Raw genomic sequence first — 223,292 nt, 5'->3', positions numbered from 1 at the left:
TCGAGCCGGTCTGACCGGCTGCTCATTTCCGAAATCATCGGGAGGGGCCTCTTCGAAAACGACGTTTCGAGAAGCAGACAGACACTCACTGTCGCCGACCGGAGTTGTATCCAGTTCCAGGCAACTGTTCGAATCTACCTCCCCGCAAGCTCCGTGTCAACGGCTCCTGTGGGGCGAAGAGGAGACTAGCAGCTCAGCAGCCCCACTCGCACATCAGGCGGCCATGGGCACGGCGGCGCTGCGTTCCGCCGCCTCGACGTCGCCCGTTTCGCCAGTGCGGGCCGCACGACCGCCCAGTACGTAGACGTAGGCGAGAAAGGCGACTTCGGCAGCGATACCGATGGTGATGCGGGCCCATGTGGGCAGGCCGGAGGGGGTGACGAAGCCTTCGATCGCGCCGGAGACGAAGAGGATCAGGGCGAGTCCGATCGCCATTCCGATCGCGGCGCGTCCTTCCTCCGCGAGGGCGGCTCGCCTGGTGCGGGGGCCGGGGTCGATGACCGTCCACCCGAGGCGCAGGCCTGTGCCCGCGGCGACGAAGACCGCGGTCAGTTCGAGGAGGCCGTGGGGCAGGACGAGGCCCAGGAAGGTGTCGAGGCGGCCGGCCGAGGACATCAGGCCGAAGCCGACTCCGAGGTTGAGCATGTTCTGGAAGAGGATCCAGAGGACCGGGAGCCCCAGGAAGACACCCAGGATCAGGCACTGGGCGGCTGCCCAGGCGTTGTTCGTCCAGACCTGGGCGGCGAAGGAGGCTGCGGGGTGACTCGAGTAGTAGGTCTCGTACTGACCGCCGGGGCGGGTGAGCTCGCGCAGCTCGCTGGGGGCCGCGATGGAGGACTGCACTTCGGGATGGGTGCCTATCCACCAGCCCAGCAGGATCGACACCGCTGTGGAGAGGAGTGCGGTGGGCACCCACCAGTGGCGGGCCCGGTAGACCGCCGCCGGAAAGCCGTACGTCAGGAAACGGGTCACGTCGCGCCAGGAGGCGCGGCGGGTTCCTGTCACCGCGCCACGCGCGCGTGCCACGAGTTGGCTGAGTCGCCCCGTCAGCTGGGGATCGGGGGCGCTGGACTGGATCAGCGAGAGGTGGGTCGCCGTACGTTGATAGAGAGTGACGAGTTCGTCGGCCTCGGCGCCGGTGAGCCTGCGCTGACGGCGGAGCAGGGCGTCCAGGCGGTCCCACTCCGCCCTGTGGGCGGAGACGAAGACGTCGAGGTCCATCGGTTCGGCTGCTCCTCGGCTGGTCGTCGGCGGCTCGTCGTGGTGTCAGCTTGTCGTACTGGCGCGCGATGCGCCCTCAGCTTGGCAGACTGACGGTTCTCGGGGCGGGCCAGGGGAAGGACGGCGGGCGTGAGTGAGCTGGTGACGGGTGAGGCGGTGGCGCTGGAGCTGCGTCCCGCGAGGCTGCCGAGCAGGGCGCTGGCTGTGCTGCTCGATCTGTTGGTGGCCGCTGTCGCCTACATCCTCGTGACCGTCGCTCTGGTGGCTTCGACGGCCTCGCTGGACGAGGCGGCACAGTTCGCGGTGTCGCTCGCCGCCTTCGTGCTCGTAATGGTGGGCGGGCCTGTCGCGGTCGAGACGCTCAGTCACGGTCGGTCGCTCGGGAAGATGGCGTGCGGGCTGCGGGTGGTGCGGGACGACGGCGGGCCGATCCGGTTCCGGCATGCCCTCGTGCGGGGTGGGATCGGGGTGATCGAGATCCTGCTGACGTTCGGGGTCGTCGCCTGTGTCGCCTCCCTTGTGTCTGCGCGGGGGCGGCGGCTCGGGGACGTGTTCGCGGGGACCCTCGTCGTAAGGGAACGGGTTCCTGTCTCGCCCTCGGGTTTTCTGCCTCCCCCGCCGCCCTGGCTGGCCGGGCGGTTCTCCGGGCTTGATCTGTCGGCGGTTCCCGACGGGCTGTGGCTTGCCATTCGTCAGTACCTGGCGCGGATGCAGCAGCTCGATCCGCAGGTGGGCTCGGCCATGGCCGAGCGGCTGGCCGCCGATCTCGCCGCGCGCACGGGCAGTCCGGCGCCGTACGGGGTTCCGTCGGCGGCGTATCTGGCAGCCGTGGTGCAGGAGCGGCAGGCCCGGGAGGCTCGGCGGGCCTTCGCGAACGGTCCGGCGGCGGCGGGCGGGGTGGCTGCTCCTGTGGTCGGTGCGCCTGGGGCGTATGGGCCTTCGCCGGCCCAGGCCCCTGCGCCTGCCCAGGTGCCGTCGCCTGTTGCGGTCACGGCTCCCCAAGCTGCCGTCGTACGTGAGTCCGATCCCCGTGGGGTGCAGTCGCCCGAGGCTCCTCGTACCGGGTTCGCTCCCCCCGCCTGACCTCTTTCGCGCCGCCCCGGCCGGGCTCGGTCTCAGGGGAACACGGACGGCGGAGATTCCAGGTCTTCGAGTTCGATGCCGGGGGCCGACAGGACCACGTCGCCGGCGATGTGCACGGTGTGCTGCTCGCCGGTGTCCAGGGCTGTGACCTGGTATTCGTCCACGGTCAGGGGGCCGTTGTCAGTGGCGTGTGCTTCGCTTTTCCTCAGCGCCCAGGACTGGTCCACGGTGCGCGGGGCTAGGACCGGATCCGTAAAGGCGACGAGCCGTACGCGGGTGGCCGAGGCGGAAGGGGTGAGGCGCAGGAGACGGGCGGTGGCGACGAGGAACGCGGGGGAAGTGCCGGTGAAGGCGTGGGCGCGGACATTGCCTTCCGTGGCGTGCGTCCCTGTGGGGTCGGTGCGGACCCAGGTGACGCCGTCGAGGGCGGCTCCGCGTACCTGCCAGGCGGCCGCGTGGAGTTCCAGCCGGATGGGGCGGCCGAGTTCGTCGAGGGTGAGGTCGACGGAGCCCGCGTGATCGCCTGCGGGGGTGGTCAGTTGGGAGACGTAGCGCCAGCCGGACGGGCCGGGGGCGCAGTGGAAGTGCTCTTCTGCGAGGGGGGTGTGATCGTGCGGATCGTGGAGCGAATAACGGCCGCGGGGCATGGGGGTCCTGGGGTGTGACGGGCTGGTCCGGGCGTGGCGGCGCGGGCTGTCCGGCCACGGCGGCCAAAGGGGCAGGCCCCCGGCACGGGGGTGCGGGGGCCTGCCTCGGAGGTTCTGCTGCTGAGGTGAGGTGACTCAGTAGCGGTAGTGGTCGGGCTTGTACGGGCCGTCGACCTCGACGCCGATGTAGGAGGCCTGCTCCGGGCGGAGCGTCGTCAGCTTCACACCGAGCGCGTCCAGGTGGAGCCGGGCCACCTTCTCGTCCAGGTGCTTGGGCAGCGTGTACACACCGATCGGGTACTCGGACTGCTTCGTGAACAGCTCGATCTGCGCCAGCGTCTGGTCCGCGAACGAATTCGACATCACGAACGACGGGTGACCCGTGGCGTTGCCCAGGTTCAGCAGACGCCCCTCGGACAGCACGATGATGACCTTGCCGTCCGGGAACTTCCACGTGTGGACCTGCGGCTTGACCTCGTCCTTCACGATGCCCGGGATCTTCGCCAGACCCGCCATGTCGATCTCGTTGTCGAAGTGACCGATGTTCCCCACGATGGCCTGGTGCTTCATCTTGGCCATGTCGCTGGCCATGATGATGTCCTTGTTGCCGGTCGTGGTGATGAAGATGTCGGCCTTGTCGATGACCTCGTCGAGGGTCGTGACCTGGTAGCCGTCCATCGCCGCCTGCAACGCGCAGATCGGGTCGATCTCCGTGACGATCACCCGGGCACCCTGACCGCGCAGCGACTCCGCGCAGCCCTTGCCGACATCACCGTAGCCGCACACGACCGCGGTCTTGCCGCCGATCAGGACATCGGTCGCGCGGTTGATGCCGTCGATCAGCGAGTGACGGCAGCCGTACTTGTTGTCGAACTTCGACTTCGTCACCGCGTCGTTCACATTGATCGCCGGGAACAGCAGCTGACCGTCACGCTGCATCTCGTACAGACGATGCACACCCGTCGTGGTCTCCTCGGTCACGCCACGGATCTCCGAGGCGAGCTGGGTCCACTTCTGCGAGCCCTCGGTGATGGTGCGGTTGAGGAGCTCGAGGATGACGCGGTGCTCCTCGTTCTCGGCGGTGTCGACCGAGGGGACCTTGCCGTCCTTCTCGTACTCGACGCCCTTGTGGACGAGGAGGGTGGCGTCACCGCCGTCGTCCAGGATCATGTTCGGGCCGCCGGTGGGGGTGTTCGGCCAGGTCAGCGCCTGCTCCGTGCACCACCAGTACTCCTCCAGCGTCTCGCCCTTCCAGGCAAAGACGGGGACACCCTGCGGGTTGTCGACCGTGCCGTTCGGGCCGACGGCGATGGCGGCGGCCGCATGGTCCTGGGTGGAGAAGATGTTGCAGGAGGCCCAGCGGACCTGCGCGCCCAGGGCGACCAGGGTCTCGATGAGGACGGCGGTCTGCACGGTCATGTGCAGGGAGCCGGTGACGCGGGCGCCGGCCAGCGGCTGCGCCTCGGCGTACTCCTTGCGGATCGCCATCAGGCCGGGCATCTCGTGCTCGGCGAGGGTGATCTCCTTGCGGCCGAACTCGGCCAGGGAGAGGTCGGCGACCTTGAAGTCCTGTCGGTTGTCGACAGTCGTCATTGCGAGCTGCTCCTCGGGGTTGGGGCGAGGTGGGTAGGGCTGGTCTGCGCGGCGGCGGACACAGGGGTGCCCGAAAGAGGACACAGGCATGCCCGCGTGCGCGCAGCGCAGTCCGTCGGAGGCCCTCTCTCCCTCGGCCGGTCCGCGGTGGGACCGCCCGACCGCCATCAGCAGCGACGTCTGGCTCCGTCCCAAGCTACACCGGTAGGACCGGCCGCCCCCAGTCCGCCTCCGAACCCATGGCGTCGTTCAAGGAATGCGCAGGCATGGGAAGCGGTGGACGGGACAGCGATAACAGGACACCCACGATCGCCGGAACAAGGGCCGACAGACAGGGGCGAACAGGGACTTTTGCTTCTTCGGGCCCGCCGGTGCGTGGTGAAGGATGCGAAGTGATCGGGACCAGCTGATCGATCCCGCGGGGCGTCCGGGACGGCGTTCCGCGTGACAAAGGCGTTAGGAGATCGACGTGACCAGTCCAGCCGGCCCTCCCCCCACGGGCAGCGGCAGCGGCGAGCAGCGGAGGGTGAGGCTGCTCGCGGTGACCGCGTGTCCGACCGGCATCGCACATACGTACATGGCGGCGGAGAAGCTCCAGCAGGCCGCCGAGAGCCGCAGCATCGACATGAAGGTGGAGACCCAGGGATCGATCGGGGCCGAAAACGTCCTCGATGACAACGATGTCAGCACTGCGGACGGCATCATCGTCGCCGCGGACAAGGACGTGGACCTGAGCCGTTTCGTCGGCAAGCGGGTCCTCAAGGTCGGGGTGGCGGAGGGCATCCACCACCCCGAGCAGCTGATCGAGCGGGTGCGGTCGGCGCCGGTTCACGAGTCCGGCGGAGCGGCGGCGGTGGCATCGTCGTCCGGCGGCAAGGAACGCAGCGTCGGGTACAAGGCGCTGATGAACGGCGTCAGTTACATGATCCCGTTCGTGGTGGTCGGCGGGTTGCTGATCGCGATCTCGCTCTCGCTCGGCGGCCACACGGACCCCTCCGGCGGTCTGGTCATCCCGAAGGACTCCTTCTGGATGGACGTGAACAACATCGGCGTCATCGGCTTCACGCTGATGGTGCCGATCCTGTCCGGATACATCGCGTACGCCATCGGCGACCGCCCCGCCCTCGTCCCCGGCATGATCGGCGGCTGGATAGCCAACACCGGTGAGCTCTACGACTCCAAGGCGGGCGCCGGGTTCATCGGGGCCATCGTCACCGGCTTCCTCGCCGGGTATCTGGTGCTGTGGATCAAGAAGGTCAAGGTCCCGAAGTTCGTGCAGCCGATCATGCCGATCATCGTGATCCCGATCGTGGCGACCACGGCGCTCGGGCTGTTCTTCATCTACGTCCTCGGGAAACCGATCTCCTGGGTGTTCGAGCACCTGACCGACTGGCTCAGCGGCATGACCGGCACCAGCGCGATCCTGCTCGGCGCGATCCTCGGGCTGATGATCGCGTTCGACATGGGTGGGCCGGTCAACAAGACGGCGTTCCTCTTCGGCGCGGGCCTCATCGCGACCGGCAACCAGACGGTCATGGGCATGTGTGCCGCCGCGATCCCGGTGATGCCGCTGGGGCAGGGGCTCGCGACGCTGATCCGCAAGCGGCTCTACACCGAGCAGGAGCGGGAGACCGGGCTCGCCTCGCTCTTCATGGGCTGCTTCGGCATCTCCGAGGGCGCGATCCCGTTCGCGGCGGCGCGGCCCGCGCAGGTCATCCCGGCCAACATGCTCGGCGGCGCGGTGGCCGGTGCGATCGCCGGCGTCGCCGGAGTTGAGGACGCGGTGCCGCACGGCGGGCCGATCGTGGCGGTGCTGGGCGCGGTGAGCGGGGTGCCGATGTTCTTCGTGGCCGTGGTGATCGGCACGGTCGTCACCGCGCTGACGACGGTCGCCCTCGTGGACGTCAGCGAGCGTAAGCGGCGCGGGGAGGCGGGCGTCGGGACGCCCGCGGCCGGGCCCGAGCCGGTGCTGGTCGGGGCGGGGGCGAGTGCGGGTACGGCGGTGGCTCCGGGCGCCGGCGGCGTCGTGGCGCAGAGGAGCGTGGCCACAGTGCCCGCGTCGACCACCTCGTCCGCCGCGCTGGCCCAGCCCGCTGCTTCGGCCGAGCCTGCTGCTTTGGCCAAGCCCGCTGCCTCAGCCAAGCCCGCTGCCTCAGCCAAGCCTGATGCTTCGGGCAAGCCCGCTGCTTCGGGCAAGCCCGCTGCTTCGGGCAAGCCCGCTGCTTCGGGCAAGCCCGCTGCTTCGGGCAAGCCCGCTGCTTCGGGCGAGCCCGCTGCTTCCGTCGATGCCGAGGTGCTCTCCGGGTATCTCACCGAGCAGACCGTGAGTGTCGGGCTCGGCACGAGCGACAAGGAAGCCGCCATCCGTGAGATGGCCGGGCTGCTCGCGCGGAGCGGCAAGGTCGCGGACGTGGACGAGCTCGTGGCGACCGCGTTGCGGCGGGAGGACCAGGGCACGACCGGGCTCGGTGAGGAGATCGCGATCCCGCATGCCAAGACGGACGCGGTGACCGCGCCCGTCGTCGGGTTCGCGCGGTCCCCGGAGGGCATCGAGTGGGGGTCCTTTGACGGTACGAGGGCGAAGCTGGTGTTCATGATCGCGGTGCCGGAGGCGGCCGCGGGCGACGAGCATCTGCGGGTTCTGGCGCTGCTGTCGCGGAAGCTGATGGACACCGGGTTCCGGGAGCGGCTCATGGCCGCGGTGGACGAGTCGGCGGTGGTCGGGGTGTTGCGCGAGGTCGGATAGCCGTCGCGCAGCGGGGCCCGAGGAGCACCCCGCATCCGAGGAGCGCCCAGCCTCTCCCCTTCCTGGTCACCCCCGCACAGCCGCGTCACAGGCGCCCGCTACGCTCTGCGCCCGCGGAGGGGCCGCGCGGAGAGGAAGGCAATGTCCGGCAAGGGGCGGGGACTGGGGATCGCAGCCGTCGTGGTGGGGCTGGTGGGGTTGCTGTTGGGGCTGGGCGGCCTCGGTTACGCGCGGCATGCCTTCGGGGGCTCGGTCGTGTCGAGCGAGAGCATGACGCCGACGTACGGACCGGGCGATCGGCTGGTCTATGAGCGGGTCGACGCGAGCGAGTTGCGACGCGGCGACGTCGTGGTGTTCTCGGCGCCGGACCGGTACGGCGGCGACTGGTTGGTGATGGAGCGGGTCGTCGGTGTGGGCGGCGACCACGTGGTGTGCTGCGCCGGGGAAGGAACGGGCGCGCGGATCACCGTGAACGGGGAACCACTGCGCGAGCCGTATGTGAAGGACGGGGACGTCCACGGCGGGTACCCGCCCTCCTACGACGTCCGGGTCCCCGAGGGTCGGTTGTTCCTGCTCGGCGACCATCGTGCGAACTCGCGTGACTCGCGGGCGTTTCTCGACGACCGGGGCGGGACGCTGCCGGTGTCCGCGATCCGGGGGCGGGTGATCGACGACCACTCCGTGCCGGTGCTGCTGGGGGTGGCAATGATGGCCGGCCTGGTGCTGTCGCTGGTCGGCGTCGGGCTGGGGATCGCCGCTTTCGTCGTACGGCGAAGGGCGCGCGCCCTGGTACCGCCCCCGCCTCCTTGGGCAGTCCAGGTGTGAGACAGGGGCCCGCCGGAATTCCGGTGGGCCCCTGCTGTTCGAGCCGGTGTCAGTGTCCGGCGCCCGCCGGAATTCCGGTGGGCCCCTGCTGTTCGAGCCGGTGTCAGTGTCCGGCGGTGGGCTGCTGGGCCGGTCCCCCGGGCGTGGCCTCGCGGTCGGGGCCCTTGGCGGCCTCGGCCTCGCTGTAGATGTCCGGCTCGAGGTAGATGACGCGGGCGATCGGGACGGCCTCGCGGATGCGGGCCTCGGCGGCGTTGATGGCGCTCGCGACCTCGGTGGCCGTGTCGTCGTGCTGGACGGCGATCTTGGCGGCGACCAGGAGCTCCTCCGGGCCGAGGTGGAGCGTGCGCATGTGAATGATGCCGGTGACGGTGTCGCCGTCGACGATCGCCGTCTCGATCTTCTTGACCTCATCCGTGCCCGCGGCCTCGCCGAGCAGCAGGGACTTGGTCTCGGCGGCGAGGACGAGGGCGATCAGGATGAGCAGGATGCCGATGCAGAGGGTGCCGATGCCGTCCCAGACACCGTCTCCGGTGATCAGGGCCAGGCCGACGCCGCCGAGAGCGAGGACCAGACCGATCAGGGCGCCGAAGTCCTCCAGGAGGACGACGGGCAGCTCGGGTGCCTTGGCGCGGCGGACGAACTGGGACCAGGTCTGGGAGCCCCGCAGTTCGTTGGACTCCTTGATGGCGGTCCGGAACGAGAAGCCCTCGGCGATGATCGCGAAGACGAGGACGCAGACCGGCCAGTACCAGTGCTCGACCTCGTGCGGGTGCTTGATCTTCTCGTAGCCCTCGTAGATGGCGAACATGCCGCCGACCGAGAACAGGACGATGGACACGAGGAAGGCGTAGATGTAGCGCTCGCGGCCGTAGCCGAACGGGTGCTGCGGGGTGGCCTCGCGCTGGGCCTTCTTGCCGCCGAGGAGGAGCAGGAACTGGTTGCCGGAGTCGGCGAGCGAGTGGACGCCCTCGGCGAGCATCGACGAGGAACCGCTGAACGCGAACGCCACGAACTTCGATGCCGCGATCGCGAGGTTGGCGCCGAGTGCCGCCACGATCGCCTTGGTGCCGCCTGACGCGCTCATGTGTTCGCGTTGTCCCTTCGTACGCCGTGCCGGGCGCGGCCCTTTCCGCCTTTGCCCGTGCTTTGCCGGTGGGCCATTGTTGCAGCCTCGCCGGGGGTCGCCTCGTCAGGTGTCCACAGGCCCGGTCATACGATCACAGTTGCCCGGAAGACTGTGCCCGTCCCCGACACCTCGGCCTTCTCGCCCGCCGGGACGAACACCGACTGACCTGGGCTCAGCTCGTGCTCCCCCGCCCGGATCGAGCCTGCCGTGCAGAGCAGGATCTGCGGGGTCGGGCGCGTCAGGTCATGGGCGGCGCCGCCCTCGGGGAGGACGTAGCGCGACAGCCGGAACTCGTCGATGGGGGTCTCGTAGACCTCTTCGCCGTCCGGGGACGCCTCCGGGCGCAGCACGCCGGGGTCGGCGGCCTCGAAGCGGACGATGCGCAGGAGTTCGGGGACGTCGACGTGCTTGGGGGTCAAGCCGCAGCGCAGGACGTTGTCGGAGTTGGCCATGATCTCGACGCCGAGGCCGCTGAGGTAGGCGTGAGGGATGCCTGCGCCGAGGAACAGGGCCTCGCCGGGCTGGAGTCGGACGTAGTTCAGCAGCATGGCCGCGATGACGCCCGGGTCGCCCGGGTAGTGGTGGGCGATGTCCGCGTACGGGGCGTACTCGCCGCCGAGGCGCGCGCAGGCGGCGGCCGCCTCCGTGACCGTACGGGCCATCTCCTCGGGGTCGGCGCTGAGCACGGCCGTGAGGACCTCGCGCAGGGCGGCGTCCTCGGGGTGGGCGTGCAGCAGGTCGACGTACGGCTTGAGGGAGTCGACGCCGAGGCCGGCCAGCAGTTCGGCGGCCTGGTTCGGGTCGCGGAAGCCGCACAGGCCGTCGAACTCGGTGAGCGCGCAGATGAGTTCGGGCTTGTGGTTGGCGTCCTTGTAGTTGCGGTGCCCGGCGTCGACGGGGATGCCGCGGCGCTCCTCGTCCTCGTAACCCTCCTTCGCCTGCGCGAGGTCGGGGTGCACCTGGAGCGAGAGCGGGGCCCCCGCGGCGAGGATCTTGAGCAGGAAGGGCAGGCGCGGGCCGAACTTCGCGACGGCCGCCGCGCCCAACTCCCGTTCCGGATCGGCCTCGATGACCTCGACGAGGGTGCCGCGCGCGGTGCGCGAGGGCGCGCCGGGGTGGGCGCCCATCCACATCTCCGCCTGCGGCTCGCCGCTCGGTGCGACGCCCAGGAGCTCGGGGATGGCGGTGGTGGAACCCCAGGCGTAGGGGCGGATGGTGTTGTCGAGGCGGTCCATCGGGTTCTTTCTGTACGACGGTCAGGGCGTCCCGTGCGTCGATCGTGGTTCGGTCCGTGGGTCGAGCCGTACGACGGTCAGGGCGTCCCGGGCATGATCAGGCTCCGGAGGCGAGCGCCAGGTAAACCGCGGCGAAATCCGTGATGGCGATCAGTTCCGCGAGGGTCTCCAGTTCGGCGCCTTCCTCCGGTTCCAGCTCGCTGATCGGGGTGTCGTGGCTCAGCGCCAGGTCCCGGGCGGCGGGCGCGGCGCTGAGGCCGCCGATGGGGCGGTCGCGGAGCAGCACCACGCGCGCGTGGAGCGCGGGAGGCTCCTCCACGCGGTCGCGGAAGAAGTCGTCGGGGTCGGCGCTGGCGGCCAGCGGTCCGGCGAGCAGGGCGCTGTGGGCGGCGAGCGCCTCGGGCAGTTCGGCGACCAGGGCGGGGCGGCCGGAGAGCTCGGCGAGCGCGGCGGCGAAACGGCGGCCCGCCGGTCCGGCCGAGACGCCCTCCGTCCAGATCACCGGGAGCGCGTCGGCGAGCTCGGCGGCCAGGGTCTTCGCCGGGTTGCTGTACGTCGCGATCGCGGGCCCGCAGCGTTCGGCGATGTGGTCGAGGCGGTCGGCGACCTTCTCCAGGGCGTCCGGCGGGGCGGCGAGCAGGCCGGTGCGGTCGAGGATCGCGAGCAGCGGCGTGAACAGTGCCCACAGGACGCCCGGGGCGGACGCGGTGAGCTGCTGTTCGTCCTGCTCGTACGGGGCTGTCGCGAGCGGTACGAAGAGGCCGTGGGCGCCCTCGACCGCCTCGGTGAGCGGGGTGCCGGCGGGGGCCACCGCGACGACCGTGCAGCCGCGGCGGTAGGCCTGGTCGGCGAGGAGGGACAGGCCCGGTTCGGTGCCGTCCGGGGTGGCGATCAGGAGAAGGTCGACCGAGCCGGTCCAGCCCGGGAGCTCCCAGCGCAGGGCGCCCGCGGCGGGGGCGACGCCGGTGGGGGCGAGGCGGATGACGGGGCTGCCGGGGCCGGCGAGCGTGCCGAGGAGGTCGGCGACGCAGATGGCGGCGGCGCCTGGGCCCGCGATGAGGACCGCGCGGGGGCGGCCGTCGGGCTTGAGGTCGTTGACACCGGCCTCGGCGGCGTGCCGGGTCGCGGTGCGGACGCGGGCGCCTGCCTCGGCGGCGCCGCGCAGCAGGCCGCGGCGGTCGGCCTCCGAGAGCGCCTCGGGGGTGTCGAGCAGCGATTCGTCGAGCATGGGCGGCAGACTCCTCCGATCGCCGGGTTCGTCGGTTACGCGCGCGTGGCCCCGTCGGGCGCGGTCACGCGGGGCGGCGGGCCTCGTCGACGAGGAGGACGGGGATGCCGTCGCGGACGGGGTACGCCAGGCCGCAGTCCTGGCCGGTGCAGATCAGCTCGGTGTCCTGCTCCTTGAGAGGGGCGTGGCAGGCCGGGCAGGCGAGGATCTCCAGGAGGCCGGCTTCGAGCGGCATGAGGGGTTCCCTTCGGGGGCGGTACGGCTGCTTGCGCGGATGTGCCTGGTCAGCGTACCGCCGGTGGGGGGTGGGTGCCGGGGTTGTGGATAACCGGGGTCAGTGCTGGGCCGGGGTCGGGGGGCGGACGGACGGCTGCCGCTGCTGGGTGGGCGCCGCCCTGGCTGCGCGACTGCTCGCAGCCAGGGCGCGCGCCATGTCGACGGCACCCCTCACCCTCACGCCCTGATGATCGCCAGCACCTCGTCCCGTACCTTCGTCATCGTCGCCTCGTCCCTCGCCTCCGCGTTCAGGCGGAGCAGGGGCTCCGTGTTGGAGGGGCGGACGTTGAACCACCAGTCGGCGGTCGTGATCGTGAGGCCGTCCAGGTTGTCGAGCGTGACGCCCTCCTGGCCCTCGTACGCGGAGCGGATCGCGGCGAGGCGGTCCGTCTGGTCGGCGACCGTGGAGTTGATCTCACCGGAGCCGGTGTAGCGGTCGTAGGAGGCCACCAGGGCGGACAGCGGGCCTTCCTGGCCGCCGAGGGCGGCGAGGACGTGGAGGGCGGCCAGCATGCCGGTGTCGGCGTTCCAGAAGTCCTTGAAGTAGTAGTGCGCGGAGTGCTCGCCGCCGAAGATCGCGCCGGACTTCGCCATCTCGGCCTTGATGAAAGAGTGGCCCACGCGCGTGCGGACCGGGGTGCCGCCGTTCTCCTTGACGACCTCCGGAACGGACCAGGACGTGATCAGGTTGTGGATGATCACGCCCGCGCCGCCGTTCCTGGCCAGCTCGCGCGCGGCCACCAGGGCGGTGATGGCCGACGGGGAGACCGGGTCGCCGTGCTCGTCGACGACGAAGCAGCGGTCGGCGTCGCCGTCGAAGGCGATGCCGAGGTCGGCGGACTCCTCGCGGACGCGCTTCTGCAGGTCCACGAGGTTCGCCGGGTCGAGGGGGTTGGCCTCGTGGTTCGGGAACGTGCCGTCCAGCTCGAAGTACATCGGGACGAGGTCGAGCGGGAGGCCCGCGAAGACCGTCGGAACCGTGTGCCCGCCCATGCCGTTGCCCGCGTCGACCACGACCTTCAGGGGGCGGATCGAGGTCAGGTCGACCAGGCCCCGCAGGTGGGCCGCATAGTCGTCCAACGTGTCGCGCCGCGTGATCGTGCCCTGCGTCGCCGCCGGGGCCGGGGCGCCGGTGTCGGTCCAGCTCTCCACCAGCTCGCGGATCTGGGTGAGCCCCGTGTCCTGCCCGACCGGGGCGGCGCCCGCGCGGCACAGCTTGATGCCGTTGTACTGCGCGGGGTTGTGGGAGGCCGTGAACATCGCGCCCGGCAGGTTCAGCGCGCCGGAGGCGTAGTACAGCTGGTCGGTGGAGCACAGGCCGATCTCGGTCACGTCGACGCCCTGGGCGGCGGCTCCGCGCGCGAAGGCCCGCGACAGGCCGGGGGACGAGGGCCGCATGTCGTGGCCGATCACGATCGCGCTCGCGTCGACCACCTGCACGAAGGCCGCTCCGAAGAGCTCGGCGAGCGTCTCGTCCCACTGGTCGGGAACGACCCCGCGCACGTCGTAAGCCTTCACGAGCTGTGACAGATCAGCAGCCACTGCCTAACCCCTCCAAAAGTCCTGTCGGTCGCCCCAAACTACCCGCAGCCACCGACAGCCCGCTGTGCGTCCGCTGAGTGGACCCAAGAACGTAACCTCAGGTCAGGGCAGCATCCAGTCCAGCACCGGGGAGCTCTGCCCGACCACGATGAGGCACATCACCAGCAGCAGCCCGAGGCTCCAGGGCAGCACCTTGCGCAGCAGGTCCCCCTCGCGGCCGGCGAGGCCGACGGCGGCGCAGGCGATGGTGAGGTTCTGCGGGGAGATCATCTTGCCGAGGACGCCGCCGGAGCTGTTCGCGGCGGCCAGCAGTTCCGGGGACAGCCCCGACTCGCGCGCGGCGGTCACCTGGAGCGCCCCGAAGAGCGCGTTGGCGGAGGTGTCGGAGCCGGAGACGGCCACGCCGAACCAGCCGAGGACCGGGGAGAGGAAGGCGAGTCCGGCGCCCGCCGCCGCCACGAAGTGGCCGATGGTGGCGGCCTGTCCGGAGAGGTTCATGACGTAGGCGAGCGCGAGCACGCTCGTCACGGTGAGGATCGCGAACCTCAACTCGTGCACGGTGGCGAGCCATTCCTTGACGGCCACGCGCGCGTGGACGCCGAGGACGACCGCCGTGCACAGCCCGGCGAGCAGTACGAGCGTGCCGCCGGTGGAGACGATCGGCCAGGTGTAGACGTTGCCGCCGACCGGCTCGCCGTCGGGGGTCACGACGTTCAGGAACGGCCAGTCGTAGGTCTGGGTCGCCTTCGCCAGCCAGTCCTTGACCGCGGGGATCTGCGCGATCGAGAAGATGGCGACGATCAACGCATAGGGGGCGTAGGCGCGTACGACCTCACCGCGCGGGTCGTCCTCGTCGAGCTCCTCGCTCCTGACGCCCGTCAGCACGGACGCGCGCACCGACTCCTCCGCGGGTACGGGCGCGTGCGGTACGGCGACCAGGGCGGCCGCGCCCGCCAAGGCGGCGCCGATGTCGGCCAGTTGTGCGGAGACGTAGTTGGAGGCGGCGAACTGGGCGACGGCGAAGGCGACTCCGCACACCAGGGCGGGCACCCAGGTCTCGCGCAACCCCCGCCGCCCGTCCACGAGATGCACCAGCACGAGCGGCACCACCAGGGCCAGCAGCGGCGTCTGACGCCCCACCACGGAGGCCACGGTGTCCAGCGGAAGGCCCGTCACCTGAGCGAGCGTCACCACCGGAGTGCCCATCGCGCCGAAGGCGACGGGGGCGGTGTTGGCGACCAGGGCGACGACCGCCGCCTTCACCGGGTCGAAGCCGAGGGCGACGAGCATCACCGAGCAGATCGCGACGGGCGCCCCGAAGCCGGCGAGGGCCTCCAGGAGGGCGCCGAAGCAGAAGGCGACGACGAGGGCCTGGATGCGCGGGTCGTCGGAGAGCCGTCCGAAGGAGCGGCGCAGGATGTCGAAGTGCCGGGTGCGGACCGTCATCCGGTACACCCACAGGGCGTTGACGACGATCCACAGGATGGGGAAGAGGCCGAAGACGGCCCCCTGGGCGCCGCTGGAGAGCGTCTGGCCCAGCGGCATGCCGTACGCGACCCAGGCGACCAGAACGGCCGTCAGAAGCCCTGTGAGGCCCGCGAGATGGGCTTTGAGGCGGACGCCGCCGAGCAGGACGAGGACGATCACCAGAGGCAGGGCGGCGACGAGGGCGGACAGGCCCAGTGAGTCGGCGACGGGTTCCAGTTCCTGGACGTACACGGGCGCCTCCCCGATCCGGTTCCGCCTCCGGGTTCGCTCAATTCCGGTATGCGGAAAGCGATTTCTCGTTTCGGCTTCCGGAATGGTCGTGTCCGCGCCAAGCAGTCGTCAATGGTCGTGCGTCACTGAGCGGAACGTGCACCAAATGCACACGGAAAAGGGGTGGTTGCCGACCGGAAGGTCAGTTGTCGGGCGAGCGCAGCACCCGCAGATGCCCGCGCCGCGCGACCTCCATCGGGTCCGCCGCGCGTCCCCCGCCGGCCTGGGCGGCGCGCTCCTGCGGGCGGGCCGCCTCGCGGACCGCGTTGGCAAGCGCTTCCAGGTCGTCGCCGCTGGGGCGGGCGGGGGCCGAACCGTCGAGCAGCCGGACGACCTCCCAACCGCGCGGGGCGGTGAGGCGCTCGGAGTGCTCGGCGCACAGGTCGTAGCAGTGGGGTTCGGCGTAGGTGGCGAGCGGGCCGAGGACCGCGGTCGAGTCGGCGTAGACGTACGTCAGCGTCGCGACGGCGGGGCGGCCGCAAGCGGTGCGCGAACAGCGACGTACAGGGCTCACGACGTTGGACGGTACCGCACTCTTGAGCGGGCCGCGACGACTCTCCATCAGGTCACTCCACCGTGTCGTGGCGTGAAACGCCCCACACGCCCCTTTGGGCACACCTTGCTGACCTGCACGGACACCTCCTACCGAGATCTCGAACGGCATCGGTTCCGGTCATCACTCCGTACAAACAAGGTCAATTGCCATGAGATCACCGGTCTCGGAGAGATACGGAATCGAGCCCAACCTTGGCTGGAATGGTCATCCGGCGACATGCCGTGCGAGGTGGCCGAAGAGCCCCCGGGCCCCGCGTGGGCCCCGGGCACCAGGCCTCGCCGGGGACTACGCTTCACCAGTGATGGACAACCCCGTACCGCCCCGTGCCGCCGGCCCCGGGCCCCGCCGACGTGATCGACACGGCCGGGGCATGCGCGGCCCGATCGCGCCGCCCCAGGTCCCGCTCGCGGCGAGCCGTGCCGAGGCGTTCGCGGATCTGGTGCAGGACTCCGTGGAGCGGCTGGAGCGGCGCTGGCCGCAGCTCGCCGACATCGATTTCCTGGTCCTCGAGGTGCCGCACCTCGACGGCCGGAGCTTCAACGACGAGGCGGTCCCCCTGGGCGGCACGATCGCCGCGCGGGAGGGCCGCCCCGCGCGCGTGGTGATCTACCGCCGCCCGGTGGAGATCCGCACCAAGGGCCGCGACGAGCGCGCGGCCCTGGTGCACGAGGTCGTCGTCGAGCAGGTCGCCGAGCTCCTCGGGCTGACGCCGGAGACGGTCGACCCGCGCTACGGCGAGGACTGAGAAACGCCCCTGCGGGCTACTTCTGCAGCACCGACAGGTCCTCGTCCGCCTCCGGGACCGCGACCATGCCCCGGTCGTCCGGCAGCGTCTGGACCGTGAAGCCGGGGATGCCGTCCTCGGTGGCCGCCAGGGTCCGGGCCGCGTAGACCGGGCCGCCCGAGACCGGCTCCACCGTCAGCGCGTACGTGCCCTTCAGGCCGCTCGGCTCGGGAAGCTCCACGTCCTGGGTGGTGCCGCCCTTGATCGTGTACGTCTTCGAGGCCGCCGTGCCCCCGTCGCTGCCCGCCGACGCGGTCACCTTGACCTGCGCGGTGCCGCTGGGCGCCACCAGGGACAGCGTGGTGCCCTTGGCGCTGTTGTCGGCGGCCGTCGCGCGGGTGCCGACCGGGCGGGTGGCCGGGATGAACGCCGTCTCCTGCTTGTCGCCCTTGCCCCGGGTGACCCGCAGCGCGGCCACCACCGGCGCGGAGTCGCCGGTCGGCGTCAGGACCAGCGAACCGGCCTCCCCGCGCGTGACCGCGCCCAGGTCGACCGCGGTCGTCATGCCGGCCTTGACGTGCAGTGTCTCGCTGCCGGCCGGGGTGATCGAGCCGGACGGCGAGGCGAGGCGCACCTTCAGGTCGGCGTCCGCGTCGCCGGGCGCGAAGGCGACCAGGCGCACGGCGGTGGCGTCCTTGGGGATGCCCGGCAGGACCAGGCTGCCCGCCGGGTCCGTGGATGCGGCCAGCCAGTCGCCGCCGATCTTGTCGTCGAGGGCCTGTACGGCGGCGCCGACGCGTCCGCTGCGGACGTTGACGTGCACGGTGAGGTTGGTCTGCTTCTCGGCGGTGAGCGTGGACAGCAGGATCGGCTCGCTGGACCTCGGCGGGATCGTGATGTCCTCGCCGGCCGTGGTCGCCACGGCGCCGTCCTTGCCGTAGAGCTCGATGTCGACGACGGCCGCCGAGTCGTCGGGGTTGGTCAGGTGCACGTAGTCGGTGCGGTCGGCGGCGGTGCTGGCGCCGGGGAACCAGAACTCGGTGTCGGCGGCGGAGCAGTTGACGCCCTGGAGGCCGCGTCCGGTGCCTGCGGCGACCTCGGTGGTCTCCTGCACGGTCCAGCCGGGCGCGAACCTGCCCTCGGCGGTGCCGATGAGCGCGGGCGAGTCGCCGCCGGAGGTGTCCTCGGTGTCGGGTGTGCCAGGCTCCTTGGCCGTGAGGACGGGCTTGGCGGCCTTCTTCCCGTCCGCCTTCTTGTCGCTGTCCTCCGACTCCTGGGCCGCAGAGACGAGTTCGGCCTTGCCGTCGCTTCCGGTGCCCTTGGTGACGGGCGTGAACGACGTGTAGGACGTGTCGGCGATGTCGGACAGGCTGGGGCTCGGGCAGAGCAGGCTGGTGCGCTCCACGGGCAGCTCGGCGGCCGCCTTGGCGGTGTCCGTGCCGGAGGTGTCGGGCGCGCTGAGCGAGGCGAAGCCGGTGACGGCGGCGAGAGCGGTCGCGCAGGCGATCAGGGACACGGTCGTGCGGTTCACTGCTGGCTCCCGTCGGGACGCTCGCCGCCCTGCTGCTGCGGCTGCGTCGGGTCGTACGTGGCGTCGTAACCCTGGTCGTACGGCTGCCCGTACTGGTCGTACGACGGTTGCTGCGCCTGGCCTCCGTAGGCGTACGGGTCGTACTGGCCGCCCTGGTACGGGTCCGCGTAGCCCTGCTGGTCGTAGCCGCCCGCCGGGTACTGCTGGGCGGGCTGGTACTGGTCACCGGTGTAGGGGTCGTAGCCGGTGCCCTGGTAGGCCGACTGGTCCCAGTCGGCGTAGGACTGCTGCTGCGGGACCGGTACCGGGGTCTCCTCCGAAGGAGGAGACGTGGGCTCGTCGCCCTGGGCGGTCTCCTCGGCCTCGGCCTGGGCGCGCAGGCGGCGGGCGCGGCGGCCCTCGCCCTCCGTCGCCTGGGCGGGGATCGCCCGCTCCTCCTCGGGGAGGTCGTCGTCGATGTCGCGGCGGCGGCCGGGCAGGGCCAGCACCACGAGGACGAGGGCGAGGGCGCCCTGGGCCCACAGCCAGGCGGTGTGGGTGATCGGGTCGTCGTAGACGACGTCCAGCTTGCCGCCGGAGGCGGGGAGTTCGAAGCCCTGGGCCCAGCCGTCGACCGTGGTCGGGGTGAGCGGCCTGCCGTCCAGGGTGGCCGTCCAGCCCTCGGCGGCGGTGTCGGCGAGGCGCAGGGTGCGGCCGTCGGCACCGGACGGGATCGTGGTGTGGATCTCGACGGGGCCCGCGGCGACGAGGGTCGGCGCGCCGGAGCCGCTGACGATGGTGGCGCGGGCGACGTCCTGGTCGACCCGCCACAGGGCGCTGCCGTTCTGCTCGCTCAGCCGGGACAGGCCCGGGGTGGCGTCCAGGACGCGGGTCACCTCGCGCGAGGCGCCCTTGTGGACGAGGACGTAGCGCACCGCGAACTTGCCGAGCTGGTCGGCCTGGTCGGCGCCGGAGCCGGCGACGAGGTTGGCGACGACCTTGTCGAGCGCGGCGTTCTCACCGCTCGCGGCGGCGAGTTCGGCGTCGCCGAGGCGGGCGCCCGAGCCGCGGACCAGCATGTAGCCGACGTGGGCGGCGGAGTCGCTGTCGAGAACGAGGGTGCGGGCCCGGTCGCGGTTGTTGCCGTCCTCGGCGACGAACGCGGGCACCTGCACCGGGTCGCGGCGCTCCAGGGGGCCGTCGGCGCCGCGGATCATCCAGCCGGCGGCGACGAGCAGCGGGCCCGCCGCGGCGGCGAAGGCGATCAGGGCGGCGACCGGCTGGCGCCAGCCGAAGCTCTGCTCGGCCACCCGCGCGCGGGCCCCGTCGGCGCCGAGCATCGCGGCGGCCAGGAGGGCGAGACCGTAGACGAGGGTGGCGGGGCCCGCCCAGGTGGAGTTGTTGGACAGGACGGCGAAGACGAGGCCCACGAGGGCGACCGCCCAGGCCGTCCAGATGCCGAACTGCCGCTCCGAGCGCAGCAGGGCGGCCAGCGCGGCCAGGACGACGCCGATGAGCATCAGGCCGCTGACCGTGCCGGGGCCGCCGGGGCTGGCGCCGAGCAGGTCGGTGGCGGAGGCGGCCGAGGAGCCGTACGCCAGGCCGGCCTCGTCGAAGAAGCCGAACGGCAGCAGCGTCAGCGACCAGGGCGCGAGGATCAGCAGGGGCGTGCCGAGTTGGGCCAGGAAGCGCAGGCCGTAGGCGGTGATGTCGGCGCGGCGCACGGCCAGGACGCCGAGGCCGAGCAGCAGCGCGGTCGGCCAGACGATCGGCGTGAACGCGGTGGTGATCGTCAGGAGCAGGGCGTACGCCCAGGTGGCGCGCCAGCTGCCGCGCGCGTCGGAGGCGTGCGCGAGGCCACTGGCGGCGATGCCCGCGCGCGCGATGAGCGGCAGCAGGATCGCGAGGACGGCGGTGCCGATGCGGCCGCCGGCGAGGGCGCCGGTGGCGGCGGGCAGGAAGGCGTAGACGACGGCCGCCCACGCGCGCAGGAGCCGCGACTCGACCAGGGGCCGGGAGGCGAAGTAGGCGGTGAAGCCGGCCAGCGGCACCGAGCAGACGAGCAGGACGGTGACCGCGAGCCCGGTCGAGCCGAACAGCACGGAGGCGAGCATCGCGACGATCGCCAGGTACGGCGGCGCGGAGGCGGTGCCGCCGGCACCCACGCCGTGCCAGGCGTCGAGGTAACGGGACCACAGCTCACCGGAGTCGGCGGGGGCGGGCAGCAGGGCGCCGCCCGCGAGCGCGCCGCCGCCGAGGAGTGCACGGCAGGCGACGAGCGAGACGAGCAGCAGCACCAGGAACAGCACCGGGCCTGGCTTGCGGGCGATGCGCTTCACGCGCGCGAACTGCTCGATCTCCAGGAAGTCGGCGTCGTCGCCGCCGGGCCCGGACTCGACCGCGCCGCCATGGCGTCCGGCGCCCGAGGTCTGCTCGGGGTCGGAGCGGCCGACGAGGCTGCCGGCGGCCTGTTCGACGGTGGCCCGCACGGTCGCGCCGGGCGGTGGGAACAGCTGCCGCAGCTCGTCCTTGTCGACGACCGGGGTGCCGCGCCTGCGGCGCCCGGCGATGATCCGCTCGGGCCGCAGCAGGGTGCCGAGCAGACCGCGGATCTCGTCGAGGGCCTGTCCGGGGACCTTGCCGACGAGGTAGGCGAGCGTCCTGAGGACGGTGCCGACGACGAGCCGGATCAGCACCCAGGGCAGCACGGCCGTACGGCTGTTGACGAGGAGGGTGTAGGCGGCGCCCGCCTTGTCGACCTTGTGCGGGGAGGCCGCGGTGCGGCCCACGCAGTCGACGGCGCGGCGCTCGCGCGAGGCCGCCTCCGCGTGCCGGACGACCGCCTCGGGGGCGACGAGGACGCGGTGGCCGGCCGCGGTGGCGCGCCAGCACAGGTCGACGTCGTCGCGCATCAGGGGCAGGCGCCGGTCGAAGCCGCCGAGTGCGTCGAAGACGTCGCGCCGGACGAGCATTCCGGCGGTGGAGACGGAGAGCACGGGCCGGACGTGGTCGTGCTGGCCCTGGTCCTGTTCGCGGCGGTCGAGGCCGGTCCAGCGGCGTCCGGAGTGGGCGATGGTGACGCCGACCTCCAGGAGCTGCCGTTTGTCGTACCAGCCGCGGAGCTTGGGGCCGACGACGGCCACGTCGTCGCGGCCGAGCTCCAGTTCCTGGTCGACGACGCGCAGCAGCTGGGCGAGGGCGTCGGGTTCGGGGGCGCAGTCGTCGTGCAGCAACCACAGCCACTGGACCGGCTCGCCGTGCGGCAGCTCGGGCAGGTCGTAGGCGTCGTCGCGCCACGTGCGCGTGACCGGGTCCCAGCCGCTGGGGCGCTTCAGGTACGGCAGTTCGTCCGGGGTGAGGACGGGCGCGGTGCGGTTGGCCTCCTCGACAGCCTGGCCGAAGCCGGTGCGGCGGGCGAGGTGCAGCACCCGGTCGGGGCCGAGGGCGTCGGTGACCAGCTGCGCGGAGGTGTCGGCGCTGCCGGTGTCGGCGGCCATGGCGAACTGGACGGGGCGCTCCTGGCCGAGCAGCCCGGCGAGCGCGTCGGGCAGCCAGCGGGCGCCGTCATGCGAGACGAGGACCGCGGTCACCACATGACGCGGGAACTCAGGAGTGGCAGCGTCGTGAGCTGCCGTGTGGCTGTGCACGGACATCGAGGTACGGGCCCCGGTTCGGTGGACTGCGGTGGACGCCTGTGCCCCGAGGGGGCAGCGGGGCGTCTCGGACGAGCGACCACACTATCGGCTGGGCACAGCAGCGGCCCGCCGCCTGTGGACAACCCACCTGCGACGGGCCGTAAGTCCCGTATGTACGTGCGGATGCGGACCCTTCACGGACCCGGTCGGTTCAGATCGCGGCCTTCTTCAGGCGGCGCCGCTCCCGTTCTGACAGGCCGCCCCAGATGCCGAAGCGCTCGTCGTTGGCGAGGGCGTACTCGAGGCACTCGGAGCGGACCTCACAAGCCAGGCAGACCTTCTTGGCCTCACGGGTGGAGCCACCCTTCTCGGGGAAGAAGGACTCGGGGTCGGTCTGGGCGCACAGCGCGCGCTCCTGCCAGCCGAGTTCCTCGTCCGCGTCGTCGACCAGCAGTTGCTGCACCAGCTCGGTCATGTGCGCCCCTCGTCTGTCTTTCGCGTCCCCGTGATGTAGCCGTTACCGATTTCGGCTGAACGACACGAGTGAAATTACAAGTGTGCTGCTCCGGGCGAGTCAAGCCGAGATCTGCTATTGGGCCCCTTATTCACTCTGCGGAACCAAGGCCTAGCGGAAAGTGTTCAAATCGCCATAAACCTTGACAAGCAGATGGGGTCCGCGGGGTCGTCCGACCCGTGCAGGACCTGTACGGAGAAGGACGCCCAGGAGCTCGTTCCCGTTCCGTGCGCGCCGGTTGTGCGCCATGTGTCCCGGTAGACCCCTGAACAAACCTTTCACCTCTCAGATGAACCGGATGAGGTGAAACCGGTCCCACATGCCGGTGTCGAGTTGACAGTGCGGGTGTGAACCGCTGTCCTTGTGGGCATGCTCGCGAACTTGGCGCTCACCACGACCCGCACCGCCGGGTCCCACGGTGCTGCCCGCGCTCGCTGTAGCTGTTGCTGTCACAGCTGTTGAGCCCGGTGAACGACACCCGCTCCAGCTGAAGGCCGAATCCCCCGGGACTCGGCCTTTCTCGTTCCCTCTGTCTGACTGACCTCCTTTCACTGAGGAACCACCGCACCCATGAACAGCGACAACGACCTCCAGATCGCCGGCGACATCCTCGAGGTCCCGCATCTGCTCCAGGCCCCGCGCGAGCACCCCGTCACCGTCGCGGAGTTCGTGGGCCTCGCCCGCTCCATCGCCGCCGACCGCTCCCAGTGGGAGCACCTCGTGCAGTACGACGCCACGTCGCGCTGGTACCACCGGCTGCGCACCGGGCCCGGCTACGAGGTCTGGCTGCTGTCCTGGGTGCCCGGTCAGGGCAGCGGGCTGCACGACCACGGCCGCTCCTCCGGCGTGCTGACCGTCCTGGACGGCGAGCTCACCGAGCGCACCGACCGCGGCACGCGCGCGTTGGCCACCGGCACGCAGCGGGTGTTCGCGCCGGGCTATGTGCACGAGGTCGTCAACGACGCGCTGGAGCCGGCGGTCAGCCTGCACGTGTACTACCCGGGCCTGACGGAGATGCCGATGCACACGACCCAGGCCTGCGAGGCGCGTCCGGTGACTGCCTGACGCGTTGTCGTACCCGCCTGCAAGACTTGGGGCCATGCGAATCGTGGTTCTGGCAGGCGGCATCGGCGGTGCCCGTTTCCTGCGCGGTCTGAAGCAGGCCGTGCCGGACGCGGACGTCACGGTCATCGGCAACACCGGCGACGACATCCACCTCTTCGGACTGAAGGTCTGCCCGGACCTCGACACGGTGATGTACACGCTCGGCGGCGGCATCAACGAGGAACAGGGCTGGGGCCGGGCCGACGAGACCTTCCACCTCAAGGAGGAGCTCGCGGCGTACGGCGTCGGCCCCGAGTGGTTCGGGCTCGGCGACCGGGACTTCGCCACCCACATCGTGCGCACGCAGATGATCGGCGCCGGATTCCCCTTGAGCGCGGTCACCGAGGCGCTCTGCGACCGCTGGAAGCCGGGCGTGAAGCTGATCCCGATGTCCGACGACCGCGTGGAGACCCATGTCGCCGTCGAGGTGGACGGCGAGCGCAAGGCGGTCCACTTCCAGGAGTACTGGGTACGGCTGCGGGCCTCGGTCCCGGCGGAGGCGATCGTGCCGGTCGGCGCCGAGCAGGCGAAGCCGGCGCCCGGCGTCCTGGAGGCGATCGCCGACGCTGACGTCATCCTCTTCCCGCCGTCCAACCCGGTCGTCTCGGTCGGCACGATCCTGGCCGTGCCCGGCATCCGCGAGGCGATCGCCGAGGCGGGCGTCCCCGTCGTCGGCCTCTCCCCCATCGTCGGGGACGCGCCCGTGCGCGGCATGGCCGACAAGGTGCTGGCGGCGGTGGGCGTGGAGTCGACGGCCGCGGCGGTGGCCGAGCACTACGGCTCCGGGCTGCTGGACGGCTGGCTCGTCGACACCGTCGACGCGGCCTCCGTGGAGCGCGTCGAGGCGGCAGGCATCCGCTGCCGTGCCGTACCGCTGATGATGACGGACCTCGACGCGAGCGCGCAGATGGCCCGCGAGGCGCTGGCACTGGCGGAGGAGGTCCGGGCCCGATGAGTACGGACGGCTTCCGCGCGTGGGCCGTGCCCGGGCTGCCCGAGATCGCGGCCGGGGACGACCTCGCCAAGCTGATCGCCGCCGCCGAGCCCGGCCTCGCCGACGGTGACGTGCTGCTCGTCACCTCGAAGATCGTCTCCAAGGCGGAGGGCCGGATCGTCGAGGCGGCCGACCGGGAGGCGGCGATCGACGCCGAGACGGTCCGCGTGGTGGCTCGGCGCGGTGCGCTGCGGATCGTCGAGAACCGGCAGGGGCTGATCATGGCCGCGGCGGGCGTCGACGCCTCCAACACCCCGGCCGGGACGGTCCTGTTGCTGCCCGAGGCCCCGGACGCCTCCGCGCGGGCGATCCGCGAGGGGCTGCGGGAGCTGCTCGGGGTCGACGTCGGCGTGGTCGTCACCGACACCTTCGGCCGGCCCTGGCGCGCGGGGCTCACGGACGTGGCGATCGGCGCCGCCGGGGTACGGGTGCTCGACGACCTGCGCGGGGGCACGGACGCGTACGGCAATCCGCTCAGCGCCACCGTCGTCGCCACCGCCGACGAACTGGCCGCGGCCGGCGACCTGGTCAAGGGCAAGGCCGCCGGGCTGCCCGTCGCCGTGGTGCGCGGGCTGCCGCACGTGGTCTCCGACGAGCACGGGGAGGGGGCGGGCGCCATGGTGCGCGGCGCGCGCGACGACATGTTCCGGCTGGGCACCTCCGAGGCGGTACGACTGGCGGTGACCCAGCGGCGTACGGTCCGGGCCTTCACGGACGAGCCGGTCGACGGGGGTGCCGTACGGCGGGCCGTCGCCGCGGCCGTGACCGCGCCGGCGCCGCATCACACGACGCCGTGGCGATTCGTCCTGCTGGAGTCCGAGGCCTCGCGGACCGAGCTGCTGGACGCGATGCGGGACGCGTGGATCGCGGATCTGCGGCGCGACGGCAAGAGCGAGGAGTCGATCGCCAAGCGGGTGCGGCGCGGGGACGTGCTGCGGAACGCGCCCTATCTGGTGGTGCCGTGCCTCGTCATGGACGGCTCGCACACGTACGGCGATCCGCGGCGGGACGGCGCCGAGCGGGAGATGTTCGTCGTCGCGACCGGGGCCGGGGTGCAGAACTTCCTCGTCGCGCTGGCCGGGGAGCGGCTGGGGTCGGCGTGGGTGTCGTCGACCATGTTCTGCCGGGACGTCGTGCGGGAGGTGCTGGGGCTGCCTCAGGACTGGGATCCGATGGGGGCCGTGGCGGTCGGGCATCCGGCGGAGGAGCCGAAGGCCCGGGCGGAGCGGGATGCGGGGATGTTCATCGAGGTGCGGTGACGCGTTGCGGTGACACGGGGGTGAGGGCGGCTTCCGTCCCTCTACTCTCGTAGGGCCCCACCTACTCTCGTAGGACCCCTTTCCTTCGGCTTTCCCCGGGACTTCATTCGTGGCTGGACGGTTCGCTCCGCGGCCCACGCGTACCACGGTGCGCGGTGGGCATGTCGCCGTGCCAGGAGGCGTGCCCGGCGGTGTGCCGCGGCCCGCGCCCGCGCCGGGGCGGGTGCGGACGTTCGTGCCGGAGTGGCCGTTGGACCTGGGGCTCGTGCTCGGGCCGTTGCGGCGCGGGCCCGCCGATCCGACGTTCCGGGCGATGCCGGACGGGTCGGTGTGGCGGGCCAGTCTGACGCCGGTCGGGCCCGGGACGCTGCGGGTCGCCGCGCGGCGGGACGGCGAGGTCCGCGGGGAGGCGTGGGGGCCGGGGGCGGAGTGGTTGCTCGACCGGCTGCCCGAGCTGCTCGGGGCCGCCGACGATCCGTCCGTCTTCGTGCCCCGGCACCGGTTGCTGGCGGTGACCAGGCATCGGCGGCCCGGGTTGCGGCTGACGCGGACCGGGCTGGTGCTGGAGTCGTTGATCCCGTCGATCCTGGAGCAGAAGGTCACGACCGACGAGGCGTACCGGGCGTGGCGGTCGTTGGTACGGAAGTTCGGGGAGCCGGCGCCGGGGCCCGCGGCCGGGGGGCGGTTGTGGGTCATGCCGGCGCCTCGGACGTGGGCGTTGATCCCGTCGTGGGAGTGGCATCGGGCCGGGGTCGACAACAAGCGGGCGTCGACGATTCTGCGGGCTGTGCGGGTTGCTGCGCGGCTGGAGCAGGCAGTGGGGATGTCGGCGGAGGAGGCTCAGGCTCGGTTGGAGGTCGTGCCGGGGGTGGGGCCGTGGACGTCCGCGGAGGTGGTGCAGCGCAGTCATGGGGCGGCGGATGCGGTGACCGTGGGGGATCTGCATCTGCCGGGGATCGTGGGATGGGCGCTGGCCGGGGACCGGGATGCGGATGACGAGGTGATGTTGTCGCTGCTGGAGCCTTATGCGGGGCAGCGGCATCGGGCGGCTCGGTTGATCCTGTTGAGCGGGCGGACGCCGGCGCGGCGGGCGCCTCGGATGCCGCGGGGGGATATCGGGCGGTTGTGACGGGGGGTGGGTGCGGGTGCGGGTGCGGGTCGGCGGGGGTTCGCACCGGTTTTTCTCGCCCCCGCCGCCCCTACCCGTCCCATCACCAGGGGCTGCCGCCCCTTCGACCCCGCTGTCCCTGGGGGCTGCCGCCCCCAGACCCCCGCTTCGGCCCCGAAAGGGCCTCGTCCTCAAACGCCGGACGGGCTGAATGATGCAGGCCGGCGTCTGAGAGGCGAAGCCACTTGCGGGTGGGTGGGGGATCGGGAGGGGGGCAGCTCGGCCCCGAAAGGGCCTCGTCCTGAAAACGCCGGACGGGCTGACATGTGCGGGCCGGCGCTTCAAAGGTGCCGGACGCGCTGAAAGACGGGGCGGCAGTCCCCGGAGTCGGGCTACTGGTCCGAGGAGAAGCGGACCGCCCCCGCCGGGATCTTCGCGTCGCACCACACCCGGGCGCCGTCTCTCAGTTCGTTGTCGGGGCCCACCACCGCGCCGTCCCCGATGACCGTGCCGGTGAGGACGGAGCGTTCGCCCACCCTTGCCCGGGTGCCGATCAGGGAGTCCGTGATGATCGCACCCGGTTCGATGACCGCGCCCGGCAGGATCGTGCTGCCGAAGACCCGGGCGCCCTCGGCCACGAAGGCGCCCTCGCCGACCACCGTGCCGCCGGTGAGCTTGGCGTCGGGGGCCACGCGGGCCGTGGGGAGGATCAGGCGGTCGCCGCAGCGGCCGGGGACCGCCGGAGAGGGGGCGCGGCCCAGGACCAGGTCCGCTGAGCCTCGTACGAAGGCCGCCGGGGTGCCCAGGTCCAGCCAGTACGTGGAGTCGACCATGCCCTGGAGGTGGGCGCCGGCCGCGAGGAGGTCGGGGAAGGTTTCTCGTTCCACCGATACCGGTCTGCCGGTTGGGATCGTGTCGATCAGCGAGCGGCGGAAGACGTATGCGCCCGCGTTGATCTGGTCGGTGACGATCTCCTCGGGGGTCTGGGGCTTCTCCAGGAAGGCCAGGACCTTGCCCGTCTCGTCCGTGGGGACCAGGCCGTATGCGCGCGGGTCCGTCACCTTCGTGAGGTGGAGGGAAACGTCCGCGTTCGTCGACTCGTGGGTGGCCACCAGCGCCCTGATGTCCAGGCCGGTCAGGATGTCGCCGTTGAAGATGAGGACCGGGTCGTCGGGGCCCGAGTGGAGGCGCGAGGCCACGTTGCGGATCGCCCCGCCCGTGCCGAGCGGCTCCTCCTCGGTGACGTACTCGATGTGCAGGCCGAGGGCCGATCCGTCGCCGAAGTACGGTTCGAAGACCTCGGCCAGATAGGACGTGGCCAGGACGATGTGGTCCACGCCCGCGGCTCTGGCTCTCGCCAGCTGATGCGTGAGGAACGGGACTCCGGCCGCGCGGACCATGGGCTTCGGGGTGTGCACCGTCAGCGGGCGCAGCCTTGTGCCCTTGCCTCCGACCAGGAGGATCGCTTCTGTCACCTGTCGTCTCTGCTTCCTGCCGGTGACCGGCCGAACTGTCTTTCGACCGGTCAGTGTATGCAGACCGTTGTGCGGCGCTTTCGACAGCATCGACGGATTCGACGGCAGTACGGTTCTCCGTCCGTCCCTCCTGGTTCTCCGTGCCCCTCGCCCTGCTCTCCTACCTCCCCTGGTAGCGCGCCGCGGTCGAGCGGGCCGAGCCGAGTTTGCGGTAGAGCTGCGCGCCGGGGCAGGCCGTGGAGAAGCCGTCACGGTGGCCGGAGATCACGTTCAGCCGTACCTTCGTGCCCTTGCGGTAGAGGTTGCCACCGCCCGACTTCAGGTATGTCTTTCCGCGCGGATTGGCGCCGTACAGACCCAGCTTCCAGGCCGTCAGCCGGGCGATGGCCTTCACCGCGGCGGACGAGGGGCGGGTGTAGCCGAAGGAGCCGAGGACGGCGATGCCCATGCTGTTGGTGTTGAAGCCGAGGGTGTGGGCGCCGAGGACGGCCTTCGCCACTCCCCCGGCGCGGCCCTCGTAGATCTTTCCGCACTTGTCGACGAGGAAGTTGTAGCCGATGTCGCGCCAGCCCATGCTCCTGACGTGGTAGCGGTAGATACCGCGAATGACGGAGGGGGCCTGCGAGCAGCTGTAGCCGTTGCCGGTGGCCGTGTGGTGCACGAAGGCCGCCTTCACCTTCTTCGTGTAGACGAACTTCTTCTCGCGCAGCTTCTCGTCCGCCCCCCAGCCGCGGCGGGTCACGATCCGCGGGCGCGGGCCGATCTTCGGCTTCACCCGCTGGCTCTCCGTCAGTTCACCGGCCCGCAGGGTGAACAGCTCCCGCTCGGTCTGCGCGCGGTCGAGCGCGGGGATCTCGAGGGCGCCGAGCGGCGCGAGTCCGGCGTTGGCGGCGGAGGCGGCCACGGTCTCGGGGGCCTCGCCGCGGAGTCCGCCGCGGGCCCGGGGGCCGCCGGCCGGGCTGCCCTGCGGGAGGGCGGCCTCACCGGGGTCGACGAGTTCGAGGCGCAGCCCGGACGGCAGCGCGGTCGGCGTGGCACCGACCTCCCGCGTCTCGGCGCCCGCCCGCACCCGCACCTCCACGCCGTCCGAGTCCCCCACCCACAGCGGTGCCGTCGCCCCGCGCACCCGGCCCGAGGAGCGCTCGGCCGTGTCGGGGTCGGCGCCGTCGTCGCCGTAGTGCGTCTCGACGTCCTGCCAGGGGGACCACGTACCCGAGTCGAGGGCACGCGCGCGTACCTGGACGCGACCGTGCAGGGCGGTGTCCGGGTCGTCCCAGACGACGCCGACCATCGAGAAGCGGTGCACATCGCGGCGCGGCAGGCCCTGCACGGAGGCGGAGCCCAGAGAGCGGTCGACACCGAGCGGGGTGAGCGGCAGCGACTGCGTACTGCCCGGGACGACCGCCTCCGCGCTCGGCGCCGATCGCGCGGCGGTCGCGGCGGCGGGTGGGGTCAGCGGAAGGGCGAGGGCGGCCGCACACGTGACACCGATCGAGGAAGCTAGAAATCCACGCATGCGAACGATGTTGGACATAGTCATATATTTCTGTCCATCCGGGAACTGACGGAGCGTCGGTCGGCGTTCCCCCGAACCGGTGAGCCGGCCGTGGGCTGGTCCCTCGCCGCCGCGCCATGCGCCCGCGTACGCTTGCGCGGGTGAACGCCACCGATCGCACCCCTGCCGACCTGCTGCGTTCCGCGCTCGCCGCGGATGCCGGACGCCCCCTGGTGACCTTCTACGACGACGCCACGGGCGAACGCGTCGAACTGTCCGTCGCCACCTTCGCCAATTGGGTGGCCAAGACCGCCAACCTGCTCCAGGGCGAGCTCTCCGCGGAGCCCGGCGACCGGGTCGCGCTGCTGCTGCCCGCGCACTGGCAGACGGCCGTGTGGCTGCTGGCGTGCTCCTCGGTGGGCGTGGTCGCCGATGTCGCCGGGGACCCCAAGGCGGCCGACATCGTGGTGAGCGGCCCGGACACTCTCGACGCGGCGCGCGCCTGCTCCGGGTCCCGGATCGCGCTCGCCCTGCGGCCGCTGGGCGGACGCTTCCCGCAGCCGCCGGACGGCTTCGCCGACTACGCGGTCGAGGTGCCGGGGCAGGGCGACCGGTTCGCGCCGTTCTCGCCGGTCGATCCCGATGAGCCGGCACTGGTCGTGGCCGGGCGGGAGTTCAGCGGGGCGGAGGTGGTGGAGCGGGCTGCGGCGGAGGCGTCCGGGCTGGGGCTCACGGGGCCTGGGTCTCGGTTGCTGTCGGGGTTGCCGTACGACACGTGGGAGGGCTTGTGCGCGGGGTTGTACTCGCCGCTGGCCACCGGGGGGTCCGTGGTGTTGTGCCGGAATCTGGAGCGGTTGGGCGAGGAAGGGCTGGCCAAGAGGGTGGAGAGTGAGCGGGTGACCGTTACGGCGCGCTGAGGGGGGTGCCAGGGTTCGTCGTCTGGCGGGTGCGGGCGCGTCGGGGCTGGTCGCGCCCACGCGGCGGAGCCGCACATCGATACAGCTCCGCGCCCCTGAAAGACGCCACCCGTGCCGCCACCAAAAAGTGCCCTCAGTCCCCCATCCGGCCTACCACCATCCGCCCCCGCCCTCCCATCCACGCCATGGTCGTAAGAGCGAACCGCACCACACGCTCGTACGTCATGAGGGGTGGATCGAACCGTGACCGACACCGCAGGCACGCCCTCGCAAGGCACCCTCGGTCCGGGAGCGGGGGCCTCTGCCACCGGGCGGGGGCTGATACGGCGGCGTCGGCGGCGTTGGCGGTGGGGTGGGGCGATCGGGGTGGGCGTCGTCCTCGTGGCGGCCGTCGGGACCGGGTGGGCGCTCTACGCCAAGCTCGACGGGAACATCACGCCCGACAACGCCGCCGCCGCCGAGCTCGCCCGGTACGAGAAGGAGCGGCCCACCGCGCTCGTCAAGGACGCGCAGAACATCCTGCTGATCGGGTCGGACTCGCGCTCCGGCGACGGCAACGCGCGCTACGGGCGGGACTCGGGGACCGAGCGCTCGGACACGACGATCCTGCTGCACCTCTCCGCCGGGCGGCGCAGCGCCACCGCCGTCTCGCTCCCCCGCGATCTGATGGTGGACGTACCGGCCTGCCTCCAGGCGGACGGCAGCCGGACCGAGCCGATGTTCGCGATGTTCAACTACGCCTTCCAGAAGGGCGGTTCGGCCTGCACCATCCGGACCGTGGAGAAGCTGACCGGCATCCGGATCGACCATCACATGGTCGTCGACTTCCACGGCTTCAAGGACATGGTCGACGCGGTGGACGGCGTCGAGATCTGCCTGACGAAGCCGATCAACGACAAGGCCGCCAAGCTGAAGCTCCCGGCGGGCAAGGTGACGCTGAACGGGGAGCAGGCCCTCGGCTACGTCCGCGCCCGCAAGTCGATCGGCGACGGCAGCGACACCGACCGGATGGACCGGCAGCAACGGTTCCTCGGGGCGCTCGTCAACAAAGTGCAGAGCAATGACGTCCTGCTCAATCCGGTGAAGCTCTATCCGGTGCTGGACGCGGCCACGTCCTCGCTCACGACCGATCCGGATCTGGCGAGCTTGCGTGGTTTGTACGAACTCGTGCGCGGACTCCGTGACATCCCCACCGAACGTGTGCAATTCCTGACCGTGCCGCGGGAGTCGTACGCCTACAACACCAACCGCGACCAACTCGTGGAAGCCGAGGCGGAGAAGCTGTTCGCCCGGCTGCGCACGGACGCGCCGGTGGCGGTCGCCGAGGAAGTTCCGCGGGATTCCACGACAAAAAACCCCAATTCGAGCGATGGTTCGCAAGAAGAAGCGGATGTCGACGAGGAGTCGTACGGCCACGACTACGGCGAGTACGGGGACCATTACGACGGGAAGTCCGGTGCCGAGCGGCCCGGCGGGCCCGCCGCGGCCGTTTCGCCCGCACCCACGTTCCGCGGGAACACGGCCGCCGAGGACACCTGCGAGTAAAGCAATTCCCAAGGCAACGCACACCTGTTCAAGGAAATGGGTGGATTGCCCAGTTGTAGGGACGTGGAATTTGTCACCGCCGTCGCTTGCCGATGAACTGGGCGGATAGTGTGAGCGATCCGGTGCACCCGGCCGTAGTTAGGCTTGCGCACTGTTTGACCGAGACCCGAGCGCCTTGAGGGGGAGGCGCCGCGTGGCCCCGACGGAGGATTCAGACAACCGTGGACGCGCAAGGCCGTGGGCGGGCGGACAACATCGACCCCGCAGACCAGTGGGTACTCAATCCGAACACTGGCGAATACGAACTGCGACTGACTCCTTCCGCACCGCAATCAGCGGTCCCGGGGCCCCGCAGCAGAACGACTCCTCGACCGGCGGGCTCTTCGGGTGCGCCGCGCGGCAGAACGGCCGCGCCGGGACGCACCTCGCCCGCCGACGCCCCCGGCCGTGACGTACCGCCGCCCCGTCGGCGGCGCGGTGCGCCCGAGGAGCCGCCGCCCGGGCGCCGCAACCGGCGGCCGGTCAAGAAGAAGGCGCGCGGCAAGAAAATACTGCTGTGGACCGGCGGCGTGATGGCGTTCGTGCTGGTCGGCACGGCCGGTGCCGCGTATCTGTACTTGAAGCACCTCGAGGGCAACGTCACCACCGAGGACGTCGGCAACGTGGCCGACGACGGGTTCAGCAAGGACGAGGCCTTCAACATCCTGATCATCGGCACCGACAAGCGGACCGGATCGGGCAACGGGGGCTACGGCGACAAGGGCAGCGTCGGGCACGCCGACACCAACATCCTGCTGCACGTCTCCAAGGACCGCACGAACGCGACCGCGATGAGCATCCCCCGGGACCTGATCGTCGACATCCCGGACTGCGAGGTCACCGAGGACGGCACCACGAAGGTCATCCCGGGCACCCAGGACAAGCGCTTCAACACCAGCCTCGGCCAGTTCGGCCGCAACCCCGGCTGCACCATGAAGACGGTCGAGGAGCTCACCGGCATCGACGTGAACCACTTCGCGATGGCCGACTTCAACGCGGTGAAGACGCTGACGAGCGCGGTGGGCGGCGTCGAGGTCTGTCTCGCCAAGGACGTCGACGACCCGGACTCGCATCTGAAGCTGTCGGCCGGCAAGCACACGATCGAGGGCGAGCAGGCCCTCGCCTTCGTCCGCACCCGGCACAGCTTCGGCAACCAGGGCGACCTGGACCGCATCAAGGTCCAGCAGCAGTTCATGAGTTCGCTGATGCGGAAGATGACCTCCGGCGACACCCTCACCAGCCCGACCAAGCTGATCAAGCTGGCCAACGCCGCCACCAAGGCGCTCACCGTGGACAAGGGCATCGGCAAGGCCAGCACGCTCAAGGATGTGGCGCTGGAGCTGAAGAAGGTGCCGATGAAGAACATCACCTTCACCACGGTCCCGGTCAAGGACAACCCGGCCGAGGTGGTCAAGGCGACCGTCGTGCCCCTTGAGCCCAACGCCCAGCAGGTCTTCAACATGATCAAGAGCGACACCTCCTTCACCGAGGTCAAGGCCAAGGAGAAGAAGGAGAAGGCCGCCGTCGCCGCCCGGCTGAAGGGCACCAAGTCGGACGCCTCCGAGGTGCGGGTGCGGATCCTCAACGGCGGTGCCGCGGCCGGCAGCGCCCAGGAGGAGCTCACCTACCTCCAGACCGAGGCGGGCGTGACCAAGTCCGAGAACGCGGGCAACGCCGACGCGTCACAGGCGAAGACGACCCTGGAGTACGCCCCGGACCAGGCCGACCAGGCGCGCCGCCTGGCCTCGATCCTGGGGCTGAAGGGCTCGATGATGAAGCCGGGCAAGAGCGTCACCAACGCCCAGGGGCTGCCGACGATGACGCTGACGCTGGGCGAGGACTTCAAGGGGGCCGGGGTGAAGATGAACTCCACCGCGGCGGCGACGAACGTGGACAAGACCACGGCGAACGAGGTGAAGTGCGCCAGCTGAGCGGAGCCCGCGGGGGCGGGTGTGCGGGCGACGGCGCTCGCTGAGGGCGGGGACGCGGGCAACGGCGCCCGCTGAACATCGAAGCGTGTTGACCTGACAGGCCTGTCGTACGTCTAACAGGACGTACGGCAGGCCTGTGGGGTGTGGGGCGAGGTTGGGGAGGACGGGGAGATGAGCCACAGCGTTGTCCGGGAGGACGAGAAACGGCCGGAGGGGGTGGCCGAGGCCGAGGGGAACGGCGGCGGCAGCAGACATGGCAGACGCCGGGCGCGACCCCGCCGTAAGCACCGTGTGCTGCGGTGGTCCGCGACGACCCTCGCGGTGCTCATACTCGGCACGGCCGGCGCCGGTTATCTGTACTACCAGCACCTGAACGGCAACCTCGGCAAGGGCGAGCGCAGCAGCGGTGACTCCAAGGCGAAGAAGGCCGCGCCGAACGCGGCCGGGCAGACGCCGCTGAACATCCTGCTGATCGGCTCCGACAGCCGGAACTCCGACGAGAACGTGAAGCTCGGCGGCAGCAAGGACAACCGGGGCAACCCTCCGCTGGGGGACGTGCAGATGCTGATCCACCTGTCCGCGGACCGCGAGAGCGCGGCCGTGGTGAGCATCCCGCGCGACACCCGCGTCGACATTCCCAAGTGCACGGACCCCAAGTCGGGCCAGGTGTACCCGGCGACCAACGACATCATCAACACGACGCTGGCCCGGGGCGGAGCGGGGTGCACCCTGGCGACGTGGCAGAACCTCACCGGGGTCTACATCGACCACTGGATGACGATCGACTTCGCGGGTGTGGTCCGCATGGCGGACGCCGTCGGCGGTGTCGAGGTCTGTGTGAACCAGAACGTCCACGACCGCCCGCTGCCCGGCGTGCCCGGCGGCTCCGGCCTGAGGATGAAGGCGGGCCGCAAGGAGATCAAGGGCAAGCAGGCGCTGCAGTGGCTGCGCACGCGCCACGCCTTCTACAGCGACCTGGGCCGCGCCAAGGCCCAGCACATGTACATGAACTCGATGATCCGCACCCTGAAGAGCCAGAACGTCTTCACCGACGGCGGACGCCTGATGGACCTGGCCGAGGCGGCCACGAAGTCGCTGACCGTCTCCGAGGAGATCGGCTCCGTGAAGAAGCTGTACGACCTGGGCATGCAGCTCAAGTCGGTGCCGACGGACCGGATCACCATGACGACGATGCCGAACATCGAGGACTCCCAGGACCGGAACCATCTGGTCCCGGAGCCCGCGGGCGCCGCGAAGATGTGGCAGATGCTCCGTGACGACGTGCCCTTCGACGACAAGGGCTCGTCCTCGAAGAAGAAGACCGCGGAGAAGGCCTCCAAGGACCCGGCCGCCGCCGACGACCAGATCGCGGTCACCGTGCAGAACGCCACCCGGTCCGCGACGCTCGGCCCGGCCGACGGACGGGCCCGCGCGGTGACGGACGTACTCCTGGGCAAGGGCTTCGCCCGGGCCGGCGCGGACGCCACGGCGGGGCTGTCGGAGGAGCGGACCGTCGTGCGCTATCCGAGCGCGGAGCTGGAGGGCGACGCCCAGCGCATCGCCAAGTCCCTCGGGATTCCCCTGAGTTCGGTGAAGAGGTCGACGGACGTCTCGGGGGTCACGCTCGTCGTGGGCTCCGACTGGCGTGAGGGCACGACGTATCCGAAGCAGTCCGACCCGAAGGCCGGGGACCTGCCGAAGAACTCCGACGAGCTCAACGGCGCCGACAGCAGCAAGTGCATGGACGTGTACAAGCCGTACCAGTGGTAGGACGCCGCTGTGGGGCGACCGAGGGAAACCCCTGCCCCCACAGCGAACTCCTAACTGGCTGAAGAATGATGAGCCGCGCTCGCGTACGCTTCCGACCAGGCGGACCGGGCGCACAGTCGACCAGCCGCCCGCCGGGCAAGGGGAGGCTCGGCGGGCCGGCCAAGGGTCCGCCTTTTCTGGCGCAGGGTGGGGAGGGCAGGGAGTTGACGCAGAGCGTGCGCGGAGAGGTGCCCGCGGTCGAGGACACGATGTCTCTCACACCGCAGGGCCCCAGACCGCCCGCCGGTCACGGCAGGGGACGGCGCGGCAGAGGCGACCGCAGGCGGGGCCGGCGGTTCCTGCGCTGGGCGGCGATCGTGCTGGCGGTGGTCATAGTCGGCACCGCGGGTGCCGGATACCTCTACTACCGGCACCTGAACGGCAACCTGAAGAAGGACGACCTGAACATCGGCGACGAGAAGGACAGGGCGGCGAAGACGGAGGCGAACGCCGCCGGGCAGACGCCGCTGAACATCCTGCTGATCGGCTCGGACGCCCGGGACAGCGCCGAGAACCAGAAGCTCGGCGGCGCCAAGGACACGTACAACACCGCGCCGCGCGCGGACGTCCAGATGCTGCTGCACGTGTCGGCGGACCGTTCCAACATGTCGGTGGTCAGCATGCCGCGCGACACCCTGGTCTCCATCCCGAAGTGCACGGACCCGGACGACGACAAGGTCTACCCGGCGCTCACCTCGGCGATGACGAACGAGTCGCTGGGCCGGGGCGGCCCCGGCTGCACGGTGGCGACCTGGGAGAAGCTCACCGACATCCACATCGACCACTTCATCATGGTCGACTTCGCGGGCGTGGTGTCGATGGCGGACGCCATCGGCGGCGTACCCGTCTGCGTGGACGCGAACATCTACTCGCACACCCGCTCCGGCAAGGGCTCGGGCCTGAAGCTCGAGAAGGGCACCACGCCCATCAAGGGCAAGCAGGCCCTGCAGTGGCTGCGCACCCGGTACGGCTTCGAGGACAGCACCGACATCGCGCGGGCCAAGGCCCAGCACCAGTACATGAACTCGATGGTCCGCCAGCTGCGGGAGAACGCGACGCTGAGCAGCCCGAACAAGCTGCGCAAGCTCGCCGAGACGGCCACCGAGTCGTTGACCGTGGACGACGGGCTGGGGTCGGTGACGAAGCTGTACGACCTGAGCAACGAGCTGCGCAAGGTCCCCACGAAGCGCATCACCATGACGACGATGCCGTGGCAGTACGCCTCGGACGGCAACCGGGTGGTGCCCAAGCCGGAGGAGTCGGAGAAGGTCTTCCGGCTCGTCCGTGAGGACATCGCCCTCGACGGCAAGGACAAGAAGAAGACCACGACGGAGGACGAGACCTCCGACGACCCGGCGGCCGCGGACGACAAGATCGCCGTGCAGGTGCAGAACGGCACCCGGACCAGTACGGAGGCGGCAGCGAGCGGACGCGCCACCGATGTGACCGCGTTGCTCGTCGGCAAGGGCTTCACCGCGTCCAAGGCGGACTCCTCGGTGATCCTCAGCGAGGACAAGACCCTCGTCCGCTATCCGAGCGCCGACCTGGAGGGCGACGCCCAGCGGGTCGCCAAGTCCCTCGGGATCCCGATGAGTTCGGTGAAGAAGTCGACGGAGGTCTCCGGGGTCACCCTGGTCGTCGGAGCGGACTGGCGCTCGGGGACGAAGTACACGGCCGCGAAGGAGGACGACTCGATGCCCGAGTCGGACGACACCTTCAACGGCGCGGACACCAAGGCCTGTATGCACGTCGATCCCGACTACACCTGGTAGCAGCCTCCCCCTGAGAACGCTTTCGGCCAGGGTGATCAATTTCTGGCCAATGCTTTACACCGTGGTCATATTTGTTACTTGAACATGACAGGATCTTGAGCGCTCTTCGACCACGAGCAACAAGCGTTCCAGGGGGAGAAGTTGAAGCTCAAGAGCAGGGCCGCCAGATCCGTCACGTCCCTGGCGATGATGCTGTCCGCGATCGCCGGCTACTCACTGGTCACGGCTCCGGCCGCCAGCGCCGCCACCTACGGCTGCAACGGGTCCCAGATCGACAGCTGGAACAACACCTACAACGGCACGACGTACGCCAAGACCTATCTGTTCTGGGACGGCACGTACAACTGCGTCGCCGCCGTGAAGCAGGGCTCCTACTACGGCGTCCGGTCGCGTATCGCCGTGGACGCCTGGACGGACAAGGACGGCTACGTCTCGCCGGGTGACGACGGCCAGTACCTCTACTACGCGAGCTTCAAGTTCTACGGCAAGGGCCGCTGCATCGCCGTCGAGACCGACGTGTGGAACCTGAACGGCAACAACATCATCCAGGACCACGTGCCGAACTCCGGCTACTTCCACTGCGGTTGAGAACGGAATCCGACATGAGCATCCTCAAGTCCAGGGCCGCCCGCCGGCTGACGAGCACCATGGTCCTGCTCGGTGTCGCCGTGGCGGGCCCCGTGGTCACCGCGCCGGCCGCCTCGGCCGCGTCGGGCAGCTGCTCCGGCAGCGTCATCGACACCGTCAAGCACTACAACTACAACGGCACCCACGTGGCGACGTCCTACGTGTACTGGGACGGCACCTACAACTGTGTCCGCTCCGACAAGGTCGGCTCGTACTACGGCGTCAGCTCGCGCATGTCACTGACCCTCTACAGCCAGAAGGGCGGCGCGGACCCGGACAGCGGGTACTTCAAGTACTACGCGGGCCCGGTCAAGGTGAACGGCCAGAACACCTGCATCGCCTTCGAGCTCGACATGTGGAACACCAGCGGCGCGGACATGCTCCAGGACCGGGTTCCGGCCGGCGGCTTCAACCACTGCGACTGAACTCGCCCAGCACTGACAGGGACTCAACCATGCTCAAGATGAAGCGACTTGGCTCCGCCGCGGCCGTCATCGGCCTCACCGTCGCCGGCACGATCGCCGCCACCGGCACCGCCTCGGCGGCCTCCTACAACGGCGCCTGCGGCTCCGGCTACGGCGTGATCGACACGAAGGACGTCGGCACCGGAACCGCCTATCTCACCTACAGCAGCTCCAGCGGCAAGAACTGTGTCGTCACCGTCTCCGACACACCGGGCACCACCATGCTGCTGGACGCCCGCGTGCGGCTGCACCGCACCAACCTCGACTGGGCGGACAGCGAGTACGACGCGGGCTTCTTCAAGTACTACGCCGGCCCGGTCTACGCCTCCGCCGCAGGCAGGTGCATCGACTGGGGCGGCAATGCGGGCACCGACACCTGGCACGTCAACTACAACGTGCACTGCGGCTGAGCCCCATCAGCACTCATGGCATGATCACACTTGTACCCCACAGGACACTGACAGGGATTCAAACGTGCTCAAAATGAAGCGACTTGGCTCCGTCGCGGCCGTCATCGGCCTCGCCGCCGCCGGAACGATCGCCGCCACCGGCACCGCCTCGGCGGCCACCTACGCCGGTACCTGCGGGTCCGGCTACAGCGTGATCGACACGATGGACGTCGGCGAGGGAACCGCCTACCTCACGTACAACAGCTCCAGCGGCAAGAACTGCGTCGTCACCGTCCCCGACAGGACGGGCACGCCCACGGTCCTGGACGCCCGTCTGCGGCTGCACCGCACCGACACGGTGTGGAAGCAGGGCGTCGAGGTCGACTACGGCACGTACAGCTACTACGCGGGTCCGCTCTACGTCTCCGCCGCCGGCAGGTGCATCGACTGGGGCGGCGCCGCCGCCTCCAACTACACGCGCGTCGACTACGGCGTCCACTGCGGCTGAGCCCCACCGGCCGTCGGCCCCTGCCGAACGCCCCATGTCCAAGCCGTTGCGTCTCGAGATGAGAGGTCTCCAACTGATGTCCCAGCACGTCAAGTTCAGAGCCACCCGTTGGATCACCACCGCCGCGATGACCGTCGGCCTGGGCGTCGCGGTCCCCATGGCCGTCGCCCCCACCGCGTCCGCCGCCGCCACCGCCGGTTGCAGCGGGACCCTGATCGACCAGATCAACCACTACGACTACTCGGTGAGCTCGCACCCGCACGTCGCCACGACCTACCTGTACTGGGACGGCACCTACAACTGTGCGAGGTCCGTCAAGGCGGGCTCCTACTACGGCGTCAGTTCCCGCATGAACCTGGACCTGTGGTCCAAGGCCGGCGGGCACGACAACGACAACGGCAACTTCAGCTACGAGGCGGGCCCCGTCAAGGTGAACGGCAGGAACACCTGCATCAACTTCGAGCTGGACATGTGGAAGCCCAACGGAGGCGCCAACTTCCTGCAGGACCACGTCCCGCCGTCGGGCTACTTCCACTGCGGCTGAGCCCTTCCGGCCCGTGACGAAGGCCCCCTCCCGGTCGTCCGGAAGGGGGCCTTCGGTCAGTCCGGTGCCTTCACGCCTCCGTCAGCACCGCCGGCCGCCGCGACGCGATGACCTTCCGCGCCAGTGACTTCGGGCTGGTCAGGAAGCCGTATCCCCACGACATGTGCATGGTGGCGAGGGCGACCGGGATCTGGAGGCGGGCCTTGAGGGACAGGCCCTTGCCGGCCGGGAGCGAGCCCAGGGCGATCGCCGCGAGGTAGCCGCCCGGGATCACGAAGCCGAGCGGGGTCAGGGCCGCGCCGACCACGAGGCCGGCCGCGATCGCGCACACGGCGACGGGCGGGGCGAGGTAGCGCAGGTTGATGGAGCCGGAGTGGTAGCGGGCGACGACGTGCCGCCAGCGGCCGTAGTCCTTGTACTGCTTGGCCAGCGCCTTCACCGACGGGCGCGGGCGGTACGACACCCTGAGCTCCGGCGAGAACCAGATCAGGCCGCCCGCCTCGCGGATGCGGAAGTTCAGCTCCCAGTCCTGGGCGCGGATGAACTCCACGTTGTAGCCGCCCTGTTGCTCGAGGGCCTCGCGGCGGAAGACACCGAGGTAGACCGTCTCGGCGGGGCCCGCCTGGCCGCCCGTGTGGAAGGCCGCGTTACCGACGCCGATCTTCGAGGTCATCGCGGCGGCGACCGCGTCCTCCCAGGCGTTCTCGCCCTCGGCGTGCATGATGCCGCCGACGTTCTGCGCGCCGGTCTCCTCCAGGAGCCGTACGGCGGTCGCGATGTAGTTCGGCGACAGCATGCCGTGGCCGTCGACGCGGACGACGATCGGATGGCGGGAGGCCTTGACCGCGGCGTTCAGGGCGGCGGGCGTGCGGCCGGTCGGGTTCGGGACGGTGTGGACGCGGGGGTCTTCCCGTACGAGCTCGGCGGCGATCTCGTCCGTGCGGTCCTTGGACGGACCGAGGGCGATCACGACCTCCATCTCGCCGGCGTACTCCTGCGCGAGGATCGCTTGGACGGCTCCGCGCAGATGCCGTTCCTCGTCGAGGACGGGCATGATCACAGACACGGCGGGGAGCTGCACGTCGGGCTTGGCGTTCATAGGGGGCTCACGTTACCGCGAACGGGGGACACCGGTGCGCCCCGCCCGGGGCGGCGTCCCGGGCCGCAGATCGTATGGGCCTACGGTGCTGAAGATCCCATGTAAGGCCCTCATGTCCGGTCTCAGCGGAGGTGCCCCCCATGTCCACGCCGCCCCGCCGCTCCCCCGCCGCCCCCCGGCCCAGGCCGAGGCCGCGGCCACCCGTTCGGCGGCGGAAACCGCGTTGGGCCGCACGGGCGATCACCACGCTCTCCGTGGTGATCCTCGCCTCGGCCGGCATCGGGCACGCGGTGATCTCCAGCCTCGACGCGGACATCGCGCGCGTGGACCCCTTCAAGGACATGAAGAACCGGCCGCGCGCCGGACACGGCATGAACGTGCTGCTCGTCGGCACCGACGGCCGGGACAAGATCACCGAGGCCGAGCGGCAGAAGTACCGCCTCGGCGGCGCGCCCTGCCACTGCACCGACACGATCATGATCGTGCACATCTCGGAGGACCGGGAGCGGGCCAGCGTGGTGAGCCTGCCGCGCGACTCGTACGCGATGACGCCCGCGCACACCGACCAGACCACCGGTGAGAAGCACCACGGCCACCCCGTCAAGCTGAACGCGGCGTACGCGGAGGGCGGCCCCCAGCTGACCGTGCGGACCGTCGAGACGATGACCCACGTGAAGATCGACCACTATCTGGAGGTCGACTTCACCAGCTTCATGAAGACGGTGGACGTGCTGGGCGGCGTGAAGATCTGCACCGCCGAACCGCTGAAGGACTCCTACACCGGCCTGGACCTCCCCGCCGGCTCGCACACCCTGATGGGCGGCGAGGCCCTCCAGTACGTCCGCTCCCGGCACATCGACGGGGCGGCGGACCTGGGCCGGATGAAGCGCCAGCAGCGCTTCATGGCGGCGCTGATCGACCGCGCGACCTCCTCCGGCATCCTCCTCAACCCGATGAAGTTCCGGGACGTGACCCGGGCCGTGCTGGGCTCGGTACGGGCCGACAAGGAGTTCGGCACCGACGAACTCCTCGACCTGGGGCGGGCGATGCGGAACTTCTCTCCGTCCTCCTCCGAGTTCACGACGGTCCCGATCGGGCAGATGGGGTACGCCGTCAAGGGCGTCGGCTCCACCCTGAAATGGGACGCGCGGAAGGCGGGCCGGCTCTTCCAGGCCCTGCGCGACGACAAGCCGCTGGCCGTGCACAAGCCGAAGAGCAAGGCCGTACGGGTCGCCGTCGCCCCGCAGCAGATCCGCGTCCAGGTCGAGAACGGCACCGCGACCGCCGGGCTCGGCAAGCGCGTGGACGCCCAGCTGGCCGCGACCGGCTTCCGCACCACCCACCAGCCGGTCACCTCGGCGAACCGTGCCGTCAAGCGCACGGTCGTCGTCTACGACCCCCGCTGGGACCGCTCCGCGAAGTCCCTGGCGGCGGCCCTGCCGGGCAGCGAGCTGCGGGCGGTACGCGGGCAGGGGGCGGTGCTGAAGGTGATCGCCGGGGCGGATTTCAAGGAGGTACGGAAGGTGCGGGCGGAGGATCCGTACCAGGGTGAGTTCGGGGTGGTGACGGGGGACGAGGTGGGGTGCCTGTGAGTCAGAACCCGTAAGCCCGGAAGTTCGTTCAACTTCCGGCCACGGCCGCGAACTTGTGTCTAGTTTGGTGCGCATCCCGACCGGTGATGTCCGGTCAGTGCCGCCCGAAGGAGACCAGGCTCATGTCCGATCCCGCAGTGCCCCGTGACGAAGGCGTCGCACGCGTGACCAGGCTCCGGACCGACGTGTCCCACTCGGCCCGGATCTGGAACTACTGGCTCGGCGGCAAGGACCACTACCCCGTGGACGAGGAGGTCGGCGACCAGATCCTGTCCTTCGTCCCGGCCCTGCCGCGCTCGGCCGTCGCGGACCGCGCCTTCCTGGCCCGCGCGGTCCGGTATCTGGCCGAGGAGGCGGGCATACGGCAGTTCCTCGACATCGGCACCGGTCTGCCGACCGCCGACAACACCCACGAGGTCGCCCAGCGCGTCGACCCCTCGTGCCGGATCGTCTACGTCGACAACGACCCCCTCGTCCTGACCCACGCGCACGCCCTGCTCACCAGCACGCCCGAGGGCGCCACCGACTACATCGAGGCCGACGTCCACGACCCGGAGGCGATCCTGCGGGGTGCCGCCGAGATCCTGGACCTCACCCGCCCCGTCGCGGTGACGATGCTCGGCATAGTCAACTTCGTCATGGACACCGACGAGGCGGTGGGGATCGTACGGAAGCTGCTGGCGGCCCTTCCCTCCGGCAGCTACCTGGTGATCTCCCACCCCACCACCGAGGTCGACGGCGAGGCGATGAAGACGGCGGTGGAGTACTGGAACAGCCAGGGCTCGGCCCCGATGACCCTGCGCAGCCGCGCCGACCTCGCCCGCCTCTTCGAGGGCGTCGAGCTCCTCGAACCCGGCATCGTCTCCTGCTCGCGCTGGCGGCCGGAGGCGCCGGAGGGCGAGATCGCCGAGGTCACGCACTTCGCGGGGGTGGGCAGGAAGCCGTAACCCTTATGGCGGCGACCGGGCGGCGCGGGCGAAATGGCAGGGACCGTGCGTGTCCGTCGGCTACGTTCCGGATTATTACCGTCCGCCCGATGGCGCCGGGCGGTGGGCGGGCGTAGGACGGGAAGCGCACGGGGCCCGTCCCGGGCTCCGCACCCCCCGAGGAGGAGCCATGACCACCAAGCCCGGAATGACCGGAATGACCGCCATGAGCAAGGAGATGCAGGACTGCGTCGAGGCCTGCATGTCCTGCCACAGCATGTGCGAGGAGACCATGAGCTCCTGCATGCAGATGGGCGGCCAGGCCCAGATGCAGATCATGCGCGCGCTCATGGACTGCTCCGAGATGACCCGCATGTGCGCGGACATGATGATGCGCCGCTCGCCGATGTCGGCCGAGATGTGCGCGATGTGCGCCAAGGCGTGCGACATGTGCGCCGAGGCGTGTATGGCCATGCCGGACGACCCGATGATGATGCGCTGCGCGGAGGCGTGTCGTCGCTGCGCGGAGACGTGTCGCAGCATGGCGGGCGCCACGATGTGAGCAGGCCGGCCTGAAACAGCTCAGGGGCACCCCTCGGGGTGCCCCTGAGTCGTGCCGTCTCAGTTGCCGGAGACGGTCACCTTCTCGTCGTTCTTCAGTTCGTCCACCAGCGTCTTGACCTTCGCCTTGTCCCAGACGAGGTTGCCGTTGACCGAGCCGGAGATCGGCATGTTCATCGACTTGCCGTCACCGCCGTTGACGCTCTTCATCGCCCAGAACATCTCCGCGAGGTCGAACAGACCCATGTCCTTGTCGACGATGAGGGAGTCCAGGCCCGCGCCCATCGTCGGGTAGAGCTTGAAGGGGTTGAGGACCGTCGAGGGGGTCGCGACCTTGTTCGCGAGGGCCGAGAGGAACTTCTGCTGGTTCTTCGTACGGTCCAGGTCGGAGCGCTTGAGGGCGTACCGGGTGCGGACGAAGGCCAGGGCCTGCTCGCCGTTCAGGGTCTGCTTGCCGGCCTCGAAGTCGGCGCCGGACTTGGTGTCCTTCATGCCGCCCTCGGGGATGGTGATGTCGACGCCGCCGACCGCGTCCACGATGTTGGCGAAGCCGGCGAAGCCGATCTCGACGTAGTGGTCGATGTGCAGGCCGGTGTTGTACTCGACGGTGCGGACCAGCAGCTCGGGCCCGTCCTCGGCGTACGCGGCGTTGAGCTTCACCTGGCGGCCGGTGCCCTGGTAGGTCTTGCCGGACTCGGAGCCCTTGAACGTCGGGATCTCCACGTTGGAGTCCCGCGGGAGGGAGATCAGGGTGTCGCCGTTGTCGCCGGTGTGCAGGATCATCATCGAGTCCGTGCGCTTGCCCTCGGCGGACCCGGTGTGCAGCTTCTTCTTCTCCTCGGCGGACATGCCCGCGCGGCTGTCGGAGCCGACGATCAGGTAGTTGGTGCCCTTGCCCGCGTCGGGCCGGTCGATGACCTTCGACAGGTCGACCTCGCGGTTGAGCTTGGAGTCGGCCCAGAAGTACGTGCCGATCGTCGTCACGACCAGGACGGTGACGACCGTGATCGCCGTCCACTTGATCCGGCGCCGCCAGTTCGGCGCGGGACGCTCACCGCGGGTCCGGCCGCCGGGAGCGTCGGGGCCGCCACCGCCGTAGACCTGGCCGGTGTTGTAGCCGCTGTCGTAGCCGTCCACGGCGGTGTCGTCGGCGTAGCCGCCGCTGCCGTACGACGGCTGCTGCGGGACTCCGCCGCCGTAGGGCGGCGCGGACTGGCCGGGGCCGCCCCCGTACGCGCCCGAGGCGGGCCTGCGGACCTGCCGCATGGCGCGGGCGCCTTCAGGCTGTGCGCTCGCGCTGCCGCGTCCGTAGCGGTTGCCGCGGTTCTCGTCGGACCATGCCTCGGGCCAATCGTTCATGGGGCCCAGTGTGCAGGGAACGGCTGTGCCCTTTACAAGGGTCGTAGGAAAATCAGGGCACTGCTGTTGCGAACCCAACACAAAGTCCGCGAACGAGGCGGCGGCATAAGGTGGAGGGCATGACAGACCAGGCCCCCGCAGCGGAGTCCGACATTCCTGGCAAGCCCACGTCGGCGTCCCGCACCACCCTCAGCCACATCATGACCCACAACGACACCAACCTGCTGGGGACGGTGCACGGCGGCGTGATCATGAAGCTGGTCGACGACGCGGCGGGCGCGGTGGCCGGACGGCACAGCGGCGGGCCCGCGGTGACCGCGTCCATGGACGAGATGGCGTTCCTCGAGCCGGTCCGGGTCGGTGACCTCGTCCATGTGAAGGCCCAGGTCAACTGGACCGGCCGGACCTCGATGGAGGTCGGGGTGCGGGTGCTGGCGGAGCGCTGGAACGAGTCGAACCCGGCGACCCAGGTCGGCTCCGCGTATCTCGTCTTCGCCGCGGTCGACGCCGACGGCAAGCCCCGCGCCGTGCCGCCGGTGCTCCCGGAGACGGAGAAGGACAAGCGGCGGTACCAGGAGGCCCAGATCCGCCGCACCCACCGGCTGGCCCGGCGCCGCGCGATCATGGAGCTGCGGGAGAAGCGGGCCGCGGAGGGGTTCGAGGACTGACACAAGCGAGAAAAGGGGCGCCCTGGTCTCCGGGCGCCCCTTTTCCGATCAGCCGTTACGGCAGGTTGCGCGCCATGACGATGCGCTGGACCTGGTTCGTTCCCTCGTAGATCTGCGTGATCTTGGCGTCGCGCATCATGCGCTCCACCGGGTAGTCCCGCGTGTAGCCGTACCCGCCCAGCAGTTGGACCGCGTCCGTCGTGACCTCCATGGCCACGTCCGAGGCGAAGCACTTGGCGGCGGCGCCCTGGAAGGTGAGGTCCTTGTCGCCGCGCTCGGAGGCGGCCGCGGCCTGGTAGGTCAGGGCGCGGGCGGCGGCGATCTTCATGGCCATGTCGGCGAGCATGAACTGGATGCCCTGGAAGTCGGCGATGGCCTTGCCGAACTGCTTGCGCTCCTGGACGTAGCCCTTGGCGTAGTCGAGGGCGCCCTGCGCGACACCGAGGGCCTGCGCCGCGATGGTGATGCGGGTGTGGTCCAGGGTCTTCATCGCCGTGGCGAAGCCGGTGCCCTCCTCGCCGATCATGCGGTCGGCGGGGATGCGGACGTTGTCGAGGTAGACCTCACGGGTCGGGGAGCCCTTGATGCCGAGCTTCTTCTCCGGGGCACCGAAGGAGACGCCCTCGTCGGACTTCTCGACGACGAACGCCGAGATCCCCTTGGAGCGCTTCTCGGGGTCGGTCACGGCCATCACCGTGTAGTACTCGGACTCGCCCGCGTTGGTGATCCAGCGCTTCACGCCGTTGAGGATCCAGTGGTCGCCGTCGCGGACCGCCCGGGTCTTCATGCCGGCCGCGTCGGAACCCGCGTCGGGCTCGGAGAGGCAGTACGAGAACATCCCGTCGCCCTTGGCGAGCGGGGTCATGTACTTCTTCTTCAGCTCCTCGGAGCCGGAGAGGATCACCGGGAGCGAGCCCAGCTTGTTCACCGCGGGGATCAGGGAGGAGCTCACGCAGACGCGCGCGACCTCCTCGATCACGATCACCGTGGCCAGCGCGTCCGCGCCGGCGCCGCCGTACTCCTCGGGCACGTGGACGGCGTGCAGGTCGTTGGCGACCAGCGCCTCGAGGGCCTCGCGCGGGAAGCGGGCCTCCTCGTCCACCGCGGCGGCGTACGGCGCGATCTTCGCCTCGGCCAGCGAGCGGATGGCGTCGCGGAGCATGTCGTGCTCCTCGGACGGGCGGTACAGGTCGAAGTCAGCCGATCCGGCCAAGGTGTCTCACGCTCCCAGTGCGCTGCGATGGTCGACGCTAATTACCGTTAAGTAACTCAAATTTTAGAGCCCGGCCCACGGGAGTGATACGTGAGCTTGGCGACAGGGGGAAGGCTGCCCGACGAGGGGCGCTGTCACGCCCCGACTATGCTCGGGCAGCGCACCAACGCCGTCCACCTCTGGAGCATCCATGGCCCTCAAGATCACCGTGATCGGCACCGGCTATCTCGGCGCGACGCACGCGGCGGCGATGGCCGAGCTCGGTTTCGAGGTGCTGGGCCTGGACGTCGTACCCGAGAAGATCGCCATGCTCCAGCGCGGCGAGGCCCCGATGTTCGAGCCCGGCCTGGAGGAGCTGCTGCGCAAGCACGTCGCCGGGGTCGAGGGGTCCAGCGGGCGGCTGCGCTTCACCCAGGACTGGGCCGAGGTCGGCGCCTTCGGCGATGTCCACTTCCTGTGCATCAACACCCCGCAGAAGCACGGCGAGTACGCCTGCGACATGTCGTACGTCGACTCCGCGATCGCCTCGCTGGCGCCGCACCTGACCGGGCCCGCCCTGGTCGTCGGCAAGTCCACCGTGCCCGTCGGCTCCGCCGACCGGCTGGCCCGCTACCTCGCGGACCACTCCCCCGCAGGCGCCGACGCCGAGCTGGCCTGGAACCCGGAGTTCCTGCGGGAGGGCTTCGCCGTGCAGGACACGCTGCACCCGGACCGGATCGTGGTCGGGGTGCGCAGCGAGCGGGCCGAGAAGCTGCTGCGCGAGGTGTACGCGACGCCGATGTCGGAGGGCACGCCGTTCGTCGTCACCGACTTCCCCACCGCCGAGCTGGTGAAGACCTCCGCGAACTCCTTCCTCGCCACCAAGATCTCCTTCATCAACGCCATGGCGGAGGTCTGCGAGGCCGCGGGCGGCGATGTCGCCAAGCTGGCGGAGGCCATCGGGTACGACGACCGGATCGGGAAGAAGTTCCTGCGGGCCGGCATCGGCTTCGGCGGCGGCTGTCTGCCCAAGGACATCCGTGCCTTCATGGCGCGCGCAGGTGAGCTGGGCGCCGACCAGGCGCTGACCTTCCTCCGCGAGATCGACTCGATCAACATGCGCCAGCGCGGGCAGATGGTGGAGCTGGCGCGCGAGGCGCTGGGCGGCGGGCCGTTCCTCGGCAAGCGGGTCGCGGTGCTCGGCGCCACCTTCAAGCCCGACACGGACGACGTCCGTGACTCGCCCGCGCTGAACGTGGCCGGGCAGATCCATCTCCAGGGCGGCCAGGTGACCGTCTACGACCCGATGGGCATGGAGAACGCCCGCCGCCTCTTCCCGACCCTCGGCTATGCCGACTCCGCCGTGGAGGCGGTGCGCGGTGCCGACGTCGTGCTGCATCTGACGGAGTGGCGGGAGTTCCGCGAGCTGGACCCGGCGGCGCTCGGCGAGGCCGCGTCGGTGCGGCTGATCCTGGACGGGCGGAACAGCCTCGACCCGGTGCTGTGGCGGAAGGCCGGGTGGACGTACCGGGCGATGGGCCGCCCGACCGCCTGACCCCTTCTGGACAAGGCGACGCCGGTTCGGCCGAGGCTCAGTCGGCCGAACCGGCGTCTTGTTGCATTCTGCACCACCGGCTTGTGCGGCATCCGGCGAACTACTTGGCCCGGTAGCGCCGCATCTTCGCGCGCGCCCCGCACACCTGCATCGAGCACCAGCGGCCGCGCCCGGCGGGGCTGCGGTCGTAGTACGCCCAGTGGCAGGTGGCGGACTCGCAGGCCTTGAGGCGCAGCCAGGTGCCGGCGATCAGGGCCGCCGCGACGGCTTCGGCGATACGGGAGTGCAGGCGCCCGGCGCCGGCAGGCGCTTCGTCGGCAGGGGCGAGGGCGGCGGAGCCGTCGGTCGCGTCGACCGTCACGCGCAGGGGTGCCGAGGCCAGCAGCTCGCCGAGGGGCGTGACCTGGGCGTGCGCCGGATGGCCCGCGTGCGCGAGCAGCGTCGCCCGCAGCGACTCCCGCAGCTCGCGCGCGCCCGGCACCTCCTCCTCCGTGAGCCCGAAGCGCGCCCGTCCGTCCGCCGTGTCGAGGGCATCGGCGCCCGACTCGATGTCCAGCGTGTTCACCAGGGACTCGACCAGAGCCAGGCTGCCGGGGGCGGCCGATCTCTCACTCATGCTTGCGACGTTACCGCTTGTGCGGGAGTATGCGGTAACCGCGTTACTCGTTGACCGCATCTACAGGTAACACCGGAGGAAGTCATGGCTCTCGCCAAGCTGGGCGTCGTCGTCCTGGACTGTCCCGACCCCCGCGCACTGGCCGGTTTCTATGCCGAGGTGCTGGGCGGCACCGTCGAGGGGGACGGGGAGTGGGTGGATGTGAAGGTGCCCGGCGGACCGTCGCTGGCGTTCCAGGCCGCGCCCGGGTTCACGGCGCCGCAGTGGCCGCGCGCCGACCGCGACTCCCAGCAGTTCCATCTGGACCTGACCGTCGAGGACATGGACGCGGCCGAGAAGGAGGTCCTGGCACTCGGCGCGAAGACCCTGGACGCGGCCGACCGCACCCGCAGCTGGCGTGTGTACGCGGACCCGGCGGGGCACCCGTTCTGTCTGTGCGCCTGCTGAGCCGGGAGGTATACCCGTGACCGTGACCCGTTTCCGTTCCGTCGTCCTCGACTGCCCCGACCCGCGGGCGCTCGCCCGGTTCTACGCCGGGGTGGTGGGCGGCACTCCGCAGGACGACGATCCCGAGTGGGTGGTCCTCGACGTGCCGGGCGGGCCCCGGCTCTCCTTCCAGCGGGCCGAGGGGTACACCCCGCCGGAGTGGCCGCGCGCGGACCGCAACTCGCAGCAGTTCCACATCGACTTCGACGCGGGGTCGACGTGGGAGGAGATCGAGGAGGCGGAGAAGAAGGTGCTGGCGCTCGGCGCGCGGGCGCTGCACGCCGAGGACAAGGACGACTTCCGGGTGTACGCCGATCCGGCGGGGCATCCCTTCTGCCTCTGCCGGATCGACCCGCACCGGCGGCTACCCGTCCAGGTCTGAGATCTTCGCCGTCGACGGCTCGCGTCGCTCCCGGGCGGCGCGGGCCGTGAAGTCGGCGCTGCGCAGGACGCGTTGGACGTTGCCCCAGGTCAGCAGGGCGATGTCGGCCTCGGTCCAGTCACGGCGCAGGAGTTCGGCGACCAGGTGGGGGTAGCAGGAGGCGTCGGCGAGCTCCTGGGGGTGGGCGGTGCCGGCGTCGTAGGTGCCGGACAGGCCGACGCACTCCGGTCCTGCGACCGCGCGGACGTGGTCGAGGTGGTCGGCGACGTCCCGTACGTTCGGGCCGGTCTGCTCGGCGGTGAGCGGCACCATGCACAGCCCCTTGGCGGCGCCCAGCTCGGCGAGCAGGTCGTCGGGGAGGTTGGCGGGGTGGGGGCGCAGGGCGCGGGCGGCGGAGCGGGTGCACAGCACCGGCGCCTTGGAGACGGCGATCGCGCGGTGGACGGTGTCGGCGGAGGCGCCGGAGAGGTCGGCGAGGACGCCGAGCCGGTTCATCTCGCGCAGCACCTCCTCGCCGAACCGGGTGAGGCCCGCCTCGCTCGCCCAGGAGGCGCCGGACAGGGTGAGGGCGCGCAGGCCGAGGGCGTGCAGCGAGCGCAGGATGCCGAGGGAGTCGCCGAGGGCGGCGGCGCCGGCGGGACCGAGCAGGACGGCGACGCGGCCGCAGTGCCGTACGTCGGCCGTCTCGCCGGCGGTGTGGGCGAGACGGAGGCCCTCCGGGTGCGCCCCGACGACCGTCTTCACCAGGTCCAGCTGTTCCAGGGTGGCGCCCACGGCCCGGTCGCCGCCGATGCTCTCGGGCAGGTGCAGCGACCAGAACAGGGCGCCCACATGGCCCTCGCGCAGCCGGGGCACGTCCGTGTCGACGGAGCTCTCGCCGAGTTCGAGGTCGAACCAGGGCAGGTGCCGCAGCGCCCAGGGCAGCCCGCTGTAGCCGTCGGCGACGGGGTGCGCGGCGAGGATGGCGTGCGCCCGCTCCAGGGGCTCGGTGTCCGGGTCGGAGACGGGGGTGTAGGGCTCTTCCGCCGCGAAGGGGTCGGGCAGGCTGTCGAGCGCGCCGACCTCGGTCGTGGTCTGCAGTTCGGCCTGGAGGTCTGCCATGGCGTGCTCCCGTACGTCGTGATCGGCGTCATGATCAGCAGTACGGTCACCGTCGCACGGGGCGCGGGGGGCTTCCTGGTGGGTGGGGCGTTCGGCGTACTAGGGCCTGTCCGGCGGATCAGGTCTCAAGAAGGCCGCGGCATCTCATCGGCGCCGGTGAGCGGGGGCGATGGGGGCGCCCCCGCGCGAGGTTGTTCGAGCGTGGGGGAGCGTCGAGCTGCAAGGCGGAGGAGGGCGTCGACGCGGTGGGGGCACCTCCCGCTCGAGCGCAGTCGAGAGTGGGGGAGTCGGCAGCCACGACAACGCGGCAGATCGGCCTGCCGGCCCCCGTGTCTGCGGCATGATCCGCCGGACAGGCCCTAGCCGGCCTCCGCCGCCTGGATGACCTCGTCCAGTGTGTCGCGGGAGCGGATCAGGTCGGTGATCATGCGGTCGATGCGGTCGCGTTCGGCGGTGAGGTCGGCGACGAGGCGTGGGGTGGCGACGGTGGAGGGGCCGCCGTCCTGGTCCCGCATGCAGGGCAGTAGCTGGCGGATCTTGTCGCTGTGCAGGCCGGCCGCGTACAGCTCCTGGATTCTGATGACCCGGTCCACGGCCGCCTCGGGGTAGTCCCGGTGGCCGCCCGGGGTGCGGTCGGCGGCGAGCAGGCCCTGGGTCTCGTAGTAGCGCAGCGAGCGCTCGCTGACGCCGGTCTGCCGGGCGAGTTCACCGATCCGCATCACTGCCACCGCCTTCTACGGACTTGAATCTGACATCAGTGTCAAGTTCTACCGTCCCGGCATGACGAACACAACGGACTTCCTCGCCCCGGCCCGCCTCGGCCGCCTCGACCTCCCCCACCACCTCGTGATGGCCCCGCTCACGCGCAACCGCGCGGAGGCCGACGGCACCCCGACCGACCTCATGGTCAAGCACTACGCCCAGCGCGCCTCCGCCGGTCTGATCATCGGCGAGGCGGCGACGCCGAACGCGGTCGGGCAGACGTACCCGAACATCACCGCGATCCACACCGACCGGCACGTGGAAGGCTGGCGGCGGGTGACGCAGGCCGTGCGGGCGGAGGGCGGCCGCATGTTCCTCCAGCTCCAGCACGGCGGTCGGGTCAGCCACCCGGAGACCACCGGGCTGCGTCCCGTCGCGCCCTCCCCCGTCCCGCTCCCGGAGACGATCTTCACCTCGCGCGGGCACCAACAGGCCGTCGTGCCGCGGGAGATGAGCCTCGACGACATCCGCACCACCGCCGCCGACTTCGCCGCGGCCGCGCGCCGGGCCGTCGAGGCGGGGTTCGAGGGGGTGGAGGTGCACTCGGCCAACGGGCATCTGCTGCACCAGTTCCTGGCGGCCAACACCAACCGCAGGACGGACGCGTACGGCGGCCCCGTGGAGCGCAGGGTGCGGTTCACCGTCGAGGTCACCGAGGCGGTCGCGGACGCGATCGGCGCCGACCGGGTGGGCGTACGCGTCTCCCCCGGCGGCACCGTCAACGGCATCCGCGAGGACGACACCGACACCCTCTACCCGGCGCTGGTCGCCCGTCTGAAGGACCTCGGCCTCGCCTATCTGCACCTCGTGCACGCCGACCCGGCGACCGCCTGGTACCGCCGCATCCGCACCGACTGGCCCGGCACCCTGATCGGCAACCCGGTGCTGACCGACCTCACCACCGAGGCGGTCACCCGGGCCGCGCGGGAGATGCTGGCCGCGGGCGCCGACCTGGTCGCCCTCGGGCGGCCGTTCCTCGCCAACCCCGATCTGGTGGACCGGCTGCGGCTCGGGGCGCCCCTGAACCCCGTACGGGACCGGTACCTGATGTACGTGGGCGGGGCGGCCGGCTACACCGACTACCCCGCCCTGCACGAAACCGGCGCTCAGCCGTCCAGCGACTCGATCGTCGCGTTGGACGGGCCGCGCGTCGCCTGAAGGTCTCGGGCGACGTCCTCCGCCGCGCCCAGCACCCGCACCGAGTTCTGCCAGGTCAGCTTGGCCAGGTCCGGCCGGGACCAGCCGCGGTCGAGGAGCTCCGCGATCAGGTTCGGATAGCCCGACACGTCGTCCAGGCCGTCCGGCGTGAACGCCGTGCCGTCGTAGTCGCCGCCGATGCCGATGTGGTCGACGCCCGCGACCTCGCGCATGTGGTCGAGGTGGTCGGCGACCGTCGCGGCCGTGGCGACCGGACGCGGGTGCCGCTCCTCGAAGGCGCGGTGCACCTTCATCGCCTCGGGGGTGGTGTCCAGGTGGTGCAGGCCGTGCTCGCGCATGTTCTCGTCGGCCGCCGCCGTCCAGTCCACGGCCGCCTGGAGGACGAACTTCGGCACGAACGTCACCATCGCGACACCGCCGTTCCCGGGCAGCCGCTCCAGGACGTCGTCGGGGATGTTGCGCGGATGGTCGCAGACCGCACGGGACGAGGAGTGCGAGAAGATCACCGGGGCCAGGCTGGCGTCCAGCGCGTCCCGCATGGTCGTCGCCGCCACGTGGGAGAGGTCGACGAGCATGCCCTCGCGGTTCATCTCCCGCACGACCGCCCGCCCGAAGGCCGTGAGGCCGCCGGCGTTCGGCTCGTCCGTCGCCGAGTCCGCCCAGTCGTTGTTGTAGTTGTGGGTGAGCGTCATGTAGCGGACGCCGAGCGCGTACAACGCGCGTAGCGTCGGGAGGGAGTTGGCGATCGAGTGGCCGCCCTCGGCCCCCATCAGGGAGGCGATACGACCCTCCGACCGTGCCGCCTCCATGTCCGCCGCGGTCAGCGCGGCCCGCAGGTCGGCCGGGTGCCGGTCGATCAACTGCCGTACGCAGTCGATCTGTTCCAGCGTCATCGGCACCGCGTCGGGCAGGTCCGCGCGGACGTACACCGACCAGTACTGCGCCCCGACCCCGCCGGCCCGCAGCCGGGCGAGGTCGGTGTGCAGATGGGCGCTCTGGTCGGTGGCGATGTCACGGGCGTCGAGGTCGTAGCGGACCTGTTCGCGCAGCGCCCAGGGCAGGTCGTTGTGGCCGTCGACGACCGGGAACTCGGCGAGGAGTTCCCGGGCGGTCCCCAGCGAGGACATGGCCGTCACTTCCCCGAACCGAAGCCGAAGCCGTTGCCGGCCCCGTCGACCTTGGCGCGCAGCCGCTTGCCCTTCTCGGTCGCCTGGTCGTTGAGCTCCTGCTGGAACTCCTTCATCCGGCCGAGGAGTTCCTCGTCGGAGGTGGCGAGGATGCGGGCCGCGAGGAGCCCCGCGTTGCGCGCGCCGGCCACGGAGACGGTGGCGACGGGCACGCCGGCCGGCATCTGCACGATCGACAGCAGGGAGTCCATGCCGTCGAGGTACTTCAGCGGCACGGGCACGCCGATGACGGGCAGCGGGGTGACGGAGGCGAGCATGCCCGGGAGGTGGGCGGCGCCACCGGCTCCGGCGATGATCACCTTGATGCCCCGGCCGGCCGCCTCCTCGCCGTACGCGACCATCTCGCGCGGCATGCGGTGGGCGGAGACGACGTCGACCTCGTACTCGATCTCGAACTCGTCGAGGGCCTGGGCGGCGGCCTCCATGACGGGCCAGTCGCTGTCCGACCCCATGACGATGCCTACGACAGGGCTCATTCGGTGATGGTGCCTCTCAGGTAACCGGCAGCGTGACGTGCGCGCTCCAGCACGTCGTCCAGGTCGTCGCCGTAGGTGTTGACGTGGCCGACCTTGCGGCCGGGCTTCACGTCCTTGCCGTACATGTGGATCTTGAGCTGGGGGTCGCGGGCCATGCAGTGCAGGTACGCGGAGTACATGTCCGGGTAGTCGCCGCCGAGGACGTTGACCATGACCGTCCACTTGGCGCGTGGGCGCGGGTCGCCGAGCGGGAGGTCGAGGACGGCCCGGACGTGGTTGGCGAACTGGGACGTGATCGCGCCGTCCTGGGTCCAGTGGCCGCTGTTGTGCGGGCGCATCGCCAGCTCGTTGACCAGGATGCGGCCGTCGCGGGTCTGGAACAGCTCGACGGCGAGGTGACCGACGACGTCCAGTTCCTTGGCGATGGTCAGCGCCATCTCCTCGGCCTTCAGCCCGAGGGCCGGGTCCAGGTCGGGGGCCGGGGCGATCACGGTGTCACACACGCCGTTGACCTGCTGCGACTCCACCACGGGGTAGGCGACGGCCTGGCCGTGCGGAGACCGGACGACATTGGCGGCGAGCTCGCGGACGTAGTCGACCTTCTCCTCGGCGAGGACGGGGACGCCCGCGCGGAACGGGTCGGCCGCCTCCTCCTCCGAGTCCACGACCCACACGCCCTTGCCGTCGTAGCCGCCGCGGACGGTCTTGAGCACGACCGGGAAGCCGTCGCCCTCCGCCGCAAAGGCGACCACATCGGCCGGGTCGCTCACGATCCGGTGCCGTGGGCACGGCACCCCGATCGCGTCGAGCCGCGCCCGCATCACGCCCTTGTCCTGGGCGTGCACGAGGGCGTCCGGGCCGGGGCGCACGGGGATGCCGTCCGCCTCCAGAGCCCTGAGGTGCTCGGTGGGTACGTGTTCGTGATCGAAGGTGATCACGTCGCAGCCCCTCGCGAACTCACGCAGCGTGTCGAGGTCGCGATAGTCGCCGATGACGACATCGCTCACGACCTGCGCCGCGGAATCCTGAGGGGTGTCACTGAGGAGCTTGAATCTGATGCCGAGCGGGATGCCCGCCTCGTGTGTCATACGAGCGAGCTGGCCCCCGCCGACCATGCCGACTACCGGGAACGTCACGCTCCTAGGGTATCGGCCACGCCACGGCGGCCGGATTCCGCTCCTGTTCCGCCCCCTTTGTGCCTGCTTTCCGCCCGCTTTCCGCCGCTCATACCAGCTTCTTTACGGCGGTGTGCGTCCGCCCACAGGCAACCGGCAGGGGGGATGGTTAGCATGGCTGGGTTGACGAAACCGACCGACGTCGACGAAACCGACCGACTGGGGGCCTGTACTTCCATGGGACGTGGTTCCTCAGGGCTGCGCAGGCTCGTGCACGAGATCGCCAAGTTCGGCGCCGTGGGCGGTGCGGGGCTGCTCGTCAACCTGCTCGTCTTCAACCTGGTACGGCACACCACCGATCTCCAGGTGGTGCGCGCCAGCGTGATCGCGACGGTCGTCGCGATCATCTCGAACTACATCGGCTTCCGCTACTTCACGTACCGCGACCGCGACAAGAGCGGCCGTACGAAGGAGCTGACGCTGTTCCTGCTGTTCAGCGCGGTCGGCCTGGTGATCGAGAACGGCGTGCTCTACGTGGCGACGTACGGCTTCGGCTGGGACAGCCCGCTGGAGAGCAACGTCTTCAAGTTCCTCGGCATCGGCATCGCGACCCTGTTCCGCTTCTGGTCGTACCGCACGTGGGTCTTCAAGGCCCTGCCGGCACCGGAGCTGGTGGCGAGCGCGGAGTCGTTGCTGGTGGAGGCGGAGAGAAGTCCGCGTTCCAGGCAAAGGGTCAGCTGAGGCACCTCAGGGGCGCGGGGAACTGCGCGACCAGCCACAACGAACCCGCAGCCGCCCGACAACGGCCCCCTATCGGACCGTGGGCTCCTGCTCATCCACCGTCGGCTTCTTCAGCGGCGTACGCGACAGGAACAACCCGAACACCGCCGGCTGCGCCTGAAGCATCTCCAGGCGCCCCCCGTCGGCCTCCGCGAGGTCACGCGCCACCGCAAGGCCGATGCCCGTCGAGTTCCGCCCGCTGATCGTCCGCTCGAAGATCCGCGCGCCCAGGTCGGCCGGCACCCCCGGCCCCTCGTCGGTCACCTCGATCACCGCCTGGTTGCCGGTGACGCGCGTGCGCAACGCGACCGTGCCGCCTCCGTGCATGAGCGAGTTCTCGATGAGCGCCGCCAGCACCTGCGCGACCGCGCCCGGCGTGCCGACCGCCCGTAGATGCCGCTTGCCGGAGCTGACGATGGCCCGGCCCGCGCTGCGGTAGGCGGGGCGCCACTCGGCGAGCTGCTGCTGGATGACCTCGTCGAGGTCGAAGGAGACGGCGGAGCCGGTGCGAGGGTCGCGGGAGTTGGTGAGCAGCCGCTCGACGACGTCCGTCAGCCGCTCCACCTGCGTGAGCGCGATCGTCGCCTCCTCCTTCACCGTGTCCGGATCGTCGGTGAGGGTGATCTCCTCCAGGCGCATGGACAGCGCGGTCAGCGGCGTGCGCAGCTGGTGGGAGGCGTCGGCGGCGAGGCGCCGTTCGGCGGTGAGCATGCGGGCGATGCGCTCGGCGGAGCCGTCCAGCACATCGGCGACCCGGTCCAGCTCGGGGACGCCGTACCGCTTGTGCCGGGGCCGCGGGTCGCCGGAGCCGAGGCGCTCGGCGGTCTCGGCGAGGTCGGTCAGCGGAGAGGCCAGCTTGTTGGCCTGCCGTACGGCGAGCAGCACGGCGGCGATCACCGCGAGGAGGGCCACCGCCCCGATGATCAGCAGGGTGCGGCCGACCTCGCGGGTGACGGACGAGCGCGGCTCCTGGACGGTGACCGTCTCGCCCTCCTCGCCCTTCTCGGTGGAGCTGATGACGTCACCGGTGGGCTTGGTGCCGACCTCGATGACCGGCTCGCCGGGGATGTGGATCTCGGCGTACCGCTCCCCCGCGACCTGCTCCTTCAGCACCTCCGCGTCGACGGTCTGCTCGCCGAGCAGCCGGCTGTCGACGATGCTGGCCAGCCGGACCGCCTCGGAGTCGACGCGTTCCTGGGCGCTGTTGCTGATGGTCCGGGTCTCGACGATGACGAGCGAGACCCCGAAGACGGCGATGACGACGAGGACGACGGCCAGCGTCGACTGGATGAGGCGGCGGCGCACGGGGGTCGGCTAGCTCTTCTCGAAGCGGAAGCCGACACCGCGCACGGTGGCGATGTAGCGGGGGTTCGCCGCGTCGTCGCCGAGCTTCTTGCGCAGCCAGGAGATGTGCATGTCGAGGGTTTTGGTGGAGGACCACCAGGTGGTGTCCCAGACCTCGCGCATCAGCTGGTCGCGGGTGACGACCCGGCCCGCGTCGCGCACGAGGACGCGCAGCAGGTCGAACTCCTTGGCGGTGAGCTGGAGTTCCTCGTCGCCCATCCAGGCGCGGTGCGACTCGACGTCGATCCGCACGCCGTGGGTGGCGGGCGGCTGCGCGGGCTCGGCGGCACCGCGCCGGAGCAGGGCCCGGACCCGGGCGAGCAGTTCGGCGAGGCGGAAGGGCTTGGTGACGTAGTCGTCGGCGCCCGCGTCCAGACCGACGACGGTGTCCACCTCGTCGGCGCGCGCGGTCAGGATGAGGATCGGCACGGCGTGGCCCTCGGCGCGCAGCCGGCGGGCGACCTCGAGGCCGTCCATGCCGGGCAGACCCAGGTCGAGCACGACCAGGTCGACACCGCCCTGCATTCCGGCGTCGAGCGCGGTGGGTCCGTCCTCACGCACCTCGACCTCGTACCCTTCCCGGCGCAGGGCGCGGGCCAGCGGCTCCGAGATGGACGCATCGTCCTCGGCGAGCAGTACACGGGTCATGAGCTGATGGTAGACCGCGGAAAGCAGATGCTGGGGTGTGATCGCAAGCCCGTGATTCTTACCATCGGGCGATTCGGTACGAACCTGTGCCTCGATGGTGAGAGTGCGGTGAGAACCTTAGAAACGTGTGTACGGTTCCATGGAAGCCTGTGATCCATCTCTCAAGTCCTTCCATTTCCGGCACTGTCCTGCCGTATGGTGAAAGACGCCTTTTGCAGCACGGGGACCTTTGGCAGAGCAGTTCACGCTGAAGGTCTCTTTCATGTGCGGGCCGGCCACCGCCAGCCTTGAAGCACGTTGCGCGTCCCCACCAGCAAGGAACGACCAATGGCGTCCAGCCTGACGAAGGACTCGGCCCGCCCGGGCACCCCCGGCACCGAGCAGACCTTCTTCGGCCACCCCCGCGGACTGGCCACTCTCTTCATGACCGAGATGTGGGAGCGTTTCTCCTACTACGGCATGAGGGCTCTCCTCCCGCTGTACCTCGTCGCCCCGGGCGGCCTCCACCTGAGCGCCGCGACCGCGACGGCGATCTACTCCGTGTACGTGTCGCTGGTGTACCTGCTCGCCCTGCCGGGCGGCTGGTTCGGCGACCGCGTCTGGGGTCCCCGCAAGACCGTCGCCGTCGCCGGTGCGGTGATCATGCTCGGCCACCTCACGCTGGCCCTGCCGTCCTCCGGCACCTTCTACGCGGGCCTCGGCCTCGTGGCGATCGGCTCCGGTCTGCTGAAGGCCAACATCTCCACGATGGTCGGCCACCTCTACGACGGTCCGGACGACCCGCGTCGCGACGGTGGCTTCACCGTCTTCTACATGGGCATCAACCTCGGCGCGTTCGCCGCGCCGCTGGTCATCGGCACCATCGGTGAGAACGTCAACTGGCACCTGGGCTTCGCGCTCGCCGCGCTCGGCATGGCGCTGGGCCTCGGCCAGTTCCTGATCGGCTCCCGCCACCTGGCGGACCGCTCCAGCGTCGTCCCGACCCCGCTGTCCGAGACCGAGAAGGCCTCGACCCTGCGCAAGGCCGCGATCTGGGCCGGCATCGCCGTCGTCTTCTACGCGATCGTCGGCTTCTCCGGCCACTACACGCTGAACTGGATCCTGGTCCCGCTGACCCTGCTCGGCCTGATCATCCCGGTGATGGTGCTGGCCCGCATCAAGCGCGACAAGGACCTGGACCGCAGCGAGCAGCGCTCGATGTCGGCGTACATCTGGTTCTTCGTCGCCGCGGCCGTGTTCTGGATGATCTACGACCAGGGCGGCTCGACCCTGTCGATCTTCGCCGACTCCTCGGCCGACAACACCATCTTCGGCTGGGAGTTCCCGGTCTCCTGGTACCAGTCGGTCAACCCGGTCCTGATCATGGCGCTGGCCCCGGTCTTCGCCTGGTTCTGGCTGGCGCTGAACCGGCGCGGCAAGGAGCCGAGCACGATCGTGAAGTTCGCCTCGGGCCTGGTCCTGGTCGGCGCGTCCTTCTTCCTGTTCCTCGCCCCGCTGGCGATCGCCGACGGCGGTCACAAGGCGGCGGCGGCCTGGCTGGTGGCGATCTACTTCGTCCAGACCGTCGGTGAGCTGCTGCTCTCCCCGGTCGGCCTGTCGGTGACGACGAAGATGGCGCCCGCCAAGTACGCCTCCCAGATGATGGGCGTCTGGTTCCTGGCCGTCACCGCCGGTGACGCCACGACCGGTCTGCTCTCCATCGCCGGCGTCGACCTCAACAAGACGGGCATCGTCGCCCTGGAGGCCACACTCGCCGTGGTCGCCGGTGTCGCGGTCTGGATGTACCGCAACCGCGTGAAGGAGCTCATGGGCAGCGTCCGCTGACCCGAGGGCTGTGCCGAAGGGCCGCCGCACCATCCGGTGCGGCGGCCCTTTCGGTTTTCAGACGCGTCGCCTGCCCGGCAGGAACGTGAACACCGCCGCGCCCAGCAGCACGGCCGTGCCGGCCACCAGGCCGAGTGCCTTCAGGGCGCCGTGGTCCTCGGAGCCGGTCGCCGCCAGGCCGCCGGAGGACGAGTCGCCGCCGGTCGAGGAGCCGCCGGCTGCCCCGCCCTCCTGCTTGGTGGTGTCGAGCTTCAGGGACACCGAGGTCGAGTCGGGGTTGCAGGTGGTCGTCGTGCCGAGGGCCTTGATCGTCAGGACGCCCGGGGACAGCGTCGACTCGCCCGTCGCGCCCGGCTTGTAGGTGCCGGTCATGTCCGGGATCTCGATCGGGTCGCCCGCCTTGATGTCCTCGGCGTTGGTCGGGCCCTCCACATGGACCGAGCCCTTGTCGGCGCCGCCCAGGACGACCTCCATCGAGGGCTTGATGGAGTCCTTCGGGATGTTGGCCGGGCTGTTCATCGGGGACTTCTTGAACTGCACGGTGAGACCGTAGTTCCCGCCGTCCTTCTTGGCGTTGATCTGGATCGTGGACGTCGCCTTCTGCTCGCCGATCGGCGACTTGCAGGTGTAGGGGATGTCGACGACCTCGCCCTGGAAGTCGGTCTGCCCGCTGCCGGACTCCGTGGCGCTCGCGGTCGGCGAGGCGCTCCCGCTCGGTTCCTCGGACGCGCTGGAGGTCGGGCTCGCGCTCCCGCTCGGCTCCTCGGAGGTCGTCGGGGTCGGCGAACTCCCGCCGCCCGCAGCGACGTTGATGGTCGCCGCCGTGGGAACGGCCGCGCTCGGCGTGCACTTGGTGTCCGTGCCGTACGCGGTCACCGTGTACGCGTCCGGCGTGAGCGTCACCTCGCCCGCCGTCGTCAGTTTCAGCGTGCCCTTCATGTCGGAGAGCACCATGTCGCCGCCCTTGGGGATGGGCGGGTTCTCCTGCGGCCCCGCCATGGCGATGTCGGCGCTCTGCGCGCCGGCCGCCTTGAGGGTGCCGGTCGGCTTGACCTGGTTCTCGCCGATGTCGATGAGGTCGGGGTTCTTCGAGGCGGCCTGGACGAACTTCCACACCACCTCGACCTCGTCGCCGACCTTCGCGGTGGCGGGCGCGGTGATCTCCACCTTGGTGGTGCCGTCCACGGGGTCGAGGCCGACGCCGGCGGGCGGCACGCAGTGCGTCGCGTACGACACCTCCGCGGCCTGCGCGGGCGCGACCGCGACGCCGATCAGGACGCCCGCCCCGCAGAGCGCCAGCGCGACTCTGACACGGTCGGGTACGGCTCTCCTTCGCTTGCTCACGTGGGTCCCTTTCTGGTGGGAGTCGTCGGGCTGTCGTCGTGCGGTGCGGAGAGCCGACCGGCCGTGCCCGGATCGGAGTCCGGGGTGAACCACGGCAGGGTCGAGGGCGGGGGCGGCTGTTCGGCGGGGCCGGTGCGCAACCCCGGGAGCCGCAGGGTGAGTTCGGGCAGCCGCAGCCGGGCGGGGGCACGGGACGGGCGGCCCGGGCGGCGCGGCCGTACCCGGTCGACCACGGCCATCCCGACGCGGAACAGCGCGGCGGGCACGACCAGGCAGACCAGGACCCAGAACAGGGTCACGCCCCAGGGCCGGCCCACCCCCCAGGGCTGTTCTGCGAGGACCTTGCCGCCGTACTTCAGCGAGACCGTGTAGTCGCCGTGCGCGCCGCCCGTCAGCTCCACGGGCAGTTCGACGCGGGCCTTCTTGCCTGGCTCGATCGTGCCGCGCCATTGCTGTTCCTCCCACTGCGGGGCGAACACGCCGTGGGAGGTGCCGACTTGGAAGACGGGGTTCTTGACGGCGGAGGTGCCGACGTTGCCGACGGTGAAGACCAGGGTGCGGGCGGGTGGCGCCCCGAACCAGGTGAGCAGCCCGCTCGAGCCGTCGAGGCGGGTGTCGGTGAGGACCGACAGGCGTCCGCCGGAGGTCTCGGCGGGCAGCGGCTCCACGGCGTGCCCGGCCACTTGGAAGATCGCGTCCGCTTCCGCCTTCGCGCCGGTCACCGTCGCCACGTGCACCACGCAGGGGCAGGGCACCGGCGGTTCGGCGACCGGCAGTTTCCTGCTGAAGCGGCCCTTGGCGTCGGTGGTGACGGCCCGACCGTCCGCGTTGGCACAGGAGTTGGTGCCGCCGGGCACTCCCCGCGAGGGTACGGCCTGACCGCAGATGAGGATCATCAGCAGCGCCTTCGCCCGCCAGCCGCTGCCGGTGACGGTGACCGAACCGCCGGTCCCGGCTTGCGACTTGGAGAGCTTGACGACGGGCTGCTCGGCGGCCCGGACCGGGCCGACCGAGACCGAGGCCAGCAGCAGCGCCAGCACCGCCGCCCCGAGAATCCGCAGCTTCACGACACCGCTCCCGTCAACTCGGGTTCCGGACAAGAGGGTTCGGTCACTGCCTCGCCACGGCGCCTACGACGTCGTACGACGGACAGCCGCCGTACGACGAACAGCGCACCCCCGGCCGCCACCACCACCCCCGCACCCCACGGTCCGACGCCCGCCGAGACCCGCGCCTCGTCCCGGGCCCCGCCCGCCGCCGTGACCGTCAGCCGCACCTCGACGGAGTCCAGGGCGGGCCCGTCCCACGGCTCGCTGAGCTCGGTGCGGCTGCCCGGCGCGAGTGTGACGGGCAGGGTGCGCGGGGGCCGGTCGAGGAGCGCGCCGAGGAGGCCGTCGGCGTGGACGGCGAGCCGGGGTGCGAGCGCGGTCGTACCGCGGTTGACCAGCTCGTACGTGATGCGGTCGGCGTGCACGGAGACGTGCTCGACGGTCAGGGCCGCCACCGTGGGGACGGTGGCGCGCAGATGGACGGGGACCCGCCGGGTGGTGCCGTCGGAGTCACGCGCGACGAGCCGGGCGGTGGTGTCGTGGGCCGGGACGGTCACCGTGAAGGGCACCTCGGTGCGGGTGCGCGGGGGCAGCCGGAGCCGGGCGTCCGCGAACGTGACCTCGGCGCCCTCCGCACGCAGCGAGACGTCCACGGGCGCGCTGCCGCGGTTGGTCAGCGACATCGTGTCCTCGAGGACCGTGCCGGGCCCGCCCTCGGCGTAGAACGACGGCCGCGCCTCCCCGGCGGGCGCGGCCGACCAACCGTCGTCGTCGGCGGCGGCGTGCGCGGCCGGGACGGCGGCGAGCAGGGCGAGGAGGGTCAGGCCCAGGACACGGACGGCGGACGGCATCGGCGGCTCCGGCTGTCGTACGGCTTGCGGGGGTGGCGGCGGGGCTGCGGCTTCGTACGGCTCACGGGGTCTCCGGCTGTCGTACGGCTTGCGGGTTCGGTGGCGGGTCTCTGGTTGTCGTACAGCGCGGGGTCGGTGGCGGGGCTCCGGCTGGCGTACGGCTTACGGCGGTCGTCCGCGGGTGGCTGTCGTACGGCTTACGGCTGTCGGTGGTGGGGCTCCGGCTGCCGTGCGGCTGGCAGGTCAACTTCGGCCTGCCGTACGGCTCGCGGGGTCAGCGGCGGGTTGCCGCCTGGTGCCTCCTCGTCAGCCACAGCGTGCCGGCCGCGCCCGCGAGCAGGACCGTGCCGCCGAGGGTGCCGAGGGCGATCGCCGAGTCCTCGGGGCCGGTCTGCGGGAGTTCGGCGCCGGAGTCGGTGCCGCTCTGGGTGCCGCTGCCGCCGGAACCGCCGCCCGCGGCCGTCACGTCCAGCGTGAGCGACGGGCCGGGACTGTTCGTCGGCGTGCAAGTCGTCGTCGTACCGAGGGCCTTGATGGTGAGGACGCCCGCGGTGAAGGTGACCTTGCCGGACTTCTTCGGGGTGTACGTCCCGCTCAAGTCACTGATTTTGATGGGGGTGTTGGCGGGGACGACCGCCTGGTTGGCCGGCCCGGACACGTTCAGGGTGCCGCTGTCGGCGCCGCCGAGCTTGATGACGGCGCTCGGGGCCATCGCGCCCTTGCCCAGGTCGACCGGGCTGGAGGAGACGCCCTTCTGCCAGGACATGGTGATCTTGTAGCCGCTGCCGCTCTTGACGCCCTTGATGTCGATGGGCGAGACGGCGCTCTTGTCGCCGATCGGCGTCTTGCACTGGTACTTGACGTCGACGACCTCGGCGTGGGCGGCGGGGGCGGCCATCAGCACCGCCGAGCCGGCCAGAGCCGCGGCGGACGCGAGCGCGGCGGTTCGATTCCGGTACGACACGGTTCCGCTCCCTCTTCCTCGGTTCCTGACGGCACATCAGATTCGGCCGTCAAGGTACGCCCGGGGTCGTGAGGAAGGAAGACACGGTGCGCGCCGGAGTTGTGACGATCCGGCGCGCACGAAAGGGGGTTCGAGTGGAGGGCTGACCCCGTCAGTGGAGCATGCCGACCTGGTAGTCGCCGGCCGGCTGGCGGGTCATGACGTTCATGCGGTTGAAGAAGTTGATGACGCCGATCAGCATCACGAGAGCCAGCAGCTGCTCCTCGTCGTAGTGCTTCGCGGCGTTCTGCCACACGTCGTCCGGCACCCCGGACCCGTCGGCGAGCCGGGTGCCCGCCTCCGTCAGCTCCAGCGCCGCCCGCTCGGGCTCGGTGAAGGCCTTGGCCTCGCGCCACGCGGCGACCATGAGGAGCCGGTGCTGGGTCTCTCCCGCGGCGGCGGCCTCCTTGGTGTGCATGTCGAGGCAGGCCCCGCAGCCGTTGATCTGGCTCGCACGGATCTTGACCAGCTCCTGTGTCGCGGCGGGCACGCCGGACTCGGCGACCGCCTTGTTCGCCGCGATGAGGTGGGGCAGGACCTTGCCCAGGAGGGGGGTGCCGTGGGGGGAGAGCCGGGCTTCCATGGTGTGCTCCTCTGCCGTTGCTTGGCCTTACACACCTAGGACTGAAGGGCCCGGTCCGTTCGTGACATGGACGGGTGTGACCTGTGTCACATGCGACAGCGTCCGCTTACGCGGGTGCTCCGAGCTCCGCCCAGACCGTCTTGCCCGTCGCCCCGGGGTTGCGGATGACCCCCCAGTCCAGGCACAGCCGCTGCACGATGAACATGCCGTGGCCGCCGGGGCGGCCCGCGCGGTGCGGGGTGCGCGGCGCCGGCTGGCCCGTGCCGCGGTCGGAGACCTCGACGCGGATCACCTTGTTGTCGCAGGCGATCCACAGCTCGTCCGGCCCCTCGGCGTGCAGACAGGCGTTGGTGACCAGCTCCGAGACGACGAGCAGCACGTCCTCCGCGGCGGCCCGCTGGTCCGCGGTGGCGGCGGGCAGCCAGCCCCACGCGTACAGCGCCTGCCGGGCGAAGTCGCGGGCCAGCGGGACGACCCCGCTCGCACCGTCGAAGTTCAGCCTGCGGACCTGCCGGCCCGCCGAGGACTCAGACGGCACGACCGCACCCCCTTCGGACGCCCCGGAAGCGCCGTCGGCCTCCGGGCCGCGGTCGCCCGGCGAGTAAGGCCGGGTGCTGCTCATCAGCGCTTCACCTCACCGATTCACCAAGTCATCAATTCACGATTCAAGAGTCACGTCGCGACGTGGGTCCCCCGCGCGACTTCCCGGATGTCGCCTGCGCGACGTCCAGGATGTCTCCTGCCCGACCGAACCGGCAGAACACCCCCTGTTTCGGCGCGGAAGACGTCACAGGGGAAAAGTGCCGTGCCGACTGGGACGGCGGGGTGCTCCGCGCGGCCGGCGCGGACCGGCTCAGCCGGCCTCGTCGGCCAGGGCCGCGGCGAGCGTGTCATGGACGGTGAAGACGGCGTCGGCGCCGGTGATCTCGAAGACGCGGGCCACGACGGGCAGCATCCCCGCGAGATGCACCCCACCCCCGGCGGCCTCGGCCTTCAGTCGCGCCCCGAGCAGTACGTTCAGCCCCGTGGAGTCGCAGAACTCCAGGCGCGAGCAGTCGACCACCAGGCGGCTGAAGCCCTTGGCGAGGCACTCCTCGAGTGGCTCACGCAACAAATCGGCCGTGTGGTGATCGAGCTCACCTGCCGGGGTCACGACGGCGCTGGCGCCCTCTTCCCGCACCTCGACCAGAAGCCGGCCAGACTGTGCGCTGCCGACCGTCCCGCGGTCCATGCCGTCTCTCTCTCCCGACGTCGTGGCTGCTGCTGACGCCCTCGAACACTACGCCTTCCTCACACACCCTGACACCTGAACATCCGCACACAAACGGACATTTCCCCACAGAACGCACTTGCGGCGAGGTTGGGAAAGCGGGTAGGGCTAGTAGGGACACGTACTCGACACGGCCGGCTTTGGAGGCGCCGCACACCGCAGTGCACGGATGGCTTCGGCAGCCACATGCCGAGAACGATGGAGGACATCATGTCACCCCGGCTCGACGCATCGCATACCCAGAAGGCGACGTCGACATCCCCCCCGGAACATCTGGATCCCATCGAGCAGATCACCCAGATCGAACAGGACCAGCAGGACGACCTGCTCGCCGGGCTTCCGGAGATCCCCCCGTACGAAGAGGTGGGGCCGGTGGACGCACGGGCCCTGTCCAAGACCCTCTTCGCGCGGCTGGAGTCGCTGGAGGAGGGCACCCACGAATACTCGTACGTCCGCAACACGCTCGTCGAGCTGAACCTGGCCCTGGTCAAGTTCGCCGCCTCCCGCTTCCGCTCCCGCAGCGAGCCGATGGAGGACATCATCCAGGTCGGCACGATCGGCCTGATCAAGGCGATCGACCGCTTCGAGCTCAGCCGCGGCGTGGAGTTCCCCACCTTCGCGATGCCGACGATCGTCGGCGAGATCAAGCGCTTCTTCCGCGACACCTCGTGGTCGGTGCGGGTGCCTCGCCGCCTTCAGGAGCTCCGCCTCGACCTGGCCAAGGCCGGCGACGAACTGGCGCAGAAGCTGGACCGGGCGCCGACGGTGGCCGAGCTCGCCGAGCGTCTGGAGCTGACGAAGGACGAGGTCGTGGAGGGCATGGCCGCCTCCAACGCGTACACCGCGTCGTCGCTGGACGCGCAGCCGGAGGAGGACGACGCCGAGGGCGCGCTGGCCGACCGGATCGGCTACGAGGACCACGGCATCGAGGGCATCGAGTACGTGGAGTCCCTGAAGCCCCTGATCGCCGACCTCCCGTCCCGGGACCGGAAGATCCTGTCCCTGCGCTTCGTGGCGGGCATGACCCAGTCGGAGATCGGCGACGAACTCGGCATCTCGCAGATGCATGTCTCACGGCTGCTGTCGCGGACGCTGGTACGGCTGCGAAAAGGGCTGACGGTCGAGGAGTGACCCCTGTTTCTCAGGTGCGGGGCGTGTGCGTCAGACGACGCGCACGCCCCGTCGCCATACCCCGCTCACCAGCGGCACCCCCGGCCGGTAGGCCAGATGGACGTGGCTCGGGGCGTCGAGGAGCGTGAGGTCCGCCCGGGCGCCCGGGGTGATCCTGCCGATGTCCGTGCGGCGCAGGGCGGCCGCGCCGCCCGCCGTGGCCGACCAGACCGCCTCGTCCGGGGTCATGCCCATGTCCCGTACCGCGAGCGCGATGCAGAACGGGACGGACGAGGTGAAGGACGAGCCCGGGTTGCAGTCGGTGGACAGGGCCACGGTGACGCCGGCGTCGAGCAGGCGGCGGGCGTTCGGCCACTCCGCCCGGGTGGAGAACTCGGCGCCGGGCAGGAGCGTGGCGACGGTGTCGCCGTTCGCGAGGGCGTCCACGTCGGCGTCCGTGAGGTGGGTGCAGTGGTCGGCGCTGGCGGCGTCCAGTTCGACCGCCAGCTGCACGCCGGGGCCGTAGGACAGCTGGTTGGCGTGGATGCGCGGGTGCAGGCCCTTGGCCTTGCCGGCGGTGAGGATCGCGCGGGCCTGGTCGCCGTCGAAGGCGCCCTTCTCGCAGAAGACGTCGATCCAGCGGGCGTACGGGGCACAGGCGTCGAGCATCTCGCCGGTGACGAGGGCGACGTACGCCGCCGGGTCGTCGGCGTGGTCCGGGGAGACGATGTGCGCGCCCAGATAGGTGACCTCGTCGGTGTGGGCGGCGGCGATGCGCAGGGCGCGGGACTCGTCGTGGACGGTCAGGCCGTAGCCGGACTTGGTCTCGAAGGTCGTCGTGCCCTGACGGAGGGCCTCGGCGAGGTAGCGGGTGAGGTTCGCTTCGAGCTCGGCGTCGCTCGCGGCCCTCGTCGCGGCGACCGTCGTACGGATGCCGCCCGCGGTGTAGGAGCGCCCCGACATCCGGGCGTTGAACTCCTGGGTGCGGTCGCCCGCGAAGACGAGGTGGGAGTGGGAGTCCACGAAGCCGGGCAGGACGGCCCGTCCCCCGGCGTCGACCCGGTTGTCAGTGGCGGGTGCTTTGCTTGATTCACCGGTCCACGCGACGTGGTCGCCGTCGATGACGACGGCCGCGTCCTGGATCAGGCCGAGGGGGGAGCCGTCACCGAGGGAGGGGTCGTTCGTGACGAGCGCGGCGATGTTGGTGATGACGGTGCTGCTCATGGCGGTGGCGTCCTTGGGGGTGGTCAGCCGCGGAGGGCGTCGACTGCCTGCGCGAGTGCTTGCGGCACATCCGGTACGAGCGTGTGCGCCCCGTCGCGCACGACCTGCCGGCCGCCCACGACGGTGTGCCGTACGTCCGCTGCCGTCGCCGCGAATACGGCCGTCTCGGCGCCCAGCCTGGGCAGCGGGCCCGCTGTCCTGACCGAGTCGAGCGCGATCGTCGTGAGGTCGGCGAGGGCGCCGGGCTCGATGGTGCCCGCCTCGCCCCAGCCGAGGGCCGCGTGGCCGTCGGCGGAGGCGGCGCGCAGCAGGGCGGCGGCCGTCCAGTGACCGCGGGTGCGGGTGCGCAGCCGCTCGTTCAGCTCCATCGCGCGGGCTTCTTCGAGCAGGTCGATGACGGCGTGGCTGTCGGAGCCGAGGGAGAGCGGGGAGCCCTCGTTCTGCAGGGCAACGGCCGGCCCGATGCCGTCCGCGAGGTCCCGCTCGGTGGTCGGGCACATGCAGGTACCGGTGCCGCTGCCGCCGATGAGAGAGATGTCCTCGGCGGTGAGGTGCGTGTTGTGGACGCCGGTGGTGCGTGGGCCGAGGACGCCGTGCAGGGCGAGGAGCTGGGTCGGGGTGCACCCGTGGACGTCCAGGCACGCCTCGTTCTCGGCGGTCTGCTCGGACAGGTGGACGTGCAGCGGCGCCCGCCGCCCCTCGGCCCACTCGGCCACGGTCGCCAGCTGGCCCGCGGGCACGGCCCGTACGGAGTGGATGGCGGCCCCGATCCGCGCGTGATCCCGTTCCTTGAGAAGTGAACAGCGTTCGGCCCAGGCCTCGGCGGTGCCGTCGGAGAAGCGGAGCTGGTGGGTGTTGGGGGGCTGTCCGAAGCCGGCGGAGAGATAGGCGGTGTCGAGGAGGGTGATGCGGATGCCGGCGTCGGCGGCGGCCGCGATGAGGGCCTCGCCCATGGCGTTGGGGTCGGCGTAGGGGGTGCCGCCGGGGGCGTGGTGGAGGTAGTGGAACTCGCCGACGGCAGTGACGCCGGCCAGCGCCATCTCCGCGTACACGGCCCGGGCGAGGGCGTGGTAGGTCTCCGGGGTCAGCTGGTCGGCGGTGGCGTACATGATCTCGCGCCAGGTCCAGAAGGTGCCGGAGCCGACCTGGACGGTGCCGCGCAGGGCGCGGTGGAAGGCGTGGCTGTGGGCGTTGGCGAGGCCGGGCAGGGTGAGGCCGCGCAGGATCTCGGCGCCGGGGGGCGGGGTGGGCACGTCCGTGCGGACGGCGGTGATCCGGCCGTCCGCGACCTCGACGGCGACGCCCGGCTCGACGTGGGTGTCGAGCCAGGCGTGCTCCAGCCAGTACGTCGTCACGAGGTGGCGAGTCCTTCCAGTACGTCGGCGAGGGCGAGGACCCCGGCCACGCAGTCGTCCTCGGCCGCGAACTCGGCCGGGGAGTGCGAGACGCCCGTGGGGTTGCGTACGAACAGCATGGCGGTCGGGATCGTCCCGGACAGGATTCCGGCGTCGTGTCCGGCACCGGTACCCAGGACGGGGACGGTGATGTCCGTTGCCTCACCGAGGATGCGGGCCAGTTCGTCGCGCAGGGCGTGGTCGAACTCGACGACGGGGGTGAAGGACTCCCGGACGATGTCGAGGGCGATGCCGTGGGCGTCGGCGTACTCGCGGGCGGCCTTCTCGATCCCGCCGACCACCTGGTCCAGGCTCGCCTGGTCGGCGGCGCGGGAGTCGAGCCAGCCGCGCACGAGGGAGGGGATCGCGTTGACGCCGTTGGGTTCGACGGAGATCTTGCCGAAGGTGGCGACGGCACCGGCGAGTTCGGCCTCGCGGCGGGCGGCGAGGACGGTCTCGGCGTACGACAGCATCGGGTCGTGCCGGTCGACGAGGCGGGTGGTGCCGGCGTGGTTGGCCTCGCCGCGGAAGTCGAACCGCCAGCGGCCGTGCGGCCAGATGGCGCTGGCGATGCCGACGCGGTCGCCGGACAGGTCCAGCGCGCGGCCCTGCTCGACGTGCAGCTCCACGAAGGCGCCGATGCGCGCGAGCCGTTCGTGGTCGGCCCCGATGGCGTCGGGGTCGTAGCCGGCGGCCTCCATGGCCCGGGGCAGGCTGATGCCCTCCCCGTCGGTCAGCTTGTGCGCCTGGTCGACGGTGAGCTGCCCGGAGGCGAGCCGTGAGCCGACGCAGGCGAGCCCGAAACGGGCGCCTTCTTCGTCGCCGAAGTTGACGATGGCGAGGGGCTTGGTGAACGCGACCTGCCGGGCCCGCAGCTCATCGAGCGCGGCGAAGGACGACACGACCCCGAGAGGCCCGTCGAAGGCGCCGCCATCGGGCACGGAGTCCAGATGAGACCCGGTGACGACGGCGTCCCCGGCACCCGGGTCCCCGAGCCAGGCCCACTGGTTCCCGTTCCGGTCGACCTCGTAGTCCAGCCCACGGCTCTCGGCCTGCGCCTTGAACCAGGCCCGGCATTCGGCGTCGGCCCCGGTCCAGGCGAAGCGACGGTAGCCGTGGGAGTCGGGGTGGCGGCCGATGGGGGCGAGGTCACGCCACATCTCGTGGAAGGTACGAGTGGTCGCCCTCGGCTGTGGGCAGTCGTTCCGCAGGGCGGAACGGGTGGACACAGCCGAACCCGCACCCGGCGACGAAGCCTCGGCCCCCACCGGAGAGTTGCCGCCTTCCGTCACGCCGGGTCACCCTCACGCATCGGCACCCGCACGCCCCGCTCGTCCGCCACCGACTCCGCGATGTCGTACCCCGCGTCCACATGCCGGATGACGCCCATCCCGGGGTCGTTGGTCAGCACGCGGCGGACCTTCTCGCCACCGAGCTTCGTGCCGTCGGCGACCGTGACCTGCCCCGCGTGGATCGACCGCCCCATGCCCACGCCACCACCGTGGTGCAGGGAGACCCAGGACGCCCCCGACGCCACGTTGACCATCGCGTTCAGCAGCGGCCAGTCCGCGATCGCGTCGGACCCGTCCAGCATCGCCTCCGTCTCGCGGTACGGCGAGGCCACCGACCCGGCGTCCAGGTGGTCGCGCCCGATCGCCAGCGGCGCCGCCAGCTCACCGCTCGCGACCATGTCGTTGAAGCGCTCACCGGCCTTGTCGCGCTCGCCGTAGCCCAGCCAGCAGATACGGGCGGGAAGGCCCTGGAAGTGGACGCGTTCCCCGGCCATCTTGATCCAGCGGGCGAGGGACTCGTTCTCCGGGAAGAGGTCGAGGATCGCCTTGTCGGTCTTGGCGATGTCGGACGCCTCTCCGGACAGCGCGGCCCAGCGGAAGGGGCCCTTGCCCTCGCAGAACAGCGGGCGGATGTAGGCGGGGACGAAGCCGGGGAAGGCGAACGCCCGCTCGTACCCGGCGAGTTGGGCCTCGCCGCGGATGGAGTTGCCGTAGTCGAAGACCTCGGCGCCGGCGTCCATGAAGCCGACCATGGCCTCGACGTGCCGCGCCATCGACTCGCGCGCGCGGGTGGTGAAGCCGGCCGGGTCCTTCGCCGCCGCGTCGGCCATGTCCTCGAAGGCGACGCCGGTCGGCAGGTAGGCCAGCGGGTCGTGGGCCGAGGTCTGGTCGGTGACGATGTCGATGGGCGCGCCCATGGCGAGCAGCTGCGGCACCAGCTCGGCGGCGTTGCCGAGGACGCCGATGGAGAGGGGCTTGCGCTGGTCGCGGGCCTCGGTGGCGAGCTGGAGCGCCTGCTCCAGGGAGTCGGCCTTCACATCGAGGTACCGGTGCTCGATGCGGCGCTCGATGGCGCGCGGGTCGCAGTCGATGCAGATCGCGACGCCGTCGTTCATGGTGACCGCGAGGGGCTGGGCGCCGCCCATGCCGCCGAGGCCGGCGGTGAGGGTGATCGTCCCGGCGAGGGTGCCGCCGAACTTCTTCGCGGCGACGGCGGCGAAGGTCTCGTAGGTGCCCTGGAGGATGCCCTGGGTGCCGATGTAGATCCAGGAACCGGCGGTCATCTGGCCGTACATGGTCAGACCGAGGGCCTCCAGGCGGCGGAACTCCTCCCAGTTCGCCCAGTCGCCGACCAGGTTGGAGTTGGCGATGAGGACGCGTGGCGCCCACTCGTGGGTCTGCATGACGCCGACGGGGCGGCCGGACTGGACCAGCATGGTCTCGTCCTGCTTCAGGGTGCGCAGCGTGCGGACCATCGCGTCGAAGGAGCGCCAGTCGCGGGCGGCCTTGCCGGTGCCGCCGTAGACGACGAGCTTGTCGGGGTGCTCGGCGACCTCGGGGTCGAGGTTGTTCTGGAGCATCCGCAGGGCGGCTTCCTGCTGCCATCCCAGGGCGCTCAGTTCCGTACCGCGCGGCGCTCGGACGGGGCGGGGTCCTGACATGGTCTGCCTCCTGGTGGACTGTTTGGCTCTCTATTCACATCCTGACCGTCTGAATAGAGCTAGTCAATAGGGCGGTCCCTCAGCGCGGGCGCGCCGCGGATGTTTGGCTGGATGCATGGGCGCAGACGCTGGACGTATGGGCGCGGACAACGACCTGACGGGGGACGTCATGGGCATCGAAGGGCAAGGGGATCGCACGGTCCGGCGGGACGAGGCGGTGCGGGCCGCGGTGGAGCAGGGGCTGCTGGGGCCGGACTCCCCCATCGTCGGCCTGCTGGACGTCACCGGCATCCGGGAGTCGGCGGCGGAGCTGCGGGCCGCATTCGACGCGGTCACCGCGCCCGGCACGCCCGTGCTGCACGCCTTCGCGGTGAAGGCGACCCCGCTGGTGCCGGTGCTGCGGCTGCTGCGGGAGGCCGGGATCGGCGCGGAGGTGGCGAGCCCGGGCGAGCTGGCGCTGGCGCGGGCGGCGGGGCTGACCCCGCAGCAGACGGTGCTGGACTCGCCGGCGAAGACGCCGGCGGAGCTGCGGGAGGCGCTCGCCCTCGGGATCGCGGTGAACGCCGACAACCCGCAGGAGCTGGACCGCATCGACGCCCTCATGCGGTCCGCGGCGAGCCGCTCACCGCTCGGCATCCGGGTCAATCCGCAGGTCGGCGGGGGTTCCATCGGGGCGACCTCGACGGCGACGGCGACCTCGAAGTTCGGGGTGGCGCTGCGCGACCCCGGCGCCCGGGAGTGGCTCGTGCGCGCCTACGCCGACCGGCCCTGGCTGAACCGGCTGCACGCGCACACCGGCTCCCAGGGCATCCCGCTGTCCCTGATGGCGCAGGGGGTCGCGGAGACGTACGCGCTCGCCGAGGAGATCAACCGGCACATCGGACGCCCGCAGATCGACACGATCGACATCGGTGGCGGGCTGCCGGTCAACTTCGGCTCGGACGCGACGGCGCCGACGTACGCGCAGTACGCGCGGCTGCTGAGCGAGGCGGTGCCGGGGCTGTTCGACGGGCGGTACGGGCTGGTGACCGAGTTCGGGCGGTCGCTGCTGGCCAAGCACGGCACGATCGTGGCGCGGGTGGAGTACGCCAAGAGCGCGGGCGGGCGGCCGGTCGCGGTGACGCACGCGGGCGTGCAGGTGGCGACGCGGACGGTGTATGTGCCGGGGGCGTGGCCGCTGAGGATCGCCGCGTACGACGGGAAGGGGCGGCCGAAGGCGGGGGCCGAGGTGGTGCAGGACATCGCCGGGCCGGCCTGCTTCTCGGGCGACCTGCTCGCCGAGGCCCGGGCGCTCCCGCTGCTCGAACAGGGCGACTACGCGGCGGCGTTGGACACGGGCGCCTACTACTTCGCCCACCACTACGCGTACAACTCCCTCGCGCGGCCCGGCATCTACGGGTTCGCGCCGGACGAGGGCGGCGGTGTCGCCTTCGCGACCGTGCGCACCCCGCAGACGCTCGACGAGATCGTGGCCGAATCCGGAGGGGCGCACGCCGCCGCGCTCACCACCCTCGGAACGACCGCGCGCCCTTGACGCACGCCGGCGGACATGTGGGTCAACTGGTCGGAAAACAAGCCCAGTTGACCCACCCTAGCCATCCGGCGCATGTTCCACCGGAAAATGCCGGAATCCTCACCCCTCGCTCACACCCTGCGTAGTTTCGGCGTCACTCAGCCGAACCCCAGGCGGGAGGGGAACTCACGGTGCCCGGTATCGACGAGTGTCTGCTCGAAGTCATGCAACTGCCCGGTGCCCGGGGCGCCGCGCTCGTCGACTGGACGAGCGGACTGGCCCTGGGCACCGCCGGCGAGTCACCGGGCGGCGACCACGAGACGGCCGCGGCGGAGGCCGCCGAGCTGGCCCGACTGGCCGCCGAGCACCGGGCGTTCGCGCCGGACGACCCGGAGAACAGCGTCGCCGACCCCCCGGTCGAGGACGTCATCATCAGCAACCGGGACAGCTACCACGTCCTGTGCTTCGTGCGGACGTCCTTCGACAGCAGCGTCTTCCTGCATCTGTGGCTGGCCCGCGTGGAGGGCAACCTCGCGCTGGCCCGCATCCGGCTCGGCGAGATGACGGGGCGGCTGGTTCTCGGATGACCGCGGTGACGACCACACCACCGCCCCGGCTGCCGGTGCGGGACAAGGCGGAGGCCCGCGAGCGGGCCTGGGGCGGCGTCTCCCCGATGCTGACCCGGCTCGCCGCCGAGCGGGCCACCGGCGTCCTGGTCCGCGAGCGCGGCACCCTGCATCTCGCCGAGGGCCGGGTCGTGCACGCCGAGAGCCCCGCCGCCCCCGGCCTCGGCACCCTCCTCACCGCGCACGGCACCCTCGACGCCGACACCTGGCGGCAGGCCGCCGACGAGGCGGCGGAGCCCCCCGGCGCCGGACTGCTGCTGGTCGGCCGCGGCCGGCTCACCCGGGGCGCGCTGGAACTGTGCCACCTCGAAACGCTGTACGACGCCGCCTACTTCGCGCTCGCCCCCAGCAGCACCCCGGGCCGCTTCCGGTACACGAGCCCGGGCCGGTCCGGCGCGGTGCGCGCGGTCCCGGTGGCCGCCCTGGAGCACGAGACGCTGCGCCGCCGCGACCTGCTGCACCGCATCTGGCCCGACCCGGCGACCGACGAGGCCCCGCTCCTGCGCGCCGACACCGTCGCCCTCCCCGCCCTCACCGCCCGGCAGCGAGCGGTGCTGCACCTGGTCGACGGGGTCCGCACGGCACCGGAGATCGCCCGCGCGATGGGCCGCCCGGCGTTCCACACCCTGGTGGACGTACGGCGGCTCGCGGCGGCCGGGGTCCTGGTGCGCGGCGCCCTGAAACCCGCCGAAGCGGCCCGCATCGAGACCACCGACCCCGACATCACGCTGCTGAAGAGGCTCAGGGATGCGCTGGAGTCCCTTTGAACGACAACGCGCCCGCGCCGAGAGGAGTGACCAGATGGCGGCCGAACCCGAAATCCTGGACGAGCTGCGGCGGTTGAGGAGCCGGGTGCCGTATCTCACCGGCGCCCTGGCGGCGAGCGTGGACGGGCTCGTCCTCGCCCAGGACACCCCGGGCGTGGAGCCCGACGGCATGGCCGCGCTCACCGCGGCCGCGCTCGGCGTCGCCGTACGGCTGACGGACGCGACCGGGCAGGGGGAGTTCCGGGAGCTGACGGTGCGGGGCGCGTACGGCTATGTGGCGACGTACGCGGCGGGCCGTGGCGCCGTCCTCACTCTGCTCGCCCAGGACCGGGTCAACGCCGGCCGCCTCCATCTGGAGGGCCGCCGCGCGGGTGCCCGCATCGGGGAGCTCCTCGACTCCCGGGCGCCCGCCGAGCCGCCCGCCGCGAAGCCCGCGAGAGCGCCCGCCCGGACCAGAACGGCGCGCACGCCTCGTACGACCAACGCACGTACCTCCACGGACAGTTGAACCCACGAGAAGGGCATACGACCATGGCCAACACCGAAACATCCCTGAAGGAGGCGCTCGCCTCCATCGAGGGCGCCACCGGCGTCGCGCTCGTCGACTACACCAGCGGCATGGCGCTCGGCACGATGGGCGGCAGCAAGGGCTTCGACCTGAGTGTGGCCGCGGCCGGCAACACCGATGTCGTCCGCGCCAAGATGCGCACCATGGAACACCTCGGGCTCAAGGGCCAGATCGAGGACATCCTGATCACCCTGTCCGACCAGTACCACCTGATCCGGCTGATCAGCGGCCGCGGCGGCAACGGACTGTTCCTGTACCTGGTCCTGGACGCCAAGCGCTCCAACCTGGCGATGGCCCGCCACCAGCTGAAGCGGATCGAGGAGGACCTGGAGGTCTGATCCTTGACCAAAAAGAGTTAGACCAGCGCCGCGGTGCGGCGGCGTGCCCCGCCCGGGGCCGCGTCGCCCGCCGCGATGCCGGTGCCGCGGTACGCCTTGACGGCCTTGCCGGCGGGGCGTCCGCCGCGCGCGTCGAGCCAGTCGACCCGCACCCACAGCAGCGCGTCCCCGTCACGCTCGCGCCGCCCGAGCCAGGCGGCCTTCAGGCGCAGCCCCACCCCGGTCCCGGCGAGCAGCAGCCCGCCCGCGACGGGCACGGCGAAGTTGGCGCCGAGCGCCACCAGCCAGGCGAGCAGCAGCCACCAGCGATGTCCGTGCCGCCAGTTCCGTACGGTCACGGCCCGGTCCTGGAGCACGTCGTGCTTCCCGGCGCGGGCGGCTCCGCGCGCGAGGGCGGTGTAGCGCCTGCGTCGGCGGTACGACACGACGGCCGCCGCGACGATGAACAGCGCCGCCCCCGCCATGACCCCGATCCGGCGTCCGGTCAGCCCCGGCACCAGCACCCCGACACCCGCCGCGAACACCCCGGCCCACCACAGGGGCGCGGCTCCGGCGCGTACGACGACGGCCACCCGAGCGAGCCCCAGTCCTCCGCGTGCCACGTTCCGCCTCCTCGTCGTCCCGGCACAGTCCTGTTGGCCGGGCAGGCTAGCGAGCGAACGTGAGACGAGCCTTAAAAGCCCGCCCACAGCCGGGGTCACTCCACGAACAGGCCTCGCGCCGCCGCCCTCGCGTCGAACTCCTCGAGGCGCGCCTGCGCCTCCGGCAGGTCGTCGCACATCGCCTCCAGCAGCACCCGCCCGAGCAGCATCGGCGCGCACGCGGTGTCGAAGGCGAGCCCGGTGCCGACGGCGGCGGGCAGCAGCAGGTCGGAGACCTTGGCGACCGGCGCGAACGCGGAGTCGGCGACGGTGACGACGGTCAGCCCGGCCTCCTTGGCGTAGCCGAGGGTGTCCACGACCTCCCGGGGATGCCGGGGCAGCGCGAAGCAGAGCAGCGCGGAGGCGCCCGCGCGGACGGCGGCGTCGATCCGGTCGTGGATCATGGTGCCGCCCTCGTGCAGCAGCCGTACGTCCGGGTGGACCTTGGCGGCGAAGTACGCGAAGCCGTACGCCTGTGAGGCGGCGGCCCGCAGCCCCAGCACCGGCAGCGGCCGGGAGGCGGCCAGCACCCGGCCCGCGCGCTGCACGGGCCGCGGGTCGGCGAGGACTTCGGCGAGGTGCTTCAGGTTCTCGATCTCGGCCTCGACGGCCTGCTGGTACTCGTTGTACGACGCCGAGTCGGCCGGCTGCTCGGCGGGCGCGACCTCGCGCAGGTGGCGGCGCAGGGCGGGGTAGCCGTCGAAGCCGAGGGCGACCGCGAAGCGGGTCACCGACGGCTGGCTGACCCCGGCGAGCTCGGCCAGCTCGACGCTGGACAGGAACGGCACGTCGGCGGCGCGCCGCACCATGCTGTGCGCGATGCGCCGCTGGGTCGGCGTGAGCCGGTGCCCCTCGAAGAGCGCCTGGAGCCGTGCCGCCGGCGTGTCCGTCACACCCATGTCGCTCATGCCTCGCTCCCCCTCCAGATGTCCGTGAACTCATCGAGCAGTGCGGCCGCCGCCGTCACGTCACCCGTGAGCGGCCGGTCGGCCTGGTCCTCGTCGAGCACCGAGTAGGCGAGCTCCAGCGCCCGCCCCACCGGAAGGTCCGGGTCGGGGCCGTGGTCGCGCTGACGCAACGCCCGTACGGCGGCGACGAGTTCGCAGCCGACGACGAGCCGGTACGCACCGCACGCCCGCAGGGTCTGCCGGGCGGCGAGCGAGGCGAAGCTGGCCTGTTCCTCGACGCCTCGGGAGAGTACAGCGTGGCCGAGCGAGGCGGGGGCGGAGAACGCGCGCAGATCGCCGAGGGCGGCGCCGGCGGCGTACTCCAGGATCATCACGCCGGACGAGGCGGGCTCGTGGTCGGCGAGGAAGGGCCGCAGCCGGGTGTAGGCGGGCTCGTTGAGGGTGGACAGGCGGGACGTCGACAGCCGCGCCACCTGGGTCAGGGCCAGCCTGAAGTGGTCGAGGGCGAGGGCGAGTTGGGCCTGGTAGAAGCCGCCGTGGTGGTAGGCGGCCATGTCCTCGGGGCTGATGAGCGGGTTCTCGGCGGCGGCGTTGACCTCGACGTCGAGGACCGCTTCGAGGGCGTCGGCGGCGTCGTGCGCCGGGCCGTGGATCTGGGGCAGGCAGCGGAAGCCGTACGGGTCCTGGATACGGCCGAGGGGCGGCGTGGGCCGTTCGTCGGCGCCGATCAACTCCCGCATCCGGCGGGCGACTTCGCTGCTGCCCCGGTGCGGCCGGGCGGCGTGCACGGGAGCGGCGTACGCCTCGTGCGACCCGTCGACGGCGAGCAGCGACAGCGCGCCGACCACCTGCGTGGCCTGGAGCAGCCCGCGCAGTTCGTGCAGGGCGAGCGCGGACTGGCCGAGGGTGAGGGCGTTGCTGCTGATGAAGGCGAGGGCGTCGTTGTTGTCCAGGGGCTGCGGCTCGGGCCCGGCACCCTTCCAGGGGTGCTCCCCGGCCAGCGCGAGGCCCGCCTGCGCGAGCGCGGCGATGTCCCCGGTCCCGACCGACCCGAACTCGTGGACGACCGGATACGCGCCGCTCTCCAGCGCCTCGCAGAGCGCGGTGACGACGGTGGGTCTGAGCCCGGCGCCGCCCGCGAGCAACTGGTTGGCCCGTACGGCGAGCATCGCGCGCACCTGCCGGGCGGGCAGTTCCTCGCCGATGGCGCCGGCGTGGCTGCGCAGGAGTCTGAGGCCGTGCTCGGCGGCGGCCTCCGTGGGCACCGGCTCGTTCCGGTTGGCGCCGACGCCGGTCGAGCGGCCGTAGACGCGTCCGGTCGCGGCGATCTGCCGGGCGGCGTCCCAGGACTCCGTCACCCGCTTCATCGCCTCGGTGCCGGGCACCGGCCGCGCGGTGCCGTCGGCGAGGCGCACGACGTCCGCGACGCCGAGCGCGACGCCGTCGAGGACCACCAGGCCCGTGTGCATCACGCCGTACTCCCTCACCGACCGTGACCTATTCAGAGTTTAAGCACTCTGCATGGTCCTATGCAGGCAACCGTTCCCGATCAAGGGGCGGTATGGCAAGAGCGATGAACTGACGACGAATCAGCCAAGTGTCGTTAAACGGGCACACAGGGTGACAGCTCGCATGCATACGGTGATGACGCGCTCTCAGCTCGACGCGCGATCAGCACAGCACAATCCCCTGAGGATGCGTCATGGCCTCGAACCGAAGGGCCTTCCTGACGGCCACCGCCGTCGGCGCACTGGCCACCGTCCCCGCGGCGGCGGCCCCCGCCGACACCGAACCGCCGCCGTCGGACCCCCGCACCGCCCTCGCCGAACTGCTCGCGGGCAACCACCGCTACGCCACCGGCCGCTCCCGCCATCCGCACGAGGGCGACCGGCTGCGCCACACGCTGGCCGGCTCGCAACACCCCTTCGCGGTGGTCGTCGGCTGCATCGACTCCCGCGTGCCGCCGGAGCTGATCTTCGACCAGGGGCTCGGGGACCTGCTGTGCATAAGGACGGCCGGCCAGGTGCTCGACGAGGCGGTGCTCGCCTCCGTCCAGTACGGCGTCGAGGAGCTGCGCATCCCGCTGGTCCTGGTGCTCGGCCACGAGCGCTGCGGGGCCGTCGCGGCGACCCTGGAGCACCTGCGCACCGGCGCCCCCGTGCCCGGCCATCTGAACCTCCTCGTCGACGAGATCACCCCGTCCGCCCGCCGCACCCGCGCCCTGCCGGGCGACTGGGCCGAGCACACCATGACCGCCCACACCCGCTGGGTACGGGACGCGATCCGCGCGGACTCCGCGTTCGCGGGGTCGACGGTGCTGGCGGCGCGCTTCGACCTGGACACCGGCCGCGTCACGCTGCTGCCCTGACCGCCCGCCAGACGGCACCCGGCACCATCCGCTGCGCCCGCGACAGGCCGTCCCGCCGCACCCGGCGCCATCACTGTGCCCGCAGCAGGCCGTCCCGCCGCACCCGGCGCCATCGCTGTGCCTGCGGCATTGGCGTCCCGCCGCACCCGGCACTATCCGCCGCGCCCGCTGTCCCCGCTGTGCCCACCGCGGGCATCCTCCTACCGAAAAGCCCCCATGAACTCGCCCCTCGCCTCCGTCCTGCCCTCCCCCGCCGACCTCCGCTCCATGACCCGCGCCCCGCGCCGCGACCTGCTCTGCGGGCTCACCGTCGCCGTCGTCGCCCTTCCCCTCGCCCTCGGTTTCGGGGTGACCTCCGGGCTCGGCGCCGCCGCCGGGCTCGTCACCGCGATCGTCGCCGGGGCGCTCGCCGCGCTGTGCGGCGGCAGCGCACGGCAGGTGAGCGGGCCCACGGGCGCCATGACCGTCGTCCTGGTCCCGATCGTGCACCGGTACGGCGCCGACGGCGTCCTCACGGTCGGCCTGCTGGCCGGCCTCATGCTGCTCGTGCTCGCCTTCGCCCGCGCCGGGGCCGCGATGGCGTACGTCCCCGCCCCCGTGATCGCCGGTTTCACGATCGGCATCGCCTGTGTGATCGCCCTCCAGCAGATCCCGAACGCCCTCGGCGTGCCCGTGCCGCACGGCGAGCAGGTGGCCGTCGTCGCCGCGCGGGCCGGCGAGGAGTTCGCGGCGGCCCCGCACTGGCCGGCCCTGCTGCTGGCCCTCGGCTCGGCCGCGCTCGTCCTCGCGGGCGCCCGCTGGAAGCCGACCGTGCCCTTCTCGCTGGCCGCGGTGGCGGCGACGACGGCCGTGGCGGAGGCCCTGCACCTCACCGTGACCCGCATCGGCACGCTCCCCGCCGCTCTCCCCGCCCCCTCCCTCGGCTTCCTGGACGTCGGCCGCGTCCCCTCCCTGCTCGCCCCTGCCGCCGCGGTCGCCGCCCTGGCCGCGCTGGAGTCCCTGCTGTCCGCGTCCGTCGCCGACGGCATGCGCCCCGGCGAGCGCCACGACCCCGGCAAGGAACTCTTCGGCCAGGGCATCGCCAACCTCGCCGCCCCGCTCTTCGGCGGCGTCCCCGCGACCGGCGCGATCGCCCGCACGGCCGTCAACGTCCGCTCCGGCGCCGTCTCCCGGCTCGCCGCGCTCGCGCACGCGGTGATCCTCGCCGGGATCGTCGCGGTCGCGGCCCCGCTGGTGGGCCGTGTCCCGCTGGCCGCGCTCGCGGGCGTACTCCTCGCGACGGCGGTGCGGATGGTGGAGACGGACGCCGTACGGGCCATGGCGCGGGCCACCCGCGGCGACGCCCTGGTGCTGGCCCTGACCGCCGCCTCCACCCTCGCCCTGGACCTGGTGCGGGCCGTCCTGATCGGCCTGGCGGTGTCGGTGCTGCTCGCCCTGCGGGCGGCCGTCCGCGGCACCCGCCTCACCCCCGCCGCCGCCGACGAGCTCCCCGGCGCGGCGGGCACCGTGACGTACCGCTTCGACGGCCCCCTCCTCTTCGCCGCCGCCCACCGCTTGAGCCGCAGCCTCGCCGACGTGCGCGGCGTCGGCACCGTCGACCTGCGGCTGTCCGGGCTGACGGCGGTCGACGCGACCGGCGCGCTCGCCCTCAAGGACGCCATCGGCGAGCTGCGGGGCCGGGGCATCGAGGTCCGGGTGACCGGCGTCGAGCGAGGTCATCGCCGGGTCCTGGAGTCCCTAGGGGTCCTCCCGGAGATCCCCAGCCCGAAGACGGGGGCTATCCCCAGTGCGGCCGGCGCCCCGGCTCCCTAACTTTGACTGCATGACCGGAATGGACGCGCGGGACGCCGACCTGAAGAAAGAACTCGACGCCACCCTGCAGGCCCGCAGGGAACTGGGCGAGGACTACGAGTCCGCGCTGGTCGACTCCTTCCTGGAGAAGGTCGACCAGCGCATCGACGGCGCGGTGGAGCGCCGGGTGCGCCGGCAGCTGGCCGAGCAGCAGATGGTGGTCGCCCGGGGCGCCCGGAAGCCGAGCCCGACGGACTCCTGGGGCGAGCGCTACGGCTTCGGCATCGTCTCGCTGGTCCTCGCCGTCCCGCTGTCCGCGATCGGCGGCGGCATCGCCCACCTGCCCGGCCTGCTGGTCGCCTGGGCCGGGATCGTCGGTGTCAACGCCTTCCAGGCCGTCCGCACCAACCCCGAGCTGTTCCGGGGCCGCCGGCACCGCAAGTCCGAGCAGGACAGCGAGTGGGAGGGCTGACCGGCCTCACGCCTGCCGGGTCGGCAGCACCATGATCTGCCGCAGGTTGACGTGCCGGGGGCGGCTGGTGACGTAGGCGACGACGTCGGCGACCTCCGCCGAGGACAGGATGCCCACTGCGTCGATCATGCCGTCGATCTGCTCCCGCAGCCCGTCGCTGTCGATGTGGGTGGCCAGTTCGGTCTGCGTCAGCCCGGGCTCGATGTTGGTGACCCGCACGTCCCGCGGCCCGAACTCGCCCCGCAGGGACTGGGAGAGATAGGTCAGCGCGGCCTTGGTCGCCCCGTAGACCGCGTAGTTGGGGAACGTGATGTGCGCGCCGATGGACGAGATGTTCACCAGGTCCGCGGTCCGCCCCTCGGCGGCGGCACCCACCAGGTCGGCGGTGAAGGCCCGGATCATCCGCAGCACGCCGGTGACGTTGGTGTCGATCATCCGCTGCCACTCGTCGCTGCGCCCGTCGTCGACGGGGTTCGGCAGCATGACGCCCGCCGCGTTCACGACCAGGTCGACGGCCCCGTAGGCGGCGTGGACGCTCTCCACGGCCGCGTCCACCGAACCGTCGTCCGTCACATCCGCGACCACGGCGAGCGCCTGCCCGCCGTCGGCCCGGATCTTCTCGACGACGGCGTCCAGCCGGTCCCGGCGCCGCGCCAGCACCGCCACCTTCGCGCCCCGCGCGGCCAGCAGTACGGCGACGGCCTCACCGATCCCACTCGCTGCGCCCGTGACGACGGCAGTACGGCCGGCCAGGTTCTCGTACGACATTGCGGTGCTCCTCGCTGTTCGGAAGTCCGCCGGGCAGCTCCCCGGCGGCATCAACCACCCTGCGCCGCACGGCAGTCCGTACCCAGGGATGCGCTTTTCCTGGGTCTGCCAGTACCAGGCTCGGCTCCCGCCGCTCCCCTACGATCGAACCCATGGACGGGGACCTCGGAGACTTCCTGCGCTCACGGCGCGCCCGCATCCGGCCCGAGGAGGTGGGGCTGCCCTCGTACGGGCGGCGCCACGTACCCGGGCTGCGCCGCGAGGAGGTGGCCCAGCTCGCGGGCGTCAGCGTCGACTACTACATCCGCCTGGAACAGGGCCGCGGCCCGAGCGTCTCGGACGCCGTCCTGGACGCGATCGCACGCGTACTGCGCCTCGACGACACCGAGCACGCCTATCTGCGCGCGGTGGCCCGGCCACCGAAGAAGCGCACGCCCCGCCGCGGCACGCCCCGCGTCCGGCCCGGCATCCAACTCCTCCTGGACAGCATGGAGCGCACCCCCGCGTTCGTCCTCGGCCCCGGCATGGAGGTCCTGGCCTGGAACGCCCTCGGCGACGCCCTGCTCGGCTTCGGCCGGATGGCTCCCGCCCGGCGCAACATCGTCCGGCAGCTCTTCCTGGAGCCCGGCGGGCGCGACCTCTACCCCGACTTCGCGGCGGTCGCCGCCCAGACCGTCGCCCACCTCCGCCTCAGCGCGGGCGCCCACCCCGACGACCCCGCCCTGCGCGACCTCGTCGGCGAACTCTCCCTCAAGAGCGAGGACTTCCGCCGCCTGTGGGCCGACCACCAGGTCAGGGCGTGCATGTACGGCGTGAAACGCGTCCGGCACCCGATAGCGGGCCTGCTGACCCTCCCGTACGAGTCCCTGACCCTCCCGGAAACCCCGGACCAGACGCTGGTCGTGTACACCCCGGAACCGGGCTCGGAGACGGCGGAGAGGCTCGCGCTGCTGGGCAGTTGGGAGTCCACTCCCGCCCACTGAGAAGCCCCGTAAAGAAATATCGCGGGGACCGCCGCACCCCCGTTACCGGGGGGCGGGACGACGGCGGTCCCCGCGAGGGACGTCGACCGGGTCAGGGCCAGGTCTCACGTCCGGCGTCCATGGAGGTCCGGGAGCCGCTCCGGAGGTCCTTGGACGTTTCGGTGCCGGCCGGGGCGGGGAGCCGCTCCCGCCCTGCCGACACCCACTAATGTGCCGGACGCGTGTTAAGCGAGTGCTGCGCGGACGTGACACCCTCGTACCACTTCCGAGAAGTCCACCACTTGGGCAGACAAACGCAAGTTCCCCGCCCGCCCCGCCGGTTCACCGGACGTTCACCGCTGCTTCCCACCCTTGGCCAGGAAAGCCGACGGAACCCCAACCATGCCGTCAACGAGAAGCCCCACGCTCACCCGTTGTGCGGAACCAGTCGGTCATCGACTCACCCGTCACGGCGCCCAGCCGCACAGTTCAAGGCATCCGAACATTTCATCCACCCTGGAAGGGGTGCTCGCATGCCCGGTTGGTCCAGGAGCTTCCTCGATCCCTCGCTCGTCATGGCCCTGGAGGCCGGACGCACCTTCGAGGAATGGCTCGGTGGTCGCATACCCGCCGTGGACTACGCCCGGATCAGCGCCGACCAGAGCACCCGGTCCGCCGTCCTGGCCAAGGGCCGAGCGGCAGGGACGGGCATTCGCCACCAGCACGAGGAGAACACCGAGACGGCGGCCGCGTTCGGCGTGGCCATCGTCAAGTTCTACGAGGACAACGGACTGACGGCTGCGCAGCCGGCCCTCGTACGGCCGGCGTTCATGGAGATGGTCGACGCCCTCCACTGCCGAAGGACGACCGAGGGTTTTCCCGTCCAGGCCCTCATCGCCACGGAACATGAACGCGTGTGGCGGCTGGCTTCGGGTCCACCAGGCCGTCACGGTCACCGAAGAGGAGCTGTTCATCGAGCGGCGAAGCGTTTTCGATCTCGGGTCGCTTCGCAGCGCCGAAGCTGCCGTCACCAGCGACGGCGAAGTACGGAGGACGAAGGAGCGCATCGAGCGCCATGTCCGGCGCCGGGCGATCGACGGCGGGACACCAGGAGGACGCAGGCGCTTCGGCTGGCTGCCGCCCGACCCCCGCTCCGGGCTGAAGATCAATATGCGCAGAGACCCCGAAGAATGGCCCGTACTCCCAGAGATGATCGACTCCGCACTGCGCGGCACGAGTTGGAACGCCATCGCGCGGCAACTGAACACCCGGGGAGTCCCGACCGCCTCGGGAAACCGGTGGAGCGGAGCGACCGTACGCCAAGCCCTCGTCAACCCTGTGATGTGTGGTTACCGGGCCATCCACGGCGAGCTCGTTCATGACCCCGTCACCGGCGCACCGGTCGTCGGCCAGTGGGACGCGCCCGCGACCGTCGAGGAGTGGGAGGCGCTCGTACGACTCTCCCGGGGGCGGGGCTCGAAGAGAGGCACCCGTCTGACGAACGGCAGCCCGTCCGCGGGAGTCGAGCCCCGGAGCCTCCGCAAGTATCTGTTCAGTGGGTACCTGCGCTGCGGTGCTTCCCGAGAGGACGGCCTTGTGTGCGGTTCCAAGATGGGCGGTTGCGCCCGGCCGACCGCGACGAACCCCGGCAACGCCGTCTATGTGTGCACCGCTCTGGACTGCGGAGGCACGGCGCGCAGCGTTCGTGACGTCGATCGCCACCTTCAGGAAGTCGTGCTCGCCCTGCTCGACGAGCGGCGCCCCTTCGTCGACGAGAAGCAGTCGGAATGGGCCGGGACCCCGCTGCTCCAGGCCCTGATCAACAGGCGTGATTCTCTTGGGCCGGAGCAGAGATCCGACCTGGAGGCCCGGATCTCCGGGCTGGAGGCCGCCCGGGAGAGGCACCGCCGTGGCCGACAGGACGCGTTGGCCGGCTGGGACACGTCACGCTGGCCCGCGATGAGTCTCGAGGAGCGGCGGGCGGCAGTCGGCACCGTCCTGCGGTCGGTGACCGTCCTGCCGCTTCCGCCCGGTCGGTCACGCCGCGCCCCGTTCGACCCCACGCTCTTGCGGATCACTGGCGCGACGTGACCGGGGAAGCGCGGCCGGGGGTGCCGTCGTCGAAGACGGCACCCCGTACGCCCTACTGCACCGTGCGGGCCATGTACGCCAGCAGGTCCTGACGCGTCACGACGCCGGTCGGCTTGCCCTCGACCAGCACGATCGCGGCGTCCGCGCGGCCGAGGACCGCCATGAGGTCTTCGATCGGCTCACCGGACCCCACCTGCGGCAGAGGCGACGACATGTGCTTCTCCAACGGGTCGGTGAGAGTGGCCCGCTGGGTGAACAGCGCGTCCAGCAGATCCCGTTCGACGACGGAACCGACCACCTCGGCCGCCATGACGTCGGGGTGCCCGGCGCCCGGCTTCACCACCGGCATCTGGGAGACGCCGTACTCGTGCAGCACCTCGATGGCCTGGCCGACCGTCTCCTCCGGGTGCATGTGGACGAGGCTGGGAATGGCGCCCGCCTTGTGCTTCAGCACGTCCCCGACGCTCGCGGCCGGTTGCGACTCCTCGAGGAAGCCGTAGGAAGCCAGCCACTCGTCATTGAAGATCTTCGAGAGGTAGCCGCGGCCGCTGTCCGGGAGGAGGACTACGACCACGTCGTCCGGGCCCAGGCGTTCCGCGACGCGCAGGGCCGCGACGACCGCCATGCCGCAGGAGCCGCCGACCAGGAGGCCTTCCTCCTTGGCGAGGCGGCGGGTCATCTGGAAGGAGTCCTTGTCGGAGACGGCGACGATCTCGTCGGCGACGGTCCGGTCGTAGGCGGTGGGCCAGAAGTCCTCGCCGACGCCCTCGACGAGGTAGGGGCGGCCGGAGCCGCCGGAGTAGACCGAGCCCTCCGGGTCGGCGCCGACGACCTTGACCTTGCCGTCGCTGGCGTCCTTCAGATAGCGGCCGGTGCCGGAGATGGTGCCGCCGGTGCCGACGCCCGCCACGAAGTGGGTGATCTTCCCCTCCGTCTGCTCCCACAGCTCGGGGCCGGTGGAGTGGTAGTGGGAGAGCGGGTTGTTGGGGTTGGAGTACTGGTCGGGCTTCCACGCGCCCGGGGTCTCACGGACGAGGCGGTCGGAGACGTTGTAGTACGAGTCCGGGTGCTCGGGGTCGACGGCGGTCGGGCAGACGACCACCTCGGCGCCGTACGCGCGAAGGACGTTGATCTTGTCCGTCGACACCTTGTCGGGGCACACGAAGATGCACTTGTACCCCTTCTGCTGGGCCACGATGGCCAGCCCGACGCCGGTGTTGCCGCTGGTCGGCTCGACGATCGTGCCCCCGGGCTTGAGCGCGCCGCTCTCCTCCGCCGCCTCGATCATGCGCAGGGCGATGCGGTCCTTCACGGACCCGCCGGGGTTGAAGTACTCCACCTTGGCCAGGACGGTCGCCTGGATGCCCTGGGTGACGTTGTTGAGCCTCACCAGCGGGGTGTTGCCGACGAGACTGATCATCGAGTCGTGGAATTGCACCGTTGTCTCCGGATGCTGCAAAAGATGTGGTCGTAGTGGTTCAGCCAGCCTACGGCCCCTTGGCGGTTGTTCACTCCTCGTTGCGATTGGGCGACGGTCCGTACGGGGCAAGGAGTGGATGTACGGCAACGAGGAGGTGGCGGCGACGCATGACGAGCATGTCGAGGGCGAGGGTGGCCCGGCGGATCGCGGCAGGCGCGGCGTACGGCGGCGGCGGGATCGGACTGGTCGGCGCGGCGGCCGTGGGCCTGCTGCTGGCCGAGGTGCAGCTGGCCAAACGGCAGGTGGGCAACGGCAACGGTTCGTCGCCGCATGTGCCGAACGCGCAGGGTCTGTACGGCCTCTCCTATTCCGTCCCCGGTGAACCGCCCCTCAGGCTGACCATGCTGGGCGACTCCACGGCCGCGGGCCAGGGCGTGCACCGCTCGGGGCAGACGCCGGGCGCGCTGCTGGCGTCGGGGCTGGCGGCGGTCGCCGAACGGCCGGTGGACCTGCGCAACGTGGCGCTGCCGGGCGCCCGCTCGGACGACCTGGACCGCCAGGTGGCGCTGGTCCTCGCGGACACCGGTCGGCTGCCCGACGTCTGCGTGATCATGATCGGCGCGAACGACGTCACCCATCGCATGCCGCCGACCCGTTCCGTACGTCATCTGTCGACAGCCGTACGGCGGCTGCGCACGGCCGGTGCGGAGGTGGTCGTCGGTACCTGTCCCGACCTCGGCACCGTCGAGCAGGTGCAGCAGCCCCTGCGCTGGCTGGCCCGGCGGGCCTCCCGTCAGCTGGCGGCCGCCCAGACGATCGGCGTCGTCGAACAGGGTGGCCGCACCGTGTCCCTGGGTGACCTGCTGGGCCCCGAGTTCGCGGCGAACCCGCGCGAGCTGTTCGGGCCGGACAACTACCACCCGTCGGCGGAGGGCTACGCGACCGCGGCCATGGCGGTGCTGCCGACGGTGTGCGCGGCCCTCGGGTTGTGGCCGGCGGAGGAGGAGCGGCCGGACGTCAGCCGCCGCGAGGGCTTCCTGCCAGTGGCCCGGGCTGCGGCGGAGGCTGTGGCGGAGCCGGGTACAGAGGTCACGGCAGCGATGCCGACGGGGCCGAAGGGGCCGTGGGCGCTGCTGAAGAGGCGGAGGCGGCGGAGGGTGCCCGAGCCGGAGCGGGCGCCGGTCACTCCGTCGCCGTGAGGAGCCCATTGAAAAAGCAAGCGCTTAGAAAACTGCGGTCAGGGTCACACCCCCACCCCCGTGACCTCGCCCATACGTACGGGTAACTTCCCAACCAGCCCTGCCCGGTAGAACCCGTAACGCCAATGGAGCCGTGATGCCCGAAGCAGTGATCGTCTCGACCGCCCGCTCCCCGATCGGCCGCGCCTTCAAGGGCTCTCTCAAGGACCTGCGCCCGGACGACCTCACCGCCACGATCATCCAGGCCGCCCTGGCGAAGGTCCCCGAGCTGGACCCGAGGGACATCGACGACCTGATGCTCGGCTGTGGTCTGCCCGGCGGCGAGCAGGGCAACAACCTCGGCCGCATCGTCGCCGTGCAGATGGGCATGGACCACCTGCCGGGCTGCACCATCACCCGGTACTGCTCCTCCTCGCTCCAGACCTCCCGCATGGCCCTGCACGCCATCAAGGCCGGCGAGGGCGACGTCTTCATCTCGGCCGGTGTCGAGATGGTCTCCCGCTTCACCAAGGGCAACTCCGACAGCCTCCCGGACACGCACAACCCGCTGTTCGCGGAGGCCGAGGCCCGTACCGCCGAGGTCGCCGCGCAGGAGGGCACCACGTGGCACGACCCGCGTGAGGACGGCCTGGTCCCCGACGCCTACATCGCGATGGGCCAGACCGCCGAGAACCTCGCCCGCTGGAAGGGCGTCACCCGCCAGGACATGGACGAGTTCGGCGTCCGCTCGCAGAACCTCGCCGAGGAAGCCATCAAGAACGGCTTCTGGGAGCGGGAGATCACCCCGGTGACGCTGCCCGACGGCTCGGTGGTCAGCAAGGACGACGGCCCGCGCGCCGGCGTCACCCTGGAGGCCGTCGGCGGCCTCAAGCCGGTCTTCCGCCCCGACGGTCTCGTGACCGCCGGCAACTGCTGCCCACTGAACGACGGTGCCGCCGCGGTCGTCATCATGAGCGACACCAAGGCCCGCGAGCTGGGCCTCACCCCGCTCGCCCGCATCGTGTCCACCGGCGTCTCCGGCCTCTCCCCCGAGATCATGGGCCTCGGCCCGGTGGAGGCGTCCCAGCAGGCCCTGCGCCGCGCCGGTCTGACCATCGACGACATCGACCTGGTCGAGATCAACGAGGCGTTCGCCGCGCAGGTGATCCCCTCCGCCCGCGACCTGAACATCCCGCTGGAGAAGCTGAACGTGAACGGCGGCGCCATCGCCGTCGGCCACCCCTTCGGCATGACCGGCGCCCGCATCACCGGCACGCTGATCAACTCCCTGCAGTTCCACGACAAGCAGTTCGGCCTGGAGACGATGTGCGTCGGCGGCGGCCAGGGCATGGCCATGGTCATCGAGCGCCTCAGCTAGCCGAGTTGGCGGCTCTTTCGGCGCAACGCCGAAAGTAGTCGTCCGCACACCCGCCGTGAGGTCATGGCCCAGAACCCTTGAACCACCAGGGTTCTGGGCCGTTTTGTGATCCAATCTCCGTCAGGATGTGACCTATCTCCCTTCACGCAGGGATTTACGCAGGTCAGAACCGTTCTCACACTAAACCCCGGGCCCAAAGTCCTGTCCGTTTCGTGACGTTACGCACTGACAGCGGGATAGTCCGCCCTTCAAGCTGATGTAGGAAGTCGGGGGTCGACTTTGAACCGGGAGTACGTCAGTGAGCGCCATGCCGATCGCCTTGCTGGTCACCACGGCCGCCACGGGCGCCGTGGGCGTCGCCGTCCTGCGCACCCTCTTGCAGCTGCGCCGACAGGTGGCGGCCCTGCACACCCAGCTCGCCGAGACGAACGCGGCGGCCGCCGCGCGCGGTCTCGTGCCCGCCGCCCGGCTCGCCGGTGAGGCCGATGAGATACGAGCCGCGGTGGCCGAGGCCCTCGCGGAGGAGCGGGAGCGGGAACTCGCCGAGGCGCGCGCCTTCTGGGCCGCGCAGGAGGCCCGGGACGCCGACGCCCCCACCCTCCTCGGACTGACCGACAGCGAGCTGTTCCTGCCCCGCCAGAGCGACTTCGTGGGCCTGGAGCACCTGGAGCCGGTCGCCGAGCCGGCCACGGACGCCGACGAGTTCGCCGCGGACTCGCCCGAACTGGCCGCGGCCCGCCGCCGGCACCCCTCCCACCCGGACTTCGTACCGGTCCAGTCACCGGTCGTGAACGACCATGAGCGCACGGTGGCCACGCTGGAGGAACTCGCCGCGTCGCAGACGGAGCTGGCCGACGTCCGCCCGGGCCCGCTGGGCACGCTCGACGTCTATGTCTTCGCCGACGGCACCACGCTGTGCATGACCCCGGGCCACAAAGAGACGGCGGAACGTCTCTCCGCGGCCCTGACGGCCGGCGAGACGCCGATACTGCTGGGCGGTTCGGGAGTCTCGGGCGCGTACACGCTGACGTTCGCGTGCGGCGAGGAGAACGTCTACATCCTGGCGGACCGGGTCATAGCGAGCCTGTAGGGCCTTTACGGCCGTAGGGCCTGTAGGTCAGACCCCGGCCCTCTTCTGCGCCTCCTCCACCAGCCGCACCGCTTCCTCGATCTGGCCCTCGTCCGTGAGGACGAGGGCCAAGTCGTGCACGGCGACGGTGATTTGGTCCGCGGCGGCGAACATCCCCGCGTCCGGCATCTCCCGCGGCTCCCCGGAGGGGTCCTCCAGAACCTGCGCCCGGCGCGCCAACTCCCTGGCCAGACCCAGTGCCTCGGCCGCGGCGCCCCTTTGCAGCCGGCTCTGCGGAGCGGCCCGCAAACGGTCGGCGAAGTGATCCACAGCCTGCGTCAGACGCGTCGTATCAGCCACGGCGCAACCGTACGCGCCGCACCGGGACTGTTGCCAACACGCGAACGCTCAGGCACGGTGACCTGAAGGACCGGCTTACATCCCCTTTGCGTCCGGAGGCGCCGATGTCCCACGTCCTCTCCGAGGAGACCCACCGCAACATGCTCGCCCGCATCCCCCACTGCACCGGTCGTGAAGTGTCCGACTGGATCCGCACCGTCGAAGAAGGCCCGGCCCTCTTCCGCTTCGAGGAAAAGGTCAGCTGGCTCCGCCACGAACACAACCTCGCGTACGGCCACGCGAAGGCGATCATCCACGAGTACGACCTGAGGAGGGCCGCGCGCAAGTTGCTCTAGCGGCGCGCACGACGACACGCCGAAGGGCCCCCGGGACGGATGCCCAGGGGCCCTTCGCTACGAGTCCGTACGACCGTCGGTGACTAGTCGTTGTTGAGGATCGAGATGAGCCTCAGGAACTCCATGTAGATCCAGACCAGCGTCATCGTCAGACCGAACGCCGCCAGCCAGGCCTCCTCCTTCGGCGCGCCGTAGGCGATGCCGTCCTCGACCTGCTTGAAGTCGAGGGCCAGGAAGCAGGCGCCGAGCAGGACGCCGATGATGCCGAAGGCGATGCCGAGGCCGCCGCTGCGGAAGCCGAGGCCGTCACCGCCGCCGAAGACAGCGAACAGCAGGTTCACGGCCATCAGCAGGATGAAGCCGAGCGCGGCCGCCATCACGAAGCCGTAGAAGCGGCGGTTGACGCGGATCCAGCCCGCCTTGTAGGCCACCAGGACGGCGGCGAACACGGCAAGCGTTCCGATCACGGCCTGCATGGCCGCACCGCTCGCGATGCGGTTGTCGACGACGCTGGAGACGACGCCGAGGAAGACGCCCTCGAACGCGGCGTACGACACGATCAGCGCGGGCGAGGCCTTGCGCTTGAAGGACTGGACGAGCGCCAGAACCATGCCGATCAGGCCGGCGCCGACGGCGATGCCGTAGGACCGGCTGATGTTCGCGTCGTCGACCGGCAGCGCCGCCCAGGCGACCGCGGCCGTGACGATGAGAATGCCGAGGGTCGTACCGGTGCGCATGACGACGTCGTCCATCGTCATCCGGCCGGTGGTGACCGGGGCCTGCGGCGGCGCGCCGTACTGCAGGTCCTGCTGGGCGTAGGGGTTCTGCGCGTACGGGTTCTGCGCGTACGGGTTGCCGGCCTGCGGCTGGGCGTAGGGGTTGCCCTGCGTACCCACGGCTGCGCCCCCGGCCTGCGGCTGGGCGTTGAAGCCCGCGTAGCCGTTGTCGCGGCTGAACCCCCGTCGCGAGAAGACCGGGTTGCTGCTCCTCATTTCACTCCTCCATGGCCACTACGTGTGGGCCTTGGCGTCAAGAGTAATAGGTAGGCAAAGGAATGACCCTAGTGCTTGGGGAGGATCTTTCCCTCGTCGTGCTGCGCAACACGCTACGCGGCCCGGTGATTCCCAACCACGACCGGGGCAGGTTCATGACCATTCCGGTACATCAGGTCAGCTGAAGGGGAACCCGGTGTAGCCCTCGGCGAGGTCGGTCTCGGCGGCCTCGGACGTGGCGATCCGTTCCAGCCGCGCGACCTGGAGCCGGTCCTCGAAGGGAGTGGCGTCGGGCGCCCGGTGCAGGAGGGTCGTCATGTCGTACGAGAACCGCTCGGCCTGCCACACCCGCCGCAGACAGGTCTCGGAGTAGGCGTCGAGGAGCTCGGCGGACCCCGTGTCCCGCTGGTGGGTGAGCGCCCGCGCGAAGGTGACGACGTCGCCGACGGCGAGGTTCAGCCCCTTCGCCCCGGTGGGCGGCACGATGTGGGCGGCGTCCCCGGCGAGGAAGAGCCGTCCGTGCCGCATGGGCTCGTGGACGTAGGACCGCATGGGCGTGACGGACTTCTGGGTGATCGGTCCGCGCTCCAGCGCCCACCCGTCCTCGGTCTCGAACCGCCGCTCCAGCTCGTCCCAGATCTCCTCGTCGCCCCAGCTCTCGGCGTCCGTGCCCTCGGGAACCTGGAGATAGAGCCGGGACACCGACGGCGAGCGCATGGAGAGCAGGGCGAAGCCGCGGTCGTGGCGGGCGTAGACGAGCTCGTCGTGCGAGGGCGGGACGTCGGCGAGGATGCCGAGCCAGCCGAAGGGGTACGTCCGCTCGAAGACGCGGACGAGTTCCTCGGGGACCGCCTTGCGGGCGACGCCCCAGAACCCATCGCAGCCGACGACGTACTCACACTCGAGCACGTCCTCACGCCCCTCGTGCCGGAACCGTACGGTGGGGCTGTCGCTGTCGGCGCCCTCGACGGCCAGCGCCTCCGCCTCGAACAGCAGCGGGCCGCCCTCCTTCAGCTGGAGGGCGATGAGGTCCTTGCAGACCTCGGTCTGCGCGTACACCATCACGGACCGGCCGCCGGTGAGGGCGGGGAAGTCGACGCGGTGCCGCTTGCGCTCGTACCGCAGCTCGATCCCGTCGTGCCGCAGCCCCTCGCGGTCCATGCGCTCGCCGGCCCCGGCCGCGCGCAGCACGTCGACGGTCCCCTGCTCCAGGATTCCGGCGCGCTGGCGCTGCTCGACGTAGGCACGGTCGCGGGCCTCCAGGACGACCGAGTCGATGCCCGCGTTGTGGAGCAGCCGGGCGAGGAGGAGGCCGGCGGGGCCGGCTCCGATGATGCCGACGGTGGTGCGCATCGACGAACCTCTCTGTTCGTGTGGCTCTTGTTCGTGCAGGCTGTTCGTGTAGTGAAATTTACTTCACCAATGCCTGCCGCCGAGTCTGCGACGGCCCGCGGCCGCTGTCAACGGTCGATGCGGGGCTGGGTCAGGCCGAGCGGGAGGCCGTGTTCGGGAACGCTTCACGCGGCCACGCTGTCGCGATGTGTTGAAAGAAGGGCCCCAGCGGAAGCGGCGTCTGCCTACGGGAACGAAAAAGGTCGGAGGTGCCCGGAACCGGACTTGAACCGGTACGCCCGCGAGGGGCAGCGAGGTTTAAGCTCGCCGTGTCTGCATTCCACCATCCGGGCAGGCCATGGGCTCCGCGTCGAGGTCCCGAGCCTATCGGGGCGCGTCCCCCGAACAGCGGACGGGCGGACCGATGTTGTCTTATTTTATTGACGTCTGAGGGTGCATCAGCCCGTGGAACGAGCCATCCGCACTTGCCAATAGCCTTACGTGCGAGGCCCGGCCGCGCATGCGGAATGACGGAATTTCACCGCCTCAACCAGGGGGCTCCACCTGTTCTCGACGCGGCCGTCGCTCAGGGGCGTCCGTCATCCCCAGGTATGACACGGCCGCCTCCGGTCAGCCTCGAGTCGCCCTCCGGAACCGGAACAGCGGGTGACTACACGGCGGTGAGGCGACGCGACGATGGTTCACGGCCTGAAAACGGCCGCAGGAACGCCAGACCGCCGTCGTCGTCCGTCAAGGAGCACCCACCCGTGACCACCACTCCCATCGCCGACCGGACCACCTCCGTGGCCGCGCGCGCCACGGATCTGTCGAAGATCTACGGACAGGGCGAGACCCAGGTGGTCGCGCTCGACCGGGTCTCCGTCGAGTTCCGGCAGGCCGAGTTCACCGCGATCATGGGCCCGTCGGGGTCCGGCAAGTCGACGCTGATGCACTGTGTGGCAGGGCTGGACACGTTCTCGTCCGGCTCCGTGCGCATCGGCGACACCGAGCTGGGCTCGCTGAAGGACAAGCAGCTCACCAAGCTGCGCCGGGACAAGATCGGCTTCATCTTCCAGGCGTTCAACCTGCTGCCGACGCTGACCGCGCTGGAGAACATCACGCTGCCGATGGACATCGCGGGCCGCAAGCCCGACAAGCAGTGGCTGGAATCCGTCATCCAGATGGTCGGCCTCAAGGACCGCCTCTCGCACCGGCCCTCCCAGCTCTCCGGCGGCCAGCAGCAGCGCGTCGCCGTCGCCCGCGCCCTGGCCTCCCGCCCCGACATCATCTTCGGCGACGAGCCGACCGGGAACCTCGACTCCCGCTCCGGCGCCGAGGTGCTGGGCTTTCTCCGCAACTCCGTACGGGAGTTGGGGCAGACGGTGGTCATGGTGACCCACGACCCGGTGGCCGCCGCGTACGCCGACCGCGTCGTCTTCCTCGCCGACGGGCGGATCGTCGACGAGATGTACCGGCCCACCGCCGACAACGTGCTCGACTTCATGAAGCAGTTCGACGCGAAGGGCCGTACCTCCTGATGTTCCGCACCGCCCTGCGCAACGTCCTCGCGCACAAGGCCCGGCTCCTCATGACCGTCCTCGCCGTGATGCTCGGCGTGGCCTTCGTGTCGGGGACGCTGGTCTTCACCAACACCATCTCCAACGCCTACCAGAACAGCTCCGCCAAGGGCTTCGACCAGGTCGACGTGGCGGTCCAGCCCGACTACCAGGAGAGCAAGGGCAACAAGGTCGGCAAGACCCCCGAGCTCACCCAGGCGCTCCTCGACAGGAGCGCGAGGACCCCGGGTGCCGCCTCCGCCATCGGCGTCGTCAGCGGCTTCACCGCCATGGCCGACAAGGACGGCGACCTCATCGGCGGCGGCTTCCAGTCGCAGGGCGGGAACTACTGGGGCGCCAAGGACCCCCGGTACCCGCTCGCCGAGGGCGCGGCCCCGCGCGGCGCCGACCAGGTCGCCATCGACTCCGAGACCGCGAAGCGCGCCGGGTACGAGGTCGGCGACAAGGTCCGCCTCTCGATCGACGGCCCGGTCCTCTCCCCCACCGTCACCGGCATCTTCACCACCGACGACGGCAATGTCGCGGCCGGCGGCAGCCTCGCCCTGTTCGACACGGCGACCGCGCAGAAGCTGTTCGGCAAGACGGGCACGTACGACGAGATCGACGTGAAGGCCGCCCCCGGCACCTCCCAGACCGCGCTGAAGGCCGCGCTCGACAAGACCCTGCCGGCGAAGCTCGTCGAGACCACGACCGGCAAGGAACTCGCCGACGACCAGGCCGAGTTGATCTCCTCCCAGATGGGCAGCTTCCGTCAGATGCTGCTGGTCTTCGCGGGCATCGCGCTGTTCGTGGGGACGTTCATCATCGCCAACACCTTCACCATGCTGGTCGCCCAGCGCACCAAGGAGCTGGCGCTGCTGCGGGCCGTCGGCGCGTCCCGGCGTCAGGTCACCCGCTCGGTGCTGATCGAGGCGTTCGTCGTCGGCACGGTCGCCGGGGTGACCGGCCTGGTCGCGGGCATCGGCATCGGCGCCGGGATGCGGTCGCTGATGGGCACGCTCGGCGCGACCGTCCCGGACGGGCCGCTGGTCGTCTCCGGCGGCACGGTCGCCACCGCCCTCGCGGTCGGCGTCCTCATCACCATGCTGGCGGCGTGGCTGCCGGGCCGCCGGGCCGCGAAGATCCCGCCGGTCGCGGCGATGAGCAGCGTGCACGCGCAGGCCACCACGAAGTCGCTGGTGCTGCGCAACACCCTCGGCGCGCTGTTCTCCGGCGCGGGTGTCGCGGTCGTCCTCGCGGCGACGACGATGAACGGCTCCGACGGCCAGGCCCCCATGGGCATCGGCGCGGTCCTGCTCATCATCGGCGTCTTCATCCTGACCCCGCTGCTGTCCCGCCCCCTGATCGCGGCCGCCGCCCCGGTGCTGCGCGTGTTCGGCACGGCGGGCAAGCTCGCCCGGCAGAACTCGGTCCGCAACCCCCGTCGTACGGCCGCCACCGCGTCCGCGCTGATGATCGGCCTGACGCTGATCACCGGCATGACGGTGATGGCGGGCAGCCTGCAGAAGTCCATCGACAAGATGGCGTCGTCGGCGATCCGCGCGGACTACATCGTGTCGATGGCGAACGGCAACGAACTGTCCCCGGACGTCGACAACAAGCTCAACGCCACGGACGGGGTCACCACCACCAGCCCGCTGCGCAACGCCCCCTCGCGCATCGACGGCGAGACCGAGTACCTGACCGGCGTGAACGGCTCGTCGATCGGCAAGCTGACCGACCTGAAGGTCGACAGCGGCTCCTTCAAGGTGGGCGGCGGTCAGGTGGTCGTCGACAGCGACACCGCCAAGTCCCGCGGCTGGACGGCCGGTTCGACGTTCACCGCGCACTACGAGGACGGCAAGGCGCAGAAGCTCACCGTCTCCGCGGTCTACGAGGGCAACGAGCTGATCCGGGGCATCATGGTCGACAACAAGGCCCTCACCCCGCATCTGACCGACCCGGCCGACATGCAGGTCCTGGTGAAGACGGCCGACGGCGCCTCCGACGCCACGAAGGACCGGCTGGAGAAGGCCCTCGGCACCAACCCGGCCATCAAGGTGCAGAGCAAGCAGGACCTGTCCGACGACATCGCGAAGATGTTCACGCTGATCCTGAACATGGTCTACGGCCTGCTCGCCATGGCGGTGCTCGTCGCGGTCCTCGGCGTCATCAACACCCTGGCCATGTCGGTCTTCGAACGCTCCCAGGAGATCGGCATGCTCCGCGCGATCGGCCTGGACCGCAAGGGCGTCAAGCGGATGGTCCGCCTGGAGTCCCTGGTGATCTCCCTGTTCGGCGGTGTCCTCGGCATCGGCCTGGGCGTGTTCTTCGGCTGGGCGGCCGGTGAGCTGCTGGGCACGAAGATGGCGACGTACGAACTCGTCCTGCCCTGGGGGCGGATGGCGCTCTTCCTGCTGGGCGCGGCGGTCGTCGGTGTCCTGGCGGCCCTGTGGCCGGCCCGGCGCGCGGCGAAGCTGAACATGCTGTCGGCCATCAAGGCCGAGTAGCGGCCGTACGGCAGTTGGGGCCCGTCACGTACAAGTGGCGGGCCCCTTCCGTCGGTTCAGTTCCAGGTGCGGGCGCGCAGCGGCATTCCGGAGTCCCCGGAGTCCAGGGCACGGACGGCCAGGACCTGGTTGACGCCGATGCTGTTGCGTTCGAAGGCGAGTGCGCAGGCGGCCATGTAGAGCCGCCATACACGGGCCCGGCCGGGTCCGGCGAGCCGGGCGGCACGGGCCCAGTCGGCCTCCAGGCGGGCCACCCAGCGGCGCAGGGTGAGGCCGTAGTGCTCGCGGATCGACTCGACGTCACGCACCTCGAACCCGGCGCGTTCCAGCTGGGTGACGGTGGTGCCGAGGGGGGCGAGCTCGCCGTCGGGGAAGACGTAGGCATCGATGAACTCGTCGACGTGGTACGTCGATTCGTCGCGCTGCGGGCGGCGGGCGATCTGGTGGTTGAGGAGCCGTCCGCCGGGCCTGAGGAGGGCGTACAGGTCCTCGGCGTACTCCAGGTAGCGTTCGGCGCCGACGTGTTCGGCCATGCCGATGGAGGAGATCGCGTCGTAGGGCCCGTCGCCGACGTCCCGGTAGTCCTGGACGCGGATCTCGATCCGGTCGGTCAGGCCCTCGTCGGCGACGCGCTTGCGGGCGTAGGCGGCCTGCTCCTGGGAGAGGGTGATGCCGACGACCCGCACGCCGTGCTCGCGGGCGGCGTGGATCGCCATGGAGCCCCAGCCGCAGCCGACGTCGAGGAGCCGCTGACCGGGGGTCAGGGCGAGCTTCGCGCAGACGAGTTCGAGCTTGTCGCGCTGGGCGTCCTCCAGCGTGCTCCCGGGGCTCTCCCAGTAGGCGCACGAGTAGACCATCGACGGGCCGAGGACGATCTCGTAGAAGTCGTTGCCGACGTCGTAGTGGTGGCTGACGGCGCGTCTGTCGGTGCGCTTGGTGTGAAGGTGGCCGCGGTGCCGGCGGACCTCCTCGGGCGGCGGGGCGGGCGGCAGCGGCAGCCCGGAGAGCCGGACGAGGCCACGCAGGGCGGCGCGCACCTCGGGGTCGCGGAGCAGCGCGGCCCGGCTCCTGGCGCCCTCGCCGCGCTCCCAGACGAGGCCGGAGATCAGGTCGAGTGCGGCGTAGAGGTCGCCGTCGATGTCGAGGTCCCCCGCGACCCAGGCGCGGGCGAGACCGAGTTCGCCGGGCTTGAACAACAGCCGCCGCACCGCCCGGCGGTTGCGCAGCACCAGCGCCGGGGCGCCCGGCGGTCCCGCCTGCGAGCCGTCCCACGCCCGCACGCGGACCGGGAGCGGGGCTCCCAGCAGTAGTTCGAAGAGGTTCTTCAGCCGCGACGCGGCGTCGGCCATGGCGCACACCTCCGTGACGAGGATCCCGGAATTGTCCACCTACGTAAACAGTGACAAGGGGTGACGCAATCCCGGGACACGCCGAAGGGCCTCCCGCACCACGGATGGCGGGAGGCCCTTCGGTTCGATCAGTGACCGGAGTCGGTCAGGAGGCCTTGGCCTTCTCCTGCGTCTTCTCCGGCTGCGCGGCGGCGGGCGCCGGCGCGGGCTTGGCGGCCTCGTAGAACTCCTCGCGCGGAGTCTCCAGGGCGCCGAGGGCGACGACCTCGCGCTTGAGGAACATCGCGAGCGTCCAGTCGGCGAAGACGCGGATCTTGCGGTTCCACGTCGGCATCGCCAGACCGTGGTAGCCACGGTGCATGTACCAGGCGAGACGGCCCTTGAGCTTGATCTTCATCTTGCCCATGACGATCATCGCCACGCCCTTGTGGAGGCCGAGACCGGCCACCGCGCCCTTGTTGGAGTGCGCGTACTCCTTCTGCGGGAAGCCCCGCATGCCGGAGACCACGTTGTCGCCGAGGACCTTGGCCTGACGCAGCGCGTGCTGGGCGTTCGGCGGGCACCAGGCGTTCTCCACCCCGGCCTTGCGGGCGGCGACGTCCGGGACCTGGGCGTTGTCGCCGGCGGCCCAGATGTAGTCGGTGCCCTGCACCTGGAGGGTGGGCTGGGTGTCGACGTGACCGCGCGGGCCGAGCGGGAGGCCGTAGCGGGAGAGGACCGGGTTGGGCTTGACGCCGGCGGTCCAGACGATCGTGTTGGAGTCGACCTCGAGCCCGTTCTTCAGCACGACGTGGCCGTCGACGCAGGAGTCCATCGAGGTGGAGAGGTAGATCTCCACGCCGCGGCTCTCCAGGTGCTCCTTGCCGTAGGTGCCCAGCTTCGGGCCGACCTCGGGAAGGATCTTGTCGGCGGCGTCGACGAGGATGAACCGCATGTCCTCGCGGGAGACCGTCTTGTAGTACTTGGCCGCGTCGCGGGCCATGTCCTCGACCTCACCGATGGTCTCCGCGCCGGCGAACCCGCCGCCGACGAAGACGAAGGTGAGCGCCTTGCGGCGGATCTCCTCGTCGGTGGTGGAGTCGGCCTTGTCCAGCTGCTCCAGGACGTGGTTGCGCAGGCCGATGGCCTCCTCGACGCCCTTCATGCCGATGCCCTGCTCGGCGAGGCCGGGGATCGGGAAGGTGCGGGAGACCGCGCCGAGCGCGATCACCAGGTAGTCGAAGGGCAGCTCGTACGCCTCGCCGACCAGCGGGGCGATCGTGGCGACCTTGCGGTCCTGGTCGATGGTGGTGACCCGGCCGGTGAGAACCTCCGCCTTGGGCAGCACGCGTCGCAGCGGGACGACGACGTGGCGCGGGGAGATGCTGCCGGCGGCGGTTTCGGGGAGGAAGGGCTGGTAGGTCATGTACGACCGGGGGTCGACGACCGTGACGGTCGCCTCTCCGTAGCGCATCTTCTTGAGGATGCGCCGAGCTGCGTACAGGCCTACGTACCCACCGCCTACTACGAGGATCCTGGGACGCTCCGTGGTGCTCATGCCATCGAGTATCCACCCGCCCCAGGGGGGTCGCTCGTGCGCCCCTTCACAAGCTCCGGCAGGGGGTGTGTTATCCTCCGCGACTCACGTGATCCAGGTCATGGTGCGGACCTGGAACCGGCGGGTACGGCGGACCGTTGTCAATGCCGCGTGAGCTGCCTCTCTTGGCCTCCGCGACCCCTGTGAGCGGTCCGCAACACCCCCTCACGACCCCTCGCCGGCGGGTTCCCGCCGACCCCCTGTATCACACTTCTGAACACGTTCAATGGCCACTTGGGGCCCCGGAAGGGTCAGTCGGCCCCTTTTCGTGGTTCCACAGGGCGGAATTCCTTGTGAAGAACTTCACGAACTTTCTCGGAGGCGCGCCCCCGAAGGTCGTTTCCGGACCCTCCGGAGGCGCTCATACGTTATCCGACCTGCTCAGCAGAAGGCTACCGATCGGTAACAAAGGAGAGCTACGCCACCGAGAACGCGATGCCGTCGAGGATGTCGTGCTCGCTCACGACGACCTCCTCGGCACCGATCCGCTCCATGATCGACAGCAGTACGAGGGCGCCCGCGGCGATCACGTCCACGCGCCCCGGGTGCATGGAGGGCACGGTCGCCCGCTCGGCGTGCGTGGAGTGCAGCAGCCACTCGGTGATCTCCCGGACCTTCTCGCGGGAGACACGGGAGTGGTGGATGCGCTCCGAGTCGTACTCGGGCAGCGCCTGCGCGATCGCCGACACGGTCGTGACGGACCCGGCGAGCCCCACCAGCGTGCGCGCCTCGCGCAGCGGCACGGTCTCCTCGGCGAGGTCCAGGGCGGCCTCGATGTCCGCCCGCATGGCGGCGATCTGCGCCTCGGTGGGCGGGTCGGAGACGACGCCCTCCCGGACGAGATGCCGCTCGGTCATCCGCACACAGCCGACGTCGACGGAGCGCGCGGCGCGCACGTGCTCGTTCCCGACGACGAACTCGGTCGAGCCGCCGCCGATGTCCACGACGAGATAGGGCGTGGCGAGGTCGTCACGGCCCTTCAGCTCGCTCGTGGCCCCGGTGAAGGAGAACTCCGCCTCCTGGTCGCCGCTGATCACCTCGGGCTCCACGCCGAGGATCTCCAGCACCCCGCGCACGAAGTCGTCCCGGTTCTCGGCGTCCCGCGAGGCGGACGTGGCGACGAACCGCAGTCGCTCCGCGCCGAGCTCCTTGATGATCGCCGCGTACTCGCGGCACGCCGCGAACGTCCGCTCCAGCGCCTCGGGAGCCAGCCGCCCGGTCCGGTCGACACCCTGCCCGAGCCGCACGATCGTCATACGGCGGTCCAGGTCGACGAGTTCACCGGTGGCCGGGTCGCAGTCGGCGACGAGGAGACGGATGGAGTTGGTACCGCAGTCGATGGCGGCGACTCGGGTCACTGCTCGTCCTCCTTCGGCAGGGTCACGCACGCACCCTTGCGCCACCACTCCGGCAGCATCGCGATCGCCTCGTCGCCCAGCGGGTTCACACCCGGCCCGGCGGCCAGCGAGTGGCCCACCAGCACATGCAGGCACTTCACCCGGTCCGGCATGCCACCCGCGCTCGGGAAGCCCTTGAGCTCCTCGATCTCGTCACGCCGCCGGATGTAGTCCTCGTGCGCGGCCCGGTACGCGGCGGCCAGCTCGGGGTCGGTCCGCAGGCGCTCGGTCATCTCCTTCATCACGCCGTTCGCCTCCAGCGTCCCGATCGCGGAGTTCGCCCTCGGGCACGTCAGGTAGTACAGCGTCGGGAAGGGCGTGCCGTCGGGAAGACGGGGGGCCGTCTCCACCACGTCCGGCTGCCCGCACGGGCACCGGTGCGCGATGGCGCGCAGCCCGCGCGGCGGACGCCCGAGCTGCTGCTTGAAGGCCTCGACGTCGGCGTCGGTCGGCTCGGTGCGCGGAGTGGTGGGCGGGGGCGTCTGCATGCCTGTCTTTCTCTGGGTCAGGTACTGCGGTTCAGGTTCACTGGTCGGAGGCGTCGGACTTGTCGACCCCGTCCCAGACGTTCGAGTACCAGGGACGGTCCGCCGCCCCCAGCTCGGCGCGCGACTGCTGGGCCGCGCCCGGGTCGACGACGACGAACCCCGTCTCCCCCGGCATCACATAGTGCAGCCGCTGCCGGATCTGCTGCTCGGCGTACGCGTCGTCCTGCCACCGCGCCTTGAGGTCGCGCAGCTGCTCGACGCGCTGCCTGGCCTGCTCCTGCTGCCGCTGCAGATCGGCGATCTCGGCGCGCTGGGAGACGTACTGCCTTATCGGATAGGCGAGCGCGACGACCAGCGAGCACAGCACCAGCGCGAGCAGCGCCGCGCGACCGGTGAGCCGCGAGCGGCGGGCCTGCCGCTTGGTCTGGGAGCGGTAGACCCGGGCCGCGGTCTGCTCGCCGAGCAGCCGGATCCGGGTCGCGGTGGAGAAACGGTCCCGGTCCTTGACGGCCATCTCTCACTCCCGTTCACACGCGCGTACGTCCCCGCACACGGTACGGGACCGAGTACGGGGACGTACGTACGACGCTGTCCTTGAGTGCTTTAAGGGTGTCAGCCCTTGAAGCGCGGGAAGGCCGAGCGACCGGCGTAGACGGCCGCGTCGTCGAGGATCTCCTCGATGCGCAGCAGCTGGTTGTACTTGGCGACGCGCTCGGAGCGGGCCGGGGCGCCGGTCTTGATCTGGCCGCAGTTGGTGGCGACGGCGAGGTCGGCGATGGTGACGTCCTCGGTCTCGCCGGAGCGGTGGGACATCATGCACTTGAAGCCGCTGCGCTGGGCGAGCTCGACGGCGTCCAGGGTCTCGGTGAGCGAGCCGATCTGGTTCACCTTCACGAGCAGGGCGTTGGCGGTGCCCTCCTCGATGCCACGGGCCAGGCGCTCGGGGTTGGTGACGAACAGGTCGTCGCCGACGAGCTGGACCTTGTCACCGAGCTTGTCGGTGATGACCTTCCAGCCGGCCCAGTCGTCCTCGAACAGCGGGTCCTCGATGGAGACGAGCGGGTAGGCCGCGACGAGCTCCTCGTAGTACTCCGTCATCTCGGCGGCGGAGCGCTCCTTGCCCTCGAACTGGTACTTGCCGTCCTTGTAGAACTCGGAGGCGGCGACGTCGAGGGCGAGGGCGACCTGCTCGCCGGGGATGTAACCGGCTTCCTTGATCGCCTCGAGGATGAGGTCCAGGGCGGCGCGGTTGGACTCGAGGTTCGGGGCGAAGCCGCCCTCGTCGCCGAGGCCGGTCGACAGGCCCTTGCTCTTCAGGACCTTCTTGAGGGTGTGGTAGACCTCGGTGCCCCAGCGCAGCGCCTCGGAGAAGGACTCCGCGCCGATCGGGGCGATCATGAACTCCTGGATGTCCACGTTGGAGTCGGCGTGCGAGCCGCCGTTCAGGATGTTCATCATCGGAACGGGCAGCAGGTGCGCGTTCGGGCCGCCCAGGTAACGGAAGAGCGGGAGGTCGCTGGCCTCGGAGGCCGCGTGGGCGACGGCGAGGGAGACGCCGAGGATGGCGTTGGCGCCGAGGGAGCCCTTGTTGTCGGTGGCGTCCAGGTCGAACATCGCCTGGTCGATCAGCCGCTGCTCGGTGGCGTCGTAGCCGACCAGCTCCGGGCCGATCTGCTCGATGACGGCGAGGACGGCCTTCTCGACGCCCTTGCCCAGGTAGCGGTTCGGGTCACCGTCGCGGAGCTCGATGGCCTCGAAGGCGCCCGTGGAGGCGCCGGAGGGGACGGCGGCACGACCCGTGCTGCCGTCGTCGAGGCCGACCTCGACCTCGACCGTGGGGTTGCCTCGGGAGTCCAGGATTTCCCGGGCTACGACGACGTCGATGGACGGCACGAGCATCTCCTTCTTGGGATGTGACGCGGCTACGGCACTGCCGCAGCGACTCTGCGAGACGAGCCTAACCGGCTCCGGGCGATCGGCCACCGCGTGGACCGCCCCGTGGACAGAACCGATCGTAAATTGTTTCCGAACGGAACAAAGACGGTTTCCGAAACCCGGCGGAAATCGGGTACGCGCAAAAAGCCCCGCCCCGGTGCGTACGGGGGAACACGCACCGGAGCGGGGAGCCCGTGGGGACGGGGGGTGACCCTCACGAGGCCTTCAGTATGAGGACCACGGATGTGAGGGCACTGTGGTTCAGCTACGAGCCCCTTGTCACTTCAGGTGGAGCTGCTGACCCGGGTAGATGAGGTCGGCGTCCTCGACGATGTCCTTGTTCAGCTTGTACAGCTTCTCCCAGCCGCCCTTGACGTCGTGCTCGGCGGCGATGGTGCTGAGGGTGTCACCCTTGACGACCTTGTACTCGCCGTCGCCCTTCTTGACCTTCTTGCCGGTCGGGGTGGTGACGGTCTTCTTCGCGGTCGTGCGCTCCGAGGAGCGGGAGGTCGACTGCTCGGAGGAGCGGGTGCTGGTGCTGCTGTCGCTGCTCGAAGAGCTGGAGCCGGAGGAGGACGAGCTGCCGCCGCCGGTGTAGGTGGCGCCGGACAGGCCCACACCGCAGGTCGGCCAGGCGCCCTTGCCCTGGGAGGCGAGGACCTTCTCGGCGATCTCGATCTGCTGCGACTTCGTGGCCTGGTCGGCGGTGGAGGCGTACGCCGTGCCGCCGTACGCGGCCCAGGTCGAGGCCGAGAACTGCAGACCGCCGTAGTAGCCGTTGCCGGTGTTGATGGACCAGTTGCCGCCCGACTCGCACTGGGCGACGGCGTCCCACTCGGAGGCGGTGGCGGCGGAGGCGTTGCCGGCCGCCATCAGCGGGGCGGCGATGGCGACACCGGTGACGCCGGCGAGCGCGGCGGCGCGGGTGGCCTTGGACGGACGACGGTGCTTGCCCTTGCCGGAAAACAGCATGGTGGATCCCCTCACCGACGCCTGCGAGGTGAGCTGTCGGGTTCGGGCCGGTTGAGTTGCCCGGCCGCGCTGGGCGCCTTTCGGCGCGCCGCGCGACTTCACCCCAAGCCGGTCCAGCGTGAACTGCTGGGCCCGGCACTTACCTTGGGTCCCCCGCTCCTGCCTACGGCGCTTGACGCGACGACTGTTCCCGTACGGCCGCTGGCAGGATTCGGCGTTGCGGCAGCCGGGGCTCGTGGTGACGAGCGGTGTTGACCGTAGACACGGAATCCGGGGAATTTCAAAGACGATCAGGGCTTCTGAGACTCATCCCACACTTTCGCCAAACCGGACATTCAGCGCGAAGCATGACGTGAACTCCCGCCGGTTTTCGCCCTATTCGGCCCCGACTACGAGGGTCTGACCGGGCATGATGGCGCTCGGGTCGGAGCCGATGACCTTCTCGTTCACGGCGTACAGGTGGCGCCATCCGCCGTCGAGGCCAAGGGAGTCGGCGATGGAGGCGAGCGTGTCGCCCTCGCGGACGGTGTACGCCTTCTCGTCGGCGCTCGCGCCACGGTGCCGGCCGGTGCCGGTCTCGGCCTTGGCGTCGCCGCCCCTGTCGGCACCGAGGGCGCCGATGTCGACGAGGCTCGAAGAGCCGCCCTCCTGCCAGGAGTTGTCCGATTCGACCTCATTCGCCGGAACTGTGGGCGAGCTGTCGGGTGACTGTGAGGCGGCCGGGCCGGAGTCGGACGTGTCCGACTTGGCGGAGTTGTCCGCATCGGCGGAGGCGGAGGGCGAGGGAGAGGCGTCGCTGGAGCCGCCATCGGAGGTGTCGTCCGACGAGCCGGACTCCGCAGAGTTGGGCAACCCGGATGATTCCGAACCCGATCCGGACGTATCGGACTCCGAGCCGGATTCGGACGCCGAGGACGAACCGGTCCCGACGCCCGTGTCGACGTCGGCCGAGCTCGAGTCCTGGCTGAGCCCGTTGAGCAGCCCGCAGGCGCCCCAGACGCCGACGCCCTGGTCGGCGAGGACCTTCTCGGCGACGGATATCTGCTGGTTGCGGCTGGCCAGGTCGGCGCTCGGGGCGTAGTCGAGGCCGCCGTACTTCTCCCAGTTGTCCTGCGAGAGGCTGAGCCCGCCGTAGGAACCGTCACCGTTGTTCTGGCTCCAGGAGCCGTCGGTCTCGCACTTGGCGACCTTGTCCCAGGTGCCGCCGTCGGCCGCGCTCGCGCCGGTGGCGGCGAGCAGCGGGATCGCGATGGCGGAGCCGGTCACTCCGGCCGCGACGAGCAGTGCCGGAGCCTGGCGGGGGCGACGGTGACGACCGTTCCCGGTGAGCATGCGGGGACCTTTCGCGAGACAGCGGTGACCGGCGCGGCGGGTGAGGCTGGGCGCCACGCTGGTTGGTGAACGTATCGGCAGACGATCACTTGTCACAAGTTAATGCCGCGCAGATCACGTGAAGATCACAGAGATGAGGGGGAGTCACGTTCGGCTGGTTCCGGTCCAACTCCCGTAGTGACGTGGAGGGGTGGGACGAGTCGCTCGCGCCGCACCGGCGAGCTGACGCCTGTGGAGTTCAGGTGGTTCACGAGGACGGGCCAGAACCCCTTCTTGAACCAGGTGTTCTGCCGGTCTTTGGCGAGAGCCCACGGGCCGTAGCGGGCGGGGAGTTCATCCCACAGGCATCCGGTGCGGAGCCGATACAGAATCCCGTTCACCTGCGTCCGGACGTCCACCGCACCCCGCGCGAACTGACGACGACGCAAACTGGCCGCCATCAACTCCTCGACGGCGCCCCAGGAGTGTGCCGGCACTTCGGCGGGGACGGGTGTGCCGGTCCTCTCATGCCATTCCGTCACCTTGCACTTGACTCCGGATCGCCTTCTCACCTGCCCGAGGGGCTTCACCATGACGTCCAGAAGGCCGACCACTTCTCCGATCTCGGAGAGCGTCAGTGCCCGTAGCTCCTTGCTCACCATCGGGTCGAGATCCGGTCGTGCTTCTTCCTGTTCCGCGAGAACCGCCCTCGCCTGGGCCAGGAGATAGCTCACGGTCCGCACTTCTTCTGTGAGTTGGCGCACGACGGCGTCCTTCACCGCCTGGTCGAGACCGGGAACAGCGGCCAGTTCGGTCACTGCCCGTGCTGCGGCTTCTTCCTTCCGGTGGAGCGTCGTCTCGAACCGGGCCACACGTTCACGCTGCTTGTCGATGTCTCCTGGCAGGACCCTGCGGCTCGGCGCCGGGAGCGCACCGCGCCTGTCCATGTCCTCCAGGAGCGCCACGACCTCGCTCCACACGACTGCTTCAACCGCGTCAGCGGTCAGATAGGGGTCAGAACAGTGCGTCGTCCTTCCCTTGCCGTTGTTGCCGCCACCGCATCGGTAGTAGCGGGTGTCGTCGGACTTGCGGTAGGCCCCGACGTACCGGTACCCGCAGTCACCGAGGATCCGGCCGGACAACGGGTAGTCCACAGGCGCCGCATGGGAGGCATGCTCCGTCGTCCGCATTGCCGCGACGAGGGCTCCCGCTCTCTCTTCGGAGATGATGCGGGGGATCGAAATGGTCACTGTGTCTCCATGCAGAGGTACGCCCTCTTCGTCGAGTCTCGTGCCCTTCTTCCCGCTGCCGGCAGGGTTGCGGAAGACGACCTCTCCCTTGAGAAGAGCAGAACTCCTTAGCCGGCGATGAAGGTTGGAAGCCGTCCAGGGCCGACCGCTCCGAGTGAACTTCCCGAGCTTGTTGAGCTCCAGAGCCGCCTGAGAGACGTTCTTCTTCCCTTCCACGATCAGAGTCACCGCTGCGCGGACGACGTCCGCCTCACGGTCGTTCACGATCAACGTGGAACCGCGCTTGCCCGCCTGCTCGATGGTGTACCCCCAGGGTGGCGAACCGCCGGCCCAGCCGCCTTCAAGGGCCTTGCTCTGGCGGCCGCCCTGCGTCCGCTCGCGGATGAGGTTCCACTCTGCCTCCGCGCTGCGGGCATGGAACGGCAGCTGCTGCCGACCGAGCTCCGTGGTGGTGTCGATGTCCGGGGTGACGGAGACGAAGCTGACGCCGAGGTCTTCCATGGCCCAGATCCAGGCCCAGAATGCCCGACCGGTCCGGCCGATGCGATCAAGCGTGTCGACCACGACGACATCGATGAGGCCTTGGCGAGCGGCTTCCTCGAGCCGCAGCATGCCAGGGCGACGGACCGTCGCCCCCGACACGCCTTCATCCCTGAAGATCAGCTCGGGAGCGAGGCTCCATCCAGGCCTGTTGGCGACGTAGGCCCGGCCTGCACGCTCCTGGGCATCCAGCCCGTAGCCCCGCGCCTGCTCATGGGTCGAAACCCGCAGCATCAGAGCCGCTCGAACGAAACGCCCCGGCTCCGATCCGTTCTCGCCCCCGGACATGGGCATAGCGATAGCGTTGAACACGTCAGCCCCTTCACGGCTGGCAAAGGCCCCGGAGCTCTAGCCAGCTCCGGGGCCTCTTGCATTTGCCGGAAAGTTAGCGTTTGTCCTGACGTAGCACCTGCAAAAACCTGAACTCCGGCTAGTCGCCTATCCAACGAAACATACGCATGTTCGCGTCACCCGTGCCGATCACCGGGTCCCGTGCCACCCGGCTGCGGATACGGTCAGCTTGTGAACGTCTCGAACACCGGCCCCGAACTCTTCACCTGGGAGTTCGCTTCCGACCCCTACCCGGCCTACGCCTGGCTGCGCGAGCACGCCCCCGTTCACTGGACAAAACTCCCCAGTGGCGTCGAGGCCTGGCTGGTGACCCGTTACGCCGATGCGCGCCAAGCGCTCGCGGACCAGCGCCTGTCGAAGAATCCCGACCATCACGCCCAGGACGCCCAGGGCAAGAGCCGGACCGGGATCCCAGGTGAGCGCAGTGCCAACCTCATGACACATCTGCTCAACATCGACCCTCCGGACCACACCCGGCTGCGCCGCCTCGTCTCCAAGGCGTTCACCCCGCGCCGCGTGGCCGAATTCGAGCCCCGGGTTCAGGAGTTGACGGACGATCTCATCGACCGGTTCGCATCCCACGGACAGGCCGACCTCATCCACGACTTCGCCTTCCCCCTCCCCATCTACGCCATCTGCGATCTGCTCGGCGTCCCGCGCGAGGACCAGGACGACTTCCGGGACTGGGCGGGCATGATGATCCGCCACGGAGGGGGCCCGCGCGGAGGTGTCGCCCGCTCGGTCAAGAAGATCCGCAGCTATCTCGCCGACCTCATCCACCGCAAGCGGAGCGATCTCGGCGACGACCTGATCTCGGACCTCATCCGCGCCTCCGACCATGGTGAGCACCTGACGGAGAACGAAGCCGCCGCCATGTGTTTCGTGCTTTTGTTCGCCGGGTTCGAGACCACTATCAACCTGATCGGCAACGGCGCGTACGCGCTCCTGCGCCATCCCGCTCAGCGCGCCCGGCTCCAGCAGTCCCTCGATCGCAGCGAGACCAGGCTCCTCGACACCGCTGTAGAGGAACTGCTCCGTTACGACGGCCCGGTGGAACTGGCCACCTGGCGCTACGCCACCGAGCCCTTGACCATCGGCGGGCAGTCCATCGCTGTCGGCGACCCGGTACTGGTCGTGCTCGCCGCCGCGGACCGCGATCCGGAACGGTTCGCCGATCCGGACGTTCTCGACCTGTCTCGCGGTGACAATCAGCACCTCGGGTACGGCCACGGTATTCACTACTGCCTCGGTGCGCCCCTGGCCCGCCTCGAGGGCCGTACTGCCCTCGCGACCTTGCTCCGCCGTCTGCCGGACCTCGAACTGGCCGCCGACCCCGTGGATCTGCGCTGGCGGGGTGGCCTGATCATGCGAGGGCTCCGAGACCTTCCGGTGCGGTTCACCGCCGCCTGACGGGCCTCAGCCTTCCGTCTCTCTGATGGCGTCCCGATAAGCCCGCGCGGCGCTGCGCAACGCCGCCTCCGGGTCCACTCCCGCGGCCTCCGCCTGTACAGCCAGTGCCAGCAGTTCGTACCCGATGCCCTCGCCCGTCGGCAGCGGCACCTCCAGCCCCGCCGTCCGTACTCTCGACGCCAGTTTCGAGGCGAGGGCGAGGCCGGGCTGGCCGAGGGGGATGCCGTCCGTCACCGATTCGCGCTGCTTCTCTATGGCCTTGGTGCGCAGCCAGTGGGCCTTGACCTCCTCCGGGGTCGTCGCCGTCTCGTCGCCGAAGACGTGGGGGTGGCGGTGGATCAGTTTCGTGACGATGCCGCCTGCCACGTCGTCGATGGAGAAGGGGGCGTCGGGGTCCTCCTCGGCGATGCGGGCGTGGAAGACGACCTGGAGCAGGACGTCGCCGAGTTCCTCGCGGAGTTCGTCACGGTCGCCCTCCTCGATGGCCTCGACGAGTTCGTACGCCTCCTCGATGCCGTACTTGGCCAGGCCCTTGTGGGTCTGCTGCGAGGACCAGGGGCACTCGGCGCGGATGCGGTCCATGACCTGGACGAGGTCGAGGAGGCGGGCGCCGGGGAGGTCGTAGGAGGCGGGGAGGAGTTCCAGGTCGGGCATGGACACGCGGCCCGAGCCGGCGAGGCGGGCGAGGCCGTCGGTGAGGGCCGGTTCGCCCTCGCCGGTCGCCACGACGACCACGGTGTGACCGCCCGCGCAGGCGGCGACCAAGTCCTCCGCCGTCGGCGACGCCTCGTCCACCCGTATCCCGGCCTCGCGCAGGTAGGGCAGCTGCGGGTGGGCGCCGTCGGCGCACAGCACGCGGTCGGCGGCGTGCAGGGCCTGCCAGGCGGGCCAGGACAGCAGGCCGGGGGCGACGCGGTGGCTGGTGGTCAGCAGGACGATGCGGCCGGGAGCGGCGGGGGTGTCCGGTGTGGCTTCGGGGCTGGTGGTGTTCACGGTTCGAAGCTAACGCACGGCGCCGACCGCCCCGCGAGTTATCCACAGGGTGATCGGCGCTGCCGTACCGTTCCGCCGCGCTGCGCGGCCCGTGTCAGGCGGTCTGCCGGGTCCCCGATGCCGTGACCTCGCGTACCCACGGGGTCTTGGCGTCGACGCGGCTGCTCTTCTCGACGTCCCAGGTGCCGTAGCGGGGGTTGAGGTCGACGTCGAGTTCCTTGGAGGCCTTGGACAGGGCTGCCCAGAAGGCGGGCTGGCTGGTGTCGGTGCCGAGGGCGGTGGCGAGTTTCTGGGCCTCCAGCTGGAGGCGGAGGTTGTCGTCGAGGCGCTCGGGGGCGATGCCGTACTGCTGGAGCCAGGCCGTCTCCAGGCCCTTGGCGCCGCCGGCCTGCTGTTCGAGGCCGGCCCGCATGGTCTGGATCTCCTTGCGGGTGACGGTGATGCCCGCGTCCTCGGCGGCCCGGTGCAGGACGCGGTCGAGGACCATGCCGTGCAGGGTGTCGCGGGTGAGGGTGCCGGTCTTGGCGATGGCCTGCGCGTACTGCGCGTCGTCCGCGACCGCGGCGCGCTGGGCGTCGCGGACCTCGCTCACCCTGGTCTCCAGTTGCGCGACGGTGATCCGCTGGCCGCCGACGACGGCCGCGGCGCCGGGGTGCGCGTCGCTGCCGCAGGCGGTGAGCAGGGGTGCCGCGGCGATCGCGGCGGAGAGCAGGAGCGCGGTGCGACGACGACGGCGGTGCAAGGAGACCTCCCGAGGAGAGCTTGTGCGACGGTGCACAAAGTCTTGCGGTGATCGATGGTAGGCAGTGGGCAAGCTCTGGCCAACCCATTCGACCAACGATTCACCGGGACTTCGGGCACCGGCGCGCGCCCGGTCCGGCCGGAAGCCGCGCCTCAGCCGTGGGAGTCGTCCCGGGGGCCCGGCGGGAATTCGTTGCCGTCGCGGTCGGAGACCGTGGCGAAGAAGGAGGTGGCCCAGACGGTGAGGCAGTCCGGCTCGTGGACCGTCTCGAACGGATGGTCGGTCCACTCTCCGTACGAGGTGACGTGGACGGACTCGCCGGGGTTCAGCCAGTAGTCCTGGCCGAACGGCTCCAGCCAGAGCCGCAGCGGCGCGTCGCCGTCGTTCTGCACCAGCATCGGCACGGGGTTGCCGAGACGTCGGATCGACTCGAAGCCGAAGTCCCCGGCCTTGGGCATGTTGGCGACCAGCGGGGCCATGATCCGGTCGAGCCCGTTCCGGGAGGCCTGCGCCGCCCCTTCGCGGTCAGCCACGTACCTGTCCCAGCCACTCCAGCGTCCGGCGTATCTCCGTGACGAGGGGGTGGCCGGGGCCGTGGAGGTGTTCCACGTCGTGGGCGAGGCGGGCCAGGGTGTCGTGGGCGGCGGGGCGGTCGCCGAGGGCGAGGAGGAGGTGGCCGATGCGGCGGCGGATGTCGTGGGCCATGTCGGGGTCGCCCGCCACGTACTGGTTCTCGTAGTACGGGAGCAGCGCGCGGTACTCGGCCAGCGCGGCCGCCGGTTCGCCGAGTTGTTCGAGGCACTGGGCGGCGTCGTGGCGGAAGCGGAGGGACTGGGGGTCGGCGTGGCCGGCCTCGGCGGCGCGTTCGTCGGCGAGGCGGCGCAGTTCGGGCAGCGCGCGCCGGTACTGGCCGTCGTCCATGAGCGTGGCGGCGTACTGCTTGCGCAGGGTGCGGACGACCGGGGAGTGCTCGCCGTGCTGTTCGGCCGCCGCGGGCAGGATCGCGCCGAGGATGTCGACGGCCTGGGTGATGCGGCCCTCGCCGAGGAGGCGCTTGACCTCGTCGACGGCGCGCGCGACGTCGGGTTTCTCGGCGGGGGGCGTGAGCGGCATGGCGGGCGCCGGCTGGGGTGCGGGGGTGCGGGCGCGGTCCGGCCAGGGGGCGTGCGGGCGCAGGAAGGGGCGCGTGGGGTCGAGGGGCGCCCCTGTGGGCATCCCGCGCGCGGGCAGGAGCACCGCCAGGTGCTCGTAGACCTCCTGCGCGCTGGCGGGGCGGTGCTGCGGGTCCTTGGCGAGCAGGCGCAGGACGAGCGTCTCGAGCGCCTCGGGGACTTCGGGGCGCAGGCGGCGCACGGGGAGCGGGGGCTCGTAGAGGTGGCGGTGCAGGACGCCGAGCGCCGTGGAGCCGGCGAACGGGACGTCGCCGCTGAGGAGTTCGTGGAGCAGTACGCCGAGTGCGTAGAGGTCGGTGTACGGGCCGACGGCGCCGCCCATGGCCTGCTCGGGCGCCATGTAGGCGGGCGAGCCGATGGGGGTGCCGGTGTGGGTGAGGCGGGTGGTGTCGGCGTCCATGACGGACGCGACGCCGAGGTCGAGGACGGTGACGGTGCCGTCCTGCTTCACCATCACGTTGCGCGGCTTGAGGTCGCGGTGGACGATCGGCACGGCGTGCACGGCGCTCAGCACGGCGCACAGTTGCGCGGCGACCGCGACGGCCCACTGCCAGGGGTACGGGTCGTGCTCGGCGAGGTGGTCGGAGAGGTCCGCGCCGTCGACGTACTGCATGACGAGGAACAGCTCCTCGCCCTCGCTGCCCGCGTCGTGCACGGTGACGAGCCCGGGGTGGTCGACCTGCGCGGTGACCCGGCACTCGCGCACGAACCGGCGGCGCAGCTCGTCCGCCTCCTGCCCGGCGACCTTGTCGGGGCGCAGCAGTTTCACCGCCACGCGCCGGTCGAGCCGTTGGTCGTACGCCGTCCAGACCTGTCCCATGCCGCCCTGCCCGATGAGCGTGGACAGTTCGTAGCGGCCTGCGACGACACGTCCTGTCGCCACGGTCACCTGCCGCCCTCGTGGTTGCCGCCGGGCTGCCCGTCCTGCCGGCGCAGGTAGTCACTGAGCTCGTCGAGCTCGGCGCGCACCTGGTCGATGCGGGCGGGCGCGGGGCGCTGGGGCGCAGGTGGGGGCGTGTGGGGCGCGGGGGGTTGCGGCATGGGGGTCTGCGGGTGCGGCTGCGGCTGTGGCTGCGGGATCGGGGACGGTGCCTGGGGCACGGTCGTGGCGGTGTACGGCGACTGCGGGAGCGGCGGCTGGGGGTGCGGCTGCGGATAGCCGTACGCCGGGGCGGGCGCCGGTGCCGGGGCGGGCTGCGGGGCGTACCCGCCGTAGCGGAGCTGGTGGAAGTGGCGTACGTCCGCGGAGAGGTAGTACGCGATCGCCGCCACCAGCGTGCCGAACAGCAGGGCCATGCCGGTCCAGCCGCCGGCGGTGTGGATCTCGTCGCCCGGTTCGACGCCGATCAGCACGAGCCCGAGGGTGACCGCGACGAGCGAGGCGACGAACAGGCCCCAGTCGAGCGCCCTGCGGGTCACGAGCGCCAGGCGCAGCAGCATCGCCCAGGAGAACAGGCCGATGGTGAAGATCCCGAGCACCACGAACAGCACACGCAGGACGACCAGCCATGCCGGGTGGGGCGGCTGCTTCACCGGCTGCGGGTAGCCGTGGCCATGCATGACAGCTCCTGGTGCCTCGGGTGGGCGTACGAGGGCGGCCGTCGCCCGGCAACCCCGTTCCTGCGATTGTCGCTTCGCGCGTACAGGCGAGCGTATAGGCCGACACGGACAAGCGGTCCCGGGTTGTACCGAACCGTTGTCGCACTGATCACTTCTCGCGCCCGCGCAGGTCGGCGGAGTGGCGGCTTCCGCGGCGGGCGTACGCGCGTGGGGGTCAGTCGGGGGCGACCGTGCCGTCCGTGAGGCCGTCGTACATCCCGCGCACGAGCTGCTCTCCGAGCCGGCCCGCGCGCCTGAGCGCCCGCTCGAACTCGTCGAGTGCGCGGAAGCGCGCGCCGTAGCGCCGTTGTTCGTCGAGCGGGAGCCGGGGCAGTTGGAGGCGGCGCACGTCGAGGCGGGTGGCGGTGGAGGCGTAGCTGCTGGCCTGGCGGTTGTTGGCGGTGCCGCGCAGGAAGCCGGCGAGGAACCACGGGTCGAGCGCCGTGCGCTCGGGGCGCAGGAGCACGAGGTTGCGCCCCAGGGCGGCGCCCCCCGTCGCGTCGTCGATCACGCGCGCCATCGAGCCGCCGCCGAGCACCGGCACGACGACGTCGCCGGGCTCGACCAGTACGGCTTCCTCGTCGCTCTCGGGGAGCGTGCCGGAGGGTGCTGTTCCGGCGAGGACGTCGTGGTCGGTGAGGACGGGCACGCGCGCGTGGCCGCCGTTTCCGCCGGTGCGCATCACCAGGGCGCCCCCGCGCGCGAGTTCACCGATGGTGGTGAGCGGCCAGCGGGTGGGGTGCGTGGCGTCGGCGGGCGCCGGGGTGAGGTCGGTGGTCAGGCGCAGGGTCTCGCCGAGGCGCTCGCGCACGGCCGTGAGCTGCTCGGCGCCGTCGGCCGCGGTCGGCGGCGGGAGGTGGCGGGCCGGGGCGAGGTCCACGTCGTCGTCGAGGAGGTCGATGACCGGCAGGGAGCGGGCGAGGCCGGGCCGTTCGCCGAGGGTGCCCGCGCGGTCGAAGGCGCGCCAGGCGTCGAGCACGGCCTCGCTGACGTCCCGCCAGTCGGGCCCGCCGCGTCCGTCGGCGGCGAACTGCCCGGTGTCGGCGAGCAGCACCTCGGGCTGCGCCGGCGCCTTCTCGGGCCGGCGCAGCACCCACAGATGGAGCGGGATGTTGTAGGGCGGTGCCGCGCCGACCGGCAGGGCGACGACGGCCCGCAGCGCGCCGCGGCGCAGCAGGTCGGCGCGGATACGGCGGCCGGAGCGGCGGGAGGCGGCGGCGGGCGGCATGAGGAGGACGGCGGTGCCGCCGTCCTTGAGGCGGGCGAGCGCGTGCTGGACCCAGGCCAGCTCGGACTCGGTGCGGGCCGGGAAGCCGTACTCCCAGCGGGGGTCGTAGGCGAGTTCGTCGTGGCCCCAGTTGCGCTCGTTGAAGGGCGGGTGGCACAGGACGGCGTCGGCGTGCAGCTGGGGGTGGGCGTCGGCGCGCAGGGTGTCGCCGGTGGCGCCGCGGACGGCGGCGCGGGTGTGCAGGGCGAGCCGGAGCGCGGTGAGGGCGGCGAGTTCGGGGGCGCTGTCCTGGGCGTAGAGCTCCTGGTCGGGGCGGGTGGTGACGGCGCGCAGGAGGGCGCCGGTGCCGCAGGCGGGGTCGAGGACGGTGCGGGCGGGGCCGGCCAGGTCGGCCATGAGGCCGGCGAGGTCGGCGGGGGTGAGCGTGTACTGGCGCGGGTTGGCGTCGAGGTGCCGGCCGAGCAGGAACTCGAAGGTCTGCCGGGCGCCCAGCTCGGCGGCGAGTTCGGCGGCGCCGCGCAGGAGGGGGGCGGAGGGCAGGAGGTCGGGGCCGGTGGGGAGGTGAACGGCCGGGTGGGTGTTCACAGCGGCGTCGGTGGCGGAGGTGTTCACACGGTCGGCGTGGGTGCCGGTGGTGTTCGCCGGGGTGTTCACAGGGTCGGCGTTCGCGTGAGCGGTGTTCACAGCGCGGGGTGTGTTGCCGGGGCGCGGCGAGTTCACAGCGCGCCGTGAGTTCACAGCCGTCACCGGGCCGAAGCGCGGCGTCAGCACCTCCTCCAGCGCACCGGGGAGCATCGCCGCGAGGCGCTCGTCGGAACCGGCGCTCACGTCCAGCCAGACGGTGGGCCGGTCGTGGATGAGCAGCAGCACGCACCCGGCGTGGGTGAGCGCGGCGACCGGGCCCTCGGGGTGGCCGACGAGCTGCTGCCAGACGCGTTCGCGCAAGGGGACCTCGGCGAGTTTCCCCTGCTTGCGCAGCCAGGACTCGACCTCGGCGAGGGCGAAGGACGGGCTGGTCTCGGTGCCGCCGACCGGCTTGGGGAAGTCGGCGTGGCGGCGGCGCCAGTTGCTGACGGCGGCGCGGCCGACCCCGGCGAGCCGGGCGATCCCGGCGGCGGTCACCTCTGTGGCGTTGTCCTGCACCGGCCCGCTCCCTCGTCGTCCCTGCACGCATGTCCCTGTGCACATCCCCGTACACGTCCGCTTCGCGTGTGACGCCGAGCATAGCGGCGTACGCAAGATCTACCCATTCACGGCCGTGTACGCGAGACATTGCGTGAACCGTGTTGACTCGGTTCACAGCCTCTGTTCTTATTGACCCAGCGAACGAGCGACAGCCGATCAGCGGCTGTCACCGTGTCGGGAGGGGACACAGTCATGGGCATGAAGGGCAAGATCGCGCTGGGGGCCGTCGTGGGGATCGTCGTCATCGGCGCCGTGTCGGCGAACTCCGGTGACGACTCCGACGGGGGTTCCGAGAGCAGCGGCAAGGGCTCTTCGTCGTCCGCTCAGGCGAAGCCGGGGGGCGGCGAGGAGAAGGACTCCGCCGAGGCCGCCGAGGAGAAGAAGGTCGCCTTCGAGGGGGACGGTCAGTTCCAGGTCGGCTCGGACGTCAAGCCCGGCACCTACCGCACCTCCGGCAACGACGACGGCATGTGCTACTGGGAGCGCGCCAAGGACGCCTCGGGCGAGATGGACTCGCTGCTCGCCAACGACAATGTCACCGGCACCAGTTACGTCACCATCAAGGCCGGCGACAAGATCTTCAAGTCGAGCGACTGCAACGACTGGGAGGCCGTCGACACCAAGGCGAAGGGTTCGCCCGCTTCCAAGATGGCCGGCGACGGTGGCATGTTCAGAGTCGGCGCGGACATCGCGCCCGGAACGTACAAGTCCACCGGCAACGAGGACGACATGTGCTACTGGGAGCGCGCCAAGGACGCCGAGCACGGCCTCGACTCGATCATCGCGAACGACAACGTCTCCGGCAGCGCCGTCGTCACCATCAGCGCCAAGGACACCTACTTCAAGACGTCCGGCTGCACGGACTGGAAGAAGACCGGCTGACACCGGCCCCCGTACGGCGAGACCCACCCGGCTCCGCTGACGAACCGCGGCACGTCTCGCCGTACCCGCTCATCCCACCGCCTCACCATCGGGGAATTCCCATGCGTCACACCGCACTTGCCACCCTCTGCCTCGCCGCCGCGGCCACGATCGGTCTCACCGGCTGCCAGTCCGGGCAGGACAAGGCCGACAGCAAGCCGGACAAGGCCGGCTCCAGCGCGGCGAGTTCGACCTCGCCGAGCAAGAGCGGGAGCGAGGCGAAGGAACCCTTCGCCGGACTCACCGGCGCCGAGATCGCCGACAAGGCCGTCGAGGCCACGACCGGTGCCTCGTCGCTGCGGATGAAGGGGGACGTCCCCGACGAGGAGTCGGGCAGCACCATCACGATCGACATGGCCCTGAACAAGCAGGGCGAGTGCGTCGGCACGATGAGCATGGGCGGCCAGGGCAAGGCCGACCTGATCAAGGTCGGCGACACCGTCTACATGAAGTACGACGAGAAGTTCCTGCGCGAGCAGAGCAAGGGCGAGAAGAAGTCGGACGTGGACGCGGCCGTGGCGCTGCTCGCCGGGAAGTGGACCAAGATGTCCGCGAAGGGCGAGGACGCCAAGGACATCGCGAGCTTCTGCGACCTCGACACGGTGCTCGGCGACGCCGACGACGCCGAGACGGACGCCTCGCGCGGCAAGACGACCACGGTCGACGGCACGCCGGCGATCGTGCTGAACGAGCGGGACGGCAAGGAGCGTTACACGCTCTACGTCGCCACCGAGGGCAAGCCGTACCTGCTGCGCGTGGACAGCGTCTCCGCGAAGGACCCGGGCACGCTCACCTTCAGCGACTACGACAAGAAGGTCCCGGCACAGAAGCCCAGCGGCGAGATCCTGGACCTGGACGCACTGGGCGGCTGAGCCCCCGGCCCTCTAGAGCGGGTGCCGCATCCACACGTTGGGTTCCACGTACACCGCGTATCCCCGCTCCGGCTCACAGCGCACCGGCACCAGCGCCCCGGGCACCTCGATGTCGCCCGGGGTGTCGAAGGGCAGCCCGGTCCAGCGGCGCCACTGCTCCAGTGAGCCGACCACCGTCATGGACGCCGGCGCCACCGCCTCGATGGTGGCGCCGGCTCTGGCGTGCACGCGCAGCCACGGGTCGTGCGGGAGCCCGTCGGGGCGTACGCGACGGGCGTACTCCTCGATGGGGGTGTGCGGTTCGAGGTGCTTGGCGCTGGGGCGGACCGGGGCGACGACCTCGCCGAAGCCGTGGGCGCGGGCGTTGTCGCGCATCGCCGAGAGCATGCGGCCGGACAGGCCCTTGCCCTGGAGGTCGGGCCGGACGTTGATGGCGATCGCGCTGACCGTGTCGGGCCGTGTCCCGCGGCGCAGGTCGGCGAAGGCCCACAGGAGGACTTCGTCCCAGCCCCGGGCGGGCAGTTCGCCCCGCCCCTCGGCGGCGAGGGCGAAGGGCACGCTGAACCCGGTGGCGACGACCTCGCCCCGCTCGTCCTCGGCGAACAGCACATACGCCGGGAACTCCCTGGCGATCCGGCCGTAGTGGTAGTCCCCCACCAGGTCCCGGGTGACGAACTCCGGCCAGCTGTCGGCCATCCCGACCGCCCGCTCGAGGTCGTCAGGACGCTCGGCGAGACTCGACACCTTCAGCTCCATGCGGCCACCGTAGGCAGGCGGCGGTCGGGGCGAGAACCAGTTTTCAGGACGCTCGGCGGGGTCAGCCGCCGCACTGGCGCAGCATCATCTCCTTGTCGGCCTTCGTCACGGGCAGTTCGTACTTCAGCGAGACCTGCGCGAACCGTACGACGTACGAGCAGCGGATCGTCTTGTTCGGCGGCAGCCAGGACGCGGGCCCGGAGTCGCCCTTGGAGCTGTTGGACGGGCCGTCGACCGGGATGAGGTTGAGCGGGTCGTTGGCGATGTCCTCCCGCTTTCCCTTGTCCCAGCGCGCCGCGCCCATCTGCCAGTCGTACGACAACGGCATGACGTGGTCTATCTGCACCGTCGTGGCACGGGCCTTGACCCAGTCGATCTCCTTGCCGGTGTAGGGGTCGGCCAGGGTCATGGAGACGACGACACAGTCCGAGCCGGAGCGGAAGCGGACGTCGTCCCCGTCGCGCTTGAGGAGGTCGTTGCGGGTGTCGCAGCCGTTGTGCGAGAAGGGAATGCCGCCGGGGGCGGAGTCCATCCAGGCGTAGCCGAACTCGTCGCGGTCGTACCCCGTCTTGGGGCCGCGGCCCTTGGTCGCCACCTTCGCGATGAGGTCCCGGGCCTCCGTCCGGTCGGCGTCGGAGGTGATGGGCGCGAGGCCCGGTTTCGTGCCGTCCGGGTTGTCCAGCGGGCTCACGGCACGGCCTGAACCCACGGCCGGGGCGGAGCCTGAGGGCTCACTGTCCGCGGGCAGGTCGACGCCCTCGCATCCGGTGAGCAGTACGACCATGCCGAGCATCGCGGCGGCGCCCGCCGCCCCACCCCTCAGACGCGTCACGGTGCGTCCCTCCCCTTGTCCTGTTCGTCTCCACCCCGCACAGGCAGCTGCTGCCTGTACTCACCGTAGCGGGCGAGAGGTCCAGACCATATGGGGCCTCAAGGAGCATTCCTCGCATCTCGGGCGTATCGTCGAATCGAGTCACCTCCGGAAGGAGCTCTGGATGGGCATCTTCGACAGGTTCAAGAGCAACCGCCAGATGCAGGACAAGGCCAAGGACATGTCCGACATGGCGGAGAGAAAGGCCAACGAGAAGACGGGCAACAAGTACGAGAGCCAAGTCGACGACGCGCAGCAGAAGATCGAAGGCACGATGGGCATGGACCGAGACAGGCCCGAGCAGCCGTAAGGCCGGAGGCCCACGGAGGAACACGAGACCGTGGAGGCCGTCCGCGGAGACCAGCTCTCCCGCGGGCGGCTTCTCCCGTCCCGCACCCCGGGAGCGCCGGGCCGGCGTGTCGGCTACGGCTCCATCAGCAGCACCACACGGTCGGTCCCGGCGTCGTACCCCAGGATCGGATGGCCGTAAGCGCCCTCCGGGTCCATGAAGACCGGCTTGCCGAGCCGTCTGCCGAGCGTCCGCAGAAACCCGCAGAACAGGTCGAGGCGTTCCTGCCCCTGCAACTCCCGCAGGTCGACGTCGAAGTCGATCTCCTCGTCGCCGAGGAAGCGGAAGATCGCCAGGATTCCGTCGGCCGGCCAGACCCGCAGCTGGGGGCACTCCGCGTCGCGCGGCCGGGCCAGCACGGCTGCCGCCCGGGGCAGCGGGAGCTCGGTGTCGCCCTCCATGTACTCATGGCTCCAGCCGCGTTCCACGACGAGGTCCAGCAGCAACTGCCAGTCCCGAGCCGAGGTGTCCGGCACCCGCAGGTCGGGCAACGAGCCCATCTCCTCCGGGTCGAAGAGCTCTTTGACGGTGTCCCACGACAGATCGCTCACCGCACCCCCTCATCTCGCGGGACCTCACACCTTCCCGATCCCCAGCGTCGTCTCCGATGGCAGCAGACCCGAGGACAGCACCGCCACCCAATAGTCACCGAGCAGTTCGACGAGCCGGTCGATCTCGGTCGGCGCGAGGGACTGCCAAGGGGCGACGGCGAGTTGGTCGGTGTGCTCCTCGACGCGGCGGCGCAGGGCGCGGCCCGCTTCCGTGGCCGTACCGTCGGCGTCGACCAGGCCGCGCGCGGCCAGGCGTTCGCGGGCGGCCGTCCATTCCGCCTCGCTCCAGCCGCGGCTCTCGAAGCGCTCGACGGACGCGGCGCCTATCGCCGCGAAGGAGACGAGCGACTCGGTCGGGTCGAGGCCGGCGACGAGCAGGGCGGCGAGATGGCCGTCGCCGCGGTGCTCGCGCAGGATCGTCGCCGCCTGCCACAGCTGGAGGTGCGGGGCGTCGGGCCACTCCAGCGCGGCGTTGGCCGCGGCCAGCGGGCGGCCCGCGGTGTTCGCCGCCTCGGCCGCGCGCCGGGCGAGGGCGGCGGCCTCCGCCAGCTCGGGGCTGTCGACGCGGTCGCCGAATATCGCGCGGTACGCCCGGTCGATCCCCCGCAGTCGCGCCGCCAGCACCGCCTCTGGAGACGCGATGCTCCACGCGGCGTCGACATGCTCGGCGACCATGCGCGGGCTGAAGCTGTAGAAGGCGGACGTCACGCGCCCGGCGTCCACCGCCCCCAACGGCGCCGCACGGAAGGGGAAGTAGCTCGGCCAGCGCTCCTTCGTGTCGTAGCCGAGCGCCGCCGCTTCCTCGAAGACCTCCGGCGCGTAGTACAGAACCGCATGCAGGGGCTCCAGCAGGTGCCAGAGCTGACGCACCCGGGCCGGCTCCACGCCGCCGACGACACCGGTCCCACCCTCGTGCTGTGACATGCCACGCCTCCCCGTCGTATCGAAGCCGGTGGGAGCCGCTCGGCCACCCACCGCACAACTTGACACTGACAAGATTGCCTCGCCCGCCCGAACTTGTCAATGCCTAGATTGCGCGTACGCTGCTGTTCATGGCACCTGCGGACATCGACAGCACCGAGCCGGCCTCGCGCCGCCCCTATCACCACGGCGACCTGCGCCGCGCGATCCTCACCGCCGCGCTCGACGTCATCGCCGCCGACGGGCCCGCCGCGCTGAGCCTGCGCGACCTCGCCCGCCGGGCCGGGGTCTCGCACGCGGCCCCCGCGCACCACTTCAAGGACCGCACCGGTCTGCTGACATCGATCGCCGCCGAGGGCTTCGGGCTACTGGCGACCACGCTCCGGGAGGCCTCGGACCTGAAGGAGGCGGGCGTGCGCTACGTGCGCTTCGCACGCGAGCATCCCGCCCACTTCCAGGTGATGTTCGCGCCCGGGCTGCTGCGCGCCGACGACCTCGAACTGACCACGGCCCGCGCCCTCGCCGGCGACGCCCTGCGCGAGTCCGTGTCCGCCGTGGACCCCGGCGACATCGATCCCCGCCTGGCGGGCGTCGCCGCCTGGTCCCTCGCCCACGGTTTCGCGACGCTCCTGCTCGGCCACAACCTGGACGGCCCGGTGGGCGACAAGGACCCCGAGGAGGTGTTCCGGACGCTCGCGGCAACGCTGTTCCGCTGACCAGGCATCACGGGACCAGACCCGGCACGGCACGGCACCGGCACCGGCACCGGCAAACCAGAACCACGCCCACCAAACCGGCGCAGACATACCAAGCGCCCCAGCGTCACACCACCCGGCGCCCCCGCACCCCGCCCCGCTACGACCCCAGGATCGACGCCAGGAACTCCCCGACCCACCCCAGCAACTCCCGCCCGACCAACGGCTTCCCGCCCACCTTCGCCGTCTTCGGGCGTGGCACCAGCACCTGGTGCACCGCCGGCTTGATGACCGTGCCCGGGTACAGCCGCTTGAGGCGCAGTTCCTGCGACTCCCGCAACTCCACCGGCGCGAAGCGGATGTTGGTGCCCTGGAGGACGATCTCGCCGACGCCGCACGCGCGGGCCAGCATGCGCAGGCCCGCCACCAGCAGCAGGTTCTCCACCGGCTCGGGCAACTTGCCGTAGCGGTCGACGAGTTCCTCCCGTACGGCCTTGATGTCCTCCTCGGTGTTGGCCGAGGCGATCGCGCGGTAGGCCTGCAACCGGAGCCGCTCACCCGGCGCGTAGTCGTGCGGGACGTGCGCGTCGACCGGGAGCTCGATCTTGACCTCCAGGGGCGGCTCCTCCTCGACACCGCCCTCCAGGGAGGCCCGGTAGTCCGCGACCGCCTCGCCGACCATGCGGACGTACAGGTCGAAGCCGACGCCCGCGATGTGGCCGGACTGCTCGCCGCCGAGGAGGTTGCCCGCGCCGCGGATCTCCAGGTCCTTCATGGCCACGTACATGCCCGCGCCCATCTCCGTGTGCTGGGCGATGGTGGCGAGACGCTCGTGGGCCGTCTCCGTCAGGGGCTTCTCCGGCGGGTAGAGGAAGTAGGCGTAGCCTCGCTCCCGGCCTCGGCCCACGCGTCCGCGCAGCTGGTGCAGTTGGGAGAGGCCGAAGTTGTCGCCGCGCTCCACGATCAGCGTGTTCGCGTTGGAGATGTCGATGCCGGATTCCACGATCGTCGTCGACACCAGGACGTCGAACTTCTTCTCCCAGAAGTCGACGACGACCTGTTCCAGCGCCGACTCCGACATCTGGCCGTGGGCCGTCGCGATCCGCGCCTCGGGGACGATCTCGCGCAGCCGGGCGGCCGCGCGGTCGATCGACTCCACCCGGTTGTGGATGTAGAAGACCTGGCCCTCGCGCAGCAGTTCACGGCGGATGGCCGCGCCGATCTGCTTCTCCTCGTACGGGCCGACGAAGGTGAGCACCGGGTGGCGCTCCTCCGGCGGGGTCGTGATCGTCGACATCTCGCGGATGCCGGTGACGGCCATCTCCAGGGTTCTGGGGATCGGGGTCGCGGACATGGTCAGGACGTCGACGTTCGCGCGGAGCTTCTTCAGCTGCTCCTTGTGCTCGACGCCGAAGCGCTGTTCCTCGTCGACGATGACCAGGCCCAGGTCCTTGAACTTGGTCTCGGAGGAGAACAGGCGGTGGGTGCCGATGACGACGTCCACCGCGCCTTCGCGCAGGCCCTCCAGGACCGCCTTCGCCTCGGTGTCCGTCTGGAAGCGCGACAACGCCCGTACGTTCACCGGGAATTGCGAGTAGCGCTCGGAGAAGGTGCCGAAGTGCTGCTGGACCAGGAGGGTCGTCGGGACGAGCACCGCGACCTGCTTGCCGTCCTGCACCGCCTTGAACGCGGCCCGCACCGCGATCTCCGTCTTGCCGTAGCCGACGTCGCCGCAGATCAGGCGGTCCATGGGGACCGACTTCTCCATGTCCTCCTTGACCTCGGCGATGGTGGTCAGCTGGTCCGGGGTCTCCGCGTACGGGAAGGCGTCCTCCAGCTCGCGCTGCCAGGGCGTGTCCGGGCCGAAGGTGTGGCCGGGGGCCGCCATGCGCGCGCTGTAGAGCCTGATCAGGTCGGCGGCGATCTCCTTGACGGCCTTCTTCGCGCGGGCCTTGGTCTTCGTCCAGTCGGCGCCGCCCAGGCGGTGGAGCGTCGGAGCCTCGCCGCCGACGTACTTGGTGATCTGCTCCAGCTGGTCCGTCGGGATGTAGAGGCGGTCGCCGGGCTGGCCGCGCTTGGCGGGGGCGTACTCGACGACGAGGTACTCGCGCGTGGCGCCCTGCACGGTCCGCTGGACCATCTCGATGTAGCGGCCCACGCCGTGCTGTTCGTGGACGATGTAGTCGCCCGTCTCCAGGGTGAGCGGGTCGATGGTCTTGCGGCGCCGGGCGGGCATCCGGGCGCCGTCCTTGCCGGCCGCCTTCTGGCCGGTCAGGTCGGTCTCGGTGAGGACGGCGAGCCGCAGCGCGGGGTGGACGAAGCCGTAGTCGATCGAGCCGCACGCCACGTGCACGACGGACGGGGAGATCTCCCCCAGCTCGCCCGTTTTTGAATCAGATGCAGCCAGGCGGGCCGCGATGCCTTCCCCGCCGAGCACCTCGACCGTGCGGGCGGCCGGGCCGTGGCCCTCGGTCACGAAGACCGTGCGCCAGCCCTCGGCGAGCCAGCCCTTGGTGTCCGCGAGGGCCTTGGCGGTGTCGCCGCGGTAGGTCTCGGGCGCGTGCATGCCGAGCTGGAGGGTGTCCGCCTCCAGCTCCAGGTCCGCGGCGAACGGCGACACCGACCACCACATCATGTCCAGCTCGCGCGCCCGGTCCCGGACGTCGGCGATGGACCACAGGGAGGCCGCGCCGACGTCGATCGGCGCATCGCCGCCGCCCGCGGTGGCCGCCCAGGAGGCCTGAAGGAACTCCTGCGAGGTCGCCACCAGGTCGGCGGCACGCGTGCGTACCCGCTCCGGATCGCACACGACGGCCATGGCGCCCTTCGGCAGCACGTCGAGCAGCAGCTCCATGTCGTCGACGAGGACCGGCGCGAGGGACTCCATGCCCTCCACCGCGATGCCCTCGGCGATCTTGCCGAGCAGCTCGCCGAGCTCGGGGTGCTCCTCGGCGAGGGCGGCGGCACGCGCGCGTACCTCGTCGGTGAGGAGCAGCTCGCGGCAGGGCGGGGCCCACAGGCCGTGCTCGGCGATCTCCAGGGAGCGCTGGTCGGCGACCTTGAAGTAGCGGATCTCCTCGACGTCGTCGCCCCAGAACTCGATGCGGAGGGGGTGCTCCTCGGTGGGCGGGAAGACGTCCAGGATGCCGCCGCGCACGGCGAACTCGCCGCGCTTCTCGACGAGCTCCACGCGCGCGTAGGCGGCGGCCGCGAGGGCTTCCACGATCGTGTTGAGGTCGGCGCTCTGGCCCGTGCGCAGGGCCACCGGCTCCAGGTCGCCGAGGCCCTTGACCTGCGGCTGGAGCACCGAACGGACGGGCGCCACGACCACCGACACCGGGCCGGTCTCGGGGTCGTCGGGGCGCGGGTGGGCCAGGCGGCGCAGGACGGCGAGGCGGCGGCCCACGGTGTCGCTGCGCGGGCTGAGCCGCTCGTGCGGCAGCGTCTCCCAGGAGGGGTACTCGACGACGCCTTCCGAGGGCAGCAGCGAGCGCAGGGCCGCCGCCAGGTCCTCCGCCTCGCGGCCCGTCGCCGTCACCGCCAGCACCGGGCGGCCGGCCTCGCGGGCCAGCGCGGCGATCGCGAAGGGGCGGGCCGCCGGGGGGCCGACCAGGTCGACGTGCATACGGTTGCCGTCCGCGGCCGCGGTGATCGCTTCCGCGAGGGCGGTGTCCTTGACTACGGCGTCGAGCAGACCGTGCAGGCTCATGGAGAGGCGCTTTCCGTCCTGGGAGTGGGCGACACGAGGGTGGGTGGGCAACGCGAAGGGCCCGACACGGTGACCGGCCGGGGGGTATCCAGCGTACGTCGGCGCGAGCGCGAGTGCCGGGGCTGTGGATAACCCTCGCGCACGCCCCAGCGCCTCCTGTGGACAACCGCACACACCAACGGGCCCGGCGCCGAGAAGTCCCCCGTGACTTCTCGGCGCCGGGCCCTGCTCCCCCGTACTCCCCCGTCGGCCGTGCCTACTCGGTGGCGATCGCGTTCAGGACGTTCATCCGTCCCGCCCGGAATGCCGGGATCAGCGCGGCGAACAGTCCCACGAAGGCCGATCCGACGAACACCCCGATGATCGTCGGCCACGGGATGTCGAGGACGTTCAGGCCCTCCAGGGCGAGCAGCTTCTGCGCGGTGGCGCCCCAGCCCATGCCAAGACCCAGGCCCAGCAGGGCGCCGAAGAGGGCGATGACCACCGACTCCATGCGGATCATCCGGCGCAGCTGCCGCCGCGAGAGGCCGATGGCCCGCATGAGGCCGATCTCCCGGGTCCGCTCGACCACGGACAGCGCCAGGGTGTTCACGACACCGAGGACCGCCACGATGATCGCCAGGGCCAGCAGGCCGTAGACCATGTTGAGCAGCTGGCCGATCTGGTCCTTCAGCTCCTGCTTGTAGTCGGTCTGGTCGCGCACCTGGTACTGCGGGTAGTCGTCCAGCGACTTCTTCAGGGCCGCGTAGGCCTGCGTCTCCTGGCCGTCCTTGGCCTTGGCGAACATGATCGTGTTCGGCGGGATCTGGTCGGCGGGGACGTACTGCTTCATCGTCGCGATGGAGAGGTAACGCGCCCCCTGGTCCAGCGCACTGTCGTCGTCGGTGATGGCCGCGACCTTGAGCTTCGCCGTCTTGCCACCCTTGAAGGCGACGCTGATGCTGTCGCCGACGTGGACGCCGTGGGCCTTGGCGTAGTCGGAGCCGACGGACATGGAGTCCTTGCCGTAGGCGGCGGAGAGGGTGCCCTCCGTCGTGGCGCGGCGCAGGTCCTGGGCGTACGTCGGGTCGGCCGCCGTCACCTGGGAGTCGTCCTTCTTGCCGTCGGGCGTGGTCAGGACCGCCTCGACCTCCTTGTAGGAGGTCACGTGGGCCAGGCCCGGGGTCTGCTCCATGGCCTTCTGGGCCTGCGGGACGATCCGCTGGTTGCCCTGGACGATGAAGTCCGCGCCGACCGACTTGTCGAGCTCGGCGGTGGCCGAGGCGACCATCGAGGAGCCGACCACCGACAGGCAGGCCACCAGGGCCAGGCCGATCATCAGGGCCGCGCCCGTGGCGCCCGTACGGCGGGGGTTGCGCAGGGCGTTGCGCTCGGCCATGCGGCCGACCGGGCCGAAGCCCCGCAGGATCAGCGCGCTGATCACTCGTACGACCCCGCCCGCCAGCAGCGGGCCGATGACGACGAAGCCGATCAGGGAGAGGACGACGCCTCCGGCCAGCAGCAGCGAGCCGTCCTTGGCCTTGTCGGCGGTGGCGGCGGCGTAGAGGGCGTACCCGCCGGCGCCCGTCAGGACGAGCCCGATCAGGCCGCGGACCCAGCCGGCCTTGCCGTCGGCCGGGGTGCCGGCGTCGCGCAGGGCGGCCATCGGGGAGACCTTGCCGGCCCGGCGGGCGGGCAGGTAGGCGGCGAGGACGGTGACGACGACGCCGAGGACCAGGCCGGCCACCGGGGTGGAGGCCTTGATGGTGAGGTCGTCGGTGGAGAGGTTCATGCCGGCCATGGCCATGAGCTTCATGAGGCCGATCGCGATGCCGACGCCGGCGCCGACGCCGAGGATCGAGCCGACGAAGCCGAGCAGCAGCGCCTCGACCAGCACGGAACGGTTGACCTGCTTGCGGGAGGAGCCGATGGCCCGCATCAGGCCGATCTCGCGGGTGCGCTGGGCGACCAGCATGGAGAAGGTGTTGATGATCAGGAAGATGCCGACCAGGAACGCGATCCCGGCGAAGCCGAGCATGGCGTACTTGATGACGTTCATGAACTCGCCGACGTCCTCGCGGTTCTCGTCGGCGTTCTCCTTGGCCGTCTGGATCTTGTACGAGCCGTCCAGGGCCTTGGTGACGTTCTGCTTGAGCTGGGCGTCGCTGACGCCGGAGGCGGCGGTGGCGAAGACCTGGGTGAAACGGCCCTCGGCGCCGAGGAGTTCACGCTGGGCGGTGGCGGTGTCGAAGTAGACGATCGCCGCGCCCGGGTTGGTGACCTTGAAGGTGGCGATGCCGACGATCCTCGCCTTGAAGTCACCGACGACGGAGATGGTGCGCAGTTCGTCGCCGATCTTCAGGTGGTGCTTGTCGGCGGTGTCCGCGTCGACCATGGTCTCGGTCGGCCCGCGCGGGGCGTGCCCGGAGGTGATCTCCATGGACCGCAGGTCGCCCTTGGTCCAGTTGCCCGCGATGGTGGGGGCACCGTTGGAGGACCCCATGTTCTTGTTCTCGTCGTTGACGACGGTCACGTTCATCGAACTGACGCCGCCCTCGGCGGACTTCACGCCGTCCGCCTTCGCGACCTGCTGGACGGTCGAGGCCGGCAGGGAGGCGGGCTTGCCGTTCTGCGGGGTGTCGTCGCTCTTGGCCTCCTTGGGGGAGACCGTGACGTCGGAGGCGGTGGTGGCGAAGAGCTTGTCGAACGTCGTGTTCATGGTGTCGGTGAACACCAGCGTGCCGCACACGAACGCCACCGACAGCAGCACCGCCACGGCCGAGAGGGCCATGCGCCCCTTGTGCGCGAAGAAGTTGCGCATCGAGGTCTTCATGACGGTCATGACGTGCGCCCCCGGGCGTCGAAGTCCTTCATGCGGTCCAGGACGGCCTCCGCGGTCGGCTTGTGCATCTCGTCGACGATCCGGCCGTCGGCCAGGTACAGCACACGGTCGGCGTAGGAGGCGGCCACCGGGTCGTGGGTGACCATGACGATGGTCTGGCCGAGCTCGTCCACGGAACGCCGCAGGAAGCCCAGTACCTCGGCGCCCGCGCGTGAGTCGAGGTTTCCGGTCGGCTCGTCACCGAAGATGATCTCCGGCCGGGCGGCCAGCGCCCGGGCCACGGCGACGCGCTGCTGCTGGCCGCCGGAGAGCTGGGTGGGCCGGTGCTTGAGCCGCGAGGACAGGCCGACCGTGTCCACGACCCGCGCCAGCCACTGCTTGTCGGGCTTGCGGCCCGCGATGTCCATGGGCAGCGTGATGTTCTCGAGCGCATTAAGTGTGGGCAGCAGGTTGAACGCCTGGAAGATGAAGCCGATCCGGTCCCGGCGCAGCTGCGTGAGCTTCTTGTCCTTCAGCCCGGTGATCTCGGTGTCGTCCAGGTAGATCTGGCCGCTGCTGACGGTGTCGAGCCCGGCGAGGCAGTGCATGAGCGTGGACTTGCCGGACCCCGAGGGGCCCATGATCGCGGTGAACTGGCCGCGTGCGATGTCCACGTCCACGTGGTCGAGGGCGACGACACGGGTCTCGCCGGACCCGTATGCCTTCACGACCTGCCGCGCCCGCGCGGCAACGGCCGTAGTCCCTCCAGTGCCCCCGTGCCTGGTGATGGTCACAGCCGATGTCACGGTATGTCTCCTATGTCGGTCAGCGAACGAGTCATGTGTGCTGCTGAGCGGTGCTGCGTTCTGCGGTGCCCGCGTTCTGGTTACGTCGTTGAGTCTGCTGCTCGCCGGGGGTCCGGCGCGCTGGTGCCCAGCGCAGTCTTTTGCTGGGGAAAACCCCACCCCCGGCCCTGCGGTCCGCCGCCCCGACCCCCTCCTGAGCGGCGTAAAGCCAGGTTAAGGACGGGCCATGGGCCCTCTCGTCCTCCAGCGGGACGAACCCTCCCCGAGCCGTAGTACGGAGGGACCCCTAGGGGCAGTCCACCCCCGGGTGGAGCCGATCTCGGGGTCCGCTCCACCCTTCAGCGCGATCAGCCTGCACCCTGCCGCGACGTGAGGGTCAAGTGAGAGGCTGTCCCGCGGCAGATAGATGCAAGGGGAAAGGATCTTTGGTGGACCAGGGGGACACGGACATACAGCCCGCCGCGACGGACGCGAACCCGGGCGGCTCGCACCGGCGCGGTGCCGTCGTGGCCGCGCTGATGCTCGCGATGGCGCTGGCCGCACTGGACGCCACGATCGTCTCGACGGCCGTCCCGCAGATCGTCGGCGACCTGGGCGGCTTCTCCGTCTTCTCGTGGCTGTTCTCGGGCTATCTGCTGGCCGTGACGGTGACACTGCCCGTCTACGGCAAGCTGTCCGACACCTTCGGCCGCAAGCCGGTGCTGGTCGCGGGCGCGGCCCTCTTCCTGGCCGGCTCCCTGCTGTGCGCGCTCGCCTGGAACATGGCCGCGCTCATCGCGTTCCGCGTGGTGCAGGGCCTGGGCGGCGGCGCGCTCCAGGGCACCGTCCAGACCCTGGCCGCCGACCTGTACCCGCTGAAGGAACGTCCGAAGATCCAGTCGAAGCTCTCCACGGTGTGGGCGGTGTCGGCGGTGGCCGGACCCGGCGTGGGCGGCCTCCTGGCGGCCTACGCGGACTGGCGCTGGATCTTCCTGGTGAACCTGCCGATCGGCGCGGTGGCGCTGTGGCTGATCGTGCGCCACCTGCACGAGCCGGAGCGCGCCTCCGGCGTGCGCCCGCGCATCGACTGGGCGGGCGCGCTGGCCGTGTTCGCCTGCGGGGGCGTGCTGTTGACGGCGCTGGTGCAGGGCGGGGTGGCCTGGCCGTGGCTGTCGGCGCCCTCACTGGGCCTGTTCGGTACGGGACTCGCGCTGGTGGCGGTCGTGGTGGCCGTGGAGCGCAGGGCGGCCGAGCCGATCATCCCGGGGTGGGTGTGGCGGCGCCGTACGATCGCCGCGGTGAACCTGGCGCTGGGCGCGCTGGGGCTGCTGATGGTGGCGCCTTCGGTGTTCCTGCCGACGTATGCCCAGTCGGTGCTGGGCCTGGCGCCGGTGGCCGCCGGATTCGCGCTGTCCGTCTGGACGTTGACCTGGCCGGTGTCGGCCGCGCTGAGCCAGCACGTGTACCGGAGGATCGGTTTCCGCAACACCGCGATGCTCGGCATCGGGACGGCCGCGCTGGTGCTGTTCGCGTTCCCCTTCCTGCCGTACCCGGGCCAGGCCTGGCAGCCGACGGTGCTGATGCTGGTCCTCGGTGCCGCCCTGGGGCTGTTCCAACTGCCCCTGATCGTCGGGGTGCAGTCGACGGTGGGCTGGGCCGAGCGCGGTACGACGACGGCCTCGGTGCTGTTCTGCCGGCAGATCGGGCAGACCTTCGGCGCCGCGCTGTTCGGGGCGGTCGCCAACGGGGTGCTGGCCGCCCGGCTCGGCGGGGCGGGCGATCTCGACTCCGTCACGCGCGCGTTGGACGCCGGTACGGCCCCCGAGACGACCCGGCGGGCCATCGCGGACGCCGTCCACGCCGTGTACCTGGGGGCGTCGTGCGCGGCGGCGCTGGCGTTCCTGGTGCTGCTGTTCCTGGCGCCGCGGAAATTCCCGGTGATCGCGGACTGAGTCTGCGTAAGGTGCCGCCCATGACAGGGCTGAGACTGGAGCGGCTGCGGGCGGACCACGCGGAGGCGCTGCTGGCGTTCGAGCGGGAGAACCGGGAGTACTTCACCCGCTCGATCTCGGACCGCGGGGACGCCTACTTCGCGGACTTCGCCGGGATTCACCGCGCGCGGCTGGCCGAACAGGACGCCGGGATCTGTCACTTCCACGTCGTGCTGGACGCCTCCGGCGCCCTGATCGGCCGCGTGAACCTGATCGACGTCGAGGACGGCTGCGCCGAACTGGGCTATCGCGTGGCCGAGAAGGCGGCGGGCCGCGGGGTGGCGACGGCGGCGGTGGCGCTGGTGTGCCGGACGGCGGGGACGTCGTACGGGCTGACCTCCCTGAAGGCCGTCACCACGCTCGACAACCTGGCCTCCCGCACGGTCCTCGAACGCAACGCCTTCACGGTCGTCGAGGAGACCGTCGTCGCCGGCCGCCCGGGGATCCGGTTCCACCGCGACCTCGTCGCCGCGAACCACCGTCCGTAGCGCTCGTTCAACCCGTCGTAGCGCTGACGGTCGTTCAAAAATCTGAGTTAATCCGGGTAACACCCGAGGTCAGCGAAGTAAGCGCATACCGACCAATCAGTTTGGTGAAAAGCTCGCAACCGTCGGCTACCTACGAGTAGCGTGCGTGGCTCCGCTCGCCCCACCCCCCAACTCCCTGCGGTCCGCACCGCACCGGACCCGAGCCGCGCAAGGAGCCACCGGGATGTCACACGACCCGTACGCGTCCCCGTACCCGTCCCCGCCGCCGACCCACCCGGCGCACGCCACCTACCCCTGGCAGCCGCCCCTCGACGACGAACCGGCGGCAGCCCGCCGCCGCCCGCGCCGTCCCGCCCTCGGCCACCACAGCGACCTGCGCGTCCTGCGCGGCGCGTACCGCCGGCAGCGGCGCGTCGCGACGCTCACCGCGCTCGGCTACTTCACCCTCTTCCTGATCCTGTCCGCGTGCGCGCCGTCCCTCATGACGAGCGACGTCACCGACGGACTGCCCACCGGCCTGCTGCTCGCCCTGCTCCAACTCCCCGTCACCTGGCTGGCGATCACCCTGTACGAGCACACCGCGCGCGTGTACGTCGATCCCGTCGCCGACCGCATCCGCAGACAGGCCGCCGTCGACGCCAAGAGGGAGGGCAGGTCATGACCGGCTTCAGCGCCTCCGCGCAGTCGATGTCCTTGGTGGCGTTCTCGGCGGTGGCCACCATCACGCTGCTGCTGTGCGTGATGACCGGCCCCGACCGCGACGACCTCGACGAGTTCTACACCGGCTATGGCTCCCTCTCCCCCATGCGCAACGGCCTCGCCATCGCGGGCGACTACATCTCCGCAGCGACCGTCCTCGGCACCGGCGGAGTGATCGCCCTGTGCGGCTACGACGGCGTCGTCCTCGCCCTCAGCACCGCCCTGTCGCTGATGCTGCTGATGTTCCTGCTGGCCGAACCCCTGCGCAACGCGGGCCGGTTCACCATGGGCGACGCGCTGGCCCGCCGGATGCCGGGACGCGCGGTACGGATCGCCGCGAGCGCCGTCACCCTCGCCGCCCTCCTGCCGCTGATGCTGGTCCAGCTCGCGGGCACCGGACAGCTGCTGGCGTTCATCCTCGGCTTCTCCGGCGACTCCCTGAAGACGGGCTGCATCCTCGGCCTCGGCGTGCTGATGATCAGTTACGCGGCGATCGGCGGCATGAAGGGCACCGCCCTCATCCAGATCCTGAAGATGGTGATGCTGCTGGGTTCCGGCGCCGTGGTCGCCGTACTGATCCTCCAGCGCTACGACTGGAATCCCGGCGCGCTGTTCGACGCGGCCGCCGCGCAGAGCGGCGTGGGACCGGCGTTCCTGCACTCGGGACTCCAGTTCGCGGGCGGTCCCGCACCCCGCCTCGACATGATCGTCTCGCAGCTGACGGTGGTCGTCGGCGGGGCCTGCCTCCCGCACGTCACCATGCGCATGTACACCGCGAACAGCGCCCGCGCGGTCCGCCGTTCGATGTCCTGGGCGGTGTCGTCGGTGGTGCTGTTCGTGCTCGTCATCACCGTCGTCGGATTCGGCGCCACGGCGCTGATCGGACGCGCGGTGATCGCGGAGGCGGACCCGCAGGGCAACACGGCCTATCTGCTGGCCTCCCGCGCGGCCTTCGGCGCCGAGGTCTCCACTGCCGAGACGCTGCTGTTCACCACCGTCACCACCGCGATCTTCCTCACCCTGCTGGCCTCGGTCGCCGGCATGATCCTCGCCTGCGCCAACTCCCTCGCCCACGACGTGTTCGCAGGCCACGCGCGCGAGATGACGGCACGCCGCGAGATGACCCTCGCGCGCGTGTCCGCGCTCGCCGTGGGCGTCCCGGCGATCCTGCTGGCCACCCTCGTCCAGCACCGCAGCCTCCAGCCCCTGGTGACCCTGTCGTTCTGCCTGGGCGCCTCCGCGATCGCCCCCGCCCTCGTCTACGGCCTCTTCTGGCGCCGCTACACCCGAACCGGCCTGCTCTGCACACTGATCGGCGGCTCGCTGGTGGTCCTGCTGCTGATGCCGGGCACCAACCTCGTCTCCGGCTCGCCCGTGTCGGCGTTCCCGGAGAGCGACTTCAACTGGTTCCCGTTCACCACGACCGGCCTCGTCTCCATCCCGGCCGGCTTCGCCTTCGGCTGGCTGGGCACCGTCGTCTCCGGCCACCGCAGGTCGGAGGAGCAGCGACGGCAGTACGAGGCCGTGGAGGGGTGGATCCTGGCGGGGGCGGTGCGGCGCGGGGAGTAGAGGTCCGGGGGATTCTCACCGGGTCCTTCTCCGAGGGATGTCACAGAGCCGGTCGCTGTCTCGTCCAGAGGGTGCAGAGCAACCTCGACCTGGGAGTGGACGATGAACCTCGCGCTGTGGATCGCCACCGGACTGCTCGCCGCGGTGGCCCTGGCCGGCGGCATCAGCAAGACCTTCATCCCGAAGGACACCCTGGCCGCGCACAACGGCGGCGGCTGGACCGCCGACCGGAGCGTCACCTTCGTCAGGACGCTCGGCCTCGTCGAACTCCTCGCCGCGGCCGGCCTGATCCTTCCCGCGGCCGTCGGCGTCGCACCGGTACTCGTACCGGTGACCGCCGTCTGCTGGACCCTGCTCATGATCGGCGCGATGATCACCCACGGCCGGCGGGGCGAGATGGCCTTCGTACCGCTGAACCTGGTCTACCTCCTGCTGGCCGTGGTCGTCGCGTGGGGCCGCTTCGGCCCCGGGTCCTTCACGGGCTGACCGGCGACGCGGAGGGGCCCCGGCCCGGTGGCGGACGCGTGGGCGGTCGCTCGGGAGGCGCGGGGGCGCGGGGGTGTCGGGGCTACTCCGCCGGTGCCCGGCCCGTCAGCGTCGTGAGGCTGTTGCGTACGAGGTCCATGTGGGCGCGTACGTCGTCCCAGCGCTCCCCGTGCTCGCGCAGCACCCGCTCCGTCTCGCGCGCGATGCGGTCCTCCCGCAGCCGCGCCTCGGCGAGGATCTCGGCGGCCCGGGCCCGCGCCTCCTCCTGGCGGCGGCGGGTGGCGGCCTCCGCGTCGGCGAACGCCTGCTTCGCCTCGGACAGCGCGGCCTCCGCGCGGGCGACCTGCTCGGCGTGCAGCGCGTCCAGCGCCGCGGCGCGCTCGGTCTCCGCGCGCTCGGCCTCGGCCCAGCGCTCGGCGTGTTCCCTGGCCTGCTCGGCGAGCATGCCGGTGGTGCGCTGCCGTACTTCGCGCAACGCCTCGAGCGCCTCCGTGCGCCCCTCTTTCACTTCGCGCCGGGCGGCGATACGGATCTCGTCGGCCTCGGCGCGCGCCGCGAGCAGGCGCTGGCGGGCGCGCTCCTCCGCCTCGGCGCGCACGGCGTCGGCGCGCGCCTGTGCCGCGTCGCGCACGCCGTTCGCGCGCTCCTGCGCCGCCTCCGCGAGGCGCTGCGCCTCCTGACGCGCGCCGTCGCGCAAGGCTGCCGCCTCCTCCTGGCCGAGCTGGAAGATCCGGCGCGCACGCTCCCCGAGCGTGTCGTACGACTGCGGCGCGAGCCGCGCGACCGTCCCGCGCAGCGCCTCCAGCTCCGCCTCCATCTCCTTGGCGAGCACGGTGAGACGGGCGGCACGCTCCCAGGAGGCGTCACGATCCTGCGAGAGCGCCGCGGCGTACGCGTCGACCTGGTCGGGACGGTAGCCGCGCCCCCGTACGACCACGAAGCCGTGGGACGAAACAGGTGTGCCGCTCATCCTGGAACCCCTCTCCATCAAAAGGACGCAAAATGATGATTTCGCGCACATCTTGATGTATCAGGCAGAACAGTGCATAACGCGACACTCCGCACAGAGGTCACGGCCGTCCCCCGATGGGCGGGGGTACGGCCGTGTCCCGTACCGGTGACCGCGGGCCCGTAGGCCCGCGGGTTCAGCCCCAGGTGGTGCCGGCCGGCTCCTTGATGGTGGTGTTGATGCGGTTGAACAGGTTCGTCAGCGAGATGACGAGGATCAGCCCGGACAGCTCCTTCTCGTCGAAGTGGTCCGCCACCTCGTCCCACAGCTCGTCCGGCACCGACTCGTGCGAACGGTCCGCGAGCCGCGTCATCACCTCGGTCAGCTGCAGCGCCGCCCGCTCGGCGTCGCTGTAGTAGGGCGCCTCACGCCACGCGACGACACTCGCGATGCGCTCCTCGCTCGTCCCCGCCTTCCGCAGGTTGTGGACGTGCCCGTACACACACGCGCCGCACCCGTTGATCTGACTCGCCCTCAACCCCACGATCTCCGCGAGCTCCTGCGGCAGCCCACTGTCGTTGACCGCCTGGAAGATCGTGCCGATGCCCTTCAGCGCACCGGGGAGCACATACGCGGGGTTCGTCATCCGAGCCTTCATGTCCTGCCTCCTGAGACAAGTGGTGAGCCGCCGCCCACTGCTGTGAGCCGCTTTCACTGCACTGACGGAGCGCGGAGGGAAGGTGTGACAGGTCGGCGGAAGATTCTTTCGACAGGCTCCTGGACGACGAGGAGGCGGGTCCGGTCACCAAGACCGGACCCGCCTCCTGTTCACATCACCACGTCACCCACGCGGGCGGGCCCTACAGCAGCCCGTCCCACATCTGCTCGAGCAGCACCGACCACCAGCTCTCCGGCGAACCCAGCGCCGCCGGGTCCAGGGAGGCCAGCTGCGCCTGGAAGTCGACGGTCCAACGGCCCGCCTGCTCCTGGTTCAGCCCGAACCTGAGCCGCCACATCCGACCCAGCAACGCCAGGCACCGCTGGAACTCGGGCAGCCCCGTGTTCACGAACTGCGGCGGCACGGGCGCCCCACCGGGCCCCGCCTCCACCGGCACGGCCACGATGTTCGCCGTCCCGTACTGCACACAGATCGCCCGGCCGAAGTCACTGCCCATCACCAGGTACGACCCCGCGTCCGCGGCCGGCTGCACCCCGCGCTCCTGCGCCAGCTCCGCCAGCGTCGGCACGGGCCGGCCCGGCTGGGCCTGCGCCCAGAAGAAGGGACCCATGTCCATCGGCAGCCCCGCCGCGACCAGCGAGTGCGCCACCATCGGCGGCACCCCCTGCCGGGACACCGCGGCCTGCTCGAACCGGAAGATCCCCGGCCCGAACGCCCCCGCCAGCTCCTGCGCCACACCCTCCGGCGGAATCGGCGGCGCCGCCTGCACCGGCGGCAGCGGCGCGCGCACCGGCCCCGGCCGCGCCGGCCCGTCCGCCACCTGGTGCAACTCGCCCTGGTGCGCCAGCAACTGCTGCATCCCCTGCTGCCGGCTCGCGTGGTCCGTGCCGTACGGCGCGATGCTCGCGAGCCGCGCCTGCGGCCACTGCTCCCGGATCATCCGCGCGCAGTACGCGCCCGGTAGCTCACACGACTCCAACTCCGTGTGCAGCTCCAGCACCTGGTCCGGCGGGATGTTCATCGCCCGCAGCTCGTGGAAGATCTGCCACTCCGGGTGCGGCGTACCGGGCGCCGAACGCCGGATCAGCTGCTGCTCCGACCCGTCCTGCGCGCGGTAGCGCAACACGGCCTGGTAACCCGGGCCGACGATCGGCTGCCCCTGCTGCGGGTATCCGTACGCCGGCGCCTGACCGGGCACGGGCTGCCCCGGCGGCGGTACGGCACCGGGCGGCATCCCACCGGGAGGCGGCACCGCCCCGGGAGGCACCGCGCCGGGTGCCATCGGCTGAGGGGCGCCCGGCGCCATGCCGGGGGCGCCCGGAACACCGGGGGCGCCGGGCATGCCGGGTGCACCCGGGGCTTGCGGCGGCGGAGGCGCGCCGGGGCCGCCGACCGGCGGCGCGGCCAGCATGGTCTCCGCCTGGTGAACCGCGCCTCCCGCGCCCCCGGCAGAGCCCTGCGCGCCGGGCACGCCAGGCACACCCGGGGCGCCAGGAGGCTGCGGTGCGCCGGGGGCGCCCGGGGCACCGGGGGCGTGTGGTGCGCCAGGGGGGTGCGGTGCGCCCTGACCGCCAGGCGCGGCCCCGACGCCGGGGGCGCCAGGAACTCCCGGAGCGCCCGGCGCGTGCGGTGCACCCGGGGCGCCCGGAGGAGACTGCGCGCCCGGCGCACCGGGCACGCCAGGGGCGCCCGGTGGCTGCGGCGCGCCCCCACCCGGGCCCATACGCCCCGGGTCGGCCAGCATCGTCGCGGCGTGGTGCATGCCGCCCGGAGGCGTACCGCCGGGCGGGTTCGGCGCACCCGGCGGCTGAGGGGCGCCCGGCGGAGTCGGCGCGCCGGGCCCCGCCGGCACACCCTCAGGACCGTCGGGCCCGAGCGCGGACACGAGCTGCGTCGGCACATACCCACCGGCCGCCGCACCCGGCGTACCAGGCGCACCCGGCGCGGGCGGAGGCGTACCGCCCGGCCGCGCGCCCGGCGCCCCCGGGGCACCCGGCGGCGGAGGCGGCGTCGCACCCCCACGCGCACGGCGCGGCGGAGGCGCCGCCTTGCTGGTCGCGGCGTCGGCGATGTCCCCGGCATTCGGCGCGAGCGGCCGCTCGGGCGCGCCACCAGGCCCGCCGGCGCCCACAGGAGGCTGAGGCGCACCCGCCACACCCCCCGGCCCCTGCGGATAGCCATAAGAAGGAGCACCCGGAACAGGCGGCGGCGTACTGCCCTGCGGCGCACCCGGCGCGGGCACAGGCGGAGCACCCGGAGGGGGCGTACCCGGCGCTCCCGCACCCTGCGGATACCCGTACGCCGCACCACCCGGCACAGCCCCAGGCGCACCCGGCGGCACCGCACCACCCGGCGCAGGCGTACTCCCCACCGGCGCACCCGGCACACCCTGCGCCCCAGGCGCACCCGGCACCCCGAGCGCCCCGTGCCCACCAGGAACCCCCGGCGCACTCGAACCACCAGGCGCCGGCGCACCCGCAGACGCACCCGGCGCATTCGGATCGTCGAGCGCCGGCGCGAGCGCCGTCGGCGGAAGCTGGCTACCGCCCGACATGAGCGCGGTCTTGGCGTCCGGCGGCGTCGCGGGCGGCGGAGTGTCGTCGTCGGTACCGCTCAGCGGCGGCGCGAACACGGTCGCGGGCAACGGCACCGAACGGTCGTCGCCCGCATCGGCGTTGGTGTCGGTCCCGGCCCACGGAGTCGCCCCGGCAGGCACACCAGGCGCCCCCGGCGCATTCGACGCAGCGGGCGCCCCCGGCGCACCCCCCGCCGAAGCCGCACCCGAACCGGCACTGGCACCCGCACCGGCACCGGCACCGGCACCAGACCCCACGGCCCCGTTCCCCGACCCGACCGGCACCCCGGCCTGCGTCTCAGGCAACGCCGAAGAACCAGCACCGCCACCGGTCGCGGCCCCCCGCCGATCCGGAATCCCCAGCTGATCCGCCGCCTCCTGCAACCACTCCGGCGGCGTCAGAAGGAACGACGTCTGATTGAGATCCACCCGAGCCGCAGGCGCCGGCGCGGCCGCGTCCTCCGCAGCGCGCCCGTACTCCTCCTCGTACCGGCGGATCACCTCACCCACCGGCAGCGCCGGCCACAACGTGGCCTCCCCGCTGTCCCGGGCCAGCACCAGCCGCTGCGCGCCGCCGTCCGAACGCGGACCGTCCGCACGGTCCTCCGCCCACACCACGAACCCGAGCTCGAACTCCCGCACCCGCACCTCACGATGCTGATACGAGGGAACGTCCCCGTTGATCCACTCTTCCGCGCGCTCCTGCGCCTGCGCGAACGTCACCATCGGTCAGCTCACTCCCCAGCCCCGGCAACAGCCCCGGCCGCGGCTCCAGCCACCGGCACGGACCGCGCGAAACCGCCGTCCACCATCAGGTTCGCCACCGTCTCCAACTCCGGCGGAGAACCGGCCAGTCGGGACAGGAACACATCGAAGTCATCACCGCACGGCAGCAACAGCCGCTCCACCCGCTCCGCCGGCGCCAGCGAAGGATCGACGTCGCGGGCGTCGTCGTACGCGCAGAACCAGACCGAACCGATCCCCGCGCCCTTCACCTTCACGGCCAGCAGCCCGCCCTGCACGAAGCCGACACCCAAGTAGTCCTTGGTCAGATGGTCACGCAGGCACTTGTTCACGTACACGAGGTCGTTGACGGCCGCCTCGTCCCGCACCGTGAAGAACGGCTGGTCCACCAGCAGACCCAGCTCCGGGTCCAGAGCCGTCCCCACCGGAGCGCAACCACCCGCCGCCTTCAAGAACGACCGGTACGCACCCGGCAGCCGGTACCCGAGATCCTCCTCGACGCCCAGCACCTGCGACTCCGACACCGCCGCACCCGACTTCGGCAACCCGAAGTGCGCGGGCCGCGTCTCCTGCAACGGCCGCGTCCCCCGCTTCCCGTGCTCCACCGCAGCCGTCGCGATCCCGCCGTGATGCCGCAACAGCGCCTTCACCTCGACCGGCACCAGCTCGAGACGGCGCGAACCCACCACGTGATGCCACGTCCAGCCGTGCGGCGTCGCCACCGCCGGAATCGTGTCCCACAGCTCATGGCCCGTCGCCGCGAGCGCCGCGTTCGCCGACACATAGTCCGTCAGCCGAAGCTCGTCGACACCGAAACCCTCCGGCGGATCGGCGATCTCCGCAGCCGCACGCGCATACGCCGAGAAGTCCGGATAGCCGCGCTCGTCCACCCGCACCCCCCTCGGGTGACGGGCAGCCCGGACCGGATCCGGGAAATGCACGACCTGCCCGGCATAGGCCGCGTTCGGCGGCGCGGCTTGCTGCCCGAGCCGACCTGTCGTCATGGCGGTTGCCCCCTGCGGCACTCTGTACGACCCGCGGCGACCGGCCCCGGCCCCGGTCCACCCGGCTCCGACCCGCCACCCCAGCCCGTATTCGACTTCTCCGACGTTCTCCAGCGTGTTGACCGCATACACGCGGTCGCACACATGCGGGTGCCGACAGCCTATGCGGTACGACGACACCGGTCACCGGGCACCGGTCAGCGGCCCTCCGCTTCCGTGACCAGCCGTCACCCCGCCGTGACAGCCCGCCCAAACCCGGGCGTGTCGCACCGCCCCAGCTTCCGCACCAGCCACGGCATTTGGCACTCTGTGTGATCCGGGGGGATGCTCGGAGGGGATGATGATCATGAATACGACGCAGACGGGACCGCACCCAGGACCGCGACCAGCCACACCCGGCGACCCGCGCCCGGTCACACCCGGCGACCCGCGGACCGGCCTGTCCGGCGACCCCCGCATCGGCTGGAGCAGCGAAGCCGCCCACGCCCCCACCCTGCGCCACCGCCGCGACGGCATACTCCCCACCGTCGCCGCCGCCCTCTCCGTCCGCGGCGCCACCCTCACCGGCACCGCCGCCCGCGGCGACCAGGCCCCACCCCTGCACCCACTCGTCCAGGACTTCCTCGACACCCTCACATCCACCCAGCGCGACCGCTTCACCGGCCGCTGCGCCGAGACGATCCTCATCTCCCGCCACCTCGCCGCCGCCGACGCCGCCCGCACCAAACGCGCCGCCCGCAAACCCATGACCAACGGCGAGGCCCGCAAAGCCCTCAAGCAGGCCAAACTCACCGCCCGCCGCATCCGCGAGGACGGCGACCCCCTCCACGGCAGCTTCGCCACCCCCTGCCGCGCCTGCACCGCCCTCAGCGCCCACTTCGGCGTACGCATCGTCGACCCGGCGGCGGACGACTGACCCCCACACACAGCCCGAGCACCATCAGCACGACGACCATGACCTCGACGATCGAAGGGCAGATGCACCCCGACCGCACCAGCACCACCCGCTTCCCCGTACCCGTCGACGCCGCCCTGCGCGCCGCCGGCTGGCAACCCGGACGCTGGGACATCAAACAGGCCGAGATATGGGCCGACGCCCTCCGCGACCACACCTCACCCGCCGGCCACCGCCACACCGTCTTCCCCGCCGCGGTGGAAGCCTGGGCCGAATTCGGCGGCCTCCACATCACCCCCACCGGCCCCGGCCGCCAGGTCGCCCCCGCCCACCTCCACCTCGACCCCCTGCACGGCCTCCACATGGCCCGCACCCTCGCCGACCTCGGCCGCGCCCTCGACACCGACGTCTGCCCCCTCGGCACCGAGACCGAGACCGCCGCCCTCCTCGCCATCGACACCGAAGGCCGCGCCTACGCCCTCGACCACACCGGCGACTGGTACCTCGGCCCCGACATCGACCACGCCCTCGCCGCCCTCGTCGCAGGCATAGAACCGGTACGGCTCACGGCAGGCTGAGCCACCCCGGACAACGCACGGCAGGCTGAGCCACCCCGGACAACGCGGCGCTACGACGCCGGAATCACCGCCGACACCCGAAAACCCCCCGCGTCCGTCGGCCCGGACACAAAAACCCCGCCCAGCGCGACGACCCGCTCCTTCATCCCCACCAGTCCGTTCCCCCCGGACGGCAACCGCGCCGACGACGCCACCGACACCTCCGGCGGCGGCTCGTTCTCCACCTGCATCGCGATCTCCGACCCCCGATGCGCGAGCCGTACGTGCGTCTTCGCCCCTGCCGCATGCTTGTGGACGTTGGTCAACGCCTCCTGCACGACCCTGTACGCGGTCTGCTCGATCTCCCCCGCGTACGACCGCACATCCCCCTCCACGGTCAGATCCACGACCATCCCCGCGGCCGCCGACTGCCCGATCAACTCCTCCAACTCCGACAGGCAAGGCCCGTCGGACTCCTCCACGGCCCGCGAAGCAGCGGCGGCAGCGGCAACCCCGACCGCAGCCAACGGCACCGCAGCCTGCCGCACACCACCGCCGACACCGTCCCCGCTCCGCAGCACCCCGAGCATCTCCCGCAACTCGGTCAGCGCCTGCCGCCCCATGTCCCCCACGAGCGCGGCATTCTTGACGGCCTTCTCCGGGTCCTTGCGAGCAACGGCCTGAAGTGCGGCCGCATGCACCACCATCAGACTCACCCGATGCGCGACGACGTCATGCATCTCGCGCGCGATCCGAGTCCGCTCCTCATTACGCGCCCACTCGGCCCGTTCCTCCGCCCGCTCGGCCAGCAGCTGAAGCTCCCGCTCAAGACTGTCGGCGCGCTCCCGCAAGCTCTCCATGAGCCGCCGCCGAGCCCCGACGTAGAGCCCGAGCAGCAGGGGCGGCGCGGTCAGCCCGATCGAAATCGCGATCGCGGCGAACGGAACGGACCACCCCCCGAGCTCGCTCTCCCCCGTCTCCATGCTCTGCCGCACCCGCACGAACATCACGATCAGCATGCCGACGAACGACATCCCGGCCAGCGACCCGATGATCCGCCGCGGCAGCTCGGAAGCGGCGAGCGTGTACAGCCCGACGATGCCCATCAGGTACCCCATCTGGGCAGGCGTGATGGCGATCGACACCAGCACCACAGCGATGGGCCACTTCCGCCGCACGAGCAGCGCGGCTCCGGCCAGCGCCCCGAAGACGACCCCCGCCGCCGTCGGAATCCCGGCGTCCCCCGCGAAGTCGACGCCCTCGACCGCGCACTCCAGCACAGAGACGAACGCGAGGCCGATGTCCAACAGTGCGGTACGCCACCTGGCCCACCACCACGGCCCCGTCCGGGCCGCGGCGTGGTCTTCCCCCGTCGTGGTCATGCCTCCAGCCTACGGGCGCCGGGCGCGGCTTTTCCGGTGAGTTTCCGGTACTGGCCTACACCACACGCCGTGACCGGCCAGAAGCGAAACCGCCCGATTTCCCTCGAACTGCTGAACCAGCCCCTGTTCGACCCCGGAAGCGGAGATTCCGCCTGGACGGTATGCCCATGGCAACTTCACCTGGCAAATACGCCGACTTCGAAGGGCTGCGGGAGCGGGCGGTGGCGTTACGACGGCAGGGCTACAGCCTTCGCCAGATCCGCGACGAGCTTCAGGTCCACAACAAGGAGACCCTCCAACGCCTCGTAGAGGGCGAGCCGCCTCCGGAATGGACAAAGCGACCGCGAGCGAAGGACGACCTCCGCGAGAGGGCGCGGGAGCTACGCAAGCAGGGGTGGACGTACAACCAGATCCAAGCCGAGCTGGGCTGCTCGAAGAGCTCGGTGTCGCTGTGGGTACGGGACCTGCCCCATCCAGAGCCCAAGTGCACGCCGGAGGAGCAGCGAGCACGAATGAACGCGGGGCTTGCGCGGCTGCGTGCCGCTCAGGATGAGGAACGGCAGGCAACCAAGGCGGCGGCAGCGGAAGCCGTGGGCGAGCTGTCGGACCGCGACCTGTTCATCATTGGCGTGGCCTTGTACTGGGCCGAGGGAACCAAGGACAAGCCGCACGCTCGCCGGGAGACGGTGGAGTTCGTCAACAGCGACCCCGGCATGATCGCCGTCTTCCTGGCCTGGCTCGACCTGCTCGAAGTGGGGCGAGAGCGACTGAACTGCCGTGTGATGATCCACGAATCCGCGGATGTCGAAGCCGCAGAGCATTACTGGGCCGACATCGTTGGCATCGACGTGACAGCCCTCGGCAAGACAATCCGCAAGAAGCACAACCCAACGACCGTACGCAAGAACACAGGAGACGCGTATCGAGGCTGCCTCGGGATCAAAGTGCGACAGGGAGCCGATCTGTACCGTCGCATCGAGGGCGCCTGGTACGGCATAGTAGGAGCTGTCCGTCCGGACGATCTATCGAACCGGACATAAGGGCGATCCCGGGTCGTCTAAGGGCAGGACAGCGTCTTTTGGTGTCGCTTATGGGGGTTCGAGTCCTCCCCCGGGAGCCCAACCCGATGTGGGCCCTGACAGCACAGTCAGGGCCCACACTCATGTCCCCCAAGAAACGCCCCGGTATCCTGCGGATGTCACCCCACCCCCTCCACAGCCGAAGGGCATCCCGTGAGCGCCAACCGCCCGGCAGCCGTCGTCGTTCTCGCAGCGGGTGAGGGCACCCGTATGAAGTCGGCCACACCCAAGGTTCTCCATGAGCTCTGCGGCCGCAGCCTCGTGGGCCATGTGCTGGCCGCAGCCCGTGAGTTGGACCCCGAGAATCTGGTCGTCGTCGTGGGGCACGCGCGTGAGAAGGTCACCGCGCATCTCAACGACATCGACCCCGACGTACGGACCGCCGTGCAGGCGGAGCAGAACGGCACCGGGCACGCCGTGCGGATGGCGCTCGAAGAGCTGGGCGGGGTTGTCGACGGGACTGTCGTCGTCGTCTGCGGGGACACCCCCCTTCTCACCGGGGAGACGCTCCTCGCCCTCGCGCACACGCACTCCGCCGACGGCAACGCCGTCACCGTGCTCACCGCCGAGGTCCCGGACGCGACCGGGTACGGGCGGATCGTGCGGGACGGTGTCTCCGGTGCCGTGACCGCGATCGTCGAGCACAAGGACGCCTCCGACTCGCAGCGTGCGATCCGTGAGATCAACTCCGGGGTGTTCGCGTTCGACGGGCAGTTGCTCGCGGACGCTCTGGGGAAGGTGCGGACCGACAACAGTCAGGGCGAGGAGTACCTCACCGACGTCCTCGGGATTCTCCGGGAGGCCGGTCACCGCGTCGGCGCTTCCGTCGCCGCCGACCATCGTGAGATCGCCGGTATCAACAACCGCGTGCAGCTCAGCGAGGCCCGCCGGATTCTCAACGACCGGCTGCTGACCGAGGCGATGCTCGCCGGCGTCACCGTCATCGACCCGGCGACGACGTGGGTCGACGTGACCGTCACCTTCGATCAGGACGCGGTCGTCCACCCCAACACCCAGTTGCACGGCGCCACCCACATCGGTTCCACCGCCGAGGTCGGTCCCAACAGCCGTCTCAAGGACACCGAGGTCGGCGCCGGTGCCCGGGTCGACAACACCGTGTCCGACGGTGCCCACATCGGCGCGGACGCGACCGTGGGGCCGTACGCCTATCTGCGGCCCGGTACGCGCCTCGGCGCGAAGGGCAAGATCGGGACGTACGTGGAGACGAAGAACGCCTCGATCGGGGAGGGGACGAAGGTTCCGCACCTCTCCTACGTCGGTGACGCGACCATCGGTGAGTACTCCAACATCGGTGCCGCGAGCGTGTTCGTGAACTACGACGGGCAGGACAAGCATCACACCACCGTCGGGTCGCACTGCCGGACGGGTTCGGACAACATGTTTGTGGCGCCTGTCACGGTCGGGGACGGCGCGTACACCGCCGCAGGGTCGGTGATCACGAAGGACGTGCCGCCCGGTTCGCTGGCCGTGGCCCGTGGCCAGCAGCGGAATATCGAGGGTTGGGTGGCTCGTAAGCGTCCGGGAAGCGCGGCGGCGAAGGCGGCCGAGGCGGCGTCCCGGGAGCCGGGTAGCGACGGCTGACCGGAAACAGGTGCGTCAAACACGGCGTACCGTGATAAGTGCACACCCGCACCCCACCAGCTGAGACGGCCCCGTCGCGCCCAGCGGCGAGGTCTCTCGAGAGCCGGCTGAGACACCTCTGAGGAGACAGTGCTGTGACCGGGATCAAGACGACCGGCGAGAAGAAGATGATGTTCTTCTCCGGCCGCGCCCACCCCGAGCTTGCCGAGGAGGTCGCCCAGCAGCTGGGTGTCGGGGTCGTCCCGACGAAGGCCTTCGACTTCGCCAATGGCGAGATCTACGTCCGTTACCAGGAGTCGGCGCGTGGTGCGGACTGCTTCCTGATCCAGAGCCACACGGCTCCGATCAACAAGTGGATCATGGAGCAGCTGATCATGATCGACGCGCTGAAGCGCGCGTCCGCCCGCTCCATCACCGTCATCGTGCCGTTCTACGGTTATGCCCGTCAGGACAAGAAGCACCGTGGCCGTGAGCCGATCTCGGCCCGGCTCATCGCGGATCTGATGAAGACGGCGGGTGCGGACCGTATCCTCACCGTCGATCTGCACACCGATCAGATCCAGGGTTTCTTCGACGGCCCGGTCGACCACCTCTTCGCGCTGCCGCTGCTGGCGGACTACGTGGGGGCGAAGGTCGACAAGGACAAGCTGACGGTCGTCTCTCCTGACGCCGGGCGTGTGCGGGTGGCCGACCGTTGGTGCGACCGTCTCGGTGCTCCGCTGGCGATCGTGCACAAGCGGCGTGACAAGGACGTCGCCAACCAGGTGACCGTTCACGAGGTGGTCGGTGAGGTGAAGGGTCGCGTCTGCGTCCTCGTCGACGACATGATCGACACCGGTGGCACGATCTGCGCTGCCGCCGATGCGCTGTTCGCGCACGGTGCGGAGGACGTCATCGTGACGGCGACGCACGGTGTGCTGTCGGGTCCGGCCGCCGACCGGTTGAAGAACTCCCGGGTGAGCGAGTTCGTGTTCACGAACACGCTGCCGACGCCGGGTGAGCTGGGTCGTGATCTGGACAAGCTGACGGTGCTGTCGATCGCGCCGACGATCGCGAGTGCGGTGCGTGAGGTGTTCGAGGACGGTTCGGTGACGAGCCTGTTCGACGAGCAGTAAGCCCTGCTGCCCATGAGGCAGAACGCTTCTGCATGATCGATTTTTCTGCGGCCTTCCTTGCTGAGTAGACTGCTCCAGTTGCTCGGCGAGGGAGGCCGTCCTCATTTCTGGTGAGGTACGGCGATCCGTTATCGACGCGCTCTTCGTAGCAGGCCGTTCGTGGCCGGGTGACCTTGTCCGTTCTCACCCATACGAGGAGTGATCCACATGTCCGAGGTCAAGATCTCCGCCGAGACCCGCAGCGAGTTCGGCAAGGGCGCTGCCCGCCGCATCCGTCGTGACGCCAAGGTTCCCGGTGTGCTGTACGGCCACGGTTCGGACCCGCTGCACCTGACGCTTCCGGGCCACGACCTGCTGCTGGCGCTGCGTACGCCGAACGTCCTGATCTCCCTGGACATCGACGGCAAGACCAACGAGCTGGCGATCCCGAAGTCGGTTCAGCGTGACCCGATCAAGGGCTTCCTGGAGCACGTCGACCTGCTGCTGGTCAAGCGTGGCGAGAAGGTCACGGTCGAGATCCCGGTGCACGCCGAGGGTGAGCTGGCCGCCGGTGGCAACCTGCTGGAGCACGTGCTGAACGCGCTTCCGGTCGAGGCCGAGGCCACCCACATCCCCGAGTCCGTCACGGTCTCCGTGGAGGGCCTGGAGGCCGGTGCCTCCATCCTCGCCAAGGACATCAAGCTCCCGGCCGGCACCACGCTCGCCGTCGACGAGGACGCTGTCGTTCTCCAGGTCCTGGCCGCGCAGGCGGAGGAGGCCTCGGAGGAGGCTGCTGAGGGCGACGAGGCCGCCGAGGCCTGAGCCTGAGGCTCTGCAGGAGCTCGCAGGAGCTCTGCAAGAATTCGTCAGCCGCCGCTTCCGTACGGGAGTGGCGGCTGGCGCGTATCGAGGAGAGATGGACGTGACGAGCCCCGCCAACGACCCCTGGCTGATCGTCGGCCTCGGCAATCCCGGGCCGGAGTACGCGGCCAACCGGCACAACGTCGGTTTCATGGTGGCCGATCTGCTGGCCGAGCGGATCGGGGGGAGGTTCAAGCGGGCCGGGAAGGCGCAGGCGCAGGTCGTGGAGGGGCGGATCGGGCCTCCGGGGCCGTTCAACCGCCGGGTGATCCTGGCGAAGCCGATGTCGTACATGAATCTGTCCGGTGGGCCGGTGAACGCGCTCAAGGACTTCTACAAGGTGCCGGTCGCCAACATCGTGGCTGTTCATGACGAGTTGGACATCGACTACGGGGTGCTGCGGTTGAAGCTCGGTGGTGGGGACAACGGGCACAACGGGCTGAAGTCGATGACGAAGGCGTTCAGTGCCGAGTACCACCGGGTGCGGTTCGGGATCGGGCGGCCTCCGGGTCGTATGCAGGTCGCCGACTTCGTGCTGAAGGACTTCTCCTCCGCGGAGCGCAAGGAGCTCGACTACTTCGTGGACCGGGCGGCGGACGCGGTGGAGTGTCTGGTGATCGAGGGGCTGGAGCGGGCGCAAAGCACGTACAACTCCTGACTTGTCACCCACCCGAGTTGACGGGCCGTTCAGGCATGGCCAATGATCCCGGCCATGCCTGCCACTGCCTCCGTCTCCGCCCGCCAGGCCTCGGCTGCCGCCCTCCGTTTCGGGCGGCTCGCGGCGATGGGTGCGGTCGCGGTGCTGATCCTGGTGGCGGGGGTGTGGGCGTCGTGGGGCACCGCGCAGCACGTGATGCTGACGAAGGGCCGGGAGAGCGGCACGATCGAGGTGACGCGGTGCGGGGAGGACACCTGCACCGGGCCGTACACGCCGATCTCCGAGGGGTCCAAGGCGCGGGCCGAGGTCGTCATCGAGAAGACGGTCGCGGTGCGGAAGGGCGAGACGTACACGGTCGTCGTGAAGCCGAGCAGTGACGATGTCGTGCGGTCCGGTCCTGCCGGGATTCTCTACGCCTGGGTTCCGCTCGGTGGTGCGTTGCTGCTGGCGTCGGTCGTGGTGGCGGGCGGGTTGGGGCGTACGCGGGGCGCGTGGGTGATGGCGGGGGCGGGTGTCGCGCTGCTCACCGCGGCTTTCGTGACGGTCTGACAGGTTTCGGCGTTCTTCATTTCTGTGGAGGGCGTGAGTGTTGTCTGTTCGTGATTGACCTGAGGTCAGTGGGGGCTGGATGCTGAGCCGCCCCCTCCACATCTTCCCTGTCACATCTCGAAGATGGACTGCCCCATGCGTACCCTCATCCGCGCCGGCGCCCTGTCCGCCGTCGCCGCTGCCGCCCTGTTCGCGGCCCCGAACGCCTACGCCACCGCTCCCGGTGACAACGGCACTGTGAAGATCCACGACGCCACGACCGGCGAGGAGTTGCGGCGCAACGAGCCGCACGTCTGCACGTTCTATCTGGACGCGTTCGGTTTCGACGGCGTCCAGGAGGTGGACTGGCACATCGAGGCCTGGGCCCCGACGGCCGACGTCAAGGGCGAGACGGTGAAGTCCGGCGAGATCACCCTCGACGCCGAGGGTCACGGCCGGACCGAGGACCTGTCGCTGCCCGACGGCCACTACAAGCTGTTCTGGAACTTCGAGGGCGAGAAGGGCGCGGCCAAGCACAAGGTCTTCTGGACCGACTGCGAGGGCTCCGACGACGACGGCAAGCCGAGTGAGACGCCGTCCTCGTCCGCCTCGTCCTCTCCTTCCGCCTCGCCGTCCGAGTCGGCGCCCGCCGGTGGGTCCTCGGAGCCTTCGGCGTCCTCGTCGCCGTCCGCCCAGGGTGGCGGCGGCAGCGACAGCGAGGGCGGTGACCTCGCCGAGACGGGCAACGGTGCCCCGGTGGGCTTGCTGAGCGGCGCCGCGGCTGCGCTGGTGGCCGCGGGTGGCTACCTGGTGTTCCGCCGCCGTAAGGCATAAGGCACACGGGCCGGTTGTACGACGGTGCCCCCGAGGTTCGACCTCGGGGGCACCGTCGTGTCCGGATGGACCGTCAGCCGGTGTTGCGCAGGCCCGCCGCCACACCGTTCACGGTGAGGAGGAGGGCGCGGGCCAGGGTCGGGTCGGGTTCCTCGCCGGCGGCGGCCGCGTCGCGCTGGCGCTTGAGGAGGGCGACCTGGAGGTAGGAGATCGGGTCGAGGTAGGCGTCGCGGATCGCGAACGTCTGCTTCAGGACGGGCTGGGCGTCGAGGAGTTCGCTCTCGCCGGTGACCTTCAGGACCTCGCTGACGGTGAGGGCGTGTTCGGCCTCGATGGTGGCGAAGACGTGCTGGAGTTCGGCGGGGACGAGGGTGTCGACGTAGTGGCGGGCGATGCGCAGGTCGGTCTTCGCGAGGGTCATCTCGACGTTGGAGATGAAGTTGCGGAAGAAGTGCCACTGTTCGTGCATCTCGTCGAGCACGGTGTCGAGGCCGGCCTCGCGCAGCGCCTTGAGGCCGGAGCCGACGCCGAACCAGCCGGGGACGATCTGCCGGGACTGGGTCCAGCCGAACACCCACGGGATGGCGCGCAGTCCGTCGAGGGAGACGCCGGAGCCGGGGCGGCGGGAGGGCCGTGAGCCGAGGTGCAGGTCGGCGAGCTGGTCGACCGGGGTCGACGCGAGGAAGTACGTCGGCAGGTCGGGGTCCTCGACGAGCCTGCGGTACGCGGCGTGCGCGGCGTCGGAGACGACGTCCATGGCGGCGTCCCAGCGGGCGAGGGCCTCGTCGGACTGGCGCGGGGCGGTGTGCAGGGCGGAGGCCTGGAGGGTGGCGGCGACCGTCAGCTCCAGGTTCTCGCGCGCGAGCGACGGCACCAGGTACTTGTCGGAGATGACCTCGCCCTGCTCGGTCACCTTGATCTCGCCCTCCAGGGTTCCCCAGGGCTGGGCGAGGATCGCGTCGTGGGAGGGGCCGCCGCCGCGGCCGACGGTGCCGCCGCGGCCGTGGAAGAGCCGGAGCCGGACGCCGTAGCGGTGGGCGACGTCGCGCAGGCGGCGCTGCGCGCGGTGGATCTCCCACTGGGAGGTGGTGATGCCGCCGAACTTCGACGAGTCGGAGTAGCCGAGCATGACCTCCTGGACGTCCCCGTTCAGCGCGACCAGGCGCCGGTAGGAGGGGTCGGAGAGCATGTCCTCGAGGATGGTGTCGGCGGCCTTGAGCTCGTCGGTGGTCTCCAGGAGCGGCACAATGCCGATCTTGGCCCAGCCGGCGTGCAGGTCGATGAGGCCCGCCTCGCGCGCCAGCACAGTGGCCGCGAAGACGTCGTCGGCGCCCTGGCACATCGAGATGATGTACGACTCGATGACCTCGGGTCCGAAGACGTCGAGGGCGCGCTTGACGGTGTGGAAGACGCCGAGGGTCTTCTCGCCGGCGGCGTCCAGCGGCGCCGGGGTCGGGGCCAGCGGCCTCCTGGACCGCAGCTCCTTCGCGAGGAGCTTGCCGCGGTAGTCGCGGGGCATGTCGGCGTAGCGCCAGGACTCCTCGCCGAGGCGGTCGAAGAGCTGGCCGAGGGCGTGGTGGTGGGCGTCGGCGTGTTCGCGGACATCCATGGTGGCGAGCTGGAGGCCGAAGGCGGCGAGCGTACGGATCGTACGGTTCATACGGCCCTCGGCGAAGAGGCCGCCGCGGTGTTCGCGCAGAGAGGTCTGGATGAGGGTGAGGTCGTTCAGCAGCTCGCTGGTGCCGAGGTAGTCGCGGCCCGGCTCGTGCGGGGTGTTCTTGGCGAGCCGGAGCTTGGTGTTCTCCAGCTTCTGGCGGATCGCGGTGGCCTTGAGCCGGTAGGGCTCCTCGGCGTTGAGGCGCTTGTAGCGGGGGCTGATCTCGGGGAGGCGCTCCAGGTCGGCCCGCAGCGACTCCAGCAGCTCCTCGGTGGCGCCGGTGTAGCGGATGGAGTTGGAGAGGAAGCCGCGCAGTTCGTCGATCATGTCGAGCGCGTCGTTGATGCCGTGCTCGTGCTGGAGGATCAGGACGTCCCAGGTGACCTGGGGGGTGACGTTGGGGTTGCCGTCGCGGTCGCCGCCGATCCAGGTGCCGAAGGTCAGGGGGCGGGTGTCCTCGGGGAGGGTGACGCCGACGCGCTCCAGTTCGGCGGTGAGGTCCTCCAGGACATCGCCGACGGCGCCGGCGTGCAGCTCGTCGAGGTAGTAGATCGCGTTGCGGGACTCGTCGGTGACCTCGGGGCGTACGACGCGCAGCTCGTCGGTCTGCCAGACGAGGTCGATGTTCTCGGCCAGGCGGGTGTCGTAGCGGCGGCGGTCGGTCTCCAGGACCGGGGTCTCCAGGAGCTCGGCGATGCGGCGGAGCTTGTTGAGGACGGAGCGGCGGGCGGCCTCGGTGGGGTGGGCGGTGAAGACCGGGCGCACGTTGAGGTTCTGCACGGTGGCGCGCAGGTGCTCGGGGTCGGCGTCCTTGAGGCGGTCGGCGGTGCGGGCGAGGAGGCCGCCCTCGGCGGCGCGCCGGGCTCTGAGTTCGCGGCCTCGGTGCACCTGTTCGGTGACGTTGGCCAGGTGGAAGTAGGTGGAGAAGGCGCGCACCAGCTTGGCGGCGGTCTCCAGTTCCGTGCCCCGCAGCAGCTCGGCGGCGGCGTCACCGTCCTCGCGGGTGAGGCGGCGGACCTTCTCGACGAGTTCCAGCAGCTCAGGGCCTTCCTGCCGGACGAGGGTCTCGCCGAGGAGGTCACCGAGTCGCCTGATGTCGGCGCGCAGCTCACTGGAGGTCGTCGTGGTCTGGTCGTCGGCACTGCTCACAGGTGCGGCTCCTTGCAGTGTTGAAGCTCGTCCGGGAGGGAACCCGTAGGCCGGTCGCGCGGCGGCTGCCGCATACGGGCCGGTCATCCGGGAAGAAATGAGAGCGGACCGCGCTGTCCGAACGACTCCAGGATAGGTGCCGGTCGGGACGCGCAGGCTCTCGGGCTCTTGCCGTCGGGCGACGCGCTGCCATACTTACGACGCCGTAGGTTACGGAACCGTAGGGAAGTCCCGCTCGGCTTCCCGCGTGGTTACCGGTACCACGACTCTTCTCCAACCCTCGAACCCCACAGGGGACGCCCCAATGACCACAAGCTCCGATGTGATCGAAGACGCCCCGAAGGCGAATGACGGCTCACCCATGCCCTCCGCCACGCTGGGCGGGGAGCAGAAGCGCGGGATCGAACAGATCACGCTGCTGCTCTTCATCATCGTCCCGTTCCTCGCGTTGCTGGCGGCGGTGCCGCTGGCGTGGGGATGGGGGGTGAGCTGGCTGGACCTCGGCCTGATGGTCTTCTTCTACTACCTCGGGTGCCACGGCATCACGATCGGTTTCCACCGCTACTTCACGCACGGTTCGTTCAAGGCCAAGCGGCCGCTGCGCATCGCGCTGGCGATCGCGGGCTCGATGGCGGTCGAGGGCCCTCTGGTCCGCTGGGTGGCCGACCACCGCAAGCACCACAAGTTCTCGGACGCCGAGGGTGACCCGCACTCTCCGTGGCGGTTCGGCGAGACGGTTCCGGCGCTGATGAAGGGCCTGTGGTGGGCGCACATCGGCTGGATGTTCGACGAGGAGCAGACGCCGCAGGAGAAGTACGCGCCGGATCTGATCAAGGACCCGGCGATCCGTTCGATCTCCCGGCACTTCATCTACTGGACGATGCTCTCCCTCGCCCTGCCCGCGGTGATCGGCGGTCTGGTGACGATGTCCTGGTGGGGGGCGTTCACCGGGTTCTTCTGGGGCTCGCTGGTGCGGGTCTGCCTGCTGCACCACGTCACCTGGTCGATCAACTCGATCTGTCACGCGGTGGGCAAGCGGCCGTTCAAGTCGCGGGACCGTTCGGGCAACGTGTGGTGGCTGGCGGTGCTGTCGTGCGGCGAGTCCTGGCACAACCTGCACCACGCGGACCCGACGTCGGCGCGGCACGGGGTGATGCGCGGCCAGGTGGACTCCTCGGCGCGGCTGATCCGCTGGTTCGAGATGGCGGGCTGGGCGTACGACGTGCGCTGGCCGTCACGCTCGCGTATCGATTCGCGCCGCAACACCGGTGAAGACGGCTCCCGACGCCGGAAGGACGCCGTCGAGGCGGCATGATTGACGCCGTGGCGACCGACTCCAGCAGCACCGAGAGCAATGACAAGCCGCGGCGCACCCGTCGCACGCGGATGACGGGCGCCGAGCGCCGCGCCCAGCTGCTGGAGATCGGCCGCACCCTGTTCGCCGCGAAGGGCTTCGAGGGCACGTCGGTGGAGGAGATCGCGGCCAAGGCCGGGGTCTCCAAGCCGGTGGTGTACGAGCACTTCGGCGGCAAGGAGGGGCTGTACGCGGTGGTCGTGGACCGCGAGATGCGGCGGCTGCTGGACATGGTGACCAGCTCTCTGACGGCCGGGCATCCGCGGGAGCTGTGCGAGCAGGCGGCGTTCGCGCTCCTCGACTACATCGAGGAGTACACGGACGGCTTCCGCATCCTGGTCCGTGACTCCCCCATCCCGCAGTCGACGGGTTCCTTCGCCTCGCTGATCTCGGACATCGCCACCCAGGTGGAGGACATCCTGGGCCGCGAGTTCAAGAGCCGGGGCTTCGACCCCAAGCTGGCCCCGCTGTACGCGCAGGCGTTGGTCGGCATGGTCGCGCTGACCGGCCAGTGGTGGCTGGACGTCCGCCGCCCGAAGAAGGCGGAGGTCGCGGCCCACCTGGTGAACCTGGCCTGGCACGGCCTGGACGGCCTGGAGGCGAAGCCGCATCTGATAGGGCGCCGCAAGAGCTGAGGCCTGCGGCGCCTGAACCGTCCTGAGCGCTGGAGACGTCCTCAGTGGATGTCCTCAGTGCTTCCTCAGTGCTTCCTCAGTGGATGTCCTCAGTGCTTGAAGATGTCCTTCTCCTTCTCCTTCGCCTGGCGTGCGTCGCCCTTCGCCTGTTCGGCGCGGCCCTTGGTGGTCATCCGCTCGTTGCCGACCGCGCGGCCCATGGTCTCCTTGGCCTTGCCCTTGGCCTGTTCCTTCTTGGCCTTGGCCTTCTGGTCCTTCGCCACGTCACTCACTCCCGACTGTGTTCCTTCCCGGCTGCCGGGTGAACGGTGGCCCGGCGCTCAAACGCCCGGTTCCAGAAACTCCAGCCGGTTGCCGACGGGGTCGTAGGAGTAGAAACGCCGGTGGCCTGGCAGGTCGGTGTCCCAGGTGACGGTGGCACCCCGGGTCTCCAGGCGGGCGGCGTAGGTCTCGATGTCGGTGACCCGCAGCCCCGGGTGGGCTTTGAGGGCGGGGCGGAAGGCGGCCTCGATGCCGAGGTGGAGCTGGACGGGCCCGGCCTGGAACCAGCACCCTCCCCTGGCCGCGAGCGCGGGCGGCTTGGGGATCTCGGTCATGCCGAGGACACCGGCGTAGTAGGCCCGCAGCCGGTCCTCGGAGCCGGGCGGGGCGGCGAGCTGCACATGGTCGACGGCGGTGATCACGGACGTACCCCCTTGAAGGGCGCTGCGATGATCATCCGCTACGCCCCCGTCTTGCGGGCGACCGCGAAGATGCGGCGGAACGGGAACGGGGTGCCGTGCGGGCCCGCCGGGTAGGCCTCGCGCAGGGCGGCGCGGTACGCGGTCAGGAACGTCTCGCGGGCCGCCGGGTCGTCGGCGAGGGCGGTGAGGACGGGCCGCAGTCCGGTGCCCTTCACCCAGTCCAGCACCGGGTCCTCGCCGGTGAGGAGGTGGACGTACGTCGTCTCCCAGACGTCGGCGGTGCAGCCGAGGGCGGTGACGTGGGCGAGGTAGGCCTCGGGGGTGTGGACGGCGTCCTCGTGGCGCAGGGCCTCGGAGAGGCCGTGGGAGGCGGCGAGTTCGCGCATCAGCCGGTGGCTGGGGGCGCCGAAGTTGCCGGGGACCTGGAAGGCGAGGGTGCCGCCGGGTTCCAGGGCGTCGATCCAGTCGGCGAAGCGCTCCACGTGCCCGGGGACCCACTGGAGGGTGGCGTTGCTGATGATGAGGTCGTACGGCCCCGTGGGCGCCCAGGTCCGTACGTCCGCGTAGGCGAAGTCGAGGCGGCCGCCGCCGGGGGTGGGGCCCTCGTGTTCGGCGTGCGCCTTGTCGAGCATCTCGGGCGAGTTGTCGTAGCCGGTGATGCGGGCGGTGGGCCAGCGGTCGGCGAGGAGGGCGGTGACGTTGCCGGGACCGCAGCCGAGGTCGGCGATGCGGGCCGGGTCGCTGGGAAGGTCCGGTACGCGGGCGAGGAGGTCGAGGAAGGGGCGGGCGCGGTGGTCGGCGTGGCGCAGGTACTGGGCGGGGTCCCAAGTCGTCATGAGATCCACTGTGCCCCTCGATATCTCTTGACGTCAAGAGACTCGACATCAAGAGACTTCACATCGACACAACCACTACACTGATCGTCATGGAGGACGAGGTCGATCGGCTGGTCGCTGCGTGGCGCCGGGAGCGCCCGGACCTCGACGTGGAACCGCTCGAGGTGCTCAGCCGGGTGAGCAGACTGGCCCGGCACCTGGATCGCGCACGCCGTCTTGCCTTCTCCGAGCACAGCCTGGAGCCCTGGGAGTTCGACGTCCTGACGGCGCTCAGGCGCGCGGGAACGCCGTATCAGCTCTCCCCGGGACAGCTGCTGACGCAGACCCTGGTCACGTCGGGCACGATGACGAACCGTATCGACAGGCTGGCGAAGAAGGGCCTGGTGGAGCGGTTGCCGGACCCCTCGGACCGGCGTGGCGTGCTGGTCCGGCTGACGGACGAGGGCCGGGACCGCGCGGACCAGGCCCTGGCCGGACTGCTCGATCAGGAGCGGGCGATCCTCGCGGAACTCTCCCGGGCCCAGCGCGGCGAACTGGCCGGGTTGCTGCGCCAGTTGACCGCCCCGTTCGACAACATCCCCGGCTGAGGAACCACCGCGCTCAGGCGGTGTGCGTCTCCTCCGCCCGGATGCGTCCGGCCGGCTCCAGGTCCACCGGCCCGACCCCGGCACGCCGCGCGAGCGCGACCGCGGCCAGCGTGGAGTGCACGCCCAGCTTGCCGAGGACGTTCTGCATATGGGTGCGTACGGTGTGCGGGGAGAGGAACAGCCGTTCGGCGACGGCCTTTCTGCCCAGCCCGGCGACCATGCAGCGCAGCACTTCGCGCTCCCGCGGGGTGAGCGACTCCACCAGCCGTTCGCTCTCGGTGCGGTGCTTGCGCGCGGCGGTCAGCTCCCGCAGCACCCCGGTGAGCAGAGCGGGCGGCAGATGGGTCTCGTCGCGCAGCACCCCTCGTATGACGGTCAGCAGCCGGGACAGCGAGCAGTCCTTGGCCACCCAGCCGGACGCACCGGCCTGCAGGGCGAGCGCGGCGCGCCGCGGATCGTCCTTCTCGGCGAGTACGACGATCCGGACGCCGGGCTGTGCGGTACGCACCCCGGCCACCAGTGAGATGCCGTCGACGAGCCCGTCCTCGCCCGCCTCCTGGACGGGCACGGCGGGCCGGATGCCCTGGACGTTGCCGCCCAGGTCGGCGTCGGCGAGCAGCACGTCGAAACGGCGGCCCTCGGCCGCCGCGCGCTCCAGGCTGCGCAGCGCGGCGGGACCGCTGCCGGCCGCGGAGACGTCGACGTCGGGCTCGGCCGCCAGGGCTGCGGCGAGCGACTCGGCGAAGATGCGATGGTCGTCGACGACCAGGACTCGGATGCGAACCACGAAACCCCCTTCCCCAAGCTCTTGAAGAGCAGGGGATACCCCATCGTCGGGAGACGGAAGACCAGGCGCAGGTACGACGCCCGAAGCGCGATGGCGCTGCGCACGGCCGCCGCCGTGCACCAACTGCTACCCCCACTTCGGGTGTCGTACCCGACTTGTCTCGCCCCCTGATCAGCACCGGCCCCCACCGGTGCTGTTCATCAGGGTACGGCCGGGGGGCAGGAGCGGAAGGTAATTTGCAGAACTGGCTGTCCAGCGCGTTTATGGTGAGCCGCATGTTTCGTATGGAGACAGAAGTCGACAAAGACCGGCGCGATCTGCTGCGCATCCGGCTGCGGGACACCAACACCGCGGCCTCCCCGGTCCTGCGCGCCCTGCGCGGCACTCCGGACGAACGCGAACTTCCGCTCCATGTCTGGGTGTTGGACGCGGCAGGCGAACTCGCCGGCGGACTGGTCGGCCATACCTGGACGGCCTGGCTCCATGTGACGTACCTGTGGGTCGACGAACGCCACCGCGGCGCGAGCCTGGGGTCACGCCTGCTCGCGGAGGCGGAGCGGATCGCCCGCGACGAGCGTGGCTGCTCGGCGTCCCGGGTGGAGACCTGGGACTTCCAGGCCCCGGAGTTCTACCGGAAGCGCGGCTACGACGTGGTGTGCGTGATCCCGGACTATCCGCCGGGGATCACGGAGTACACACTGACGAAGAGGCTCGGTTAGCCGAGCGGGACCTCCTCCACCACCGTCGCCTTGAAGCGCCACGAAACCCCGGTTGCCGGCGGCCTCCGTGAGCAGGCCCACCTCCCAGGCGATGCGGGCGGCGCGCCGGCGGGTGAGGGCGGGGTAGTCCTCGGGGTGGAGTTTGATGTAGCCGCGGCGGTCGGCGGGGTGGGTGCGCAGGGCCTCGCGGAGGCGCTCCTCCTGTGCCACCGCCCGGGCTCCCGTGTCCACGTCCGGCTCCTTCCGTGCACTTCTTCACGTCCTGCGTCGTCAGCACGAACAGGACACAGCCCCGCACACCACCGGGGTGTGCGGGGCTGATCCGGGACCTCAGACGAGCCTGCGCGCTCCGGGCGAGGGCACCGCCTCGAACACGCGAGGCGCGGTGAAGCCGGCCGCGGCGAAGGCCTCTTCGACCGCCTTGGTGATGGTGTCCACGTCGGCCACGTCCGCCAGCACGATCGCCGAGCCGCCGAAGCCGCCGCCGGTCATCCGGGAGCCGAGGGCGCCCGCGCTCATCGCGGTGTCGACGACGAGGTCCAGCTCCGGGCAGGAGATGCGGAAGTCGTCGCGCAGCGAGGCGTGACCGGCCACCAGCACCGGGCCGATCGCCCGCGTCTCGCCCGACTCCAGCAGGGCGACGACCTTCTCCACCCGCTCGTCCTCGGTGACGACGTGCCGGACCAGACGGACCGCCTCCTCGTCGTCGCCGAGCCGGGCGAGGGCCGCGTCGAGGTCGGCGTAGGGGATGTCCCTGAGGGCGTCGACGCCCAGCAGGGCCGCGCCCCGCTCGCAGCCGGCGCGGCGCTTGCCGTACTCGCCCTCGCTGTGGGAGTGCTTGACCTGGGTGTCGACGACCAGCAGGCGCATGCCCTCGGCGGCCAGGTCGAAGGGGATCTGCTTCTGGGACAGGTCGCGGGTGTCGAGGAAGAGCGCGTGGCCCTCCTCGCAGCACGCGGACGCCGTCTGGTCCATGATGCCGGTGGGGGCGCCGACGTAGACGTTCTCGGCGCGCTGGCACAGGCGGGCCAACTGCCAGCCCGGCAGACCGAGTTCGTACAGGTCGTTCAGGGCCAGGGCGACCACGACCTCCAGCGCCGCCGAGGACGACAGGCCCGCGCCCGAGGGAACGGTGGAGGTGACGTGGATGTCGGCGCCGGTCACGGCGTGGCCCGCCTCGCGCAGGGCCCAGACCACGCCCGCCGGGTACGCCGTCCAGGCGCGGTCCGACTCCGGGACGAGGTCGTCCAGGCGCAGCTCGGCGACGCCGTCCTCGATGTCCGCCGAGTGCAGCCGCAGGACGCCGTCGTCGCGGCGGGAGACCGCGGCGATCGCGGTGTGCGGCAGCGCGAAGGGCATCACGAAGCCGTCGTTGTAGTCGGTGTGCTCACCGATGAGGTTGACGCGTCCCGGCGCCGACCAGACACCTTCGGGCTCGGTGCCGTAGAGCTCCACGAAACCGGCCCGGACCTGCTGTGCCCGCACTACTGCTCCCTCGAGATGTTCTGCGCGAACTCCCACGCGTCCGCGACGATCCCCGCGAGATCCGCGCGGGACGGGTTCCAGCCCAGCTTCTCGCGGGCGGTGGCGGCCGAGGCCACCAGGGTCGCCGGGTCGCCGCCGCGGCGGGGGGCCACGACCTCGGGGATCGGGTGGCCGGTGACCTGGCGGACGGTCTCGATGACCTGCCGGACGGAGAAGCCCTCGCCGTTGCCGAGGTTGCAGATGAGGTGCTCGCCGGGGGTGGCGGCCTCGACGGCGAGGAGGTGGGCCTCGGCGAGGTCGGCGACGTGGATGTAGTCGCGGATGCAGGTGCCGTCCGGCGTCGGGTAGTCCTCGCCGAAGACGGAGATGGCGTCGCGCTTGCCCTGGGCGACCTGGAGGACCAGCGGGATGAGGTGCGACTCGGGGTCGTGCCGCTCGCCGTAGTTGCCGTACGCGCCCGCGACGTTGAAGTAGCGCAGGGAGACCGCGCCCAGGCCGTGGGCCGCCGCCTCGCCGGTGATCATGTGGTCGACGGCGAGCTTGGAGGCGCCGTACGGGTTGGTCGGCTTCGTCGGCGCGGTCTCGACGATCGGGACCTGCTCCGGCTCGCCGTAGGTGGCGGCGGTGGAGGAGAAGACGAGCTTGCGGACGCCGGCCTCGCGCATCGCGCCGAGCAGCGCCATGGTGCCGGCGACGTTGTTGTCCCAGTACTTCTCGGGCTTCACGACCGACTCGCCGACCTGGGAGAACGCGGCGAAGTGCAGGACGCCGTCGAAGGAGGAGTCGAGCCACTTGGCGGCGTCGCGGATGTCGCCCTCGATGAAGGTCGCGCCCGCCGGGACGCCCTCGCGGAAGCCGGTGGAGAGGTTGTCGAGGACGACGACCTCGTGGCCCGCCTCGAGGAGGTGCTGGGCGACCACGCTGCCGACGTAACCCGCGCCACCCGTCACCAGGTACTTACCGCTCATGAACTCGCTACCTCTCGCAGTCGCTCGGCCGCGGCCTCCGGCCGGATGTCGTTGATGAACACGCTCATGCCGGACTCGGAACCCGCGAGGAACTTCAGCTTGCCGGAGGTGCGGCGGATGGTGAAAAGCTCGAGGTGGAGCGCGAAGTCGTCACGGCTGACGCCCTCGAACTCCTCCAGCTGGCCGAACGGCGCCTGGTGCCAGGCGGCGATGTACGGCGTCGCGGGCTCCCCTTCACCGAAGATCCGGTCGAAGCGCCTCAAGAGTTCCAGATAAACCTTGGGGAATTCTGAGCGCGCGTCCTCGTCGAGCCCCAGCAGGTCCGGCACCCGGCGCTTCGGGTACAGGTGGAGCTCGTAGGGCCAGTGCGCGGCGTACGGCACGAACGCGACCCAGTGTTCACTCTCCAGGACGACCCGCTCACCGGCGAGTTCGCTCTCCAGCACGCTGTCGAAGAGGTTCTCGCCGTCGGTCGCCTCCTTGTGCTGGGCCACCTGGCGCAGCATCAGGGCGGTGCGAGGCGTGGTGAACGGGTACGCGTAGATCTGCCCGTGCGGATGTCCGAGGGTCACCCCGATCTCGGCGCCGCGGTTCTCGAAGCAGAACACCTGCTCAACGGAGGGCAGATGCGACAGCTCCGACGTCCGGTCCGTCCACGCCTCCAGGACCAGACGCGCCTGCTCCTCGGTGAGGTCGGCGAAGGACGCGTTGTGGTCGGAGGTGAAGCAGACGACCTCGCAGCGGCCGGAGTCACCGGCCAGCGAGGGGAAGCGGTTCTCGAAGACGACGACGTCGTACGACGAGTCCGGGATCTCGCTCAGGCGATCGCCCGCAGAAGGGCACAGGGGGCACTCGTCGGCCGGCGGGTGGTAGGTGCGGCCCTGCCGGTGCGAGGCGACGGCCACCGAGTCGCCGAGCAGCGGGTCGCGGCGGACCTCGGACGTGGTGACGGTCCGCTCCAGCGGGCGGCGGTCGACCGCGTCCCGCACGGTGTCGTCACGCAGGTCGTAGTAGATGAGCTCGCGACCGTCGGCCAGCCGGGTCGAGGTCTTCTTCACCGCCGGACTCCTTCACTCAAACAGAACTAAACACAAGTAACCATAACTCGACAGAGGAGTCAACATCACAATCAAACAAAGAGCATCAACAAAAGTGTTCAATTACTGAACGCGGAGGCGTAGGTTCCGCTCTGGATCAGTTCACGCAACGAAGCGAGTAATCCATGCAGACCCCCACACAAGCGACATATCTGGCCGCCGAGCTACGTCTCCCCACGAACTGGCTCGACTACACGATCCTGGCCATCTACTTCGTCGTCGTCCTGGGCATCGGCTTCGCCGCCCGCAGATCGGTGAAGACCAGCCTCGACTTCTTCCTCTCGGGCCGCTCGCTGCCCGCCTGGATCACCGGCCTCGCCTTCATCTCGGCCAACCTGGCCGCCACCGAGATCCTCGGCATGGCCGCCAACAGCGCCCAGTACGGCGCGTACACCGTGCACTGGTACTGGATCGGCGCCATCCCGGCCATGGTCTTCCTGGGCCTGGTGATGATGCCCTTCTACTACGGCAGCAAGGTCCGCTCGGTCCCCGAGATGCTGCTGCTGCGCTTCGACAAATGGGCGCACCTGTTGAGTTCGGCCCTGTTCGCCTTCGCCGCCATCCTGATCGCCGGCGTCAACCTGTACGCCCTCGCGATCGTCGTCGAGGCGCTCCTCGGCTGGCCGCAGTGGGTGGCGATCGTGGTCGCCGGCGCGTTCGTGCTGGCGTACATCACCCTCGGCGGTCTCTCCTCCGCGATCTACAACGAGGTGCTCCAGTTCTTCGTGATCCTCGCGGCCCTCATCCCGATCGTGGTCCTCGGTCTGAAGAAGGTCGGCGGCTGGGACGGCCTGACCGACAAGCTGACGGCGGAGCACGGCGCGAACTTCACCACCGCCTGGGGCGGTACCGGCATCGGCTCGGACAACCCGCTGGGCGCGAACTGGCTGACCATCGTGCTCGGCCTGGGATTCGTGCTGAGTTTCGGCTACTGGACGACGAACTTCGCCGAGGTCCAGCGCGCCCTGTCCGCGAAGAACCTGAGCGCCGCCCAGCGCACCCCGCTGATCGCCGCGTTCCCCAAGATCTTCATCGTCTTCCTGGTGATGATCCCGGGTCTGACCGCCGCCGCCCTGATCCCCGGCTTCGGCACCTCCGACTCCGGCTACCAGTACAACGACGCCATCCCCTACCTGATGGAACAGCTGCTGCCGAACGGTGTGCTGGGCATCGCGGTGACCGGTCTGCTGGCCGCGTTCATGGCGGGCATGGCGGCCAACGTGTCGTCCTTCAACACCGTGTTCACCAACGACATCTGGGCGCGGTACGTGGTCAAGGGCCGCGAGGACGAGTACTACGTCCGCTTCGGCCGGCTGATCACGGTGATCGGCGTGGCGGCCTCGGTGGGCACGGCGTTCCTCGCCTCGTCCTTCTCCAACATCATGAGCTACCTCCAGACGCTGTTCTCCTTCTTCAACGTGCCGATGTTCGTGGTCTTCATCGTCGGCATGTTCTGGAAGCGGGCGTCGGCGAAGTCCGGCTTCTGGGGCCTGCTCGCGGGCACGGTCGCGGCGATGGTGAACTACTTCTGGATCTACAAGCAGGGCATCGTCGACATCCCCTCCGACCAGGGCGCCAACTTCGTCTCCGCGATCGTCGGCTTCGTCGCGGGCGCGGTCGTCATGGTCGCGGTGTCGCTGTTCACCGCGCCGAAGCCGGCCGAGGAGCTCCAGGGCCTGGTCTACGGCACCCGCTCCCCCGGCATGTCCGAGGCCCCCGCCGAGGGCGACGACGCCTGGTACCGCAGGCCGGCCCTGCTGGGCTGGGGCGCGATCGTGCTGGCCGCCGCCTGCTACATCCCGTTCTCGTTCTGAGCGCGGGAGGATTGAGGAACCATGTCTGACCACCACGGATATTCCGAGCAGGACGTCCAGCGGGAAGTCGCCGAGCTCCAGGCCAAGTCGGCCACCGCGGCCCGCATCTTCGACCTGCGCCGCATCATCGGCGGCCTGTTCGTGCTGTACGGCGTCATCGTCACGATCGCCGGCATCAACCCCTCCGACGCCACCCTCGACAAGGCCGAGGGCGTCAACATCAACCTGTGGACCGGGATCGGGATGCTGCTCCTCGGCATCTTCTTCCTGGTCTGGCTGAAGCTGCGGCCGACCCCGCCGGCCACGCCGGAGGTCACTCCGGAGGACGTGGTCGGCGACGGGCCGGGCGCACACCCGGGCGGACGTCAGGGCGAGTAGCTCCCCCGTCCCGGACGGGGCCGGAGTCTTCTACGACTCCGGCCCCGCTCCCGTCTCAGGAGGCGAGTGCGGTACCGGGCCCGCCCGGTCCAGCAGACCGGTGCGCGCCGCCAGCGCCGCCGCCTCCAGCCTCGATCCCACCCCCAGCTTCATCAGCACCCGCTGCACATGGGTGCGGGCCGTGGACGGGGCGATGCCCATGCCCGCCGCGATCAGCCGGGTGTCCTCGCCGTCGGCGACCCGGACCAGCACCTCCACCTCCCGCGGCGTCAGCATCTGCAACAGCCGCTGGCCCTCGTCGTCGGGCTGCGCGGCGGGGTTGAGCAGTTCGCTGAAGGCCCCTTGCAGCAGCTGAGGTGCCACCGCCGCCTCGCCCGCCCGCGCCTTCATGATCGCCCGCTCGACGCCCTCGATGCGCTCGTCGTGCCGTACATAGCCCGAGGCGCCCGCGGCGAAGGCCGCGGCGATGCCGCGCGGGCTCGGTACCGGGCCCAGCACCAGCACCGCCACCTGCGGACGGTCCCGCTTGATCTTCACCACCGGGTCGAAGATGCCCGGCTCGGCCGGGGTCGCCGTGCCCAGCAGGCACACCTCCGGCGCCCGGGTGATCACCAGCTCCGCCGCCCCCGCGGCCGGTGCCGCCGCGGCGAGGACCCGATGCCCCCGCAGTTTCAACGCCGAGGCCAGCGCCTCGGCCAGCAGTCGGTGGTCGTCGACCACCATGAGCCGCACTCCCATCGAGCAACCCCCCAGTCCCCCCAATGGATCCGCAAATGGATGCCCCACTATGGATGCCCACTGGTCCGCACGGACAGGAGCCCCCTCCCGGCTCCCCCGCTCTTCATGCCCCCGGAAGCTACACGCTTGTTCGACGTTGCGCTCCCCCTACTGGTGAGAAGTGCCCCGGATCGACGGAATTTCCGTCATTCGAGACTGATGGGTGGTACGCGAACTGCCCCGTCCCTGAGCAGGGACGGGGCAGTCGGCTGAGGCGGTTGTGCGATCACTTCGCGCCGAAGGCGATCGCCAGGTACTCCTTCTCACCCGTGCTGCTGCCGAAATCGCTCGCGTAGACCTCCGACATGAACAGCCGGCCGTCGTGGTAGATGAGCTCGGACGATTCGGGGGACATGCTCGTCTCCACGTCGCGCACGGCTTCCGTCGCCGGGTTCTCCAGGAGCTTGGTCTCCTTGAAGGTGCCGCCGTCGATGCTGACGACCTGTCCGCCCTTGTCGTACGGCGGCCGCTTGTACGCGATCAGGTTGCCGCCGTCCATGCGCAGCGGGCTGATGGTGTAGCCGTCGCCCGCGTCGGCGCGCTGGCCGGTCTGCTTCCCGGTGGCCAGGTCGAAGGCGATGATCTCGTTGGTCCGGCTGTAGTCGCTGCCGGCGCCCTGGTGCTCCTCCGTCGGCACGTACACCCTGTCGTTGCCGACGGCGATCTGGAAGCAGTACTCGGGCCGGTAGATGCCGTCGCACTTGGCCGCGTACTCGTCGCCCGGCAGGGAGATGCGGGTGCGCAGCTTGCCGGTCTTGTTGTCGATGGAGAAGACGTCGGAGATACCGCTGGCGCCGGTGTCCTCGCCGACCTCGGCCGCGACCACCAGCGGCTCGGTGGAGACGATGCTCGCGTACTCGATGCCCTGCGACATCTTGTACTCGGAGATCACCTTCCCGGACGCCGGGTCGATGGTCTGGATGTGCAGCTGGCGCGCGTCGTAGTCACCGCACTTGCGGACCGCGACCAGCTTCGCGCCGCCGCCGTAGCCCGCGTCGTAGCAGCTGTCGGTCGGCTTCGGGGTCCACAGCGACTTGCCGGTGGTGATGTCCCAGGCGGCGCCGCCGCTGGTGGAGCCGGTGGCGACGGTGTTCGCGCTGACGGTGACGTTGTCCCAGGGGATCAGCCGGTCACCGGTCTTCGCGGTCTTCGTCCACAGCTGCTTGCCCGCGTCGAGGTCGATCGCCGAGACCTGGCTGCAACCGGCCGTCGGCTTCTCCTTGGTCGGCATCGCGGGCTCGTAGGCGATGGCGGTCAGATGCTTGTCGGTCATCTGGCGGCTGGCCGCGCACACCGGGCCGGGCAGCTTGATCGTCCACAGCTCGGTGCCCTTGTCGGGGTCGTAGCCGACGACCTCGGCGATGCCGCTCTTGGCGTACACGGTGTCGGTGAGCCAGGAGCCGTTGACCGTGTAGGTGGTGTCTTCCTTGACCTCGGGCTGCGGGACCTGGAAGAGGACGGAGGCGGCGGTGTTCGCCGGGACCTTCTCCTCGCCCTTGCTGCTGGTGCCGCCGGTGCCGCCCTTCTCGTCGCCGCCACCGCCGGTGCCGCCGCTGCTGTTCGCGGTGTCCTTCTTGCCGTCGTCACCGGAGGAGTTGGCGTACCAGAGGCCGCCGCCGACGATCAGCGCGATCGCGACGACCGCCGCGACGATGATCGCCAGCTGCGAGTTGATCTTCCGCCCGCCGGCCGGCTGCCCGGCCTGCGGCTGGAGCGGCATGGTCGGCTGCTGGTAGCCGTAACCGGGCTGCTGGCCATAGGCGTTGGGCTGCGGCTGCCCGTAGCCGCCGGGCTGCTGGCCGTAGGCGTCGGGCTGCGGCTGGCCGTACGGGTTCGGCGCCGGGGCCGACGGCTGGCCGTACGGCTGCTGCGGCTGGCCCGGGTAGCCGTAGCCCTGGCCCGGCGGGGTCTGCGGCGGGCCCTGCGGTGGCGGGGGCGTCTGCGGGGCTTGCGGCGCCTGCGGGTAGCCGTAGCCGGGCTGCGGCTGCGGAGGCGTCTGGGGTGCGCCGAAGCCGGGCTGCTGCGGAGGCTGGTCCTGCGGGGCGCCGAAGCCGGGCTGCTGTGCGGGCGGCGGGGTCTGCGGCGGCTGGTCCTGGGGCGGGCCGAAGCCTCCCCCGGGCGGGGGCTGGTTCGGCGGGGGCGGCGGCTGGGTCATGACGGAGTACCTCGGGAAGCGGGGACGGAAGCGGACGGATCGAGCGGCGGGGAGGGCTACTTGCCGTAGGCGAGCATCAACTTCTCCTGCGCGTCGTCGTCGCCGCTCAGCCGGGTGGTCGAGAGGTAGAAGCGTCCGCCGACCCAGTCGATGGCCTTGGAGTAGAAGCCGTCCTCGACGTCGGCGGCGGACGCCGGGTTCTGGAGCAGCTTCGCCGGCTTGTGGTCGGACCCGGTCGTCGCGATGGACACGACCTGGCCGCCCGCGTCGTACGACGGCTCGACGTACGCGATGAGCTTGCCGTTCTCGATCTTCAGCGGCAGCATCGTCTCGTCCGCGGGGGACTTCACGCGCCACTTCTCCTTGCCGGTGGAGAGGTTGACCGCGACGATCTCGTTGGCGCCGCTCGTCGCCTCGGTCGGCAGGTAGAGGGTGTTGGCGTCGGCGACCGTGCCGGTGCAGCCGGTCAGGTCGCGCGCGAAGATCGCCCAGTCGCAGGCGGGCGCGAAGTTCTCGTCGAAGCCGACCTGGGAGCGGAACTTGCCGCCCGAGGTGAACGTGGAGATGTTCCAGGCGTTCTTGTCCTCGTTGGTGCTGTAGATGACGAGCGGGTCGACGGAGTAGGCGCGCGCGACCCGCCAGCCCTTGTCGAACTTCTGGGTCCACTTGACCTTGCCGGTCGTCGGGTCCAGTTCCTGCACCTCGTCGTGCTCGTTCTTCCCCGACGCGTCGCAGGAGGAGACGGCGATCAGCTTGGGGCCGCCGGCGAAGGCGCTGGGGAAGCAGGCGTCGCCGTACTTCGACTTGTCGAACAGCTTCTTGCCGTTCGTGACGTCGTAGGCGGTGCCGGACATCGAGCGGCCCACCATCAGCGTGTTGCCGGTGACGGTCAGCTCGATCTGGAGCGTGGAGTCGAACAGGTCGCCGTCGGCGACCTCCCCGGTCCAGCCCTTGGCGCCGGTGTCGAGGTCGACCTCCTGGAGCTTGTTGCACTCCGCGCGGTCGCTGCTGCCGTTCATGTAGGCGACGACGATCTTGTTCGCGGCGGTCTTCTGCGGGGTGACCGCGCAGATCTTCTGGTCGAAGGTGATCGGGTCCCAGGCGGGGTTGCCGTCACCGACCTTGTACCCGAAGAGCTGCTTGTACGCCGCCTTCACCGCGGTCTTGTCGGTGACCCACATGCCGGGGGCGTCGGCGCCCGAACCGGGCGCGTCCGGCGCGGTCTTGTACCAGAGGACCTTCGACTCGCCCGCCTGGCGGCCCTCGTTGAGGTCCTCCTGCTCCTTGCCGCCGCCACCGTCGCCGTCACCGGGGTTGACCGGGTCGTCGGAGGCGGAGGGCTTGGCGCTGCCGCTCTCCTCGGCGACCGGCTTCTTCGGGTCGTCGCCCCCGCTGCTGACCGCCCACACCGTGCCGCCGACGACGAGGAGTCCCGCGACGGCGGCGGCGATGACGAGGGCCGGCTTGCCCTTGAAGGGGTTGCGGGAGCCGGAGCCGCCGGGCGGGGTGCCGGGGCCGCCGGGGTACTGCGGCTGGGGCGGGTAGCCGTAACCGGGCTGGCCGTAGGGGCCGGGCTGCTGGGGCTGCCCGTAGGGACCGGGCTGGGCGTAGGGGCCCGGCTGCTGCTGCGGCGGGCCGTACGGACCCGGCTGCTGCGGCTGGGCGTACGGGCCGGGCTGGTCGACCTTCTGGGGATAGCCGTAACCGGGCTGCGGCGGACCCTGCGGCGGAGGTGGCGTCTGCGGCGGGCCCGCGGGCGGCGGTGGCGCGCCGAAACCGCCCTGCGGCGGCGGGTCCTGCGGTGCTCCAAAACCGGGCGGCTGGGTCATCAGCGCGTTCCCCCTCGTTCACTGATTTTTAGCCACGCCCTGAGGTACGTAACGGCTCAGAGTCGTACTCAGAAAGTTCTCAGACGGCTCTTTCTATCACTCGGCACTGACAGAAACCCGGGCCGATCACCCCCTGTACCCAAGGGAGGACCGGCCCGTGATGCCACTGTTATGCGCCTTCACGCCCTCTTCACGCGGCGCGCGCGCCGCCCGCCTGCGCCGCCAGAAGGTGTCTCACGCGTCCTCGGCGAGTTCCAGCCAGCGCATCTCCAGCTCCTCGCGCTCGCCGGCCAAGTCGCGCAGCTGGGCGTCGAGTTCCGCAACCTTCGCGAAGTCCGTTGCGTTCGCGGCGATTTGGTCGTGCAGCTTCGTCTCCTTCTCGGAGAGCTTGTCGAGCTGCCGCTCGATCTTCTGCAGTTCCTTCTTGGCGGCGCGCTGGTCGGCGGCGCTCTTCTCGGGGACGGCCTTCTGCACGACGGGCGTGGCGGCGGCCGCGGCCTCCTCCATCTTGTGGCGGCGCTCGATGTACTCGTCGATCCCGCGCGGCAGCATCCGCAGGGTGGCGTCGCCGAGGAGGGCGAAGACGCGGTCGGTCGTGCGCTCGACGAAGAAGCGGTCGTGGGAGATGACGATCATCGAGCCGGGCCAGCCGTCGAGGAGGTCCTCCAGCTGGGTCAGGGTCTCGATGTCGAGGTCGTTGGTGGGCTCGTCGAGGAAGAGGACGTTGGGCTCGTCCATCAGCAGCCGCAGCAGCTGGAGCCGTCGCCGCTCACCACCCGACAGGTCCCCGACGGGCGTCCACTGCTTCTCCTTGGAGAAGCCGAACGTCTCGCACAGCTGCCCGGCGGTCATCTCGCGGCCCTTGCCGAGGTCGACGCGGTCGCGCACCTGCTGGACGGCCTCCAGGACCCGCAGGTTCGGGTCGAGCTCGGCGACCTCCTGGGAGAGGTAGGCGAGCTTGACCGTCTTGCCGACGACGACCCGGCCGCCGGCCGGCTGCGCCTCGCCCTCGGTGCGGGCGGCCTGGGCCATGGCCCGCAGCAGCGAGGTCTTGCCGGCGCCGTTGACGCCGACGAGGCCGACGCGGTCGCCGGGGCCGAGCTGCCAGGTGACGTGCTTGAGGAGGACCTTGGGTCCGGCCTGGACGGTCACGTCCTCCAGGTCGAACACCGTCTTGCCGAGCCTGGACGATGCGAACTTCATCAGCTCGCTGGTGTCGCGCGGCGGCGGCACGTCCTTGATGAGCTCGTTGGCGGCCTCGACGCGGAAGCGCGGCTTCGACGTCCGGGCGGGGGCGCCGCGGCGCAGCCAGGCCAGCTCCTTGCGGACCAGGTTCTGCCGCTTGGTCTCCTCCGTCGCCGCGATGCGCTCACGCTCGGCGCGGGCGAAGACGTAGTCGGAGTAGCCGCCCTCGTACTCGTAGACGTCACCGCGCTGCACGTCCCACATGCGCGTGCAGACCTGGTCGAGGAACCAGCGGTCGTGGGTGACGCAGACGAGCGCGGAGCGGCGCTCGCGCAGGTGCTGGGCGAGCCAGGAGATGCCCTCGACGTCGAGGTGGTTGGTGGGCTCGTCGAGGACGATCAGGTCCTGTTCCTCGATGAGCAGCTTGGCGAGCGCGATCCGGCGCCGCTCACCACCGGAGAGCGGGCCGATGACGGTGTCGAGGCCCTGCGGGAAGCCCGGCAGGTCGAGCCCGCCGAACAGCCCGGTGAGCACGTCCCGGATCTTGGCGTTGCCGGCCCACTCGTGGTCCGCCATGTCCCGGATGACCTCGTGGCGGACGGTCGCGGTGGAGTCCAGGGAGTCGTGCTGGGTGAGGACGCCGAGGCGCAGTCCGCCGGAGTGGGTGACCCGGCCGGTGTCGGACTCCTCCTGCTTGGCGAGCATCCGGATCAGGGTGGTCTTGCCGTCGCCGTTGCGGCCCACGACGCCGATGCGATCGCCCTCGGAGACGCCGAGCGAGACACCGTCCAGCAGGGCACGGGTGCCGTACACCTTGCTGACGTTCTCGACATTGACCAGGTTGACGGCCATTTCTCTCCTGACGAGGGGGATCGATCAGCCTCCCAGCCTAATGCGCGCCGTTCGGTGACCGATCCCCGTGCAGGTCAGCGGCTCGCGGCCGCCCTGACCTCGGCGAGGAGGTCGTACATCGTCTGTCCCGGGCAGTCGGTCTGGAGCCAGTCGCGGTGGCCGCTGACGGTGGTCGCGTCCTTGGTCACGCCGTTGACCGGGTTGGTGTACGTGATCCTGGCCTGCGGGTCGAGGCCCTTGAAGCGGGCGATGACCTTGATCAGGCGGGTCAGCGAGGCCTTCGCCGCGTCCGTCGGTCCCTGCTCGGTGAGGGTGCCGAGCAACGCGATGCCGAGGTTGCCGGAGTTGTAGCCGGCGGTGTGGAAGGCGGTGACGACGTTGCCGTCCGGGTCGAAGGCGGGGACGCCGTCGTCGCCGGAGTAGCGGCCCTCGTAGACGACTCCGGCCTCGTCGATCAGGAAGTGGTAGCCGATGTCGCCCCAGTCGAGGGTGACCGCGTGGTACTCGTAGATCGCCCGGACCGTCGCCGCCGGGTCGGCGTCGCCGTTCGGGGTGTCCGTGTGGTGGACGGTGATCGCCTGCAACGCGTAGTACTTCTCGGGCGAGTTGACCACGCCGTCCTTGTACCGCTTCGACTCGTCCGCGCCCCACGCCGGCCGCGACAGATAACGCACGCCACGCACGCGTGTCGGCTCCGAGGGCACCTTCACGGTGCGCTTCGGGCCGTCGGTGGTGTCGATCGCGAGCGAGCGCACGTCGGTCGTGCCGTCCGCGGCTTTGAGGTCGTACGACGTGACGGGCGCCGTCGCGACCAGGGCCGCCCCGCCGTCTTCGACGGTCGCGCAGCCGCCGCTCAGCGTCTTCCACTCGCCGTCGGGGAGGCGGAGGGAGGCCGCGGGGCCGTTCCAGCGGACGCCGACATAGGAGGCGGCGAAGGCGGTGGTGGCCGTACCGGTGCCGGTGGTGGCGTCGGAACGGGTCGCCGGGAACTTCTCCGGGGTCGTACCGGCGTCGGTCGTGGTGGCGTCGGAGTCGGAGTCGGTCGCCGCGAAGACCACCGGGGTCAGCGCGGCCCCGGCGGCGACGGCGCCGGCCGCGCCGATCACGCCACGGCGGGACAGGGAGCGCTTACGGCGGTGGGAGGGGGTGGGGGGTTGTTCGGACACGGATGTGCCTTGCCTTCCAGGGGGGCCACTTGAAGTGTCAAGTGACCCTAGAGGCCCCTGGTTTCCCTCACGTACTGCGTTCGCGGTAATCGGTGTGGAGATAGCGCGAAGACATGGTCACGCCCCGGCACCGCCGAACCCGGGCCGCTGCTGCTGGATCAGCGCCGCCGCCGGTGCGAGTCCGCGCCCGCCGACGGCCCCTTCGCCGACCGGCATGTCGTCCCGTGTCAGCCCCTCGGGGACGAACACCGCGGCCGTGACACCACCGTGGGGCGAGGGGCGCAGCTCCACCCGCAACCCCTGCCGCTCGCGCAGCCGGTTGACCACGAACAGGCCGATCTGCTTGGCGTCGAGGAGGTCGACCTTCTCGGACTGGAGCTTGCGGTTGGCGTCGGCGAGGGCCTGCTCGTTCATGCCGAAGCCGCTGTCCTCGACCTCGATGAGCACCCCGTCCCGCATCCGGGCCGCGCGCAGCTGCACCTTGGTGCTGGGCGGGGAGAACGCGGCGGCGTTCTCGACGAGTTCGGCGAGGAGGTGGATGACGTCGGCGACCGAGCCGCCGACCACGGACACCTTCGGCACGGCCCAGATCTGCACGCGCGGCGCGTTCTCGATCTCGGCGACGGCGGCCCGCAGCACGTCCGCCAGCGGGATCGGGTCGCGCCAGCCGCGGCCGGGGGCGATGCCGGACAGGATGAGCAGGGACTCGGAGTGGCGGCGCATGCGGGTCGCCAGGTAGTCGACGCGGTAGAGGTCCTGGAGCTCCTGCGGGTCCTGGTGGCGGCGCTGCATGCCGTCCAGCAGGTCCAGTTGGCGGTGGAGGAGGACCTGGCTGCGGCGGGCGAGGCTGACGTAGACGCCGGAGATGCCGCTGAGGAGTTCGGCGCGTTCGGAGGCCGCCTTGAGGGCGGCCCGCTGCACGGCGGTCAACGCGGTGCCGACCTGGGCGAGTTCGTCACCGACGAGGCGCCGCATGGGGGCCTCGGCGTCGATGTCGACGCCCTGTCCGGCGTGCAACTTCCGCATGGCCTGCGGCAGTCGGCGGCCCGCCACCTCCAGGGCGTCGTTGCGCAGGTCGAGCAGCTCGACGATGAGTCCGCGCCCGACGAGCACGGACACCAACAGCGACAGCAGCACACCGACAAGCCCCAGCACCACGGCGACACCGGAGGCGCCGAGGGTGTCCCAGCCGAACGGGTCGGCCTGGGCGGTGGCGCCCGTACCGGCACCGGTCTCGGCGGCCGTCAGGTCCTTCAGCGTCACGGTCACGTCCGCGTCCCAGCGGCCCAGCAGCCCCGACGCCACGGCGGAGGTTCCCGGACCGGCGCTCTGCACCCGGTTCTCCACGGCCTGGAGACCGGCGTACGCGTCGCCGTCCAGGATCTCCTCGTACGCCGCCCGGTGCTCGGCCTTGAGGTCGGCGACCGCCGGCTTGAGCAGCTGGCGCTGCGTGGCGACCGCGCCGACGAACTGCGTGTACTGCTGCCGGCTCAGCGTCCCGGCCGCCCCCGCCGCCCCGAGCAGGGCCTGCTCCCGCGCCAACGCCTCCCGCGCGCGGGAGAGTTCGAGCACCACGCGCGCGTCGGACGCGGCATCGGTGCTCTGGTCCCCGGTGAGCTCGCCCGCGACGGCGAAGGCGTCCTCGACGATCGCGGAGTACCCGGCGTACGCCACGGAGGACTTGGCGCCCTTGGCGGTCGCCTCACCGCGCACCTGCGCGAGCCCGCCGGCCGCCCCCTTCAGCGTCTCGATGCGCCGGGGAAGGCTCGCGTCGAGCAACGCGGCGTCCGAGCTGGAGGCGTTGATGCCGTCCAGCAGGGCGGAGGCGGCCCGGTCGGTGGCCTTACGGACATCGGCGGGCACGGCCCGACGCGCCATGACGGCGGCCCGCTCGGCCTGCAACGCGGTGACGAACTCACTGACAGGGGTGAGCAGTTCGGCGTTGACGTCCTTGGCCCGCTCGGTGTCACCGATGCTGGACGCGGTCGTGACGGCGGCGAATCCCCACAGCGCCATGAGGGACACGATGGGCAGCATGAGCAGGGAGACGATCTTGGCCCGGACGGATCTGGGCCGGAGCCGACCGGTGGCGGTACGGAGAGTGCGCATGAGGGGACCTCAGTTTGGTGGTTCGGGTGCTTATGACGCCCTAAAGGGGCGCGGGGAACTGCGCGACCAGCCAGAACGGACCCGCACACGCCAACTACCGAGAGCGGCACATCCGTTGGCGGCCTTACGCAGTGGCCAGCTCGACCTCACGAAGAATCTCCGCGGCAACAGCCGACTCATGCCGCTTCCCGGTCGGCGACAACGCCACGTACGCAGCGGCGAGGAAAAGAAACGACCCCAGCACCACGGCCAACGGAAAGATGAACTCGGTCGGCGTGGCGCCGGCCAACCCCGCGCTGCTGGGCGCCAGTTGAATACTCACCGCGAACATCGCCGTGTAGTGCATGCTGCTCACCGCGAGCCCCATGACCAGCGCGGCGACAACGGCGAGCACCCCACCCCGCACGACCAGCGTCAGCGTGAGCGCCGCCGTCGCCGCCACGACCGCGATCGCGACCGAGGCGATGACGAGCGCCGGGTCGTAGTCGACCTCGCCATGAAGATTCAGCGCGGCCATGCCGGTGTAGTGCATCGCGGCCACGCCGACTCCCGTGCCGAGACCGCCGAACGCCACCGAGGTGACCCGGGACTTGCCGTAGCCGGCGGTGAAGACGCCGGCCGCGACCACGCCGATGGACATCAGCAGGCTGAGGACGGTGAGCGGGATGTCGTAGCGGATCGGCGTGCCCTCGACGCTGAAGCCGAGCATGGCGACGAAGTGCATGGTCCAGATGCCCGAGCCGATGGCGACGGAGGCGAGCGTCAGCCAGTTGCGTTTCGAGGCGCCGTCCGCTTCGAGCGCCCGGACGGTGCAGCGCAGTCCGAGCGCCGAGCCGACGCACGCCATGACATAGGAAAGGACGGGGGTGACCCAGCCGGCGCTGAAGTGATCCATGTGGCCCATGGGGGATTTCCTCTCGCCATGAAATACCACCGGTAACAGGGGACCGGGGATGGCTGGATCATGCCAGCCGTTCCTCTGTCACAGAGGGGGGCGAAAAGGACCACGGGCCGCATTGGTGAACATTAAAGTACTGTGGCTTAGGTTACACCCGACCTGCATATCTATGCAGTCAACCCCCGTTTGGTGAGGGTGTTGTGGATCTTCCGGGGACTGTCAGGAGAACGTCAGTTTCCGGCCACCACGGTCGCACCGGGCGCGGGCCCCGAAGCCACCCGCACAGATCGGCACGTACCGGACGCGCGCAGCGCCTCGGCCACCTTCGCCGCGGACTCCGGATCGCGCGCGAGGAACGCCGTCGTCGGCCCCGACCCCGACACCAGCGCGGCGAGCGCACCGGCGGTGCGGCCCGCGGCGAGGGTGTCGGCGAGCTCCGGGAAGAGGGAGAGGGCGGCGGTCTGGAGGTCGTTGGAGACGGCGGCGGCGAGCGCGTCGGGGTCGCCCTCGGCGAGCGCGTCGAGCAGCGGCTCGGAGGCGACGGGCTCGGGCACGTCCGCGTGCTCCGTGAGCCGGTCGAACTCGCGGAAGACCGCCGGGGTGGACAGCCCGCGCTCGGCCATCGCGAACACCCAGTGGAAGGTCCCGCCGACGTCGAGCGGGGTCAGCTTCTCCCCCCGCCCGGTCCCGAGCGCCGCCCCGCCGACCAGGCTGAACGGCACGTCGCTGCCCAACTCGGCGCAGATGTCGAGGAGTTCCTCACGGGAGGCGTTCGTGCCCCACAGCGCGTCGCAGGCGAGCAGCGCACCGGCGCCGTCCGCGCTCCCGCCGGCCATGCCGCCGGCGACGGGGATGTCCTTGGCGATGTGGAGGTGCACGGCGGGCTCGATGCCGCGGCGCTCGGCGAGGATCAGCGCGGCCCGCGCCGCGAGGTTCGTGCGGTCGAGGGGGACGAGGGCGGCGTCCGGGCCCTCGCAGGTGACGCTCAGCTCGTCGGCGGGCGTGACCGTCACCTCGTCGTACAGGCCGACGGCGAGGAAGACGTTGGCGAGGTCGTGGAACCCGTCGGGACGCGCGGCCCCGACGGCGAGCTGGACGTTGACCTTGGCGGGGACGCGGACGGTGACGCTCACTGCTGCTCCTGCCCCTGCTTGTTCTCCGGCTCCTGCTCCTGCTTGTTCTCCTGCTCCTGCTCCTGCTTGTTCTCCTGCTTGTTCTCCGCGATCCGCGCGAACTCCTCCACCGTCAGCGACTCCCCGCGCGCCTGGGGCGAGACCCCGGCGGCGACGAGGGCGGCCTCGGCGGCGGCCGCGGACCCGGCCCAGCCGGCCAGCGCGGCCCGCAGGGTCTTGCGGCGCTGCGCGAACGCGGCGTCCACGACGGCGAAGACCTCACGCTTGGAGGCGCTGGTCTTGATCGGCTCGGCCCGCCGCACGAGCGACACGAGCCCGCTGTCGACGTTGGGCGCGGGCCAGAAGACGTTGCGCCCGATGGAGCCGGCCCGCTTGACCTCGGCGTACCAGTTGGCCTTGACGGACGGCACGCCGTAGACCCGGGAGCCGGGCCCGGCGGCGAGCCGGTCGGCGACCTCGGCCTGCACCATCACGAGGGTGCGCTCGATGCTCGGGAAGGTGTCGAGCATGTGCAGCAGGACGGGCACGGCGACGTTGTACGGCAGGTTCGCGACCAGCGCGGTCGGCGGCGGCCCCGGCAGCTCGTCGACGTGCATGGCGTCGGAGTGCACCAGCGCGAACCGCTCGGCCCGCTGCGGCATGCGCGCGGCGATGGTGGCGGGCAGCGCCGAGGCGAGCACGTCGTCGATCTCGACGGCCGTGACGCGGTCGGCGACCTCCAGCAGCGCGAGCGTGAGCGACCCGAGCCCCGGCCCGACCTCCACGACCACGTCGTCCGGCCGTACGTCGGCGGTGCGGACGATCCGGCGGACCGTGTTCGCGTCGATGACGAAGTTCTGTCCGCGCTGCTTGGTCGGCCGCACGCCGAGAACATCCGCGAGCTCACGGATGTCGGCGGGGCCGAGGAGGGCGTCGGGGGTGGGGCTGCTGGTCACGGGACAAGGGTACGGGGGCGGCTCCGCCGGTTCCGCCACCGCTCGGCCGGTGCCGCTCAGCCGTGCAGCCGCCGCCCGCAGTGCGGCCAGGGGCTCGCTCCCCGCCGTACGTACAGCTTCTTCGCCCGGAACGTCTGTTCCGCCGCCGTGGCGTCCTGCGGACGGCCGCTGCCGCCGAGGCTCTGCCAGGTGCGGGTGTCGAACTGGTACAGCCCGCCGTACGTCCCCGAGGGGTCCACCGCGTTCGGCCGGCCCCCGGACTCGCAGGCCGCCAGGCCCTGCCAGTTCAGTCCGTCCGCCCCCTGCACGGACTGCGGCAGCGGCTTGGTCCCCACCTTCACCACCTGCGCCCGCGGCTCGCGCACCACCTCGGTCCTGATCCGCCGCGGCTTCTGCTTGACGCCGTTGACGGTGCGCAGGGAGTACGTGACCTGCCGCACCCCCTCCCGTCCGGCCTGCTCGACGACCTCGGTGCCCTTGAACAGCGAGGCGTCCTCGTGGCGCTCGACGCGGAACGGGATCGTCTCCTCGCGGACCTCCTTCGTGCCGGTGATCCGCAGCACGGTCACCGTCTGCCCGTCGCGCGGGAAGCTGCCCGGCGCGACCGAGGTGGTGTCCTGTCCGCGCAGTGTGATCCCGGCCTCCTCGATGACCTCCCGCACGGTCGCCGCGTTGGTGCGCACGGTCCGGGACCGCCCGTCTGCCATGACGGTGACCGCGCGCTCGGTGCGCACGTCCAGCGCGAGCCCCTCGCGCCCGATGCGCTGGGAGCGCGCGGCCGACAGATACGCGCCCTCGGCGCGCACCCCGAATTGTTTGAGCGCCCCTTCCACCGTGTGCGCCGTCGTCCACACCTCGCGCCGCTGCCCATCGATCGTGAGCCGGAGGGGGCGTCCGTAGTGCACGGCGATCTCGTCGCCGCTGCTCAGCGCCGTCCCGGGGGCGGGTGCGACCACGTCGTGCGCCCCCACGTCGACGCCTTCCTCGGCGAGCAGCTCGGTCACGTCGTCCGCGAAGGTGTGCAGGGTGCGCGGCTTGCCGTCGACGTTCAGCTCGATCGCCTTGTCCTTGGCGACGAACGCGGTGGTGCCGCCCGCGAGGAACGCGACGACCAGCGCCTGCGGCAGCAGCCGGCGCATGGTGCCGTCCGCGCGCTCGGCGCCCCGCATCTTCCGCCGGCGCGCGGCCCGCCGGCTCGCTCCGGCGCGCGAGGCGGGCGCGGGTGCGCCGGGCAGGTCGTAGGCGGGCCGGTACGTGTCCTCGTACGTCACCGGCATCGGCGGCGTCGGCGCCACCTGCACGCCGTACGCCAGCGTCTCCGCGCTGTGCGGGTCGTAGGCCGCGCCGTACGGCTCGTACGTCTGGTACTGGGAGTTGCTCACGCCGACACGCTCCAGGGTCCAGAGAGACCCAGAACCTAGCGGAGCGGTCGTCACTCTCCAAAGCGACGCGAGTACTCAGCGTGGTGTTCAGTAGCCGAACGCGCGTGCCGTGTTGGCGGCGAGGGCCGTGGCCAGGGCGTCCTCGTCGATGCCGCGGACCGCGGCCAGCGCGCGCACCGTGACCGGAATCAGGTAGGGCGCGTTGGGCCGTCCGCGGTACGGCACCGGCGTCAGGAAGGGCGCGTCGGTCTCGACCAGGAGCAGCTCCAGCGGGGCCACCGCGACCGCGTCCCGCAGGTTCTGGGCGTTCTTGAAGGTGACGTTGCCGGCGAAGGACATGAAGTAGCCCTCGCGTGCGCACACCTCGGCCATCTCCGCGTCGCCGGAGTAGCAGTGGAACACCGTCCGCTCGGGCGCGCCCTCCTCCTTCAGCACGCGCAGGACGTCGTCGTGGGCGTCGCGGTCGTGGATGACGAGGGCCTTGCCATGCCGCTTGGCGATCTCGATGTGGGCGCGGAAGGAGCGCTCCTGCGCCTCCTTGCCCTCGGGGCCGGTGCGGAAGTAGTCGAGGCCGGTCTCGCCGACGCCCTTGACCTGGGGGAGTGCGGCCAGGCGGTCGATCTCGGCGAGCGCCTCATCGAGCGCCTGCGCGCCCCCCGGCTGCCGGGCGCCCTGCCGGGACCAGCCGTCGGGGTCGCCGTGGACGATGCGCGGCGCCTCGTTGGGGTGCAGGGCGACGGTCGCGTGGACGCCGTCGAACGCGGCGGCCGTCTCCGCGGCCCACCGCGAGCCCTTGATGTCGCAGCCGACCTGCACCACCGTGGTCACACCCACCGACGCGGCCTTCGCGAGCGCCTCCTCCACCGTCCCGGACTGCATGTCGAGGTGGGTGTGGGAGTCGGCCACGGGCACCCGGAGGGGCTCCGGGAGCGGCGGCGCGGCGTTCTTGTCGGAAGCGTCGGAGGAGTTCGAAGGCATGCCCCGATCCTACGAAAGGGGCATGCCGACCCGGACCGGCGGAGCTCAGCTCGCCTTGCGGTGGTGGAACGGGTGCAGGAGATCGGACAGCTGCCAGTGGTGGCGCTCCTGGGCCTGCGCGGGCACCTCCGGCACCTCCACGGGGCCGGCCTGCGGGGTGCGGTGCTGATGGCGGTGCACCGCGTCGAGCACCGACGAGACCTGGCCCGGCCGCATGATGCGCACGACGTGGCCGTCGCAGTTCTGGCACGTGGGCCGGGACAGCGGCGACGGCACGACCTGCTGGTTCGCGACGTAGATGACGAACTCGTGGCCGTCGGCGTCGGTGTGGTGCTCTATCTCGTACGACTGTTCCCAGCCGTGCCCGCAGCGCATGCAGGCGAAGGAGTACGACTCGTGGACGACGGCGGTGGCGCCACTGCGCAGTGCGGCGGTCTGCCCTGCGATCTCGCTCATGCCAGCTCCTCTGGTCCGCTGGACACCGGGACGGGTGCGTCCCTTCGACCAGTGGACGCTTCCGCCGACGCGAATGCATCAGCCCTGTCGACTGTTGGATCCGATTTGGACTTTCCTTGCCAAAACGGCCCTGCCGACAGGGGCTGGGCTTTGCTTTCGACCGCCGCCCTTTACCCGCCCGTGGGGCGCTCGCTCAAACGACATGCGCCCTGCTCAGAGGGCATACGCCCGCACTGTCACGCACCCGCGTTCTTCGCCGCCACGACCGCGTCGAAGACCTCCCGCTTGGGCAGCCCGGCCTCCACCGCCACCGCCGCGATCGCCTCCTTGCGGCGCTCGCCGGCCTCCTCGCGCACGCGCACCCGGCGCACGAGCTCCTCCGCGCTCACGTCCTGCGCGCCCCTCTCGGGCGCCCCCTCCACGACGACGGTGATCTCCCCGCGCACGCCCTCCGCGGCCCACGCCGCGAGCTCCCCCAGCGGACCGCGCTTGACCTCCTCGTACGTCTTCGTCAGCTCGCGGCAGACGGCCGCCCGCCGCTCCTCGCCGAAGACCGAGGCCATCGCGGCGAGGGTGTCGTCGAGCCGGTGCGGGGCCTCGAAGTAGACGAGGGTGCGCCGCTCCTCGGCGACCTCCCGCAGCCGCGACAGCCGCTCCCCCGCCTTCCTGGGCAGGAACCCCTCGAAGCAGAACCGGTCGACGGGCAGCCCGGACAGCGCGAGCGCGGTCAGCACGGCGGACGGGCCCGGTACGGCGGTGACGCGGACGTCCTTCTCCACGCAGGCCGCGACCAGCCGGTAGCCGGGGTCCGACACCGAGGGCATGCCGGCGTCCGTGACGAGCAGCACGCGCGCGCCGCCGACGAGTTCCTCGACGAGTTCGGGTGTGCGGGCGGCCTCGTTGCCCTCGAAGTACGACACGACACGCCCCTTGGGGGTGACGCCGAGCGCCTGGGTGAGGCGCCGCAGCCGTCGGGTGTCCTCGGCGGCGATCACGTCCGCACCGGCGAGTTCCTCGGCGAGCCGGGGCGGGGCGTCCGCGATGTCGCCGATGGGGGTGCCTGCCAAAACAAGGGTTCCTGTCACGTTTCCATCCTCGCAGGGCCCATCCACGGGACTCCCACAGACGTGTTCCCTACGATGGCGCGGTGACCAGTACAGCGTCGTCCATGGACTCCACGGACACCCGGCAGGACCAGGCGCCGCAGGACCAGCGGCCGTCCTGGCAGCAGCGGCTGCGCCGTTTCGGCTACTCGGCCGGGCCGAGAAGCGATGTCCGGGACCGGCTGGTGCCGCCGTACGCGCGGCCCAACCCGCGCATGTGGGCGGCGCTCGGCCTGCCGAAGACGCTGACCGACCGGCTCGTGCGCTGGTCCGGGTGGGGCGGCCCGCTGCTCGTCACGCTCTTCGCGGGCGTGATCCGGTTCTGGCACCTGGGCAGCCCCAAGGCGGTGATATTCGACGAGACGTACTACGCCAAGGACGCGTGGGCGATCGTCCACCGCGGCTTCGAGGTGTCCTGGGACAAGAACGCCAACGACGTCATCCTCGACGTCGGCAGCAAGGTGAAGATCCCCGCCGACGCGGCCTATGTCGTGCATCCGCCGGTCGGCAAGTACGTCATCGGGCTCGGCGAGCTGATGTTCGGCTTCGACCCGTTCGGCTGGCGGTTCATGACGGCGCTGCTGGGCACGCTGTCGGTCCTGATGCTGTGCCGGATCGGCCGCCGGATCTTCCGCTCGACGTTCCTCGGCTGTCTCGCGGGCGCGCTGATGGCGGTGGACGGGCTGGCGTTCGTGATGGCCCGCACCTCGCTGCTCGACGGCGTGCTGATGTTCTTCGTGCTGGCCGCGTTCGGCTGCCTGGTCGTCGACCGGGACCGGACGCGCGAGAAACTCGCCGCCGCACTGCCGGTCGACCCGGACGGCCGGGCCCGCCCGGACCGGCACGTCGCGGAGACCACCCGGTTCGGATGGCGTCCCTGGCGCTGGCTGGCGGGCCTGATGCTGGGCCTGGCCATCGGCACCAAGTGGAACGGCCTGTACATCATGGCCGCGTTCTGCGTGATGGCCGTGCTGTGGGACGTCGGCTCCCGCAAGGTCGCCGGCGCCCGTCACCCGTACGTCGCCGTCCTCAAGCGCGACCTGGGCCTCACGTTCCTGGCGACGATCCCGGTCGCGATCGCCACGTACCTGCTGTCGTGGCTCGGCTGGATCCTCTCCCCGACCGACGGCACCGGCGGCTACTACCGCAACTGGGCCGTGACGGACGGCAAGGACAGCAACTGGTCCTGGCTGTTCCCGGACTGGTGGCGCAGCCTGTGGCACTACGAGCACCAGGTCTACGAGTTCCATGTGGGCCTCAGCTCCCCGCACACGTACCAGTCCAACCCGTGGAGCTGGATCGTCGACGGCCGCCCGGTGTCGTACTTCTACGAGTCCCCGGCCGCCGGCAAGGACGGCTGCCCGGTCGACGCGACGGAGAAGTGCGCGCGCGAGGTCCTCGCGATCGGCACGCCCCTGCTGTGGTGGGCGGCGGCCTTCGCGGTGCTGTACGTGCTGTGGCGCTGGTTCTTCCGCCGGGACTGGCGCGCGGGCGCCATCGCCTGCGGTATCGCGGCCGGTTATCTGCCCTGGTTCATGTACCAGGAGCGGACGATCTTCTTCTTCTACGCCGTCGTCTTCCTGCCGTTCCTGTGCCTGGCCGTGGCGATGATGATCGGCGCGATCGTCGGACCGCCGGGGGCGAGCGACACCCGGCGGGTGGCGGGGGCGACCGGCGCGGGCGTGCTGGTGCTGCTGATCGCCTGGAACTTCATCTACTTCTGGCCGCTGCACACCGGAACCGCCATCCCGATCGACGACTGGCGTTCACGGATGTGGCTGGACACCTGGGTCTAGTCAACAACTCGGCCACAAAGGGAAACACCCCTCACAGATTTCACTCAGCCCACTTAAAGTGCGGAGGACTGATAACGGGGAGGGGTTCAGTTCCATGAACAAGGGGGTCAAAGCCACCGTCATAGGCAGTGTGTTCGCCGTGATGGTGGGTGGGGCCGGGTACGGCGCGTTCAACATCGTGTCCGCGCTGAACGGCGACGGGGGTTCCGGCGCGGGCGGCTCCGAGGTGAAGTCCGGGCCGCCCAGCGCCGACGAGGTCCGGGAGACCTCGGAGAAGTTCTTCACGGACTGGGAGAAGGGCTCGGCGGCGGCCGCCGCGCAGTTCACCAACAACAACGCGGCCGCGCAGACGCTGCTGACGTCCTACACCGAGGACGCGCACATCACCGGCGTGAAGATCACGCCCGGTACCGCCCAGGGGACCACGGTGCCCTTCACCGTGAAGGCGAAGGTGTCGTACGAGGGCAAGTCCCAGCCGCTGACGTACAAGAGCTCCCTGACCGTCGTGCGCGGGCTCACCACCGGCAAGCCGCTGGTGGACTGGAAGCCGTCGGTGGTCCACCCGGAGCTGCGGTCGGACCAGGACAGCCTCGTCACCGGCTCCTCGGCCACGCCGCCCATCGAGGCCGTGGACCGGGGCGGCAAGGTGCTGACGAAGGACAAGTACCCCTCCCTCGGTCCGATCCTGGACGCCCTGCGCGAGAAGTACGGCGCCCGGGCAGGCGGCACGCCGGGCATCGAGCTGTACGTGCGCCACGACGGCAACGGCGCCCCCGACACCTCGCTCCTCACCCTCTCCAAGGGCGAGGCGGGCAAGTTGAAGACCACCATCAGCGCGACCGCGCAGGCCGCCGCCGAGAAGGCGGTGACCCGGTACGACAACTCCTCGGTGGTCGCGGTCAAGCCGAGCACCGGCGAGGTGCTCGCCGTCGCCAACCACCGTGACGACGGCTTCAACGCCGCCTTCGAGGGCAAGGTCGCCCCGGGCTCCACCTGGAAGATCGTCACCGCGGCCATGTTCATCGACAACGGCGTCACCTCGATGAACGGCCCGGCGCCCTGCCCGCCCGACGCAATGTGGCAGGGGCAGACCTTCCACAACCTCAAGAACATGCAGCCCAACGAGAACGCCACGCTCGCCAACAGCTTCATGCGGTCCTGCAACACGGCCTTCATCAAGCTGATCGACGAGAAGCCGCTGACCGACGAGTCGCTGACGGCCGAGGCGCAGAACAAGTTCGGGCTCGGCCGCGACAACTGGAAGACCGGCATCACCTCTCAGGACGGCAGCGTCCCGGCCGTCAGCGGCCCGGACCGCGCGGCCAACGCCATCGGGCAGGGCCAGGTCACCATGAACCCGCTGAACATGGCGTCCGTGACGGCCACCGCCATCACCGGCGTCTTCCGCCAGCCGTACCTGGTCTCGCCGAAGCTCGACGACCGTGAGCTGGCCACCGCCGAGGGCCTGCGGTCCGGCACCGTCTACCAGTTGAAGCAGATGATGCGGATGACGGCCACGCAGTCGCCGGGCACCGCGACGGGCGTCATGCAGGGACTCGGCGGGGACATCGGCGCGAAGACGGGCTCCGCGGAGGTCGACGGCAACGCCACCTCCAACAGCTGGTTCACCGGCTTCCGCAATGATGTGGCGGCAGCCGCGATGACCGAGCAGGGCGGCCACGGTGTCGACGCGGCCGGACCGATCGTGCGGGCCGTCCTGGTGGCGGGAGACTGAACTCACCCCCACAGGACGGGACTCTAGGCTGGTCGCCGTCGTTGAGGTGAGGAACGAGGGCAACGGGGACCCCGGTGATTTCGCGGAGGAACGAAGGCTGTGGGCAAGAGAAGGCGCGTCGCCGAGCGACGTAGGACGCACCGTCCCGCCGTGATCGGCGGGATGGTCGCCGTCGTCGTCGGCGGCGCCGGCTTCGCCGGGTACGTGCTGTACGGCGGTGGCGCGGTGGCCGAGGACCGTACGTCCTCGACGGCGGCCGACGGCAAGCCGAAGGTGAAGACCGGCCCGCTGTCCGCGACCGAGGTCACCACCGCGACGCGGACGTTCCTGACCTCCTGGCAGCAGGGCAAGGTCGCCGAGGCCGCGGCCGTCACCAGCGACACCGAGGCCGCCACGAAGCTCCTCACCGGTTACGCGAAGGACGCCCACCTCAAGGACGTCACCCTCACCCCCGGCACCCCGACCGGCGCCAAGGTGCCCTTCGCGGTGAAGGCGACGGTGTCGTACAAGGGCACCTCCAAGCCGTTGTCGTACGACAGTTCGCTCACCGTCGTGCGGAACACCACCACCGGCAAGCCCCAGGTCGACTGGCACTCCGCGGTCGTCCACCCGGATCTGAAGGACGGCGACACGCTCGTCACCGGCGAGTCCGGGACCCCGCCCGTCAAGGCCGTCGACCGCGACGGCGGCGAGGTCACCACGGAGAAGTACCCGTCGCTGGGCTCGGTGCTCGACGGGCTGCGCGAGAAGTACGGCAAGAAGGCCGGCGGCAAGGCGGGCGTCGAGCTCCAGGTGGTGCGCGGCAAGGAGTCCAAGAAGGACAAGCTGTCCGACAAGACCCTGCTGGAGCTGAGCAAGGGCACGCCGGGGACGGTGAGGACGACGCTCAGCCCGACCCTCCAGGCGGCGGCCGAGGCACAGGTCGCGAAGCGGGCGCAGTCGTCGGTGGTGGTGCTGCGGCCGTCGACCGGCGAGATCCTCGCCGTGGCGAACGCCAACAAGGGCTTCAACGTGGCCTTCCAGGGCTCTCTGGCCCCCGGTTCGACGATGAAGGTCGTCACGTCCTCGCTGCTCATCGAGAAGGGGCTGGCGTCGGCGGACAAGACGCATCCGTGCCCGAAGTACTTCACGTACGGCGGCTGGAAGTTCCAGAACGACGACAAGTTCTCGATCAAGGGCGGCACCTTCAAGGCGAGCTTCGCCCGCTCCTGCAACACCGCCTTCATCAGCCAGGCGCCGAAGCTGGACAACGACTCGCTGACCAAGCAGGCCCAGCAGGTCTTCGGCTTGTCCATGAACAACTGGGCGGTCGGCGTGCCCACCTTCGACGGCTCGGTGCCGGTGCAGTCGCAGGCCCAGATGGCGGCCTCGCTGATCGGCCAGGGCGGGGTGCGGATGAACCCGCTGAACATGGCGTCGGTGTCGGCGACCGTCGAGTCGGGCGTCTTCAAGCAGCCGTACCTGGTCTCCCCCGACGTGGACGGCCGCACGCTCGCGAAGGCCTCGCGCACGATGTCCTCGGGCACGCTCTCCCAGCTGCGCGAGCTGATGGCGTACACCGCGGCCTACGGCACGGCGGCCGAGGCGATGCAGGGCGTCTACGGCAACGTCGGCGCCAAGACCGGCTCGGCGGAGGTCGACGGCCAGAAGAAGCCCAACGGCTGGTTCACCGCGTACCGCGGCGACCTCGCCGCGGCCGGCGTCGTCCAGGCGGGCGGCCACGGCGGCGACACGGCGGGACCGATCGTGGCGGCGCTGCTGAAGATGGGGAGCTGACTAGCTGCTCACGGGAGTGGCTGTGGCCGTGTAGGTGCGGCGCAGGAACCTGAGCAGGGCCTTGGACTCGAACTGCACCACAGAGACGCCCTGGGTGGAGTGGAACTCCACCACAGCCTGCACCCGTCCGCACGGCCACACCCGGACGTCCCCGGCCTCGACCGGCGCCCGCAGGCCCTGTTCCAGGAGCGCCCGCTCGAAGGTCCACTCGTGCGGCCCCGGCAGGCCGACGCGCACCGCGCGCGGGTCGGCGTCGGGGTCGTAGCGCAGGACGACGGGGACGGCCTCGGGTTCGGCGACCGTGATGTCGGCGTCCGTGACGATATGGGCTCGCGCGTACTGCTCGACTACGGACATCGGCTCGGCCCCTTACGCTGAGTGACCTGTGCGGAAGCTGTGCGACCGCTTCCTTTCCAATGTCGCATATTTTCCGGAGCGCGCTCCCGGACGCCGGACATCGTCAGGCATCTCACACAGCGCGGCCCGGAGTGAGGCACACAGTGACCTCACAACCCGGTCGCTCTTGCAAGTTGTTCGCATTAAGCCGCATCATCTAACGGTGCATGTGCCTGACGGATTCATAGACGCCCCCGTGTCCGCCGCGACCGGAGTGGTCGCCGCGACCGCTGTCGCCGTGAGCCTGCGCGGCGCGCGCCGCGAGCTCGACGAGCGGACCGCGCCGCTGGCGGGACTGGTGGCGGCGTTCATCTTCGCCGTGCAGATGCTCAACTTCCCCGTGGCCGCGGGCACCAGCGGCCACCTCCTGGGCGGCGCCCTCGCGGCGATCCTCGTCGGCCCCTACACCGGCGTGCTGTGCGTCTCCGTCGTGCTGCTCATGCAGGGCATCCTCTTCGCGGACGGCGGGCTGACCGCGCTCGGCGTGAACATCACGGACATGGCGGTGGTGACGACGGTCGTGGCCTACGCCGTCTTCCGCCTCCTGGTGAAAGTGCTGCCCCGGGGGCGGCGGTCGATCACCGTGGCGTCCTTCGCCGCCGCGCTGCTGTCCGTGCCGGCCGCGGCCGTCGCCTTCACCCTCATCTACTGGGTCGGCGGCACCACCGACGTCTCCATCGGCAAGGTCACGACCGCGATGGTCGGCGTGCACGTCCTGATCGGCATCGGCGAGGCCACGATCACCGCGCTGACGGTCGGCGCCGTCGTCGCCGTACGCCCCGACCTCGTGTACGGCGCCCGTGACCTGCGGCAGCGGCTCAAGCTGCGCGTGAACGGCGAACTCGTCGACGCGCCCGACCCGGTGGCCGTCCCCGTCGCCGCCCGCTCGCAGCGCAAGGTGTGGCTGGCCGGCCTCGTCACCTCCCTCGTCCTCGCGGGCGGCGTCAGCTTCTACGCCTCCGCCAGCCCCGACGGCCTGGAGAAGGTCGCCGCCGACCAGGGCATCGACAAGAAGACCGAGAAGCACGCCAACGCCGACTCCCCGCTCGCCGACTACGGCGTCAAGGACGTCGACGACGCCCGGCTCTCCGGCGGTCTCGCGGGCGTGATCGGCGTCGGCGTCACGGTCGTCGCGGGCAGCGCGGTGTTCTGGGCGGTGCGCAGGCGCCGTACGGCCGACGACGTCTCCCCCGTGAGCGCGGGCGTCTGACATGGGCGCCGGACACGCGCACAGGCTCTACCGGCACGGACACTCCCCCGTGCACGCCCTGCCGCCGCACACCAAGCTCGCCGCGGTGTTCTGCTTCGTGGTGGTCGTCGTCTCGACCCCGCGCGAGGCGATGTGGGCGTTCGCGCTGTACGCCGTACTCCTGGGCGTCGTCGCATACGTCGCGCGCGTGCCCGCCGCCTTCCTGCTCAAGCGGCTGCTGATCGAGGTGCCGTTCGTCGCGTTCGCGGTGCTCATGCCGTTCGTCGCGGAGGGCGAGCGGGTCGAGGTGCTGGGGATGTCCCTGAGCGTCAGCGGACTGTGGGGCGCCTGGAACGTCCTCGCCAAGGGCACCCTCGGCGTCGCCGCGTCCGTGCTGCTGGCGTCCACGACCGAGCTGCGCGAACTGCTCCTGGGACTCCAGCGGCTGAAACTGCCGCCGCTGCTCGTGCAGATCGCCTCCTTCATGATCCGGTACGGCGACGTCATCACGGACGAGATGCGGCGCATGCGGATCGCACGCGAGTCGCGCGGTTTCGAGGCCCGGGGCGTGAAGCACTGGGGGGTGCTCGCGAAGTCCGCGGGCGCCCTCTTCATCCGGTCCTACGAGCGCGGCGAGCGCGTACACCTCGCCATGGTGAGCCGGGGATACGCCGGTTCGATGCCGGTCATCGACGAGGTGACCGCGTCCCGGGCGCAGTGGACGTACGCGTTCGCGCTGCCGGGTGCGGCTCTGCTCGTGTGCCTGTTGGGATGGACGCTGTGAGTGGGTTGGACGCCGTGAGTGGGTTGGACACCGTGACTGGGTTGGACGCCGTGACCGCTTCTCTCGAGGTCTCCGGCCTCGCCTTCGCCTACCCCGACGGGCATCAGGCCCTGTTCGGCGTGGACTTCTCCATCGCGCGCGGGGAGCGGGTCGCGCTGCTCGGGCCGAACGGTGCCGGCAAGACGACCCTCGTGCTCCACCTCAACGGCATCCTGTCCGGCGGCACCGGCACCGTGCACGTCGCCGGGCTGCCCGTCGGCAAGCGGCACATGGCGGAGATCCGGCGCCGGGTCGGGATCGTCTTCCAGGACCCCGACGACCAGCTGTTCATGCCGACCGTGCGCGAGGACGTCGCGTTCGGACCGGCGGCCGCCGGCGTGAAGGGCGCGGAACTGGAAGCGCGCGTGGACCGTGCGCTGGCGCGCGTCGGCATGGCCGAGTTCAAGGACCGCCCGCCGCACCACCTCTCCTTCGGCCAGCGCCGCCGCGTCGCCGTCGCGACCGTGCTCGCCATGGAGCCGGAGATCCTCGTCCTGGACGAGCCGTCCTCCAACCTCGACCCCGCCTCCCGGCGCGAACTCGCCGACATCCTGCGCTCCCTGGACGTCACCGTCCTCATGGTCACGCACGACCTCCCGTACGCCCTGGAGCTGTGCCCGCGCTCCCTCATCCTCAGCGAGGGCGTCATCGCGGCCGACGGCAAGACGGCCGAGTTGCTCTCCGACGACGACCTGATGCGCGCCCACCGCCTGGAGCTGCCGTTCGGCTTCGACCCGCGTTCGGTGTCCGCCGGCTCGGACCGTCCGTGACAATGGGCGCGTGACGAACGAGGAGACGGCGGGCGAGGCCGGGGCGGTCGATGACGCCGGGGCGCTCGGCGGCGTGGGGGCGCGCGCCGAGGGGGCGCGCACGGCGCCCGACGGGTCGCTCCTGCTGGACGAGCAACTGTGTTTCGCGCTGTACGCCGCCCAGCGTGCCGTGACGGCCGCGTACCGCCCGCTGCTGGAGGAACTCGGTCTCACCTACCCGCAGTACCTGGTGCTGCTCGTGCTCTGGGAGCGCGGCGAGACGACGGTGAAGGAGCTGGCGGCGGCGCTGCGGCTCGACTACGGCACGGTGTCGCCGTTGCTCAAGCGGCTGGAGAGCGCGGGGGTGGTGCGCCGGGAGCGCGCGGCCCACGACGAGCGCTCGGTGCTCGTCGCGTGCACGGGGCGCGGAGAGGAACTGCGGGAGCGCGCGGCGCGCGTGCCCGGCGCACTCCTGTCCACGACGGGCCTCGACACCGCGGAGGTCGCGAGGTTGCGCGAGGAGTTGTGGGAGCTCGCGGAGAAGGCGCACGCGGCGGCCGAGCGCCGCCTCTGAGCTCCTGTTACCCGCGGTTGCCACCCCCTGCCAATTCAACACCCACCTACCGGCCAGTACCTTGTGCACGATGTTCTTGTGCGCACCTGTTCTGGGGGGAGCCAGCCATGACCGCCACAAATGAGGAAACCACCGTCGACACCCGCCCGACGAAGATCATGTACGTCGCCGAGGCCACCGCCCACGGCGGCCGGGACGGGTACGTCACCAGCCAGGACGGCCAGATCGCGCTGAAGGTCGCGATGCCTCCGGCACTGGGCGGCGACGGCAACGGCACCAACCCGGAGCAGCTGTTCGCGGCCGGCTTCAGCGCCTGCTTCCACAACGCGCTGGTGCTGGTGGGCCGCCGGGCCGGCTTCGACCTGACCGGTTCCACGGTCGCCGCGAAGGTCGGCATCGGCCCCAACGCACAGCGCGGCTACGGCCTCGCGGTCGCCCTCAGCGTCTCGCTCCCCGTGCTCGACCAGGGCGTCGCGAGCAAGCTGGTGGACGCCGCGCACGAGGTGTGTCCGTACTCCAACGCGACCCGCGGGAACATCGACGTGACGATCCTGCTTGGCTAGAGGGGAGACGAGCAGCGCGAACAGGAGTGCGGACGTGGACGTGAACGGCACGGTCGAAGCGGGCTTCGAGCCGGTCAGGGACGCGTTCGTCCGGAACTTCGAGCAACTCGGGGACCGGGGCGCGGCCGTCGCCGTCTACCGGGACGGACGCAAGGTCGTCGACCTGTGGGCCGGTACGAAGGACGTCGACGGCACCGAGCCGTGGCAGCGCGGCACCGCCCAGATCGTGCGCTCGGCGACCAAGGGCGTCGCCGCCGCCGTACCCCTGATGCTGGCCGAGAGCGGGCGGCTGGACCTGGACGCGCCGGTCGGCGAGTACTGGCCGGAGTTCAAGGCGCACGGCAAGGAGCGGGTGCTGGTCCGGCACGTGCTGAACCACCGGGCGGGCCTGCCCGTCCTCGACCACCCGATCACGCCCGCGCAGGCCCTGGACCCGGCACAAGGCCCGGCGGCCGTGGCCGCGCAGGCGCCCGTGTGGGAGCCCGGCACGGACCACGGGTACCACGCGTTGACGTACGGCTGGCTGCTGGACGAGCTGGTGCGGCGGGTGACGGGGCACGGCACGGGTGAGTGGATCGCCGAGCGGATCGCCGGGCCGCTCGGGGCGGACCTGTGGCTGGGGCTGCCGGAGGCGGAGGCGCACCGGGCCGGGCGCGTGGGCCGGGTCGACGCGCCGGAGGCCGCCGCCGCGCTGCGGATGCGCCCGAAGCGTTCGGTGACCGAGGCCTACGAGGACCCCGGCTCCCTCACCAACCGCGCCTTCGACGCGATCACCCCCTTCCCCGACCAGAACGACCCGGCCTACCGGGCGAGCGCCCTGCCCGCGACCAACGGGATCGCCACGGCCGACGGTCTGGCCCGTTTCTACGCGGCGACGATCGGCGCGGTGGACGGGGTGCGGCTGCTGTCACCGGACACGGTGGAGCGCGCCCGCGCGGAGGAGTCGGCGGGGCCGGACCGGGTGCTGGTGGTCAACACCCGTTTCGGCCTCGGCTACATGCTGCACGGCAGCGCGTCGCCGTTCCTCGGCCCGGGCTCCTTCGGCCACCCCGGCCGCGGCGGCTCCCTCGGCTTCGCCGACCCTGAGTCGGGCATCGCCTTCGGCTATGTGACCAACGGCCTGCGCAAGACGGTCACGGCGGATCCGCGGGCGCAGGCGCTGGTGCGGGCGGTTCGAGCGGCCGTATAGCCAGGCCGTGTCTCACACGACCTAGACGTGGATCGGGTGGGACGTCCGCCCGGATGCCGCGTCGATCTCGCCGTGCGCCTTGGTCAGCAACTGCATGGCGAGTTCGTTGAGCGCGCGGGCCCCGGCGATCTCCTCGCCGACCCGCGGCTGATTGGAGTCGGTGTGGTGGCGGCTGGCCTGGCCGTGGGCCCGTACCTCGCTGCCGTCGGGCAGCCGGACCATGGCCACCGCCCGGGTGTGCTCGTCGTCCTCCATGAACTCCATCTCGACGTGCCATCCCACAGTGGTGCGCATCATGTCGATCACCTCCGGAAGAACTCCTTCCAGAGTGCTACCGGAGGGGCGGCCGCGACCAGTCGTCCGGCGGACTACTCCCGAGCCGCCGCGTCCTACTCCGGCTCCGCGTACTCCTCGGGCCGCAATGCCGGCGCCGTCGCCTTGGCGCGGGCGGGGAGGCTCATCCCGGCCACCCGCGCGGCCAGCGACTCCCGGTACCCGCCGATCTGCCGCGCCAGCTCCCGCCGTTGCCGCCGCTGGTACCGGTAGGCGATCTCCAGCGTGCCGAGCGCGAGCAGCACCCCGATCAGGACGACCACCGCCAGCGTCACGTACCGCCGGACCGTCCCCTCCCCGGCGTCGGCGAAGGCCCGCCCCGACGCGACGGCCAGCGCGGCGATCAGCGCCAGCCACAGCGTGTAGAGGGCGAGCAGCCACGGGTGGTCCCGCCGCAGCCAGACCCCCCGCGTCCGTGCCGCCTCCCGCGCCACCCGCCGCACCGCCCCGGCGATGTCGTCCAGCTCCCAGCCGGCCTTCTCCCGCTGCTCGCGCGAGAGCGGGGCGGTCATCCGGTCGAGGCGGAGGTGGAGCCGGGCGACGGCGCGGCGCAGTTCGGCCCGGTTCACGCGGTCGGGCAGCCGGTGCGGCCAGCGGGCCCACAGGTCGTCGTCGCGCCGGCGCAGGCGGATGTCGGCGGCCGCGGCCCGGGCGACCGCGACGCCAAGCACCAGCAGCAGGACGAGGGCCCGCAGCATGCCCAGGTCACCGCGGAACGCGCCGTACACCCCGACCAGGACGAGGCCAATGCCGATGGGCCAGGTCCTGCGGAGGTAGGTGCGGTGCCGGACCGTGTGCAGCTCACGCTCCAGGTCGTCGACGGACCGCCGTACGACCCGCACCGCGGCGACCGCGATCAGCGGGGCGCACAGCAGGAGGCAGCACATCAGGGCGGCGGTCAGGGTGTACGGCAGGACGTCGGTGCCGACCCAGTCGTCGTCCTGGGGCAGCAGGGGCACGCCGACGAGCACCGTGCCGGCCACCACCCCGGTCAGCGCCGCGAGCCACCGCCCGCCCAGCCGCGCCCCGCGCTCCTCGGGAGGGTCGACGGGCCGCCAGTCCGGGCGGACGACGCCTTCCAGCGCGGCGATCACCACGGCGAGGTCGGCGCTCCAGTGCGCCGTGCGCAGCCGGGGCGCGTTGAGACCGGCGAGCGCCCGCAGCGAGTCGGGCAGTTCGGCGGCGGTGGGCATCTCGGCCCCGTCGAGCAGCACCGGCAGGACGAACTTCCCACCCGCCAGCGCCCATTCGATCTCCCGCCGAACCCAGTCCTCCGGATCATCCAACCGCCGCGCCCCGGACGGCTGCCGCGCCCCAGACGGCTGCGACGCCCCAGACGGCTGCGACGCCCCGGACAGGTGCGGCGCCCCGGACAGGTGCCGGTCGTCAGACGGAGGCCGCGCATCGGACAGATGCCGGTCGTCAGACGGAGGCCGCGCATCGGACAGATGCCGGTCGTCAGACGGAGGCCGCGCATCGGACAGGTCCCGGGCATCGGACAGCCGCCGCACCCCGGACGGATGCCGGGCGTCCGCCCACCCAGGGTGGAGCACCGCGATCAGCGCGTCGCAGTCGGTGACCCGTTCCGCCAGCGCGTCCGCGAACCGCTGACCCGGCAGCAGGGACGGCCGGTCCAGGAACACCTGCTCCCGGCCGAAGTGCCGCGCGAGCGCCGCGTCGAGATCGTCGACGACACCGGAGTGCCCGCCCCTGCGGTAGTTGATGAAGACGCCGCTCATGGGGGCTCAGACTAGCCAGTGAGCGCCCCGTCACCCGGCGTGCAACATGAGCCCGATCCCGGCCACCAGCAACCCGGCCGCCACGATCCGCGGCGCCCCGAACCGCTCCTTGAAGAACACCGCCCCGATGGCTGCGCCGACGATGATCGACGACTCCCGCAGCGCCGCGATCGGCGCCAGCTCGGCCTTGGTCTGCGCCCACAGCACGAGCCCGTACGCGGCGACGGACAGCGCGGCACCGAGCAGCCCGACCGCCGCGAACGGCCGCAGTTCCGCGAGCAGTTGCCCGCGCCAGCGGTAGAGCGCGTACGCCGGTACGCACACGCCCTCGAGGGCCATCAGCCAGGCGATGTACCCGAGCGACGACCCGGAGGCCCGCACCCCGAGCCCGTCGACGACGGTGTACGCGGCGATGGACAGCCCCGTCGCCAGCGCGGCCCCGATCGCCGCCCAGTCGGGCCGGCGCCCCCGCAGCCCCCACAGCGCGACGCCGGTCAGTCCGGCGCAGGACACCCCGATCCCGGCGGCGGCCCACCCGTCCGGCACCTCGTGGGCGAAGACGGCGGCGAGGACGGTGACCACCAGCGGCGCGCTGCCCCGGGCGATCGGGTACGCCTGCCCGAAGTCCCCCAGCCGGAAGGACTTCATCAGCAGCACGTAGTACACGACGTGGATCACGGCGGAGGCGAGGAGATACGGCCACGCCCCCGCCGCCGGTATCGCCACGAACGGCACCATGACCAGCCCGATCAGGGTCCCGCCGCCCGCGATCAGGGTGAACCCGACGAGCTTGTCCGTGATCTTGTGTGCGATGGCGTTCCAGCTGGCGTGCGTGACCGCGGCGAGCAGCACCGCCGCGGTGACGACCGGCGTCACGGGGTGCGCTCGCGCACGTCCACGAGAGCGGCACCGGCGTGCGCGACGAGGTCCTCGGGCGCGATGGGGAACACGGCGTGCGGATTGCCGGCCGCGGCCCACACGAGGTCGTGCTCCAGCAGCGACCGGTCGGCCAGCACGCGCGTCCGCGTACGGTGCCCGAAGGGCGGCACGCCCCCGATGGCGTACCCGGTGGTCTCCCGTACGACGTCCGCCTTGGCCCGCGTCACCTTCTCGACGCCGAGTTCCCCCCGCACCAGCTCGACGTCGACCCGGGAGGCCCCGTCCATCAGCACCAGCACCGGCACCCCGTCGGCCGCGAAGATCAGCGACTTGCAGATCTGGCTGAGCTCGCAGCCGATCGCCGCGGCGGCCTCGGCGGCGGTCCGGGTGGCCTCCGGGAAGCGGCGGACACGGCGGTGGAGGTCGTCGAGCCCCTTGGCGCGCAGGGCCTCGGCGAACAGGGGGTGGGCGCCGGAATCCGCGGTGCCCGCTGGGCTGTCGGTCGTCGTCATGCACCGCACGCTAGCGGTGCGTGTATGGCGCAGGCGACCGGTTAAGCCGGGCACTGAAACGTCACGCGAATCAAGCCGGGCACTGACTCGGATCAGCCGCACGGAAAGGTCACTCGAACGTGACGTCCTTCGTCTCCGTCACCGCCGCCCGCCGCCCCGGCGCCGACTGGTACCGCCAGTACAGGTTCGTGTGGGCGATGACCTGCTCCGGCGGCGGGGCGCCCCACTTGCTGTGGTCGTCCGTGGTGTGGGCGTCGCCGACGAGTGTGACGTCGTAGCCGCGGACGAACGCGCCGTGGATGGTGGAGCGGATGCAGGCGTCGGTCGACGCCCCGGTCACCACGAGATGACCTGCCTCGGCCGCCGCGAGGACGTCCTCCAGCTCGGTCTCCTCGAAGGAGTCGCCGAAGTTCTTGTGGATGAGCGCCTCGGTGTCCCGGCGTATCAGCTCCGGCGCGTACTCCCAGGCGTCGCTGCCCTTCACCAGGTCCTCGTCGGAGTGCTGGACCCAGACCACCGGGACGCCCTCCTCGCGGGCCCGGTCGACGAGCGCGGCGATGTTGGCGACGACGGCGTCACGCTCGTGGGCCTCGGCCACGACGCCTTTCTGGACGTCGATCACGAGCAGGGCCGTGCGGGATCGTGCGGCAAGTGTGGTCATGCCCGCCACGTTAGACCCGCCCACTGACAACCGCCCCGGCCTCGGCCGCAGCCGACGCCTCCGCCGCCTCTTGCTTCTTGCGCCGCCCGGAGACCAGCCCGCCCGCCGCCCCCAGCGACACCAGCCCCATCATCACCGCGCCGATGATCCCCTTCACCCCGTCCATCGTGACGTACATCGCGGCGGCCGCACCGGCGTTGAACAGGAACAGGAACCACAGCGTGCCGGGCCGCGACAGGAACGCCTTGATCCGCGGCTTCTTCGCGATGCGGGAACCGGCGATCAGCGCGACCACCGTGCCGACGACCGTGGCGACGTCCTTGCGCGTGCCGTCGAGGACGACGCCCGCGCCGGCGCTGGCGGCGAGCCCACCGGCGAACAGGGACCACAGCAGCAGGTCGGCGACGAACTTCCTGAGGGCGGCGAGGGGAGAGTGCATGGTTCTGGCCTTTCGGAACGGGGTTCGGGATCTGTCATCCACCCTCCCGTCCCGGGCCCGGCGCCACGAGGGAGCCAACTGCCGGAGCCGGGGTGCAGCTCGCTACACCCCGGCTCCTGTCACCACCCGTGCGTCAGACCCGTACCAGCTCCCGGTCCTCGTCCGAGTCCGTGTCCTTCGGGGCGTCGTGGGCCGCCAGGCCCTCGCCCTCGACGTCCACGTTCGGCAGGGCGCGGTCCAGCCACTTCGGCAGCCACCAGGCCTTCTTGCCGAGCAGGGCGAGCACCGCCGGGACGATCGCCATACGGACGACGAACGCGTCGAAGAAGACCGCGATCGCGAGGCCGAAGCCGATCATCTTGATCATCGACTCGCTGGAGCTGATGAAGCCGCCGAAGACGGCCATCATGATCACCGCGGCGGCGACCACGACCCGGGCGCTGTGCCTGAACCCGGTCACCACGGCCTGGCTCGGGGACTCGCCGTGGACGTACGCCTCCCGCATCCGGGTCACGAGGAACACCTCGTAGTCCATCGCGAGGCCGAAGACCACGCCGACCATGAAGATCGGCATCATCGACATGATCGGGCCGGTCTCCTCGACGCCGATCAGACCGCTCAGCCAGCCCCACTGGAAGACCGCGACGACGGCGCCGAGCGCGGCGAGGACGGAGAGCAGGAAGCCGAGGGCCGCCTTCAGCGGGACCAGGATCGAGCGGAAGACGACGATCAGCAGCAGGAAGGCCAGGCCGACGACCAGCGCCAGGTACGGGATCAGCGCGTCGGTGAGCTTCTGCGAGAAGTCGATGTTCATGGCCGTGGTGCCGGTGACCAGGACATCGGTGTCGGTGCCGGCCTTGACGTCCGCTCCGGCGTCCCGGATGGCGTGGACCAGGTCCTCGGTCTGGGTCGAGGAGGGCTTGGAGTCGGGGATCACGGTGATGGTGAAGGTGTCCCCGGCCTTGTTGAACGTCGCGGGCGTCACCGTCACGACGTCGTCGAGGCCCTTGATCCGGTCCGTCACCTCGGTGGCGGCGGCCTGCGGGTCGGCGCTGTCCTTGGCGTCGCCTACGACCATCAGCGGGCCGTTGAAGCCGGGGCCGAAGCCCTCGGAGAGCAGGTCGTAGGCGCGGCGCTGGGTGGTGGACGTCGGCTGCGAGCCGTCGTCGGGCAGGCCCAGTTCCAGGGAGGTGGCGGGCAGCGCGATCGTGCCCAGGCCGACGACGCCGAGCAGGAGCACGACGGCCGGACGGCGGATGACGAAGCTGGCCCAGCGGGTGCCGAGGTTCGGCTTCTCGGCCGCCTTGTCCGACGCGGCGGACTTCTTGCGCTTCTCGCCCGCCGGCCGGATCTTCCTGCCCGCGTACCCGAGCAGCGCCGGGATCATGGTCAGCGCGATGAGGACGGCGATCACTACGGTGCCCGCCGCCGCGAGGCCCATCTTGCTCAGCATCGGCACACCGACCACCGACAGTCCGGCCAGCGCGATGACGACCGTGAGGCCGGCGAAGACCACCGCCGAGCCCGCCGTACCGGTGGCCCGGCCGGCCGCCTCCTCGCGGTCCCGGCCCTCGGCCAGCTCGGCGCGGTAGCGGGAGACGATGAACAGGGCGTAGTCGATGCCGACGGCGAGGCCGATCATCAGCGCGAGCGTGGAGGTGGTGTCGCCGAGGTCGAGCGCGTTGGCGAGGGCGGTGATGGTGGAGACGCCGATCCCGACGCCGATGATGGCGGTGAGCAGCGGCAGCCCGGCCGCGACCAGCGAGCCCAGGGTGATGACCAGCACGACCGCGGCGATGGCGAGACCGATGACCTCGCCGATCGCGCCCGGCTCCGCGCCGGCCTGCAGCGCGTCACCGCCGACCTCGACCGTCAGCCCCGAGTCCCGGGCTTGGTCCCCGGCCGCCTCCAGGGCGTCCCGGGTGGAGTCCTTGAGCTCCATGGACGGGGCGTCGTACGTCACCGAGATGTAGGCGACCGTGCCGTCCTTGCTGACGGCGTTGGTCTTGTAGGGGTCGGTGACGGAGACGACCTCGGAGCCGTCGCCCAGCTCCGTGACGGTCTTGGCGACGGTCGCCTTGTTGGCGGCGTCGGTCATCTTCTCGCCCTCGGGCGCCTTGAAGACCAGGCGCCCGGTGGCGCCGTCGGCGCTGGCCCCGGGGAAGCGCTGTTCCAGCAGGTCGAAGGCCTTCTGCGCCTCGGTGCCGGGGATCGAGAAGGACGAGGAGCCCGCGGCGGGGGCGCTGGCCGCGCCGACGCCGGCGAGCGTCAGCAGGGCGACCCAGAGCAGGGCGACGAAATGCCGTCGCCGGAAGGCGAGCCGGCCGAGTTTGTACAGGAAAGTGGCCACGTGGGCGTACTCCCGGTCAGGTCGTGGGGTGTTCAGGGACAGGGGTGATCAGCCCGGTGGGTGGCAGGGGTGATCGTCCCGACGACATTGAGCGGGTACGTCAGGTGAGGGTCGTGCTGGGGAAGAACGTCAGACGTTCTGGTTGCCGAGGGCGGGGAGGACCACGGCGTCGATGTACGACAGCAGGAACGCCTGCGTCGGCGGCTGCTCGTCGATCATCGAGCGGGCGGCGAAGCCGCCGATCATCATGTGCATCACGTAGTCGATCGCGGGGTTGTCCGGGCGGACCTCGCCGCGGTCGATCGCGCGTTGCACGACGGTACGGAACTCCGCCATCTCCGGCGCGATGAGGTACTCCTTGAACGCTTGGAGCAGGTCCGGATTGCCGTGGATCGCCATGGCCAGGCCCCGCATGAGCGCGGAGTTCTGCTCCATCGTGCAGTCGTCCGAGCGCAGCGTGAGGGCGTGCAGGTCGCCCTTGAGCGACCCGGTGTCGATCTCGGCGAGGCCGGCTCCGCCGGGCTTGGTGTGCCGTACGGCCTTGGCGACGAGCTCGGCCTTGCCGCCCCACTGGCGGTAGAGCGTGGCCTTGCTGGACCGGGTGCGGGCGGCCACGGCGTCCATGGTGAGGGCGTCGTAGCCGACCTCGCGGAGCAGATCGAGCACGGCCTCGTACAGCTCGGCCTCGCGCTCGGGCGTGATCCGACTGCGACGCGCCGTCGCGACCTCAGTCATGCTTCTCACCCTTTCCCACTCCGGCGTCCCGCGCCGAACGACACGGTTTCGTACGTGAGTACATGACGAATGTAGCGCACCCGCTAGCGAAACGAAACTGTTTCGTTCGTGTTGTGGGTCACCCGGGTCCGGTTTTTCACAAGTTGCTCCGGCTCATCCCCCGGAAAAGCATGAAGAGGTGAGCTATCTGCGCCTGCCGCATCTGAGCGGTGACCTGTTGTGCTTCGTGGCCGAGGACGACCTTTGGCTGGCCCCCCTGGACGGGACGGACCGCGCCTGGCGGCTCACCGTCGACCGTACCAAGGTGGGCCACCCGCGCTTCTCCCCCGACGGCCGCCACATCGCGTACACGAGCTGGCGCAGCCTGGTCCCCGAGATCCATCTGGTGGACGTGGCGGGCGGTCAGGGCAGACAGCTCACCTACTGGGGATCGCCGGACACGCAGGTCTGCGGATGGACGCCGGAAGGCCAGATCCTCGCCGTCGCCTCCCACGGCGAGCCCTTCTCCTACTTCACCTGGGCCTACAAGGTCCGCACCGACGGCGACCCCGGCCGCAAGCTCCCCTGGGGCCCGGTCTCCGACATCCAGGTCGCGGACCTCGAGGGCGACCGCAGGACCCTGCTGCTCACCGGCACCCCGCCGCACGAACCGGCCGCCTGGAAGCGCTACCGGGGCGGCGCCACCGGCCGCCTGTGGCTGCACGGCCACCGCCTCCTGGAGGACCTCGACGGCCACCTCCACTCCCCCATGTTCGTCGGCGGCCGGATCGCCTTCCTCTCCGACCACGAGGGCGTCGGCAACCTCTACTCGTGCGCGTACGACGGCTCCGGCCTGCGCCGCCACACCGACCACGACGCCTTCTACGCCCGGCACGCGTCGAGCGACGGCACCCGGGTGGTGTACCAGTGCGCGGGCGACCTGTGGATCGTCGACGACCTGTCCCCGGCCGCGGCGCCCCGCAGGCTCGACGTCCGGCTGAGCGGCCCGCGCGCGGGACGCCGTACGTACCAGGTGCCGGCCGCCCAGCACGTGGACGGCGTCTCGGTCGACGAGACGGGCCGCGCGAGCGCCGTCGTCGTCCGCGGCAGCCTGTACTGGCTGACCCACCGCGACGGTCCGGCCCGTACGATCACCGACACCCCGGGCGTACGGGTCCGGCTCCCGGAGATGCTCGGCTCGGTCGGCCAGGTCGCGTACGTCACCGACGCGGAGGGCGAGGACGCCATCGAGGTCGCCTATCTGCCGCGCGCGACCGGCGACCGCGAGCCCCGCCGGCTCGCCTCCGGCGAACTGGGCCGCGTCCTGGAACTGGTCTCCGACCCGCAGGGCGAACGCCTGGCCATCGCCTCCCACGACGGCCGGCTGCTGCTGATCACTGTGTCCGATGATGCGGCTGCCGCCGCGGGGACGGAGGACTCCAACGGCGAGGTCACCGAGCTGATCCGCTCGATCAACGGCCCGGTACGGGACCTGTCGTTCTCCCCGGACGGTTCCTGGCTGACCTGGTCGCATCCGGGCATCGGCCGCTCCCTGCGGCAGATCAAGATGGCCCGTATTTCCCCGACGGGAGGAGCGGCCCGGTTGATCATCGACGTCACCAACGGCCGCTTCGAGGACGAGAACCCGGTCTTCACCCGGGACGGCCGCTACCTCGCCTTCCTCTCCTGGCGCGGCTTCGACCCGGTGTACGACGTCCACACCGGCGACCTCTCCTTCCCGCTGGGCTGCCGCCCGTACCTGGTCCCGCTGTCCTCGGCCACCCCCTCCCCCTTCGCGCTGAACCCGGAGGGACGCCCGGCGGCGGGCGGCCTGGACCCGGCGGAGGACGAACCGGGCGACGGCACCACCGTCACGGTGGAGGTCGAGGGCCTGGAGAGCCGGGTGACCCCGTTCCCGGTCAGCGCCTCCAAGTACTCGGCGCTGTACCCGGTGGCGGGCGGCGGGCTCGTCTGGCTGCGCTGGCCGATCTCGGGCGCCCTCGGCGAGACCTTCGCCAACCCGGACGACACCAGTGGCCGCCCGACCCTGGAGTACTTCAACATCGCCAAGGCGAAGAAGTCCGAACTCGTCGACGACCTCGACTGGTTCGCGGTCAGCGGCGACGGCTCGCGGCTGGTGATCGTCGACGAGGGCGACCTGCGCGCGGTGCCCGCCACCGAGTCCGGCGACAGCGACTCCACGGTGTGGATCGACGCCCGCCGCATCCTGCACGAGGCCGATCCCGGCGCCGAGTGGCGTCAGGCGTACGAGGAGGCGGGCCGGCTGATCCGCGCCTACTTCTGGGACCCGGGGATGTGCGGCATCGACTGGGACGCGGTCCTCGACCAGTACCGCCCGCTGGTCGAACGGGTGGCCACGCCGGACGAGTTCGCGGACCTGCTCCGCGAGGTCCTCGGCGAACTGGGCACGTCCCACGCCTATGTCACCGCCGCCCGCCGCAACGAGGGCCCGCCCCACTACCAGCGCCGCCAGGGCCTCCTGGGCGCCAACTTCGTACGCCGGGACGCCGGTTGGACGGTCAAGCGCATCCTTCCCGGCGACTCCTCCGACTCCAAGGCCCGCTCCCCGCTGGCCGGCACCGGCATCCGCGAGGGCGCGGTCCTCACCCACGTCGACGGCCGCCCGGTCGACCCGGTGGCAGGCCCGTACCCCCTCCTCGCCGGGGCGGGCGGCACAACGGTGGAACTGACGTTCACCCCGGCGGAGGGCGAGGGCCGCGCGCGCCGCGTGGCGGTCGTCCCCCTGCTCGACGAACGCCCCCTGCGCTACCAGGACTGGGTGGCCAAACGCCGAGAGGTCGTACGGGAGTTGAGCGGCGGCCGCTGCGGCTACCTCCACATCCCCGACATGGGCGGCTCCGGCTGGGCCCAGTTCAACCGGGACCTGCGCATGGAAGTCTCGAGGCCGGCACTGATCGTCGACGTGCGCGGCAACGCGGGCGGCCACATCAGCGAACTGGTCGTGGAGAAGCTGACCCGCACGATCCTCGGCTGGGACCTCACGAGAAACGCCCAGCCGGTGTCGTACGCCTCAAATGCCCCGAGGGGCCCGGTGGTCGCCCTCGCGGACGAGGCGACCTCCTCCGACGGCGACATGATCACGGCCGCCTTCAAACTGCTGAAGCTGGGCCCGGTGGTCGGCCAGCGCACCTGGGGCGGAGTCGTCGGCATGACCGGCCGCCACCAACTCGGCGACGGCACGATCATCACGGTGCCGATGAACGCGGGCTGGTTCGACGCGTACGGCTGGAGCGTGGAGAACCGAGGAGTGACCCCGGACCTGGAGATCCTGCGCACCCCACTGGACTGGGCGGAGGGCCGCCACGCCCAACTGGACGACGCGGTGAAGTTGGCGGTGGACCTGCTGAGCACCAACCCACCTGCGACACCCCCGGATTACAGCAACGTACCGGACAGGTCGAGGCCGAAATTGCCGCCAAGATCTTGAGCAAATTCGCCGGAAGTTCTGAACTGGGGGCGCGGGCAGCTCCCTAAGGGGCGCGGGGCTGTATTGATTTGCGGCTCCGCCGCGTGGGCGCGACAAGCCCCCACCGGCCCGCACCCGAAACACAAGCATGAGGCGCCCCAGAAAACCCAGGGCGCCTCACACCAACCGTCAGCGACTACGCGTCGTAGTCCTGGTCGAAACGGTCCTGCTCCTCCTGCTGGAGCCGCTCCGTCTCCTCGTCCCGCTGCTTACCACGCTGCTGCTGGCCGCGCTGCGCCTGCTCCTTGGCCTGCTGAGCGCGCTGCTTGGCCTGCTCCTGCCACTGTTCCGACTTGTCCTGGAACTGGTCCTTCATACCCATGTGGGTTCACTCCCGAAGTGGGTGGGGGAAGAGCCCCGAGCCGGGGCCTCGACCAGATTCACACGCCCGGACACAGTGCGCATTTCGATCAGTCACGCCGCGTAGCGCGCGCCTCCTCATCGGCCGCCCCACCTGCACCGACGAGTCCCGACCGCATGCCCTCCAACCGGTCACCGAACCGCCGCATCTCCCGTACCCCGACCGTCCCGATGAGCCCCGGCAGGTACCCGCGCACGCCCTGCATGCCGCGCAGCCACCACTGCCCGTACACATGGCTGGACCGCCGCTCGATCCCGGCGACGATCCGGTCCACGGCCGGCCCCAGCGGATACGTCTTGTTGGACGGCCACGGCAGCCGCTGCCGCAGCTCCCGCATGACCTCGTCCTGGTCGGCGCCGCGCACCATGTCCGTGTCGGTCCAGGACAGATACCCGACGCCCACGCGCACGCCCTTGTAGCCGACCTCGGCCCGCAGACTGTGCGCGTACGCCTCCACACCGGACTTGGACGCACAGTACGCGGTCATCATCGGCGCGGGCGTGATGGCGGCCAGCGAGGCGATCTGGAGCAGATACCCCCGGCTCTCCATGAGCACCGGCAGGAAGGCGCGGGCGGTGACCGCCGACCCGATCAGGTTGACCTCGATGACCCGCCGCCACGCCTCCGGATCGGAGTCCACGAACGGCCCCCCGGTCGCCACACCTGCGTTGGCGACGACGATGTCGACCTTCCCGAACCGCTCCTTGACCTCCCGCGCGACCCGCGCCATCGCCTCGTGGTCGGTGACGTCGGCGTACCAGTGGTCGCTGTCGCTGTGCAGCCGCTCGGAGACCTGCTTGAGCGCGTCCGGCTCCAGGCCGACCAGCGCCACCTTCACCCCCCGCGCCGACAGCTTCCGCGCGAGCAGCTCGCCGACACCGCGCGCGGCGCCCGTGACGACGGCGACCTGTCCTTCGAGACCGACCCTGCTCATGCGCCCTCCTTGAGCGTCGCGTACGTCGTCACGAGGTCCCGGATCGTCCCGGTGACCAGCTCGGGAGCCTCCACGGGCGTCATGTGCCCGAGTCCCGGCAGTTCGGTGAGCCCCACGCAGTGCGGCAGCGCCGCCACCAGCGCCCGCGCGTGCACCGGCGGCGTCAGCCGGTCGGCGGTCCCGACGACGACGGCCGTCGGCACGTCGAGGGAGCGCACGCCGTGGTCGAGGTCGAGCAGATCGAGCACCTGCGACCAGGCGTACCGCACCTTGCGCGGGCACGCGTGCACGATCCGCGCGCACGCCTCCACCATGTGCGGGGCCGAACCCGGCCCCATCGTCCCGTACTTGAGGATTCGCCGGGCGAGCGGAGTGACCGGCCCGAGCGGCGCTCGCGAGCCGAGAACGCGCTGGGTCAGCCAGGTCCGCAGCCGCCCGGGCCGCAGGGGTACGACGGTCGACTCGGCGACCAGCCGCGACGACCCGGTGCTGCACAGCAGGACGGCGGCGGCATGCTCGCGGAAGGTCTTTCGGCCGGCGGCCGCCATCACCGTCATCCCGCCCATGGAGTGCCCGGCGATCACCGCCTTCTCCCCCGGCGCGAGGCTCGCCTCCAGTACGGCTTCCAGGTCGTCGGCGAGCGCCTCCACGCTGCACGCCGGGCTCGCCGGACTGCGTCCGTGGCCGCGCTGGTCGTAGGCGATGACCCGGTGGTCGACGGCGAGGTCCCGTATCTGCGCCGCCCAGAAGGCGGTCGAGCAGGTCCAGCCGTGGGCGAGGACGACGGCGGGGGCACCCTCGGGCCCGTGGACCTCGACGTGCAGGCGGGCCCCGTCGGCGGAGACGGCGGTCAGCTCACGGGTGGGGACGGGCGGGGCGTACGGCCCGGACACGACGGACATCAGCCGGCTCACGCGGACACCTCTTCCTTGCTCACCTTCGTGCGGATCACCTCGTACTCCGTGATGTCCACGCGTCGCGTCGCCCGCCGGAACTCGCTCGTCGTCCCCGGCCAGATGGTGGTGTTGCGGCCGTTCTCGTCGAGGTACCAGCTGGTGCAGCCGCCGGTGTTCCACACCGTGCGCATCATCCGCTCCTGCACCCGCCGGTTCCAGGCGCCGACCGCGCTCGGCCGGGCGTCGAGGGCGGCGCGTCCGCCGAGGACGTCCAACTGCCGTACGAAGTCGGCCATGTAGTTCAGCTGGGACTCGATCATCAGGATCATCGAGGAGTTCCCGAGGCCGGTGTTGGGCCCGATGATGGTCATCCAGTTCGGGAACCCGGCGGCGGACGCGCCGCGCAGGGCCTCCATGCCGCCCTTCCACACCTCGGCGAGGGTCCTGCCCTCCGCGCCCACGACCCGCTCGGCGATGGGCATGTCGGTGACGTGGAAGCCCGTACCGAAGACGATGACGTCCGCCTCGGCCTCGGTGCCGTCGGCGGCGACGAGGGTGGAGCCGCTTACGGCCTGCAACCCGCTGGCGACGACGTCGACGTTGGGCCGGGCGAGCGCCGGGTAGTACTCGCTGCTCAGCAGGATGCGCTTGCAGCCGATGCGGTAGTCGGGGGTCAACTTGGCGCGCAGGGCCGGGTCCTTGATCGCCCGCCCCATGTTCCGCTTGGCCAACTGCTCGACGAACCCGAGCTGGTCGGGATGCTTGGTGAACGCCGAGACCTGCAACTCCCGGATGCCCCACAGCAGTCCGCGCCGGGCCTGCCCGGTGAACGGCAGCGCCCGGTGCAGGGCCCGCTCGGCGCCGGTGATGGCCCGGTCGACGCGGGGCATCACCCAGGGCGGGGTGCGCTGGAAGAGGGTGAGCCGGCCGACCTGCGGCTGGATGGCGGGCACGATCTGGATCGCGGAGGCCCCGGTGCCCACCACGGCGACGCGCTTGCCGCGCAGGTCGTGGTCGTGGTCCCAGCGGGCGGAGTGGAAGACCTTGCCGGGGAACGAGTCGAGCCCCGGGATGTCGGGGATCTTGGGGTCGGACAGCGGCCCGGTGGCGGAGACGACGACGTCGGCCGAGAGCCGCCGCCCCCCGCTGATCTCGATGTCCCAGCACAGCCGCTCGGCATTCCAGCTCATCCGCATCACCTCGGAGTCGAAGCGGAGGTGCGGCCGGAGATGGAAGACGTCGGCGACGTGCTCCAGATAGGCCCGGATGTGCTCCTGCCCGGAGAAGGTGCGCGGCCAGTCGGGATTGGGCGCGAAGGAGAAGGAGTACAGGTGGGAGGGCACGTCACAGGCGCACCCGGGATAGCTGTTGTCCCGCCAGGTGCCGCCCACGCTGCCGGCCCGCTCCAGCACGACGAAGTCGGTGACACCCTCCCGCCGCAGCCGTACGGCGGCCCCGAGCCCCCCGAACCCGGACCCGATCACCGCCACCCGCACATGCTCGTGCACGTCCTCGTGCTCGCTCATCCCGAAGCCTCCACGCATCCCTCTTCGGACTCCGCCAGTGAACACTGGCGCAATGGGGAGAGTAGAGCAGCCGCGTACCGATGGGTAGGGGGCGCGGGGAGGTAAGTTACCGGCGGTACAACATAGGCTGCGGTCGTGACGGAGAAGCGTGAGTACCGCATGGAGGAGCTGGCGAGGCGGGCCGGCATCACAGTGCGCACCCTGCGCTTCTACCGCGAACGCAAACTGATCCCGCCGCCCCGCCGCGAGGGCCGTATCGCCTGGTACGACGACCACCACCTGGCCCGCCTGCGCACGATCGCGGCCCTGCTGGAACGCGGCCACACCCTGACCGGCATCGCGGAACTGGCGGAGGCCCTGGACCACGGCCGCGACGTGGCGGACCTCCTGGGCGTCGAACCGCCCTCGGAAGAAGAACCGGTCCACCTCACCCCGGAGGAACTCGCCGCCCGCTTCGAGGGCCAGGTCACCCCGGAGAACCTCGCCGCCGCACTGGACCTGGGCTACCTCGGCACCGACGGCGACGAGATCGTCCACATCAGCCGCCGCCTCCTCGACGTCTCGTCGGCCCTGGTCGCCGAGGGCATCCCCCTCGCCGAGGTCCTGGCCGCTGGCAAACGCGTCCGCGACCACGTCGACGACCTGGCGGAAATGTTCACCGACCTGGTCCTCCGCCACACCACGGAAGACGACCTCGCCCGCCTGCGCCCGCTCGCGCGAAGCGTGGTGGAGGCGGAACTGTCACTGGCGCTGGACCGACGGTTGCGCAAGCGCCCGTAGCCCGATCACTCACCCGTCCCGCGTTCCCCAAGGATTCACTCCATCGAGGCAGTTTCCGGGCAACACACAGCGAATTGGGGTTCGTACTCCGAGAGTGAGATCGAAAAGGCCCCGGCGACTGTGCAACCAGTCCCGGGGTGTGGCCGACACTTACGAGGAGCGTCGACGTGCCCCAGCCTAGCCCCCTGCCAGCCCGCCTCACCGCGTTTCAGCCCCCTTCCGCCGAGCGCCCCAGAGCCCTCGCGGCACTGCGCCTGAGCTGCGTCACCAGCGTCACCACTTCGCCGGGGCGACAGCGCTCCGCCATCGAGGCGTCCGCCGAAAAGCTCGGCTTCGCCCTGGTCGCCGAAGCATCGGACCTGGGCGTCTCGGCCCGCAGGACTTCTCCGTTCGAACGGCCTTCGCTGTCGTCCTGGCTTCGCCGTCCCCAGGAGTACGACGCCGTGGTGTGGTCGCATGTGGATCGGGCAGTGCGCTCCGTGGCGCACATGGCCGAGTTGGTCACCTGGGGACGGCAGCACGCGAGAACACTCGTCTTCGGAATGCCGGAAACCGACCGTCCGCTCGTGGTGACACCGCAGGCCGACGGCCTCACCATCGGCCGGTGCATGGAACTGGCACACGACGCGGAGTCGGAAGCGCGCACCATCTCCAACCGGCTCACCAGCAGCCACGAAGCCCTCCGCGCGGCCGGTCGCTACGGAGGCGGCCTGGTCCCGTTCGGCTACCGAAAGGCACCGCACCCCTCGGGCAGCGGATGGTGCCTGGATCCCGACCCGGAAACCGCCGCCATCGTCCGCGCGATCGTTGCGGACGTGCACCAGGGGATGTCCCTGATCGCCATCGCGCGCCGGCTGAACGAGGCCGGGGTACCGGTGCCGCGCGACCGCCACGCCCAACTCCAGGGACGGCCGATGGGTGGCAGACGCCACGGACGGGACTTCGAGCGTTTCCGCTGGACCTCGGGCACGCTGTCCAAGGTGTTGCGCAGCCCGTCCTTGATGGGTCATCGCACACACGGAGGGCAGACGGTCCGCGACGCGTCCGACAACCCGGTACTCATCGGCGAGCCCCTGCTGTCCGACGGCGAATTCCGAGCGTTGCAGGATGTCCTCCTGACGCGTTCCAACGGGACCCGCAGCCCGCGGCGGGCAACCACCGCGCTGCTCACCGGCGTCGCGTACTGCTCCGGCTGCGACGGCCGCATGTACTTCGCCGTACGGAAGGGCTGTCCGTACGGCGACTACGTGTGCCGCGCGACCGCGCGAGGCGAGGTCTGCCCCGCTCCTGCCGCCATGCGCTCCGACTGGTTGGAGGACTATGTGCTGACCCACTACCGCCGCTTGGCGGCGCCGGACGGCGACGTGCCCCGAGCATGCCTCCTGCGGGACGGCGCCCGCGTCACCGTCGGGAAGGGACACGCGGGCGGCGGCCCTGCCCGGCTGATCGGGCCGGACACTTCCCGCCTGACGTTCACCCTCGGGTCCCACCCCTGAGTCGCCCTCCGTGCCGCGGGGCGCCGAAGACGCGGTGCCCCGCCGGTCACATGTCGAAGACGACCGTCACGGGGGCGTGATCCGACCACCGCTCCTCATGGCTCGCGGCCCGCTCCACGAACGCCTTGACCGCCTTCCCCGCCAGGCCAGGCGTGGCAACGGCGAGGTCGATCCTCCAACCTGCGTCCCGGTCGAAGGCCCGCCCCCGGTACGACCACCACGAGTACGGCCCCTCGACATCGGGATGCAGCGCCCGCACCACGTCGACGTAACCACCGTCGGCCGCGTCGAAGACCCGGGTCAGCCACGCCCGTTCCTCCGGCAGGAAGCCGGAGCTCTTCTGGTTGGCGCGCCAGTTCTTCAGGTCGGCCGGCTGGTGGGCGATGTTCCAGTCGCCGCAGACGACGACCTCGCGGCCGTCGGCGGCGGAGCGCTCGCGCAGGCCCTTGAGGTAGGCGAGGAACTCGGCCATGAAGCGGACCTTCTCGTCCTGGCGCTCGGTGCCGACCTCGCCGGAGGGCAGGTAGAGGGAGGCGACCGTCACACCGGGCAGGTCGACCTCGACGTACCGTCCGCTGGTGTCGAACTCGCTCGACCCGAAGCCGATCTGGACCCGGTCGGGCTCGCGGCGGGTGTAGAGGGAGACGCCGGCGCGACCCTTGGCGGCGGCGGGCGCGTGCACGACGTGCCAGCCCTCGGGCGTGCGGACCTCCTCGGGCAGCTGCTGCGGCTCGGCGCGCACCTCCTGCAGGCAGAGCACATCGGCGGAGGTGTCGGCGAGCCACTCCACGAAGCCCTTCTTCGCGGCGGCGCGGAGTCCGTTTACATTCGCAGAGGTCACAGTGAGCACCAGGGCACCTTACCCGCACACTGGACTCAGTCCTGTTCTGGATTGTATCGATATACGTTCCTACTCATTGGTATACGGTTTGCCCATGGACATCCGCCGCGTCTCCTTCGACCACCCCGACGCCGTCAAGCTCAACGACCAGGTCCAGGCCGAGTACGCCGCCCGGTACGGCGACGACGGCGACGCCACGCCCCTGAGCCCCTCGGACTTCGCGCCCCCGAACGGCGTCTACCTCATCGCCTACGACGAGTTCGACAGCCCCGTCGCGACCGGCGGCTGGCGCACCCAGGACGCGAACGACGAGGGGTACGGCGACGGGGACGCCGAACTCAAGCGGATGTACGTCGTCGAGCAGGCCCGGGGTCGCGGTCTCGCCCGGCGCATCCTGGCCGCCCTGGAGGAGGACGCGCGCGCGGCGGGCCGGCTCCGCATGGTCCTGGAGACCGGCGACAAGCAGCCGGAGGCCATAGCGCTGTACCTCTCCAGCGGCTACGAGCCGTGCGCGAAGTTCGGCTACTACCGGCACTACGAGTCGAGCCGCTGCTACGCCAAGGCCCTCTGAGGAGCGCGGCCGAGTCAGCTTCTGAGGTACGCGAGCACCGCCAGCACCCTGCGGTGGGTGTCGTCGGCCGGTGGCAGGTCCAGCTTGGTGAGGATCGAGCCGATGTGCTTGCCGACGGCCGCCTCGGACACCACCAGCGCCTTGGCTATCGCGCCGTTGGACTTGCCCTCGGCCATCAGCGCCAGCACCTCCCGCTCGCGCGGGGTGAGCCGGGCGAGCGGATCCCGCCGCCGGCGCAGCAACTGCCGTACGACCTCGGGGTCCACGACCGTGCCCCCGGCCGCGACCTCCCGCAGCGCGTCCACGAACTCCTCGACCTGCCCCACCCGGTCCTTGAGCAGATAGCCGACTCCGGTGCCGTCCCCGGAGTCGAGGAGTTCGGCGGCGTACGCCCGCTGCACGTACTGGCTGAGGACCAGCACCGGCAGCCCGGGCCGCTCCTCGCGCAGCTTCACCGCCGCGTGCAGCCCCTCGTCCTGGAAGCCGGGTGGCATGCGAACGTCCGTGACGACGACGTCGGGCGTGTGCTCGGCGACGGCGGCGAGGAGGGCGTCCGCGTCGCCGACGGCCGCGACCACCTCGTACCCGAACCGGGTGAGCAGGCCGACGAGTCCGTCGCGCAGCAGCACGCTGTCCTCGGCGAGGACTATGCGCGGGGCTCGGTCGGCCGACAAGGGATCTCCACTCGCAGCAGGGTCGGTCCGCCCGGCGGGCTGGACAGGAAAAGTCTGCCATCGAGCACTGACACCCGGTCGGCGAGACCGGTCAGCCCGGTGCCGCCGCCGATGTCCGCGCCCCCGCGTCCGTCGTCCCGGATCTCCAGCGTCAGCCGCTCCTCGTCGTGCCCACCGCTGACGACCGCCCGGCTCGCCCCGCTGTGCCTGCCCACGTTGGCGAGGGCCTCGCAGACGACGAAGTAGGCGGCGGACTCGACGGGTCGGGGCAGCCGGCCGGGCAGGTCGAGGTGGACGTCGACGGGGATCGCGCTGCGGTCGGCCGCGTCGGCGACGGCGGCTTCGAGGCCGTAGTCGGCGAGGACCTTGGGGTGGATGCCGTGGATGAGTTCGCGGAGTTCCGCGAGGGCTTTCTCGGCCTCGCCGTGCGCGGTGGCGAGTTGGTCGGCGAGGGGGCCGGGCGGGACGTCGAGGCGGGCGAGGCCGAGGCGCATGGTGAGGGCGACGAGCCGTTGTTGTGCGCCGTCGTGCAGGTCGCGCTCGATACGGCGCCTTTCCGCTTCGAAGGCGTCCACCAGCCGCACGCGCGAGCGCACGAGTTCAGCGACCCGCGCACTGTCCTGTCCGCGCGCCCCCAGCAACGCCTTCACCACCTCGGCGCGCGCCCCGGCGGCCACCCCCAGCACGTACGCCCCCACCAGGAGCAACACGCCCCCGGCCAGCGCGGCGCCGGTCGCGGCCGGCCAGGTGTCGACCGTCCACAGTTTGACCACCTTCGCCTCACCGTCGACGGCGACCAGCAGCGGCGTCGCGAGCAGGAACAGCGGCACCCCGGCGGCGAAGGTGACGACGAGCGCGTCCAGCGGCCACAGCACGAGCGCGAGGAGCACGGCGTACGCCAACTCCCACCAGGTCTCCGGCTCCTTGAGCCGTACGACGAGCCAGCGCGCGAGCCCCGGCGCGTCAGGCACCCGATGCGCCCCCGCGGGCACGTCCCCCACCCTCGCCGTCCGCACGCGCCACCGCTCCACGGCGGCCACCGGAATCCCGGCGAGCGCGGTGAGCACGAGCAACGGCAGCCCGACGAGGACAACGGCCGTCGCCGCCCCCACGGCGACCCCGGCGACGATCCCGACCAGCACGACCGCCCCGAACAGCGCCCCGCTCACCAGGAACGCGCCCGCCCGCCACGGCCACGCCGACCTCAGATATCCGCGCCCGCCGAGCGCCTGCCACACCGTCATGGAGATCACCGTAGGAGGCGGCCCGGGGCGGGCGGAATCCGTCCAGCCGGAGAGCCGGGGGTATGCCTGGCCCTACCCCAAGTCTCGCTTCTGCCGCACTGCTTCAGGGCACGGTGACGCGGTTTCGTAGAGCCCTCCCGGACCTAGCTCCGGACTCCTCACCACTCCTCTCCATTCCTCTCCACTCCTCTCCTGACGTCCCTCAGGGCTGCTCCTGGGACGTCTCTCCAACTCGATGAGGGCAGATGACGATCAGACTGACGTCCGTCAGCAGGCGGTACGGCGACGGCGACGACGGCGTGAAAGCGCTGGACGGCGTCTCAATGGCCTTCCCCGGGGGCACGTTCACGGCGGTCATGGGCCCGTCCGGATCGGGCAAGTCGACGCTGTTGCAGTGCGCGGCCGGCCTGGACCGGCCGACCTCGGGCTCGGTGCGCATCGGCGACACGGAGCTGACCGGGCTGAGCGAACGCCGCCTGACCCTGCTGCGCCGCGAACGCGTCGGCTTCGTCTTCCAGTCGTACAACCTCCTGCCCTCCCTCACGGCCGAGCAGAACGTCGTGCTGCCGCTGCGCCTGGCCGGCCGGCGTGTGTCGAAGGCACGCGCGCGTGAGGCGCTGCGGCGGGTCGGACTCGGCGACCGCGCCCGGCACCGCCCGGACCGGCTCTCCGGCGGCCAGCAGCAACGCGTGGCCCTGGCCCGCGCCTTGATCACCCGCCCCGAGGTGCTCTTCGCCGACGAACCCACCGGCGCCCTGGACACGCGCACGGGCCACGAGGTTCTGTCGCTGCTCCGCGACCTGGTCGACACCGAGGGCCGCACGATCGTCATGGTCACGCACGACCCGGTGGCCGCGTCGTACGCCGACCGCGTCGTCTTCCTGGTCGACGGCCGTGTCCACGGGGAGCTGACGGGTGCTTCGGCGGCCGACGTGGCCACCCGCATGACCACGCTGGAGGCGGCACCGTGCTGACCCTCGCCCTGCGCACCCTGCGCTGCCGCTGGACCACCTTCACCGGCAGCTTCGTCGCCCTCTCCCTGGGCGTCGCCCTGCTCACGGTCATGGGCCTGACCCTCGCCTCCTCCCTCGACGCCCCCGAACGTGCACCGGAACGTTTCGCCGCCGCCCCGGTCGTGGTCCGGGGCGCAGACACCCTGCGCGTACCGACCCCGATCGGCGACCGCACCCAACCCCTGGCCCACCCACGCCCGATACCACCGGAGACGGTGGCCGCGCTCCGCAAGCTCGGCAGAGTCACCCAGGACCGCACCTTCGCCGTAGGCGACGACCTGATCGGCCATCCCTGGTCGACCGCGGTCTTCGCCCCGTACCACCTGACGTCGGGCCGCCCACCGCGCGGGGCGAACGAGGTGGTGGCCACCACGGGTGCGGGGACGGCCGTAGGTGAGCGTCTGCGGACGGCGCACGGCACGGTGCGGGTGGTGGGCACGGCGCGCGTGGTCGCCATGGGGCGCGCGGTTGGCACTGGGCGCGCGGCCGACGTGGCACGCGCGGTAGGCGCGGCGCGCGAGGTCAACGTGGGGCGCTCGGTCGACGCTGCGCGCTCCCCGGACTTCGAACGCGCCCTCTTCTACACGGACGCGCGGGCCGCCGAGTTGGCACCCGCGAGCACGCAACTCGTGGTCGACGCGGCGCCGGAGGCGGTGCGACGGGTGGTGGCGTCCTCGGGGACGGGCGCCCGGGTCCTGGTCGGCGCCGAACGGCGGCTCGCCGACGCGGACCCCGACCGTGACGCCGAGGCGCTGACGACGCTGAACGCCCTGTTCGGCACGGCCGGCGGCGTGACCGGCTTCGTGTCGGTGTTCGTCGTGGCGTCCACCTTCGCGTTCGCGGTGGCCCAGCGCCGCAGGGAGTTCGGCCTGCTGCGCACCGCGGGCGCGACGCCGGGCCAGATCCGCCGCACGGTGCTGGCGGAGGCGTTGCTCGTCGGCGTCCTCGCCTCGGCGGCGGGCTGCGCGCTGGGGTCGTACGGCGCTCCATGGCTGGCGGACCGTGTCGTCGAGGGTCGTGTCGCACCGGACTGGTTCACGATCGGCGACCATGTCTGGCCGTACCAAATGGCGTTCTGGACGGGCCTGTCGGTGGCGCTGTGCGGCGCGACGGCCGCCTCCTGGCGGGCCGGCCGCACCGCCCCTACCCAGGCGCTGCGCGAGGCCTCGGCCGACGAGCAGCCTCTGACGCGGGCCCGACTCCTGTGCGGGGCGGCCCTGTTGCTGACGGCGGCGGTCACGGTCGCCGTGACGCTCCTGACGGATCCGGGCGACCTGCTGCACCGCAAGACGTACACCAGCCGCCCGCTGCTCCTGATCACGGCAACGGCCCTCCTGTCACCCCTCCTGGTCCGCCCCCTGATCCGGCTCCTCACACCGCGCGGCATGCTGGTCCGCGCCAACACCACGACCTCCCTCCGCCGCACGGCCGCCCTGGCCGCTCCCGTGCTGGTCACGGTGGCCCTGACGGGCTCCCTGCTGGGTGCGGCGGCGACCCTGAACGCCGCGCGGGCCACGGAGGCCCGGGAGCGGACGCGGGCCGACTACGTGCTGACCTCGGCGACGGGCCTGGACGCGCGGACACTGGACCGTCTGCGCGCGGTCCGGGGCGCCGAGGTCTCACCGACCGCGTCGAGCGAGGTGTACGTCCTGGAGGAGGGCGTGGCCCTGGTCAAGTCCGAGGCCAGGGCTGCCGATCCGGGACGACTCGCCAGGACGACCAGCGTTCCTCTGACGGCAGGCCGGCTCTCCGACCTCTCCGACGACTCGATCATCGTCAACGAGGAGTGGGCACAGCACGAGGTCGGCGACCATGTCACCGTCTGGCTCGGCGACGGCACCCGCAGATCCCTCCGCATCGCCGCGGTGATGCCGGTCGGGACGGGCGACAACGGGGTGTACGTCACCCCGGCCAACGCGCGCGGGGCGCTGGTGGACCGGGTGGAGGCGAGGGTACGGGAGGGCGCCGAGGCCACGACGGTGCGGGCGGCGCTGCGCTCGGCGGCCCCCGGGGCGACGCTGCTCCCCCGCGACGCGTGGCTGGCCGCCACCTACCCCGCGACCGACTTCACGACCGCCGACGCGACCACCCGCCTCGGCTACCTCCTGGTCCTGGGAATAGCTCTCCTTTACACAGCCATCTCGCTCGCCAACACACTCCTGATGGCGACGTCCGACCGCACCCGCGAACTGACAGCGCTACGACTGGCGGGAGCCACGCGCACCCAGGTGCTGCGTCTCGTGGCCCTGGAGTCCCTGACGGTGGTCGCGGCGGGCGCGGTCCTGGGCCTGCTCTTGACGGCCCTCAACCTCACCGGCATCTGGACCGCCCTCGGCCTTCAGTCGGTACGGTCCCCGATCCACGTCCCCTGGCCGGAACTCGGCGCGACCACCGCGGCCTGCGCCGTCCTCGCCGTTGTCGCGGCGGTGATCCCGGCGGGTCTCGCGCTGCGGGGTCCGGCCGGCGGCCGGCGTTAGCAGGCGGCTCTTCCTCGCGCAGGCATGGCAAGAGCCCCTGGCGGTGATCACCGCCAGGGGCTCTATGCTGCGTGGACCTGAGGGGATTTGAACCCCTGGCCCCCTCGATGCGAACGAGGTGCGCTACCGGACTGCGCCACAGGCCCTTGCAACGAGTGAAACCTTAGCACCCCGATCGGGGTGCTTGGAAATCCGTTCCCTGCCCTGCCGGAGCGGCAACCCACAGGTGGGAGCTTCCTCGGCTACTCGTTGGCCGCGCGCGGCCGCTCCCCGTCCTCGTACTGGTCGAACAGCGGCGTACGTCCCCGCTCCCGGGCCCGCCGAGCGGACGCGGCTCGACGAGCGTCACTGCGCCCGTCCCCGTCCGCCCTGTCCTCGGCGGGCTCGGCGGCTTCCGCGCGGGGCGACTCCCCCGGCTCCACGTCCGCCCCGGAGCCGTCCTGTCCACCGCGCGCCTCCCGGTCCCCGGCGACGGAACTCGACCGCGCCGAGCTCCACGCGTCCGGCGCCCCCAGGTCCACGTCGGCCGTGGCTCGCGGCGCGACCGGTGCGGTCACATAAGTCGGCAAGGGCACCGGCACCGGCTCCCAGCTGTCCCCGTGCCCCGGCCGCCGCTGCCGCTCCCGCTGCTGGTCGACCCACTCGGCGTGATCGGTCTGCTCGACGAGCGCACGCCGATCGGCGGCGAGCGCCGAGAGCCCGGGGTCCTGCTGCTCGGGTTCTGGTCCTTCGTCCGGCTCGTCCGCGTCGGCGGGGGCGTCCGCGGACGGCCGCCGGCGCGGTTGCCGCGCACGCTCCTTCAGGTGCTGCGCCGCCGCCTCCGCGCGCCGACGGTCCATCTGGTAGGCGAAGCGGCGGCGTTCCTGGGAGCGCAGGTAGGCGATGTACGCGCTGAGCAGCACGGCGGGCACGCCGGGCGCCCAGAGGAACGCGAGCCCTCCGACGGCGGCGACGATCGCGCCGAGCGTGAAGGCGAGGAAGAGCGCCACGGTGGTGCGCCTCCGGCGCGCGAGCGCCTTCGTGCGCCGGGCGCGCGCCGCGGCGGCCTCCGCCGACGGGGTGCGCCGGGGGGTGGGCACGGGTCTGCGCGCGGGCGCGGAGCCGGATGCGGGCGCCGGGGCGGACGCGGATGCGGGCGCCGGCTCGGCTGCCCGTTCGCGCGCCGATTCGCGCACCGATTCCCTGCGCCCGGACGCAGGCGCTTCCGCGCGCGCGTGGATCTCCGCGCGCGCCTGCGGGCGCGTCGGAGGCATGGCAAAGGCCCGGACGTCCACCGAATCGGTGACGGCATCCGGGTCGACGGCGCTGGGCTCCCCCTCCTCGGTGGAGCGCGCCCGCAGGTCCTTGGCGTACCGGCGCTCCATACCCGCCCGTCCGGACAGCAACCGGATGGCGGTGCTGAAGCGTTCCGTCGGACGGGCCTCGTTCAGCTCGTCCTGCCTACGGAGCCACATCGGCACCAAGTAGGCGGCCCAGGCCCCGACAATGACTGCGTAGATGAGGCCGCTGCTGCTCACGCCTCACACGGTAGAGGGGTTTGCGTGAGGCCATCCGCCAATTGGGCCGGTGTGTCGCACGATCTGGCTGATATTTCGAGCTTTTTTTGTGACCGATGCGATCAGCAGGCCGCCGAGGGCGCGAATTTAATGCGCCGAGACGGTCGCTGACCGATCATTCTCGAACACTTATTCAATTTCCCGGGTCTATGCGGGATTCCCCGGCGTGTTCTGCGGGTTCCGGGGCGTGTTGTGCGGCGCCTTCTGTGAGCGTGCCCGCTGCCACCGCACGAGCAACCCTTCCGGCGCCTCTTCCGCCGTGAGCGCGAAGACGAGATGGTCGCGCCAGGCTCCGTCGATGTGGAGATAACGGGGCCTGAGGCCCTCCTCGCGGAATCCGAGTTTCTCCACGACGCGTCGGCTGGGCCCGTTCTCGGGACGAATGCAGACCTCGATGCGGTGCAGGCCGACGGTCCGGAAACAGTGGTCCACGACAAGCGCCACCGCCGTCGGCATCACGCCACGGCCGGCCACCGCCTCGTCCACCCAGTAGCCGACGTGCCCCGAGCACATCGAGCCCCAGGTGATCCCGGCGACGGTCAACTGCCCGACGAGCCGCCCCTGGTACTCGATGACGAACGGCAGCATCCGGCCCGCGTTCGCCTCGGAGCGCAGATGACGCACCATCTGCCGGTAGGTCGGCCGGTGCGCGATGGGCCCGCTGGGCGTGGGCGGCGGGATGGTCGCCTCCCAGGGGCGCAGCCAGTCGCGGTTGCGCCGGTTGACCTCGCGCCACGCCCGCTGGTCGCGCATCTTTATCGGCCGCAGGACGACATCGCCGTCCGCGAGCACGACGGGCCAGGATGGGCTGTTCAGCTCACACCCCCGTTACCGGCGCCGGGTCTGGGATGGTCGCCGCCGCGGATCTGGTCGACGGCGTGGGTCAGCAGGGGCTCCAGGACGGCCAGGCCGTCCTTCACCCCGCCGGTGGAGCCCGGCAGGTTGACGATCAGCGTCCGTCCCGCGACCCCGGCCAGCCCTCGGGAGAGCGCCGCGGTCGGCACCTTCTCCCGTCCGAACGCCCGGATGGCCTCGGCGATGCCCGGCACCTCGTGGTCGATCACCTTGCGGGTGGCCTCGGGGGTGCGGTCGGTGGGCGAGATGCCGGTGCCGCCGGTGGTGACCACGGCGTCGTAACCGGCTTCCACGGCGGCGCGCAGGGCCGCTTCCACGGGATCGCCGTCGGGCACGACCTGGGGTCCTTCGACGGCGAAGCCGAAGCTCTTCAGTCCCTCGGCGATGAGGGGGCCGCCCTTGTCCTCGTAGACGCCGGCGGCGGCGCGGTTGGAGGCGGTCACGACCAGCGCGCGGTACGGCGCGCGCTCGGCATCATGCGCCCCGGCGCTCACGCCCGGCTCCAGTCGCCCGACTTGCCGCCGGTCTTCTCCTCCACGCGCACGTCCGTGATGACCGCTCCCTTGTCGACCGCCTTGACCATGTCGATCACGGTGAGCGCGGCGACGGAGACCGCGGTGAGGGCCTCCATCTCGACGCCCGTGCGGTCCGTCGTCTTGACGGTGGCGAGGATCTCCACGGCGTCGTCCGCGACCGACAGATCCAGTTTCACACCGGACACCGCCAGCGGGTGGCACAGCGGGATCAGGTCCGGGGTGCGTTTGGCGCCCATGATCCCCGCGATCCGCGCGGTGGCGAGGGCGTCACCCTTGGGGACTCCCTCGCCGCGCAGCAGCTCGATCACGCGGGGCGAGACGAGGACACGGCCGCTGGCGCGGGCGGTGCGCGCGGTCACGTCCTTCTCGGATACGTCGACCATGCGGGCGGCGCCCGCCTCGTCGATGTGCGTCAGTCGGTCCTGCGTACTCATGCTGTGTGGCGCTCCCGGTCTCGGCCCTTCGCGGTGCGGCGCAGGGGCCTGCTGTGCGCGACACGGTACCGCCAACCAGGAGCACTCAGCCGAGCAGGACCACCTCGACCTCGGCGCCGGGCTCGACGCTCTCCACGTCCTCCGGGACGACGATCAGCGCGTCCGCGTGCGCTAGGGCCGCGACCAGGTGCGAGCCGGCACCGCCGACGGGGGTCACCGCGCCGTCGGCGTACGTCCCGCGCAGGAACTGCCTGCGCCCCTTCGGCGAGGTCAGCGCCTTGCCGGCGGTCAGCTTCGCGCGCGTGCGCGGCCGGTGGACGTCGTCCAGTCCCATGAGGGTGCGGATCGCGGGGCGCACGAACAGCTCGAAGGAGACGTACGACGACACCGGGTTGCCGGGCAGCGCGAGCAGCGGGGTGTGGTCGGGGCCGATGGAGCCGAAGCCCTGGGGCTTGCCGGGCTGCATGGCGAGCTTGCGGAAGTCGATGCCGCTGCCCGCCTCGTCCTCGTCCGCGACGTGCGAGAGGGCTTCCTTGACGACGTCGTACGCCCCGACGCTCACGCCGCCCGTGGTGACCATGAGGTCGGCGCGGACGAGTTGGTCCTCGATGGTGTCGCGGAGGGTCTCGGCGTCGTCGGCGACGGCGCCCACGCGGTAGGCGATGGCGCCGGCGTCGCGGGCGGCGGCGGTGAGGGCGAAGCTGTTGGAGTCGTAGATCTGGCCGCTGCCCAGGTCCTCGTCGGGCTGGACGAGTTCGCTGCCGGTGGACATGACGACCACGCGCGGGCGCGGGCGCACGCGTACGGTGCCGCGGCCGATCGCGGCGAGCAGGGCGATCTGCGGCGGGCCGAGGACCGTACCGGCTTCGAGGGCGCGGTCGCCGGCTTTCACGTCGCTGCCCTTGGC

At 71.0% G+C, this 223,292-nt stretch carries 199 protein-coding genes, 3 tRNA genes and 1 riboswitch (1 of these 203 only partly in view); of the genes, 86 read left to right on the top strand and 116 right to left on the bottom strand.

The genetic code is table 11. The features are described 5' to 3' along the window. Nucleotides 1–213 precede the first annotated feature (213 nt). Nucleotides 214–1,221 (bottom strand): stage II sporulation protein M, encoded by a 1,008-nt coding sequence (locus IQ210_RS24360; protein WP_194081206.1) that lies wholly within the window; start codon nt 1,219–1,221, stop codon nt 214–216. Nucleotides 1,222–1,350: 129 nt separating this feature from the next. On the opposite strand from IQ210_RS24360, the gene IQ210_RS24355 reads away from it, so the two are divergent. After that, complete coding sequence (locus tag IQ210_RS24355) at nt 1,351–2,304, top strand: RDD family protein (protein ID WP_194081205.1); 954 nt, start codon at nt 1,351–1,353, stop codon at nt 2,302–2,304. A gap of 32 nt (nt 2,305–2,336) precedes the next feature. Here the strand turns inward: IQ210_RS24355 and IQ210_RS24350 are convergent, their stop codons facing one another. Both IQ210_RS24350 and ahcY read right to left on the bottom strand, forming a co-directional pair. Further along, nucleotides 2,337–2,951: a hypothetical protein gene (locus tag IQ210_RS24350; RefSeq protein ID WP_194081204.1), complete on the bottom strand. Its 615-nt coding sequence runs from the start codon at nt 2,949–2,951 to the stop codon at nt 2,337–2,339. A gap of 135 nt (nt 2,952–3,086) precedes the next feature. Beyond that, nucleotides 3,087–4,544 (bottom strand): adenosylhomocysteinase, encoded by a 1,458-nt coding sequence (gene ahcY, locus IQ210_RS24345; RefSeq protein WP_194081203.1) that lies wholly within the window; start codon nt 4,542–4,544, stop codon nt 3,087–3,089. Nucleotides 4,545–5,013: 469 nt separating this feature from the next. Between ahcY and IQ210_RS24340 the strand changes: the two genes are divergently transcribed. After that, nucleotides 5,014–7,290, top strand: a complete 2,277-nt coding sequence (locus IQ210_RS24340) for a fructose-specific PTS transporter subunit EIIC (protein ID WP_194081202.1) — start codon at nt 5,014–5,016, stop codon at nt 7,288–7,290. A gap of 141 nt (nt 7,291–7,431) precedes the next feature. Continuing rightward, nucleotides 7,432–8,115, top strand: coding sequence for a signal peptidase I (gene lepB, locus IQ210_RS24335; protein ID WP_194081201.1), 684 nt, complete (start codon nt 7,432–7,434; stop codon nt 8,113–8,115). 103 nt (nt 8,116–8,218) lie between these two features. Here the strand turns inward: lepB and IQ210_RS24330 are convergent, their stop codons facing one another. The 7 genes from IQ210_RS24330 to IQ210_RS24300 all read right to left on the bottom strand — a co-directional run bounded on the left by IQ210_RS24330 (nt 8,219) and on the right by IQ210_RS24300 (nt 15,845). Next, nucleotides 8,219–9,202, bottom strand: coding sequence for a cation diffusion facilitator family transporter (locus IQ210_RS24330; protein WP_194081200.1), 984 nt, complete (start codon nt 9,200–9,202; stop codon nt 8,219–8,221). A 125-nt stretch (nt 9,203–9,327) separates the two neighbouring features. After that, entirely contained in the window at nt 9,328–10,479 is a 1,152-nt protein-coding gene (manA, locus tag IQ210_RS24325) for a mannose-6-phosphate isomerase, class I (RefSeq protein WP_194081199.1), read from the bottom strand. Nucleotides 10,480–10,576: 97 nt separating this feature from the next. Further along, nucleotides 10,577–11,707 (bottom strand): SIS domain-containing protein, encoded by a 1,131-nt coding sequence (locus tag IQ210_RS24320; RefSeq protein WP_194081198.1) that lies wholly within the window; start codon nt 11,705–11,707, stop codon nt 10,577–10,579. 64 nt (nt 11,708–11,771) lie between these two features. Beyond that, on the bottom strand, nt 11,772–11,942 hold the full coding sequence (locus IQ210_RS24315) for a Trm112 family protein (protein WP_007382472.1): 171 nt from the start codon (nt 11,940–11,942) through the stop codon (nt 11,772–11,774). A gap of 218 nt (nt 11,943–12,160) precedes the next feature. Continuing rightward, nucleotides 12,161–13,525 (bottom strand): phosphomannomutase/phosphoglucomutase, encoded by a 1,365-nt coding sequence (locus tag IQ210_RS24310; RefSeq protein WP_194081197.1) that lies wholly within the window; start codon nt 13,523–13,525, stop codon nt 12,161–12,163. Between the two features lie 102 nt (nt 13,526–13,627). Then, nucleotides 13,628–15,244: an L-lactate permease gene (locus IQ210_RS24305; protein ID WP_194081196.1), complete on the bottom strand. Its 1,617-nt coding sequence runs from the start codon at nt 15,242–15,244 to the stop codon at nt 13,628–13,630. A gap of 181 nt (nt 15,245–15,425) precedes the next feature. Continuing rightward, nucleotides 15,426–15,845 (bottom strand): DUF3499 domain-containing protein, encoded by a 420-nt coding sequence (locus IQ210_RS24300; protein WP_194081195.1) that lies wholly within the window; start codon nt 15,843–15,845, stop codon nt 15,426–15,428. 295 nt (nt 15,846–16,140) lie between these two features. Between IQ210_RS24300 and IQ210_RS24295 the strand changes: the two genes are divergently transcribed. Then, on the top strand, nt 16,141–16,584 hold the full coding sequence (locus IQ210_RS24295; RefSeq protein WP_097264920.1) for a metallopeptidase family protein: 444 nt from the start codon (nt 16,141–16,143) through the stop codon (nt 16,582–16,584). 16 nt (nt 16,585–16,600) lie between these two features. Here the strand turns inward: IQ210_RS24295 and IQ210_RS24290 are convergent, their stop codons facing one another. The 3 genes from IQ210_RS24290 to IQ210_RS24280 all read right to left on the bottom strand — a co-directional run bounded on the left by IQ210_RS24290 (nt 16,601) and on the right by IQ210_RS24280 (nt 22,183). Beyond that, on the bottom strand, nt 16,601–18,094 hold the full coding sequence (locus IQ210_RS24290) for a DUF5719 family protein (protein ID WP_194081194.1): 1,494 nt from the start codon (nt 18,092–18,094) through the stop codon (nt 16,601–16,603). Further along, nucleotides 18,091–21,726 (bottom strand): glycosyltransferase family 2 protein, encoded by a 3,636-nt coding sequence (locus tag IQ210_RS24285; protein WP_194081193.1) that lies wholly within the window; start codon nt 21,724–21,726, stop codon nt 18,091–18,093. The genes IQ210_RS24290 and IQ210_RS24285 overlap by 4 nt, the downstream gene beginning before the upstream one ends. A gap of 193 nt (nt 21,727–21,919) precedes the next feature. After that, nucleotides 21,920–22,183 carry a WhiB family transcriptional regulator gene (locus IQ210_RS24280; protein WP_010986447.1) on the bottom strand — a complete coding sequence of 88 codons (264 nt, stop codon included), beginning with the start codon at nt 22,181–22,183 and terminating at the stop codon, nt 21,920–21,922. A gap of 609 nt (nt 22,184–22,792) precedes the next feature. On the opposite strand from IQ210_RS24280, the gene IQ210_RS24275 reads away from it, so the two are divergent. The 4 genes from IQ210_RS24275 (at nt 22,793) to IQ210_RS24260 (ending at nt 26,708) form a co-directional block, all read left to right on the top strand. Next, complete coding sequence (locus tag IQ210_RS24275) at nt 22,793–23,287, top strand: cysteine dioxygenase (RefSeq protein ID WP_194081192.1); 495 nt, start codon at nt 22,793–22,795, stop codon at nt 23,285–23,287. A 34-nt stretch (nt 23,288–23,321) separates the two neighbouring features. Further along, nucleotides 23,322–24,281, top strand: coding sequence for a 2-phospho-L-lactate transferase (cofD, locus tag IQ210_RS24270; RefSeq protein WP_194081191.1), 960 nt, complete (start codon nt 23,322–23,324; stop codon nt 24,279–24,281). Further along, entirely contained in the window at nt 24,278–25,579 is a 1,302-nt protein-coding gene (locus IQ210_RS24265) for a coenzyme F420-0:L-glutamate ligase (protein ID WP_194081190.1), read from the top strand. The genes cofD and IQ210_RS24265 overlap by 4 nt, the downstream gene beginning before the upstream one ends. Before the next feature lie 109 nt (nt 25,580–25,688). Continuing rightward, nucleotides 25,689–26,708, top strand: coding sequence for a DNA-3-methyladenine glycosylase family protein (locus IQ210_RS24260; RefSeq protein ID WP_194081189.1), 1,020 nt, complete (start codon nt 25,689–25,691; stop codon nt 26,706–26,708). A gap of 371 nt (nt 26,709–27,079) precedes the next feature. On the opposite strand, the gene manB is transcribed toward IQ210_RS24260, so the two are convergent. Continuing rightward, nucleotides 27,080–28,162, bottom strand: coding sequence for a mannose-1-phosphate guanylyltransferase (gene manB / locus IQ210_RS24255; RefSeq protein ID WP_194081188.1), 1,083 nt, complete (start codon nt 28,160–28,162; stop codon nt 27,080–27,082). 160 nt (nt 28,163–28,322) lie between these two features. Then, nucleotides 28,323–29,678 (bottom strand): peptidoglycan recognition protein family protein, encoded by a 1,356-nt coding sequence (locus IQ210_RS24250; RefSeq protein WP_194081187.1) that lies wholly within the window; start codon nt 29,676–29,678, stop codon nt 28,323–28,325. Between the two features lie 140 nt (nt 29,679–29,818). Between IQ210_RS24250 and IQ210_RS24245 the strand changes: the two genes are divergently transcribed. From IQ210_RS24245 to IQ210_RS24200, 10 genes are all read left to right on the top strand, one after another. Continuing rightward, nucleotides 29,819–30,574 (top strand): TIGR03089 family protein, encoded by a 756-nt coding sequence (locus IQ210_RS24245; RefSeq protein ID WP_194081186.1) that lies wholly within the window; start codon nt 29,819–29,821, stop codon nt 30,572–30,574. A 243-nt stretch (nt 30,575–30,817) separates the two neighbouring features. Beyond that, nucleotides 30,818–32,119: an LCP family protein gene (locus IQ210_RS24240; protein WP_194081185.1), complete on the top strand. Its 1,302-nt coding sequence runs from the start codon at nt 30,818–30,820 to the stop codon at nt 32,117–32,119. 221 nt (nt 32,120–32,340) lie between these two features. Further along, nucleotides 32,341–34,089 (top strand): LCP family protein, encoded by a 1,749-nt coding sequence (locus IQ210_RS24235; protein ID WP_194081184.1) that lies wholly within the window; start codon nt 32,341–32,343, stop codon nt 34,087–34,089. A 171-nt stretch (nt 34,090–34,260) separates the two neighbouring features. After that, complete coding sequence (locus IQ210_RS24230; RefSeq protein WP_194081183.1) at nt 34,261–35,859, top strand: LCP family protein; 1,599 nt, start codon at nt 34,261–34,263, stop codon at nt 35,857–35,859. Between the two features lie 248 nt (nt 35,860–36,107). After that, entirely contained in the window at nt 36,108–37,670 is a 1,563-nt protein-coding gene (locus IQ210_RS24225; RefSeq protein WP_194081182.1) for an LCP family protein, read from the top strand. Between the two features lie 141 nt (nt 37,671–37,811). Further along, nucleotides 37,812–38,258: a hypothetical protein gene (locus IQ210_RS24220; RefSeq protein WP_194081181.1), complete on the top strand. Its 447-nt coding sequence runs from the start codon at nt 37,812–37,814 to the stop codon at nt 38,256–38,258. A gap of 14 nt (nt 38,259–38,272) precedes the next feature. Next, nucleotides 38,273–38,722, top strand: coding sequence for a hypothetical protein (locus IQ210_RS24215; RefSeq protein WP_194081180.1), 450 nt, complete (start codon nt 38,273–38,275; stop codon nt 38,720–38,722). A gap of 38 nt (nt 38,723–38,760) precedes the next feature. Beyond that, nucleotides 38,761–39,171 (top strand): spore-associated protein A, encoded by a 411-nt coding sequence (locus IQ210_RS24210; protein WP_194081179.1) that lies wholly within the window; start codon nt 38,761–38,763, stop codon nt 39,169–39,171. A gap of 73 nt (nt 39,172–39,244) precedes the next feature. Beyond that, nucleotides 39,245–39,658, top strand: coding sequence for a spore-associated protein A (locus tag IQ210_RS24205; RefSeq protein WP_194081178.1), 414 nt, complete (start codon nt 39,245–39,247; stop codon nt 39,656–39,658). Nucleotides 39,659–39,734: 76 nt separating this feature from the next. Beyond that, nucleotides 39,735–40,202: a hypothetical protein gene (locus tag IQ210_RS24200; protein WP_194081177.1), complete on the top strand. Its 468-nt coding sequence runs from the start codon at nt 39,735–39,737 to the stop codon at nt 40,200–40,202. 70 nt (nt 40,203–40,272) lie between these two features. On the opposite strand, the gene IQ210_RS24195 is transcribed toward IQ210_RS24200, so the two are convergent. Continuing rightward, nucleotides 40,273–41,301, bottom strand: coding sequence for a glycosyltransferase family 2 protein (locus tag IQ210_RS24195; protein WP_194081176.1), 1,029 nt, complete (start codon nt 41,299–41,301; stop codon nt 40,273–40,275). A gap of 140 nt (nt 41,302–41,441) precedes the next feature. Between IQ210_RS24195 and IQ210_RS24190 the strand changes: the two genes are divergently transcribed. The 3 genes from IQ210_RS24190 to IQ210_RS24180 all read left to right on the top strand — a co-directional run bounded on the left by IQ210_RS24190 (nt 41,442) and on the right by IQ210_RS24180 (nt 44,381). After that, complete coding sequence (locus IQ210_RS24190; protein ID WP_194081175.1) at nt 41,442–42,893, top strand: LCP family protein; 1,452 nt, start codon at nt 41,442–41,444, stop codon at nt 42,891–42,893. A 122-nt stretch (nt 42,894–43,015) separates the two neighbouring features. Beyond that, nucleotides 43,016–43,840 carry an SAM-dependent methyltransferase gene (locus IQ210_RS24185; RefSeq protein ID WP_194081174.1) on the top strand — a complete coding sequence of 275 codons (825 nt, stop codon included), beginning with the start codon at nt 43,016–43,018 and terminating at the stop codon, nt 43,838–43,840. Between the two features lie 169 nt (nt 43,841–44,009). Next, nucleotides 44,010–44,381, top strand: a complete 372-nt coding sequence (locus tag IQ210_RS24180) for a four-helix bundle copper-binding protein (protein ID WP_194081173.1) — start codon at nt 44,010–44,012, stop codon at nt 44,379–44,381. A gap of 59 nt (nt 44,382–44,440) precedes the next feature. On the opposite strand, the gene IQ210_RS24175 is transcribed toward IQ210_RS24180, so the two are convergent. Then, nucleotides 44,441–45,739, bottom strand: coding sequence for an LCP family protein (locus IQ210_RS24175; RefSeq protein ID WP_194081172.1), 1,299 nt, complete (start codon nt 45,737–45,739; stop codon nt 44,441–44,443). A 119-nt stretch (nt 45,740–45,858) separates the two neighbouring features. Between IQ210_RS24175 and IQ210_RS24170 the strand changes: the two genes are divergently transcribed. Next, a complete protein-coding gene (locus IQ210_RS24170; RefSeq protein ID WP_194081171.1) occupies nt 45,859–46,407 on the top strand; it encodes an acyl-CoA thioesterase in 549 nt (182 codons plus the stop codon). Between the two features lie 55 nt (nt 46,408–46,462). Here IQ210_RS24170 and IQ210_RS24165 read toward each other — a convergent pair whose 3' ends face one another. Continuing rightward, nucleotides 46,463–47,620: an acyl-CoA dehydrogenase gene (locus IQ210_RS24165; protein WP_126272469.1), complete on the bottom strand. Its 1,158-nt coding sequence runs from the start codon at nt 47,618–47,620 to the stop codon at nt 46,463–46,465. 190 nt (nt 47,621–47,810) lie between these two features. Between IQ210_RS24165 and IQ210_RS24160 the strand changes: the two genes are divergently transcribed. Next, complete coding sequence (locus IQ210_RS24160) at nt 47,811–49,154, top strand: UDP-glucose dehydrogenase family protein (RefSeq protein ID WP_194081170.1); 1,344 nt, start codon at nt 47,811–47,813, stop codon at nt 49,152–49,154. Between the two features lie 100 nt (nt 49,155–49,254). Here IQ210_RS24160 and IQ210_RS24155 read toward each other — a convergent pair whose 3' ends face one another. Continuing rightward, nucleotides 49,255–49,770 (bottom strand): CGNR zinc finger domain-containing protein, encoded by a 516-nt coding sequence (locus IQ210_RS24155; RefSeq protein WP_194081169.1) that lies wholly within the window; start codon nt 49,768–49,770, stop codon nt 49,255–49,257. An 84-nt stretch (nt 49,771–49,854) separates the two neighbouring features. On the opposite strand from IQ210_RS24155, the gene IQ210_RS24150 reads away from it, so the two are divergent. Both IQ210_RS24150 and IQ210_RS24145 read left to right on the top strand, forming a co-directional pair. After that, a complete protein-coding gene (locus IQ210_RS24150; protein ID WP_194081168.1) occupies nt 49,855–50,217 on the top strand; it encodes a VOC family protein in 363 nt (120 codons plus the stop codon). 16 nt (nt 50,218–50,233) lie between these two features. Then, nucleotides 50,234–50,638, top strand: a complete 405-nt coding sequence (locus IQ210_RS24145) for a VOC family protein (RefSeq protein WP_194081167.1) — start codon at nt 50,234–50,236, stop codon at nt 50,636–50,638. Here the strand turns inward: IQ210_RS24145 and IQ210_RS24140 are convergent. Both IQ210_RS24140 and IQ210_RS24135 read right to left on the bottom strand, forming a co-directional pair. After that, a complete protein-coding gene (locus IQ210_RS24140; RefSeq protein WP_194081166.1) occupies nt 50,621–51,739 on the bottom strand; it encodes a dipeptidase in 1,119 nt (372 codons plus the stop codon). The genes IQ210_RS24145 and IQ210_RS24140 overlap by 18 nt on opposite strands. Before the next feature lie 359 nt (nt 51,740–52,098). Then, entirely contained in the window at nt 52,099–52,458 is a 360-nt protein-coding gene (locus tag IQ210_RS24135; protein ID WP_194081165.1) for a MerR family transcriptional regulator, read from the bottom strand. A gap of 61 nt (nt 52,459–52,519) precedes the next feature. Between IQ210_RS24135 and IQ210_RS24130 the strand changes: the two genes are divergently transcribed. Continuing rightward, nucleotides 52,520–53,659 (top strand): alkene reductase, encoded by a 1,140-nt coding sequence (locus IQ210_RS24130; RefSeq protein WP_194081164.1) that lies wholly within the window; start codon nt 52,520–52,522, stop codon nt 53,657–53,659. On the opposite strand, the gene IQ210_RS24125 is transcribed toward IQ210_RS24130, so the two are convergent. The 3 genes from IQ210_RS24125 to IQ210_RS24115 are packed head-to-tail and all read right to left on the bottom strand — an operon-like array spanning nt 53,608 to nt 56,458. Then, on the bottom strand, nt 53,608–54,786 hold the full coding sequence (locus tag IQ210_RS24125) for a dipeptidase (RefSeq protein WP_194081163.1): 1,179 nt from the start codon (nt 54,784–54,786) through the stop codon (nt 53,608–53,610). The two genes, IQ210_RS24130 and IQ210_RS24125, sit on opposite strands and share 52 nt — an antisense overlap. Before the next feature lie 5 nt (nt 54,787–54,791). Then, complete coding sequence (gene purE / locus IQ210_RS24120; RefSeq protein ID WP_194081162.1) at nt 54,792–55,322, bottom strand: 5-(carboxyamino)imidazole ribonucleotide mutase; 531 nt, start codon at nt 55,320–55,322, stop codon at nt 54,792–54,794. After that, the gene (locus tag IQ210_RS24115) at nt 55,319–56,458 is read right to left on the bottom strand and encodes a 5-(carboxyamino)imidazole ribonucleotide synthase (RefSeq protein ID WP_194081161.1); all 1,140 of its coding nucleotides are present in this window, start codon (nt 56,456–56,458) and stop codon (nt 55,319–55,321) included. The genes purE and IQ210_RS24115 overlap by 4 nt, the downstream gene beginning before the upstream one ends. Before the next feature lie 216 nt (nt 56,459–56,674). Here IQ210_RS24115 and IQ210_RS24110 point away from each other — a divergent pair, with 216 nt between their 5' ends. Next, nucleotides 56,675–57,178 (top strand): GtrA family protein, encoded by a 504-nt coding sequence (locus IQ210_RS24110; RefSeq protein WP_194081160.1) that lies wholly within the window; start codon nt 56,675–56,677, stop codon nt 57,176–57,178. 69 nt (nt 57,179–57,247) lie between these two features. Here IQ210_RS24110 and IQ210_RS24105 read toward each other — a convergent pair whose 3' ends face one another. Both IQ210_RS24105 and IQ210_RS24100 read right to left on the bottom strand, forming a co-directional pair. After that, nucleotides 57,248–58,522, bottom strand: coding sequence for an ATP-binding protein (locus tag IQ210_RS24105; RefSeq protein ID WP_194081159.1), 1,275 nt, complete (start codon nt 58,520–58,522; stop codon nt 57,248–57,250). A gap of 9 nt (nt 58,523–58,531) precedes the next feature. Beyond that, a complete protein-coding gene (locus IQ210_RS24100; RefSeq protein ID WP_016436346.1) occupies nt 58,532–59,209 on the bottom strand; it encodes a response regulator transcription factor in 678 nt (225 codons plus the stop codon). 327 nt (nt 59,210–59,536) lie between these two features. On the opposite strand from IQ210_RS24100, the gene IQ210_RS24095 reads away from it, so the two are divergent. Beyond that, nucleotides 59,537–61,033 carry an oligopeptide:H+ symporter gene (locus IQ210_RS24095; RefSeq protein ID WP_194081158.1) on the top strand — a complete coding sequence of 499 codons (1,497 nt, stop codon included), beginning with the start codon at nt 59,537–59,539 and terminating at the stop codon, nt 61,031–61,033. Between the two features lie 57 nt (nt 61,034–61,090). On the opposite strand, the gene IQ210_RS24090 is transcribed toward IQ210_RS24095, so the two are convergent. The 7 genes from IQ210_RS24090 to IQ210_RS24060 form a co-directional block, all read right to left on the bottom strand. Next, nucleotides 61,091–62,377, bottom strand: a complete 1,287-nt coding sequence (locus tag IQ210_RS24090; protein ID WP_194081157.1) for a hypothetical protein — start codon at nt 62,375–62,377, stop codon at nt 61,091–61,093. Then, nucleotides 62,374–63,444, bottom strand: a complete 1,071-nt coding sequence (locus tag IQ210_RS24085) for a hypothetical protein (RefSeq protein ID WP_194081156.1) — start codon at nt 63,442–63,444, stop codon at nt 62,374–62,376. Before IQ210_RS24085 ends, IQ210_RS24090 begins: the two co-directional genes overlap by 4 nt. Further along, the gene (locus tag IQ210_RS24080; RefSeq protein ID WP_194081155.1) at nt 63,441–64,277 is read right to left on the bottom strand and encodes a hypothetical protein; all 837 of its coding nucleotides are present in this window, start codon (nt 64,275–64,277) and stop codon (nt 63,441–63,443) included. The genes IQ210_RS24085 and IQ210_RS24080 overlap by 4 nt, the downstream gene beginning before the upstream one ends. A gap of 274 nt (nt 64,278–64,551) precedes the next feature. Further along, nucleotides 64,552–65,241: an LPXTG cell wall anchor domain-containing protein gene (locus IQ210_RS24075; RefSeq protein WP_194081154.1), complete on the bottom strand. Its 690-nt coding sequence runs from the start codon at nt 65,239–65,241 to the stop codon at nt 64,552–64,554. A 151-nt stretch (nt 65,242–65,392) separates the two neighbouring features. After that, nucleotides 65,393–65,863: a carboxymuconolactone decarboxylase family protein gene (locus IQ210_RS24070; protein ID WP_126272488.1), complete on the bottom strand. Its 471-nt coding sequence runs from the start codon at nt 65,861–65,863 to the stop codon at nt 65,393–65,395. Between the two features lie 106 nt (nt 65,864–65,969). Beyond that, nucleotides 65,970–66,485 (bottom strand): ATP-binding protein, encoded by a 516-nt coding sequence (locus IQ210_RS24065; protein ID WP_194081153.1) that lies wholly within the window; start codon nt 66,483–66,485, stop codon nt 65,970–65,972. 231 nt (nt 66,486–66,716) lie between these two features. Next, nucleotides 66,717–67,094 carry an STAS domain-containing protein gene (locus IQ210_RS24060; protein WP_126272490.1) on the bottom strand — a complete coding sequence of 126 codons (378 nt, stop codon included), beginning with the start codon at nt 67,092–67,094 and terminating at the stop codon, nt 66,717–66,719. 237 nt (nt 67,095–67,331) lie between these two features. Between IQ210_RS24060 and IQ210_RS24055 the strand changes: the two genes are divergently transcribed. Beyond that, complete coding sequence (locus IQ210_RS24055) at nt 67,332–68,264, top strand: RNA polymerase sigma factor SigF (protein ID WP_194081152.1); 933 nt, start codon at nt 67,332–67,334, stop codon at nt 68,262–68,264. Between the two features lie 30 nt (nt 68,265–68,294). On the opposite strand, the gene hutI is transcribed toward IQ210_RS24055, so the two are convergent. The 4 genes from hutI to hutU all read right to left on the bottom strand — a co-directional run bounded on the left by hutI (nt 68,295) and on the right by hutU (nt 73,814). Continuing rightward, nucleotides 68,295–69,467, bottom strand: a complete 1,173-nt coding sequence (hutI, locus tag IQ210_RS24050; RefSeq protein WP_194081151.1) for an imidazolonepropionase — start codon at nt 69,465–69,467, stop codon at nt 68,295–68,297. Between the two features lie 23 nt (nt 69,468–69,490). Next, on the bottom strand, nt 69,491–70,822 hold the full coding sequence (locus IQ210_RS24045) for a formimidoylglutamate deiminase (protein ID WP_194081150.1): 1,332 nt from the start codon (nt 70,820–70,822) through the stop codon (nt 69,491–69,493). Next, nucleotides 70,819–72,021 (bottom strand): allantoate amidohydrolase, encoded by a 1,203-nt coding sequence (locus tag IQ210_RS24040; RefSeq protein ID WP_194081149.1) that lies wholly within the window; start codon nt 72,019–72,021, stop codon nt 70,819–70,821. The genes IQ210_RS24045 and IQ210_RS24040 overlap by 4 nt, the downstream gene beginning before the upstream one ends. A gap of 128 nt (nt 72,022–72,149) precedes the next feature. Then, entirely contained in the window at nt 72,150–73,814 is a 1,665-nt protein-coding gene (gene hutU, locus IQ210_RS24035; RefSeq protein ID WP_194081148.1) for a urocanate hydratase, read from the bottom strand. Nucleotides 73,815–73,950: 136 nt separating this feature from the next. Here hutU and IQ210_RS24030 point away from each other — a divergent pair, with 136 nt between their 5' ends. The 5 genes from IQ210_RS24030 (at nt 73,951) to IQ210_RS24010 (ending at nt 77,626) form a co-directional block, all read left to right on the top strand. Further along, complete coding sequence (locus IQ210_RS24030; RefSeq protein WP_407699719.1) at nt 73,951–75,348, top strand: type III PLP-dependent enzyme domain-containing protein; 1,398 nt, start codon at nt 73,951–73,953, stop codon at nt 75,346–75,348. A 170-nt stretch (nt 75,349–75,518) separates the two neighbouring features. Further along, nucleotides 75,519–75,914 (top strand): hypothetical protein, encoded by a 396-nt coding sequence (locus tag IQ210_RS24025; RefSeq protein ID WP_194081147.1) that lies wholly within the window; start codon nt 75,519–75,521, stop codon nt 75,912–75,914. Then, nucleotides 75,911–76,720: a transcriptional regulator gene (locus IQ210_RS24020; RefSeq protein ID WP_194081146.1), complete on the top strand. Its 810-nt coding sequence runs from the start codon at nt 75,911–75,913 to the stop codon at nt 76,718–76,720. The genes IQ210_RS24025 and IQ210_RS24020 overlap by 4 nt, the downstream gene beginning before the upstream one ends. A 34-nt stretch (nt 76,721–76,754) precedes the next feature. After that, nucleotides 76,755–77,228, top strand: coding sequence for a roadblock/LC7 domain-containing protein (locus tag IQ210_RS24015; RefSeq protein WP_194081145.1), 474 nt, complete (start codon nt 76,755–76,757; stop codon nt 77,226–77,228). Between the two features lie 23 nt (nt 77,229–77,251). Next, the gene (locus tag IQ210_RS24010) at nt 77,252–77,626 is read left to right on the top strand and encodes a roadblock/LC7 domain-containing protein (RefSeq protein WP_194081144.1); all 375 of its coding nucleotides are present in this window, start codon (nt 77,252–77,254) and stop codon (nt 77,624–77,626) included. Between the two features lie 17 nt (nt 77,627–77,643). On the opposite strand, the gene IQ210_RS24005 is transcribed toward IQ210_RS24010, so the two are convergent. The 3 genes from IQ210_RS24005 to IQ210_RS23995 form a co-directional block, all read right to left on the bottom strand. Continuing rightward, the gene (locus IQ210_RS24005) at nt 77,644–78,228 is read right to left on the bottom strand and encodes a hypothetical protein (protein ID WP_194081143.1); all 585 of its coding nucleotides are present in this window, start codon (nt 78,226–78,228) and stop codon (nt 77,644–77,646) included. Between the two features lie 95 nt (nt 78,229–78,323). Beyond that, nucleotides 78,324–79,175, bottom strand: a complete 852-nt coding sequence (locus IQ210_RS24000; RefSeq protein ID WP_194081142.1) for a MurR/RpiR family transcriptional regulator — start codon at nt 79,173–79,175, stop codon at nt 78,324–78,326. Then, the gene (locus tag IQ210_RS23995) at nt 79,172–80,644 is read right to left on the bottom strand and encodes an aromatic amino acid ammonia-lyase (protein WP_194081233.1); all 1,473 of its coding nucleotides are present in this window, start codon (nt 80,642–80,644) and stop codon (nt 79,172–79,174) included. Before IQ210_RS23995 ends, IQ210_RS24000 begins: the two co-directional genes overlap by 4 nt. 233 nt (nt 80,645–80,877) lie before the next feature. On the opposite strand from IQ210_RS23995, the gene IQ210_RS23990 reads away from it, so the two are divergent. The 3 genes from IQ210_RS23990 (at nt 80,878) to IQ210_RS23980 (ending at nt 83,806) form a co-directional block, all read left to right on the top strand. Next, entirely contained in the window at nt 80,878–81,543 is a 666-nt protein-coding gene (locus IQ210_RS23990; RefSeq protein WP_194081141.1) for a carbonic anhydrase, read from the top strand. A 216-nt stretch (nt 81,544–81,759) separates the two neighbouring features. Further along, on the top strand, nt 81,760–83,355 hold the full coding sequence (locus IQ210_RS23985) for a SulP family inorganic anion transporter (RefSeq protein WP_194081140.1): 1,596 nt from the start codon (nt 81,760–81,762) through the stop codon (nt 83,353–83,355). 19 nt (nt 83,356–83,374) lie between these two features. After that, complete coding sequence (locus IQ210_RS23980) at nt 83,375–83,806, top strand: hypothetical protein (protein WP_194081232.1); 432 nt, start codon at nt 83,375–83,377, stop codon at nt 83,804–83,806. Nucleotides 83,807–83,812: 6 nt separating this feature from the next. Here the strand turns inward: IQ210_RS23980 and IQ210_RS23975 are convergent, their stop codons facing one another. After that, on the bottom strand, nt 83,813–84,574 hold the full coding sequence (locus tag IQ210_RS23975; protein ID WP_194081139.1) for an SDR family oxidoreductase: 762 nt from the start codon (nt 84,572–84,574) through the stop codon (nt 83,813–83,815). A gap of 152 nt (nt 84,575–84,726) precedes the next feature. Here IQ210_RS23975 and IQ210_RS23970 point away from each other — a divergent pair, with 152 nt between their 5' ends. Both IQ210_RS23970 and IQ210_RS23965 read left to right on the top strand, forming a co-directional pair. Next, nucleotides 84,727–85,557: a helix-turn-helix transcriptional regulator gene (locus IQ210_RS23970; RefSeq protein ID WP_194081138.1), complete on the top strand. Its 831-nt coding sequence runs from the start codon at nt 84,727–84,729 to the stop codon at nt 85,555–85,557. A gap of 885 nt (nt 85,558–86,442) precedes the next feature. Further along, nucleotides 86,443–87,627, top strand: a complete 1,185-nt coding sequence (locus IQ210_RS23965) for a recombinase family protein (RefSeq protein ID WP_194081137.1) — start codon at nt 86,443–86,445, stop codon at nt 87,625–87,627. A gap of 52 nt (nt 87,628–87,679) precedes the next feature. On the opposite strand, the gene IQ210_RS23960 is transcribed toward IQ210_RS23965, so the two are convergent. Beyond that, complete coding sequence (locus IQ210_RS23960) at nt 87,680–89,065, bottom strand: cystathionine beta-synthase (protein ID WP_194081136.1); 1,386 nt, start codon at nt 89,063–89,065, stop codon at nt 87,680–87,682. Between the two features lie 149 nt (nt 89,066–89,214). Here IQ210_RS23960 and IQ210_RS23955 point away from each other — a divergent pair, with 149 nt between their 5' ends. The 3 genes from IQ210_RS23955 to IQ210_RS23945 all read left to right on the top strand — a co-directional run bounded on the left by IQ210_RS23955 (nt 89,215) and on the right by IQ210_RS23945 (nt 92,693). Then, nucleotides 89,215–90,246, top strand: coding sequence for an SGNH/GDSL hydrolase family protein (locus tag IQ210_RS23955; protein ID WP_194081135.1), 1,032 nt, complete (start codon nt 89,215–89,217; stop codon nt 90,244–90,246). A 136-nt stretch (nt 90,247–90,382) separates the two neighbouring features. Further along, the gene (locus IQ210_RS23950; protein WP_194081134.1) at nt 90,383–91,603 is read left to right on the top strand and encodes an acetyl-CoA C-acetyltransferase; all 1,221 of its coding nucleotides are present in this window, start codon (nt 90,383–90,385) and stop codon (nt 91,601–91,603) included. A gap of 307 nt (nt 91,604–91,910) precedes the next feature. After that, the gene (locus IQ210_RS23945) at nt 91,911–92,693 is read left to right on the top strand and encodes a hypothetical protein (protein WP_194081231.1); all 783 of its coding nucleotides are present in this window, start codon (nt 91,911–91,913) and stop codon (nt 92,691–92,693) included. Between the two features lie 27 nt (nt 92,694–92,720). Here IQ210_RS23945 and IQ210_RS23940 read toward each other — a convergent pair whose 3' ends face one another. Continuing rightward, nucleotides 92,721–93,032 (bottom strand): hypothetical protein, encoded by a 312-nt coding sequence (locus tag IQ210_RS23940; RefSeq protein ID WP_194081133.1) that lies wholly within the window; start codon nt 93,030–93,032, stop codon nt 92,721–92,723. 104 nt (nt 93,033–93,136) lie between these two features. Between IQ210_RS23940 and IQ210_RS23935 the strand changes: the two genes are divergently transcribed. Beyond that, nucleotides 93,137–93,367, top strand: coding sequence for a DUF4287 domain-containing protein (locus IQ210_RS23935; RefSeq protein WP_194081132.1), 231 nt, complete (start codon nt 93,137–93,139; stop codon nt 93,365–93,367). A gap of 83 nt (nt 93,368–93,450) precedes the next feature. Here the strand turns inward: IQ210_RS23935 and IQ210_RS23930 are convergent, their stop codons facing one another. From IQ210_RS23930 to IQ210_RS23920, 3 genes are all read right to left on the bottom strand, one after another. Next, the gene (locus IQ210_RS23930) at nt 93,451–94,359 is read right to left on the bottom strand and encodes a Bax inhibitor-1/YccA family protein (RefSeq protein ID WP_194081131.1); all 909 of its coding nucleotides are present in this window, start codon (nt 94,357–94,359) and stop codon (nt 93,451–93,453) included. 177 nt (nt 94,360–94,536) lie between these two features. Beyond that, the gene (locus IQ210_RS23925; protein WP_194081130.1) at nt 94,537–95,712 is read right to left on the bottom strand and encodes a 4-hydroxybenzoate 3-monooxygenase; all 1,176 of its coding nucleotides are present in this window, start codon (nt 95,710–95,712) and stop codon (nt 94,537–94,539) included. A 249-nt stretch (nt 95,713–95,961) separates the two neighbouring features. Continuing rightward, nucleotides 95,962–96,044: transfer RNA gene (locus tag IQ210_RS23920), tRNA-Leu, on the bottom strand. 414 nt (nt 96,045–96,458) lie between these two features. Here IQ210_RS23920 and IQ210_RS23915 point away from each other — a divergent pair. Together IQ210_RS23915 and IQ210_RS23910 are read left to right on the top strand one after the other, a co-directional pair. Further along, the gene (locus IQ210_RS23915) at nt 96,459–97,229 is read left to right on the top strand and encodes an ABC transporter ATP-binding protein (RefSeq protein ID WP_059196153.1); all 771 of its coding nucleotides are present in this window, start codon (nt 96,459–96,461) and stop codon (nt 97,227–97,229) included. After that, the gene (locus tag IQ210_RS23910) at nt 97,229–99,757 is read left to right on the top strand and encodes an ABC transporter permease (protein ID WP_194081129.1); all 2,529 of its coding nucleotides are present in this window, start codon (nt 97,229–97,231) and stop codon (nt 99,755–99,757) included. The genes IQ210_RS23915 and IQ210_RS23910 overlap by 1 nt, the downstream gene beginning before the upstream one ends. Nucleotides 99,758–99,813: 56 nt before the next feature. Here IQ210_RS23910 and IQ210_RS23905 read toward each other — a convergent pair whose 3' ends face one another. From IQ210_RS23905 to IQ210_RS48500, 9 genes are all read right to left on the bottom strand, one after another. Then, entirely contained in the window at nt 99,814–101,106 is a 1,293-nt protein-coding gene (locus IQ210_RS23905; protein ID WP_194081230.1) for an SAM-dependent methyltransferase, read from the bottom strand. Between the two features lie 145 nt (nt 101,107–101,251). Beyond that, nucleotides 101,252–102,643 carry an NAD(P)/FAD-dependent oxidoreductase gene (locus IQ210_RS23900; protein WP_126272522.1) on the bottom strand — a complete coding sequence of 464 codons (1,392 nt, stop codon included), beginning with the start codon at nt 102,641–102,643 and terminating at the stop codon, nt 101,252–101,254. Between the two features lie 455 nt (nt 102,644–103,098). Then, the gene (locus tag IQ210_RS23895; protein WP_194081128.1) at nt 103,099–104,040 is read right to left on the bottom strand and encodes a Ppx/GppA phosphatase family protein; all 942 of its coding nucleotides are present in this window, start codon (nt 104,038–104,040) and stop codon (nt 103,099–103,101) included. Then, on the bottom strand, nt 104,037–104,567 hold the full coding sequence (locus IQ210_RS23890) for a DUF501 domain-containing protein (protein ID WP_194081127.1): 531 nt from the start codon (nt 104,565–104,567) through the stop codon (nt 104,037–104,039). Before IQ210_RS23890 ends, IQ210_RS23895 begins: the two co-directional genes overlap by 4 nt. 37 nt (nt 104,568–104,604) lie before the next feature. Beyond that, nucleotides 104,605–105,081: an FtsB family cell division protein gene (locus tag IQ210_RS23885; RefSeq protein WP_194081126.1), complete on the bottom strand. Its 477-nt coding sequence runs from the start codon at nt 105,079–105,081 to the stop codon at nt 104,605–104,607. Between the two features lie 98 nt (nt 105,082–105,179). Next, nucleotides 105,180–106,466 carry a phosphopyruvate hydratase gene (gene eno / locus IQ210_RS23880; protein WP_059196146.1) on the bottom strand — a complete coding sequence of 429 codons (1,287 nt, stop codon included), beginning with the start codon at nt 106,464–106,466 and terminating at the stop codon, nt 105,180–105,182. A 315-nt stretch (nt 106,467–106,781) separates the two neighbouring features. After that, entirely contained in the window at nt 106,782–107,474 is a 693-nt protein-coding gene (locus tag IQ210_RS23875) for a LysM peptidoglycan-binding domain-containing protein (protein ID WP_194081125.1), read from the bottom strand. Nucleotides 107,475–107,477: 3 nt separating this feature from the next. Beyond that, a riboswitch (cyclic di-AMP (ydaO/yuaA leader) is annotated at nt 107,478–107,655 on the bottom strand. A 194-nt stretch (nt 107,656–107,849) separates the two neighbouring features. Next, entirely contained in the window at nt 107,850–108,806 is a 957-nt protein-coding gene (locus tag IQ210_RS23870; RefSeq protein ID WP_194081124.1) for a LysM peptidoglycan-binding domain-containing protein, read from the bottom strand. 125 nt (nt 108,807–108,931) lie between these two features. Continuing rightward, nucleotides 108,932–110,887, bottom strand: a complete 1,956-nt coding sequence (locus tag IQ210_RS48500) for a recombinase family protein (protein ID WP_194081123.1) — start codon at nt 110,885–110,887, stop codon at nt 108,932–108,934. A gap of 210 nt (nt 110,888–111,097) precedes the next feature. Here IQ210_RS48500 and IQ210_RS23860 point away from each other — a divergent pair, with 210 nt between their 5' ends. After that, nucleotides 111,098–112,336 carry a cytochrome P450 family protein gene (locus IQ210_RS23860; protein ID WP_194081122.1) on the top strand — a complete coding sequence of 413 codons (1,239 nt, stop codon included), beginning with the start codon at nt 111,098–111,100 and terminating at the stop codon, nt 112,334–112,336. A 6-nt stretch (nt 112,337–112,342) separates the two neighbouring features. Here IQ210_RS23860 and IQ210_RS23855 read toward each other — a convergent pair whose 3' ends face one another. The 6 genes from IQ210_RS23855 to IQ210_RS23830 form a co-directional block, all read right to left on the bottom strand. Continuing rightward, a complete protein-coding gene (locus IQ210_RS23855; protein ID WP_194081121.1) occupies nt 112,343–113,329 on the bottom strand; it encodes a nucleoside triphosphate pyrophosphohydrolase in 987 nt (328 codons plus the stop codon). A gap of 94 nt (nt 113,330–113,423) precedes the next feature. Next, nucleotides 113,424–114,071: a SurA N-terminal domain-containing protein gene (locus IQ210_RS23850; RefSeq protein WP_194081120.1), complete on the bottom strand. Its 648-nt coding sequence runs from the start codon at nt 114,069–114,071 to the stop codon at nt 113,424–113,426. 152 nt (nt 114,072–114,223) lie between these two features. Further along, nucleotides 114,224–114,604 (bottom strand): hypothetical protein, encoded by a 381-nt coding sequence (locus tag IQ210_RS23845; RefSeq protein ID WP_194081119.1) that lies wholly within the window; start codon nt 114,602–114,604, stop codon nt 114,224–114,226. After that, entirely contained in the window at nt 114,597–116,090 is a 1,494-nt protein-coding gene (locus IQ210_RS23840) for a serine/threonine-protein kinase (protein WP_228048278.1), read from the bottom strand. Before IQ210_RS23840 ends, IQ210_RS23845 begins: the two co-directional genes overlap by 8 nt. A 38-nt stretch (nt 116,091–116,128) precedes the next feature. Beyond that, nucleotides 116,129–116,803, bottom strand: coding sequence for a hypothetical protein (locus tag IQ210_RS23835; RefSeq protein WP_194081117.1), 675 nt, complete (start codon nt 116,801–116,803; stop codon nt 116,129–116,131). Nucleotides 116,804–117,017: 214 nt separating this feature from the next. Beyond that, nucleotides 117,018–119,213, bottom strand: coding sequence for an N-6 DNA methylase (locus IQ210_RS23830; RefSeq protein WP_194081116.1), 2,196 nt, complete (start codon nt 119,211–119,213; stop codon nt 117,018–117,020). Nucleotides 119,214–119,447: 234 nt separating this feature from the next. Here IQ210_RS23830 and IQ210_RS23825 point away from each other — a divergent pair, with 234 nt between their 5' ends. Together IQ210_RS23825 and IQ210_RS23820 are read left to right on the top strand one after the other, a co-directional pair. Then, nucleotides 119,448–120,137 carry a hypothetical protein gene (locus tag IQ210_RS23825; protein ID WP_194081115.1) on the top strand — a complete coding sequence of 230 codons (690 nt, stop codon included), beginning with the start codon at nt 119,448–119,450 and terminating at the stop codon, nt 120,135–120,137. 101 nt (nt 120,138–120,238) lie between these two features. Continuing rightward, entirely contained in the window at nt 120,239–121,048 is an 810-nt protein-coding gene (locus IQ210_RS23820) for a LolA-like protein (RefSeq protein WP_194081114.1), read from the top strand. 12 nt (nt 121,049–121,060) lie between these two features. On the opposite strand, the gene IQ210_RS23815 is transcribed toward IQ210_RS23820, so the two are convergent. Continuing rightward, nucleotides 121,061–121,804 carry an N-acetyltransferase gene (locus IQ210_RS23815; protein WP_194081113.1) on the bottom strand — a complete coding sequence of 248 codons (744 nt, stop codon included), beginning with the start codon at nt 121,802–121,804 and terminating at the stop codon, nt 121,061–121,063. Between the two features lie 61 nt (nt 121,805–121,865). Next, on the bottom strand, nt 121,866–122,597 hold the full coding sequence (locus IQ210_RS23810; RefSeq protein WP_194081229.1) for an HNH endonuclease family protein: 732 nt from the start codon (nt 122,595–122,597) through the stop codon (nt 121,866–121,868). 202 nt (nt 122,598–122,799) lie between these two features. Between IQ210_RS23810 and IQ210_RS23805 the strand changes: the two genes are divergently transcribed. After that, nucleotides 122,800–122,985, top strand: coding sequence for an antitoxin (locus IQ210_RS23805; protein WP_194081112.1), 186 nt, complete (start codon nt 122,800–122,802; stop codon nt 122,983–122,985). A gap of 113 nt (nt 122,986–123,098) precedes the next feature. On the opposite strand, the gene IQ210_RS23800 is transcribed toward IQ210_RS23805, so the two are convergent. Beyond that, complete coding sequence (locus IQ210_RS23800) at nt 123,099–123,575, bottom strand: hypothetical protein (protein WP_194081111.1); 477 nt, start codon at nt 123,573–123,575, stop codon at nt 123,099–123,101. Between the two features lie 24 nt (nt 123,576–123,599). Beyond that, a complete protein-coding gene (locus tag IQ210_RS23795) occupies nt 123,600–124,499 on the bottom strand; it encodes an SCO6745 family protein (protein WP_194081110.1) in 900 nt (299 codons plus the stop codon). Nucleotides 124,500–124,627: 128 nt separating this feature from the next. Here IQ210_RS23795 and IQ210_RS23790 point away from each other — a divergent pair, with 128 nt between their 5' ends. After that, nucleotides 124,628–125,212, top strand: a complete 585-nt coding sequence (locus IQ210_RS23790; RefSeq protein ID WP_194081109.1) for a TetR/AcrR family transcriptional regulator — start codon at nt 124,628–124,630, stop codon at nt 125,210–125,212. Between the two features lie 139 nt (nt 125,213–125,351). On the opposite strand, the gene mfd is transcribed toward IQ210_RS23790, so the two are convergent. From mfd to IQ210_RS23775, 3 genes are all read right to left on the bottom strand, one after another. Beyond that, nucleotides 125,352–128,900: a transcription-repair coupling factor gene (gene mfd / locus IQ210_RS23785; protein WP_194081108.1), complete on the bottom strand. Its 3,549-nt coding sequence runs from the start codon at nt 128,898–128,900 to the stop codon at nt 125,352–125,354. A gap of 256 nt (nt 128,901–129,156) precedes the next feature. Then, a complete protein-coding gene (locus IQ210_RS23780) occupies nt 129,157–131,721 on the bottom strand; it encodes an ABC transporter permease (RefSeq protein WP_194081107.1) in 2,565 nt (854 codons plus the stop codon). Beyond that, nucleotides 131,718–132,506 carry an ABC transporter ATP-binding protein gene (locus IQ210_RS23775; protein WP_194081106.1) on the bottom strand — a complete coding sequence of 263 codons (789 nt, stop codon included), beginning with the start codon at nt 132,504–132,506 and terminating at the stop codon, nt 131,718–131,720. The genes IQ210_RS23780 and IQ210_RS23775 overlap by 4 nt, the downstream gene beginning before the upstream one ends. 428 nt (nt 132,507–132,934) lie before the next feature. On the opposite strand from IQ210_RS23775, the gene IQ210_RS23770 reads away from it, so the two are divergent. The 5 genes from IQ210_RS23770 to IQ210_RS23750 all read left to right on the top strand — a co-directional run bounded on the left by IQ210_RS23770 (nt 132,935) and on the right by IQ210_RS23750 (nt 137,718). Further along, a complete protein-coding gene (locus IQ210_RS23770) occupies nt 132,935–134,437 on the top strand; it encodes an MFS transporter (RefSeq protein WP_407699718.1) in 1,503 nt (500 codons plus the stop codon). 20 nt (nt 134,438–134,457) lie between these two features. Further along, a complete protein-coding gene (locus IQ210_RS23765; protein WP_194081105.1) occupies nt 134,458–134,964 on the top strand; it encodes a GNAT family N-acetyltransferase in 507 nt (168 codons plus the stop codon). A 223-nt stretch (nt 134,965–135,187) separates the two neighbouring features. Then, complete coding sequence (locus IQ210_RS23760; RefSeq protein ID WP_194081104.1) at nt 135,188–135,625, top strand: DUF485 domain-containing protein; 438 nt, start codon at nt 135,188–135,190, stop codon at nt 135,623–135,625. Next, entirely contained in the window at nt 135,622–137,232 is a 1,611-nt protein-coding gene (locus IQ210_RS23755) for a sodium/solute symporter (protein WP_194081103.1), read from the top strand. Before IQ210_RS23760 ends, IQ210_RS23755 begins: the two co-directional genes overlap by 4 nt. A gap of 102 nt (nt 137,233–137,334) precedes the next feature. After that, nucleotides 137,335–137,718 (top strand): DoxX family protein, encoded by a 384-nt coding sequence (locus tag IQ210_RS23750; protein ID WP_194081102.1) that lies wholly within the window; start codon nt 137,335–137,337, stop codon nt 137,716–137,718. Between the two features lie 82 nt (nt 137,719–137,800). On the opposite strand, the gene IQ210_RS23745 is transcribed toward IQ210_RS23750, so the two are convergent. The 4 genes from IQ210_RS23745 to IQ210_RS23730 form a co-directional block, all read right to left on the bottom strand. Further along, nucleotides 137,801–138,688 (bottom strand): coiled-coil domain-containing protein, encoded by an 888-nt coding sequence (locus IQ210_RS23745; RefSeq protein WP_194081101.1) that lies wholly within the window; start codon nt 138,686–138,688, stop codon nt 137,801–137,803. Between the two features lie 175 nt (nt 138,689–138,863). Then, nucleotides 138,864–139,325 (bottom strand): carboxymuconolactone decarboxylase family protein, encoded by a 462-nt coding sequence (locus tag IQ210_RS23740; protein ID WP_194081100.1) that lies wholly within the window; start codon nt 139,323–139,325, stop codon nt 138,864–138,866. 202 nt (nt 139,326–139,527) lie between these two features. Continuing rightward, a complete protein-coding gene (locus IQ210_RS23735; RefSeq protein ID WP_194081099.1) occupies nt 139,528–142,647 on the bottom strand; it encodes an SUKH-4 family immunity protein in 3,120 nt (1,039 codons plus the stop codon). Between the two features lie 8 nt (nt 142,648–142,655). Next, nucleotides 142,656–143,669 (bottom strand): SMI1/KNR4 family protein, encoded by a 1,014-nt coding sequence (locus tag IQ210_RS23730; RefSeq protein ID WP_194081227.1) that lies wholly within the window; start codon nt 143,667–143,669, stop codon nt 142,656–142,658. 337 nt (nt 143,670–144,006) lie between these two features. Here IQ210_RS23730 and IQ210_RS23725 point away from each other — a divergent pair, with 337 nt between their 5' ends. Further along, nucleotides 144,007–144,585, top strand: coding sequence for a YwqJ-related putative deaminase (locus IQ210_RS23725; RefSeq protein ID WP_194081098.1), 579 nt, complete (start codon nt 144,007–144,009; stop codon nt 144,583–144,585). A 62-nt stretch (nt 144,586–144,647) separates the two neighbouring features. Continuing rightward, on the top strand, nt 144,648–145,142 hold the full coding sequence (locus IQ210_RS23720; protein ID WP_194081226.1) for an SUKH-3 domain-containing protein: 495 nt from the start codon (nt 144,648–144,650) through the stop codon (nt 145,140–145,142). A gap of 50 nt (nt 145,143–145,192) precedes the next feature. Here the strand turns inward: IQ210_RS23720 and IQ210_RS23715 are convergent, their stop codons facing one another. Next, a complete protein-coding gene (locus tag IQ210_RS23715) occupies nt 145,193–146,503 on the bottom strand; it encodes a sensor histidine kinase (protein ID WP_194081097.1) in 1,311 nt (436 codons plus the stop codon). Between the two features lie 167 nt (nt 146,504–146,670). On the opposite strand from IQ210_RS23715, the gene IQ210_RS23710 reads away from it, so the two are divergent. The 8 genes from IQ210_RS23710 (at nt 146,671) to IQ210_RS23675 (ending at nt 153,159) form a co-directional block, all read left to right on the top strand. Then, nucleotides 146,671–147,543: a hypothetical protein gene (locus IQ210_RS23710; RefSeq protein ID WP_194081096.1), complete on the top strand. Its 873-nt coding sequence runs from the start codon at nt 146,671–146,673 to the stop codon at nt 147,541–147,543. 6 nt (nt 147,544–147,549) lie between these two features. Beyond that, a tRNA-Gln gene (locus IQ210_RS23705) sits at nt 147,550–147,620 on the top strand. 115 nt (nt 147,621–147,735) lie between these two features. Continuing rightward, nucleotides 147,736–149,184 (top strand): bifunctional UDP-N-acetylglucosamine diphosphorylase/glucosamine-1-phosphate N-acetyltransferase GlmU, encoded by a 1,449-nt coding sequence (glmU, locus tag IQ210_RS23700; protein ID WP_194081095.1) that lies wholly within the window; start codon nt 147,736–147,738, stop codon nt 149,182–149,184. Nucleotides 149,185–149,318: 134 nt separating this feature from the next. Beyond that, nucleotides 149,319–150,299 carry a ribose-phosphate diphosphokinase gene (locus IQ210_RS23695; RefSeq protein WP_109496608.1) on the top strand — a complete coding sequence of 327 codons (981 nt, stop codon included), beginning with the start codon at nt 149,319–149,321 and terminating at the stop codon, nt 150,297–150,299. Nucleotides 150,300–150,506: 207 nt separating this feature from the next. Continuing rightward, the gene (locus IQ210_RS23690; protein ID WP_194081094.1) at nt 150,507–151,100 is read left to right on the top strand and encodes a 50S ribosomal protein L25/general stress protein Ctc; all 594 of its coding nucleotides are present in this window, start codon (nt 150,507–150,509) and stop codon (nt 151,098–151,100) included. A 94-nt stretch (nt 151,101–151,194) separates the two neighbouring features. After that, entirely contained in the window at nt 151,195–151,797 is a 603-nt protein-coding gene (gene pth / locus IQ210_RS23685) for an aminoacyl-tRNA hydrolase (protein WP_194081093.1), read from the top strand. 42 nt (nt 151,798–151,839) lie between these two features. Continuing rightward, nucleotides 151,840–152,346 (top strand): hypothetical protein, encoded by a 507-nt coding sequence (locus IQ210_RS23680; RefSeq protein ID WP_194081092.1) that lies wholly within the window; start codon nt 151,840–151,842, stop codon nt 152,344–152,346. 135 nt (nt 152,347–152,481) lie between these two features. Continuing rightward, the gene (locus IQ210_RS23675; RefSeq protein WP_194081091.1) at nt 152,482–153,159 is read left to right on the top strand and encodes an LPXTG cell wall anchor domain-containing protein; all 678 of its coding nucleotides are present in this window, start codon (nt 152,482–152,484) and stop codon (nt 153,157–153,159) included. 73 nt (nt 153,160–153,232) lie between these two features. On the opposite strand, the gene ppc is transcribed toward IQ210_RS23675, so the two are convergent. After that, nucleotides 153,233–155,965 (bottom strand): phosphoenolpyruvate carboxylase, encoded by a 2,733-nt coding sequence (ppc, locus tag IQ210_RS23670; protein ID WP_194081090.1) that lies wholly within the window; start codon nt 155,963–155,965, stop codon nt 153,233–153,235. A 304-nt stretch (nt 155,966–156,269) separates the two neighbouring features. Between ppc and IQ210_RS23665 the strand changes: the two genes are divergently transcribed. Further along, nucleotides 156,270–157,280: an acyl-CoA desaturase gene (locus IQ210_RS23665; protein ID WP_194081089.1), complete on the top strand. Its 1,011-nt coding sequence runs from the start codon at nt 156,270–156,272 to the stop codon at nt 157,278–157,280. Continuing rightward, nucleotides 157,277–157,954: a TetR/AcrR family transcriptional regulator gene (locus IQ210_RS23660; protein ID WP_126272557.1), complete on the top strand. Its 678-nt coding sequence runs from the start codon at nt 157,277–157,279 to the stop codon at nt 157,952–157,954. The genes IQ210_RS23665 and IQ210_RS23660 overlap by 4 nt, the downstream gene beginning before the upstream one ends. 89 nt (nt 157,955–158,043) lie before the next feature. Here IQ210_RS23660 and IQ210_RS23655 read toward each other — a convergent pair whose 3' ends face one another. From IQ210_RS23655 to IQ210_RS23645, 3 genes are read right to left on the bottom strand one after another with little or no spacing between them, the layout of a single operon-like run. Next, the gene (locus tag IQ210_RS23655) at nt 158,044–158,217 is read right to left on the bottom strand and encodes a CsbD family protein (RefSeq protein WP_194081225.1); all 174 of its coding nucleotides are present in this window, start codon (nt 158,215–158,217) and stop codon (nt 158,044–158,046) included. Between the two features lie 57 nt (nt 158,218–158,274). Then, on the bottom strand, nt 158,275–158,637 hold the full coding sequence (locus tag IQ210_RS23650) for a VOC family protein (protein ID WP_194081088.1): 363 nt from the start codon (nt 158,635–158,637) through the stop codon (nt 158,275–158,277). A gap of 38 nt (nt 158,638–158,675) precedes the next feature. Continuing rightward, nucleotides 158,676–159,473: a trans-aconitate 2-methyltransferase gene (locus IQ210_RS23645; protein WP_194081087.1), complete on the bottom strand. Its 798-nt coding sequence runs from the start codon at nt 159,471–159,473 to the stop codon at nt 158,676–158,678. Nucleotides 159,474–159,562: 89 nt separating this feature from the next. Between IQ210_RS23645 and tamR the strand changes: the two genes are divergently transcribed. Further along, complete coding sequence (gene tamR / locus IQ210_RS23640) at nt 159,563–160,060, top strand: MarR family transcriptional regulator TamR (protein WP_059196100.1); 498 nt, start codon at nt 159,563–159,565, stop codon at nt 160,058–160,060. A 13-nt stretch (nt 160,061–160,073) separates the two neighbouring features. On the opposite strand, the gene IQ210_RS23635 is transcribed toward tamR, so the two are convergent. Then, complete coding sequence (locus IQ210_RS23635; RefSeq protein ID WP_194081086.1) at nt 160,074–160,847, bottom strand: LuxR C-terminal-related transcriptional regulator; 774 nt, start codon at nt 160,845–160,847, stop codon at nt 160,074–160,076. A gap of 263 nt (nt 160,848–161,110) precedes the next feature. Between IQ210_RS23635 and IQ210_RS23630 the strand changes: the two genes are divergently transcribed. After that, the gene (locus IQ210_RS23630) at nt 161,111–161,566 is read left to right on the top strand and encodes a GNAT family N-acetyltransferase (protein WP_194081224.1); all 456 of its coding nucleotides are present in this window, start codon (nt 161,111–161,113) and stop codon (nt 161,564–161,566) included. 330 nt (nt 161,567–161,896) lie between these two features. Here the strand turns inward: IQ210_RS23630 and galK are convergent, their stop codons facing one another. From galK to galT, 3 genes are read right to left on the bottom strand one after another with little or no spacing between them, the layout of a single operon-like run. Continuing rightward, on the bottom strand, nt 161,897–163,051 hold the full coding sequence (gene galK, locus IQ210_RS23625) for a galactokinase (protein WP_194081085.1): 1,155 nt from the start codon (nt 163,049–163,051) through the stop codon (nt 161,897–161,899). Further along, nucleotides 163,051–164,019: a UDP-glucose 4-epimerase GalE gene (gene galE / locus IQ210_RS23620; RefSeq protein WP_194081084.1), complete on the bottom strand. Its 969-nt coding sequence runs from the start codon at nt 164,017–164,019 to the stop codon at nt 163,051–163,053. Before galE ends, galK begins: the two co-directional genes overlap by 1 nt. Further along, the gene (gene galT, locus IQ210_RS23615; protein WP_194081083.1) at nt 164,016–165,077 is read right to left on the bottom strand and encodes a galactose-1-phosphate uridylyltransferase; all 1,062 of its coding nucleotides are present in this window, start codon (nt 165,075–165,077) and stop codon (nt 164,016–164,018) included. Before galT ends, galE begins: the two co-directional genes overlap by 4 nt. Before the next feature lie 164 nt (nt 165,078–165,241). Here galT and IQ210_RS23610 point away from each other — a divergent pair, with 164 nt between their 5' ends. Beyond that, nucleotides 165,242–166,930: a sodium:solute symporter family protein gene (locus IQ210_RS23610; RefSeq protein ID WP_194081082.1), complete on the top strand. Its 1,689-nt coding sequence runs from the start codon at nt 165,242–165,244 to the stop codon at nt 166,928–166,930. A 21-nt stretch (nt 166,931–166,951) separates the two neighbouring features. Beyond that, complete coding sequence (locus tag IQ210_RS23605) at nt 166,952–167,308, top strand: hypothetical protein (protein WP_194081081.1); 357 nt, start codon at nt 166,952–166,954, stop codon at nt 167,306–167,308. Nucleotides 167,309–167,338: 30 nt separating this feature from the next. Here the strand turns inward: IQ210_RS23605 and IQ210_RS23600 are convergent, their stop codons facing one another. The 13 genes from IQ210_RS23600 to rsmI form a co-directional block, all read right to left on the bottom strand. After that, a complete protein-coding gene (locus IQ210_RS23600) occupies nt 167,339–168,046 on the bottom strand; it encodes a helix-turn-helix transcriptional regulator (RefSeq protein WP_194081080.1) in 708 nt (235 codons plus the stop codon). A 265-nt stretch (nt 168,047–168,311) separates the two neighbouring features. After that, nucleotides 168,312–170,240, bottom strand: coding sequence for an outer membrane protein assembly factor BamB family protein (locus tag IQ210_RS23595; RefSeq protein ID WP_194081079.1), 1,929 nt, complete (start codon nt 170,238–170,240; stop codon nt 168,312–168,314). A 56-nt stretch (nt 170,241–170,296) separates the two neighbouring features. Next, nucleotides 170,297–172,069, bottom strand: coding sequence for an outer membrane protein assembly factor BamB family protein (locus tag IQ210_RS23590; RefSeq protein ID WP_194081078.1), 1,773 nt, complete (start codon nt 172,067–172,069; stop codon nt 170,297–170,299). Nucleotides 172,070–172,303: 234 nt separating this feature from the next. Continuing rightward, complete coding sequence (locus tag IQ210_RS23585) at nt 172,304–174,106, bottom strand: ABC-F family ATP-binding cassette domain-containing protein (RefSeq protein ID WP_194081077.1); 1,803 nt, start codon at nt 174,104–174,106, stop codon at nt 172,304–172,306. Between the two features lie 74 nt (nt 174,107–174,180). Continuing rightward, complete coding sequence (locus IQ210_RS23580) at nt 174,181–175,272, bottom strand: peptidoglycan recognition protein family protein (protein ID WP_322656571.1); 1,092 nt, start codon at nt 175,270–175,272, stop codon at nt 174,181–174,183. A gap of 117 nt (nt 175,273–175,389) precedes the next feature. Then, nucleotides 175,390–177,381, bottom strand: a complete 1,992-nt coding sequence (locus IQ210_RS23575) for a sensor histidine kinase (RefSeq protein ID WP_194081076.1) — start codon at nt 177,379–177,381, stop codon at nt 175,390–175,392. 124 nt (nt 177,382–177,505) lie between these two features. Next, nucleotides 177,506–178,285, bottom strand: coding sequence for an MHYT domain-containing protein (locus IQ210_RS23570; RefSeq protein WP_194081075.1), 780 nt, complete (start codon nt 178,283–178,285; stop codon nt 177,506–177,508). Between the two features lie 224 nt (nt 178,286–178,509). Beyond that, a complete protein-coding gene (locus tag IQ210_RS23565) occupies nt 178,510–179,412 on the bottom strand; it encodes a 4-(cytidine 5'-diphospho)-2-C-methyl-D-erythritol kinase (RefSeq protein WP_194081074.1) in 903 nt (300 codons plus the stop codon). After that, nucleotides 179,409–180,347, bottom strand: a complete 939-nt coding sequence (gene rsmA / locus IQ210_RS23560) for a 16S rRNA (adenine(1518)-N(6)/adenine(1519)-N(6))-dimethyltransferase RsmA (RefSeq protein ID WP_194081073.1) — start codon at nt 180,345–180,347, stop codon at nt 179,409–179,411. Before rsmA ends, IQ210_RS23565 begins: the two co-directional genes overlap by 4 nt. A gap of 56 nt (nt 180,348–180,403) precedes the next feature. Further along, nucleotides 180,404–181,729 (bottom strand): ubiquitin-like domain-containing protein, encoded by a 1,326-nt coding sequence (locus tag IQ210_RS23555; protein WP_194081072.1) that lies wholly within the window; start codon nt 181,727–181,729, stop codon nt 180,404–180,406. A gap of 87 nt (nt 181,730–181,816) precedes the next feature. Next, complete coding sequence (locus tag IQ210_RS23550; protein WP_194081071.1) at nt 181,817–182,707, bottom strand: TatD family hydrolase; 891 nt, start codon at nt 182,705–182,707, stop codon at nt 181,817–181,819. 45 nt (nt 182,708–182,752) lie between these two features. Then, on the bottom strand, nt 182,753–183,163 hold the full coding sequence (locus tag IQ210_RS23545; protein ID WP_194081070.1) for a hypothetical protein: 411 nt from the start codon (nt 183,161–183,163) through the stop codon (nt 182,753–182,755). A gap of 236 nt (nt 183,164–183,399) precedes the next feature. Continuing rightward, on the bottom strand, nt 183,400–184,248 hold the full coding sequence (gene rsmI / locus IQ210_RS23540) for a 16S rRNA (cytidine(1402)-2'-O)-methyltransferase (RefSeq protein ID WP_194081069.1): 849 nt from the start codon (nt 184,246–184,248) through the stop codon (nt 183,400–183,402). Nucleotides 184,249–184,310: 62 nt separating this feature from the next. Between rsmI and IQ210_RS23535 the strand changes: the two genes are divergently transcribed. From IQ210_RS23535 to IQ210_RS23525, 3 genes are all read left to right on the top strand, one after another. Then, nucleotides 184,311–186,062, top strand: coding sequence for a dolichyl-phosphate-mannose--protein mannosyltransferase (locus tag IQ210_RS23535; protein ID WP_194081068.1), 1,752 nt, complete (start codon nt 184,311–184,313; stop codon nt 186,060–186,062). A gap of 94 nt (nt 186,063–186,156) precedes the next feature. Next, complete coding sequence (locus IQ210_RS23530; RefSeq protein ID WP_194081067.1) at nt 186,157–187,797, top strand: penicillin-binding transpeptidase domain-containing protein; 1,641 nt, start codon at nt 186,157–186,159, stop codon at nt 187,795–187,797. A gap of 99 nt (nt 187,798–187,896) precedes the next feature. Continuing rightward, on the top strand, nt 187,897–189,573 hold the full coding sequence (locus IQ210_RS23525) for a penicillin-binding transpeptidase domain-containing protein (protein ID WP_194081066.1): 1,677 nt from the start codon (nt 187,897–187,899) through the stop codon (nt 189,571–189,573). Here the strand turns inward: IQ210_RS23525 and IQ210_RS23520 are convergent, their stop codons facing one another. Continuing rightward, nucleotides 189,574–189,930 carry an SsgA family sporulation/cell division regulator gene (locus tag IQ210_RS23520; protein WP_194081065.1) on the bottom strand — a complete coding sequence of 119 codons (357 nt, stop codon included), beginning with the start codon at nt 189,928–189,930 and terminating at the stop codon, nt 189,574–189,576. It abuts the gene before it with no gap. A gap of 202 nt (nt 189,931–190,132) precedes the next feature. Between IQ210_RS23520 and IQ210_RS23515 the strand changes: the two genes are divergently transcribed. The 6 genes from IQ210_RS23515 (at nt 190,133) to IQ210_RS23490 (ending at nt 195,056) form a co-directional block, all read left to right on the top strand. Beyond that, entirely contained in the window at nt 190,133–191,179 is a 1,047-nt protein-coding gene (locus IQ210_RS23515) for an energy-coupling factor ABC transporter permease (RefSeq protein ID WP_194081064.1), read from the top strand. Between the two features lies 1 nt (nt 191,180). Then, nucleotides 191,181–191,942 carry a cobalt ECF transporter T component CbiQ gene (gene cbiQ, locus IQ210_RS23510; protein WP_194081063.1) on the top strand — a complete coding sequence of 254 codons (762 nt, stop codon included), beginning with the start codon at nt 191,181–191,183 and terminating at the stop codon, nt 191,940–191,942. After that, nucleotides 191,930–192,751 carry an energy-coupling factor ABC transporter ATP-binding protein gene (locus IQ210_RS23505; protein ID WP_407699717.1) on the top strand — a complete coding sequence of 274 codons (822 nt, stop codon included), beginning with the start codon at nt 191,930–191,932 and terminating at the stop codon, nt 192,749–192,751. The genes cbiQ and IQ210_RS23505 overlap by 13 nt, the downstream gene beginning before the upstream one ends. A 73-nt stretch (nt 192,752–192,824) precedes the next feature. Continuing rightward, the gene (locus IQ210_RS23500; RefSeq protein ID WP_194081222.1) at nt 192,825–193,304 is read left to right on the top strand and encodes a MarR family winged helix-turn-helix transcriptional regulator; all 480 of its coding nucleotides are present in this window, start codon (nt 192,825–192,827) and stop codon (nt 193,302–193,304) included. A gap of 107 nt (nt 193,305–193,411) precedes the next feature. Then, complete coding sequence (locus tag IQ210_RS23495; RefSeq protein ID WP_194081061.1) at nt 193,412–193,867, top strand: organic hydroperoxide resistance protein; 456 nt, start codon at nt 193,412–193,414, stop codon at nt 193,865–193,867. A gap of 34 nt (nt 193,868–193,901) precedes the next feature. Next, nucleotides 193,902–195,056, top strand: coding sequence for a serine hydrolase domain-containing protein (locus IQ210_RS23490; protein ID WP_194081060.1), 1,155 nt, complete (start codon nt 193,902–193,904; stop codon nt 195,054–195,056). A 21-nt stretch (nt 195,057–195,077) separates the two neighbouring features. Here the strand turns inward: IQ210_RS23490 and IQ210_RS23485 are convergent, their stop codons facing one another. The 8 genes from IQ210_RS23485 to IQ210_RS23450 form a co-directional block, all read right to left on the bottom strand. Beyond that, a complete protein-coding gene (locus tag IQ210_RS23485) occupies nt 195,078–195,353 on the bottom strand; it encodes a DUF1876 domain-containing protein (protein WP_194081059.1) in 276 nt (91 codons plus the stop codon). Between the two features lie 92 nt (nt 195,354–195,445). Further along, complete coding sequence (locus IQ210_RS23480; RefSeq protein WP_194081058.1) at nt 195,446–197,128, bottom strand: TIR domain-containing protein; 1,683 nt, start codon at nt 197,126–197,128, stop codon at nt 195,446–195,448. A gap of 30 nt (nt 197,129–197,158) precedes the next feature. Further along, nucleotides 197,159–198,004, bottom strand: coding sequence for an EamA family transporter (locus IQ210_RS23475; protein WP_194081057.1), 846 nt, complete (start codon nt 198,002–198,004; stop codon nt 197,159–197,161). Beyond that, nucleotides 198,001–198,519, bottom strand: coding sequence for a YbaK/EbsC family protein (locus IQ210_RS23470; protein WP_194081056.1), 519 nt, complete (start codon nt 198,517–198,519; stop codon nt 198,001–198,003). Before IQ210_RS23470 ends, IQ210_RS23475 begins: the two co-directional genes overlap by 4 nt. 109 nt (nt 198,520–198,628) lie before the next feature. Continuing rightward, the gene (locus IQ210_RS23465) at nt 198,629–199,180 is read right to left on the bottom strand and encodes an isochorismatase family protein (protein ID WP_194081055.1); all 552 of its coding nucleotides are present in this window, start codon (nt 199,178–199,180) and stop codon (nt 198,629–198,631) included. 10 nt (nt 199,181–199,190) lie between these two features. After that, on the bottom strand, nt 199,191–199,619 hold the full coding sequence (locus IQ210_RS23460; protein ID WP_194081054.1) for a hypothetical protein: 429 nt from the start codon (nt 199,617–199,619) through the stop codon (nt 199,191–199,193). Nucleotides 199,620–199,752: 133 nt separating this feature from the next. Continuing rightward, on the bottom strand, nt 199,753–201,969 hold the full coding sequence (locus tag IQ210_RS23455; protein ID WP_194081053.1) for an MMPL family transporter: 2,217 nt from the start codon (nt 201,967–201,969) through the stop codon (nt 199,753–199,755). Nucleotides 201,970–202,098: 129 nt separating this feature from the next. Then, nucleotides 202,099–202,704: a TetR/AcrR family transcriptional regulator gene (locus tag IQ210_RS23450; protein WP_194081052.1), complete on the bottom strand. Its 606-nt coding sequence runs from the start codon at nt 202,702–202,704 to the stop codon at nt 202,099–202,101. A 178-nt stretch (nt 202,705–202,882) separates the two neighbouring features. On the opposite strand from IQ210_RS23450, the gene IQ210_RS23445 reads away from it, so the two are divergent. After that, nucleotides 202,883–206,152 carry a S41 family peptidase gene (locus tag IQ210_RS23445; protein WP_194081051.1) on the top strand — a complete coding sequence of 1,090 codons (3,270 nt, stop codon included), beginning with the start codon at nt 202,883–202,885 and terminating at the stop codon, nt 206,150–206,152. Nucleotides 206,153–206,327: 175 nt separating this feature from the next. Here the strand turns inward: IQ210_RS23445 and IQ210_RS23440 are convergent, their stop codons facing one another. The 4 genes from IQ210_RS23440 to IQ210_RS23425 form a co-directional block, all read right to left on the bottom strand. After that, nucleotides 206,328–206,513 carry a hypothetical protein gene (locus IQ210_RS23440; RefSeq protein ID WP_194081050.1) on the bottom strand — a complete coding sequence of 62 codons (186 nt, stop codon included), beginning with the start codon at nt 206,511–206,513 and terminating at the stop codon, nt 206,328–206,330. A gap of 88 nt (nt 206,514–206,601) precedes the next feature. After that, nucleotides 206,602–207,486, bottom strand: a complete 885-nt coding sequence (locus IQ210_RS23435; RefSeq protein WP_194081049.1) for an SDR family oxidoreductase — start codon at nt 207,484–207,486, stop codon at nt 206,602–206,604. Further along, nucleotides 207,483–208,400 carry an alpha/beta fold hydrolase gene (locus IQ210_RS23430; protein ID WP_194081048.1) on the bottom strand — a complete coding sequence of 306 codons (918 nt, stop codon included), beginning with the start codon at nt 208,398–208,400 and terminating at the stop codon, nt 207,483–207,485. The genes IQ210_RS23435 and IQ210_RS23430 overlap by 4 nt, the downstream gene beginning before the upstream one ends. Next, a complete protein-coding gene (locus tag IQ210_RS23425; protein ID WP_194081047.1) occupies nt 208,397–209,908 on the bottom strand; it encodes a flavin-containing monooxygenase in 1,512 nt (503 codons plus the stop codon). The genes IQ210_RS23430 and IQ210_RS23425 overlap by 4 nt, the downstream gene beginning before the upstream one ends. A gap of 135 nt (nt 209,909–210,043) precedes the next feature. On the opposite strand from IQ210_RS23425, the gene IQ210_RS23420 reads away from it, so the two are divergent. Both IQ210_RS23420 and IQ210_RS23415 read left to right on the top strand, forming a co-directional pair. Then, on the top strand, nt 210,044–210,688 hold the full coding sequence (locus IQ210_RS23420) for a MerR family transcriptional regulator (RefSeq protein ID WP_322656561.1): 645 nt from the start codon (nt 210,044–210,046) through the stop codon (nt 210,686–210,688). Between the two features lie 167 nt (nt 210,689–210,855). After that, a complete protein-coding gene (locus tag IQ210_RS23415; protein WP_194081046.1) occupies nt 210,856–212,184 on the top strand; it encodes a recombinase family protein in 1,329 nt (442 codons plus the stop codon). 46 nt (nt 212,185–212,230) lie between these two features. On the opposite strand, the gene IQ210_RS23410 is transcribed toward IQ210_RS23415, so the two are convergent. Beyond that, nucleotides 212,231–213,034: an exodeoxyribonuclease III gene (locus IQ210_RS23410; protein WP_194081045.1), complete on the bottom strand. Its 804-nt coding sequence runs from the start codon at nt 213,032–213,034 to the stop codon at nt 212,231–212,233. A gap of 85 nt (nt 213,035–213,119) precedes the next feature. Between IQ210_RS23410 and IQ210_RS23405 the strand changes: the two genes are divergently transcribed. Then, nucleotides 213,120–213,596, top strand: a complete 477-nt coding sequence (locus IQ210_RS23405) for a GNAT family N-acetyltransferase (protein WP_194081044.1) — start codon at nt 213,120–213,122, stop codon at nt 213,594–213,596. 14 nt (nt 213,597–213,610) lie between these two features. Here IQ210_RS23405 and IQ210_RS23400 read toward each other — a convergent pair whose 3' ends face one another. Continuing rightward, complete coding sequence (locus IQ210_RS23400; RefSeq protein WP_194081043.1) at nt 213,611–214,270, bottom strand: response regulator transcription factor; 660 nt, start codon at nt 214,268–214,270, stop codon at nt 213,611–213,613. Then, a complete protein-coding gene (locus IQ210_RS23395) occupies nt 214,243–215,514 on the bottom strand; it encodes a sensor histidine kinase (protein ID WP_194081042.1) in 1,272 nt (423 codons plus the stop codon). Before IQ210_RS23395 ends, IQ210_RS23400 begins: the two co-directional genes overlap by 28 nt. A gap of 245 nt (nt 215,515–215,759) precedes the next feature. Between IQ210_RS23395 and IQ210_RS23390 the strand changes: the two genes are divergently transcribed. Next, nucleotides 215,760–216,488 (top strand): ABC transporter ATP-binding protein, encoded by a 729-nt coding sequence (locus IQ210_RS23390; RefSeq protein ID WP_194081041.1) that lies wholly within the window; start codon nt 215,760–215,762, stop codon nt 216,486–216,488. Then, complete coding sequence (locus tag IQ210_RS23385) at nt 216,482–219,004, top strand: ABC transporter permease (RefSeq protein WP_194081040.1); 2,523 nt, start codon at nt 216,482–216,484, stop codon at nt 219,002–219,004. Before IQ210_RS23390 ends, IQ210_RS23385 begins: the two co-directional genes overlap by 7 nt. A 72-nt stretch (nt 219,005–219,076) precedes the next feature. On the opposite strand, the gene IQ210_RS23380 is transcribed toward IQ210_RS23385, so the two are convergent. The 6 genes from IQ210_RS23380 to glp form a co-directional block, all read right to left on the bottom strand. Beyond that, nucleotides 219,077–219,150: transfer RNA gene (locus tag IQ210_RS23380), tRNA-Ala, on the bottom strand. Between the two features lie 96 nt (nt 219,151–219,246). Next, nucleotides 219,247–220,521 (bottom strand): divisome protein SepX/GlpR, encoded by a 1,275-nt coding sequence (gene sepX, locus IQ210_RS23375; RefSeq protein ID WP_194081039.1) that lies wholly within the window; start codon nt 220,519–220,521, stop codon nt 219,247–219,249. A 186-nt stretch (nt 220,522–220,707) separates the two neighbouring features. Then, nucleotides 220,708–221,352: a GNAT family N-acetyltransferase gene (locus IQ210_RS23370; RefSeq protein ID WP_194081038.1), complete on the bottom strand. Its 645-nt coding sequence runs from the start codon at nt 221,350–221,352 to the stop codon at nt 220,708–220,710. Nucleotides 221,353–221,372: 20 nt separating this feature from the next. Next, the gene (locus IQ210_RS23365; protein ID WP_194081037.1) at nt 221,373–221,909 is read right to left on the bottom strand and encodes a MogA/MoaB family molybdenum cofactor biosynthesis protein; all 537 of its coding nucleotides are present in this window, start codon (nt 221,907–221,909) and stop codon (nt 221,373–221,375) included. Beyond that, the gene (gene moaC / locus IQ210_RS23360) at nt 221,906–222,385 is read right to left on the bottom strand and encodes a cyclic pyranopterin monophosphate synthase MoaC (protein WP_059196052.1); all 480 of its coding nucleotides are present in this window, start codon (nt 222,383–222,385) and stop codon (nt 221,906–221,908) included. The genes IQ210_RS23365 and moaC overlap by 4 nt, the downstream gene beginning before the upstream one ends. Nucleotides 222,386–222,470: 85 nt before the next feature. After that, a protein-coding gene (gene glp / locus IQ210_RS23355; protein ID WP_194081036.1) for a molybdotransferase-like divisome protein Glp crosses the window boundary here: on the bottom strand, nt 222,471–223,292 show its 3' portion. It continues 501 nt past the right edge of the window; 822 of the gene's 1,323 nt are visible here — the last part of the coding sequence; its start codon lies off the right edge, out of view; it ends in the stop codon at nt 222,471–222,473.

Origin of the sequence: Streptomyces justiciae (assembly GCF_015163075.1) — a bacterium.
Lineage (GTDB): Bacteria > Actinomycetota > Actinomycetes > Streptomycetales > Streptomycetaceae > Streptomyces > Streptomyces justiciae.
Note: the sequence above shows the minus strand (reverse complement) of the source record. Positions and strands in the feature narration are given on the sequence as shown.

What these genes read in the sequence shown, in the direction of transcription:
- IQ210_RS24360 (WP_194081206.1), bottom strand. Translation starts at nt 1,221, where the DNA reads ATGGACCTCGACGTCTTCGTCTCCGCCCACAGGGCGGAGTGGGACCGC.
- IQ210_RS24350 (WP_194081204.1), bottom strand. Translation starts at nt 2,951, where the DNA reads ATGCCCCGCGGCCGTTATTCGCTCCACGATCCGCACGATCACACCCCC.
- ahcY (WP_194081203.1), bottom strand. Translation starts at nt 4,544, where the DNA reads ATGACGACTGTCGACAACCGACAGGACTTCAAGGTCGCCGACCTCTCC.
- lepB (WP_194081201.1), top strand. Translation starts at nt 7,432, where the DNA reads ATGTCCGGCAAGGGGCGGGGACTGGGGATCGCAGCCGTCGTGGTGGGG.
- IQ210_RS24330 (WP_194081200.1), bottom strand. Translation starts at nt 9,202, where the DNA reads ATGAGCGCGTCAGGCGGCACCAAGGCGATCGTGGCGGCACTCGGCGCC.
- manA (WP_194081199.1), bottom strand. Translation starts at nt 10,479, where the DNA reads ATGGACCGCCTCGACAACACCATCCGCCCCTACGCCTGGGGTTCCACC.
- IQ210_RS24320 (WP_194081198.1), bottom strand. Translation starts at nt 11,707, where the DNA reads ATGCTCGACGAATCGCTGCTCGACACCCCCGAGGCGCTCTCGGAGGCC.
- IQ210_RS24315 (WP_007382472.1), bottom strand. Translation starts at nt 11,942, where the DNA reads ATGCCGCTCGAAGCCGGCCTCCTGGAGATCCTCGCCTGCCCGGCCTGC.
- IQ210_RS24300 (WP_194081195.1), bottom strand. Translation starts at nt 15,845, where the DNA reads ATGGAGAGTCGTCGCGGCCCGCTCAAGAGTGCGGTACCGTCCAACGTC.
- IQ210_RS24295 (WP_097264920.1), top strand. Translation starts at nt 16,141, where the DNA reads ATGGACAACCCCGTACCGCCCCGTGCCGCCGGCCCCGGGCCCCGCCGA.
- IQ210_RS24285 (WP_194081193.1), bottom strand. Translation starts at nt 21,726, where the DNA reads ATGTCCGTGCACAGCCACACGGCAGCTCACGACGCTGCCACTCCTGAG.
- IQ210_RS24280 (WP_010986447.1), bottom strand. Translation starts at nt 22,183, where the DNA reads ATGACCGAGCTGGTGCAGCAACTGCTGGTCGACGACGCGGACGAGGAA.
- IQ210_RS24275 (WP_194081192.1), top strand. Translation starts at nt 22,793, where the DNA reads ATGAACAGCGACAACGACCTCCAGATCGCCGGCGACATCCTCGAGGTC.
- cofD (WP_194081191.1), top strand. Translation starts at nt 23,322, where the DNA reads ATGCGAATCGTGGTTCTGGCAGGCGGCATCGGCGGTGCCCGTTTCCTG.
- IQ210_RS24265 (WP_194081190.1), top strand. Translation starts at nt 24,278, where the DNA reads ATGAGTACGGACGGCTTCCGCGCGTGGGCCGTGCCCGGGCTGCCCGAG.
- IQ210_RS24250 (WP_194081187.1), bottom strand. Translation starts at nt 29,678, where the DNA reads ATGCGTGGATTTCTAGCTTCCTCGATCGGTGTCACGTGTGCGGCCGCC.
- IQ210_RS24230 (WP_194081183.1), top strand. Translation starts at nt 34,261, where the DNA reads ATGAGCCACAGCGTTGTCCGGGAGGACGAGAAACGGCCGGAGGGGGTG.
- IQ210_RS24225 (WP_194081182.1), top strand. Translation starts at nt 36,108, where the DNA reads ATGTCTCTCACACCGCAGGGCCCCAGACCGCCCGCCGGTCACGGCAGG.
- IQ210_RS24215 (WP_194081180.1), top strand. Translation starts at nt 38,273, where the DNA reads ATGAGCATCCTCAAGTCCAGGGCCGCCCGCCGGCTGACGAGCACCATG.
- IQ210_RS24210 (WP_194081179.1), top strand. Translation starts at nt 38,761, where the DNA reads ATGAAGCGACTTGGCTCCGCCGCGGCCGTCATCGGCCTCACCGTCGCC.
- IQ210_RS24205 (WP_194081178.1), top strand. Translation starts at nt 39,245, where the DNA reads ATGAAGCGACTTGGCTCCGTCGCGGCCGTCATCGGCCTCGCCGCCGCC.
- IQ210_RS24200 (WP_194081177.1), top strand. Translation starts at nt 39,735, where the DNA reads ATGTCCCAGCACGTCAAGTTCAGAGCCACCCGTTGGATCACCACCGCC.
- IQ210_RS24195 (WP_194081176.1), bottom strand. Translation starts at nt 41,301, where the DNA reads ATGAACGCCAAGCCCGACGTGCAGCTCCCCGCCGTGTCTGTGATCATG.
- IQ210_RS24190 (WP_194081175.1), top strand. Translation starts at nt 41,442, where the DNA reads ATGTCCACGCCGCCCCGCCGCTCCCCCGCCGCCCCCCGGCCCAGGCCG.
- IQ210_RS24185 (WP_194081174.1), top strand. Translation starts at nt 43,016, where the DNA reads ATGTCCGATCCCGCAGTGCCCCGTGACGAAGGCGTCGCACGCGTGACC.
- IQ210_RS24180 (WP_194081173.1), top strand. Translation starts at nt 44,010, where the DNA reads ATGACCACCAAGCCCGGAATGACCGGAATGACCGCCATGAGCAAGGAG.
- IQ210_RS24175 (WP_194081172.1), bottom strand. Translation starts at nt 45,739, where the DNA reads ATGAACGATTGGCCCGAGGCATGGTCCGACGAGAACCGCGGCAACCGC.
- IQ210_RS24170 (WP_194081171.1), top strand. Translation starts at nt 45,859, where the DNA reads ATGACAGACCAGGCCCCCGCAGCGGAGTCCGACATTCCTGGCAAGCCC.
- IQ210_RS24160 (WP_194081170.1), top strand. Translation starts at nt 47,811, where the DNA reads ATGGCCCTCAAGATCACCGTGATCGGCACCGGCTATCTCGGCGCGACG.
- IQ210_RS24155 (WP_194081169.1), bottom strand. Translation starts at nt 49,770, where the DNA reads ATGAGTGAGAGATCGGCCGCCCCCGGCAGCCTGGCTCTGGTCGAGTCC.
- IQ210_RS24150 (WP_194081168.1), top strand. Translation starts at nt 49,855, where the DNA reads ATGGCTCTCGCCAAGCTGGGCGTCGTCGTCCTGGACTGTCCCGACCCC.
- IQ210_RS24140 (WP_194081166.1), bottom strand. Translation starts at nt 51,739, where the DNA reads ATGGCAGACCTCCAGGCCGAACTGCAGACCACGACCGAGGTCGGCGCG.
- IQ210_RS24135 (WP_194081165.1), bottom strand. Translation starts at nt 52,458, where the DNA reads ATGCGGATCGGTGAACTCGCCCGGCAGACCGGCGTCAGCGAGCGCTCG.
- IQ210_RS24130 (WP_194081164.1), top strand. Translation starts at nt 52,520, where the DNA reads ATGACGAACACAACGGACTTCCTCGCCCCGGCCCGCCTCGGCCGCCTC.
- IQ210_RS24125 (WP_194081163.1), bottom strand. Translation starts at nt 54,786, where the DNA reads ATGTCCTCGCTGGGGACCGCCCGGGAACTCCTCGCCGAGTTCCCGGTC.
- purE (WP_194081162.1), bottom strand. Translation starts at nt 55,322, where the DNA reads ATGAGCCCTGTCGTAGGCATCGTCATGGGGTCGGACAGCGACTGGCCC.
- IQ210_RS24110 (WP_194081160.1), top strand. Translation starts at nt 56,675, where the DNA reads ATGGGACGTGGTTCCTCAGGGCTGCGCAGGCTCGTGCACGAGATCGCC.
- IQ210_RS24100 (WP_016436346.1), bottom strand. Translation starts at nt 59,209, where the DNA reads ATGACCCGTGTACTGCTCGCCGAGGACGATGCGTCCATCTCGGAGCCG.
- IQ210_RS24095 (WP_194081158.1), top strand. Translation starts at nt 59,537, where the DNA reads ATGGCGTCCAGCCTGACGAAGGACTCGGCCCGCCCGGGCACCCCCGGC.
- IQ210_RS24080 (WP_194081155.1), bottom strand. Translation starts at nt 64,277, where the DNA reads ATGCCGTCCGCCGTCCGTGTCCTGGGCCTGACCCTCCTCGCCCTGCTC.
- IQ210_RS24070 (WP_126272488.1), bottom strand. Translation starts at nt 65,863, where the DNA reads ATGGAAGCCCGGCTCTCCCCCCACGGCACCCCCCTCCTGGGCAAGGTC.
- IQ210_RS24065 (WP_194081153.1), bottom strand. Translation starts at nt 66,485, where the DNA reads ATGAGCAGCACCCGGCCTTACTCGCCGGGCGACCGCGGCCCGGAGGCC.
- IQ210_RS24060 (WP_126272490.1), bottom strand. Translation starts at nt 67,094, where the DNA reads ATGGACCGCGGGACGGTCGGCAGCGCACAGTCTGGCCGGCTTCTGGTC.
- IQ210_RS24055 (WP_194081152.1), top strand. Translation starts at nt 67,332, where the DNA reads ATGGAGGACATCATGTCACCCCGGCTCGACGCATCGCATACCCAGAAG.
- hutI (WP_194081151.1), bottom strand. Translation starts at nt 69,467, where the DNA reads ATGAGCAGCACCGTCATCACCAACATCGCCGCGCTCGTCACGAACGAC.
- IQ210_RS24040 (WP_194081149.1), bottom strand. Translation starts at nt 72,021, where the DNA reads ATGTGGCGTGACCTCGCCCCCATCGGCCGCCACCCCGACTCCCACGGC.
- hutU (WP_194081148.1), bottom strand. Translation starts at nt 73,814, where the DNA reads ATGTCAGGACCCCGCCCCGTCCGAGCGCCGCGCGGTACGGAACTGAGC.
- IQ210_RS24030 (WP_407699719.1), top strand. Translation starts at nt 73,951, where the DNA reads ATGGGCGCGGACAACGACCTGACGGGGGACGTCATGGGCATCGAAGGG.
- IQ210_RS24020 (WP_194081146.1), top strand. Translation starts at nt 75,911, where the DNA reads ATGACCGCGGTGACGACCACACCACCGCCCCGGCTGCCGGTGCGGGAC.
- IQ210_RS24015 (WP_194081145.1), top strand. Translation starts at nt 76,755, where the DNA reads ATGGCGGCCGAACCCGAAATCCTGGACGAGCTGCGGCGGTTGAGGAGC.
- IQ210_RS24010 (WP_194081144.1), top strand. Translation starts at nt 77,252, where the DNA reads ATGGCCAACACCGAAACATCCCTGAAGGAGGCGCTCGCCTCCATCGAG.
- IQ210_RS24000 (WP_194081142.1), bottom strand. Translation starts at nt 79,175, where the DNA reads ATGAGCGACATGGGTGTGACGGACACGCCGGCGGCACGGCTCCAGGCG.
- IQ210_RS23995 (WP_194081233.1), bottom strand. Translation starts at nt 80,644, where the DNA reads ATGCACACGGGCCTGGTGGTCCTCGACGGCGTCGCGCTCGGCGTCGCG.
- IQ210_RS23990 (WP_194081141.1), top strand. Translation starts at nt 80,878, where the DNA reads ATGGCCTCGAACCGAAGGGCCTTCCTGACGGCCACCGCCGTCGGCGCA.
- IQ210_RS23985 (WP_194081140.1), top strand. Translation starts at nt 81,760, where the DNA reads ATGAACTCGCCCCTCGCCTCCGTCCTGCCCTCCCCCGCCGACCTCCGC.
- IQ210_RS23980 (WP_194081232.1), top strand. Translation starts at nt 83,375, where the DNA reads ATGGACGCGCGGGACGCCGACCTGAAGAAAGAACTCGACGCCACCCTG.
- IQ210_RS23975 (WP_194081139.1), bottom strand. Translation starts at nt 84,574, where the DNA reads ATGTCGTACGAGAACCTGGCCGGCCGTACTGCCGTCGTCACGGGCGCA.
- IQ210_RS23970 (WP_194081138.1), top strand. Translation starts at nt 84,727, where the DNA reads ATGGACGGGGACCTCGGAGACTTCCTGCGCTCACGGCGCGCCCGCATC.
- IQ210_RS23965 (WP_194081137.1), top strand. Translation starts at nt 86,443, where the DNA reads ATGAACGCGTGTGGCGGCTGGCTTCGGGTCCACCAGGCCGTCACGGTC.
- IQ210_RS23955 (WP_194081135.1), top strand. Translation starts at nt 89,215, where the DNA reads ATGACGAGCATGTCGAGGGCGAGGGTGGCCCGGCGGATCGCGGCAGGC.
- IQ210_RS23950 (WP_194081134.1), top strand. Translation starts at nt 90,383, where the DNA reads ATGCCCGAAGCAGTGATCGTCTCGACCGCCCGCTCCCCGATCGGCCGC.
- IQ210_RS23945 (WP_194081231.1), top strand. Translation starts at nt 91,911, where the DNA reads ATGCCGATCGCCTTGCTGGTCACCACGGCCGCCACGGGCGCCGTGGGC.
- IQ210_RS23935 (WP_194081132.1), top strand. Translation starts at nt 93,137, where the DNA reads ATGTCCCACGTCCTCTCCGAGGAGACCCACCGCAACATGCTCGCCCGC.
- IQ210_RS23930 (WP_194081131.1), bottom strand. Translation starts at nt 94,359, where the DNA reads ATGAGGAGCAGCAACCCGGTCTTCTCGCGACGGGGGTTCAGCCGCGAC.
- IQ210_RS23925 (WP_194081130.1), bottom strand. Translation starts at nt 95,712, where the DNA reads ATGCGCACCACCGTCGGCATCATCGGAGCCGGCCCCGCCGGCCTCCTC.
- IQ210_RS23910 (WP_194081129.1), top strand. Translation starts at nt 97,229, where the DNA reads ATGTTCCGCACCGCCCTGCGCAACGTCCTCGCGCACAAGGCCCGGCTC.
- IQ210_RS23905 (WP_194081230.1), bottom strand. Translation starts at nt 101,106, where the DNA reads ATGGCCGACGCCGCGTCGCGGCTGAAGAACCTCTTCGAACTACTGCTG.
- IQ210_RS23900 (WP_126272522.1), bottom strand. Translation starts at nt 102,643, where the DNA reads ATGAGCACCACGGAGCGTCCCAGGATCCTCGTAGTAGGCGGTGGGTAC.
- IQ210_RS23890 (WP_194081127.1), bottom strand. Translation starts at nt 104,567, where the DNA reads ATGCAGACGCCCCCGCCCACCACTCCGCGCACCGAGCCGACCGACGCC.
- IQ210_RS23885 (WP_194081126.1), bottom strand. Translation starts at nt 105,081, where the DNA reads ATGGCCGTCAAGGACCGGGACCGTTTCTCCACCGCGACCCGGATCCGG.
- eno (WP_059196146.1), bottom strand. Translation starts at nt 106,466, where the DNA reads ATGCTCGTGCCGTCCATCGACGTCGTCGTAGCCCGGGAAATCCTGGAC.
- IQ210_RS23875 (WP_194081125.1), bottom strand. Translation starts at nt 107,474, where the DNA reads ATGCTGTTTTCCGGCAAGGGCAAGCACCGTCGTCCGTCCAAGGCCACC.
- IQ210_RS23870 (WP_194081124.1), bottom strand. Translation starts at nt 108,806, where the DNA reads ATGCTCACCGGGAACGGTCGTCACCGTCGCCCCCGCCAGGCTCCGGCA.
- IQ210_RS23835 (WP_194081117.1), bottom strand. Translation starts at nt 116,803, where the DNA reads ATGCATGGCCACGGCTACCCGCAGCCGGTGAAGCAGCCGCCCCACCCG.
- IQ210_RS23825 (WP_194081115.1), top strand. Translation starts at nt 119,448, where the DNA reads ATGGGCATGAAGGGCAAGATCGCGCTGGGGGCCGTCGTGGGGATCGTC.
- IQ210_RS23820 (WP_194081114.1), top strand. Translation starts at nt 120,239, where the DNA reads ATGCGTCACACCGCACTTGCCACCCTCTGCCTCGCCGCCGCGGCCACG.
- IQ210_RS23815 (WP_194081113.1), bottom strand. Translation starts at nt 121,804, where the DNA reads ATGGAGCTGAAGGTGTCGAGTCTCGCCGAGCGTCCTGACGACCTCGAG.
- IQ210_RS23810 (WP_194081229.1), bottom strand. Translation starts at nt 122,597, where the DNA reads ATGCTCGGCATGGTCGTACTGCTCACCGGATGCGAGGGCGTCGACCTG.
- IQ210_RS23805 (WP_194081112.1), top strand. Translation starts at nt 122,800, where the DNA reads ATGGGCATCTTCGACAGGTTCAAGAGCAACCGCCAGATGCAGGACAAG.
- IQ210_RS23795 (WP_194081110.1), bottom strand. Translation starts at nt 124,499, where the DNA reads ATGTCACAGCACGAGGGTGGGACCGGTGTCGTCGGCGGCGTGGAGCCG.
- IQ210_RS23790 (WP_194081109.1), top strand. Translation starts at nt 124,628, where the DNA reads ATGGCACCTGCGGACATCGACAGCACCGAGCCGGCCTCGCGCCGCCCC.
- mfd (WP_194081108.1), bottom strand. Translation starts at nt 128,900, where the DNA reads ATGAGCCTGCACGGTCTGCTCGACGCCGTAGTCAAGGACACCGCCCTC.
- IQ210_RS23780 (WP_194081107.1), bottom strand. Translation starts at nt 131,721, where the DNA reads ATGACCGTCATGAAGACCTCGATGCGCAACTTCTTCGCGCACAAGGGG.
- IQ210_RS23765 (WP_194081105.1), top strand. Translation starts at nt 134,458, where the DNA reads ATGACAGGGCTGAGACTGGAGCGGCTGCGGGCGGACCACGCGGAGGCG.
- IQ210_RS23760 (WP_194081104.1), top strand. Translation starts at nt 135,188, where the DNA reads ATGTCACACGACCCGTACGCGTCCCCGTACCCGTCCCCGCCGCCGACC.
- IQ210_RS23755 (WP_194081103.1), top strand. Translation starts at nt 135,622, where the DNA reads ATGACCGGCTTCAGCGCCTCCGCGCAGTCGATGTCCTTGGTGGCGTTC.
- IQ210_RS23750 (WP_194081102.1), top strand. Translation starts at nt 137,335, where the DNA reads ATGAACCTCGCGCTGTGGATCGCCACCGGACTGCTCGCCGCGGTGGCC.
- IQ210_RS23745 (WP_194081101.1), bottom strand. Translation starts at nt 138,688, where the DNA reads ATGAGCGGCACACCTGTTTCGTCCCACGGCTTCGTGGTCGTACGGGGG.
- IQ210_RS23740 (WP_194081100.1), bottom strand. Translation starts at nt 139,325, where the DNA reads ATGAAGGCTCGGATGACGAACCCCGCGTATGTGCTCCCCGGTGCGCTG.
- IQ210_RS23735 (WP_194081099.1), bottom strand. Translation starts at nt 142,647, where the DNA reads ATGGTGACGTTCGCGCAGGCGCAGGAGCGCGCGGAAGAGTGGATCAAC.
- IQ210_RS23730 (WP_194081227.1), bottom strand. Translation starts at nt 143,669, where the DNA reads ATGACGACAGGTCGGCTCGGGCAGCAAGCCGCGCCGCCGAACGCGGCC.
- IQ210_RS23725 (WP_194081098.1), top strand. Translation starts at nt 144,007, where the DNA reads ATGATGATCATGAATACGACGCAGACGGGACCGCACCCAGGACCGCGA.
- IQ210_RS23720 (WP_194081226.1), top strand. Translation starts at nt 144,648, where the DNA reads ATGCACCCCGACCGCACCAGCACCACCCGCTTCCCCGTACCCGTCGAC.
- IQ210_RS23715 (WP_194081097.1), bottom strand. Translation starts at nt 146,503, where the DNA reads ATGACCACGACGGGGGAAGACCACGCCGCGGCCCGGACGGGGCCGTGG.
- IQ210_RS23710 (WP_194081096.1), top strand. Translation starts at nt 146,671, where the DNA reads ATGGCAACTTCACCTGGCAAATACGCCGACTTCGAAGGGCTGCGGGAG.
- IQ210_RS23690 (WP_194081094.1), top strand. Translation starts at nt 150,507, where the DNA reads ATGTCCGAGGTCAAGATCTCCGCCGAGACCCGCAGCGAGTTCGGCAAG.
- pth (WP_194081093.1), top strand. Translation starts at nt 151,195, where the DNA reads ATGGACGTGACGAGCCCCGCCAACGACCCCTGGCTGATCGTCGGCCTC.
- IQ210_RS23680 (WP_194081092.1), top strand. Translation starts at nt 151,840, where the DNA reads ATGATCCCGGCCATGCCTGCCACTGCCTCCGTCTCCGCCCGCCAGGCC.
- IQ210_RS23675 (WP_194081091.1), top strand. Translation starts at nt 152,482, where the DNA reads ATGCGTACCCTCATCCGCGCCGGCGCCCTGTCCGCCGTCGCCGCTGCC.
- IQ210_RS23665 (WP_194081089.1), top strand. Translation starts at nt 156,270, where the DNA reads ATGACCACAAGCTCCGATGTGATCGAAGACGCCCCGAAGGCGAATGAC.
- IQ210_RS23660 (WP_126272557.1), top strand. Translation starts at nt 157,277, where the DNA reads ATGATTGACGCCGTGGCGACCGACTCCAGCAGCACCGAGAGCAATGAC.
- IQ210_RS23645 (WP_194081087.1), bottom strand. Translation starts at nt 159,473, where the DNA reads ATGACGACTTGGGACCCCGCCCAGTACCTGCGCCACGCCGACCACCGC.
- tamR (WP_059196100.1), top strand. Translation starts at nt 159,563, where the DNA reads ATGGAGGACGAGGTCGATCGGCTGGTCGCTGCGTGGCGCCGGGAGCGC.
- IQ210_RS23630 (WP_194081224.1), top strand. Translation starts at nt 161,111, where the DNA reads ATGGTGAGCCGCATGTTTCGTATGGAGACAGAAGTCGACAAAGACCGG.
- galE (WP_194081084.1), bottom strand. Translation starts at nt 164,019, where the DNA reads ATGAGCGGTAAGTACCTGGTGACGGGTGGCGCGGGTTACGTCGGCAGC.
- IQ210_RS23610 (WP_194081082.1), top strand. Translation starts at nt 165,242, where the DNA reads ATGCAGACCCCCACACAAGCGACATATCTGGCCGCCGAGCTACGTCTC.
- IQ210_RS23605 (WP_194081081.1), top strand. Translation starts at nt 166,952, where the DNA reads ATGTCTGACCACCACGGATATTCCGAGCAGGACGTCCAGCGGGAAGTC.
- IQ210_RS23600 (WP_194081080.1), bottom strand. Translation starts at nt 168,046, where the DNA reads ATGGGAGTGCGGCTCATGGTGGTCGACGACCACCGACTGCTGGCCGAG.
- IQ210_RS23595 (WP_194081079.1), bottom strand. Translation starts at nt 170,240, where the DNA reads ATGACCCAGCCGCCGCCCCCGCCGAACCAGCCCCCGCCCGGGGGAGGC.
- IQ210_RS23590 (WP_194081078.1), bottom strand. Translation starts at nt 172,069, where the DNA reads ATGACCCAGCCGCCCGGTTTTGGAGCACCGCAGGACCCGCCGCCGCAG.
- IQ210_RS23585 (WP_194081077.1), bottom strand. Translation starts at nt 174,106, where the DNA reads ATGGCCGTCAACCTGGTCAATGTCGAGAACGTCAGCAAGGTGTACGGC.
- IQ210_RS23575 (WP_194081076.1), bottom strand. Translation starts at nt 177,381, where the DNA reads ATGCGCACTCTCCGTACCGCCACCGGTCGGCTCCGGCCCAGATCCGTC.
- IQ210_RS23570 (WP_194081075.1), bottom strand. Translation starts at nt 178,285, where the DNA reads ATGGGCCACATGGATCACTTCAGCGCCGGCTGGGTCACCCCCGTCCTT.
- IQ210_RS23550 (WP_194081071.1), bottom strand. Translation starts at nt 182,707, where the DNA reads ATGCCTTCGAACTCCTCCGACGCTTCCGACAAGAACGCCGCGCCGCCG.
- IQ210_RS23545 (WP_194081070.1), bottom strand. Translation starts at nt 183,163, where the DNA reads ATGAGCGAGATCGCAGGGCAGACCGCCGCACTGCGCAGTGGCGCCACC.
- IQ210_RS23530 (WP_194081067.1), top strand. Translation starts at nt 186,157, where the DNA reads ATGAACAAGGGGGTCAAAGCCACCGTCATAGGCAGTGTGTTCGCCGTG.
- IQ210_RS23520 (WP_194081065.1), bottom strand. Translation starts at nt 189,930, where the DNA reads ATGTCCGTAGTCGAGCAGTACGCGCGAGCCCATATCGTCACGGACGCC.
- cbiQ (WP_194081063.1), top strand. Translation starts at nt 191,181, where the DNA reads ATGGGCGCCGGACACGCGCACAGGCTCTACCGGCACGGACACTCCCCC.
- IQ210_RS23505 (WP_407699717.1), top strand. Translation starts at nt 191,930, where the DNA reads ATGGACGCTGTGAGTGGGTTGGACGCCGTGAGTGGGTTGGACACCGTG.
- IQ210_RS23495 (WP_194081061.1), top strand. Translation starts at nt 193,412, where the DNA reads ATGACCGCCACAAATGAGGAAACCACCGTCGACACCCGCCCGACGAAG.
- IQ210_RS23485 (WP_194081059.1), bottom strand. Translation starts at nt 195,353, where the DNA reads ATGATGCGCACCACTGTGGGATGGCACGTCGAGATGGAGTTCATGGAG.
- IQ210_RS23480 (WP_194081058.1), bottom strand. Translation starts at nt 197,128, where the DNA reads ATGAGCGGCGTCTTCATCAACTACCGCAGGGGCGGGCACTCCGGTGTC.
- IQ210_RS23470 (WP_194081056.1), bottom strand. Translation starts at nt 198,519, where the DNA reads ATGACGACGACCGACAGCCCAGCGGGCACCGCGGATTCCGGCGCCCAC.
- IQ210_RS23465 (WP_194081055.1), bottom strand. Translation starts at nt 199,180, where the DNA reads ATGACCACACTTGCCGCACGATCCCGCACGGCCCTGCTCGTGATCGAC.
- IQ210_RS23460 (WP_194081054.1), bottom strand. Translation starts at nt 199,619, where the DNA reads ATGCACTCTCCCCTCGCCGCCCTCAGGAAGTTCGTCGCCGACCTGCTG.
- IQ210_RS23450 (WP_194081052.1), bottom strand. Translation starts at nt 202,704, where the DNA reads ATGACTGAGGTCGCGACGGCGCGTCGCAGTCGGATCACGCCCGAGCGC.
- IQ210_RS23440 (WP_194081050.1), bottom strand. Translation starts at nt 206,513, where the DNA reads ATGGGTATGAAGGACCAGTTCCAGGACAAGTCGGAACAGTGGCAGGAG.
- IQ210_RS23435 (WP_194081049.1), bottom strand. Translation starts at nt 207,486, where the DNA reads ATGAGCAGGGTCGGTCTCGAAGGACAGGTCGCCGTCGTCACGGGCGCC.
- IQ210_RS23425 (WP_194081047.1), bottom strand. Translation starts at nt 209,908, where the DNA reads ATGAGCGAGCACGAGGACGTGCACGAGCATGTGCGGGTGGCGGTGATC.
- IQ210_RS23405 (WP_194081044.1), top strand. Translation starts at nt 213,120, where the DNA reads ATGGACATCCGCCGCGTCTCCTTCGACCACCCCGACGCCGTCAAGCTC.
- IQ210_RS23395 (WP_194081042.1), bottom strand. Translation starts at nt 215,514, where the DNA reads ATGACGGTGTGGCAGGCGCTCGGCGGGCGCGGATATCTGAGGTCGGCG.
- IQ210_RS23390 (WP_194081041.1), top strand. Translation starts at nt 215,760, where the DNA reads ATGACGATCAGACTGACGTCCGTCAGCAGGCGGTACGGCGACGGCGAC.
- moaC (WP_059196052.1), bottom strand. Translation starts at nt 222,385, where the DNA reads ATGAGTACGCAGGACCGACTGACGCACATCGACGAGGCGGGCGCCGCC.